At 63.7% G+C, this 225,212-nt stretch carries 224 protein-coding genes, 2 tRNA genes, 3 pseudogenes and 2 riboswitches (2 of these 231 cut by a window edge); of the genes and pseudogenes, 93 read left to right on the forward strand and 136 right to left on the reverse strand.

All coding sequences use genetic code 11. The annotated features are described in order from the left end of the window. The 18 genes in view from MKP08_RS00555 to MKP08_RS00640 are tightly spaced (at most 40 nt apart) and all read right to left on the reverse strand, a layout consistent with a single transcriptional unit that may run on beyond the window. Positions 1–269, reverse strand: partial view of a hypothetical protein gene (locus tag MKP08_RS00555; protein ID WP_215227478.1) — the 5' portion only. It extends 118 nt beyond the left edge of the window; only the first 269 of its 387 coding nucleotides appear in the window; its start codon is at positions 267–269; the stop codon falls past the left edge of the window. 3 nt (positions 270–272) lie between these two features. Next, complete coding sequence (fliD, locus tag MKP08_RS00560; RefSeq protein ID WP_241554447.1) at positions 273–1,706, reverse strand: flagellar filament capping protein FliD; 1,434 nt, start codon at positions 1,704–1,706, stop codon at positions 273–275. A 30-nt stretch (positions 1,707–1,736) separates the two neighbouring features. Further along, the gene (locus MKP08_RS00565; protein ID WP_241554448.1) at positions 1,737–2,867 is read right to left on the reverse strand and encodes a flagellar biosynthesis protein FlhB; all 1,131 of its coding nucleotides are present in this window, start codon (positions 2,865–2,867) and stop codon (positions 1,737–1,739) included. Further along, positions 2,864–3,643, reverse strand: coding sequence for a flagellar biosynthetic protein FliR (fliR, locus tag MKP08_RS00570; RefSeq protein WP_306300103.1), 780 nt, complete (start codon positions 3,641–3,643; stop codon positions 2,864–2,866). The genes MKP08_RS00565 and fliR overlap by 4 nt, the downstream gene beginning before the upstream one ends. Next, positions 3,643–3,915, reverse strand: a complete 273-nt coding sequence (gene fliQ / locus MKP08_RS00575; RefSeq protein WP_215227475.1) for a flagellar biosynthesis protein FliQ — start codon at positions 3,913–3,915, stop codon at positions 3,643–3,645. Before fliQ ends, fliR begins: the two co-directional genes overlap by 1 nt. Positions 3,916–3,928: 13 nt before the next feature. Further along, entirely contained in the window at positions 3,929–4,705 is a 777-nt protein-coding gene (gene fliP, locus MKP08_RS00580; RefSeq protein WP_306300104.1) for a flagellar type III secretion system pore protein FliP, read from the reverse strand. Next, a complete protein-coding gene (locus MKP08_RS00585; protein WP_241554449.1) occupies positions 4,698–4,976 on the reverse strand; it encodes a flagellar biosynthetic protein FliO in 279 nt (92 codons plus the stop codon). Before MKP08_RS00585 ends, fliP begins: the two co-directional genes overlap by 8 nt. Then, a complete protein-coding gene (locus MKP08_RS00590) occupies positions 4,976–5,257 on the reverse strand; it encodes a FliM/FliN family flagellar motor switch protein (protein WP_241554450.1) in 282 nt (93 codons plus the stop codon). Before MKP08_RS00590 ends, MKP08_RS00585 begins: the two co-directional genes overlap by 1 nt. A 29-nt stretch (positions 5,258–5,286) precedes the next feature. Next, positions 5,287–6,138, reverse strand: coding sequence for a FliM/FliN family flagellar motor switch protein (locus MKP08_RS14370; RefSeq protein ID WP_241554451.1), 852 nt, complete (start codon positions 6,136–6,138; stop codon positions 5,287–5,289). 32 nt (positions 6,139–6,170) lie between these two features. Next, positions 6,171–6,749: a flagellar basal body-associated FliL family protein gene (locus tag MKP08_RS00600; RefSeq protein ID WP_215227470.1), complete on the reverse strand. Its 579-nt coding sequence runs from the start codon at positions 6,747–6,749 to the stop codon at positions 6,171–6,173. A 28-nt stretch (positions 6,750–6,777) separates the two neighbouring features. Then, positions 6,778–8,256, reverse strand: coding sequence for a hypothetical protein (locus MKP08_RS00605; RefSeq protein ID WP_241554452.1), 1,479 nt, complete (start codon positions 8,254–8,256; stop codon positions 6,778–6,780). A gap of 40 nt (positions 8,257–8,296) precedes the next feature. Next, positions 8,297–8,701, reverse strand: a complete 405-nt coding sequence (locus tag MKP08_RS00610; RefSeq protein WP_241554453.1) for a hypothetical protein — start codon at positions 8,699–8,701, stop codon at positions 8,297–8,299. Further along, entirely contained in the window at positions 8,688–10,055 is a 1,368-nt protein-coding gene (locus MKP08_RS00615; RefSeq protein ID WP_241554454.1) for a FliI/YscN family ATPase, read from the reverse strand. The genes MKP08_RS00610 and MKP08_RS00615 overlap by 14 nt, the downstream gene beginning before the upstream one ends. Then, the gene (locus tag MKP08_RS00620; RefSeq protein WP_241554455.1) at positions 10,016–10,648 is read right to left on the reverse strand and encodes a flagellar assembly protein FliH; all 633 of its coding nucleotides are present in this window, start codon (positions 10,646–10,648) and stop codon (positions 10,016–10,018) included. Before MKP08_RS00620 ends, MKP08_RS00615 begins: the two co-directional genes overlap by 40 nt. Further along, a complete protein-coding gene (locus tag MKP08_RS00625) occupies positions 10,632–11,636 on the reverse strand; it encodes a flagellar motor switch protein FliG (protein WP_241554456.1) in 1,005 nt (334 codons plus the stop codon). Before MKP08_RS00625 ends, MKP08_RS00620 begins: the two co-directional genes overlap by 17 nt. Further along, positions 11,633–13,312, reverse strand: a complete 1,680-nt coding sequence (gene fliF, locus MKP08_RS00630; protein ID WP_241554457.1) for a flagellar basal-body MS-ring/collar protein FliF — start codon at positions 13,310–13,312, stop codon at positions 11,633–11,635. Before fliF ends, MKP08_RS00625 begins: the two co-directional genes overlap by 4 nt. Positions 13,313–13,315: 3 nt before the next feature. Next, positions 13,316–13,684, reverse strand: coding sequence for a flagellar hook-basal body complex protein FliE (fliE, locus tag MKP08_RS00635; protein WP_241554458.1), 369 nt, complete (start codon positions 13,682–13,684; stop codon positions 13,316–13,318). Continuing rightward, entirely contained in the window at positions 13,681–14,922 is a 1,242-nt protein-coding gene (locus MKP08_RS00640; protein WP_241554459.1) for a sigma-54-dependent Fis family transcriptional regulator, read from the reverse strand. The genes fliE and MKP08_RS00640 overlap by 4 nt, the downstream gene beginning before the upstream one ends. Positions 14,923–15,205: 283 nt before the next feature. Between MKP08_RS00640 and MKP08_RS00645 the strand changes: the two genes are divergently transcribed. Further along, a complete protein-coding gene (locus tag MKP08_RS00645; RefSeq protein WP_241554460.1) occupies positions 15,206–16,039 on the forward strand; it encodes a flagellin in 834 nt (277 codons plus the stop codon). A gap of 70 nt (positions 16,040–16,109) precedes the next feature. On the opposite strand, the gene MKP08_RS00650 is transcribed toward MKP08_RS00645, so the two are convergent. The 8 genes from MKP08_RS00650 to MKP08_RS00685 form a co-directional block, all read right to left on the reverse strand. After that, positions 16,110–17,633, reverse strand: coding sequence for an efflux transporter outer membrane subunit (locus tag MKP08_RS00650; RefSeq protein ID WP_241554461.1), 1,524 nt, complete (start codon positions 17,631–17,633; stop codon positions 16,110–16,112). Next, a complete protein-coding gene (locus MKP08_RS00655; RefSeq protein ID WP_241554462.1) occupies positions 17,630–20,863 on the reverse strand; it encodes an efflux RND transporter permease subunit in 3,234 nt (1,077 codons plus the stop codon). The genes MKP08_RS00650 and MKP08_RS00655 overlap by 4 nt, the downstream gene beginning before the upstream one ends. A 1-nt stretch (position 20,864) precedes the next feature. Next, on the reverse strand, positions 20,865–22,061 hold the full coding sequence (locus tag MKP08_RS00660; protein ID WP_215227459.1) for an efflux RND transporter periplasmic adaptor subunit: 1,197 nt from the start codon (positions 22,059–22,061) through the stop codon (positions 20,865–20,867). Between the two features lie 91 nt (positions 22,062–22,152). Then, positions 22,153–23,394 (reverse strand): Nramp family divalent metal transporter, encoded by a 1,242-nt coding sequence (locus tag MKP08_RS00665; protein WP_241554463.1) that lies wholly within the window; start codon positions 23,392–23,394, stop codon positions 22,153–22,155. Between the two features lie 27 nt (positions 23,395–23,421). Continuing rightward, a tRNA-Lys gene (locus tag MKP08_RS00670) sits at positions 23,422–23,497 on the reverse strand. 39 nt (positions 23,498–23,536) lie between these two features. Continuing rightward, a complete protein-coding gene (folK, locus tag MKP08_RS00675) occupies positions 23,537–24,022 on the reverse strand; it encodes a 2-amino-4-hydroxy-6-hydroxymethyldihydropteridine diphosphokinase (RefSeq protein WP_241555494.1) in 486 nt (161 codons plus the stop codon). Beyond that, the gene (gene aguB, locus MKP08_RS00680; RefSeq protein ID WP_241554464.1) at positions 24,019–24,873 is read right to left on the reverse strand and encodes an N-carbamoylputrescine amidase; all 855 of its coding nucleotides are present in this window, start codon (positions 24,871–24,873) and stop codon (positions 24,019–24,021) included. The genes folK and aguB overlap by 4 nt, the downstream gene beginning before the upstream one ends. A gap of 10 nt (positions 24,874–24,883) precedes the next feature. Further along, the gene (locus MKP08_RS00685) at positions 24,884–25,693 is read right to left on the reverse strand and encodes a class I SAM-dependent methyltransferase (RefSeq protein WP_241554465.1); all 810 of its coding nucleotides are present in this window, start codon (positions 25,691–25,693) and stop codon (positions 24,884–24,886) included. A gap of 97 nt (positions 25,694–25,790) precedes the next feature. Between MKP08_RS00685 and msrA the strand changes: the two genes are divergently transcribed. Further along, positions 25,791–26,330 (forward strand): peptide-methionine (S)-S-oxide reductase MsrA, encoded by a 540-nt coding sequence (gene msrA, locus MKP08_RS00690; RefSeq protein ID WP_241554466.1) that lies wholly within the window; start codon positions 25,791–25,793, stop codon positions 26,328–26,330. A gap of 21 nt (positions 26,331–26,351) precedes the next feature. Here msrA and MKP08_RS00695 read toward each other — a convergent pair whose 3' ends face one another. The 4 genes from MKP08_RS00695 to MKP08_RS00710 all read right to left on the reverse strand — a co-directional run bounded on the left by MKP08_RS00695 (position 26,352) and on the right by MKP08_RS00710 (position 30,294). After that, positions 26,352–26,840, reverse strand: coding sequence for a hypothetical protein (locus MKP08_RS00695; protein ID WP_241554467.1), 489 nt, complete (start codon positions 26,838–26,840; stop codon positions 26,352–26,354). A gap of 61 nt (positions 26,841–26,901) precedes the next feature. After that, entirely contained in the window at positions 26,902–27,708 is an 807-nt protein-coding gene (locus tag MKP08_RS00700) for an SDR family oxidoreductase (RefSeq protein ID WP_241554468.1), read from the reverse strand. A gap of 148 nt (positions 27,709–27,856) precedes the next feature. Continuing rightward, positions 27,857–28,996, reverse strand: a complete 1,140-nt coding sequence (locus tag MKP08_RS00705; protein ID WP_241554469.1) for an acyl-CoA dehydrogenase family protein — start codon at positions 28,994–28,996, stop codon at positions 27,857–27,859. Positions 28,997–29,112: 116 nt separating this feature from the next. Then, positions 29,113–30,294, reverse strand: coding sequence for an acyl-CoA dehydrogenase family protein (locus MKP08_RS00710; RefSeq protein WP_241554470.1), 1,182 nt, complete (start codon positions 30,292–30,294; stop codon positions 29,113–29,115). 247 nt (positions 30,295–30,541) lie between these two features. Here MKP08_RS00710 and MKP08_RS00715 point away from each other — a divergent pair, with 247 nt between their 5' ends. From MKP08_RS00715 to MKP08_RS00730, 4 genes are read left to right on the forward strand one after another with little or no spacing between them, the layout of a single operon-like run. Beyond that, on the forward strand, positions 30,542–32,008 hold the full coding sequence (locus MKP08_RS00715; protein ID WP_241554471.1) for an MFS transporter: 1,467 nt from the start codon (positions 30,542–30,544) through the stop codon (positions 32,006–32,008). 50 nt (positions 32,009–32,058) lie between these two features. Then, a complete protein-coding gene (locus MKP08_RS00720) occupies positions 32,059–33,378 on the forward strand; it encodes an acyl-CoA dehydrogenase family protein (RefSeq protein ID WP_241554472.1) in 1,320 nt (439 codons plus the stop codon). Continuing rightward, positions 33,378–34,466 carry a Zn-dependent alcohol dehydrogenase gene (locus MKP08_RS00725; protein WP_241554473.1) on the forward strand — a complete coding sequence of 363 codons (1,089 nt, stop codon included), beginning with the start codon at positions 33,378–33,380 and terminating at the stop codon, positions 34,464–34,466. The genes MKP08_RS00720 and MKP08_RS00725 overlap by 1 nt, the downstream gene beginning before the upstream one ends. After that, positions 34,466–35,536, forward strand: coding sequence for a phosphotransferase family protein (locus MKP08_RS00730; RefSeq protein WP_241554474.1), 1,071 nt, complete (start codon positions 34,466–34,468; stop codon positions 35,534–35,536). Before MKP08_RS00725 ends, MKP08_RS00730 begins: the two co-directional genes overlap by 1 nt. A 21-nt stretch (positions 35,537–35,557) precedes the next feature. Here the strand turns inward: MKP08_RS00730 and MKP08_RS00735 are convergent, their stop codons facing one another. Beyond that, positions 35,558–37,933, reverse strand: a complete 2,376-nt coding sequence (locus tag MKP08_RS00735) for a S8 family peptidase (RefSeq protein WP_241554475.1) — start codon at positions 37,931–37,933, stop codon at positions 35,558–35,560. 188 nt (positions 37,934–38,121) lie between these two features. Here MKP08_RS00735 and dapD point away from each other — a divergent pair, with 188 nt between their 5' ends. The 4 genes from dapD (at position 38,122) to MKP08_RS00755 (ending at position 39,831) form a co-directional block, all read left to right on the forward strand. Then, positions 38,122–38,943, forward strand: a complete 822-nt coding sequence (gene dapD / locus MKP08_RS00740; protein ID WP_241554476.1) for a 2,3,4,5-tetrahydropyridine-2,6-dicarboxylate N-succinyltransferase — start codon at positions 38,122–38,124, stop codon at positions 38,941–38,943. A 74-nt stretch (positions 38,944–39,017) separates the two neighbouring features. Further along, positions 39,018–39,338 carry a hypothetical protein gene (locus MKP08_RS00745; RefSeq protein ID WP_241554477.1) on the forward strand — a complete coding sequence of 107 codons (321 nt, stop codon included), beginning with the start codon at positions 39,018–39,020 and terminating at the stop codon, positions 39,336–39,338. Positions 39,339–39,412: 74 nt separating this feature from the next. Continuing rightward, positions 39,413–39,640, forward strand: a complete 228-nt coding sequence (locus tag MKP08_RS00750; RefSeq protein WP_241554478.1) for a DUF2945 domain-containing protein — start codon at positions 39,413–39,415, stop codon at positions 39,638–39,640. Next, a complete protein-coding gene (locus tag MKP08_RS00755) occupies positions 39,640–39,831 on the forward strand; it encodes a DUF3008 family protein (protein WP_241554479.1) in 192 nt (63 codons plus the stop codon). Before MKP08_RS00750 ends, MKP08_RS00755 begins: the two co-directional genes overlap by 1 nt. A gap of 34 nt (positions 39,832–39,865) precedes the next feature. Here the strand turns inward: MKP08_RS00755 and MKP08_RS00760 are convergent, their stop codons facing one another. From MKP08_RS00760 to MKP08_RS00775, 4 genes are all read right to left on the reverse strand, one after another. Beyond that, positions 39,866–42,088 carry a transglycosylase domain-containing protein gene (locus MKP08_RS00760; protein WP_241554480.1) on the reverse strand — a complete coding sequence of 741 codons (2,223 nt, stop codon included), beginning with the start codon at positions 42,086–42,088 and terminating at the stop codon, positions 39,866–39,868. Positions 42,089–42,205: 117 nt separating this feature from the next. Further along, on the reverse strand, positions 42,206–42,607 hold the full coding sequence (gene msrB / locus MKP08_RS00765) for a peptide-methionine (R)-S-oxide reductase MsrB (protein ID WP_241554481.1): 402 nt from the start codon (positions 42,605–42,607) through the stop codon (positions 42,206–42,208). Between the two features lie 53 nt (positions 42,608–42,660). Further along, positions 42,661–43,332, reverse strand: a complete 672-nt coding sequence (locus tag MKP08_RS00770) for a glutathione S-transferase family protein (RefSeq protein ID WP_241554482.1) — start codon at positions 43,330–43,332, stop codon at positions 42,661–42,663. An 81-nt stretch (positions 43,333–43,413) separates the two neighbouring features. Then, on the reverse strand, positions 43,414–43,791 hold the full coding sequence (locus MKP08_RS00775; RefSeq protein WP_241554483.1) for a hypothetical protein: 378 nt from the start codon (positions 43,789–43,791) through the stop codon (positions 43,414–43,416). 81 nt (positions 43,792–43,872) lie between these two features. On the opposite strand from MKP08_RS00775, the gene MKP08_RS00780 reads away from it, so the two are divergent. Genes MKP08_RS00780 through fghA form a run of 5 tightly spaced genes read left to right on the forward strand, consistent with a single transcriptional unit; the run spans position 43,873 to position 48,068 of the window. Continuing rightward, a complete protein-coding gene (locus MKP08_RS00780) occupies positions 43,873–45,303 on the forward strand; it encodes an NAD-dependent succinate-semialdehyde dehydrogenase (RefSeq protein WP_241554484.1) in 1,431 nt (476 codons plus the stop codon). Between the two features lie 46 nt (positions 45,304–45,349). Then, positions 45,350–46,456 carry an S-(hydroxymethyl)glutathione dehydrogenase/class III alcohol dehydrogenase gene (locus tag MKP08_RS00785; protein ID WP_215227437.1) on the forward strand — a complete coding sequence of 369 codons (1,107 nt, stop codon included), beginning with the start codon at positions 45,350–45,352 and terminating at the stop codon, positions 46,454–46,456. Then, the gene (locus MKP08_RS14375; protein ID WP_241554485.1) at positions 46,457–46,822 is read left to right on the forward strand and encodes a cupin domain-containing protein; all 366 of its coding nucleotides are present in this window, start codon (positions 46,457–46,459) and stop codon (positions 46,820–46,822) included. It abuts the gene before it with no gap. Positions 46,823–46,839: 17 nt separating this feature from the next. After that, entirely contained in the window at positions 46,840–47,232 is a 393-nt protein-coding gene (locus tag MKP08_RS00795) for a VOC family protein (protein WP_241554486.1), read from the forward strand. Next, a complete protein-coding gene (gene fghA, locus MKP08_RS00800; RefSeq protein ID WP_241554487.1) occupies positions 47,232–48,068 on the forward strand; it encodes an S-formylglutathione hydrolase in 837 nt (278 codons plus the stop codon). The genes MKP08_RS00795 and fghA overlap by 1 nt, the downstream gene beginning before the upstream one ends. 244 nt (positions 48,069–48,312) lie before the next feature. Here the strand turns inward: fghA and metW are convergent, their stop codons facing one another. Beyond that, the gene (gene metW, locus MKP08_RS00805) at positions 48,313–48,915 is read right to left on the reverse strand and encodes a methionine biosynthesis protein MetW (protein ID WP_241554488.1); all 603 of its coding nucleotides are present in this window, start codon (positions 48,913–48,915) and stop codon (positions 48,313–48,315) included. Then, the gene (locus tag MKP08_RS00810) at positions 48,912–50,009 is read right to left on the reverse strand and encodes a homoserine O-acetyltransferase (protein WP_241554489.1); all 1,098 of its coding nucleotides are present in this window, start codon (positions 50,007–50,009) and stop codon (positions 48,912–48,914) included. Before MKP08_RS00810 ends, metW begins: the two co-directional genes overlap by 4 nt. A 71-nt stretch (positions 50,010–50,080) precedes the next feature. On the opposite strand from MKP08_RS00810, the gene MKP08_RS00815 reads away from it, so the two are divergent. From MKP08_RS00815 to MKP08_RS00840, 6 genes are all read left to right on the forward strand, one after another. Then, entirely contained in the window at positions 50,081–51,178 is a 1,098-nt protein-coding gene (locus tag MKP08_RS00815) for a histidinol-phosphate transaminase (protein ID WP_241554490.1), read from the forward strand. Next, entirely contained in the window at positions 51,175–52,095 is a 921-nt protein-coding gene (locus tag MKP08_RS00820) for a prephenate/arogenate dehydrogenase family protein (protein WP_241554491.1), read from the forward strand. Before MKP08_RS00815 ends, MKP08_RS00820 begins: the two co-directional genes overlap by 4 nt. Before the next feature lie 2 nt (positions 52,096–52,097). Continuing rightward, positions 52,098–52,913 (forward strand): bifunctional DNA-formamidopyrimidine glycosylase/DNA-(apurinic or apyrimidinic site) lyase, encoded by an 816-nt coding sequence (gene mutM, locus MKP08_RS00825; protein ID WP_241554492.1) that lies wholly within the window; start codon positions 52,098–52,100, stop codon positions 52,911–52,913. A gap of 139 nt (positions 52,914–53,052) precedes the next feature. Then, positions 53,053–53,313 carry a 30S ribosomal protein S20 gene (gene rpsT, locus MKP08_RS00830; protein WP_215227431.1) on the forward strand — a complete coding sequence of 87 codons (261 nt, stop codon included), beginning with the start codon at positions 53,053–53,055 and terminating at the stop codon, positions 53,311–53,313. A gap of 439 nt (positions 53,314–53,752) precedes the next feature. Further along, a complete protein-coding gene (gene dnaA / locus MKP08_RS00835) occupies positions 53,753–55,207 on the forward strand; it encodes a chromosomal replication initiator protein DnaA (protein WP_241554493.1) in 1,455 nt (484 codons plus the stop codon). A 95-nt stretch (positions 55,208–55,302) separates the two neighbouring features. Next, positions 55,303–56,082 (forward strand): HesA/MoeB/ThiF family protein, encoded by a 780-nt coding sequence (locus MKP08_RS00840; protein WP_241554494.1) that lies wholly within the window; start codon positions 55,303–55,305, stop codon positions 56,080–56,082. Here MKP08_RS00840 and MKP08_RS00845 read toward each other — a convergent pair. Beyond that, a complete protein-coding gene (locus MKP08_RS00845; RefSeq protein ID WP_241554495.1) occupies positions 56,079–57,317 on the reverse strand; it encodes an RsmB/NOP family class I SAM-dependent RNA methyltransferase in 1,239 nt (412 codons plus the stop codon). The two genes, MKP08_RS00840 and MKP08_RS00845, sit on opposite strands and share 4 nt — an antisense overlap. A 55-nt stretch (positions 57,318–57,372) precedes the next feature. Between MKP08_RS00845 and MKP08_RS00850 the strand changes: the two genes are divergently transcribed. After that, on the forward strand, positions 57,373–57,546 hold the full coding sequence (locus tag MKP08_RS00850; protein ID WP_241554496.1) for a DUF1674 domain-containing protein: 174 nt from the start codon (positions 57,373–57,375) through the stop codon (positions 57,544–57,546). On the opposite strand, the gene MKP08_RS00855 is transcribed toward MKP08_RS00850, so the two are convergent. Genes MKP08_RS00855 through MKP08_RS00870 form a run of 4 tightly spaced genes read right to left on the reverse strand, consistent with a single transcriptional unit; the run spans position 57,543 to position 63,229 of the window. Then, positions 57,543–58,931, reverse strand: coding sequence for a cytochrome P450 (locus tag MKP08_RS00855; protein WP_241554497.1), 1,389 nt, complete (start codon positions 58,929–58,931; stop codon positions 57,543–57,545). The two genes, MKP08_RS00850 and MKP08_RS00855, sit on opposite strands and share 4 nt — an antisense overlap. A gap of 42 nt (positions 58,932–58,973) precedes the next feature. Then, positions 58,974–59,996: a ferrochelatase gene (gene hemH / locus MKP08_RS00860; RefSeq protein WP_215227425.1), complete on the reverse strand. Its 1,023-nt coding sequence runs from the start codon at positions 59,994–59,996 to the stop codon at positions 58,974–58,976. Positions 59,997–60,008: 12 nt separating this feature from the next. Further along, the gene (locus MKP08_RS00865) at positions 60,009–62,270 is read right to left on the reverse strand and encodes a molybdopterin cofactor-binding domain-containing protein (RefSeq protein WP_241554498.1); all 2,262 of its coding nucleotides are present in this window, start codon (positions 62,268–62,270) and stop codon (positions 60,009–60,011) included. Further along, positions 62,267–63,229, reverse strand: coding sequence for an Mrp/NBP35 family ATP-binding protein (locus MKP08_RS00870; protein ID WP_306300105.1), 963 nt, complete (start codon positions 63,227–63,229; stop codon positions 62,267–62,269). Before MKP08_RS00870 ends, MKP08_RS00865 begins: the two co-directional genes overlap by 4 nt. A 73-nt stretch (positions 63,230–63,302) precedes the next feature. On the opposite strand from MKP08_RS00870, the gene hflK reads away from it, so the two are divergent. The 4 genes from hflK (at position 63,303) to MKP08_RS00890 (ending at position 67,481) form a co-directional block, all read left to right on the forward strand. After that, complete coding sequence (hflK, locus tag MKP08_RS00875; protein ID WP_241554499.1) at positions 63,303–64,463, forward strand: protease modulator HflK; 1,161 nt, start codon at positions 63,303–63,305, stop codon at positions 64,461–64,463. Further along, positions 64,463–65,308, forward strand: a complete 846-nt coding sequence (gene hflC, locus MKP08_RS00880) for a protease modulator HflC (RefSeq protein ID WP_241554500.1) — start codon at positions 64,463–64,465, stop codon at positions 65,306–65,308. Before hflK ends, hflC begins: the two co-directional genes overlap by 1 nt. Before the next feature lie 125 nt (positions 65,309–65,433). Further along, positions 65,434–66,963, forward strand: coding sequence for a Do family serine endopeptidase (locus MKP08_RS00885; protein ID WP_215229756.1), 1,530 nt, complete (start codon positions 65,434–65,436; stop codon positions 66,961–66,963). 104 nt (positions 66,964–67,067) lie between these two features. Further along, positions 67,068–67,481 carry a DoxX family protein gene (locus tag MKP08_RS00890; RefSeq protein WP_241554501.1) on the forward strand — a complete coding sequence of 138 codons (414 nt, stop codon included), beginning with the start codon at positions 67,068–67,070 and terminating at the stop codon, positions 67,479–67,481. Here the strand turns inward: MKP08_RS00890 and MKP08_RS00895 are convergent. Together MKP08_RS00895 and MKP08_RS00900 are read right to left on the reverse strand one after the other, a co-directional pair. Further along, complete coding sequence (locus tag MKP08_RS00895; RefSeq protein ID WP_215227420.1) at positions 67,478–67,729, reverse strand: SWIB/MDM2 domain-containing protein; 252 nt, start codon at positions 67,727–67,729, stop codon at positions 67,478–67,480. The genes MKP08_RS00890 and MKP08_RS00895 overlap by 4 nt on opposite strands. A 13-nt stretch (positions 67,730–67,742) precedes the next feature. Next, on the reverse strand, positions 67,743–68,324 hold the full coding sequence (locus MKP08_RS00900; protein ID WP_241554502.1) for a YbhB/YbcL family Raf kinase inhibitor-like protein: 582 nt from the start codon (positions 68,322–68,324) through the stop codon (positions 67,743–67,745). Between the two features lie 230 nt (positions 68,325–68,554). On the opposite strand from MKP08_RS00900, the gene MKP08_RS00905 reads away from it, so the two are divergent. Then, entirely contained in the window at positions 68,555–70,009 is a 1,455-nt protein-coding gene (locus tag MKP08_RS00905) for a S41 family peptidase (protein WP_241554503.1), read from the forward strand. Between the two features lie 24 nt (positions 70,010–70,033). Beyond that, positions 70,034–70,369 carry a DUF962 domain-containing protein gene (locus tag MKP08_RS00910; protein WP_241554504.1) on the forward strand — a complete coding sequence of 112 codons (336 nt, stop codon included), beginning with the start codon at positions 70,034–70,036 and terminating at the stop codon, positions 70,367–70,369. Here the strand turns inward: MKP08_RS00910 and MKP08_RS00915 are convergent. Both MKP08_RS00915 and MKP08_RS00920 read right to left on the reverse strand, forming a co-directional pair. After that, a complete protein-coding gene (locus MKP08_RS00915) occupies positions 70,366–70,800 on the reverse strand; it encodes a COG3650 family protein (protein ID WP_215227417.1) in 435 nt (144 codons plus the stop codon). The genes MKP08_RS00910 and MKP08_RS00915 overlap by 4 nt on opposite strands. A gap of 37 nt (positions 70,801–70,837) precedes the next feature. Continuing rightward, positions 70,838–71,431 (reverse strand): hypothetical protein, encoded by a 594-nt coding sequence (locus MKP08_RS00920; protein WP_241554505.1) that lies wholly within the window; start codon positions 71,429–71,431, stop codon positions 70,838–70,840. 72 nt (positions 71,432–71,503) lie between these two features. Here MKP08_RS00920 and MKP08_RS00925 point away from each other — a divergent pair, with 72 nt between their 5' ends. Further along, positions 71,504–72,121: a hypothetical protein gene (locus tag MKP08_RS00925; RefSeq protein WP_241554506.1), complete on the forward strand. Its 618-nt coding sequence runs from the start codon at positions 71,504–71,506 to the stop codon at positions 72,119–72,121. Here MKP08_RS00925 and MKP08_RS00930 read toward each other — a convergent pair. The 6 genes from MKP08_RS00930 to MKP08_RS00955 form a co-directional block, all read right to left on the reverse strand. Then, positions 72,118–72,567, reverse strand: coding sequence for a DUF3429 domain-containing protein (locus MKP08_RS00930; protein ID WP_241554507.1), 450 nt, complete (start codon positions 72,565–72,567; stop codon positions 72,118–72,120). The genes MKP08_RS00925 and MKP08_RS00930 overlap by 4 nt on opposite strands. Then, positions 72,564–72,869: a YciI-like protein gene (locus tag MKP08_RS00935; RefSeq protein WP_241554508.1), complete on the reverse strand. Its 306-nt coding sequence runs from the start codon at positions 72,867–72,869 to the stop codon at positions 72,564–72,566. The genes MKP08_RS00930 and MKP08_RS00935 overlap by 4 nt, the downstream gene beginning before the upstream one ends. A 49-nt stretch (positions 72,870–72,918) precedes the next feature. Continuing rightward, positions 72,919–73,218, reverse strand: a complete 300-nt coding sequence (locus MKP08_RS00940; protein ID WP_241554509.1) for a hypothetical protein — start codon at positions 73,216–73,218, stop codon at positions 72,919–72,921. 123 nt (positions 73,219–73,341) lie between these two features. After that, positions 73,342–73,956 carry a hypothetical protein gene (locus MKP08_RS00945; RefSeq protein WP_241554510.1) on the reverse strand — a complete coding sequence of 205 codons (615 nt, stop codon included), beginning with the start codon at positions 73,954–73,956 and terminating at the stop codon, positions 73,342–73,344. Between the two features lie 67 nt (positions 73,957–74,023). Then, a complete protein-coding gene (locus MKP08_RS00950; RefSeq protein WP_215227410.1) occupies positions 74,024–74,233 on the reverse strand; it encodes a hypothetical protein in 210 nt (69 codons plus the stop codon). Positions 74,234–74,315: 82 nt separating this feature from the next. Beyond that, complete coding sequence (locus MKP08_RS00955; RefSeq protein ID WP_215227409.1) at positions 74,316–74,528, reverse strand: cold-shock protein; 213 nt, start codon at positions 74,526–74,528, stop codon at positions 74,316–74,318. Between the two features lie 221 nt (positions 74,529–74,749). Here MKP08_RS00955 and MKP08_RS00960 point away from each other — a divergent pair, with 221 nt between their 5' ends. Then, positions 74,750–75,205: a YaiI/YqxD family protein gene (locus tag MKP08_RS00960; protein ID WP_241554511.1), complete on the forward strand. Its 456-nt coding sequence runs from the start codon at positions 74,750–74,752 to the stop codon at positions 75,203–75,205. A gap of 78 nt (positions 75,206–75,283) precedes the next feature. Here MKP08_RS00960 and MKP08_RS00965 read toward each other — a convergent pair whose 3' ends face one another. Then, entirely contained in the window at positions 75,284–75,421 is a 138-nt protein-coding gene (locus MKP08_RS00965; RefSeq protein WP_241554512.1) for a hypothetical protein, read from the reverse strand. A 109-nt stretch (positions 75,422–75,530) separates the two neighbouring features. Here MKP08_RS00965 and MKP08_RS00970 point away from each other — a divergent pair. Further along, a protein-coding gene (locus MKP08_RS00970; RefSeq protein WP_241554513.1) for an IS3 family transposase occupies positions 75,531–76,681 on the forward strand; the annotation gives its coding sequence in 2 pieces (ribosomal slippage) (positions 75,531–75,783 and positions 75,783–76,681; 1,152 coding nt in all). A gap of 27 nt (positions 76,682–76,708) precedes the next feature. Here the strand turns inward: MKP08_RS00970 and MKP08_RS00975 are convergent. The 5 genes and pseudogenes from MKP08_RS00975 to MKP08_RS00995 form a co-directional block, all read right to left on the reverse strand. Further along, positions 76,709–76,804 (reverse strand): annotated as a pseudogene (locus MKP08_RS00975) (AbrB/MazE/SpoVT family DNA-binding domain-containing protein); the annotation flags it as partial. Between the two features lie 113 nt (positions 76,805–76,917). Beyond that, positions 76,918–77,865 (reverse strand): hypothetical protein, encoded by a 948-nt coding sequence (locus tag MKP08_RS00980; RefSeq protein ID WP_241554514.1) that lies wholly within the window; start codon positions 77,863–77,865, stop codon positions 76,918–76,920. Then, entirely contained in the window at positions 77,862–78,380 is a 519-nt protein-coding gene (locus MKP08_RS00985; RefSeq protein ID WP_256969981.1) for a hypothetical protein, read from the reverse strand. Before MKP08_RS00985 ends, MKP08_RS00980 begins: the two co-directional genes overlap by 4 nt. A gap of 33 nt (positions 78,381–78,413) precedes the next feature. Then, positions 78,414–80,294, reverse strand: a complete 1,881-nt coding sequence (gene thiC / locus MKP08_RS00990) for a phosphomethylpyrimidine synthase ThiC (RefSeq protein WP_241554516.1) — start codon at positions 80,292–80,294, stop codon at positions 78,414–78,416. A gap of 38 nt (positions 80,295–80,332) precedes the next feature. Next, positions 80,333–80,441: riboswitch (TPP riboswitch) on the reverse strand. A gap of 39 nt (positions 80,442–80,480) precedes the next feature. Then, a complete protein-coding gene (locus MKP08_RS00995) occupies positions 80,481–80,882 on the reverse strand; it encodes a hypothetical protein (RefSeq protein WP_241554517.1) in 402 nt (133 codons plus the stop codon). Between the two features lie 78 nt (positions 80,883–80,960). Between MKP08_RS00995 and MKP08_RS01000 the strand changes: the two genes are divergently transcribed. Then, a complete protein-coding gene (locus MKP08_RS01000) occupies positions 80,961–81,638 on the forward strand; it encodes a spermidine synthase (RefSeq protein WP_241554518.1) in 678 nt (225 codons plus the stop codon). Between the two features lie 20 nt (positions 81,639–81,658). On the opposite strand, the gene MKP08_RS01005 is transcribed toward MKP08_RS01000, so the two are convergent. The 3 genes from MKP08_RS01005 to MKP08_RS01015 form a co-directional block, all read right to left on the reverse strand. Next, on the reverse strand, positions 81,659–81,850 hold the full coding sequence (locus MKP08_RS01005; RefSeq protein WP_241554519.1) for a DUF1328 domain-containing protein: 192 nt from the start codon (positions 81,848–81,850) through the stop codon (positions 81,659–81,661). Positions 81,851–82,038: 188 nt separating this feature from the next. Then, positions 82,039–83,895 (reverse strand): DUF885 family protein, encoded by a 1,857-nt coding sequence (locus MKP08_RS01010; protein ID WP_241554520.1) that lies wholly within the window; start codon positions 83,893–83,895, stop codon positions 82,039–82,041. A 69-nt stretch (positions 83,896–83,964) separates the two neighbouring features. After that, positions 83,965–84,846, reverse strand: coding sequence for a MipA/OmpV family protein (locus MKP08_RS01015; RefSeq protein ID WP_241554521.1), 882 nt, complete (start codon positions 84,844–84,846; stop codon positions 83,965–83,967). A gap of 123 nt (positions 84,847–84,969) precedes the next feature. Between MKP08_RS01015 and crtY the strand changes: the two genes are divergently transcribed. The 5 genes from crtY to MKP08_RS01040 are packed head-to-tail and all read left to right on the forward strand — an operon-like array spanning position 84,970 to position 91,202. Continuing rightward, a complete protein-coding gene (gene crtY / locus MKP08_RS01020; RefSeq protein ID WP_241554522.1) occupies positions 84,970–86,166 on the forward strand; it encodes a lycopene beta-cyclase CrtY in 1,197 nt (398 codons plus the stop codon). Then, a complete protein-coding gene (locus MKP08_RS01025) occupies positions 86,163–87,683 on the forward strand; it encodes a phytoene desaturase (protein WP_241554523.1) in 1,521 nt (506 codons plus the stop codon). Before crtY ends, MKP08_RS01025 begins: the two co-directional genes overlap by 4 nt. Beyond that, positions 87,683–88,264: a TIGR00730 family Rossman fold protein gene (locus MKP08_RS01030; RefSeq protein WP_215227397.1), complete on the forward strand. Its 582-nt coding sequence runs from the start codon at positions 87,683–87,685 to the stop codon at positions 88,262–88,264. Before MKP08_RS01025 ends, MKP08_RS01030 begins: the two co-directional genes overlap by 1 nt. Continuing rightward, a complete protein-coding gene (locus tag MKP08_RS01035) occupies positions 88,261–89,271 on the forward strand; it encodes a phytoene/squalene synthase family protein (protein WP_241554524.1) in 1,011 nt (336 codons plus the stop codon). Before MKP08_RS01030 ends, MKP08_RS01035 begins: the two co-directional genes overlap by 4 nt. Positions 89,272–89,303: 32 nt before the next feature. Beyond that, positions 89,304–91,202 carry an acetyl/propionyl/methylcrotonyl-CoA carboxylase subunit alpha gene (locus MKP08_RS01040; protein ID WP_241554525.1) on the forward strand — a complete coding sequence of 633 codons (1,899 nt, stop codon included), beginning with the start codon at positions 89,304–89,306 and terminating at the stop codon, positions 91,200–91,202. Between the two features lie 117 nt (positions 91,203–91,319). On the opposite strand, the gene MKP08_RS01045 is transcribed toward MKP08_RS01040, so the two are convergent. Then, the gene (locus tag MKP08_RS01045) at positions 91,320–92,606 is read right to left on the reverse strand and encodes a multidrug effflux MFS transporter (RefSeq protein WP_241554526.1); all 1,287 of its coding nucleotides are present in this window, start codon (positions 92,604–92,606) and stop codon (positions 91,320–91,322) included. Positions 92,607–92,712: 106 nt separating this feature from the next. On the opposite strand from MKP08_RS01045, the gene dinB reads away from it, so the two are divergent. Beyond that, complete coding sequence (gene dinB, locus MKP08_RS01050) at positions 92,713–93,852, forward strand: DNA polymerase IV (protein ID WP_241554527.1); 1,140 nt, start codon at positions 92,713–92,715, stop codon at positions 93,850–93,852. 7 nt (positions 93,853–93,859) lie between these two features. On the opposite strand, the gene MKP08_RS01055 is transcribed toward dinB, so the two are convergent. From MKP08_RS01055 to MKP08_RS01090, 8 genes are all read right to left on the reverse strand, one after another. Continuing rightward, entirely contained in the window at positions 93,860–94,360 is a 501-nt protein-coding gene (locus MKP08_RS01055) for an NUDIX domain-containing protein (protein WP_241554528.1), read from the reverse strand. Further along, positions 94,348–94,971 carry a 6-phosphogluconolactonase gene (locus MKP08_RS01060; protein WP_241554529.1) on the reverse strand — a complete coding sequence of 208 codons (624 nt, stop codon included), beginning with the start codon at positions 94,969–94,971 and terminating at the stop codon, positions 94,348–94,350. The genes MKP08_RS01055 and MKP08_RS01060 overlap by 13 nt, the downstream gene beginning before the upstream one ends. A gap of 77 nt (positions 94,972–95,048) precedes the next feature. Next, positions 95,049–95,510 carry a Dps family protein gene (locus tag MKP08_RS01065; RefSeq protein ID WP_215227391.1) on the reverse strand — a complete coding sequence of 154 codons (462 nt, stop codon included), beginning with the start codon at positions 95,508–95,510 and terminating at the stop codon, positions 95,049–95,051. A 117-nt stretch (positions 95,511–95,627) separates the two neighbouring features. After that, positions 95,628–96,179 carry a hypothetical protein gene (locus MKP08_RS01070; protein ID WP_241554530.1) on the reverse strand — a complete coding sequence of 184 codons (552 nt, stop codon included), beginning with the start codon at positions 96,177–96,179 and terminating at the stop codon, positions 95,628–95,630. 6 nt (positions 96,180–96,185) lie between these two features. After that, positions 96,186–98,696 (reverse strand): DNA ligase D, encoded by a 2,511-nt coding sequence (ligD, locus tag MKP08_RS01075; protein ID WP_241554531.1) that lies wholly within the window; start codon positions 98,694–98,696, stop codon positions 96,186–96,188. Continuing rightward, positions 98,689–99,171, reverse strand: coding sequence for an MgtC/SapB family protein (locus MKP08_RS01080; protein ID WP_241554532.1), 483 nt, complete (start codon positions 99,169–99,171; stop codon positions 98,689–98,691). Before MKP08_RS01080 ends, ligD begins: the two co-directional genes overlap by 8 nt. After that, positions 99,171–100,022 (reverse strand): Ku protein, encoded by an 852-nt coding sequence (locus tag MKP08_RS01085; protein ID WP_241554533.1) that lies wholly within the window; start codon positions 100,020–100,022, stop codon positions 99,171–99,173. The genes MKP08_RS01080 and MKP08_RS01085 overlap by 1 nt, the downstream gene beginning before the upstream one ends. Before the next feature lie 56 nt (positions 100,023–100,078). Then, complete coding sequence (locus MKP08_RS01090; RefSeq protein ID WP_241554534.1) at positions 100,079–103,633, reverse strand: hydantoinase B/oxoprolinase family protein; 3,555 nt, start codon at positions 103,631–103,633, stop codon at positions 100,079–100,081. A gap of 162 nt (positions 103,634–103,795) precedes the next feature. Here MKP08_RS01090 and MKP08_RS01095 point away from each other — a divergent pair, with 162 nt between their 5' ends. The 4 genes from MKP08_RS01095 (at position 103,796) to MKP08_RS01110 (ending at position 110,875) form a co-directional block, all read left to right on the forward strand. After that, positions 103,796–104,314, forward strand: coding sequence for an RNA polymerase sigma factor (locus tag MKP08_RS01095; RefSeq protein ID WP_241554535.1), 519 nt, complete (start codon positions 103,796–103,798; stop codon positions 104,312–104,314). 38 nt (positions 104,315–104,352) lie between these two features. Then, on the forward strand, positions 104,353–105,300 hold the full coding sequence (locus MKP08_RS01100; RefSeq protein ID WP_241554536.1) for a FecR family protein: 948 nt from the start codon (positions 104,353–104,355) through the stop codon (positions 105,298–105,300). Continuing rightward, entirely contained in the window at positions 105,297–107,666 is a 2,370-nt protein-coding gene (locus tag MKP08_RS01105; protein WP_373418058.1) for a TonB-dependent receptor, read from the forward strand. The genes MKP08_RS01100 and MKP08_RS01105 overlap by 4 nt, the downstream gene beginning before the upstream one ends. Before the next feature lie 83 nt (positions 107,667–107,749). Beyond that, positions 107,750–110,875 (forward strand): autotransporter outer membrane beta-barrel domain-containing protein, encoded by a 3,126-nt coding sequence (locus tag MKP08_RS01110; RefSeq protein WP_241554537.1) that lies wholly within the window; start codon positions 107,750–107,752, stop codon positions 110,873–110,875. A 141-nt stretch (positions 110,876–111,016) separates the two neighbouring features. Here MKP08_RS01110 and MKP08_RS01115 read toward each other — a convergent pair. After that, positions 111,017–111,090: transfer RNA gene (locus tag MKP08_RS01115), tRNA-Gly, on the reverse strand. A 142-nt stretch (positions 111,091–111,232) separates the two neighbouring features. Here MKP08_RS01115 and MKP08_RS01120 point away from each other — a divergent pair. From MKP08_RS01120 to MKP08_RS01135, 4 genes are read left to right on the forward strand one after another with little or no spacing between them, the layout of a single operon-like run. After that, positions 111,233–112,729, forward strand: a complete 1,497-nt coding sequence (locus tag MKP08_RS01120; RefSeq protein WP_241554538.1) for a CoA-acylating methylmalonate-semialdehyde dehydrogenase — start codon at positions 111,233–111,235, stop codon at positions 112,727–112,729. Between the two features lie 23 nt (positions 112,730–112,752). Continuing rightward, positions 112,753–113,721, forward strand: a complete 969-nt coding sequence (locus tag MKP08_RS01125; RefSeq protein ID WP_241554539.1) for a polysaccharide deacetylase family protein — start codon at positions 112,753–112,755, stop codon at positions 113,719–113,721. A gap of 58 nt (positions 113,722–113,779) precedes the next feature. Next, the gene (locus tag MKP08_RS01130) at positions 113,780–114,259 is read left to right on the forward strand and encodes a hypothetical protein (RefSeq protein WP_241554540.1); all 480 of its coding nucleotides are present in this window, start codon (positions 113,780–113,782) and stop codon (positions 114,257–114,259) included. Between the two features lie 2 nt (positions 114,260–114,261). Next, positions 114,262–114,561: an I78 family peptidase inhibitor gene (locus MKP08_RS01135; protein ID WP_241554541.1), complete on the forward strand. Its 300-nt coding sequence runs from the start codon at positions 114,262–114,264 to the stop codon at positions 114,559–114,561. On the opposite strand, the gene MKP08_RS01140 is transcribed toward MKP08_RS01135, so the two are convergent. After that, on the reverse strand, positions 114,549–114,950 hold the full coding sequence (locus tag MKP08_RS01140) for a hypothetical protein (RefSeq protein ID WP_241554542.1): 402 nt from the start codon (positions 114,948–114,950) through the stop codon (positions 114,549–114,551). The genes MKP08_RS01135 and MKP08_RS01140 overlap by 13 nt on opposite strands. Before the next feature lie 104 nt (positions 114,951–115,054). On the opposite strand from MKP08_RS01140, the gene MKP08_RS01145 reads away from it, so the two are divergent. The 4 genes from MKP08_RS01145 to mmsB all read left to right on the forward strand — a co-directional run bounded on the left by MKP08_RS01145 (position 115,055) and on the right by mmsB (position 119,229). Next, a complete protein-coding gene (locus MKP08_RS01145; RefSeq protein ID WP_241554543.1) occupies positions 115,055–116,200 on the forward strand; it encodes an acyl-CoA dehydrogenase family protein in 1,146 nt (381 codons plus the stop codon). An 11-nt stretch (positions 116,201–116,211) separates the two neighbouring features. Continuing rightward, the gene (locus MKP08_RS01150) at positions 116,212–117,273 is read left to right on the forward strand and encodes an enoyl-CoA hydratase/isomerase family protein (protein ID WP_241554544.1); all 1,062 of its coding nucleotides are present in this window, start codon (positions 116,212–116,214) and stop codon (positions 117,271–117,273) included. Positions 117,274–117,300: 27 nt separating this feature from the next. Beyond that, positions 117,301–118,086 carry an enoyl-CoA hydratase-related protein gene (locus MKP08_RS01155; protein WP_241554545.1) on the forward strand — a complete coding sequence of 262 codons (786 nt, stop codon included), beginning with the start codon at positions 117,301–117,303 and terminating at the stop codon, positions 118,084–118,086. A 270-nt stretch (positions 118,087–118,356) separates the two neighbouring features. Then, positions 118,357–119,229, forward strand: coding sequence for a 3-hydroxyisobutyrate dehydrogenase (gene mmsB / locus MKP08_RS01160; protein WP_241554546.1), 873 nt, complete (start codon positions 118,357–118,359; stop codon positions 119,227–119,229). 43 nt (positions 119,230–119,272) lie between these two features. Here mmsB and MKP08_RS01165 read toward each other — a convergent pair whose 3' ends face one another. From MKP08_RS01165 to MKP08_RS01215, 11 genes are all read right to left on the reverse strand, one after another. Beyond that, complete coding sequence (locus MKP08_RS01165; protein ID WP_241554547.1) at positions 119,273–119,989, reverse strand: hypothetical protein; 717 nt, start codon at positions 119,987–119,989, stop codon at positions 119,273–119,275. Between the two features lie 11 nt (positions 119,990–120,000). Then, positions 120,001–121,611 (reverse strand): aminomethyl-transferring glycine dehydrogenase subunit GcvPB, encoded by a 1,611-nt coding sequence (gene gcvPB, locus MKP08_RS01170; protein ID WP_241554548.1) that lies wholly within the window; start codon positions 121,609–121,611, stop codon positions 120,001–120,003. Further along, positions 121,608–122,993: an aminomethyl-transferring glycine dehydrogenase subunit GcvPA gene (gene gcvPA, locus MKP08_RS01175; RefSeq protein WP_241554549.1), complete on the reverse strand. Its 1,386-nt coding sequence runs from the start codon at positions 122,991–122,993 to the stop codon at positions 121,608–121,610. Before gcvPA ends, gcvPB begins: the two co-directional genes overlap by 4 nt. Then, the gene (locus MKP08_RS01180) at positions 122,994–123,401 is read right to left on the reverse strand and encodes a putative porin (protein WP_241554550.1); all 408 of its coding nucleotides are present in this window, start codon (positions 123,399–123,401) and stop codon (positions 122,994–122,996) included. 14 nt (positions 123,402–123,415) lie between these two features. Further along, positions 123,416–123,787 carry a glycine cleavage system protein GcvH gene (gene gcvH, locus MKP08_RS01185; RefSeq protein WP_241554551.1) on the reverse strand — a complete coding sequence of 124 codons (372 nt, stop codon included), beginning with the start codon at positions 123,785–123,787 and terminating at the stop codon, positions 123,416–123,418. Positions 123,788–123,792: 5 nt separating this feature from the next. Continuing rightward, positions 123,793–124,965, reverse strand: a complete 1,173-nt coding sequence (gcvT, locus tag MKP08_RS01190) for a glycine cleavage system aminomethyltransferase GcvT (RefSeq protein WP_241554552.1) — start codon at positions 124,963–124,965, stop codon at positions 123,793–123,795. A gap of 162 nt (positions 124,966–125,127) precedes the next feature. Further along, positions 125,128–125,222: riboswitch (glycine riboswitch) on the reverse strand. Positions 125,223–125,294: 72 nt separating this feature from the next. Continuing rightward, complete coding sequence (locus tag MKP08_RS01195; RefSeq protein WP_241554553.1) at positions 125,295–126,242, reverse strand: sulfite exporter TauE/SafE family protein; 948 nt, start codon at positions 126,240–126,242, stop codon at positions 125,295–125,297. Then, positions 126,218–128,917 (reverse strand): methionine synthase, encoded by a 2,700-nt coding sequence (gene metH / locus MKP08_RS01200; protein WP_241554554.1) that lies wholly within the window; start codon positions 128,915–128,917, stop codon positions 126,218–126,220. Before metH ends, MKP08_RS01195 begins: the two co-directional genes overlap by 25 nt. 13 nt (positions 128,918–128,930) lie before the next feature. Next, positions 128,931–129,980 (reverse strand): homocysteine S-methyltransferase family protein, encoded by a 1,050-nt coding sequence (locus MKP08_RS01205; protein WP_241554555.1) that lies wholly within the window; start codon positions 129,978–129,980, stop codon positions 128,931–128,933. Further along, a complete protein-coding gene (gene metF / locus MKP08_RS01210) occupies positions 129,977–130,915 on the reverse strand; it encodes a methylenetetrahydrofolate reductase [NAD(P)H] (RefSeq protein WP_241554556.1) in 939 nt (312 codons plus the stop codon). Before metF ends, MKP08_RS01205 begins: the two co-directional genes overlap by 4 nt. Further along, positions 130,912–131,904 carry a metalloregulator ArsR/SmtB family transcription factor gene (locus MKP08_RS01215; protein WP_241554557.1) on the reverse strand — a complete coding sequence of 331 codons (993 nt, stop codon included), beginning with the start codon at positions 131,902–131,904 and terminating at the stop codon, positions 130,912–130,914. Before MKP08_RS01215 ends, metF begins: the two co-directional genes overlap by 4 nt. A 139-nt stretch (positions 131,905–132,043) precedes the next feature. On the opposite strand from MKP08_RS01215, the gene MKP08_RS01220 reads away from it, so the two are divergent. After that, positions 132,044–132,721, forward strand: coding sequence for a response regulator transcription factor (locus MKP08_RS01220; RefSeq protein ID WP_306300106.1), 678 nt, complete (start codon positions 132,044–132,046; stop codon positions 132,719–132,721). Positions 132,722–132,790: 69 nt separating this feature from the next. Here the strand turns inward: MKP08_RS01220 and MKP08_RS01225 are convergent, their stop codons facing one another. The 3 genes from MKP08_RS01225 to MKP08_RS01235 form a co-directional block, all read right to left on the reverse strand. Continuing rightward, positions 132,791–135,529 (reverse strand): TonB-dependent receptor domain-containing protein, encoded by a 2,739-nt coding sequence (locus tag MKP08_RS01225; protein WP_241554558.1) that lies wholly within the window; start codon positions 135,527–135,529, stop codon positions 132,791–132,793. A 76-nt stretch (positions 135,530–135,605) separates the two neighbouring features. After that, a complete protein-coding gene (locus tag MKP08_RS01230; RefSeq protein ID WP_241554559.1) occupies positions 135,606–137,261 on the reverse strand; it encodes a hypothetical protein in 1,656 nt (551 codons plus the stop codon). 13 nt (positions 137,262–137,274) lie between these two features. Then, a complete protein-coding gene (locus MKP08_RS01235) occupies positions 137,275–137,601 on the reverse strand; it encodes a hypothetical protein (protein ID WP_241554560.1) in 327 nt (108 codons plus the stop codon). On the opposite strand from MKP08_RS01235, the gene MKP08_RS01240 reads away from it, so the two are divergent. From MKP08_RS01240 to MKP08_RS01260, 5 genes are all read left to right on the forward strand, one after another. Then, positions 137,591–137,956, forward strand: coding sequence for a hypothetical protein (locus MKP08_RS01240; protein ID WP_241554561.1), 366 nt, complete (start codon positions 137,591–137,593; stop codon positions 137,954–137,956). The genes MKP08_RS01235 and MKP08_RS01240 overlap by 11 nt on opposite strands. Before the next feature lie 134 nt (positions 137,957–138,090). Next, positions 138,091–139,002 carry a sulfate adenylyltransferase subunit CysD gene (gene cysD / locus MKP08_RS01245; RefSeq protein WP_241555498.1) on the forward strand — a complete coding sequence of 304 codons (912 nt, stop codon included), beginning with the start codon at positions 138,091–138,093 and terminating at the stop codon, positions 139,000–139,002. 1 nt (position 139,003) lies between these two features. Then, complete coding sequence (cysN, locus tag MKP08_RS01250) at positions 139,004–140,929, forward strand: sulfate adenylyltransferase subunit CysN (protein WP_241554562.1); 1,926 nt, start codon at positions 139,004–139,006, stop codon at positions 140,927–140,929. A 21-nt stretch (positions 140,930–140,950) separates the two neighbouring features. Further along, positions 140,951–141,235, forward strand: coding sequence for a DUF2061 domain-containing protein (locus tag MKP08_RS01255; protein ID WP_215227359.1), 285 nt, complete (start codon positions 140,951–140,953; stop codon positions 141,233–141,235). Next, positions 141,232–141,981, forward strand: coding sequence for a 3'(2'),5'-bisphosphate nucleotidase CysQ (locus MKP08_RS01260; protein ID WP_241554563.1), 750 nt, complete (start codon positions 141,232–141,234; stop codon positions 141,979–141,981). The genes MKP08_RS01255 and MKP08_RS01260 overlap by 4 nt, the downstream gene beginning before the upstream one ends. A gap of 39 nt (positions 141,982–142,020) precedes the next feature. Here the strand turns inward: MKP08_RS01260 and MKP08_RS01265 are convergent, their stop codons facing one another. From MKP08_RS01265 to MKP08_RS01330, 14 genes are all read right to left on the reverse strand, one after another. Further along, complete coding sequence (locus MKP08_RS01265; protein WP_241554564.1) at positions 142,021–142,944, reverse strand: family 16 glycosylhydrolase; 924 nt, start codon at positions 142,942–142,944, stop codon at positions 142,021–142,023. Beyond that, positions 142,941–145,448 (reverse strand): glycoside hydrolase family 3 protein, encoded by a 2,508-nt coding sequence (locus MKP08_RS01270; protein WP_241554565.1) that lies wholly within the window; start codon positions 145,446–145,448, stop codon positions 142,941–142,943. The genes MKP08_RS01265 and MKP08_RS01270 overlap by 4 nt, the downstream gene beginning before the upstream one ends. Before the next feature lie 63 nt (positions 145,449–145,511). Then, positions 145,512–146,735, reverse strand: coding sequence for an MFS transporter (locus MKP08_RS01275; RefSeq protein WP_241554566.1), 1,224 nt, complete (start codon positions 146,733–146,735; stop codon positions 145,512–145,514). Next, a complete protein-coding gene (locus tag MKP08_RS01280; protein ID WP_241554567.1) occupies positions 146,725–147,795 on the reverse strand; it encodes a LacI family DNA-binding transcriptional regulator in 1,071 nt (356 codons plus the stop codon). The genes MKP08_RS01275 and MKP08_RS01280 overlap by 11 nt, the downstream gene beginning before the upstream one ends. A 47-nt stretch (positions 147,796–147,842) precedes the next feature. Then, positions 147,843–149,372, reverse strand: a complete 1,530-nt coding sequence (locus MKP08_RS01285; RefSeq protein ID WP_241554568.1) for a tryptophan halogenase family protein — start codon at positions 149,370–149,372, stop codon at positions 147,843–147,845. 13 nt (positions 149,373–149,385) lie between these two features. Beyond that, complete coding sequence (locus MKP08_RS01290; protein WP_241554569.1) at positions 149,386–150,417, reverse strand: cupin-like domain-containing protein; 1,032 nt, start codon at positions 150,415–150,417, stop codon at positions 149,386–149,388. Next, positions 150,410–151,123, reverse strand: a complete 714-nt coding sequence (locus tag MKP08_RS01295) for a SapC family protein (protein WP_241554570.1) — start codon at positions 151,121–151,123, stop codon at positions 150,410–150,412. Before MKP08_RS01295 ends, MKP08_RS01290 begins: the two co-directional genes overlap by 8 nt. Continuing rightward, positions 151,120–152,682, reverse strand: coding sequence for a tryptophan halogenase family protein (locus tag MKP08_RS01300; RefSeq protein WP_241554571.1), 1,563 nt, complete (start codon positions 152,680–152,682; stop codon positions 151,120–151,122). Before MKP08_RS01300 ends, MKP08_RS01295 begins: the two co-directional genes overlap by 4 nt. A 103-nt stretch (positions 152,683–152,785) precedes the next feature. After that, positions 152,786–155,800 carry a TonB-dependent receptor gene (locus tag MKP08_RS01305; RefSeq protein WP_241554572.1) on the reverse strand — a complete coding sequence of 1,005 codons (3,015 nt, stop codon included), beginning with the start codon at positions 155,798–155,800 and terminating at the stop codon, positions 152,786–152,788. Between the two features lie 249 nt (positions 155,801–156,049). Continuing rightward, positions 156,050–156,613 (reverse strand): SAM-dependent methyltransferase, encoded by a 564-nt coding sequence (locus tag MKP08_RS01310; RefSeq protein WP_241554573.1) that lies wholly within the window; start codon positions 156,611–156,613, stop codon positions 156,050–156,052. 4 nt (positions 156,614–156,617) lie between these two features. Continuing rightward, positions 156,618–157,340 (reverse strand): PIG-L deacetylase family protein, encoded by a 723-nt coding sequence (locus tag MKP08_RS01315; protein WP_241554574.1) that lies wholly within the window; start codon positions 157,338–157,340, stop codon positions 156,618–156,620. Then, positions 157,337–158,425, reverse strand: a complete 1,089-nt coding sequence (locus tag MKP08_RS01320) for an acyl-CoA dehydrogenase family protein (protein WP_241554575.1) — start codon at positions 158,423–158,425, stop codon at positions 157,337–157,339. Before MKP08_RS01320 ends, MKP08_RS01315 begins: the two co-directional genes overlap by 4 nt. Then, positions 158,418–159,503: a glycosyltransferase family 2 protein gene (locus tag MKP08_RS01325; protein ID WP_241554576.1), complete on the reverse strand. Its 1,086-nt coding sequence runs from the start codon at positions 159,501–159,503 to the stop codon at positions 158,418–158,420. Before MKP08_RS01325 ends, MKP08_RS01320 begins: the two co-directional genes overlap by 8 nt. A 30-nt stretch (positions 159,504–159,533) precedes the next feature. Further along, a complete protein-coding gene (locus MKP08_RS01330; protein ID WP_241554577.1) occupies positions 159,534–160,028 on the reverse strand; it encodes a ferritin-like domain-containing protein in 495 nt (164 codons plus the stop codon). Between the two features lie 348 nt (positions 160,029–160,376). Here MKP08_RS01330 and MKP08_RS01335 point away from each other — a divergent pair, with 348 nt between their 5' ends. From MKP08_RS01335 to MKP08_RS01350, 4 genes are read left to right on the forward strand one after another with little or no spacing between them, the layout of a single operon-like run. Next, the gene (locus MKP08_RS01335) at positions 160,377–162,464 is read left to right on the forward strand and encodes a catalase (protein WP_241554578.1); all 2,088 of its coding nucleotides are present in this window, start codon (positions 160,377–160,379) and stop codon (positions 162,462–162,464) included. A 26-nt stretch (positions 162,465–162,490) separates the two neighbouring features. Continuing rightward, positions 162,491–163,138 (forward strand): SRPBCC family protein, encoded by a 648-nt coding sequence (locus MKP08_RS01340; RefSeq protein WP_241554579.1) that lies wholly within the window; start codon positions 162,491–162,493, stop codon positions 163,136–163,138. Beyond that, entirely contained in the window at positions 163,138–164,334 is a 1,197-nt protein-coding gene (locus MKP08_RS01345; RefSeq protein WP_215227343.1) for a zinc-dependent alcohol dehydrogenase, read from the forward strand. The genes MKP08_RS01340 and MKP08_RS01345 overlap by 1 nt, the downstream gene beginning before the upstream one ends. Further along, positions 164,331–165,125 carry an SDR family oxidoreductase gene (locus tag MKP08_RS01350; protein WP_241554580.1) on the forward strand — a complete coding sequence of 265 codons (795 nt, stop codon included), beginning with the start codon at positions 164,331–164,333 and terminating at the stop codon, positions 165,123–165,125. Before MKP08_RS01345 ends, MKP08_RS01350 begins: the two co-directional genes overlap by 4 nt. 344 nt (positions 165,126–165,469) lie before the next feature. On the opposite strand, the gene MKP08_RS01355 is transcribed toward MKP08_RS01350, so the two are convergent. The 3 genes from MKP08_RS01355 to MKP08_RS01365 are packed head-to-tail and all read right to left on the reverse strand — an operon-like array spanning position 165,470 to position 167,343. Further along, positions 165,470–166,798, reverse strand: coding sequence for an NAD(P)/FAD-dependent oxidoreductase (locus tag MKP08_RS01355; protein ID WP_241554581.1), 1,329 nt, complete (start codon positions 166,796–166,798; stop codon positions 165,470–165,472). Further along, positions 166,791–167,003, reverse strand: a complete 213-nt coding sequence (locus MKP08_RS01360; RefSeq protein ID WP_041558846.1) for a GDCCVxC domain-containing (seleno)protein — start codon at positions 167,001–167,003, stop codon at positions 166,791–166,793. The genes MKP08_RS01355 and MKP08_RS01360 overlap by 8 nt, the downstream gene beginning before the upstream one ends. Further along, entirely contained in the window at positions 166,996–167,343 is a 348-nt protein-coding gene (locus MKP08_RS01365; RefSeq protein ID WP_241554582.1) for a mercuric transporter MerT family protein, read from the reverse strand. The genes MKP08_RS01360 and MKP08_RS01365 overlap by 8 nt, the downstream gene beginning before the upstream one ends. 76 nt (positions 167,344–167,419) lie before the next feature. On the opposite strand from MKP08_RS01365, the gene MKP08_RS01370 reads away from it, so the two are divergent. Then, the gene (locus tag MKP08_RS01370) at positions 167,420–167,809 is read left to right on the forward strand and encodes a helix-turn-helix domain-containing protein (RefSeq protein ID WP_230291016.1); all 390 of its coding nucleotides are present in this window, start codon (positions 167,420–167,422) and stop codon (positions 167,807–167,809) included. A gap of 130 nt (positions 167,810–167,939) precedes the next feature. On the opposite strand, the gene arsH is transcribed toward MKP08_RS01370, so the two are convergent. The 8 genes from arsH to MKP08_RS01410 form a co-directional block, all read right to left on the reverse strand. Next, positions 167,940–168,704 carry an arsenical resistance protein ArsH gene (gene arsH, locus MKP08_RS01375; protein ID WP_241554583.1) on the reverse strand — a complete coding sequence of 255 codons (765 nt, stop codon included), beginning with the start codon at positions 168,702–168,704 and terminating at the stop codon, positions 167,940–167,942. 23 nt (positions 168,705–168,727) lie between these two features. Then, positions 168,728–169,051, reverse strand: a complete 324-nt coding sequence (locus MKP08_RS01380) for a YnfA family protein (RefSeq protein WP_241554584.1) — start codon at positions 169,049–169,051, stop codon at positions 168,728–168,730. Beyond that, positions 169,048–170,334: an arsenic transporter gene (locus MKP08_RS01385; RefSeq protein ID WP_241554585.1), complete on the reverse strand. Its 1,287-nt coding sequence runs from the start codon at positions 170,332–170,334 to the stop codon at positions 169,048–169,050. The genes MKP08_RS01380 and MKP08_RS01385 overlap by 4 nt, the downstream gene beginning before the upstream one ends. Beyond that, positions 170,334–170,762, reverse strand: coding sequence for an arsenate reductase (glutaredoxin) (gene arsC / locus MKP08_RS01390; protein WP_241554586.1), 429 nt, complete (start codon positions 170,760–170,762; stop codon positions 170,334–170,336). The genes MKP08_RS01385 and arsC overlap by 1 nt, the downstream gene beginning before the upstream one ends. Next, positions 170,763–171,293: an arsenate reductase ArsC gene (locus MKP08_RS01395; protein ID WP_241554587.1), complete on the reverse strand. Its 531-nt coding sequence runs from the start codon at positions 171,291–171,293 to the stop codon at positions 170,763–170,765. After that, positions 171,293–171,625: a helix-turn-helix transcriptional regulator gene (locus tag MKP08_RS01400; RefSeq protein ID WP_013832730.1), complete on the reverse strand. Its 333-nt coding sequence runs from the start codon at positions 171,623–171,625 to the stop codon at positions 171,293–171,295. The genes MKP08_RS01395 and MKP08_RS01400 overlap by 1 nt, the downstream gene beginning before the upstream one ends. Positions 171,626–171,885: 260 nt before the next feature. Then, a complete protein-coding gene (locus MKP08_RS01405) occupies positions 171,886–172,101 on the reverse strand; it encodes an AlpA family transcriptional regulator (protein WP_241554588.1) in 216 nt (71 codons plus the stop codon). After that, positions 172,094–172,585 (reverse strand): hypothetical protein, encoded by a 492-nt coding sequence (locus MKP08_RS01410; protein WP_241554589.1) that lies wholly within the window; start codon positions 172,583–172,585, stop codon positions 172,094–172,096. The genes MKP08_RS01405 and MKP08_RS01410 overlap by 8 nt, the downstream gene beginning before the upstream one ends. A gap of 367 nt (positions 172,586–172,952) precedes the next feature. On the opposite strand from MKP08_RS01410, the gene MKP08_RS01415 reads away from it, so the two are divergent. Continuing rightward, positions 172,953–173,285, forward strand: a complete 333-nt coding sequence (locus MKP08_RS01415) for a hypothetical protein (protein ID WP_241554590.1) — start codon at positions 172,953–172,955, stop codon at positions 173,283–173,285. Positions 173,286–173,316: 31 nt separating this feature from the next. Further along, positions 173,317–173,604, forward strand: coding sequence for a type IV conjugative transfer system protein TraL (gene traL / locus MKP08_RS01420; protein WP_006834208.1), 288 nt, complete (start codon positions 173,317–173,319; stop codon positions 173,602–173,604). 393 nt (positions 173,605–173,997) lie between these two features. Here traL and MKP08_RS01425 read toward each other — a convergent pair. Then, positions 173,998–174,615, reverse strand: a pseudogene (locus tag MKP08_RS01425) (relaxase domain-containing protein); the annotation flags it as partial. A 314-nt stretch (positions 174,616–174,929) separates the two neighbouring features. On the opposite strand from MKP08_RS01425, the gene MKP08_RS01430 reads away from it, so the two are divergent. Beyond that, positions 174,930–175,073 carry a hypothetical protein gene (locus tag MKP08_RS01430; RefSeq protein WP_256969982.1) on the forward strand — a complete coding sequence of 48 codons (144 nt, stop codon included), beginning with the start codon at positions 174,930–174,932 and terminating at the stop codon, positions 175,071–175,073. Positions 175,074–175,213: 140 nt separating this feature from the next. Here the strand turns inward: MKP08_RS01430 and MKP08_RS01435 are convergent. Both MKP08_RS01435 and MKP08_RS01440 read right to left on the reverse strand, forming a co-directional pair. Then, positions 175,214–175,507 (reverse strand): annotated as a pseudogene (locus MKP08_RS01435) (conjugal transfer protein TraD); the annotation flags it as partial. Beyond that, on the reverse strand, positions 175,497–175,868 hold the full coding sequence (locus MKP08_RS01440; RefSeq protein WP_306300108.1) for a single-stranded DNA-binding protein: 372 nt from the start codon (positions 175,866–175,868) through the stop codon (positions 175,497–175,499). The pseudogene MKP08_RS01435 and the gene MKP08_RS01440, both read right to left, overlap by 11 nt. A gap of 549 nt (positions 175,869–176,417) precedes the next feature. Here MKP08_RS01440 and MKP08_RS01445 point away from each other — a divergent pair. The 7 genes from MKP08_RS01445 to MKP08_RS01475 all read left to right on the forward strand — a co-directional run bounded on the left by MKP08_RS01445 (position 176,418) and on the right by MKP08_RS01475 (position 185,613). Beyond that, the gene (locus MKP08_RS01445; protein WP_241554592.1) at positions 176,418–177,380 is read left to right on the forward strand and encodes a site-specific DNA-methyltransferase; all 963 of its coding nucleotides are present in this window, start codon (positions 176,418–176,420) and stop codon (positions 177,378–177,380) included. Next, positions 177,364–179,526, forward strand: a complete 2,163-nt coding sequence (locus MKP08_RS01450) for a DEAD/DEAH box helicase family protein (protein ID WP_241554593.1) — start codon at positions 177,364–177,366, stop codon at positions 179,524–179,526. The genes MKP08_RS01445 and MKP08_RS01450 overlap by 17 nt, the downstream gene beginning before the upstream one ends. After that, on the forward strand, positions 179,519–179,728 hold the full coding sequence (locus MKP08_RS01455) for a DNA modification system-associated small protein (protein ID WP_063612570.1): 210 nt from the start codon (positions 179,519–179,521) through the stop codon (positions 179,726–179,728). The genes MKP08_RS01450 and MKP08_RS01455 overlap by 8 nt, the downstream gene beginning before the upstream one ends. Beyond that, positions 179,725–181,710: an AAA family ATPase gene (locus MKP08_RS01460; RefSeq protein ID WP_255750327.1), complete on the forward strand. Its 1,986-nt coding sequence runs from the start codon at positions 179,725–179,727 to the stop codon at positions 181,708–181,710. The genes MKP08_RS01455 and MKP08_RS01460 overlap by 4 nt, the downstream gene beginning before the upstream one ends. Continuing rightward, positions 181,707–182,081: a hypothetical protein gene (locus MKP08_RS01465; RefSeq protein WP_241554595.1), complete on the forward strand. Its 375-nt coding sequence runs from the start codon at positions 181,707–181,709 to the stop codon at positions 182,079–182,081. The genes MKP08_RS01460 and MKP08_RS01465 overlap by 4 nt, the downstream gene beginning before the upstream one ends. 1 nt (position 182,082) lies before the next feature. Continuing rightward, a complete protein-coding gene (locus tag MKP08_RS01470) occupies positions 182,083–184,350 on the forward strand; it encodes a sigma factor-like helix-turn-helix DNA-binding protein (protein WP_241554596.1) in 2,268 nt (755 codons plus the stop codon). 171 nt (positions 184,351–184,521) lie between these two features. After that, positions 184,522–185,613, forward strand: a complete 1,092-nt coding sequence (locus tag MKP08_RS01475) for a hypothetical protein (protein WP_241554597.1) — start codon at positions 184,522–184,524, stop codon at positions 185,611–185,613. Between the two features lie 205 nt (positions 185,614–185,818). Here MKP08_RS01475 and MKP08_RS01480 read toward each other — a convergent pair whose 3' ends face one another. From MKP08_RS01480 to MKP08_RS01500, 5 genes are all read right to left on the reverse strand, one after another. Further along, complete coding sequence (locus tag MKP08_RS01480; protein WP_373418059.1) at positions 185,819–186,148, reverse strand: helix-turn-helix domain-containing protein; 330 nt, start codon at positions 186,146–186,148, stop codon at positions 185,819–185,821. Next, entirely contained in the window at positions 186,135–186,533 is a 399-nt protein-coding gene (locus MKP08_RS01485; protein WP_241554599.1) for a type II toxin-antitoxin system RelE/ParE family toxin, read from the reverse strand. The genes MKP08_RS01480 and MKP08_RS01485 overlap by 14 nt, the downstream gene beginning before the upstream one ends. Next, entirely contained in the window at positions 186,526–187,767 is a 1,242-nt protein-coding gene (locus MKP08_RS01490) for a tyrosine-type recombinase/integrase (protein WP_241554600.1), read from the reverse strand. Before MKP08_RS01490 ends, MKP08_RS01485 begins: the two co-directional genes overlap by 8 nt. Next, entirely contained in the window at positions 187,764–189,020 is a 1,257-nt protein-coding gene (locus MKP08_RS01495) for a site-specific integrase (protein ID WP_241554601.1), read from the reverse strand. The genes MKP08_RS01490 and MKP08_RS01495 overlap by 4 nt, the downstream gene beginning before the upstream one ends. Positions 189,021–189,591: 571 nt before the next feature. Next, entirely contained in the window at positions 189,592–189,813 is a 222-nt protein-coding gene (locus tag MKP08_RS01500) for a hypothetical protein (protein ID WP_034921513.1), read from the reverse strand. Positions 189,814–190,158: 345 nt separating this feature from the next. Between MKP08_RS01500 and MKP08_RS01505 the strand changes: the two genes are divergently transcribed. Next, complete coding sequence (locus tag MKP08_RS01505; RefSeq protein WP_241554602.1) at positions 190,159–190,425, forward strand: DUF6437 family protein; 267 nt, start codon at positions 190,159–190,161, stop codon at positions 190,423–190,425. Positions 190,426–190,492: 67 nt separating this feature from the next. Here MKP08_RS01505 and MKP08_RS01510 read toward each other — a convergent pair whose 3' ends face one another. The 11 genes from MKP08_RS01510 to MKP08_RS01560 form a co-directional block, all read right to left on the reverse strand. Continuing rightward, a complete protein-coding gene (locus tag MKP08_RS01510; protein WP_241554603.1) occupies positions 190,493–190,891 on the reverse strand; it encodes a single-stranded DNA-binding protein in 399 nt (132 codons plus the stop codon). Between the two features lie 269 nt (positions 190,892–191,160). Next, complete coding sequence (locus MKP08_RS01515; protein ID WP_241554604.1) at positions 191,161–191,430, reverse strand: hypothetical protein; 270 nt, start codon at positions 191,428–191,430, stop codon at positions 191,161–191,163. Between the two features lie 71 nt (positions 191,431–191,501). Next, positions 191,502–191,855: a hypothetical protein gene (locus MKP08_RS01520; RefSeq protein WP_241554605.1), complete on the reverse strand. Its 354-nt coding sequence runs from the start codon at positions 191,853–191,855 to the stop codon at positions 191,502–191,504. A gap of 705 nt (positions 191,856–192,560) precedes the next feature. Continuing rightward, the gene (locus MKP08_RS01525) at positions 192,561–193,232 is read right to left on the reverse strand and encodes a DUF2231 domain-containing protein (protein WP_241554606.1); all 672 of its coding nucleotides are present in this window, start codon (positions 193,230–193,232) and stop codon (positions 192,561–192,563) included. Between the two features lie 231 nt (positions 193,233–193,463). Beyond that, entirely contained in the window at positions 193,464–194,195 is a 732-nt protein-coding gene (locus tag MKP08_RS01530) for a PepSY domain-containing protein (RefSeq protein WP_241554607.1), read from the reverse strand. Positions 194,196–194,222: 27 nt separating this feature from the next. After that, on the reverse strand, positions 194,223–194,729 hold the full coding sequence (locus MKP08_RS01535; protein ID WP_241554608.1) for a nuclear transport factor 2 family protein: 507 nt from the start codon (positions 194,727–194,729) through the stop codon (positions 194,223–194,225). A 36-nt stretch (positions 194,730–194,765) separates the two neighbouring features. Next, on the reverse strand, positions 194,766–196,079 hold the full coding sequence (locus tag MKP08_RS01540; RefSeq protein WP_241554609.1) for a copper resistance protein B: 1,314 nt from the start codon (positions 196,077–196,079) through the stop codon (positions 194,766–194,768). Continuing rightward, entirely contained in the window at positions 196,076–197,884 is a 1,809-nt protein-coding gene (locus MKP08_RS01545; RefSeq protein WP_054522842.1) for a copper resistance system multicopper oxidase, read from the reverse strand. The genes MKP08_RS01540 and MKP08_RS01545 overlap by 4 nt, the downstream gene beginning before the upstream one ends. A gap of 55 nt (positions 197,885–197,939) precedes the next feature. Further along, on the reverse strand, positions 197,940–198,500 hold the full coding sequence (locus tag MKP08_RS01550) for an RNA polymerase sigma factor (RefSeq protein WP_066558712.1): 561 nt from the start codon (positions 198,498–198,500) through the stop codon (positions 197,940–197,942). 6 nt (positions 198,501–198,506) lie between these two features. Then, on the reverse strand, positions 198,507–198,941 hold the full coding sequence (locus tag MKP08_RS01555; RefSeq protein WP_008603940.1) for a Spy/CpxP family protein refolding chaperone: 435 nt from the start codon (positions 198,939–198,941) through the stop codon (positions 198,507–198,509). A 3-nt stretch (positions 198,942–198,944) separates the two neighbouring features. Continuing rightward, the gene (locus MKP08_RS01560) at positions 198,945–199,241 is read right to left on the reverse strand and encodes a hypothetical protein (protein ID WP_009823994.1); all 297 of its coding nucleotides are present in this window, start codon (positions 199,239–199,241) and stop codon (positions 198,945–198,947) included. Positions 199,242–199,374: 133 nt separating this feature from the next. Here MKP08_RS01560 and MKP08_RS01565 point away from each other — a divergent pair, with 133 nt between their 5' ends. From MKP08_RS01565 to MKP08_RS01605, 9 genes are all read left to right on the forward strand, one after another. After that, on the forward strand, positions 199,375–200,079 hold the full coding sequence (locus tag MKP08_RS01565; RefSeq protein WP_241554610.1) for a class I SAM-dependent methyltransferase: 705 nt from the start codon (positions 199,375–199,377) through the stop codon (positions 200,077–200,079). Next, on the forward strand, positions 200,076–200,540 hold the full coding sequence (locus MKP08_RS01570; protein ID WP_241554611.1) for a DUF411 domain-containing protein: 465 nt from the start codon (positions 200,076–200,078) through the stop codon (positions 200,538–200,540). The genes MKP08_RS01565 and MKP08_RS01570 overlap by 4 nt, the downstream gene beginning before the upstream one ends. 211 nt (positions 200,541–200,751) lie before the next feature. After that, on the forward strand, positions 200,752–201,024 hold the full coding sequence (locus MKP08_RS01575; protein ID WP_010240151.1) for a hypothetical protein: 273 nt from the start codon (positions 200,752–200,754) through the stop codon (positions 201,022–201,024). A gap of 239 nt (positions 201,025–201,263) precedes the next feature. After that, positions 201,264–202,613: an APC family permease gene (locus MKP08_RS01580; RefSeq protein WP_256969983.1), complete on the forward strand. Its 1,350-nt coding sequence runs from the start codon at positions 201,264–201,266 to the stop codon at positions 202,611–202,613. Beyond that, on the forward strand, positions 202,610–203,023 hold the full coding sequence (locus MKP08_RS01585) for a potassium channel family protein (RefSeq protein ID WP_241554613.1): 414 nt from the start codon (positions 202,610–202,612) through the stop codon (positions 203,021–203,023). Before MKP08_RS01580 ends, MKP08_RS01585 begins: the two co-directional genes overlap by 4 nt. Beyond that, the gene (locus tag MKP08_RS01590) at positions 203,020–203,547 is read left to right on the forward strand and encodes a DUF305 domain-containing protein (protein ID WP_202389005.1); all 528 of its coding nucleotides are present in this window, start codon (positions 203,020–203,022) and stop codon (positions 203,545–203,547) included. The genes MKP08_RS01585 and MKP08_RS01590 overlap by 4 nt, the downstream gene beginning before the upstream one ends. Further along, a complete protein-coding gene (locus MKP08_RS01595; protein ID WP_241554614.1) occupies positions 203,544–204,032 on the forward strand; it encodes a DUF6692 family protein in 489 nt (162 codons plus the stop codon). Before MKP08_RS01590 ends, MKP08_RS01595 begins: the two co-directional genes overlap by 4 nt. Positions 204,033–204,140: 108 nt before the next feature. Then, entirely contained in the window at positions 204,141–204,845 is a 705-nt protein-coding gene (locus MKP08_RS01600) for an NAD(P)H-binding protein (RefSeq protein ID WP_241554615.1), read from the forward strand. A gap of 43 nt (positions 204,846–204,888) precedes the next feature. Continuing rightward, positions 204,889–206,241 (forward strand): rhodanese-like domain-containing protein, encoded by a 1,353-nt coding sequence (locus tag MKP08_RS01605; RefSeq protein WP_241554616.1) that lies wholly within the window; start codon positions 204,889–204,891, stop codon positions 206,239–206,241. A 688-nt stretch (positions 206,242–206,929) separates the two neighbouring features. Here the strand turns inward: MKP08_RS01605 and MKP08_RS01610 are convergent. The 5 genes from MKP08_RS01610 to MKP08_RS01630 all read right to left on the reverse strand — a co-directional run bounded on the left by MKP08_RS01610 (position 206,930) and on the right by MKP08_RS01630 (position 212,273). Next, the gene (locus MKP08_RS01610) at positions 206,930–207,331 is read right to left on the reverse strand and encodes a hypothetical protein (RefSeq protein WP_153038138.1); all 402 of its coding nucleotides are present in this window, start codon (positions 207,329–207,331) and stop codon (positions 206,930–206,932) included. A gap of 554 nt (positions 207,332–207,885) precedes the next feature. Beyond that, positions 207,886–208,548 carry a peroxiredoxin gene (locus MKP08_RS01615; protein WP_241554617.1) on the reverse strand — a complete coding sequence of 221 codons (663 nt, stop codon included), beginning with the start codon at positions 208,546–208,548 and terminating at the stop codon, positions 207,886–207,888. Between the two features lie 136 nt (positions 208,549–208,684). Beyond that, positions 208,685–211,249: an NAD-dependent epimerase/dehydratase family protein gene (locus tag MKP08_RS01620; RefSeq protein WP_241554618.1), complete on the reverse strand. Its 2,565-nt coding sequence runs from the start codon at positions 211,247–211,249 to the stop codon at positions 208,685–208,687. A gap of 98 nt (positions 211,250–211,347) precedes the next feature. Beyond that, complete coding sequence (locus MKP08_RS01625) at positions 211,348–211,791, reverse strand: CBS domain-containing protein (protein ID WP_241554619.1); 444 nt, start codon at positions 211,789–211,791, stop codon at positions 211,348–211,350. Between the two features lie 338 nt (positions 211,792–212,129). Then, positions 212,130–212,273 carry a hypothetical protein gene (locus tag MKP08_RS01630; RefSeq protein WP_241554620.1) on the reverse strand — a complete coding sequence of 48 codons (144 nt, stop codon included), beginning with the start codon at positions 212,271–212,273 and terminating at the stop codon, positions 212,130–212,132. Here MKP08_RS01630 and MKP08_RS01635 point away from each other — a divergent pair. From MKP08_RS01635 to MKP08_RS01645, 3 genes are all read left to right on the forward strand, one after another. After that, entirely contained in the window at positions 212,272–212,880 is a 609-nt protein-coding gene (locus tag MKP08_RS01635; protein ID WP_241554621.1) for an isoprenylcysteine carboxylmethyltransferase family protein, read from the forward strand. The genes MKP08_RS01630 and MKP08_RS01635 overlap by 2 nt on opposite strands. Positions 212,881–213,154: 274 nt before the next feature. Further along, positions 213,155–214,624 (forward strand): multicopper oxidase family protein, encoded by a 1,470-nt coding sequence (locus MKP08_RS01640; protein WP_241554622.1) that lies wholly within the window; start codon positions 213,155–213,157, stop codon positions 214,622–214,624. 16 nt (positions 214,625–214,640) lie between these two features. Next, entirely contained in the window at positions 214,641–215,087 is a 447-nt protein-coding gene (locus tag MKP08_RS01645) for a DUF411 domain-containing protein (protein WP_054527531.1), read from the forward strand. 14 nt (positions 215,088–215,101) lie between these two features. On the opposite strand, the gene MKP08_RS01650 is transcribed toward MKP08_RS01645, so the two are convergent. Then, positions 215,102–215,560, reverse strand: a complete 459-nt coding sequence (locus MKP08_RS01650) for a Cu(I)-responsive transcriptional regulator (RefSeq protein ID WP_241554623.1) — start codon at positions 215,558–215,560, stop codon at positions 215,102–215,104. A gap of 139 nt (positions 215,561–215,699) precedes the next feature. Here MKP08_RS01650 and MKP08_RS01655 point away from each other — a divergent pair, with 139 nt between their 5' ends. From MKP08_RS01655 to MKP08_RS01695, 9 genes are all read left to right on the forward strand, one after another. After that, positions 215,700–215,966 carry a hypothetical protein gene (locus MKP08_RS01655; protein ID WP_241554624.1) on the forward strand — a complete coding sequence of 89 codons (267 nt, stop codon included), beginning with the start codon at positions 215,700–215,702 and terminating at the stop codon, positions 215,964–215,966. Between the two features lie 85 nt (positions 215,967–216,051). Next, positions 216,052–216,348 (forward strand): hypothetical protein, encoded by a 297-nt coding sequence (locus MKP08_RS01660; RefSeq protein WP_241554625.1) that lies wholly within the window; start codon positions 216,052–216,054, stop codon positions 216,346–216,348. Between the two features lie 293 nt (positions 216,349–216,641). Then, positions 216,642–216,887, forward strand: a complete 246-nt coding sequence (locus tag MKP08_RS01665) for a hypothetical protein (protein ID WP_179407719.1) — start codon at positions 216,642–216,644, stop codon at positions 216,885–216,887. Between the two features lie 123 nt (positions 216,888–217,010). Then, a complete protein-coding gene (locus MKP08_RS01670; protein ID WP_241554626.1) occupies positions 217,011–218,240 on the forward strand; it encodes a TolC family protein in 1,230 nt (409 codons plus the stop codon). An 8-nt stretch (positions 218,241–218,248) separates the two neighbouring features. Continuing rightward, positions 218,249–219,745 (forward strand): efflux RND transporter periplasmic adaptor subunit, encoded by a 1,497-nt coding sequence (locus tag MKP08_RS01675; RefSeq protein WP_241555499.1) that lies wholly within the window; start codon positions 218,249–218,251, stop codon positions 219,743–219,745. Then, positions 219,742–222,909, forward strand: a complete 3,168-nt coding sequence (locus MKP08_RS01680) for an efflux RND transporter permease subunit (RefSeq protein WP_241554627.1) — start codon at positions 219,742–219,744, stop codon at positions 222,907–222,909. Before MKP08_RS01675 ends, MKP08_RS01680 begins: the two co-directional genes overlap by 4 nt. Next, complete coding sequence (locus MKP08_RS01685; protein ID WP_241554628.1) at positions 222,888–223,274, forward strand: copper-binding protein; 387 nt, start codon at positions 222,888–222,890, stop codon at positions 223,272–223,274. The genes MKP08_RS01680 and MKP08_RS01685 overlap by 22 nt, the downstream gene beginning before the upstream one ends. A 58-nt stretch (positions 223,275–223,332) precedes the next feature. Beyond that, positions 223,333–224,874 (forward strand): multicopper oxidase family protein, encoded by a 1,542-nt coding sequence (locus MKP08_RS01690; protein WP_241554629.1) that lies wholly within the window; start codon positions 223,333–223,335, stop codon positions 224,872–224,874. A gap of 13 nt (positions 224,875–224,887) precedes the next feature. Beyond that, positions 224,888–225,212 carry the start of a heavy metal translocating P-type ATPase gene (locus tag MKP08_RS01695; protein ID WP_241554630.1) on the forward strand. It continues 2,015 nt past the right edge of the window, so 325 of the gene's 2,340 nt are visible here — the first part of the coding sequence; it begins with the start codon at positions 224,888–224,890; the stop codon falls past the right edge of the window.

A 225,212-nucleotide genomic window follows, 5' to 3' on the forward strand; every position in this document is an offset into this window, starting at 1 on the left:
GCATCGCCATATACCACCAGCAGCGCCTCCCCCAACGGCTGTGACACGTCGACGCCCAGCTTCAGCGCCTGAACGCAGGAGAGCGCCTTCAGCACGGCGGTCGAACGCTTCCCCGGTTGCGCATAGGTATCGAAGCACAGCGCGCGATTGATCGCGCCGATCGCCTCGGCCAGGCACAGGCGGGTCAGTTGGCCGGTATCGCCACCCACGATGTAGGCGTCGATCTCGACCCGGCGATAGGCTTCGGATGGGGCGATGGCTTGCAGCATGGATCAGTCCTTCGCCGTCCAGAGCGCGACCTGAGACTTCAGGAAGGACAGCGTCGATTGCGATTGTGTGACCCGGCGGTCCGCCCAAGAGAACGACCTGCCCAGTTGCGCCCGCAGGTTCTCCTGCTGCTCGGCAATTTTTTCCAGGCGGTTTTCGATCTGTGTTTGCTGCCGTTCGTAACGTGCGATGGAGCCGCCCAGCGAACCGGGATCGGTCGTGCTGCCCAGGTTGCGGGCGAGCTTGTCCATCGTGGCGAAGACGCCATAAAGCCCCGACGTGAACATCCCGGCCGCCCCGTCCGGATCCCTTGCGAGCGTTTCCTTCAGCCGATCGGCATCAAGGCGAAAGGTGCCCTCCCGGCTGGCGGTCAGGCCCAGATCCCCGAGCGTTCGCGGCGCTCCCGCCGGGGCATTGGGCATGATGACCGTACCCGCCAGCGCCGCCAGTTCGCGCTTCAGTGCGCGCGCCCCGGAATCGTTTCCGAGTTCCCCGCCGAGCGGGCTGGCCGTTTGCTTCAACTGCCCGGTCACGTCGTTCAGCGCCGCGACCAGATCCTCCATCAAAGAGGTAATCGCCCCATCCTTGCGGTCGAACGAAATCTCTGTCGGCGCCCCTGCATTCGTGCCGGTCAGGGTCAGCGACAGGCCCGCGGGCAGGCCGGTGACGGTATTGGTGGCGCTGGTTACCTCCACTCCGTCGAAAACCAGCCGGGCATCCTTCGCCGTGGCTTTCAGCTGCCCCCCGTCGGTCGCGGGCGACCAGTCGAGAAAATCGATATTGCCGGGCGCGGAGGCGCCCCCGCCCGCACTCGCGCCGCTGCCGGAGATCGTGAAGCCGTTGGCTGCGCCCTGTTCCCCCTTGATCACCAGCTGCGCCCCGGAGCTGCCGGAGACGACATAGGCGGTAAGCCCGCTGCCGGAAGTGGATATCTTGCTCGCAAGCGTGCTCAGGGTATCGTCGGCGGTCACCTCGATCGAAAGCGGGGCAGTGCCGCCATCGGCTGAGAACGAACCGCCGGAAACCGTGCCAAAATCGAAGGTCAGGGTGCCCTCCCCGACCAGACTGTCGGACGTGGCATAGGGTTTGCCGACGAGCGTCTGGCTGCTCGCAAGCTGCGTCACCTCCAGCGAATAGGTGCCATTGGCACGCGCGCCGCCCGCCACCGATACCTTAGCGACCGCGGGGTTGGCGGTCGCGGCGCTGGCGGCGAGATCGCCGGTGCGGACGCGTTCACCCAGGGCGCTCGCCAGTTGCGACAACTGCCCCTTCAGTGCCGCAGCCGCCGAAATGCGCGTTTCCATCAAATCGCTGCGCGATTTCAACTGCTCGATCTGCGCCGCATATTTCGCGGTGGAAAGATCGGTGGCGAGTTTCGCCATGTCGATGCCGCTGCCGCCGCCCAGTGCGGAAAGGATGGAGGAGGAGGGATTGTCCATGGCTTTTAGAACGGCTGGGTCGGGCCCGGTTTAAGCCGCTTGCGGGCGTCCTTCGGCATCGAATCGCAACGCCGATGGCACCGTGATGGTCGGGCGGGAAACGCGATCCCCACGCTTCAGCGACATTACGAAGGCCAGCACGCTGGCGATGGCTGCGTAGAGCTCCTCGCGCACCATCTGGTTTTCCCTTGTGGTGAAGTAGACCGAGCGCGCGAGGGCGGGATATTCCATCACCGGCACGCCGTGTTCGGCGGCCAGTTCGCGCATCGCCAGCGCCTTCTCTCCGCGACCCTTCGCGAGAACCACCGGAGCGGCGGCGAGAGCGGGATCGTAGGTCATCGCGACCGAAAAATGGGAGGGATTGGTGAGGATGAACTGCGCGTCCTTGACCGCGTTCGCCACGCCCCCGCGCGCGAGCTGCCTCTGCCGCTGGCGGATCGCCGCCTTCTTTTCAGGAGAGCCCTCGCTCTGCTTGTGCTCGTCGCGCATTTCCTGATGCGTCATCTTGAGCCGGCCCATCCGCCGGATCCACTGGATCGGCCAGTCGATGAAGGCGATCAGCACCAGCCCGACGGCGAGCAGCAGCAGCAGCCGCGCGATTGCATCCCACGCGGTGGACAGCTGGCCGACCAGATCGCCGCGCCCGAGGCTCAGCACCTCCATCACATGCGCCCCGCCCCAGAACCAGGCGATCGAGCCCAATAGCAGTATCTTCAGCAGGCTCTTGCCGAGTTCGATCAGGCCTTGCATTCCGAACATCCGCTTCAGCCCCGATCCAGGGTTGATGCGCGATCCCTTCGGTTTCAGGTTGCCCGCCAGGAAGCGGCCCTCCCCCAGCAGCAACTGCGACACCAGCGTCGCCAGCATGATGCAGCCGCCGAACGCCAGCACCGGCGGCAGCATCGACATGAGCAGGTCCAGCATCAGATCGCCCGGCGTGAAGTCGGCCAGTTGCGCCCGGTCGAAGGAGAAGCTGCTACGCGCACCCTCCTCCATCGCGCCGAACAGCCACGGGCCGGCCACGATCAGCCACACCGCGCCCACCATCACGGACACCGCCGTGCCCACTTCCTTGGAGCGCAGGACATCGCCCTTTTGCGCCGCATCGCGGCGGCGCTTCTCCGTCGGGGCGAAGGTCTTCTCACCGGCCTGGTCGCTCATGGAGTGGCGATCCTCCCGACCTGATCGATCGCCTGCGCCGACAGGGCCACGAACTGGTCGGTGATGAGTGGCGAGGCCGCGATCAGGGCAGCGATACCCGCCAGCACACCGGCGGGCAGACCCAAGGAGAACAGGTTGAGCGACGGAGCCGAACGGCTCAGCACGCCCGTGACCATCTGTACCAGCAGCAGCGCGAGCGTGACCGGCAGCGCGATCGCCACCGCCGTGGCGAACATCTCACCGGCGAAAGCGGCGATCACCAGCGCTTGGTCCGCGCTCATCCATTCGCCCCCCGGCGGCAGCGCGCGATAGCTCTCGATCACGAGCCGCAGCCACAGCAGGTGCCCGCCCACCGCCAGAAAGATCAACGTGAGTACAAGCGTGAAATATTGTCCCAGCGCGGTCGACTGGCCGCCGGTGTTGGGATCGGCGGCGGTGGCGATCGCCATGCCCATCGCGCCCGAAATCTGCTCCGCCGCGAGGACCGGCGCGGCGAAGCTCAACTGCAGCACGAAACCGCAGGCCAGACCGATCACGATTTCGCTGACGAGCGCGATAAGCGCGGCGAGCGAGAAGAGGTCGGCCGGCGTCGTTACCGGCACCCAGATCTGTACGAACACGCCGATTGCACCGGCAATGATGATCCGCAGCTGCACGGGCACGCTGGTCGCGCCGAAGATCGGCGCGGCAACCAGCGCGGCACCGATGCGGGCGCTGATGAAGATCAGCTTCCACAACTCCGCCTCGATATTGCCGAAACCGAAATCGGGCAGCATCAGCTGGCGATCCCCGCGATCTGCTGGAATATCTCGCGCGCGAAATCGCTGATGAGACCCATCATCGACGCGCCGAAAAGGACCAGCACAAGCGCAATGATCGCCAGCTTGGGGACGAAGGTCAGCGTCTGTTCGTTGACCGAGGTCGCCGCCTGGATGATACCGACCAACAGGCCCACCGCGAGGGCTGCCAGCAGCACCGGCGCGGCGACCAGCGCGGTCGTCCACAGCATCCGGTCGGCCAGCGCGAGAAGGGAAGCGGAATCGTTCATCAGTGCATCCTTGTCAGGCGAAACTCATCGCGAGCGAGCCCATCAGCAGGCTCCACCCGTCGATCAGGACGAACAGCAACAGCTTGAACGGCAGGGACACGATCGTCGGCGACAGCATCATCATACCAAGGCTCATCAGCACGCTCGACACCACGAGGTCGATGACGAGGAACGGCAGGAACAGCATGAACCCGATCTGGAACGCGGTCTTCAGTTCGCTGGTCACGAAGGACGGCAGCAGGATCGAGAACGGAATGTCCTGCGGAGATTCGAACTTGGGCGAATTGGCGATGTCCGCGAACATGGTGATGTCGGCGGTGCGCGTCTGTCGGATCATGAAGGCGTGGAAGGCGTCGCCCGCATTGGCGATCGCCTGATCGGCGGACAAAGTACCGGCCGAATAGGGCTGCAACGCCTGTTCGTTCACCGTGGTCAGGGTCGGAGCCATCACGAACAGCGACAGGAACAGCGACAGGCCGATCAGCACTTGGTTGGGCGGGGACTGCTGCAGGCCGAGCGCCTGGCGCAGGATCGACAGCACGATGATGATGCGCGTGAAGCTGGTCATCATCAGAACCAGCGCGGGCAGCACCGTCAGCAGCGCCATGATCAGCAGCAGCTGCAGCGAGAGGGTCAGCGGTGCCTGCCCCTGCCCATCCGCCGCGCCCAGCGCCCGCTCTAGGGCACCGCCGACGGACCCAGCGGTGGCGGCCAGGGCCGGTTCGGCGGCGAAGGTCACCAGTGCCAAGCCTAATGCCAGAAACGCAGCATGCTTCAGCGGCTTACGCATCGTCGGGCTCCACCGACGGGCGCGCTTCGGCCTCTGCCAGGCGGGTCAGGCCGTGACGAGAACTGCCCACGAGGATTTCTCGACCGTGGAATTCGATGACCGCGAGCTTCACGCCGGGCGACAGCATCGTCGTTTCGATCAGACGCGCCGCCTTTGTCCGGCCCGCCGGGACGAAGCGCCCTTGCAGCCGCTTGGTAAGCCACAGGCTGCCCCAGATCATCCCGCCCAGCAGGGCGAGCATCAGGATCAGCTTGACGACGTACCAAGCCATCAGGCGGCCTCTTCCGCCGAAACGGGGTTGTCGTTGTCTTCATCGCCCGCCATCTCGACGATCCGCAGCGCGAAGCGATCGCCCTGAGTCACGATCTCGGCCTTCGCGATGGCCTGCCCGTTGACGTAGACGTCCAGCAGTTCGTCGGTCATCCGGTCCAGCGGCACGACGCTGTCCGGGCCGAGCGCGAGCACGTCCTTCAGCTTGACCTGCGTGCGGCCGAGTTCGACCGAAAGGCGAACGTCGACATTGCGCAGGAGATCGAGGGAACGGGTAGTCATGGCAAAAGGGCCTTTCTGGAAGGGTAATTTCAGGAGAGGGTGCTGACGCGCAGGGCGACGCGATCATCGACACTGCCGACGCTGCCGTGTGCAATCACGCGGTCGCCGACCCGCAGGGGCACCTGGCGTGCGATCGGCAGGGGAACGATGTCGCCCGGTTTGAACGCCGACACGCGCGAAAGCGGCAGCGTGGTTTCCGCCACCACCGCAACCAGGTCGAACGGGGTCTCGGCGAGCGCGCCCGACAGGGGATCGTTCGTCCGCTTGCGCGCGGTGGGATCGGCGTGCGTCCGCCGCACGGCGAAGCGGGACTTTTCACCACTGCGCAGCGCCAGGCCCAGCACCCAATCCGGGGCATCGGGTTGCACCACGGTGAACTCCAGCACCGTGCAGCTTTCGTCGGCACCCAACGTGTCGAAGGCCGAATGGCGCGAATTGTCCGCGATCTGTGCCTTGCCGAGCGACGGCAGCGCGCGTTGCATGGCATCGCCCAGCAGCGTGCGGAACTGGGTCGCGACCAAATCCGCCATCAGCGGCAGTTCGACCGGCTCGTCGCCATCGGCATCGATTCCGTCCCCGCCAAACAGCCGGTCCGTCAGAGCGATCAGCGTCTTCGCATCGAGGGTCGAAACGATCTGCGCCCCGACCGCGGGAAAGACGATCGTCGCTGCGGTGGAAATGCCGTTAGCACCGCCGGTCAGTTCGGCCACCGGCCGGACGGTCGGCGCCGCGCACGACACGCGCAACTTGGTCGCTCCGAGCAGAGCGCCGAGGCCCGGTGCCAGTGCGCGGGCGAGATCGGCCCCGAATTGCGCGAAACCCTCGCCATCCGCGTCCTTCCCGGAATCGGCGCGAAAGAGTTCTGCGCAGTGCCGCGCCACCGGGCGCGCGCGGTCGAAAGAGCTTTCCGGCTTCACTGGACGAGGTAGCCGAGAAAATAGATGTTATCGACGCCGCCGAAGCCTTCGCGCTCGGTCAGGACCTCGTTCACGGCTTTGGTCAGGCGGCGCTGCAGGTCTTTCTTGCCCGCGGCACTGGTCGCCTGTTCCTCGGTGGTTTCGGCAAGCTGGACCAGCATCGCGGAGCGCAGGGCAAGGTCGTGCTTTCCGAGCCATTGCAGCACGCGCCCGTCCCGACGGGTGGACGCGGCCAGGGTTACCTGGATGAGCGCCGGCGAAGCCTTCAGATTGGACGTAAAGCTGTCCTGAAACTGATAATAGCTGGTCCGGTATTCGCTCCCGCCCTCACCATCGACGATCTCGGCCTCGTGCTCGCCACCTTTGGTTGCAGGGGCGTAAGGATCCTCCTCACCCTTGCGCAGAAGCTTGGGCATGTCGGGCTCGTGGGCCGCGGCGGATTTGCCCAGCAAGCCCATTTCCACTGCGGCGAAGGCACCGCCCGCACCCGCGCCGGTCAGTGCCAGTGCGCCGACCGCCATCTTGAGCTTGCCGCCTTTCTTGGGTTTTTCGGTCTGGTCTTGGTTTTTAGCCATCGTCTTTGGTTCCTGTCAGATCGTGCATTCAAGCGAAGATGCCGCGACCACGAGGCCGGGCTCTGGTCGAAGCATCGGTGGGGGTCTCGGCGTTCTCGCCGTTATGTTGCTGGTCTGCGCGCGTGCGCGTGCCCTGTGCAGGCGAACGCTGCTGGTCGGTCGCGGTTTGCGATTGGGGCGGTGTCTGGCCCTGGTGCGCGTTGTGGCCCGCGGGCTGACCGTCATGACGAAGGGAACTGCTATCGGCACGCACGCTCTCGCCGTGCGTGACCGAACGGTCGGAATGCGCGGTCTGAGCAAGCGCGGCTTGCACCGCCGGTCCGAAGTCAGGATCGGCGTTGCTGAGCGAGAAGGACAGCGCACCCGCCGCGATCCCGGTTTCCAGACGCACCGACACCTTGCCGAAGTCGGCATTACTCACCGCCATCTGCATTTCGCCCGAGCGGGCCGCGCTACGCGCCTCCACCAGCCGGTCGATCATCTGCGAGATATCGGTGTGCGGCATCGGAGCGCTGGCGGGCGCTAGCGACATAGGGTTCTGGCCGATGGCCGAGCGTACCTCGGTCAGCCCTGGCTGCTGGGTCGGAGCGGTGGAAGCAGTCGATGCGAGGGTAAAGCGGGCACTCGTCGCCTGCGCCTTATCCCCGTGGTCCTGCGCCACACGCGCGCCCGGCGTCGGGTTTTCCTGTGCGGTTTCCGCCTCGGCTTCCGGGCGACCGCGCGAGCCCGCTTCGCCGCGTTCCATAGCGACAGGTGCCATGGCCAGTTTTACCGGCTTGGTAGTCGGCTGCTCCGGCGTTGGAGCAGCGGGAGTAGCGGGAGCAGGATTGCCGGTTTCAGGAGCCAGCTTTGTCATTTGCGCAATGGGTGCGCTTGCCGGACCTGGCGTGACCGTTGCTGCCGGAACGGGCTGCGACGCGGTGCCTGCCGACGCCGGAACCGCGACGCCGCTCGTCTGGACAAGCGCATCGACCGCTTGCGGCTGGCTTGGCGTTGCCGGTGCGATGGCGACAGCCGCGCCGCGCGGCGTTTGCAGAGTTGCGGGCTGCTGGCGAAGGGTCGCGACCGGGGCCTCCGGCGCTTGGCGCAGGGCGCTGGGCCGAGACGGCGGCGTTGTCTGCGACGGCAGGCCGATAGTGCCCGCATGTTGCGCAGCGCCGCTTTCCGCCTCGACGAAACCTGTGGTCGCGGTAACGACCGGGGCGACCGCAGCGACATCGACCGGCATCGGCAAGGCGTTGCCGATCTGAACCGGCAAGATATTGCCGGTCTCTTCCTGTTCCTTGCCGGTTGCCGCTTCGCCCAGCAAAGCGTCGCTTTCAACGTCGCCGGTGACGGGTAGCAGCGCCACCTTCCCGGGCGCGACGGACATTGCGGAATTGAGCTGCACGGCAAAGGTGGAAACCGCGGATTCCCCCTGCGCACCATCCGCCGGAACGGACTTGGCAAAGCCGGGAACGATGCACTCGGCAATTGAAATGGTAGCGCTGGATGAAACTTGCTGCATCGGTAACCCGTCGTTCGGCGTTAAGGATACCGAGTGTTATTCAAGTTCCGTGCCAATCCTTCCGCTCCGCCGCTGCAAACTGATTGCGGCGTTCAATCCGCAGGCGTTCGTCCACGATTTCGCTGCGGCGATCGGCAGCGGCGAGGTCGCCGCGCGCTGCCTCCACCCTGCGCTCTGCTTCCCGCGCATCGTCACGTGTGCGGTGGGAAAGGGCAGCCAGTTGCCCGCGAAAGGCGAGGTGGGAGGTCAGCATCCCCCCAGTCACGCTCTTTTCCGGTGAATCGTAATCGTTGACGAGTTGGCGACTGCGTTCCGCCAATAGCGCGAGCCGATCGAACTGCTCTCCGCTTGTGGCGACGCTTTCGGCGGCTCGCAAACGGTCGACCGCGCGCAGCCGTGCGATCCGTTCCAGCCGCCCGGACCGCCCCGTCCTAGCCATCGCCATTGATGATCCTGGAGAGAGCCTGCGCACTCTGCGCCAGATCGCTCTTCTCGCTCGCGCGCTGGCACAGGAAGGCCGAGAGAGCCTCGTGCATTTGCATCGCCCGGTCGACCGCGGGATCGGCACCTTGGCGATAGGCTCCCATCAGGACGAGATCCCGGTTCGCCTCGTAATCCGCAACCAGAGCGCGAAAACGGCGCGCGTCTTCGATATGCGCCTCATCCGCCACCGCGGTCATCACCCGGCTGAGGGAAGCGGGAATGTCGATCGCCGGATACTGACCCCGCTGGGCGAGGTCGCGCGAGAGCACGATATGTCCGTCCAGGATCGCCCGTGCGGTATCCACCACCGGATCGTTATGGTCGTCGCCATCGGCGAGCACGGTATAGAGCCCGGTGACGGCTCCGCCCGAGGTCGAGGAATTGCCCGCCCGCTCCACCAGCCCGGTTATGGTGGCAAGGGCGGAAGGGGGATAGCCACGGGCGGCACCCGGTTCGCCGAGCAGCAGCCCGACTTCACGCGCGGCGTGCGCGACACGGGTCAGGCTGTCCAGGATCAACAGCACCCGCTTTCCCTGCGCGCGGAAATATTCGGCCAGGGAAGTGGCAAACCGCGCGCCCCTGAGGCGCAGGTTCGCGGCATGATCGGCGGGTACGGCGACCACCACGGTGCGCTCGCGTGGCTCGCCCTGCATGTGGCGGGCTACGAAATCGGAAACCTCACGCGCGCGCTCGCCGATCAGGCCGACCACGGCGACATCGCATTGCGCACCGTCGGCGATCATGTCGATCAGGACCGACTTGCCGACACCCGATCCGGCCATGATCCCCATCCGCTGCCCCACGCCCATCGTGGTGAGCGCATTTATCGCGCGAATGCCGGTGTCGAAGGGATCGGTTACGGAAGCGCGTTCGAGCGCCGCCTCGCGGTGCCCACCCAGCGGCCACGCCTTGCGCGCCCTGATCGGTGGGCCTCCGTCGATCGGGCGACCGCGCGCATCGACCGCGCGACCGATAAATTCCTCGCCCACCTGCACCATTCCGGGCGCGCCTTCGGCGCGGACGCGGGCGCCCGGCTTCAATCGCGTGGTGTCGCCCAGTAGCATCATCAGCGAATATCCGCCGCGAAAGCCGATGACTTCCGCTGGCGCTTCGTCGCCCCCAGCTTCGCTTTCCACGCGCGCGATCGTCCCGATCGGTGCCGGCAGTCCGGACACCTCGATCAGCCCGCCATTGCACGAATGGACGCGGCCATGGGCGACGCTACCCAGGTTGGGTTGCGCGCCTTTCAGGCCCTCGAGTTCACGCGAAAGGAGGTTCAGCACGCGGCAAAGGCGGCGCGCAGGGCCGCTGCCCATTCCATCGGCCCGTCACTGACCCCGCCGTCACTGCCTTCCAGCCGCAACGCCCCGCGTTCCAGCATCGGGTCGGCCTCTATGGTCCAGCCCACCGCGAATTCGGGATCGAGCGCCACAATATCGTCGGGATGCAGCATCAGCGTCAGCGCTTCCTTCGCTTCGCCGATCCGCTCCGCCGCGTCGAAACAGCGCCGCTGCAACCGCTCGCGGTCCAGCATCAAGGGCATCAAAGCGTCCTCGCACAGCCCCGCCACGGTCTCCGCCAGGCGATCGGCCAGCTCGCGCCGTGCGGTCTCGTCGAGCCGCTGAAACGAGAGGCGGAGCTTCTCGCGAGATCTCTCTACTTCCTCGGCTTCGATCTGCGCCTGCGCGCTCGCATGCGCTATTCCGGCGGCGAAGCCATCATTGCGCGCGGCCTCGAGCGCCGCAGCGTGATCGGCTTCCGTGATTTCCTCGATCGGCGGTGCGAGGACGACCATCGTCCCGTCGAACCGGGAGTCGGGAACGAACGGGTTCGCCTCCCGCTCGAACGCGGCTAGCCATGCGGGCCGTCCGGCGGGCGCGTGCGACAGCGACTCAAACATATTCGCCATCGCTTTGTCCCAGAGCGATCTCGCCGCTTTCCGCCAGTTGGCGCGCAGTGGCAATGATGCTGCGCTGGGCGGTCATCATATCCGCCTTGCGGATGCGGCCGCGCAGTTCGATCTCGTCGCGCACGCCGTCCGCCGCGCGCGACGACATGGCGGCGAAGATCGGTTCGCGATCATCCTCGTCCAACCCCTTCAGCGCATCGATGAGAACGTCGTTCTCGACTTCGCGCAGGAGGCGCCCGATCGACATGGCGTCGAGTTTCAGCAGCATGTCGAAAGTGAACAGCTCGGCTTCGATCTCCCGCGCCAGATCGGCATCGCGACTGTTGATCGACGGCATGACCAGCTTTTCGATATTGCCCTCTGCCCGGTTGATCAGCTCCGCCGCTTCGCGCGCGCCGCCCATGCTGAGCGGCGTCTGGCCGAAGCGTTCGCTGATGCGGCGCGTCAGCATCGCGTCCAGCATGACAATGGCCTGGGTGGGAACCTTGCCCAACCGGGCCACCCGCTCGACGATCAGCGGCTGCTTGTCCATCGGCAGCTGCGCCAGCAGGCTCGCGGCGGAATCGGAATCGAGCAGCAACAGCAGCACCGCGATGACCTGCGGCGGTTCGTCCTCGATCAGGGTCAGCAGGCTCTGTGGGGCCAGCCAGCGCGCGATCTCCAGCGAACGATTGACCTGGTTCGGCGCGATACGGTCCATCAGGTGACCGGCCTTGTCCGACCCCACCGCGCGCGACATCAGCTCGCGGACTTGGGTCGGCCGATCCTTCACCGGCAACGTCTCGCGCGCGGCCTCGACGATGAAGCGGTCGAGCGCAGAAGCGATACCGGGCGCATCCACTTCGCCCAGGGCGCACATGGCCTGGCCCAGGCGATGGAGCTCTTCCGGTTCGAGCCGCGAGAGAATGGCGGCCGCCTCGTCCTCGTTGAACAGCATCACGATGATCGCCGCGCGATCGAAATCGCTAGCGGGAAGGGGATAGCTCATCGTCCCGCCTCCACCGGAGCGGCCAGCATGCGGCGCAGCGTTGCCGCGGCCTGATCGGGCTGTTCGACGGCCAGCCGACGCGCCAGCTCGACCTGCTCGCGCACCGATTCATGCGTGAGATTGGCCTGCGTCGTCGCACCGCGCAGCGCAATCATGGATTCGCTGTCCTGTTCCGGGCTGTCGGTATCGTCCGCGTCCTCATCCTCGTCCCGGTCGCGGCGCAGATTGCGCAGCAAGGGGCGCACCCCAAAAATCAGGCCGAGTATGACCGCGAGGAGCGCGATGCCGTTGCGCAGGATGGTTCCGAACCATGCGGTCTCGTAGAAGGGTGGCGCTTCGGTGACGGCGGGGTCGAACGCGCTGGAAATCACCGTAACCTTGTCGCCGCGATCCGGGTTCGCGCCGACCGCCGCTGCCACGAGGTTTTCGATCTGCTTGACGCTGGCGGGCTTGATTGTCTTGAGCGCCTCGGAACTGAGCGCGACCGCAACGGACAGACGGCGCACCGCGCCCGGCGTGGTCGTGGTCACCTGGACCTGGCGGCCCAGCTCGTAGGTGCGGCGTGCACTGCTCTCACCCGAAGTCTCGGGATTGCCCGCTACCTGCGTATCCTGCGGCGGCCCTTCCTCCAGAACGTTCGGCGCTGGCGGCGTATTGGCGAGAACGCCGGGCACACCGCCCGCGGGGCCGGCACCGCTCTGTTGCGAGCGCGATTGGGTCTCGCTGCGCAGGGCGCCGTCCTTGTCGTAATTCTCTTGGGCCGAAGTCATTTCGTTGAGATCGAGTTCGACCTGGACCTCGCTCGAAAAGTTGCCTTCGCCCACGATCGGGACCAGCAACTGCGCGATCTGCGCACGGAGCTTTTCCTCGAACTGGCGTTGCAGGTCGAGCCCGACCGAACCGTCACTGGTCGATCGGTTGGACAGCAGCTTGCCGTGCTGATCCACGATACGCACCGCATCGGCGCTCATCCCCGGAACCGAGGCGGCTACGAGATTGCCGATCGCGACAACCTGATCCGGAGACAGGTTTCGACCGCGCGCCATGCGCACCATGACGGAGGCGCTGGGCGCGGACTGTTCGCGCACGAAAACAGACCGTTCGGGCGTGGCAAGATGCACCCGCACCGCCTCGACCCCGTCGATCTCCATGATCGTCATCATCAATTCACGCTCACGCACGTTGCGCACGCGCTCGCCCTCCAGCGTGCGGCTCGATCCCAGGGGAATCGCGTCGAGCATTTCGGAGGTGCTTTCGGGCGCGGCCAGCGCGCCGTTGCTGGCGACCAGCATCCGCGCGCGATAGAGATCGTCCTCGCCCACGGTCAGCATACCCGTGGTGTTGTCGATGGTGTAGTCGATGCCACCCGTGTCGAGCGCACTGGCGACCTCGGCCCGTTCGGAATCGGACAGGCTGCCATACAGCACGCGCTGGGGGGGCTGCGACAGCCCGACCCATAGCAGCGCCAGCGCCGACAGGCCGCCGAGCACACCGATCGCGGGCAGGCTCTTGCGGATCGCGGGCTGCGCGGTGAACGCCTTCAGCCGCTCCCCGAAGGAGCCGTATGTCGGATCGGTAAAGGCACCCAGCAGCGACGCGCGCGATGCGCCTGCGCCAGTGGGCGACGACACGGCGAGAGCGGTGCCGCCCGCGCCGGAAGGAACGAGGTCTGCCATTGATTACACACCCATCCGCATGATGTCCTGATAGGCCGACAACAGCTTGTTGCGGACCTGCAGGGTTGCCTCGAAGGCTATTCCGGCTTCCTGCCGCGCCAGCATAACCTGCGCGACGTCGGTAACTTCTCCGCGTTCATACGCGGCGGTGATGTCGGATGCGCGTGTCTGCGTCGCGCTGACGGATTCCACCGCGCCTTTCAGCACGTCGGCGAACCCGCCCCCGACCGGGGCCGTACCGGTAGGGGCAGCCTGCGCCACCTCCTTACCGGTCGCTTCGTTGAGCGTCTTGAGCGCGTCGGAGCGCTCCATGATCTGGCGGCGCAGGTCCATCACCTGCTGCACGCCCGAGGTGGGTCCGATGCCGCTCATCGGCCAGCTCCGGCGACCGCGAGACCGGCCTCGCGCATGTCGGCCAAGCGATAGCGCAGCGTACGCTCACTGATGCCGAGCCGGCGGGCGGTGGCCGCCCGGTTACCGTTGGTTTCTTCCAGGGCGTCGGCGATCGCTTGCGCTTCCATCTTGCGCACGATGTTCGACAGCCGCCCGCCCTTTGCGGGCAGAACGTCCGTCGCTTCGGCTGAAACGGGCGCGGCGGCCTGGCTCGAGAGTCCTTCGAAAACCGACTGATCGCCAGGCGTCACTATGCGGGCGACCCGGTCGAATACGATGTGGCTCGCGCCGATCTCGCGTTCCCCGTCCGCCATCACCAACGCGCGCCGGATGACGTTTTCCAGTTCGCGCACATTGCCCGGCCACTGGTGCTGCCGCAGTTTGGCCAGCGCCGCCGCCGATACGAAACCGGGCTCGCCTGGGCGCGTCGCGTGGCGCAGCATCATCGCGAAAGCCAGCGGGGCGATGTCGCCCGGCCGCTCGCGCAGCGCCTGCAACTGGATGGGAAAAACATTGAGGCGGTAATAGAGGTCGGGGCGGAAGCGTCCCTCGGCCACTTCCTGCGGCAGATCCCGGTTGGCGCAGGCGATCACGCGCACGTCCACCGCGACGGGCTTGGTCGCGCCGATGGGAACCACCTCCCCTTCCTGCAACGCGCGCAGCAGCTTCGCCTGCAGAGCCAGAGGCATCTCCGCGATTTCGTCGAGGAGCAGCGTGCCACCGTCCGCGGCCCGGAAGAAGCCTTCCGCTGCCTCGGTCGCGCCGGTGAACGCACCCTTCTTGTGACCGAACAGCATCGCCTCCAGCATAGCCTCGGGCATGGCCGCGCAATTGATGGCGATGAAGGGGCCGTCGCGGCGCTCGCTGGTGCGGTGAATGAAGCGCGCCATCACTTCCTTGCCGGTTCCCGACGGACCTTCGATCAGCACGGGTACGTCGCTGAGCGCTACGCGCTCCGCCAGCATGAGGTTGGCCGCGCTCGCTGGATCGGCGCACATCGGGGTCACACCGGTATCGGCTGCCGCCAACAGCGCAGCGATCGGCGTCTCTCCCGTCGGATCGGCGTAGGTGAGGCGGAAGCCACGAGCACCGAGCGGCGCGAGATTCTGTTCCTCGCCACGCTCCAGTACGATCAGCAGATCGTCGCCCCGCCGAGCCGGGGCCGGAGAAGCGACATCGCACACGACGATCGTTCCCTTGCCGGGCAGGCGGGACAAGGCGCGCGAGACCCTCTCGCAAAGTGGCGCGTGAATTTTTTCCACGTCCGCATGAAAGTGGATTTGCGGCATTTACCGAGACCCCTGTTAATCATCTTTCCCGAGGGGGCCATTTGCAGCCTTACGTCCAACCATCCGGTAATTTTAGGGGCGGTAGTACTACCATGTCCGGGAACGGATCGGATTTTGCTGCGGGTCTTAATTTTCGATCCTGTCGGTCGCTCTTCCCCCTGTCAGCCGCGACACGGGGTCGGGTTGATGAAGCCACGACAGGAGTTTTCAAATGGCTGTTATCAATACCAATATTAGCGCGCTGAAGGCATCGAACGCTTCGGTCCGCGCCGACAAGATGATGGGCGTCGCGATGGAGCGTCTTTCCACCGGCAAGCGCATCAACAGCGCGAAGGACGACGCCGCCGGCCTCGCCATCGCAACCAGCATGACGTCGCAGATCCGCGGCATGGGCCAGGCGATTCGCAACGCGAACGACGGTATGTCGATGGCGCAGACCGCAGAAGGCGCGCTGGAAGAAGTAACCAATATGCTTCAGCGCGTGCGTGAGCTGGCCGTTCAGTCGAAGAACGAAACCTACGACGCTACCGACCGCGGTAACATGCAGAAGGAAGTCACCGAGCTTACCTCGCAGATCAACTCGGTTCTCACCAACACGAAGTTCAACGGCAACGCGCTGTTCAACAACACGGGCACTGCTTCCACCGCCGCCGAGAACTTCGATATTCAGGTCGGCCCGAATTCGGGGGACACCGTGACCATCGAGAAGGTCCAGATCGACGCGACGAACCTCAGCGCCACCGGTCTCGACGTGACCGACACGACCAAGGCGGCGACGACCATGACCAATGTCGACAACGGCCTCAAGGCGGTGAACACCGCTCGCGCCACGCTCGGTGCGTCGCAGAACCGGCTCGACTCGGTGGTGAACGACCTGACCACCAACTCGACCAACCTCGCCGACGCGCGTTCGCGGATCGTCGATGCCGATTACTCGGCCGAAACGACTGCCCTCGCGAAGTCGCAGATCCTTAGCCAGGCTTCGACCGCGATGCTCGCGCAGGCCAATCAGAGCCAGCAGAACGTCCTGTCGCTCCTGCGCTAAGACCGCGGTCCTTCAACGACCCGATCCCGGGGACCCGGCAGGAAACTGTCGGGTCCTTTGGCGTGTGTGGCTATTGCGACGAGTCGGCGCGCACCGGCACGGTAGCGGTCGACGGAATTTCCGCGCCTCCACTCTCGAACCCGCCGCCTAGTGCCACGAACAGGTTCGCCTGGTTCTGGAGATAGGCGCGCCGGGTCATCAGCAATTGCTGGCGCGCGCTGAACAGGTTGCGTTCCGCATCGAGCACCTGAAGGTAATCGGTCACGCCCTCGCGATAGCGCAGCCGCGCGATCCGCGCGGTGTCTTCCTGCGCACGCACAGCCTGTTCCTGCACCGCGACCTGTCGCGCGATATATTCGCGCCCGGCGAGCCCGTCCGATACTTCGCGGAACGCGGTCTGGATCGCCCTTTCATAGGTCGCGACCTGTTCGGTTTCCTGCGCGCGGGCGAGGTCGAGCTGCCCCTCACGCCTGCCCCAGTCGAAGATCGGCAGATCGATCGACGGCCCGATCGAATAGAAGAACTTACCGGTGTCGAAGAGGCCGTCGAGACTGTTAGAGGTAAGCCCCGCCCGCCCCGTGAGCGAGATAGAGGGGAAGAACGCCGCCCGCGCAGCACCGATATTGGCGCGCGCCGCAGTCAGGTTCTCTTCCGCCTGCACGATATCCGGGCGCCGCAGCAAAAGATCGGACGATAGACCCGCATCGAGGCGAAGCTGGTTCTCCTGTTGCTCCAGCGTCAGGGACGGCGGCAGCTCGGCGGGCGCTTTGCCTCCAACCAGCACGAGCAACTGGTTGCGAAGTTGCGCTGCGGAGAGCTGCTCGGTCGCCAATTGCTGTTCCGCCTGGGTCAGCAGCGTTTCCGCCTGATAATAGGGAAGCGCGGAATCGACCCCCGCGTCCAGCCGCCTCTTCGCCAGACGAAGCCCTTCGCGCCGCGATTCGGCGGTGGCCTGCGCCAGCTCGATCTGTTCCTGCGTTTCGACCAACTCGTAATAGGTCGTGGCGACATCGGCGATCAGCGAGAGATAGAAAGAGCGCTGGGCCGCGACCGATGCGAGATACTGCGCCCGCGCCGCCGCCGACAGGTTGGCAACGCGCCCCCAGAAGTCGAGTTCGAACGCGCTCACACCCACGCCGACCTGGAACTGATTGGTCGTGATCGCGCCTTCGCCGGTCGTCGCTCCCCCCGTGCCGCCAGTTCCGGGCACTCCGGTGCCAGGCGTTCCGGCGAATCCGGCAGAGCCCGTCGGGAAACGGCTGCGCGTGACGTTGCCTGTGGCAGCGATGGTGGGCAGGCGCTGGCTCGTCTGAATCTGGTACTGCGCGCGTGCCTGCGCGATGCGGGCCGTCGCCGCGACGAGATCGCGGTTGTTCGAGAGCGCGGTGCCGATCAGCGTGTTGAGCCGCGGATCGACGAAGAACTGCCGATAGGACAGGGTGGCGGCGACCACCTCTCCGTTCGGTCGATAGGTAAGCTCATACGCCCCCGGCACGGACAGTGGCGGGCGCTCGTCGGCGGGCGCCAAGTTGACGCAGCCGGTCAGCACAAGCGCCAGAGCACTGGCCGAAACGCCGAGTCTCGTTCCCCTCACGACGACGTCCCTTCGTCTTGCGCTTCTTCAGGGCGCGCGCTGTCCATCGTTCCCGCCGCGCTGGGCTGGCCTCGGCTAAGATGCCTGCGCACCAGCAGGTAAAGCAGCGGAATAACGAAGATGCCGATCGCGGTGGCGGTTATCATCCCACCCATAACGCCAGTGCCGACCGCGATCCGGCTGGCCGCGCCCGCCCCGCTTGCCAGGACCAGCGGCACCATCCCGAGAATGAATGCCAGCGACGTCATGATGATCGGGCGCAAGCGAAGGCGTGCCCCTTCCTTCACCGCTTCTATCGGGCTCTTGCCTTGCTCTTCTTCCTCGATCGCGAACTCGACGATCAGGATGGCGTTCTTCGCTGCCAGACCGATGATCGTGATGAGTCCCACATTGAAATACACGTCTGCCGACAATCCGCGCAGCATCGAGAGGATGACCGCTCCGAGTACGCCGAGCGGCACGATCAGCAGCACCGCGATGGGCACCGCCCAGCTCTCGTATAGCGCCGCGAGCACAAGGAAGACGACCACGAAGCTCAGCCCCAGCAGCAAGCCGATCTGTCCGCTCGACTGCTTCTCCTGATAGGAGATACCGGTCCATTCGAAGCCAACACCATCGGGCAGTTGCTGCGCAAGCTGCTCCAGCTCCGCCAGCGCAGCCCCCGAACTCTTGCCGGGGGCTGCGGAGCCCGACAGGGTCATGGCTGGATAGCCGTTATAGCGCGCGAGGCTCGGTGGGGCGGCGGTCCAGTCCACCGTCGCGAAGGCGCTGAAGGGGACCAGATTGCCCTCTGCGTTCGGCACCCGCAGGGCCAGCACATCCTCCGGCGTCATGCGATAAGGTGCATCCGCTTGCGCCAGCACCTGGAGCACGCGGCCTTCGCGGTTGAAGTCGTTCACATAGGCCGACCCGAAAACGGTAGACAGAGCCGTGTTCACATCAGTGATCGACAATCCGAGTGAGGTTGCCAGAACCCGGTCAATGTTCACATCGAGCTGCGGGACGGGTGGCTGGTCCTCGGGCCGCAGCTCTCCGATGATGTCGCTTTGCGATGCAAGGCCGAGCAGCTGGTCGCGCGCCTGAGTCAGCACTTCGCGCCCGACACCGGCCCGATCTTCCAGCTTCATGGAGAAGCCACTGGCATTGCCGAGCTCGCGGATCGCGGGCGGCTGGATCACGAACGCCTGTGCGCTGTCGAACTGGCCAAACTGACCCATCGCCTGGCCCATCAGCGCGGACGCGGATTCGCCGTCGCCGGTCCGCTCGCTCCAGTCGATCAGCGGCGTGAAGATGATCGCCGCGTTCTGGCCGCTGCCGTAGAAACTGAAGCCGCGGACTGCGACTACGTTTTCGACCACGTCCTTGCCCATCCAGTATTTCACGATCGGGTCGATCGCCTGATTGGTACGCTCCTGCGTAGCGCCCGGCGGTCCCTGGATCGCGGTAATCAGATAGCCTTGGTCCTCCGTCGGCAGGAAGGCGCTTGGCAAACGGGTGAAGAGCAGCACGGCGAGACCGATCAGCAGCGCGAACACCGCGAGGCCGCGCATGGTGTGGGCGAGGATCTTCTCGTTAACATTGACGTAGCGCTCGGTCATCCGATCGAACCAGGCGTTGAATTTCTCCAGTCCGCGCCGGAGCAGGCTAACACCTTTCGCGAACAATCCCTTGATGCCACCCTTCTCCCGGTTCGCCTCGAGCCGATCCATCTCGGCCTGCTCCTCTTCCTCCGTCTTGAGGAAGGTCGCGCACAGTGCGGGGGTCAGGGAAAGGGCGAGGAAAGCCGAGAAGAAGATGGAAATCGACAGTGTGGCCGAAAACTGACGGTAGATCGCGCCAACGGAACCGGGGAAGAACGCCATCGGAATGAACACGGCGATCAGGACCAGCGTGATACCTACGATGGCACCGGTGATCTGGTCCATCGCGATACGGGTCGCTTCCTTGGCCTCGAGACCATCCTCGCGCATGATCCGCTCGACATTCTCGATCACCACGATCGCATCGTCCACCAGGATACCGATCGCCAACACCATCCCGAATAGCGTGAGGACGTTGATCGAGAACCCGAAGAGCCACAGGCCGAGGCACGCGCCCGCCAGCGCGATCGGCACCACCAGCGCGGGGATCAGCGTGGCGCGCCATTTCTGCAGGAACAGGAACATGACGAGAAAGACGAGGATCATCGCTTCGACCAGCGTCTTGACGACTTCCTCGACCGAAATGCGCACGAACGGTGTGGTATTATACGGAATGCTCCACGCGACATCGGCCGGCAGCTGTGAACCCAGCTCCTCCATGCGCTCGTGCACACCGGTATCGGTCGACAACGCGTTTGCACCGGTCGCCAGCTGGATCGCCATGCCGGCCATCGGTTTGCCGTTGAGAGTGGTGGAAGTCGCGTAACTCTGGGCGCCCAGTTCCACGCGCGCGACATCCCCCAGCCGCACGGTGGCACCGCCGGTATCGCCGCGCAGCACGATCTCGCGAAATTCCTCCGGCGTCGTCAGACGGCCGCCGGGCACGATCGTGGCGGTAATTTCCTGCCCGTCGGTATTCGGCAAAGCACCTATGGAGCCGCCCGCGGTCTGGCTGTTCTGCGCGCGAACGGCGGCGATGACCTCGCTCGGCGAGATGGAGAAACTGGCAAGTCGCTCGGGATCGAGCCAGATGCGCATCGCGTATTCCGAACCGAACAGACGCACGTCGCCCACGCCCGGCACACGGCGCAGTTCGTCGATGACTTGCGTCGATGCGATATTGCCGAGGTCGGTGGTGGACAATTCGCCGCTGCGCGAGGTCAGCGCGACGATCTCGAGGAAGCCGGTATTGGCCTGCCGCACGACGATGCCCTGGCGGCGGACGTCCTCGGGAAGGCGCGCCTGTACCGTGCTCAGCCGGTTCTGAACCTCGGTCTGCGCGATATCGATATCGGTGCCGGACTCAAATGTGACCGTGATCTGCGCGGTGCCGTTCGATTGGCTCGACGAGTCCATGTAGAGGTAGCCCTCCACCCCGTTGAGCTGTTGCTCGATCACCTGGGTGACGTTTTGCTCCAGCGTCTCGGCGTCGGCACCCGGGTAGGTCACGCTGATCGACAGCGAGGGCGGCGCAACCGTCGGATATTGTTCGACCGGCAATGCGCGCAGCGCAATGATCCCGGCGAGCAGGATCGCGATCGAAATCACCCAGGCAAAGATCGGCCGGTCGATGAAGAAGCGTGAAAGCACCTCAGCGCGCCTGCTGGGTCTGGTCCGTCGCCCCCGACTTGGCCTGCGCCGTGCCTTGCTGCGGCGCACCACCCTTCTTCGCCGCACCCTTCCCGTCTGCACGCTGCACCGCCACACCAGGGCGCATCTTCTGCAGATTGCTCGTCACCACGACATCGCCAGGCTTCAGCCCGCTGGTGACGATCCACTCACCATCGACCATCTGTCCAAGTTTGATCGGACGCGGCTGGACCTTCCCGTCCTGCCCGACGACGAATACCGTTCCGCCCTGCTCGGTCATGTTGACCGCCCGCTGCGGCACGGTGATCCCGCCCTTGCGCTTGCCCGCGAAAATGGTCGCGCGAACGAACTCGCCGGGCAGCAACTGGCTGTCGGGGTTGGAGAATTCGGCGCGCACGGCGACAGTGCCGGTCTGCTGGTCGACCGAATAATCAAGGAAATCGATATAGCCGGGTATGGGATACTTGCCACCGCTGGGGAAGCTTAGGCGCACCTCGACCAGATCGTTGTCGCCCAGGTCGATATTGCCCGCCGTGATTTCGTCGCGGATTTCCTGCAGCTGCGTCACGCTCTGCGCGAAGCGGACGTAGATCGGGTTGATCTGCTGGACACGCGTCATCAGCGTGCCCTCGGTCCGTGAAACCAGCGCACCCTCGGTGACGTCGGCAGCGCTCGCGCGACCCGCAATCGGGGAGCGAACGGTGGTATAATTAAGCTGCAACTGCGCAGCCTGCACGGCAGCGCGCAATTGCGCGACATTGGCCCGCGCCTCGCGCTCCGCAGCGACCGCGGCGTCGAATTCCTGGCCGCTGATGGCGTTTTCCTTCACCAGCGGGCGATAGCGGCTGACCACCGCCGAAGCGTTGGCGAGGGTCGCCTGCGCGCGTTGCAGGCTCGCTTGCGCTTGCTGGACTTCGGCCCGCATCTCGCTCGGATCGATCTTGAACAAAGGCTGGCCCTTCGAAACGAAGGTGCCTTCCTCGTACAGGCGTTGCTGCACGATACCGTCGACACGGGCGCGAACTTCCGCCTCGCGCACCGGCTCGACCCGCCCGGGCAATTCGATGACGTTGGGCACTTCATGCGTACTGATCGTGACCGTCTGCACGGGCACGGCGGGAGGAGCCTGCTGCTCTTCCCCCTTGGAACAGGCTGCAAGCGAAAGCAGCGCCGCGAGGCTGATAAGTCGTGCCACCATGCGTGGCCCCCTATCGTGCTTCTTCGCACCTGCGAAGCCCCAAAGGGCCGCCTGATACAAAGTTTCTGTTTGCAACCTGATACCGACGCCCTCAGCCCGAGAGCGCAACCACCTGTTGTATCGCGAGTACGGCGAACAGCAGCGTCGCCGCGACCAGCACGGCATTGGCCAGCGGTCCGTTGCGGGCCTGCCGGGGTACATGCGAGGAATTGTTGAGGATCAACAGCGTCACTGCAAGGAAGGGCATGAACAACGCTCCGAACGCACCATATGCTATCACCAGCAGGAACGGCCGGTCGGCGAACAGCAGCAGCATCGGCGGGAAGGTAAGCCAGGCGAGGTAGCAGCGATAGGCCGCGCTTCCCTCGTGCCCGCCCTCCTCTCGCCCGCGCAGCTGATACCACCAATCGGAGAAGAACAGGCTCATCCCCTGCCACACGCCGAGTAGGGAGGAGAGCGAGGTCGCGGCGAAGCCAACTAGAAACAGCACGGCAATGGCCCGCCCGAAGCGCGCTTCGAGCACGTCCGACAGGCCGAGCAGCCCCTTATCGCTGTCGGCCAGCGCAATCCCCGCGGCGTTCAGCAATTGCGCCCCGACGATCAGCATTGCGATCACGAAGATGCCGGTCACACAATAGGCTACGGCGTTGTCGAGCCGCATCACCGGCACCCAGCCTGGCCCGCGCCAGCCCTTCGCCTGCGTCCAGTAGCCATAGGCGGCGGTGGTCACGGTTCCTCCGACCCCGCCGATGAGGCCGAGCGTGTAGAACAGCGAACCTTCCGGAAGCTGGAACGCGAGCCCTCCCGCGAGGGCCGGCAGGCTCGGCGTGACCAGTATGGCAAGGCCGACCATGATGACGAACATCAGACCGACCAGCAGCTTCATCACCAGCTCGAAAGTCTCGTAGCGGTTGAACCATACGAATGCGAAGCCGCCGAGCCCGCACGCGACCGCCCATGCTTTCAGTGGAACCGCAGGGAACAGCGCGGCGAGCGGCAGCGCGCTCGCGCTCATTGCTGTGGCCCCGTAGATGAAGCCCCAGACGATAACGTAGATACCGAAATACCAGCCGGTCCAGCGCCCCAGCGAACGCCATCCGGCAAGGATCGTGGAACCGGTGGCGAGGTGATAGCGCGCGGAGCCTTCCGACAGCGCTATCTTCACCACGCAACCGATCACCGCAGCCCACAGCAAGGCGTAGCCGTAGCGCGAACCGGCGATCAGTGTCGCGACGAGATCGCCCGCACCCACGCCGGTCGCGGCGACGACAATGCCGGGGCCGATATGACGCCAAGCCCGCCTCGTCCCGATCTCCGGTCGATCGTCCGACATGCGGCAGCTCCTGCTCGTGTCGACGGATGGTGAGCCCTGCTGGGTTCGAACCAGCGACCTACTGATTAAAAGTCAGTTGCTCTACCGACTGAGCTAAGGGCCCATCACCGAAGCGGTGCCCTAGGCAGGGGGCGCGGGTCGGTCAAGCGGGTCGCGGTTTGGAGAGGCGAAAGCGCAGCTGGCGCAGCGTCAGTGAAGTCAACGGATCGCGCCAGTGCGCCGCGATCGACGCAGCGGGGCCGACGACGAAGGCGCGTTCGCGAAAGGCGGGGTGCGGAATCGCAAGATCGGGCGCGGCACACATCCCGCCCGACCACAGCACGATATCGAGATCGAGCACCCGCGCACCCCAGCGGCGCGCACAGCGGCGGCCGAACGCGCGCTCCATGCGCTTGAGTTCGGCTAGAATCGCATCCGGTGCAAGCGCGCTTTCGACGATTACCGCCGCATTGGCGAAAGTGCGCGCCGAAGGCCCCAGTGGCGCGCTGTCGATCACCGGCGAGCGCGCGGTCACGGTACCGAGCGCGGCCAGTTCTTCCATCGCCGCCAGCACTATCTCGCGCGGCCGACCGTAACGTCTGTGCCGCCGGTTCGAACCAAGCGCGATCAGGTAGAGCTGCGCGTTCAGACGTCCTCGCAGATGCGCGAATAGAGCTGCGGACGGCGATCGCGGAAGAAGCCCATACCCGCGCGGTGCTTCGCGGCGGTGTCGAGATCCAGCGTTTCGACCAGCACGCCCGCCTCGTCGCGCCCGAACTCGGCCAGCATGTCGCCCCATTCGTTGGTGATGAAGCTGTGGCCGTAGAAGGTCTGGCCATCCTCCGTCCCGATGCGGTTGGCGGCGATCACGGGCATGCAGTTCGACACCGCGTGGCCCGTCATCGCGCGTCGCCACATGCGGCTGGTGTCGAATTCGGCATCGTAGGGCTCGGAACCGATCGCGGTCGGATAGAACAGCAGCTCGGCCCCCATCAGCGCCATGACCCGAGCGCTTTCGGGATACCACTGGTCCCAGCATACCCCCACGCCGATCCGGGTACCGGCGATGTCCCATACTTTGAACCCGTCGTTCCCGGGGCGGAAGTAGTATTTCTCTTCGTAGCCCGGCCCATCGGGGATGTGGCTCTTGCGATAGGTGCCCAGGATTTCGCCAGCCGCGTCGATCATGGCCAGCGTGTTATAATAATGGTGCCCGTCGCGTTCGAAGAAGCTGGTCGGGATTGCGACCTGCAGCTTCGCCGCAAGCTTCTGCATCGCCAGCACGCTGGGGTGTTCGGCGGTAGGCCGCGCACGGGCAAACAGCGCCTCGTCCTCGCTCTTGCAGAAATAGGGTCCGGCAAAGAGTTCCGGCGGCAGCACGATCCGCGCGCCCTGCCCCGCCGCCTCCTCGACCAGCGCGGAAACGGCATCCACGTTTTCGCGCTCGTCCTCGCTAGCAAGAGCCAGCTGGAGCGCTGCGACGGTAACGGAACGGGTCAAGAAGGGGGCCTCAGCGCTTGCGGAACAACAGGGTCATGCGGTCGCTCTCGCCGATCGCGTCGAGTTCTGCGCGGTTGGTCGAGCGGGACGGCGGCAATTCCCAGACGCCTTTCGGGTGATCGGCGCTGTCCTTGGCATTGGCGTTGACCTCGCTGGTGCCGACCAGCTCGAAACCCGCCGCCTCGACCAGGCCGATCACGTCGCTCTGGCGCATGTAACCGCGGCTGCCGTCAGTGTAGTCGCCCGCCGCCCACGGCTTCGCGCGATGCTGGACGATGCCCAACATGCCGTCATCCTTCAGCAATTCGCGTAGGCGCATCAGCTCCGCACGCAGCGCGCCGGAGCGGTAGAGGTTGTGCATCTCGCGGAAGATCAGCGCACGGTCGACGGTGCCCTTCAGCGCCTCGGGAACGTCCTGAGATGCGTAGGCGGCGACCGGGGCACCGGCCAGGTTCCAGCCGGGGCTGTCCTTGGCGAAGGCCGCAGGCAGCTTCGCGAAATAGCCCGCCATTCCCTCAACGTCGGCGCTGGCCGGGTCGGGCATGATCCCGACATAGCGCCCCGCGCTGCCGAGATAGGGCACCAGCACGCGCGTGTACCAGCCGCTCGCCGGCATGTAGTCGACCACAGTCATGCCGGGCTCCACTTCGAAGAACTCCAGCGTTTCGGCCGGATGGCGCCATTCGTCGCGGGCCCGATCGTCGGCGCGGTTGTCCTGGGCCAGCGCGCCTTGCATCGCCGCATCGGGCGCGGCCTGCGCGAAAGCGGGGGCGGTTGCGCCCAGGGCCAGGGCGGCGAAGGCGATCGTGATCGGGCGCATGTCTCTCTCCTGCTGCTTCTGCCCCATCTAGCCCACCGCTGCGCGATGACAAAGGGCGACGCGGTTCCTACATGCGGGATCAAAGGAGACAAGAGATATGGCAAACAGCGAAACCGTGATCGTCGCCGGCGGTTGCTTCTGGTGCACCGAAGCGGTGTTCAAGGACGTGATCGGCGTGACCGAAGTCGAAAGCGGCTATATCGGCGGCGACGTCGAGAACCCGACTTACAAGCAGGTGTGCTCGGGCAATACCGGACATGCGGAAGCGGTGCGGCTGACCTTCGACCGGGACCGGGTCTCGCTGGCCGAGATTTACGACATGTTCATGGGTACCCACGATCCCAGCCAGCTCAACCGGCAGGGCAACGATGTCGGCACCCAATATCGCAGCGCGATCTTCCCACTATCGGACGAGCAGCGCGAGGAGGCCGAGGCCGCGATCGCGCGCTGGAACGAGAGCAATCCAGGCGAGGCGGTGACTACGATCGAGGACGGGACGTGGTATCCGGCCGAGGACTACCACCAGGATTACTGGGAAGGCGAAGGCCAGCGGAACCCCTATTGCATGGCGGTGATCCCGCCCAAGCTGATGAAGCTGCGCAAGAGCTTCCAGGGCAAGGTCCGCGAGGACGCGTGAGGATGGCGAGCGGCTACGGCCTCAAAGGCCGTAGCTGCTCTCGTCCACGCCCGTGCAGCGCCCATAGGTGGCGGTGGCATTACCACCACCAGCGCGCGTATAGCGCGTCGGGCCGAGCACGGTGATCGCCAGCTCTTCCGTGACCCGCTCCTTCGATTGGCTGTCGGTGCAGGTCTGCGAGCCGGTATAGGTCCGACCCTCGTGGCGATCCCAGGTGAACACGCACGTGCCGAAGTTTCGGGTGCCGAAGCCCTTGCCATCGAAAGTATTGACCGTCGCCAGCGGCGGCTCGGTGGTGCATTGTCCATCGCCCGCCACAACATCGTAGACGCCATTCTCGAGCCCCAGATCACCCGCATCTCCCCCGTTCGACACCGGGGTCGCGGGGCTTTCGGCCTTCGCAACCTCGCCCGTCGGACGCGGCTGATCAAGTTGCGGTTCGTCGTTCGCGGAGCAGGCGACAAGCGAAACCGCGCCGCCGATGATGATGAAAGCGGCGAGCAGTTGCATTGTCGTATCCCTTCGCGATTCTACACTCACGCAAAGCATCGCGAAGGATTGCGGTTCCGCTTCAGTCGCCGCTGGGATCGACGAAATTGCCCGCGCCGATATTGGCATTGACCACGCCGCCGTCGATCGGGATTGTGGTTCCGACGACATAGTCGCCCGCCCGGCTGAGCAGATAGATCGCGCCAGCCGCCATATCTTCGGCAACACCGACACGGCGGCTTGGAATACCCTTCTCCACCTTGTCGGCATTGTCGCGCGCGGCGCGGTTCATCGCACTGGGGAAGGCCCCCGGACCGATTCCGTTGACCACGATATTATCGGCGATCAGGCGAGCGGCCATCCGGCGGGTCAGGTGGATGAGACCCGCCTTGGACGCCTGATAGGGATAGGTTTCCCACGGGTTCGACTTCATCCCGTCTATGCTGGCGATCATCAGCACCTTGGCGGGACGGTCCTTCGTCGCCGCTGCCTTCAGCAGCTTGTGCAGCTTTTGAGTCAGGAAGAACGGGGTCTTCAGGTTGAGATCAACCGTCTTGTCCCAGCCCCCTTCGCCGAACTCCTCGAACGGTTCGCCCCATGCGGCCCCCGCATTGTTGACGATGATGTCCAGCCTGTCCTCGCGCGAAGAAAGTTCGTCCGCGAGCTGCTGAATCCCGTCCATCTGCGACAAGTCGCCGACCAGACCGATGACCTTGTCCCCGAACTCGGCGCTCGTCTCCTCCACCTGCTCCTGCTTGCGCGCGACGATATAGACGCGCGCACAGCCTGCGGCGAGCAGGCCCTCGACGATCATCTTGCCGATGCCGCGACTGCCGCCGGTGACGAGCGCGACGCGGCCTTCGAGCGTGAATAGGTCGTTGAGGTTCATAAATATCTCTTTCTTCCCCTCCCGCCTGCGGAAGGAGCAGCGAGACTTGGGCTTGCCTCGCAAGTCCTAGTCGTAGCGGGGTGGGCCTTCCCTCCGGTCGGCCCATGCCCACCCCCGCCCCCTCCCGCAAGCGGGAGGGGAGACTTCATCAATATCCGCTAAGGTCGGCCACCCGGCCCGCGTGGTAATATGCATCGCCGAGAAATTCGCTGAGCGCGCGGTCGCGCTTCATGAACAGGCCGATATCGTATTCGTCGGTCATGCCGATGCCGCCGTGCATCTGCACGCCCTCCTGCACCGCCAGCGCGGCGGTGCGCGCGACCTTGGCCTTCGCGACCGAGGCCATCAGACTGCCACGCTCGCTGCCGCCATCCAGCAATTGCTGCGCCTTGATCACCGCGGCGCGGGCGATCTCGACCTCGGCATAGAGATGCGCGGCGCGGTGCTGCAACGCTTGGAACTCGCCGATCAGCTTGCCGAACTGCTTGCGCTGCTTGAGGTAGTCGACGGTGCGATCCATCGCGCCCCGCGCGACGCCCACCCCCTCCGCCGCCGCGCCGACGCGCCCGGCGTCGAGCATGCGGTTGAGCAATTCGCGCCCCCCATCGACCTCGCCGATCACGGCATCGCCATCGAGTTCGACCCCGTCGAATTTCACATGGCTCGCCATCGAGCTATCGACCAGCCGCACCGGATCCTGGCTCATATTCGCCGCATCCTTCGGCACCGCGAATAGCGTGACGCCATCTTCGTCGCCGTCGCTGCCAGAGGTCCGCGCGGCAACCACCAACATGTCCGCGCTCGCGCCCTGGATCACGAAATCCTTGCGGCCCGACAGCTTGAAACCGTTGCCGGAGCGCTCCGCCGTGCAAGCGATTCGCTCGGGGCGATGCTTCGCCCCTTCGTCGATCGCGACGGCATAGACCGCCTTACCCTCGATCAGGCCGGGCAGATAGCGCTCCTTCAGCGCGGCGTCGGCACCCTTCAGCGCGGTCACCGCGATCACCGAACTGGTGAGGAAGGGCGACGGGGTCAGATTGCGGCCGATCTCTTCCAGCACGATTCCGGCCTCGACATGGCCCATGCCCAGGCCGCCGTCGTCCTCGTCCACCAGCATGCCGGTGAAACCCATCTCGGCGAACTGTTCCCACAAGCCATGACCGAAGCCGTCCTTGCACTCGCGGTCGCGCCAATGGCGCAGCTGTTTCTCGATCGCGCCTTCTTCGGCCATGAACTGGCTGGCGCTGTCGGCGAGCATCGCCTGATCGTCGTCGTGATAGAGTGGCATCGGGTTTCCTCTTCCCTGATTTCGTCATTCCGGACCTGATCCGGGATCCCGCAGCTTTCACCCGCGCGGGAAGCGGGCCCCCGGCTCGGGCCGGGGTGGCGATTATTCGTAACTCCTCAACCGCCCGGCAGTTCGAGGATGCGCTTCGCGATCACGTTCAGCATCACCTCGCTGGTGCCGCCTTCGATGCTGTTGGCCTTGGTCCGCAGCCACCCGCGGGCGGGCGTGCCCCCGTCGGTTTCCTCGCTGTCCCATTCCAGGCTACGCGAGCCGCCGACCGCCATCATCAGCTCGTGGCGACGCTTGTTCAGCTCGGTCCCGGAATACTTCATCATGTTGGGCTGCGCCGGATGCGCCTTGCCCACCTTCGCCTCGTCGAGGAACTTCTCCGCCATGCAGCCATACGCGAGCGCATCGACGTCGAACATCGCCAGCTCGGCGCGCAGCACCGGGTCCAGCTCGCCCGCCATGCGTTTCATCGCCGCGCCGATCGCGCTTGTGCGGTCGCTCCCGCCCGCGCCCGAAATCATCTCGCGTTCGTGGCCGAGCAGATATTTCGCGACGTCCCAGCCGCGGTTCACCTCGCCCACATAGGCCGGCACGTCCTCGCCATAGCTCTTGGGCACCTTCACATCGTCCATGAAGGTTTCGCAGAAGGGCGAGTTGCCGCTGATCAGCTTGATCGGCTTCGTGCTGCATCCCTCGCTCGCCATGTCGAACAGCATGAAGGTGATGCCCTGGTACTTGTTCGTCTTGTCGGTACGCACGAGGCAGAAGATCCAGTCGGCCTGGTCGGCGTAGCTGGTCCACACCTTCTGCCCATTGACGACCCAATGATCGCCCTTGTCCTCGCCGTAAGTCTGCAGGCTGACGAGGTCCGACCCGCTGCCCGGCTCCGAATAGCCCTGGCACCAGCGGATTTCGCCGCGCGCGATCTCGTTCAGGAAGCGCTGCTTCTGACCTTCGGTACCGAATTGGAGCAGCGCAGGGCCGAGCATCCAGATGCCGAAGCTGGACAGCGGCGGCCGGGCATTGATCCGCGCCATTTCCTCGCGCAGCACCTTTGCCTCCGGCGGGGTGAGCCCCGCGCCGCCATATTCCTTCGGCCAGCTCGGCACGGTGTAGCCCTTGTCCCGGCACGCCTCGAACCACGCCTTCTGCGCCTCGTCCTTGAACTCGGCATCGCGGCCGTCCCAATAGATGTCGCGCTCGTCGCGCACCGGCTCGCGCATCTCGGGCGGGCAATTGGCTTCGAGCCACTGCCGGGTTTCGGCGCGGAATTGTTCGAGGTCGGACATGGTCGCTTTTCGCTCCTCTCAAAGGTGGCGCCTGTGCGCCTTTCGTTGAGTCGAAATATGAGGAAATCCGCGGCGCGATCAAGCGGCTTCGCCCCTTTCCGCCATGCCGTAGCGTCACCTCGTCGCGCGTTGACGGGGGCGGCGGTGCGCCTAATGTGGCGGCAATGTCGATGGAGAGGACGACCCCGCGATTCTGCGCCTTTCGCGCCTGCTTGCGAGCAGCGCGGGACCGAGGCATTGCGCGCGCGTGATCACCCCCGTTACCACCGGCAGGCTGCCCATGCGGGTCAAGCTCGCGCACGGATTCGGCGCAGTCGCCTTCGGGGTGAAGGACAACGGCTTCAGCTTCTTCCTCCTGATCTTCTACAACCAGGCGCTGGGCATGGATGCTGGCACCGTGGGGCAGGTATTGCTCGCTGCATTGCTGGTGGACGCACTGGTCGATCCGCTGATCGGAAACCTTTCCGACCGGACCTATACGCGGTGGGGGCGCCGCCTGCCCTGGCTGTACATCGCGCCGATCCCGCTGGCGATCGCTTGGGTGTTCCTGTGGACCCCGCCCGGCGGATCGGCGCCGAGCGCGCTCGAACTGTTCGGCATCGCGGTGTGCGTTCGCCTGCTGCTGTCCGCCTGCGAAGTACCGTCCATCAGCCTCGTCCCCGAACTGACCGCCGATTACGACGAGCGTACCACGCTGTTCCGCTATCGCTTCCTCCTGGGCTGGATGGGCGGACTGATCATGATGGTGATGGCATACGGCGTCTTCATGCCGGGGCCGGAGGGACTGTTGCAGGCCGAGGGATATTTGCCCTTCGGCATTTTCGGCGCGGTCCTGATGGTGGTTTCCGTCATTGGTTCCGCTCTCGGCCAGCACTGCCTGCTGGCGCACCTGCCGCCGGAGCGCCCTGCCCCGTTCAGGTTCGGCCGGGCCTTCACCGAAATCCGCGAAGCATTCTCGGAGCGGGCGTTCCTGATCTTCGCCGCGGGCGCTCTCGCCGCCTACGTGTTCCAGGGCATGACCTTCTCCATCTCGCAATATCTGAACCTGTTCGTGTGGCAGTTCGACCGCGCGGCGCTCAACGCCTTCCCCGCCGCGCTGCTGCTGGGCGCGATCATCATGTTCGTCATCGCCAACCCGGTGCAGAAGCGGTTCGGCAAACCCCGCGGGGCGATGATCTGCGCCCTTTCCGGCTACGTCATCGCGATCGGGCCCTATTACCTGTTCCAGTTCGGCGTCTGGCCGGACCCGGGCGCGCCGGCCACGGTGCTGGGCTTGTTCTCGGTCTCCACCGCCCTGTATTTCTGTTTTCTCGTTATCGGCAACGCGCTGGCGATCACGACAGTGATCTGCGCCAGCAGCATGATCGCCGACGTGGTGGAGGCGCATCAGGAGCGTACCGGACGCAGGTCGGAGGGGGCGTTCTTCTCCGGCAACTGGCTGATCCAGAAATGCGCGACCGGCGTCGGCATCTTCGTGACCGGACAGGTCATCGCCGCTTCGCAGCTGGTCCGCAACGCCCAGCCGGGCACTGTGCCCGCCTCCACCCTCGATACGCTGATCTGGCTCTATGTCGGCATCGGCGGCGTGCTGGTCGCGCTGACCGCCTTCTGGCTGGGCCGCTTCCCAATCGGACGGGCGGAGCACGAGGCACGGGTCGCCGCCCTCGCCGCAGCCGCGCGCGCCGATCGCGAACATCTGACCATCACGCCCTGAAAACACATCGCTTTCAAAAGACCGAAAAGAAAGAGAAGAGGACCGAGCCCATGGATTTCCAACCGACCGACCGGCAGCAGCACTGGCGCGACCGCGTGCGCCACTTCATCGAGGCCGAGGTTCGCCCGGCGGTCGCGACCTATCGCGAGCAGGATGCGAAGGGCGAGCGATGGAAAGTCATCCCCGTGGTCGAGGATCTGAAGGCCAAGGCGAAGGCGCAGGGCATCTGGAACCTTTTCATGCCGCCGCGCAACGACAGCCATCACCATGTCGACGAGAGCTTCGAGTTCGAAGGCCCCGGCCTCACCAATCTCGAATACGCCCTATGCGCCGAGGAGATGGGCCGCATCGGCTTTGCGAGCGAGGTCTTCAACTGTTCTGCGCCGGATACCGGAAACATGGAGGTGCTACACCGCTATGGCACCGCGCAGCAGAAGGAGGATTGGCTTAAACCTCTGATGAACGGCGACATCCGCTCCGCCTTCCTGATGACCGAACCCTTCGTGGCGAGCTCCGACGCGACCAATATCGAAACCCGCATCGAGCGGGACGGCGACGAATACGTCATCAACGGGCGCAAATGGTGGAGCTCGGGCGCGGGCGATCCGCGCTGCAAGGTCGCGATCGTGATGGGCAAGACCGATTTCGAGGCGCAGCGGCACGTGCAGCAATCGATGGTGCTGATGCCGCTCGACGCGCCGGGCGTCACCGTCCTGCGCCACCTGCCTGTGTTCGGTTACGACGATGCGCCGCACGGCCATATGGAGATCGAGCTGAAGGATGTGCGCATCCCCGCCACCAATATGCTGCTGGGCGAAGGGCGCGGCTTCGAAATCGCGCAGGGTCGCCTGGGGCCTGGTCGCATCCACCACTGCATGCGCACCATCGGCACCGCCGAGGAAGCGCTGGAGAAGATGTGCCGTCGCCTGCAATCGCGCGAGGCGTTCGGAAAGCCGGTGTACAAGCATTCGGTCTGGGAAGAGCGCGTTGCCCGCGCCCGTATCGACATCGAGATGACGCGCCTGCTTTGCCTGAAGGCCGCCGACATGATGGACAAGGTCGGCAACAAGGCCGCGAAGCAGGAAATCGCGATGATCAAGGTGCAGGCACCCAACATGGCGCTGCGCATCATCGACGACGCGATCCAGGCGCATGGAGGCGCGGGCGTGAGCGACGATTTCGGTCTCGCCAAGTCCTACGCCCACCAGCGCACCCTGCGCCTGGCCGATGGGCCGGACGAGGTCCACGCCCGCTCCATCGCGCGTATGGAGTTCGGCAAGCACGCCCCCGAGCCCGACGAGAGCGGTCTCGGCACCGGCGGCGCGGCACGGGCCAGCGCGGGTAGCGCCGCGGCCGGCGGAGCGCGCTGATGACGAAGGCAGCAATTCTCGAAAAGCCCGGCGAAGGTCTCGTCATCCGCGAGGTCGTGCTGGCCGAACCCGGCCCGCACGAGGTGCTGGTCGATGTGAAGGCGTGCGGCCTCTGCCATTCGGACCTGCATTTCATCGACGGACATTATCCGCACGCTCTGCCGACCATTCCCGGCCACGAAGCGGCGGGCGTCGTCCGCGCGGTGGGGCAGGAGGTGAAAACGGTAAAGCCGGGCGACCACGTGGTGTCGTGCCTGTCGGCCTATTGCGGGCATTGCGAGTTCTGCACCACGGGCCGTCTTGCCCTGTGCATCAGCCGCGACGTGCGACGGAGCCGCGACGCGGACCCGCGCATCACCTTCGAGGACGGGGAGGCGGTCAACCAGATGCTGAACCTGTCCGCCTTCGCCGAACAGATGCTGATCCACGAACATGCCTGCGTCGCGATCGACAAGGACATGCCGCTCGACCGGGCGGCGATCCTGGGCTGCGCCGTCACCACCGGTGCGGGCGCGATCTTCAACGCCTGCAAACTGGTTCCCGGTGAAAGCGTGGCGGTCGTCGGCTGCGGCGGCGTGGGGCTCGCCGCCGTCAACGCCGCGAAGATCGCGGGCGCGGGCAAGGTGATCGCGCTCGACCCGCTGCCGGAGAAGCGCCAGCTCGCCGAAGCGCTGGGCGCAACGCACACGATCGATGCGCTGAGCGATACCGCGGCGGACGAGGTGGTAAAGATCACCGGCGGAGGGGTCCATCACGCCATCGAGGCGGTGGGGCGCGAAGCCTCCGCCGCGCTGGCGATCAAGGTCCTGCGACGCGGGGGCACCGCGACCGTGCTCGGCATGATGCCGCTGGATTGCAAGGTGGGCCTCGGCGCGCTCGACCTGCTTGCGTCCAAGAAACTGCAGGGCGCGTTCATGGGCGACAACCGTTTCCCGGTCGACCTGCCGCGGCTGGTGGATTTCTACCTGCGCGGCCTGCTCGATCTCGACACCATCATCGCCGACCGCATTCCGCTCGAACAGATCAATGAAGGGTTCGACCGGATGCGAGAGGGGCACAGCGCCCGCAACGTGGTGGTGTTCGAGTAATGGCGAAGATCGATTACGAGAGCGAGATGGTCGGCACCGTGGAGGTGCCCGAACGCGACCGGCTGGACGAGGCGGCGCTGACGGCGTGGTTCGAGGATAACGTCGAGGGGTTTTCCGGGCCGATCTCGCTGGAGAAGTTCAAGGGGGGGCAGTCCAACCCGACCTACAAGGTGAAGACGCCCGGCCGCACCTACGTGCTGCGCCGCCAGCCCTTCGGCAAGCTGCTCCCTTCCGCTCACGCTGTGGATCGCGAATACACCGCGATGAGGTGCCTCGGTCCGACCGGATTTCCGGTGCCCAGGACCTACGGCCTGTGCGAGGATACCGAGGTCATCGGTGCCAAGTTCTTCGTCATGGACCTCGCCGATGGGCGCAATCTGTGGAACGGTGCGTTGCCAGATTACGAACCGGACCAGCGGCGCGAGATCTACCACGCGATGATCGACACGCTGGCGGACCTCCACCTGAAGGACCCGCAGGCGATCGGCATGGGCGATTTCGGCAAGCCGCAGGATTACTGCGCGCGCCAGATCGCGCGCTGGAGCAAGCAGTACCGACTGTCGGAGACCGACACGATCCCCGAAATGGACCGTCTGATCGAATGGCTACCTGAGACGATTCCCGCGCAGCACGCCAGCGGCATCGTGCACGGCGACTACCGGCTCGACAACCTGATTTTCCACGCCAGCGAAAACCGCATCATCGCGGTCCTCGACTGGGAGCTGTCGACACTAGGCGATCCGGTCGCGGATTTCGCCTATTTCATGCTCAACTGGGTCAATCCGCCCGACGGGCGCGCGGGGATCGGCGGGCTCGACCATGCCGCGCTGGGCATCCCGACGCGCGAGGAAGCGGTGGAACGCTACGTCGCGCGCACCGGCTATCCCGTGCCGCCGATGGATTGGTACTTCGCCTACAACCTGTTCCGGCTGGCGGGCATCATGCAGGGGATCAAGAAGCGGGTGATCGACGGCACCGCCAGCTCCGCGCATGCGAAACAGATGAGCGAACGTGTCGCACCCCTCGTCGCCAATGCCTATCACTTCGCGAAGGAGGCCGGTCTCGACTGACCGGCCTTCCCTCGCGCAGGGTTAGAAATCGCGGTTGAAACGCACCAGCACACCCTGATCGTCGGGGGCCTGCGCATAATGGCCCGGCTGGCGGCGGTAGAAGGCGCTGGCCGAGAGCCCGCCACCCCATAGCGGGGTGCGCCAGTTGAGCTCGCCCATCACCTCGCGTCCGCTGGGCGCCAGCGACAGGGTGCGAATGCCGAACGTCGTCTCCTGGCTGGCGTAGTCGTAACCGACCGGCAGGTTGAGCGAGAGCCCGCCTGCCTCCACCCTGAGCGGCTGCGACAAGCGGAAACCGAACGCGTCGCCAGGGCGAAGGGTGTTCTCCCGGACCAGATCGAGTGACCACGCACCGCTGCGCATGGTCGATCCGCCCGCCACCAGCCCACCGCTATGCGCGCGGGTCATGCCCTGGCGCAGCGAAGCGCCCAGCCGCAGATCGCTCGCGAGGTTCAGCCCCAGCGAGGTATCGAGAAACAGGCTGTCGGCCCCGCGCGACCCGAAACTGTCGTTCAGATAGGCCCCCAGCACGGTGCGATCCTCGCGCAGCCATTCGATGCCGATGGTGGTCGCGACCGGGCCGATCTGGCGATCCGCCGCCACGCCGAAGCGGTTGAACGGATAGCGTTCGCGGCGCGCACCCGTCACGTCGATCCCGCGGCGGTAATTGCCCAGCCAGACATCGCCGCCGGCCGCGGTCAGCGTCAGGCTGGTGCGGCCCAGTGAGCGGCGCAGTGCGACGGCGGAACCCTCGCTTTTCTCGAAGCCGGTGTCACCGGCAGCATCGCCCGCTATCATGAAGGCGGGGCGATCCTGCCCCTGCATGTGCGCGGCCAGCCCTTCGGGACCTTCGGAAAAGGCGAAGCCCAGCTGCGTTTCCGGGTTTATCCGCAAGGCGACCCGTCCGGCGAGCACGCGTGCCTTCTCCGCATCGCCGGGCGCGAGCCGCAGGGGGTTGGACAGGGGCATGGTATCGCCGGACGACGCAACAGTGAAGGCCAGGCTGACTTTCGCATTGCCGGCAACGATGCGCCGGGTCGATGTGCCGACTGCGGCCCGCAGGCGACGTTCGACCGCCGCCCCCCGGGCTGCGGCGCCCAGGTCGATACCGTAGGCGCGATCGTACTTGTCGAGCATGACGGTCTTGAGCGAACTCGTGGCCAATGCGTCGCCCATCGCGCCCGAACCGACCAGCATATCGTCCGCCAGGGCGAACGCGGTGCCCGTCCCTGCCAGCGTGGTCCGGCCCTGCGGCGCGAAGGCTGCTGCGATGTCCAGAATACCGCGCCCGTAGATCGCGTCCGTGCCCGCCGCGCCTGCGTCGCGCGCGGTATCGAGCAGCAGCTTGACGATCTGCTGCCCGGTCAGGTTGGGGAAGGCTTGCGCCAGCAGTGCGACCGCGCCCGAAACCTGCGGGGCGGAGAAGCTGGTGCCTGAAAACAGCGAGACGAACTGCTGACCGTCGCGATTGGTGACCTTCAGTGTTCCGTCTTCGTATACGCAGCAGATCGATTCCCCCCGCGCGGACAGGAACGACGCGGCTTCCGCACCCGCGCGGTTGCTGAAGTCCGAAAACTCGCCATTCTCATCGACCGAGCCGACGATAATGACCGAACCACTGCCTGACTGCAGGATGCCGCGGCCGAAGGGATCGGGGTTGTCGGGATCGAGATCGGGTTCGGTCGAGTCGCCATCGTTGCCGGCAGCGACGATGATCACGACCCCGGCGGCGGCCGCGCGATTGACTGCGGTACGCAATTGCTCGCTGGGGCTGCCCCCGCCGAGGCTCAGATTGACCACCCGCGCCCCTGCCGCGACGGCGCGGTCTATCCCCGTCGCGATGTCGCGATCGGAGAAGGTGCACTCGACATCGTCGGGATCGTCCGGACCGGCGCAGGTGCCCGGCGTGTCGGCGCGATAGATCAGCAGATTGGCGTTGTAGGCAATGCCGACGACGCCGGTATCGTTGCGCGCGGCCGCCGCGACCAGCGCGACATTGGTGCCGTGATCGTCCTCCCCATCGAGCGAACGATTGCCCGCTACATCGCCGGAGCCGGCGAGGATGCGGCCGGCGAATTCGGGATTGTCCTGATCGATCCCGGTATCGATGATCGCGATCGCGGTATCCTTGCCGGTCGCGCCCTGCTGCCACGCGGTGATCGCGTTGTGATAGGCCGGCCCGTCCGATCGGCGATATTCCGCGGTGTTGAAGTTCGGGGGCGGCGGCGGGGGCGGAGGGGGAGGAGGCGTCGGTGCCGGGGTTACCGGCGGCTGCGGCGCGGGAGTGCTGATCACCCCGCCCCCACCATCGCCACCGCCGCCGCATGCGCTCAACGTAACCATCGCGGCTATGGCGGCGGCACCGCCGAGGCGGGCCCGATTATTGGTCGATGTCATGTGCGATCCCTGAAAGGTCAGTCCTCGATGGCGGTGTGGTCGATTGTCTATCATCACGATGCTATCGATATGGTTAATATCGCCCTGCCGGAGCGGTGGGAATTTGTAGATACCCCCGCTTGTCTCGCGCCCGGGCCCCCGCTAGCAGCGCGCGAAGCCCGAAAAAGCGACACGAGGTACCCGCAGGAATGACACAGGCGCTCCAGAGTGCGATCGATGCCGCGTGGGAAGATCGCGCGAACGTCACCCCCAACAGCCGCGGGGTCGCGCAGGCGGTCGAGGAAGCGATCGCCCTGCTCGACAGCGGCGAACGCCGTGTCGCCGAGCCCGACGGAACCGGCGGCTGGCAGGTCAATCAATGGCTGAAAAAGGCAGTCCTGCTGTCCTTCCGCCTGCGCGACAACGCCGTGATCGAAGGTGCGGTCGGCGCGCCCGCGTTCGACAAGGTGCCCAGCAAGTTCGCCGGCTGGAACGAGGCACGCTTTCGCGAGGCGGGCTTTCGCGTCGTGCCGGGCGCGATCGTGCGCCGGGGCAGCCATATCGGCAAGGGCACCGTGCTGATGCCCAGTTTCATCAATATCGGCGCCCATGTCGGCGACGGCAGCATGATCGACACCTGGGCCAGCGTCGGGAGCTGCGCGCAAGTGGGCGAGAACTGCCATATCTCCGCCGGGGCCGGGATCGGCGGCGTGCTCGAGCCGCTGCAGGCCAATCCCACGATCATCGGCGACAATTGCTTCATCGGCGCGCGGTCCGAAATCGTCGAGGGCGTGCAGGTCGGCGAGGGCTGCGTGGTCGCCATGGGCGTGTTCATTACCGCCTCTACCAAGATCGTCTATCGCGATAGCGGCGAAGTGATCCGCGGCCATATTCCGCCCTATTCGGTGGTCGTACCCGGATCGCTGCCGGGCGAGGCGGGCAAGCCGTCGCTTGCCTGCGCGGTGATCGTGAAGACGGTCGACGAGCAGACGCGGGCCAAGACGGGTATCAACGAGCTGCTGCGCGATTGACGCGCAGCCTGCCAGGGAACATGCTTACATGCCGCGCGCTTATGACCGGCATACAATCCGAGGGGACCACGATCATGGCCGACCGTAACGACAACACGCATATCGACGAAACCCGCGCCAGCGGCGGCAGCAAGGAAGGTGTGGTCCGCTGGGTACTGATCATCGGCACCCTGCTGGCGATCGTGCTCCTCACCGTCATCTGGATGACCGGCGCGTTGACGCAGGGCGACCAGGAAGAAGAGATTACCGCATCCGGCAATATCGAGGCGCAGGCCAACGACGACAGCATCGTCGGCGACGGGGCGGATGCCGGCGAAGGCGTGGCGACGGATCAGAACCAGCTCGATAACGGGCTGGAGGTGATCGACAACGATCCTACAACCCCCGCGACCTGATCCGCTTCTGATGGAACCTCCTTCTCCCCCTCGCCGTTTCGGATGACGTCGAGGAGCGGCGAAGGAGGTATTCGATGAGCAATTCCAACAGTTTCCAGACCGGGCAATATGTCCAGTGGAACTGGGGCAACGGCATCGGCAAGGGCCAGATCAAGGAGCGCTTCGAGCGCGAGGTGACTCGCACCCTGCAGGGCAGCGAGATCACCAAGGACGGCGATTCCGACAACCCCGCATATCTGATCAAGCAGGACGATGGCGACGAGGTGCTGAAGCGCGGATCCGAACTGGAGGCGCAGGACTGATGCCGGCAAAATCGAAAGCACAGCAGAAGGCCGCAGGCGCGGCCCTGTCCGCGAAGCGCGGCGACACCAAGGTTTCCGACCTGCAAGGCGCCTCCAAGCAGATGTACGACAGCATGAGCGAGGACGAGCTGGAGGATTACGCCTCCACCGATCGCGAAGGCCTGCCCGATAAGGTCGACGACGACGATTAAGTCGTCCGGGCGTGCACGCCCTTCCCTCCCCCGCCTATTGCGGTGCGGGAGAACGGTAGGTGACGCTGCCGTCGGGTCGTGAGACCGGCTCCCGTCCACCGGGTGCAGGCTCCAGCGCACTCGGGTTGGGGCGCGGGGCGGGACGCGGCGATGGCGAGGAGGGCAGCCGCCGCCCGGTCGCGCGTTCCAGGAAATCGTCGCCCGCCGCCTGCGGGGCACCGTCCTCGCCCATGTCCGGGCGACGCTGGGTGGAGCCGGGTGCGCCGGGCGTGGGCACTGCGGGTGAGGCATTTCCATTATCGTCCGGCGCGCGCCGCCCCGGTTCAACCAGATTGCCCTGCTCGTCGATGTAGTAATACTCGTCCGGATCGCCGAAATAGAACTCGTCGTCCGGCTCGGTCTGCCATTCGGGCAATTCCACGTCGGTCTCGAATTCCTCCACCGGTCGATCCTTCACCGCGTACCGCATATAGGCGGAGAATGCCTGTGCTGGGGCCCGCCCCCCGGACAGTCCGCCGACCGCCCGGTTGTCGTCGCGCCCCATCCATACGCCGGTGGTGATCCCGCTGGAGAAGCCGACGAAATAGCCATCCTTGTTGGAGCTGGTGGTGCCTGTCTTGCCCGCTACGGGCCGGCCAATCTGGGCCGCGCGCCCGGTGCCCGTGGCGACCGCCGTCTGGAGGAGATCGGTCATCTCCATCGCAATATAGTCCGCCACCAGCTTCACCTGCCGCTCGGGCTCATGTTCATAGACGGTGCGCCCGCTGGCGGTGGTGACCTTCACGATGCCATAGGGCTCTACCGATTTGCCGCCCGCCGAAATCCCGGCGAAGGCGCGGGTCATGTCGATCAGCCGCACGGTCGAACTGCCCAGCACCATCGCCGGATAGGTGGATATATCGGTGGTGATGCCAAACCGGCGGGCCATCGCCGCGACATTGTCGAACCCGACCTCGTTGCCCAGTTGCGCCGCGACGGTGTTCTTCGAATAGGCGAAGGCGCTGCGCACGTTCATCTCGCCCGCATAGCCGCCCCCCGAATTCTTCGGGCTCCACCCTTTGATCGTGACCGGCCCGTCCACAACCCGGTCGTCGGGCTTGTAGCCCGCCTCCAGCGCGGCGAGATAGACGAACAGCTTCCATGCAGAGCCGGGCTGGCGCTGCGCATCGGTCGCCCGGTTGAAGCTCGTTTTCACGTAATCGGTCCCGCCGACGAGCGCCAGCACCGCGCCGTCGCGATCGAGGCTGACCAGCGCGCCCTGCGCGCCCTTGGGCGCGTTCGCCTTCACCGCGGCGGTCGCCGCCCGCTGCATCCCGACATCGAGCGTGGTCCAGACCTCGATCGGTTCGAACGTTTCGGGCAACAGCACATCGAGCTGGGGCAGCGCCCAGTCGGTGAAATAGCGCACCGAGTTCTGGCTCGCGTCCTTCTTCAGCTTGACCGCCGAGGGGTCGACCGATGCCTGCGCCGCGCTGATCCGGCCCTGTTCGCGCATGAGGCGAAGCACGACCTGCGCCCGGTCGACCGCCGCGTCGACGTCGGCGGTGGGCGAATAGCGGCTGGGGGCCTTCACCAGTCCGGCGATGATCGCCGCCTCGGCGGTGTTGAGCTCGGTGCCGGGATGGCTGAAGAATTTCCGGCTGGCGCTGTCGATGCCGTATGCTCCGCCGCCGAAATAGACCTTGTTGAGATAGAGTTCGAGGATCTGCTGCTTGGAGAATTTCGCCTCCAGCGCCAGCGCCAGCACCCCTTCGCGCATCTTGCGGTCGAGCGAGCGGTTCGAATTGAGGAAGATGTTACGCGCGAGCTGCTGGGTGATGGTCGATGTCGCGGCGATGCGCTTGTCTCCGGTCATCGCCACGTACAGCGCACGCGCCAGGCCGTAGGGATCGACGCCGGGGTGCGAATAGAACCTTCGGTCCTCGACCGAGATCATCGCATCCTTCATCACCTGCGGGATTTCGGAGCTGTCGAGCCATTTGCCGTAGCTCGGCCCCAGTTCCACGATCTCCGTCCCGTCGCGGGCACGCACGACGATGGTCTGCGCGTTCTGGGTCGCCTTCAATTGGGAGAAGCTGGGCAGCTCCTTGGCCGCGAACAGCACCGCGATGCCCAGGAACAGCGCGCCGAGCCCCGCCAGCACCGCGCCCCAGCCGACCAGCCGCCGGGTCCATTTCCAGAACCCGCTGCCCTGCTTGGCCTGTGGCTTGCGCCCCTTGCCCTTGCGGTTGCCGCTACCGCCGCGCCGTTGCGCCATTCATTCCCTCCAGCGGGGTGTCACCCGCCGCTATCCGATACGATCCGAACGGGACCGGTGCCAGCGCCTAGCGTAATGCGGCGTGAACGGCAAAGCCGGAAGGGCGAGGTGGCGACGTCAGGCTTCTTCCGGTTCGAACTGGAGCGCGGCGCTGTTGATGCAATAGCGCAGGCCGGTCGGCTGCGGACCGTCGGGGAAGAGATGCCCCAGATGGCTTTCGCAATTCGCGCAGACGACCTCGGTCCGCACCATGCCGTGGCTGGTGTCGCTGTGCTCTTCCACCGCGTCGCCATCGGCCGGGCGCACGAAGCTGGGCCAGCCAGATCCGCTGTCGTACTTGTCCTCGCTCTCGAAAACCAGGCGACCGCACGCGGCGCAGTGATATTCGCCCGCCTGCTTGTTCTTGTCGTACTTGCCGGTGAAGGCGCGCTCGGTACCGGCCTCGCGCAGCACGTGATATTGCTCGGGGCTCAGGCGCTCGCGCCATTGCTCGTCGGTCAGTTCCAGCTTGTCGGTCATCGCATTCTCCTTCGCGTCGGTTTCCCATATGGGGCCCAACGCGAAAGCCGCAATTATCCGTCGAGATCGGCGTACTGCTCGGGCGGACGGATTCCGTCCATGCGTTCCGCCAACAGGGCGCGGAAACTGGGCCGGCTCTTGAAGGCGTAGTACCAGCCGCGCGTCGAATCGTGCCCTTTCCAGTCGATCCCGCCCAGATAATCCGCGACCGAGATATGCGCCGCGGCGGCCAGGTCGGCGACGCTCATCTGCGATCCGGCCAGCCAGCTGCGATTGTCGACCAGCCAGTCGAGATAGTCGAGATGGGCGTGCGCCAGCTTCATCGCCTCGCGCAACACGCGCGAATCGGGCGGCTCGCGCAGCACCAGCCGCTTCTTCATCCGCTCGTGCAGCAGCGGCATGGTGACGTCGCCGAACAGCGTTTCATCGAACAGCGCGACCAGCCGGCGGATTTCCGCCCGGTTCGCGGCGGTGCCGTTGATCAGCGGGCTCTTGTCGACCGTCTCTTCCAGATATTCGCAGATCGCCCGGCTGTCGCACAGCGCGATACGGCGCTCGCGATCCTCCAGCACAGGGACGCGGCCTGCGGGGTTCGCGGCCCAGAAATCGTCCCCCGCATCCCACGGGTCCGTCCGGACAAGCTCGTAGCCGATGCCCTTTTCCCCCATGAGCAGGCGGACCTTGCGGCTGAAGGGGCAGAGCGGGAACTGGTGAAGCATCCACATGGCACCTCCCCATGCCGCATGGGCGCGGCGCGGTAAACGGGGCCGCGTGCAAAAACCCGGCTAAATCAGACGTCCGCCATGTCAGATGCCGGATGCCTCCAGCGTCAGCAGGCAGGGCGGCATCGCGCGGTCGAGCGTGTCCTGCTGGCGGAAATCGCGCGCCGCCTCTTCCATCAGCGCGGCGACCTGGGCGCGGGTCAGGCCGGCCTCGTCCATCAGCTGGGCGGAGGCGCGGACGAAGAACTCACGCCCCCGCTCTCGCAAATCCGGCCATTTCGAGGCCCCGGGGTCGCCCGCGGCCTGATCGTGCGCGACCAGCGCGAAGGCGGCGGCGCAGCGCAGCAGCGTGCGCTGCTCGAGCGAGATTGCGGGCGGCGGCGCGGATGCCTGCGCGGCGATTTGCGCCGGGAGCGAGACCGCGATAAGCGCTGCCGCGACTGCTTGGAAACGAAAGGCCATCCCGGCCCGTTAGTGCCACGAGACTTAACCTGCGCCAACGGGCCGCAGAGAATTTCGAACCCCGGACGGAGGAACCTGCACATGAGCAATTATCCCGAACTGAAGATGCTGATCGGTGGTAGCGCTATCACCGGCGACGGTCGCGACACGATCGAGGTGAAAAATCCCGCCAATGGCGAGACGCTCGCCGCCCTCCCCTCGGCCAGCACCGCCGATCTCGACCAGGCACTGGAAAATGCCGAGAAGGGCTTTCACGAATGGCGCAAGACCAGCGCGGACAAGCGCGAAGCGATCCTGCGCAAGGCTGCGGGCCTCCTGAAAGAGCGCGCGGGCGACATCGCCGAGGCGCTGACCTATGAGCAGGGCAAGCCGCTGGCCGAGGCCAAGGGCGAGACCATGTATTCGGCCATGCTGCTCGAATTCTATGCCGGCGAGTGCAAGCGCATCTACGGCCGCACGTTGGTCCGCCCCGAAGGCGCGCGGGCCGAGGTGCAGTATCACCCGGTCGGCCCCGTGGCGGGCTTCTCGGCGTGGAACTTCCCCGTCCTCAACGTCATGCGCAAGATCGGCGGCGCGCTCGCTGCGGGTTGCTCCACCATCGTCAAGCCGAGCGAGGAAACCCCGGCTGCGGGCATCGCGCTGGTGCAAGCGCTGCTCGACGCGGGCGTGCCGGGCGATGTGGTCCAGTGCGTCTTCGGCGTGCCGGACGAGGTCAGCCGCCATCTGCTCGCCTCCCCGATCATCCGCAAGGTCACCTTCACCGGCTCCACCGCGGTGGGCAAGCACCTGTCGAAGCTGGCGGCCGAGGATCTGAAGATCACCACCATGGAGCTGGGCGGACACGCCCCGGTGCTGGTGTTCGAGGATGCCGATCTCGACAAGACGCTCGATACGATGGTCGCCAACAAGTACCGCAACGCCGGGCAGGTCTGCGTCAGCCCGACCCGCTTCCTGATCGAAGAGAACATCTTCGAGAAGTTCCGCGACGGCTTCGTCGAACGCGCGAAGGCAGTGAAGGTGGGTAACGGCTGGGAAGACGGCACGCAGATGGGCCCGATGGCGAGCGAACGCGGGCCGGACGGCGTCGCGTCCAAGATCGCCGATGCGAAGGACAAGGGCGCCAACCTGGCGCTGGGCGGCGAACGGATCGGCAATCTGGGCAATTTCTTCGAGCCTTCGGTGCTGACCGAAGTCTCGACCGATGCCGAGATCATGAACGAGGAGCCGTTCGGCCCGGTCGCGATCCTCAACCCGATGAAGGGCGAGGACGCCATGATCGAGGAGGCAAACCGCCTGCCCTATGGCCTAGCGGCCTATGCCTGGACCAACGACGTCGCCCGCCGCCGCCGGCTTGCCGCGGAAGTCGAGGCGGGGATGCTGGCGATCAATACCGGCGGCGTCAGCGCGGCCGACGCCCCCTTCGGCGGGGTCAAGTGGTCCGGCCACGGGAGCGAGGACGGCCGCGAGGGTGTGATGGCGTGCATGGTTCCCAAGACCATCCACGAAGGCTAATCGCCGCCATCATTCCCTTCCCAGTCCCGCCAATGGAGACCCGTGCATGAAAACCCGCGCCGCCGTCGCGTTCGAAGCCAAGCAGCCCCTGGAAGTCGTCGAGGTCGATCTCGAGGGGCCGAAGGAGGGCGAAGTCCTGGTCGAACTGATGGCGACCGGGCTTTGCCACACCGATCTCTACACCCTCTCGGGCAAGGATTCGGAAGGGTTGTTCCCTTCCATCCTGGGCCACGAAGGGTGCGGCGTGGTGCGCGAAGTCGGCCCGGGCGTCACCAGCGTGAAGCCCGACGATCACGTCATCCCGCTCTACACCCCCGAATGCCGCCAGTGTAAGATGTGCCTGTCGGGCAAGACCAATCTGTGCAGCGCGATCCGCGAGACGCAGGGCAAGGGGCTGATGCCCGACGGGACCAGCCGCTTTTCGTACAAGGGGCAGACGATCCACCATTACATGGGCACGTCGACCTTCTCGAACTTCACCGTCCTGCCCGAAATCGCGGTGGCGAAGATCCGCGAGGACGCCCCCTTCGACACCACCTGCTATGTCGGCTGCGGCGTCACCACCGGCGTGGGCGCGGTGGTCAACACCGCCGACGTGCGCCCCGGCGACACCGTGGCGGTGTTCGGCCTGGGCGGGATCGGCCTCAACGTCATCCAGGGCGCGAAGTTGGCCGGCGCGGGGATGATCATCGGCGTCGATCTCAATTCGGACCGCGAGGAATGGGGCCGCAAGTTCGGCATGAGCCATTTCGTCAATGCCAAGGAGACGGACGACGTCGTCGCGAAGATCATCGAGATGACGGGCGGCGGGGTGGATTACAGCTTCGAATGCATCGGCAATACGAACGTGATGCGCCAGGCGCTGGAATGCTGTCACAAGGGCTGGGGCACCAGCGTCATCATCGGCGTGGCCGAGGCGGGCGCGACGATCGAGACACGCCCCTTCCAGCTCGTGACCGGGCGCAACTGGCGCGGCACCGCCTTCGGCGGGGCGAAGGGTCGCACCGACGTGCCCAAGATCGTCGACTGGTACATGGACGAGAAGATCCAGATCGACCCGCTCATCACCCACCGCTTCAGTCTGGACGAGATCAATCACGGCTTCGACCTGATGGAAAAGGGCGAGAGCATCCGCGGCGTCGTGATCTACTGAGTGCCGACCGTGCAGGACCCGGTCAATCTCGCCGCCAAGTTCGAAGGAATAGAGGCGCATTGGGCGCCGCGTATCGTTGGTCAATATAACGATAACGACATCCGTATCGTGAGGGTCGAAGGGGAATTCGTCTGGCATACGCACGAAGAGACCGACGATCTCTTCCTCGTGCTGGAAGGCAAGATCGAAATCGAACTGCGCGACCGCACCGTAAAGCTTGGCCCTGGTGAACTGTTCGTGGTGCCGCGTGGAGTCGAGCATCGACCGGTCGCGCGCCATGGCGAGGCGAAGCTACTGATCATCGAGCCGAGTGGCACTGCAAACACCGGAGACCATGCTACGGCTACGGTAGCCACACCCATCTGAAGGAAGAGGAAAGCGACGTGCTCAATCACATCATGCTCGGGTCGAACGACATCGAGAAGTCGAAGAAATTCTACGATACCGTGCTCGCCACCCTAGGCGTGCGCGAGCCGATGAAGAACGTCGCGGCAAGCGGCCATGTCCGCTATTTCTACATGCATGATGGCGACGTCTTCGCGCTGACCCAGCCGATCAACGACGAACCGGCCGAATGCGCCAACGGGATGACCATCGGCTTCAAATGCGATTCGCCCGAACAAGTGACCGAATTCCACGATGTCGCGGTGGCCAACGGCGCGACATCGATCGAGGGCCCTCCGGGTCTGCGGGAAGCGAGCATGGGCTCGATGTATCTGTGCTATTTCCGCGATCCCGACGGCCACAAGATCTGCGGGCTCCACCGCGCATCGTGATGGAAACCGTCAGCGAGAACCGGAGCCACGGCGGGACGCAGGGCGTCTATTCGCACGATAGCCGGGAAACCGGGACCGAGATGACGTTCTCGGTCTTCGTCCCCGATCACGATCCGGGCACGAAACTGCCGGTCTTGTGGTATCTCTCCGGCCTTACCTGCACCCACGCCAACGTGACGGAAAAGGGCGAATACCGTGCCGCTTGCGCCGAACACGGCATCGTCTTCGTCGCACCCGACACATCCCCGCGCGGCGAGGGTGTGCCCGATGCTGACGGATACGACATGGGCCAGGGCGCGGGCTTCTATCTCGATGCGACGCAGGACCCGTGGGCGGACAATTTCCGCATGCGCTCCTATATCGAGCGCGAACTGCCCGCGCTGATCGAGCGACAGTTTCCGGTCGACATGGACCGGCAATCGGTAACCGGCCATTCGATGGGCGGGCACGGCGCGCTGACTTTTGGCCTGCGCAACCCCGACCGGTTCCGCTCGGTCAGCGCCTTCGCGCCGATCTGCGCCCCGGCGCAGGTGCCGTGGGGGGAGAAGGCGTTCACCAGCTATCTCGGCGAGGATCGCGCGGCCTGGGCCGAATACGATGCCGTCGCGCTGATCGGGAACGGCGCGCGGCTGCCGAACCTGCTGGTCGACCAGGGCACCGCCGACAACTTCCTCGAGGAAGGGCAATTGCGCCCCGACCTGCTGCGCGAGGCATGCGAGAATGCAGGAATCGAAGCGGAAATCCGGATGCACGAGGGGTACGATCACTCGTATTACTTCATCTCGACCTTCCTCGCCGAACATGTCGCCTGGCATGCGGAGCGGCTAAAAGCCTGAGGCTCTATGTCGTCACCCCAGGCTGGGGGAGCGCCTTTGGGCGACGCGCCTGCCGGGAAAGCGAGGCATTTTCCTACACTACGACGCGGCGCTAGACACGCGCCGCTCTTTCCTATTGCCGGATCGCCCCGCGCGAGGTTTTCGCGCCCCGCCCCCTGTCCGTCCGCGTACGGCGGCAGGCCAATCTTTCATGTATATCAGTGATTTAACCCACCGGCGCGAAAGTGACAGGGTGTAACTTTCGTCACCCGCGCCCGCTTACCTCGAACAGCGCGTATTCGGCGCGCCAGTTCGCGCCCGCGGCACCGACCGGCGTCTCGCTGGCGAAGAACCACTCGCGCTCGATCCGCCCGCCCTTGGCCCGTGCCAGCTCGCGAAAGTCGCGGACGGTCACATGGTGGATGTTCTGCGTTTCGTACCAAGTCACCGGCAGGTGCCGCGTCACCGGCATGCGGCCATGGCGCAGCAGCGCCCAGCGCATCCGCCAATGCGCGAAATTGGGGAAGGAAACGAAGGCGCGCGCGCCCACGCGCAGCAGCTCCTCCAGCATCCGGTCGGGCCGCGCCGCGGTCTGCAATGTCTGGCTCAGGATCGCGTAATCGAAAGCGCCATCGGGATAGAAGGTCAGGTCGCGGTCGGCATCGCCCTGCACCACCGACAGCCCCTGCCCGACGCAGGTCGCGACGCAGGCCGGATCGATCTCGATCCCCCGCGCATCGACCCCCTTGGCCCTGAGCGCCGCCATCAGCACGCCATCACCGCACCCTACGTCGAGCGCGCGCGTGCCCGGATCGACCCGCTCCAGGATCGCGGCGAGGTCGGGGCGCAACTGCTTTGCCTGGCTCATTCGATGAACCCCGCCACCACCCGGTCGAGCGCGGGTACGTCGAGCAGGAAGCTGTCGTGCCCGAAGGGAGCGGATAGCTCGACGAAGCTCGCCTCCGCCCCGGCGGCATTCAGCGCGTGGACGAGGTGGCGGCTCTCCGCCGTCGGATAGAGCCAGTCGCTGTCGAAGCTGACGAGGCAGAACCGGGCGCTCGACCCGGCGAAGGCATCGGCCAGCCGCCCGCCATGCTCCTCGGCCAGGTCGAAATAATCCATCGCCCGGGTGATATAGAGGTAGGAATTGGCGTCGAACCGGCGCGTAAAGCCGCTGCCCTGGTACCGCAGATAGCTCTCGACCTGGAAATCGGCCTCGAAGCCGAAGCTCTTCGCTTCCCGGTCTTGCAAACGTCTGCCGAACTTCTCGGTCAGCCCATCTTCGGACAGATAGGTGATGTGAGCCGCCATCCGCGCCACGGCGAGACCGGCGTCGGGCGCGCCCTGGTCGCCATAATAGTCCCCGCCGCGCCAGTTGGGATCGGCCATGATCGCTTGCCGCCCCAGTTCGTGGAAGGCGATGTTCTGCGCCGAATGCCTGCTGGTGGAAGCGATCACCAGCACCCGCCCCGCCCGCTCCGGCCAGTTCGCCGCGAGGCTGAGCGCCTGCATCCCGCCCATGGAGCCACCCACCACGGCATGCAGCCGCTGGATGCGCAGGCCGTCGAGCAGCCCGACGAGGCCCCGCACCATGTCGCGCACGGTGATGACAGGGAAACGCATGGCATAGGGAGCACCGTCGGGCGCGATACTCGCCGGGCCGGTGCTGCCGAGGCAACTGCCGATGACGTTGGCGCAGATGACGTGGAAACGCGCTGTGTCGATCGACTTGCCCGGCCCCACCATCCGCTCCCACCACCCGGGCTTGCCGGTGACTGGATGCTCGCTCGCCAGATACTGGTCGCCGGTCAGTGCGTGACAGACGAGGATGGCGTTGTCGCGCCGATCGTTGAGTTCGCCATAGGTTTCGTAAGCGATTTCGACATGCTCCAGCGCCTGCCCGCTGTCGAGTTGGAGCGGACCGGGCAGCGCGAGCGTCTGGGGGCGGAAATCGGGCGCCATGGCCGCGTTCGCTTGGGGGCGAACGTCCGGGCTGTCAATCGCGCGCGCCAGCCGCTAGATGCCGCAACCCGATGGACCAGCGCCCGCAATTGAAGCCGTGGATCGAGGCGATCCACCCCTACGTCCCCGGTCGCTCGACCGGCGCCGGCGGCCGCGAGCTGGTCAAGCTGTCGGCGAACGAGAACCCGCTGGGCTGCAGCGATGCCGCGCGCGAGGCGCTCGCCCGGCCGCACGATCCGGCGCGCTATCCCGATCCCGATGCGACCGCCCTGCGCGAAGCGATCGGCGCGGCGCACGGCATCGATCCGGCCCGCATCGTGTGCGGCACCGGCTCCGGCGAATTGCTTGGCTGCGCGGTGCAAGCCTATGCCGGGCGCGGCGACGCGGTGCTTTTCTCGCGCTTCTCGTTCTCGCTCTACCCGCTGCTGGCGGCGAAGGTCGGGGCCGAGGCGATCATGGCCGAGCCGGTCGATTACGGTGCCGATGTCGACGCCATGATCGCCGCGCTAGACGAGCGGGTGAAGGTCGTGCTGCTCGACAATCCGAACAATCCGGTCGGCAGCAGCCTCTCGGATGCCGAAGTCGAGCGTCTGCACGCCGCGCTGCCCCCGACCACGCTGCTGGTGCTGGACCAGGCCTATGCCGAATATGGCGACCCGCAGGCAGCGAGAGCGGGGCTGGAGCTTGCCGCACAGGCCGCGAACGTGCTGGTCACGCGCACCTTCTCCAAGGTCCACGGGCTGGCGGCGGAGCGGATTGGCTGGGCGACCGGCGCACCGCATCTGGTCGATGCGCTCAACCGCCTGCGCGGGCCATTCAACGTTTCCACCGGCGGGCAGGCGGCGGCATGTGCGGCGATCGGCGATACGGATTTCGTCGAACACTCGCGTACTCACAACGCGACCGAGCGTGAGCGTTTCACGGGGGCGATGCGCGCGCTCGGCAATCACGGCCTCCGCTCCATTCCGAGCGCGGCGAATTTCGTGCTGGTACTGTTCGAGGGCGACCTCACCGCAGAAATGGCGCGCGACGGCTTGGTCGAGGCGGGTTACGCGGTACGACACTTGCCCGGACAAGGTCTTCCGCATGCACTGCGGATCACTGTCGGAACCGCCAAGGACATGGATACGATCGCGACCACGATCCGGGAAAGGGCGGAGCGCGCATGATCCAGTGCGTTGCTATCATCGGCCTCGGTCTGCTCGGCGGCTCGGTCGGGCTCGCTTTGCAGGAAAGCCTGCCGCAGGTCGCGACCACCGGTTACGACGCCGATCCGTCCGTGCGAGAGCAAGCTGCCGAGCGTGGACTTGTCGGCACTGTTTGCGCCAGCGCGGCCGAAGCGGTTAAGCACGCCGACCTCGTTATCCTGTGCGTCCCCGTAGGCGCGATGGAAGCTGCCGCACGCGAGATGGCGCATGCCTTGCCTCAGCACGCGATCGTGAGCGATGTGGGCTCCTCGAAAGCAACCGTCGGAGAGGCGCTGGGCCGCGCGCTGCCCGATCACTTGGTCATTCCGGCGCATCCCGTCGCCGGGACCGAGCGAAGCGGACCGGATGCAGGCTTTGCGAGTCTGTTCCGCAATCGCTGGTGCATTCTCACCCCGGCCCCTGATGCGCCAGAGCAAGCGGTGGCCGATGTTTCCGCGCTATGGGAGTCGCTCGGCGCTACTGTCGAGATCATGGATCCGGTTCATCACGACCGCGTACTCGCCGTGACCAGCCACCTGCCGCACCTCATCGCCTACACCATCGTCGGTACCGCCAGCGATCTGGAGGAGGTGACCCGCGGCGAAGTCATCAAATATTCCGCCGGCGGTTTTCGCGATTTCACCCGGATCGCCGCCAGCGATCCCACCATGTGGCGCGACGTCTTTCTCGCCAATCGCGAGGCGGTGCTGGAAATGCTGGGCCGCTTCACCGAGGATCTGACCGCGCTTCAGCGCGCGATCCGCAATAGCGACGGCGATACGCTGTTCGACCTGTTTACCCGCACGCGCGCGATCCGCCGTTCCATCGTCGAACAGGGTCAGGACGACGAACGCGCCGATTTCGGCCGCTCCGACCACGCGATCGACAACCGGGACTAGTCATGCCCGAATTGCCCGAAGTCGAGACCACTGTGCGCGGGCTCGCCCGCGTTCTGGAGGGGGAACGGCTGATCACCGTACGGGTCAATCGCCCCGATATGCGTCGCCCCTTCCCCGTAGACCTCGTACAGTCGCTCACCGGCGCGCGCGTGACCGGCCTTGGTCGCCGCGCGAAGTTCGGGCTGATCCATACCGACCGCGATCAGACCATGATTTTCCATCTCGGCATGAGCGGCCGCTGGCGGATCGACCCGGTGGAAGCGGACAAGCACGATCATCTGCTCCTCGAAACCGACCGGCATCGATTCGCCCTGTGCGATCCCCGGCGCTTCGGCTGGGTCGACCTCGTCGCCACCCAGGAAATCGACGAATGGCCGAGCTTCGCGGCGATGGGACCCGAGCCGTTGGGCGATAGGCTGACCGTCGATCACCTGCGCACCGCGTTGGCGAGCCGCAAGCAGGCGATCAAGCTCTGCCTGCTCGACCAGCGTATCGTCGCGGGTCTGGGCAACATCTACGTCTGCGAGGCATTGTGGCAGGCACGGATCGATCCGCGCAAAGCCGGGGGCCGGGTTTCGCGCCAAGCGCTCTCGCGGCTCGTTCCGGCGATCCGCGAAGTGCTGGAGCAATCGATCCGCGACGGCGGCTCGACCCTGCGCGACTATGCTCAGCCCGATGGCGAACTCGGCTATTTCGCCACCCGCTTCCACGTCTATGGGCGGGACGGCGAATCCTGTCACCGTGCCGATGGGGGAGTGGTACGACGCATCGTTCAGGGCGGGCGTAGCACATGGTATTGCCCCCGCTGTCAGCGATGATGCGCGAGTTTCTTGACGATTCGCCCATCCACGACTATGTCGCGCCCTTTCCGGCGCTCCGGCGCCCGTTTTCACATGTTTCGAGCGATTCTCGCAGGCGGCTCCCGCCCTCTGCCACGACTGGGATAGACAAGACGATATGGCCAACACGCCGCAAGCCAAGAAGCGCATCCGCCGCAACGCCAACCGCGCCGAGATCAACGGCGCCCGTATGAGCCGCATCCGGTCCTTCGTGAAGAAGGTCGAGACCGCGATCGCCGGTGGTGACAAGAAGGCGGCGGAAGCCGCTCTCAAGGATGCGCAACCGGAACTGGCGCGCGGCGTTTCTCGCGGCGTCATGCACAAGAACACGGCCTCGCGGAAGATGAGCCGCCTGTCGAAGCGCGTCGCTTCGCTGTAAGGCCTGGCCGCGACGGCGGCCTTTTAGCTGCGATTTAGCACTCTCGAACGCGTCGGGCCTCGGTCCGGCGCGTTTGTCATATGGCGCTACCGGAGCCTGGCCCGAGCGGATGGATATGAAGCGCCGGAATCCCACGATTCGCACGGCATTTCGGTCGAAAACCAAGCTATAACATTGGGTTGGACGCAGGCCTGCGGGCTTGCGCGCTGTCAACTTCATTATTTCAAATAAATTACGTCCGCGCCCCTTGAGCGAATCGGTGGAGAGCGGTCTAACTCTCATCTCACCCGGTCAGCGTCGTACCGGACTTAAATATCGTGAGTGACGAAGGGGGCGCTCGGGTCTTTCTCGATCCGGGCGACGGGATAGCTTTGTCAGCGTGGTGGAACCGGTCGGAAGTGTCTGCTTTCCGGGTCGGGGAGGACGTGGGAGGTTGAGAATGAGTGTTCGTGATACCACCGCGCGGGATATGAAGGGCGAGGGAATGGAAGATATCGAAGCGGTGAACCTGGCGGCGGACTGGGCTGATATCAGCCAGGGCTTGCGCAAGGATCTGGGCCACCAGCTTCACAGCCAGTGGATCAAGCCGATCCAGCTCGGCGGCTTCTGCAAGGACACCGGAACGCTCGACCTTTACCTGCCGACCGAATTTTCCGCCAACTGGGTGCAGGACCGCTTCGCCGATCGCCTCAGCCTCGCCTGGAAGATCGCCCGTAGCGAAGTCCGCACCGTACGCATTCAGGTTCATCCCGGCCGCCGCAAGTTTGCCGAGCTGGCGATGGGCGACGGCCGCCGCGCCGCGAATGACGGTGGTGATTTCGGTAACACGGTCCATGGCGTCGGCGGGATGGCCGATAGCGGCTTCACCGCGCCCGTCGGTCTGGATGCCGCACTCACCTTCGCTGCGTTCATTACCGGTGAAGCCAACATCCTGGCGTGCAACGCCGCCCAGCGGATGTCCGCCAACGAGCAGCCCCAGTTCAGCCCGCTTTATCTCAAGGGCGCGACCGGCCAGGGCAAGACCCATCTGCTGCATGCGATCGGGCATCAGTATCTGACCAACCATCCGCGCGCGCGTATCTTCTACTGCAGCGCCGAACGCTTCATGGTGGAATTCGTCCAGGCGCTGAAGCAGAATCGGATGATCGAGTTCAAGGCACGCCTGCGCAGTTTCGACCTGCTGCTGGTGGACGACATCCAGTTCATCATCGGCAAGGCGAGCGCGCAAGAGGAACTGCTTTACACGATCGACGCGCTGCTGGCCGAGGGCAAGCGGCTGGTCTTCGCCGCCGACCGCGCACCGCAGGCGCTCGACGGAGTCGAACCACGCCTTCTTTCGCGCCTGTCGATGGGCCTCGTCGCCGACATTCAGGCAGCCGATCTGGAGCTTCGCCGCAAGATCCTCGAATCGAAGCTGTCGAAGTTCGCACCGCTCGACGTGCCCGAGGACGTGATCGATTTCCTCGCCCGGACCGTCAGCCGCAATGTTCGCGAACTGGTCGGTGGGCTCAACAAGCTGATCGCCTATGCCCAGCTCACCGGGCAGGTCGTTTCCTTGCAGCTTGCCGAGGAGCAGCTGACCGATATCCTGTCGGCCAATCGCCGCCGGATCACGATCGACGAGATTCAGCGCACGGTATGCCAGTTCTATCGGATCGACCGCTCGGAAATGAGCAGCAAGCGCCGTGCGCGCGCTGTGGTCCGCCCGCGACAGGTGGCCATGTACCTCGCCAAAGTGCTGACCCCGCGCAGCTATCCCGAGATCGGACGCAAGTTCGGCGGGCGCGACCATTCGACCGTTATCCACGCAGTGCGCCTGATCGAGGACCTGCGCCAGCGCGACGCGGATATGGATGGCGATGTGCGCAGCCTGCTACGCCAGCTCGAAAGCTGATTTAGACAGCGCATCCACCGCCGTTGCCGGATAGATCGACAGCCTTGCGCACAGGGCTGTCGACAGCCTTTGCACAGCCTGCCAACAGGCATGCCATGGCATCCTCCACCAAGCTGTCCTCAGCCCGGCTCGACCGTTTTGCGCGCCATATCGTGCTGCCCGAGATCGGCGGCGCGGGGCAGGCGCGGCTGGCCGAAGCGCATGTCGCGATCGTTGGATTAGGCGGTATCGGCAGCCCGGCACTACAATATCTCGCAGGGGCCGGGATCGGGCGGCTGACGTTGATCGATAGCGGCGATGTCGAGGCGAGCAATCTCCAGCGCCAGACCATCTACACCGAGCGCGACATCAGCCATGGCAAGGCGGTGATCGCGCGCGGCTGGCTGGCCGATTTCGATCGCGTTCTGGAGGTCGATATCAGCGACGCAAGGATCGAACCCTGCAACGCGCGAGCGATGATCGATGGAGCCGAGTTGGTGATCGACGGCACCGACAATTTCGCCACCCGGCTAGCGGTATCCGATGCCTGTGTCGCGGCCGGCGTTCCGTTACTCTCGGCTGCGGTAGGCCGGTTCCAGGGACAGGCCGGCGCATTCGCCGGGCACCTCCCAGATCACGCGTGCTATCGCTGCTTCGTCGGCGACGCCTTCGATGCCGAGGATTGCGATACCTGCGCTGAGGACGGAGTGCTGGGCGCAATGGTCGGCTGGGTCGGCACCTTCGCCGCGATGCAGGCGATCAAGGTGCTGCTGCGCGGCGTGAGCCAGTTCGGCGATCCGCGTTGGGGAACCGTGTTTCAAATGGACGGTCTCGCGCCCGGCATGCGCAGCTTCGCTATCCCGAAGGACCCGACCTGCAAAGGCTGCGGAGACTAGGCTCGCCAGCGGGCGATGAAGAATCCGTCGAGACCGCCGACATCGGGCAGCATGCCGGGATCGGTCCGGAGCCAGCCATCGGTAGTCGCGGCAAGATTCGCCGGCAGTTCGTCGGCACGGATCGGTTCCGGCGTCAGTTGCACACGCTCCGCCTGCTCCTCACCTTCCGCCCGTTCGAGGGAGCAGACCGCATAGATCAGCGTGCCCCCCGACGCGAGCCATTCGGTTGCACGGTCGAGCAACGCGGTCTGGAGTTCCGCAAGCTCTTCGATCTGACGCGGGCCGATGCGGTGCAAAACGTCCGGATGGCGGCGACAGGTGCCGGTCGCGGTGCATGGCGCATCCAGCAGGATAGCGTCGAAAGCGCGTTCCGGCTGCCACTGCAGCGCGTCGGCAATGACTGTGTGCGCGGAGAGGCCCGTGCGGGCGAGGTTCTCTTTCAGCCGCTCCATCCGTCGCTTGCTGATATCGAGCGCGGTGACGTCCCACCCGGCGGTTGCCAGTTGCAATGTCTTCCCGCCCGGTGCAGCAGCGAGATCGAGCACGCGGCGGCCGGCGCCCTCCCCCAATAGGCGTGCAGGTAGCGACGCGGCGAGATCCTGCACCCACCAAGCCCCCTCGGCGAAGCCAAGCAATTCCTCTATCCGCGATCCGCGCGACAACCGGATATGGCTAGGCGCCAGGCTCATGCCGCCTTGTCGCTCTGCCCACGCGTCCGTTTCGTGAACATCGCGTAGCGCTAGATCGAGCGGGGGCGGTTCTGACAGACCCATCGCGATCGTCTCTGCTCGCGTTCCCCAGCGCGCCGCGACGGCATCGGGCAAGGTCGGCACCGGAGGCAGGGCCGCGCCGCGCTTAGTGAGCGTCGAGAAGACCCCGTGCGCCAATCTGCGCGGCCCGCCCGCGAGCAAAGGCAATCCGGTCGCGATCACCGCATGTGGTGGCGTCTCTAACCGAAGCGCCTGCGCCAGCATCAGCCGCAGCACCATGCGCGGCTTCGCATCGTCGGGTAGGCGGCGCTTGGTCGCGCTGTCGATCAGCGCGTCGAGATCGACCAGCCAGCGCAACGCCTCGCTGGCGATCGCGCGGGCGAGAGCGCGGTCTTCCGGTGCCAGGCCCCGCGCCGCGACGCCTTCCGCCTGGTCGAGCGTTTCGCCCCGGCGTAGCACGGCATCGAGAAGCTTCAGCGCAGCGCGGCGCGCGCCGAGCCCGGCGGGTTGGGATTGGTCTGCCATGTCCACTCCGCTAGCCGCGCTTGAAACCTTAGGCCAGAGCGCGCATTTTCGTAACATGACCGAACGCGCCACCAAGCGGCCCGAAGGCTTCACCAAGCCTGCGCACTGGACGAACGAGCCGGTGCCCGAACCGAAACCGATCGAAGCCGCGGAAAAGGACCCGCGCGGCCTTTCCCCCACCCGCTACGGCGATTGGGTAAAGGACGGGATCGCGATCGATTTCAGCTAGAGCGCGTGCAGGCTGATCCGCAGCCCGTCCTTGGGGCGCGGGATCGGCCAGGCCTGCCATTCGGGTACGTAACCCTCCGCAATCTCAACCCGGTAGCGGGTCAGCATCTGCGCCAGCAGGATCTTGATCTGCATGTAGGCGAAGTGCAGGCCCAGGCACATATGCGCCCCGCCGCCGAACGGCACCCAGGCATATTTGTGTCGCGTCTTTACCGCTTCGGGCAAGAACCTTTCGGGATCGAAGCGCTGCGGCTCGGGCCAGTGCGCCGCCAGGTGATGAACGTAATGCGGGTTGATCCCGACCGGCGTTCCGGCGGGAACGCGGTAGCCTAGAAATTCGAAATCTTTGAGCGCACGACGCGGGATCGAGGGAACCGGCGGCATGAAGCGCAGCGCTTCCTTGAACGCCATCTCGGTCAGCTCGGCCTTGGCCATATCGTCGTAGGAAAGACTGCCGCGGTCGCCAGTCAGTCCGCCCAATTCGTCGCGTATACGGTCCTGCCAGTGCGGCTCGCGCGCCAATAGCCAGATGAGCGAGGTCGCGCTGGACGTGATGGTGTCGTGCGCTGCCATCATCAGGAAGTTCATGTGATCGACCACCGCGGCGACCGGCATCGGCGTACCGTCTTCCATCTCAGCAGTGGCGAACTGGCTGAACATGTCCTGCCCTAACCCATCGCCCGCCCGGCGGCGCTCGGTCTCGCGGGTGAACCAGTCGACCAGGAAGGCGCGGCCCTCGACCCCGCGGCGCATCTGCGTGCCGGGCAACGGGCGACGGATTGGTGCAACGGAAGCCTGCACCATCTCGACGAAGGCATGGTTGATCGCTTCCGCTTCCTCGCCCAGTGGCAGGCCAAGGAAGCTATCGGCAGCGAGGTCCAGCGTCAGCTGCTTGATCGCTGGGTAGAACTGCATCTCGCCCGCGCCCCATTCGCCCATGCGGGTGCCAATGCCGCGATCCAGCGCATCGGCATAGTGGCGCATCGGCCCCGGCTTGAACGCGATCGACAGCGCGCGCCGGTCCGCCCGGTGATGGTCGAAGTCCATCAGCATCAGGCCGCGCGGGAACAGCTTGTCGAGTACTGGCCCCCAACCCTGCTCGCTGGAGAACACCTTGTCCCGGTCGAACAGCATCAGCTCGTTCGCATCGGCACCGATCAATGCGACGTGCCATGCGCCCATCGTGCGCACCTTGTAGATATGGCCGTAGGTTTCGATCATCCGCCGGGCGAAAGCATGTGGGTCGGCGAGTTGATTGAAGGTGTGGCCGACAACCGGCCAGCCCGCTTCGCCCGGAATATGTTCGAGCGCACCGGCGGGTAGCCGGTCGGACCAATGGGCGAAGCGCAAGGGTGCAGGTGCGTGAGCGGTCGCGACGGATGCCATGGACAGTCCTCCTCCTGACATCGATGTAAATAAGCCGCGGCGTTAAATCCAGCCCGACAATTCCTGTCGCATCAGTGTCTCGATCATATCCATCCCGGCGTCACTTGCATTGAGGCAGGACAGCGCGGCGAACTGCTCCCCCCCGGCGTCGCGGAACTGATCGCGACCCTGAATGGCCAGCTCCTCCAGCGTCTCAAGGCAGTCGGCGGAGAAGCCAGGCGCGGCGACCGCAATGCGGCGAACGCCTTCGCGGGCGAAGCGCATCAATTCGGCATCGGTGGCGGGCTCCAGCCATTGCGCACGGCCGAAGCGGGATTGGAAACTCGTCTCGATCCGCAGGCCCGACCGCTTCAACCGCTCGCTCAGCAGCCGCGAGGTCTTGCGGCAATGGCAGTGATAGGGATCGCCCAGTTCGAGTGTGCGCACCGGCATGCCGTGATAGCTGAGCAGCAGCACTTCCGGCTCGAAATCGAGCGCGTCGAGTTGCCGCGCGATATCGGCCTCGAGCGCGTCGAGAAAGGCCGGGTGATCGTGATAGGGCGGCAGGGTTCGCAGGCTCGGCTGCCAGCGCATGGCGCGCAGCGCATCGCCCGCCTTGTCCACGGCGGTCGCGGTCGTCGCACCGGAGTAATGGGGGTATAGTGGGGCGAACAGGATACGCTCGCATCCGGCCGCGCGCATCGCCTCCAGCCGTTGGGGGATCGACGGATTGCCGTAACGCATCGCCCAATCGACCCGGACACCATCGCCCAAAGCGCGCTGCAGCTTCTCCGCCTGGGCTCGCGTGATCGCCGCCAGCGGCGATCCGTCAGGACTCCACACCTGTCCATAGGCATGCGCGCTCTTCTTGGGGCGAGTGTTCAGAATAATCCCGCGCAGGATCGGCTGCCATACGATCTGGGGGATTTCGACCACGCGCCGGTCGGACAGGAATTCGGCGAGATAGCGCTTCACCGCCGCCGGAGAAGGATCGTCGGGTGTGCCGAGATTGACCAGCAGCACGCCGATGCCGCCGCTGTGCACCGGCGGATGGTCGTTCGGGAGAGATTGCGGCTGCCAGGTCATTGCGTCCGCGCCCTACAACCCGCCGGAGAGCAGGGGCAAGCGTCTTAGCCGCAGCCCGGTCGCAGCGAAGAGCGCGTTGGCGATGGCGGGTGCCGCGATGACAGTCCCGATCTCGCCCGGATCGAACGGCGGCGCATCGCTGGCTACGAACTTCAGCGTGATCTCCGGGCTATCGGCGAGTAGCGGCAGCGACAGATCGGCCAAGCGTGCCGAGCGGGGCAACCCCGTCTCGTATTCGGTACTGCTGCCCAGCGCGAGCGAGGTCCCGAATATCAATCCGCCTTCGACCTGCTGGCGTGCGATGTCGAGGTTCACGATGCGCCCGATATCCATCACCGCATGCAGGCTGGAGACGCGCACCCCGCCCTGACCCCGGCGAGCGGTCGCAATGCAGGCGATACGGCCGCCGCTCTGCGCATTGCCCATCCGGTGGCATGCCACGCCCTGCCCGCTTTCGGAGCCCCACTGTGCAAGATGTGCCGCTTGTTGCAGGCATTCGGCCAACCGCGGATCCCGCCCCAGCATCCCGATCCGGAACGACAGCGGCTCGCGCTTCGCCCGCGCTGCCGCCTCGTCGACGAAGCTTTCGGTGACGAAGGCGATTATCGCATCGCCCCCGCCCCGCATGCGCGAGACAGGTAAAGGCAGATCGACCGGGACATGCTGCACCGCGACGTTGGGGATGTCGTAGGCGGGCATCGCCCCCGCACAGGCGAGCGCGTCCGCCTCTCCCGAAACGCGCGCTATCGCTCCCTGCGCCGTCCGGTTGTCGAACAGACGCGCGCCCAGTTGCCGCATTACGGGTGGCATCGCGATGCGGGTCCGCTGCGCCTCCAGCGAGCCCGCCGGGCCGAGCCGCGCGCTCGCGATGACCGCGGCAGGGGCTCGGGGAAAACTCGCCAGCATTTCCTGCCAGCGGGACCAAGTCAGTTGCACTGGCCGTCCGGTCTCGCGGGCGATCACCGCAGCCTCTATCGCATGGCCGAAGGATAGGCGCGCATCGAAACTGCCCCCGGCAGGCATCGGATAGATGACCGTGTTCGACAAGGACACGCCGGCCGCCTCGGCCGCCGCAGCCCGCGCGCTTTCCGGAACCTGGCACGCCACCCACAGCTCCAGCCGGTCGTCGTGGAGCCACGCCGTTGCACTTGCGGTTTCTATCGGCGCATGCACGGCTGGAGCGATATCGTAGCGCACCATCAGATCGGGCTTCTCGATCCCTTCGGCTCCGCCTCCTCGCGTGGCGATGTCATGCGCGTCGCCGTGGCGCACTGCTTCGTCCAAGGCTGCGTCCATGGCGCTACTGTCGGCCCAGCGGCCATCGCCGCCGAAGACGGGCTCCATCGCGGCGAGCGCCCGTTCCGCAACCCACCAGGTCTCCCCCATCGCTGCAATCCAGTCGCGCCCGCGCACCACACCGGTTACACCCTTCGATCCGCGAAGTGCGCCGATGTCGAAATGCTCGAGAGCGGCGGGACCCACCGGCCCGTGACGGATCGCGGCATGTACCATGCCAGGCAGGCGAACATCGCCGGCGAAACGCCATCCGCCGTCGACCTTTGCCGGCAGATCGAGTCTGGGGAAGGGGATTTCCACCTCCTGACCTGCCGGTACCGGGGTTTCCTGAGCCGCTGATGCTCGCAATATCGGTATGTCCGGAACCGAGCGCCGCGCCGCGCCCTGAGCGAGATTTGCGAACGACAGCCGCTTCGAACCACAAAGAACGAACCCGGCGCGCGTGTCGCACGCATCGGGCTGGACATCCCAGCGCTCGGCCGCTTCCTCTATCAACATCGTCCGCGCCACCGCCGCGCCCTCGCGAGCCGACGTCTCGTAAGCGTCTAGGGTCGTTCCGGCGGCGGTTGCATCGAAGCGGGCACCCTCGGCGAAACGCCGGGTCAGGAGATCGGTGGGGTCGCTCGCAAGACCTGCGGCGAACGGCATCCATAGCGAAGCCCATCGGGCCGCCAGCGGGAGATTGGGGTAGGCACCGCTCGACGGTACCGGTTCGACCGCAACCTGGCGCCAGTCCGCGCCCAGTTCCTCCGCCACGATTTGCGGAAGAATGGTGCTTACGCCCTGCCCCATTTCGAGCTGCGGGAGAGCCACGGTTACCACCCCGTCGGGCGCTATCGTCAGCCACGCACCGAAAGCGGCATCGCCGGCGCCCAGCAACATGGGATCGGCGAAACTGCGGGGACGCAACAGCCACCCGACGACCAGCCCACCGCCGATCGCGGTCCCGGCCAGCACGCCGCGACGGCTGACCTTCACCCCTGCGCCTCGAGCCACTCGGCCAGCTGGCGCGCTATCGCTGCAAACGCGTCCGCCTCATCGCCATCACCGGCTGCGGGCGGGGTACCGGCGTCGCTCGCCACCCGAATCGATGGCGTGAGCGGGATACGCCCCAGGAATGGCAGGTCGAGCGCTGCGGCAAACTTCTCCACTCCGCCCTGACCGAAAGGATCGCTGATCTCCCCGCAATGGGGGCAGGCGTAACCGGCCATGTTTTCGACCAGCCCGATGACGGGCACCTTCGCCGTTTCGAACAACTGCCCGGCCCGCGCCGCGTCGATCAGCGCCAGATCCTGCGGGGTGGAGACGATGACCGCCCCATCGGGCTTGTGCTTCTGCACCATGGTGAGTTGCACATCCCCGGTGCCGGGGGGCAGATCGATCAGCAACAGTTCGGTATCGCCCCAGTCGGCATCCACCAGCTGGGTCAACGCACCGCCTGCCATGGGTCCACGCCAGGCCAGCGCCTTGCCCGGTGGGGCGAGGTGCCCCATTGACAGCATCGGAATGTCCAAGGTGCCGGTAACCGGCTGCAACCGCTCGTCCTTCGCCTGGGGCTTCTTCTTCTCGCTCGCGAGCAGACGCGGTTGCGACGGACCGTAGACGTCGGCATCGACGACGCCGACCTTTACCCCTGCACGCTTGAGCGCCACCGCGAGATTTGCGGTAAGGGTGGACTTCCCAACCCCGCCCTTGCCCGATCCGATCGCGACGATGCGGCGCCGTGTGCGTTCCGCCATGATCGCGACCGCCACGCTTTCGATACCTTCTAGACCTTCCGACGCTTGCCGGATCGCCGCTTCCGTTGCCTCGCGGTCGGAAGCGGAAAGGCCTGACCCGTTCAAGACCAGCGTCAGCCGTTTTTGATCGATGCGCAGCGATGCGATCCGCGCCGCGAGCCCGGCGGGGAGCCTGTCTTTGATACCCTTCTCGTCCATCGGCGATGCCCTAGCAGCAAAATTGCGGTCGCAACCCCTGTTTTTCGCGAGATTGCCTCCCTATAACGATCCGATGGACATGCTGGACGGGTTGAGGAACAGGGTCGCGCTCGCGATGGCCGGTAAGAACCCCTGGGGCCCGCCCCGGGGGAAGCCGGATTCCGGATCGAACGACGGGAATGCGGGCTCGGGGGAAAGCGGTGGGCCGGAGGGCGCGCCTTCGAACGACGGGGGCAAAGGTCCCCGCAATCCGTGGCTGCCGCCGAGCGATGACAAGCCGCGCCGGTCCGCCAGCATAGAGGACATCTTCAAGAACCGCGGGCCGGAGGGGCCGCGGCGCACGGGCCCCGGTGGGGGCGGACCCAATTTCCGCCTGCCCCAACGCTCCGGCGGAAAAAGCTGGCTGCCTCTGCTGGCGGCCGTGCTCGTCGGATTGTGGCTGATCTTCACCGTGCCCCATCAGATCGGGCCGAAGGAACAGGGCATCGTTACCTGGGCCGGGGGCAAGTATTCGAACACGCTCAGTTCGGGGCTGAACTTCACTTGGCCGTGGCCGATCCAGCAGGTGGATGTGGAAGATGTCAGCACATTCCGCTCGGAACCCGTGGGTGGCAACGGAGAGAACCTGATCCTGACCGGGGACCAGAACCTCGTCGATCTTTCCTATGTCATTCGCTGGAATATCTCGGACTTGAAGCAGTTCAAATTCCAGCTCGCCGATCCGATCGAGACGGTGAAGGAAGTGGCCGAGTTCGCTATGCGCGCTTCGGTTGCGGAAAAGGAACTCGACGCGGTGCTTTCCGGTGCCGGTCGCGGCGATATCGAGCAGCGTGTGCGCAATCGGATGCAGACGACGCTCGATGCGTACAAGTCGGGGATTTCCGTCCAGGGTGTCGAAATTGAGAAAGCCGATCCGCCCAAGCAGGTGATCGAGGCGTTCAAGGACGTTTCGGCAGCGCAGCAGAACGCCGAGACCGACGTCAATCGCGCTCGCGCCTATGCGCAGCAGGTGCTGGCCCGTGCACAGGGCGATGCCGCCGCGTTCGACAAGATCTATGAGGAATATCGCCTCGCACCAGAGGTGACGCGGCGCCGGATGTATTACGAAACGATGGAAAGCGTGCTGGGCCGAACGGACAAGACGATCGTCGAGGCGCCGGGCGTGACCCCCTATCTCCCGCTGCCCGAACTGAAACGCCGCAACCAGCCGGCCGCACCGCAGGAGGGCCAGTGATGGAAACGCTCTGGGAGAAATACAAGCTCGTCCTGATCGTGATCGGCGTGGCGCTGGTTCTGCTGGCGATGAGCGTCGTCGAAGTACCGGAGACCAAACAGGCGGTAATCGTGCGAACGGGTGAACCCGTCCGTGTGGTCAACCAGTTCCGCCAAGATGCCGCTTACGGCAACACGGGCGCAGGGCTGGTACTGCGCATACCGTTTCTCGAACGGGTGCAGGAGATCGACAAGCGTGTCCTCGACCTCGACATGGAGCGGCAGCAGGTCCTTTCGAGCGACCAGCAGCGTCTCCAGGTCAATGCCTACGCGCGGTTTCGGATCGTGAATCCCGTGCGGATGGTGCGCACCGCCGGCACGACCGAAAACGTCGAGATGCAGCTGCAGCCGATCCTTAGTTCGGTCCTGCGGCAAGAGCTCGGCCGTCGTCCATTCGCGGCGCTGCTTACCGCCGACCGAGGCGAAGCGATGCGCAATATCCGCGAGGCGCTCGACCGACAGGCGCGCCAGTACGGTGCTCAGGTCATCGACGTTCGGATTAAGCGCGCCGACTTGCCCGAAGGCACGCCGCTCGAATCGGCCTTCACGAGAATGGAAGCCGACCGGCAGGAAGAGGCCGAGACCATCCGCGCGCAAGGGCGCAAGAACGCGCAAATCATTCGCGCGGAGGCAGAAGCCGAAGCGGCCAAGACCTACGCCGCCGCCTACGGCAAGGATCCGGATTTCTACGACTTCTACCGGGCCATGCAGAGCTATCGCACCACCTTCGAAACGGGGGAGGGAACAAGCTCCATCATCATGTCGCCCGACAACGAATATCTTCGCCAGTTCCGGGGCCAGCGGTAATTCGGATCGACGTTAAATCGAGGTTCAGCGCCGGCGGTTCATGGGCTGCGCAATCGTCGCGCCGCTCGCCCGCGGCAGTTCCCCGACGAAGCTAGCTGAAAAGGAAAAGAAGGGACGTGAAACCTGTGCGATATGCCTACGGTCTGACCACCGCGCTGCTGGTTGGTGGCGCCACCATCTCGCTTGTCACAGGCCAGCCGGCCGGCGCGCAAGTGGCCCAGAACGACGACAGCCGGATGCAGCACGCGGTTCCGCGCGCGGGCGCGCCCGACAGTTTCGCCAATCTCACCGAACAGCTGGCACCCGCGGTCGTGAACATCTCCACTCGTCAGCGGGTTGAGGTCCAGAACACCAATCCCTTCGCCGGCACTCCTTTCGAAGGGCTGTTCGGCCAGCGCGGCTCCGGGTCGCAACCGCAGACGCGCGAAGGTGTGTCGCTCGGTTCCGGGTTCATCATCTCCGCCGATGGTACCGTGGTCACCAACAACCACGTCATCAGCCCGGAGGGACGCGCGACGGTGGAAGAGATCACCGTCACCACGCCCGACGGCACCGAATACGCCGCGACGCTGGTTGGATCGGACGAGCAATCCGATCTCGCAGTGCTCAAGATCAATTCCGACAAGCCCTTCCCCTTCGTCAAGTTCGGCGATTCGTCGCAGGCCCGTGTCGGCGATTGGGTGATCGCGATCGGCAACCCGTTCGGTCTCGGCGGCACGGTGACCGCCGGCATCGTTTCGGCGGTGTATCGCAACACCGGGTCCGGCAGTGCCTACGATCGCTATATCCAGACCGATGCGAGCATCAACCGCGGCAATTCGGGCGGGCCGTTGTTCGACATGCAAGGCAACGTCATCGGCATCAACAACGCGATCTTCTCGCCTTCGGGGGGCAGCGTCGGGATCGGTTTCGCCATTCCGGCGGAGACCGCAGCCCCGATCGTGGAGCAATTGCGCAGCGGCGAGACGATCGAGCGCGGCTATCTCGGAGTACAGATACAACCGGTGACCGACGAGGTCGCTGACTCGCTCGGGCTTCCGAAAAATCGCGGCGAGTTCGTGCAGTCCGTGGTCGATGGCGAGGCGGCGGAAAAGGCCGGAATTCAGGCTGGCGACATCGTGACCAAGGTCGACGGTAAGGAAGTGACACCGGACCAGACGCTGTCCTTCCTCGTCGCGAACATCGAACCTGGACAGACCGTGCCGGTGGAACTCATCCGAGACGGGCGCAAGCGCGCGGTTCGCGTCACCGTCGGCAAGCGCCCGACCAACGAGGAACTGCGGCAAAGCCAGATGTTCGGGGGGGACGAGAGCGACAACCAGCAGATGGCACCCGACGGTTCGACGAGTGAGATCGTGGGCAAGGCACTGGGCCTTGGCGTCGTGCCGGTCGACCCGCAGATCGCCCGGCAGCTCGGCGTGTCAGCGGACACCACCGGCCTCGCAGTCACGGTCGTGGATCCGAATTCGGACGCCGCCCGCAAGGGTCTCCAGCGGCGCGACATCGTCCTGTCGGCGAATTACAAGAAGCTTGAAAGCGTCGATCAGCTCGAAGCGGTCATCGCCGAAGCAAAGGAATCGGGTCGCGAAGCTGTTCTGCTGCGCGTTCTGCGTCGGGGCCAACCGGCGCAATACATTCCCATCCGCGTTCGCTGATTTAGCACTGGCCGCCGGAGCCTCTTGGGAGGAACCGGCGGCTTACGCTCCGCTCAAGCGCACTGTTGGGTGCTTCTGGTCGTTTCGGGACGGAGATACTGGCTATGACAGGCAGGGGAACGGCTCGGACTTTGCTGGCGCTGTTCTACGCGGCTGCAGGCGTTTTTCACCTCGCCACGCCTGATGATTTCATGAAGATCATGCCCGGCTGGGTGCCCTATCCAGATACGGTGATTGCGCTCACCGGGATTGCCGAGCTGCTGGGTGCGGCGGGATTGGTCCAGCCTATCTCGGGAAGGTTACGAAACGCAGCGGGTATCGGGCTCGCCCTTTACGCCGTGGGCGTTTTCCCCGCCAACATTCATCATTTCGTTCTGGACATGGCGCGCCCTGACCATGGGTGGGGCCTTGTCTATCACGTACCTCGCATGTTCGCGCAGCCCGTGCTGGTATGGCTCGCCCTGTGGACCGGCGGCGTGACGGACTGGCCGTTCCGCCGCCGGGAGCCATCGGACTAGCTAAGGTGCTTCGAAACCGCAGCAGTCATCTTGAACATGGAGATCTGCTCCTTGCCGATCACCGCGCCCAGTTTGTCGTCGGCATTGATCATTCGCTTGTCCTGCGCATCCTGCAGGTCATGCTTCTTGATATAATCCCACACCTTGCTGGTAACCTCGGCACGGGTCATCGGACCCTTGCCAATCACATTCTCCAGCTCCGGCGAAACATTCACCGGCTTCTGCAGTGCATTGTTCTTTCCAGCCATTATCGTTCCTTTCTCATGGCTCTTCGAAATCATCCTCCACCCAATCCTCTTCCGCCGTCGGACGGAAGCTGGCGGTCGTAACGGTTGCGGCGATCACATGCCCGTCGATCTCGGCAAACAATTCCTCCTTGCTCGCCCCCGGCATCAGAGTCAGCGGCAGATCGAGCGCGAACAGCTGAAACACGTACCAGTGCGACCACCCTTCCTCCGTCAGCGCCGGCAGCAGCCAATCGGAATTCCCGCGTGCGTTCTTTCCGGTCCTGGGTGGCGCTTCGCCTTCGAGCAATTTCGCGCGTTGCCCGGGCAGGCCCCACACGAGCCAATGGCAATCCGGCGGATCGGTGCTGGCATCTTCCACTACCAGAACCAGCTCCTGCGTACCCGGAGGGGGCGCTGTCCACTCCATCGGCGGGGCGACGGCGTCTTCCTCCTCCGCTGTAAAGGAAGGATCGAGTTCCCCGCCATTCTCGAACGCCGCGCTCGAAATCGCGAAACCGCCCCGGTTCATTTTCGCTTCCGCAGCGAAACGCGCCAGCGCCAGGCTTGCGCGCGGGGGGCAGTTCTCGGGCAAAAAACGTTTGAGCCAGTCGGCCATGGATATCGTCACCTTTCCTCTGCCGCGTGCTAAGCTTTCGATCCGGGTTTGGCGAGGGGAACGGACGCGGTTTTTCAACAGATGGCGCCGGAAACGCGCCCAGGAACACCGCACCTCCCGACGCAGGCGACTTGCCCCGCGACGATTGTCGCGTAAGAAACGGATAGAACAGGGTTTTTGGGGGCCTTGCGCGGCGAGCGTCGCGCAGGTGTGCCATTGGGGAGAGCAGGATGGGTATGGGTCGCACGTCGCTTTTGGTTGCGCTGGCAGGCGCTCTGGCCGCTTGTGGCGGGGGCGGATCGGGTGGCAGCGGTTCGGGACCGACGTCTGGCGGAAATACCGGTGGTGGCAGCTCCGGCGGGGGAACCTCAGGCTGGGGCTCGGCGAGCGGCACGTGTTCGCTCACAGCGAGACAGAACTGGGTTTTCGAGCAGCTCGACCAATATTATCTGTTCCCCGACAAGCTCGCACGTAACTTAAATCCGGGTGCCTATGCCACGGTCCAGGATTATATCGACGCGCTCGTTGCGCCGTCCGTCTTCCCGACCGGCGGACCCTTGCAACGCGCCGGCCTCACCTACATCACTTCGATCCAGGAAGAGGAAGAGCTGATCAATTCGGGCGCGAGCGCTGGCTTCGGCGTGCGCTTCGCGTTGAGTTCGAGCAATCGGCTCTACGTGCTCGAAGCCTTCGAGAACGGCCCCGCCTATCCGCAAGGTCTCGACCGGGGGACAGAGATCATATCGATCAACGGCAAGTCGGTGGCGCAGCTGCTGTCGAACGGAACGATCAACGAAGAGCTTGGGCCTTCGACCCCCGGATTGACCGTTCAGTTCCGCATCCGCCAACCCGACGGGATGACCCGCGATGTCTCTGTCACGAAGACGGTCTTTTCGCTCGACCCGATCTCGGATCGCTATGGCGTCAAGATTCTGGACAATGGCGGTACGAAGGTGGGCTATATCAACCTTCGCACCTTCATCGTCGCCGATGCCGCGCCGCAGCTGCGCGCAGCGTTCGGTCAGTTGAAGGCCCAGGGCATAACGCAGGTGATCGTCGACCTGCGCTATAATGGCGGCGGGCTGACGTCCGTGGCCGAAGTCTTCGGCAGCCTTTTGGGCGCGGATCAGGTCGGGAAGGTATTCAGCCATACCGTCTTCCGCAATTCGCTGGCGCAGTACAACGAAACCGTCAATTTTTCGGCCGAACCGAATGCCATCCCCGCGATGAAGATCGCCTTCATCGGTACGGGCAGCACCGCTTCGGCAAGCGAACTGGTAGCCAATGCCTTCATTCCCTATCTCGGAAACAACACCGCGCTGATCGGCTCCAACACCTATGGCAAGCCGGTCGGCCAGATCGCCCTGGACCGCGAGGCGTGCGATGATCGACTGCGCGCGATTGCTTTCCGCACCACCAATGCGAACGACCAGGGGGACTATTACGGCGGGCTCGCCAGCGTCTTCCCGGTGACGTGCCGCGCGACCGACGATTATCTGAAGCCGCTGGGCGATCCCACGGAAGCTTCGGTTGCGACCGCTCTGGACTTCCTCGCGGGGCGCAGTTGCACGCCGATCACGGGCAGCAGCACGGCGCGAACCACCGCGGGCACGAAGGCAACAATGCGCGTGCTGCAACCTGCCCAGCCCGGCACCCTGGAGCGCGACGTGCCCGGTGCCTACTGATCGATTGCAAGGGAGTGCCGACCCATGGCCCAACGCGAATACGCAACCTTCGCCGAGTTCTGGCCTTTCTACCTGCGGGAGCATAGTCGGCCGCGCACCCGCGCGCTGCATTATATCGGGACCACGCTGGTAGTGGCGATCGCGCTGTTCGCGGTGGCGACCCAGCGTTGGTGGTGGTTGCTCGCCCTTCCGCTGGCCGGGTATTTCTTCGCCTGGCTGGCGCATTTCACTGTCGAGAAAAACCGACCGGCGACATTTACCTATCCGCTATGGAGCCTCGCGGCCGATTTCCGCATGTGGGCGCTCTGGCTGAGTGGGCGGCTGGGCCCGGAACTGAAACGGGCGGGCGTGAACCGCTAAGGCTTATCTGTCGCAGGCTGCCGGTCGGTCGACGCGCAGCCTTCCAGCTGACGGTCACCCACCTTCACCGTCACGGTATAGGGATAAGTCCGGTCACTCATCCCGTCGGAGCACGCCCCGGGGGTCACCATCATGTCGAAGGGCCGCCCGTCGAGCTGCCCTGAAAAAGCGATCCCGCCCTGCCCGTAGAAGCGTTCGACATCGATACTTTGCCCAGTTGCCCCGTCCATCGTGTTTTCCGGCGTGCGCCAGACCAGCGTATCGCGGCGGACGGTGCCGCCCCAGAACGGCTCGGTACCGGTAAAGGTGATCACTTCGGCTTCGCCGATGCCCCGAAATCCTTGCGGCGCTGTATCCGGCGTTACTTCATCCGACGGTGACGAACAGGCGGAGACTGCAACCAGGGCGAGTACGGAAAGGAAAATACGCATTGCCTGCCCTTACTCCGGTCGCGCAACTGGGCAAAGGTCAGGCGCAGCCTTCGACATAACCAAGCTGTGGCATGGTGCCGACATGGATAAGGTCGACCTTTCCGTCTCCCCCGATTTCGAAGCGCAGCGCGCTTTCGCCGAGGCTGGCGTTGGGGGCGGTCAAGTATTTGCCGCCCTCGATATATTTATGCGGCTCTTCGCGAAAACCCCCGAACCATTGTCGCACTGTTTTCTCACTGGCACCCGGGCCGATCCCCTCGGCAAGTTTCACATCCGAGCTCTTGCCGATCGTAATGCGTCGAACGATACCGTTCTCGGTCAGCGCATAAACACCGGGGTAGTCGGGAGAAGAGACCGTTCCACAAGGGCCTTCCGGGTCGACCTGCGCACCGCGCTGGGCCCAGCCCGAGTCCTTGGGAACCAGCTGCCCGATCCTGAGCGCACCGAGACCCTCCAGAGAGAGGACCTTCGCGTCGTTCACCGGGGTAGCAGAACGCTCGGCCGGGCTTTCCGCCGGTGCCTGCCCGGTCGAGACAACTTCGGAAGGCGCAGTGTCGCCTGCCTCTTCCGACGATGGGGCACATGCCGCCAATGGCAGAACGAGAAGAACGAAAGGTATCGCGCGTTTCATGGCCAAGACAGCGTATCGGGCAGCGCCGGGTTCCCGCTCGGATAGATCGGCAGACCCACGCGTTTCACCCGCATGAGCAAGTCCCGGGTCGCCATCACCGGCTTTCGCCCCTTTCCCGGCGTGCCGACCAATCCGAGCGCGACCCTGATCGACAGCCTGCGGGGCGATACCGCATGGGCGCAGCAGCATTCCATCCAGCCCATCTTTCACCTGCTCGACACCGTCTACGCCGACCTCGACCGCACGGTCGGCAAACTGTTCGCCGATGAGCCCGCCGCGCTGATCCTGACGGGCTATTCGCGGATCGCGACCGGTCTCAAGCTCGAAACAGGTGCGACCAGCGTCTGCAGCCCGGTTTACGCCGATGCGAGCGGCTTCACACCTCCTAAGTTTCGCGATCCGGTATCGCTGAAGGCGAACCGATCGGTCGATTTTGCCGCGCTGGTCGATAGGTTGCGGCGGGCGGACGTTCCCGCATACCTATCGGACGACGCCGGGGCCTATGTGTGCAACCGGAGCTATTGGCTCGCCCTCGATCATGTCGCGCGCGCGGGTCTTTCCACGCGTGTGCTGTTCCTCCACCTTCCGGCGATAGCGGGCATGGCAGACGGCCCGCCCGGCGGTTCCGGCGCGATGGAGCTGGCGACCATGCAACGCGGGCTCGGCATCGTGGCGCACGCCCTCGCTTAGCTCACCGCTACCAGCAAGGTCGCCACGCCCAGCCCGATGGAGAGCGGTACCCGCAGCGCCATCCACCAGCTCGGCGCGCTGGGTGCGATGCGGCGATCGACCCACAGGCTGGCGACCAGACCGACCGCCAGTGCCACCAGCGACGGGCGGGGCCATTCCTCGCCGAACACCCACGGCAGATAGGTCGCCAGCGCGACCAGGCTGGGCAGGACGGAGGCGACCCACAGCCAGCCCGGAACGCGTTCCCCCTCGCGAATGCGGCTGGCGGCGATCCCCCACCATAATCCGCCGAGGAAGCTGAAGATCAGCGCGGCATAGCCCCATGCGATCGCCAGCGCGGCGTAGCGCCAGCCCTCCGGACCGAGCCACAGCGCGGCGACACAGGCGAGTTGCGGCAGCAGACCGGCAAAGCTGAGAGCGCGCGGCAGCGGAGGAATGCTTCTCATGCGCTACTGCGTACCGGCGTTGCGGCCGTTTCGCCCACCACCGTGTTCCACCGAACGACCCGCCAGTCTTGCACGAGTCCATTGGCCACATAGGGATCACTTGAGGCGAAGCGTTCGGCGGCCTCAGGCCCGTCCCCTGTGAACAGCAGCAAGGCCTGGTCCGCCGGGTCGGTTGCCCCGCCGAGAAGCAGTTCGCCGCGCTCGGCAGCTTCCCACGCCAGCGCCAGATGTTCGTCGCGGAATGCGGCGCGCCGAGCGAGATAGTCGGGTGAAAGCGCGTAAGTCAGCAGATAGTGTCCCATGGGCACTTCCTCTGCCAAACCCGCCACCACCGCAACCCCGGACGTCGGCCTAGCGTGTCGCGCGCGACAAGCGGCGGCGATTGGCCTGCACGGGTTTGCGATAATGCTCGACCATCCGCTCCCCGACCGCGGTGCCGCTCTGGAACGGTCCGCCCGCCAGCAGCGCGGGCCATAGCAGCGCCGCCGCGGTCAGCTTCTCGCTGACCATCCGGTTCGCCTCCCGTTCAGCCAGAGGCCCCCCGGCCATCATCCGCCAGCCACGCAGCCACATGACGAAGGCGGCCTCGTTTGCCAGCATCCAGGTATCGAACAGCAATTCGGGCGGGGTCTTGTCGCGTTTGGGGGTCATGATCGTCTCCGGCAGCGCAATGCTGCACTGCAACAACGCGCCGTAGGAGGAAACGGCCCCGCCCGCCTCGGGTCGCCGATCAATTCGTGAGCGGGCGACGAAAGTGACACCCCGTCACTTTCGCTATTCGTCTCCATCCTCTTGAAACAGAGCCATAATCTCCTCGTCGGAGAGGGCGGACGGACAGCGGGGCGGCGCGCGAAACGGGTCGTGCGGCCCGATCGCGGCGCGCATCGTCTCGATCTCGCCCGCATCCTCCGGGCCGAGCGCGCCGGTTTCCACCGCTTCGCCCGCCTCCAGCCGGGCCAGCAGCGCCTCGAAATCCCGGGCGTGCCGTTCAGCGCTGGCGTTGAGTCGGCCCAGCGCCGGGTTGCCGCCCGACGTCATGGAATTGAGCAGCGCAACGGTCAGCCGCTCGTCATACCGGCGATAGGTCCCGACCAGCTCGCCCTGGTAATAGACCGGCACCTCCACCCCGTTCAGCGCGCGCTCCAGCGCGGCGTGGGCCAGCACGTCGTAGGAATGGTGGAAGGCGACTTCCCAGGCGAGGTCGAACGCCTGCCCCTTCAGCCGGCTGCGCAGGCGATAGGCCGACTGGCGGCTCATCCCGACGGACCGGGCCGCCTCGCTGACCGAATGCGTCGCCGATAGCTGCCGCAGAAAGGCGGCCTGTCGGTCGAGCGACCAGCCGTCGTGTCGGGTGATGGTTTGGGCGGATGGGCGCGTCTGCTTGCTCATCCGGCAGGATAAGGCAGATTTTCGCCGAGTAGGAAAGTTCCGGCCCTATCCGCGAGGGACCGCGGCGTCAGCCTTGCGCGGCGCGTTCGCGTTCCGCGGCCTTTTCGCGTTCGACGCGTTCGCGGTTTTCGGCGACGGAGCGCGCCTGTTCGGCCAGCCCGCGCCAGGTCTTCTCCGACCGCAGCGCCCGCTGGCGCACATTGTCGAGCTCAGCCGCCTTCGCCTCGGTCGCCGCCTCGTCCGCGCGGGCGCGGCAATATTCGTAATTCATGCTCATGGCGTGCTCCGGCGTCGTGGGAAGGGGAAGGCAAGTGCCGCGCGCCGCGACCCCCCAAGGGAGCGGCGCGCGGCGGAAGGGGTCAGTCGGCGGACGAAAGGTTGACCGCGCTTTCCTTCCCGTTACGTCCCTGCTCCAGCTCGTAATTGAGGCGCTGGTCCTGCTGCAGCGTCTGCATGCCGGCCGCCTGCACGGCCGAGATGTGGACGAAGGCGTCGTTCGAGCCGTCGTCGGGCTGGATGAAGCCGTAGCCCTTGTCGCCGTTGAAGAATTTGACTGTGCCTGTCTTGGCCATGGGGTGTTCCTTTCGAGAACGATTGGTTGCCGCACGGCGACATGCCGCGCGGTCGTGCGTAAGGTCGTCCGAAGAAAGGAAGTCGCCGTCTGGTTAACGCCGGGGCCCCGACCGGGAGGAAGGGGCAAGCGGCGTAGTCAAAAGCCGAAGTCCGTCGCAAATTTCGACGTCAGCGGATGAGCATGTAGCACGGGGGCCGCCAAACGCCTAATCATTGCTGGATGAGCGCCCCCGTCACCATCCTCGTCGACGCCGATGCCTGCCCGGTGAAGGAGGAAATCTACCGCGTCGCGGACCGCTACGGCGCGCATGTCCGCGTGGTGAGCAACAGCGCGTTCCGCGTGCCGGTGAGCGAGCGGGTCAAGCGCGTGGTGGTGAGCGACGGTTTCGACGCGGCGGACGACTGGATTGCGGAGAACGCGGACGAGCGGTGCGTGGTGGTGACCGCCGACATCCTGCTGGCCGAACGCTGCCTGAAGGCTGGCGCGCGGGTGCTGAAACACGACGGGCGCGAGTTCGACGCCACCAGCATCGGCAGCGCCGTAGCGACCCGCGCGATCATGGCGGATTTGCGCGCGGGAATAGACGGGATCGGCGGTGGCCCACCTCCGTTCGGTAAGGCGGATCGGTCGCGGTTCTTGCAGGCACTGGATCGGGTGCTGGTGGGGATGCGTTAGACCGCGACGAGGTGCTGGCGGAACCAGTCGGCGATCATCCCTGATCTACCGTCACCCCGGACTTGATCCGGGGTCCAGCTACTTCTTCGCGAGCGCCGCCAAGATCGCGCGGTCCTGATCCATTATCTCGTTAGCCAACGCCAACATGGCCTTATGCCGCCGCTCCATTACCTCCGCGGCTACTTCGACTTGCTCGCCAAATTCAGGATCAAGCATACTGATCTCGATCCCGCGAGACGTGCGAACAAAGTTCAAACGATTTGACGTGCTCCCCTGAAATGTGACCGGTTTTTGGTAGAGTCCGACGCAAAGGAGTCGGACGACAATGAAACGAAGCAGGTTCAGCGAAGAGCAGATCATCGCGGTTTTGAAGGAACAGGAGGCTGGCATGGCGACGGCGGAGGTGTGCCGCCGTCACGGGATCAGCTCCGCCACGTTCTACAAATGGAAGTCGAAGTTCGGCGGGCTGGAGGTATCCGATGCTCGGCGGCTGCGCACGCTCGAGCAGGAGAACAGTCGGCTCAAGAAGCTGCTGGCCGAGGCGATGCTCGACAATGTTGTGCTGAAGGATCTGGCATCAAAAAAATGGTAACGCCCGGCGCGAAGCGGGAAGCCGTCGCCCATGCCCGTGAACAGCACGGGCTGAGCGAGCGTCGGGCGTGTAGTCTGGTTGGCGTGAGCCGCAGGGTGATCCGTTACGAGCCGACGAGGCCGGATGACGGGGCACTGCGGCAACGGTTGCGCGAGCTGGCGGCGGAGCGTCGCCGGTTCGGCTATCGCCGCCTGGGCTACCTGCTGGCGCGGGAAGGCATGCGACCGAACCACAAGAAGCTGCTGCGCATCTATCGTGAGGAAGGCCTCCGGGTCCGTCGTCGTGGCGGTCGCAAACGGGCACTGGGCACGCGCAGACCAATGGTGCTGCCGGATGGGCCGAACCAGCGGTGGTCGCTCGACTTCGTCTCCGACAGCCTGATCTGCGGTCGGCGCTTCCGTATCCTGTGCGTGGTTGATGACTTCTCGCGGGAATGCCTGGCGCTGGTGGCCGATACGTCACTGTCAGGCGCACGGGTGGCTCGTGAACTGACCAGCCTGATCGGGATGCGCGGCAGGCCGCACACGGTTGTCAGCGACAATGGCACCGAACTGACCTCGTCAGCCATCCTGCGCTGGTCGCAGGAACGACGGGTCGAGTGGCACTACATCGCGCCGGGCAAGCCGATGCAGAACGGCTTCGTGGAGAGCTTTAATGGCCGCCTCCGGGACGAATGCCTCAACGAGACGCTGTTCACCTCTCTGGCTCATGCCCGGTTCGTGCTCGCTGCATGGCGGCACGATTACAACACGGTCAGGCCACACTCGAAACTGGGCGGGAAGACCCCCGCCGAGATCGCCGGCGAACGTGTCTGGGGGCATGCCCCCAGACACGTTGCCATCCCATCAAACATCAATCATGAAGGTGCGAGACTCTACCTCTGAATGGTAACAATCAGGGGAGCACGTCAGATTGCCGATTTCCGCATTGAGATGCGCCAACACTTCCTTGGGCAAGACGATCCCGGCGGAATTGCCGATCCTGCTGATCTTGAGCGGCTTGTTCATACGCGTGTTATAACGTGCGCGTAAGCCCACGGCAAGCGTAAGGGATTCAGTATACTATCCCCGAAGTTCCTCTTGGACCGCGTACTGGAGGCGATGGGCTAGACCATGTCGCCCTAGTCACCCTTGACCCCCAATTCCATTCCATCGCTCGGCGCATCAAGTGAAAGCAACATCCACTTAACTTTCTCTTCACCGGTCGCAAAAACGGTAACAGTTGTCATTGCCATCCTTGCCTTATACGAGACCCCGGTGGTAATCCTTTGAGACATAGAAGGAGATACTTCTCCTTTAATATGTTCCTTTTGCCCAAACACCTCGAAATGAAAATAAGAGGAATCTTTGTCGAAGCCGTGAAGAACTCCAACCTCGTCTACTAGGTCAGTCTCTTCGTCACTACGCTCTGCTATCAAAGCTCGAATGCGCTCCGCTTCCTCACGATATATGGTGATATCATTCCGTTCGCTGAGAGACTGCCCCCAAGAAAGCTCGGTAGTGAAGCCATTCTGTGACGCATGCTGCGCCCACGTGAAAGCTTTTGAGATCGACGCAACACCCACTTGCTTTGACAGATCAGTAAGGTCGTCAGTGTTCTGCGCACTAAGTGTTTTTTCGACTAGCTGAAGAGCACGCTGAAACTTCGTTTCATCAATCAACATTCTATCTTCATCGACAGCCAAAAAGATTTTCACCGAACCTGCGCTTGCCCCTCCGAACTCTAGCATCGTTTCTTGGACACTCTCTAGAGCCGGTCGAAACCTCTTTTTAGGTCCAGATACTAATGCATCGTAGATAGACGTAAGCAAATCTTGGAAGGCCTCGAGCGCACCCCCCACGGCTTTTGCCGGGTATCGCTGCTCTCCCGAACGCATTATCCTATAGACTAGGAACGACCGCTGTTTAATTGCTAGGTATTCATCTAAATCAGCGGCAAGCTCATTTCTTCGCCTTTTTACCGATAGGCTGTTAATGCGCGTGAACTCATCTTCTCCCTGCTCAAGCAGGCGAGAAAGCAGTTCATCTGTGCCGCTAAGATTGTCGATCAGTTTTTGGAATCTGCTCATGCCGACACCAAGAACGGGATCTTCACGATCGCCATACCCTTCAAGTGATCTGCTCTGCTAAAGCCGAACTGACGGAGCCAGTAAGCGACCAACCACTCGTTCGCCGGATGGTTTTCGTCCTGCGCCAGCGCGTAGTTGTCGCAACGGTGGGAGGCCTTCAAGCTGGTACGATTGAACCATTCGTAGAATTGCCGCTGCGCGGGCGTAAACGCACGAACAGCGTCCATCGTCGTCATGAAGATCAAATCGCAATCGTCGGGATTCAGCTTTTCGGTCGTGAAGCTGCCGTTGATCCACACATCACCCCGCATCCCGTTTTGGTTCAGCAAATCCAGCACGGATTCAAGCCCAGCCATGATCGTAGTGCGTGTTATCGATTGGGGGAACCTGTCAACGCAGAGCCTTCGCAACGCGGCGATGTCGAACTCGTGAAAGCCGACAGGCAGCAGGGGAGCAAACTCTTCTTTCGGCTCCCCTGCCATCAGCTTCCTCGGGTGTTGTGGTTTGGCAGCCATTTAAGGTACGGTTTTCGATCTTCAAGGACTTTCTCACCCCTCCGGCAAATACAGCCGCTCGCCCTTGGCGCGGTAGACTTCGCTCATCGTCTCCATGCCCTTCTCGTTCTCGGCGCGCTCCTGCGGTGTGTTTTCGCCCTTAATGTTCTCGCTCGCCAGATAGCTGTCCGAGTTCTGCTTGGCGGCGAAGTCGCGCACTTCCTGCGTGATCTTCATCGAGCAGAACTTGGGCCCGCACATCGAGCAGAAGTGCGCGGTCTTGGCGCCTTCCGCGGGGAGGGTCTGGTCGTGGTATTGCTCGGCCGTGTCGGGGTCGAGCGACAGGTTGAATTGGTCGCGCCAGCGGAATTCGAAGCGGGCCTTGGAGAGCGCATCGTCGCGGACCTTGGCGGCCGGGTGGCCCTTGGCGAGGTCGGCGGCGTGGGCGGCAAGCTTGTAGGTCACCACGCCCACCTTCACATCATCGCGGTCGGGCAGGCCGAGGTGTTCCTTGGGCGTGACGTAGCAGAGCATCGCGGTGCCGTACCAGCCGATCTGCGCCGCGCCGATGCCGCTGGTGATGTGGTCGTAGCCCGGCGCGATATCGGTGACGAGCGGGCCGAGCGTGTAGAAGGGCGCTTCGCCGCAGGCCTCCAGCTGCTTGTCCATGTTCTCCTTGATCTTGTGCATCGGCACGTGGCCGGGGCCCTCGATCATCACCTGCACGTCCTGTTCCCAGGCGCGCTTGGTCAGCTCGCCCAGCGTGTAGAGCTCGGCGAACTGCGCCTCGTCATTGGCGTCGGCGATGGAGCCGGGGCGCAAGCCGTCGCCCAGCGAATAGGCGATGTCGTAGGCCTTCATGATCTCGGTGATCTCGTCGAAGCGCTCGTAGAGGAAGCTCTCCTTGTGATGCGCGAGGCACCATTTCGCCATGATCGAGCCGCCGCGGCTGACGATGCCGGTGACGCGCTTGGCGGTCATCGGCACGTAGGGGAGGCGCACGCCCGCGTGAATGGTGAAATAGTCGACGCCCTGCTCGGCCTGCTCGATCAGCGTGTCGCGGAAGATCTCCCACGTCAGGTCCTCGGCTATGCCGCCGACCTTCTCCAGCGCCTGGTAGATCGGCACGGTGCCGATGGGGACAGGGCTGTTGCGGATGATCCATTCGCGGGTGTCGTGGATGTTGCGGCCTGTGCTCAGGTCCATCACGGTGTCCGCGCCCCAGCGGATCGACCAGACCATTTTGTCGACTTCGTTGGCGACATCGCTCGCGACAGCGCTGTTGCCGATATTGGCGTTGATCTTGACCAAGAAGTTGCGCCCGATCGCCATCGGCTCGCTTTCGGGGTGGTTGATGTTGTTGGGGATGATCGCACGGCCCCGAGCAATCTCGTCCCGCACGAACTCCGGCGTCACGAATTCGGGGATCGCCGCGCCCCAGCTGTTGCCTTCGGGCTTTTCGGCCAGCGCGGCGCGGCCCAGATTCTCGCGCTCCGCCACATATTCCATCTCGGGCGTGATGATGCCCTGGCGCGCGTAGTGCATCTGGCTGACGTTCTGGCCTACCTTGGCGCGCAGCGGGCGCTTGACCACGTTGGGAAAGGGAGGGACGCCGCCGCTGCGATCCGGGCCGAGCTGGCCGTTATCCTCCGGCTTCACCGCGCGCGCGTCGTATTCCTCGACATCGCCGCGGGCCATGATCCACTCACGCCGCAGCTGCGGCAGGCCGGCGTGGATATCAATCGTCGCATCCGGGTCGGTGTAGGGGCCGCTGGTATCGTAGACCCGCACCGGCGGCTCGCCCCCCTCCAGCGCGATCTCGCGCATCGCGACGCGCACGCCGCTGCCCGTACGCGCGCCGACATGCACCTTCTTCGACCCACGGATCGGCCCGGTGGTGACGCCTATTTCGAGCGGGGAATTGATGTCGGCCATGTGCTTGCTCTCCGGTTGGCGGAGGCGGAGCGGTCTGTTGGCGGCGACCGGTCCACTCCCTCCGCCGATGCTAATCGGTTCAGGTTCGACGGGTCGGACGCAGCTACGCGCCCCTCTCAGCCATAGCTGGCTCCCCGGGGATGCGCGCAGCATAGGCGGCGCAAGGTCCGCTGTCGATAGTTGCGGTCAGGCGATGCGGGCGAGCGCGAGCCCGATCAGCACGACGCCGACCAGCCCCGCCCCGGCGGCGAATAGCTCGCTGCGCCGCTGCATCTGCCGATGCGCGAAATCGAGCAGAGGCTGCCCGGCGGCCAGCAGCACCAGCCCCTCCGCCACCGCGATGCCGCCCATCGCGGCGAGCAGCAGCGACAGCGCATCGTAGGTGCGGAGCGGCGCGGCGAGCAGGATCGCGGCCCCGATCGCCAGCGTACCCAGCCCGGCGGAAAAGCGCAGCGCCGCGCTGTCGCGCATCTCGGCCAGCATCGCCTCCCACCCGCCGGGATAGCGCCATTCGCCCGCCGCCATGGCGAGTACGCCGAGCCCGGCGAAGAAGGCGATCCAGTCGGCGATGACGATGGGCGGGCTCATCCCCGCTCCTTGGCACCGGGGCGGTCCCTTGCGCAAGCGGCGCTGGCCTTTACCCCGGCGCGGGGGTAGCGCGGGCCCATGATACCGCTCGAACATATCGACACCGCGCAGGTCCCCGGCGGCGACGAGCTGCGGCTGATGCGGCGCGGCGCGGACTTCATGATCCAGCTCGATCGCAACGAGCTGATGAACAGCCGGATGAGCGGGTCGGAGGAAGCGCTAGCCGAGATGGCGCTCGACCGGCTGGGGCCGCAGGCTGCGTCCGCGCATATGCTGATCGGCGGCTACGGCCTGGGCTTCACCCTGCGCGCGGCGCTCGCCCGGCTGGGACCGCAGGGCCGCGCCACGGTGGCCGAGCTGGTGCCGAAGATCGTGGAATGGGCGAAGGGGCCGATGGCGGCGCTGACCGACGGGTGTCTGGACGATCCGCGCACGGTCTTGCGCATGGGGGATGTCGCCGACGCGATCCGCGAGGGACGCGGGCGCTACGACGCGATTCTGCTGGATGTTGACAACGGCCCGGACGGGCTGGTGCGCGATGAGAACGATCGGATCTATACGCGCGAGGGACTCGCGGCGGCGAAGGCGGCGCTCAGGCTCGGCGGCGTGCTGGCGATCTGGTCGGCGGCACCCGATGGGCGTTTCGCCAAGCGGTTACGCGATGCAGGCTTCATCGTGGACGAGCAAACCGTCCGCGCGCGCAGCAACGGAAAGGGGCCACGCCACACGATCTGGTTCGCCCAGCCCCGGTCATGAAGCCGCGCTAGGCGCGGCGGCTAGTGCCGCGTAATCTCGTTCTTGATCTTGCGCCCGGCCATTAGGCCGAAGACGAAGAACAACGCGGCCAGCACAAGCGCGATGACGAACAGCCAGACGGCGATATGGGCGAACGTCCCCGCAACTCCGCCGAAACCGAGGATAGCCGCGACGAGCGCGACGACGAGGCAGATGATGGCGAGTTTGATCATGAGGAAGGAATGCGGTCGGAGAGCGGAGGTTCCTCGCCCCCCGCCGCACGCACGCGCTTATTTCTGCGCGATTGACGGCCTCTTGGAAATGAAACCCCGCGCGCGACGTTAAATTACGGCACTCAGGCGCATATCCGCGGCGGGTGGAGAAGTTCTCGGGCCGTCGATATCCGTTCGGCTGACCTCTCCTACCCCACCTTCTGCTCCGCGATCCAGCGGTCGATCTTCTGCTCCAGCACCGGAAGCGGCAGCGCGCCGGTGCCCAGCACCTGCTGGTGGAACGCCTTGATGTCGAACCGGTCGCCCAGCGCGGCCTTCGCCTTGTCCCGCAGCTCCTGAATCTTCAGCGCGCCGACCTTGTAGGCGAGCGCCTGCGACGGAATGGCGATGTAGCGTTCGACCTCGGCCGTCGCATCGGTCCGCCCCATGCCGCTGTTCGCCAGCATGTATTCGATCGCCTGGTCGCGGGTCCAGCCCTTCGCATGGAGACCGGTGTCGACCACCAGCCGCATCGCGCGCAGCATCTCGTCGTCGAGCGTACCGAAGCGCTGGTACGGATCGTCGTAGAGCCCCATCGGGTAACCCAGCGTTTCCGCATAGAGCGCCCACCCTTCGACATAAGCAGTGTTGCCGCCGAAGCGCATGAAGGCGGGCAGCGCCTCGTTTTCCTGCGCCAGGCTGATCTGGAAGTGATGGCCCGGCTCGGCCTCGTGCAAAAACAGCGTGGTCTCGCCCGGCGTGGTCCGGCTCGGGAGGTCGTAGGCGTTGAAATAGAAAATGCCGGGGCGCGATCCGTCGGGCGAACCCGACTGGTAGGAGCCGCCCGCCTCGAACTTCTCCCGGAAGGGTTCGTAGGGGCGGATTTCGAGCTCGGTCTTCGGTGTCACCGAGAAGAAGGCGGGGATTTTCCCCTCCACTTCCTTGCCGATGTCGTAATAGCGCTGGGTCAGATCCTCGCGGCTCTTCGGCTTGAACCGGGGATCGGTGCGGATGTAGTCGAAGAATTCGGAGAGCGAGCCGGTAAAGCCGACTTGCGCCTTCACCTTCTCCATCTCGCCCTTGATCCGCGCGACTTCCGACAGGCCCAGATTATGCAGATAGTCGGCGGTCAGCGGCAGCGTCGTCGTCTGCTCGATCAACTGCTGGTAGAGCGCCGCCCCGCCCTTCATCTGACTGAGGCCGACACTGTCGCGCGCCTGCGGATAATATTCGCTCTTCAGGAAGTCGTGCAGCCGACGATTGGCGGCATAGACGTCGGCCATGGAGGCGCGATAGGCGGCGGTCAGGCGCGCCTTGTCGGCGGCGCTGAAATCATCGGGCATGGCCTCGATCGGGCCCCAATAGGGCGATTCCTCGATCTTGAGCGCGTCCTGCGTCTCCAGCTGTTCGATCACGTTGCCGATGGTCAGCTTGGTTTCCAGCACGCCGGTATCCATCCCCTCGCGGAACTTGGCGATGGAGCGGTCGATCAGCTTTACGTAGCCGGCGTTGCGCGACAGGCCGTTCTCGTAATCCTCGACCGTCTTGTAGGGAGCCGCGCTCTTGCCGCTCGAAAGCGTGGGGTAGAAGGTGTGGAAGCCGAAAAAATGGTTGATCGGGCGCACATCGGTAAGCGCGAGGATTTCGGGTGTGAGGTTGGATAGCGCCTCGCGCTGGTCGTAGGCGAACACATCGTAGGCGATCTGGTCCGTTTCATCCAGCGCGGCCCGGTCGATCTGCTCCAACTTGGCGAGGTTGTCCTGCGCGTTCGACCGCTCGGTGTCGTTATACGCGTCGGTCAGGTAATTGCCGAGCGTATCGGCGTAGCGCATGTCGCCACGGAACAGTGCGTTGATCGGGTTGTTCGCAAGCTCCGCCTCGTCGGCCGCCGCGAAGATCGCGAACAGGCGCTCGTGCGCCTCGGAGGCGGCTGCATCGGCTTTTGCAGCAGCGTCAGTTTGGGCTGCTACCGTCATTGCGTTCGGCCCTGCCGAGTCCTGCACGGTCGCACACGCGGCAAGAGGGATGGCCGCCGCGGCGAGCAGCGCGAAGCGAATCGAGTGCATTTTTTAAAACCCCCTGTCGGATGACGTGTCGCAAATGCCTACGCCAACCGGCAGGGGGTCGCAATCGGGTCAGAAGGTGTAGCCGACGCCCAGGCCCACCAGCCACTGGTCCGCGCTGCCCCGCACGCTGGTGAAGGGGGTGCGCTTCGCATCGCCGAACAGCCGCGAATAGCCCGCGACCCCGAACAGCGCGAAGCCGCCATCGGTCAGATCGCCGTTGAGATCGTAGCCCGCGAAGAGGGTGGCGCCAAGGCTCTCGAACCCGCCATCGGCCTTGTAGGCGGGCAGCACACCGCCCGTCGTCACGCTCTGCGCCGGAGTCACGGTGTAGTAGTAGTCGGCATAGTCGTCGTCGATGAACTTGCCACCGATGGACAGAGAAACCGCGGCGGCGCGGCTGACGGGCGTGAAATAGGTGACCCCGGGGGTGACCGCCATGCCCTTGTGTGCGCCCGCCACATCCCACGTCGCATCGACGGTGAAGCTGAGGCTGTCATAGGGATTGAGCACCTGGGAGAAGCTCACCCCGGCAGTCGGTCCGACTTCCACCGCGGTATCGAGTTCGCCCAGGGAGGCGACCACCGGGTCCTTGATACGGTTGGCGCGGTCGCGATTGAGCTTCGCCGCGACGCCGAGCGAGAAATTGGCACCCGGTCCGGCCCGGTCGGGAATGAAATCGACCGCCACGCCGGCGGCGCGCGGGCTGATATCGATCCCGCCGATCGAACCTTGCACGGCGGGGAACGGGAAGACCACGTAATCGTCCGACCCGGTATAGCTCGGCGCGTAGCCCGCGCCGATGCCCACGGTCAGATAGTCGCCGTCGAACACGGTCTCTTCCGGCAGGGGGGTGCTGGCAGCGCCTGGGTCGTCCACATCCTGCGCGTACCCGGGAGCGGCCATGGCAAGGGCGATCGAAGCGCCCCCGCCCAGTATGGTATGGAATTTCATCGATGCCCTCATGTGATTATCCCATCACAACGCGCAGATGCGCGATCACGTTCCACGCCGCCGCACCTTATCGCAGATCGCCGATTGCGGCGCGGTGCGACGCGCCCTAACGCGGACCCGGCAATGAGCGAAAACCGAACCGATATCGCGATCGTCGGCGGCGGGCTGGCCGGGGGGCTGACCGCGCTCGCGCTGCGTATCCTGCGCCCCGACGTCTCTGTCGCGCTGGTCGAGGCAGGCGACACGCTGGGCGGAAATCACCGGTGGAGCTGGTTCGCGAGCGATCTCGACCCGGCGCGAGGGGCGCTGCTGGAGCCGTTCCGCACCGCCCGGTGGGACGGCAATATCGTGCGCTTCCCCCGCTACGAACGCAGGCTCGATGCGGACTATCTCTCGCTCGCATCGCGCGACTTCGACGCGGCGCTGCGGCAGCACTTGGCACAGGAGACGATCCGGACCGGCTCGCACGTGAAAGCGGTCGAGGCCGGCGGCGTCGCGCTGGACGGGGGCGAGCGGATCGGTGCACGCGCGGTGATCGACATGCGGGGTTTCTCGGCCTCGCGGCATCTGACCGGCGGATGGCAGGTGTTCATGGGCCGCCATCTTCGCACCGACCGACCGCACGGGGTGGAACGCCCGGTCATCATGGACGCGACGGTGGAGCAGCTGGGCGGCTATCGCTTCGTCTATGTCCTGCCCCTCGGCCCTGACGAGATTTTCGTCGAGGATACCTATTACCAGGACGAGCCGGTACTCGACCGGGCGGCGCTGTCCGCGCGGCTCGACAGCTATTGCGAGCGAAGCGGCTGGTGCGGCGAGACGCTCGGCAGCGAAACCGGCGTGCTGCCGGTCGTGACCGGCGGCGACCGCGAGGCGCATCTGCGCGAGATCGCGGTGCCCGGCGTGGCGCTGGCGGGCGCGCGGGCGCTGATCGCGCACCCCCTCACCAGCTATACCCTGCCGCTGGCGGCGGAAACCGCGCTGCTGGTCGCGCGCAATGCCGATCTGGCCGGCCCGGACATGGCCGAACTGCTGGCCGAGCATGCGCAAGGCGTGTGGGACCGCACCTCGCATTACCGCTTCCTGGGTCACCTGCTGTTCGATGCAGCAAAGCCGGCGGAACGCTACCGCGTGTTCGAGCGCTTCTATACGCTGCCGGAGGGGTTGATCGAGCGGTTCTATGCCGCCAGGCCGACCCCGACCGACAAGTTTCGCGTGCTGGCGGGCATTCCACCGGTGCCGCTCCACCGCGCCTTTCGCGCACTTGCCCGGTCGGGCAAGTCACTGGATATTCCGCAACAAGGGATCGCGACCGGATGAACGCTGTTTCGAATGGCACCGCATCGAACGGTGGGGGAACGAAGACCGCCTGCGTGATCGGCGCCGGGTTCGGCGGGATGGCGCTTGCCATCCGGCTGCAGGGTGCGGGCATCCAGACCACCGTAGTCGAGGGCCGCGACAAGCCGGGCGGCCGCGCCTATTACTGGGAACGCGACGGGTTCACCTTCGATGGCGGGCCGACCGTGGTCACCGACCCGGCCTGCCTGACCGAGCTGTGGGAAGCCACCGGCCACGACATGGCAGAGGATGTCGAGCTGATGCCGGTGAAGCCGTTCTATCGGCTCAACTGGCCCGACGGCACGAACTTCGATTATTCTAACGATCACAAGAAGCTGTTCGCAGAGATCGAGAAGCTCAATCCGGCGGACGTACAGGGCTATCAGCGCTTCCTCGAATATTCCGCGGGTGTGTACGAGGAAGGTTATCTCAAGCTCGGCTCGGTCCCCTTCCTCGATTTCAAATCCATGCTGAAGGCGGCACCGGCACTGGCGAAGAAGCAGGCCTGGCGCAGCGTCTATTCGATGGTGTCGAGCTTCGTCGAGAACGAGAAGCTGCGCGAGGCGCTGTCCTTCCACACGCTGCTGGTCGGCGGCAATCCGATGAGCACGAGCGCGATCTATGCGCTGATCCACAAGCTGGAGATGGATGGCGGCGTGTGGTGGACGCGCGGCGGCACCAATCGCCTGATCGCCGGCATGGTGCGTCATTTCGAGCGGCTGGGCGGCACGATCCGCCTCGCCGATCCGGTCGAGCGCGTCCATGTCGAAAGCGACCGCGCGCAGGAGGTGGAAACGAAGAGCGGCTGGCGCGAACGCTTCGACGCGGTCGCCAGCAATGCCGACATCATGCATTCCTATCGCGACCTGCTCGGGCGCAGCCAGCGCGGCTGGCGCATGGGCAAACGACTGGCGAAGAAGCGCTTCAGCCCCGGCCTGTTCGTGGTCCATTTCGGGCTGGAGGGAACCTGGCCCGGCATCGCGCACCACCAGATCCTGTTCGGGCCACGCTATGGCGGGTTGCTCGACGATATCTACAAGACCGGCGTGCTGCCGGCCGATTTCTCGCTCTACCTCCACCATCCCACGGTGACCGATCCCAGCATGGCGCCGCCGGGCAAGAGCACGTTCTACGCCCTCGCCCCGGTCGCCCACATGGGCAAGCTGGCGGTCGACTGGGCGGAGATCGGTCCGATCTTCGAAAAGCGCATCCTGGACGAGGTCGGGCGGCGGCTGATCCCCGACATCCACGATCGCATCGTGACCAAGTTCCATTACGCGCCGAAGGATTTCGCGACCGATCTCAACGCGCATCTGGGCAGCGCCTTCAGCCTGGAGCCGGTGCTGACCCAGAGCGCCTATTTCCGCGGCCACAACCGCGACGACACGATACGAAACTTTTACCTTGTCGGGGCAGGCACCCACCCGGGCGCCGGCATTCCCGGCGTGGTCGGCAGCGCCAAGGCGACCGCCGGCCTGATGCTGGAGGATATGCTGTAGTGAAACGCCTTGCCGTCTATTGCGGATCGGCCACGCCCGCCGACCCCCGCTACATGGACTGCGCGCGCGAGGTCGGGCGCACGCTGGCGCAGCGCGGCATCGGCGTGGTCTATGGCGGCGGGCGGCTGGGCCTGATGGGCGCGGTGGCAAGCGCCGCGCTGGACGCGGGCGGCGAGGTGATCGGCGTCATCCCCGATGCGCTGGCGGGCAGCGAGGTCGCCAATCGCGACTGTACCGAGCTCTACACCGTGGGCGGGATGCACGAGCGCAAGCAGCGCTTCACCGACCTGTCGGACGGCTTCGTTACCATCCCCGGCGGCGTGGGCACGATGGACGAGCTGTGGGAGGCGATGAGCTGGGCGCAGCTCGGCTATCACGCCAAGCCGGTCGGGCTCTACAATGCGCACGGTTTCTACGACCACCTGATCGCTTTTAACCGCCACATGGCCGAGGTCGGTTTCGTCCGCCCCGCGCACCAGAACATCCTGATCGCGCGCGACACCCTGCCCGATCTGCTGGACGCGATGGACGAATACCAACCGCACACCCCGATCTTCAGTATGAAGGCCGACGACCTTTGAACCAGCCGCGCCCCCTTGCCCCCTCGCGCTTCGTGCGCGGCACGCCGGCGGCGGCGGGCGGCGGGCGCGACCGCGACCGGCTGGTGGAAAAAAGCCGCGCCGCGATCGCAGAAGGATCGGCCAGCTTCACCACCGCCAGCCGCCTGTTCGACCGCACCACGCGCGAGCAGGTGTGGATGCTGTACGCCTGGTGCCGCCGCTGCGACGATCTCGCCGATAATCAGGACATGGGCGGCGACCTCGGCGAACAGAAGGATATTGAGGACCGGGTCCAGGCGATCCGGGTGCTCACGCGCCGCGCGCTCGAACGCCAGCCGACCGCCGATTTCGCGTTCGACGCGCTGGGCCAGGTGGCGAGCGAGACCGGCATCACGAAGGACATGGCCGACGACGTGATCGGCGGCTTCGCGATGGATGCGGGCGGGTTCGACGCGAAGGGCGAGCGGGACATGCTGCGCTACTGCTATCACGTCGCGGGCGCGGTCGGCGTGATGATGGCGCGGGTCATGCGCGCGCCTGACGACAGCTTCGTCTACGACCGCGCTTGCGATCTGGGCATCGCGTTCCAGCTCGCAAATATCGCCCGCGACATCGCGCAGGACGGGGCGGCGGGGCGCAATTACCTGCCCGAACAATGGCTGGAGGACGCAGGGCTCACGCCGGACAATTATCTGGAGCCGGAAAACCGCTTCGCCTTGGCGGCGGTATCGGCGCGGCTGGTCGACCTGATGGAAACCTACGAGGCCTCCGCCCGGCTGGGCGCTGCGCGGCTGCGCTTCCGCCAGCGCTGGGCGGTGCTCGCCGCTGCGCGCATCTACGGCGCGATCGGGCGCAAGGTGCGCGATCGCGGCCAGCTCGCCTGGGACAGCCGCACGCGCATCGGCAAGCCGGGCAAGCTGCGGCATCTCCTGGCCGCCTTCGGAGAGGCGTTGGTCAATCGCCCGCGCCCGCCGCACACCTGGCCCGAATACACACGCGGCGAGCTACGGCCGATCAAGGGCTGGTGACACCGGCGCGCGGGCGGGCTAGCCAGCGTGCCATGTTCGAAAAGCTCCTGATCGCCAATCGCGGCGAGATCGCATGCCGCATCATCCGCACCGCGCGCGCCATGAATATCGCCACCGTGGCGGTCTATTCCGACGCCGACGCCAGGGCGCTGCACGTCCGGCAGGCGGACGAGGCGGTGCATATCGGCCCCTCGGCGGCGTCTGAAAGCTATCTCGTGGGCGAGAAGATCATCGCCGCGGCGAAAGAGACCGGGGCGCAGGCGATCCACCCGGGCTACGGCTTTCTGAGCGAGAACGCGGACTTCGCGCAGGCCGTGAAGGACGCCGGGCTGATCTGGGTCGGCGCGCCGCCCGCCTCAATCCGGGCGATGGGGCTGAAGGACGCCGCCAAGAAGCTGATGCGCGAGGCGGGCGTGCCCGTCACCCCCGGCTATGACGGCGACGACCAGAGCCCCGAGCGGCTGAAGCAGGAGGCCGACGCGATCGGCTATCCGGTGCTGATCAAGGCGGTCGCCGGCGGTGGTGGCAAAGGGATGCGCAAGGTGGATGCCGCGGAGGACTTTCTGTCCTCGCTCGAATCCTGCCGCCGCGAGGCGAAGGCGAGCTTCGGCAATGACGACGTGATCCTGGAGAAGTGGATCACCAGCCCCCGCCATATCGAGGTGCAGGTGTTCGGCGACAGCCATGGCAACCACGTCCATCTGTTCGAACGCGACTGCTCGCTCCAGCGCCGCCACCAGAAGGTGATCGAGGAAGCCCCCGCCCCCGGCATGGACCAGGCTACCCGCGAAGATCTGTGCGCCGCCGCCGTGCGCGCCGCCAAGGCCGTGGATTACGAGGGCGCGGGCACGATCGAATTCATCGCCGACGCCAGCGAAGGCCTGCGCGCGGACCGCATCTTCTTCATGGAAATGAACACCCGGCTCCAAGTCGAGCATCCGGTCACCGAGGAGATCACCGGGGTCGATCTGGTGGAATGGCAGCTGCGCGTGGCAAGCGGGGAGGCAATTCCGAAGAAGCAGGAAGAGCTGAGCATCGACGGCTGGGCTATCGAGGCGCGGCTCTATGCAGAGGACCCGGCGAAGGGATTCCTGCCGAGCCCCGGAAGGATTGATGACCTAGAACTTGCTCACCGGATCCGCGTCGAGACCGGCGTAGAAGAGGGCGATACAGTCAGTCCAAATTACGATCCCATGATCGCCAAGCTCGTCGTGCACGGTAGCGACCGCGACGATGCTATAGACCAGCTGCTAGCGGCTCTGGATGCAAGTTATGTCTCGCCGCTCCATACCAATCAGGGCTTTCTGTTCGAATGCCTTAGCATGGCGGAATTCCGGGACGGCGATCTCGACACCGGACTGATCGCGGACAAGGGCGACCAGCTGCTACCGTCGGTCAGCCCGAGCAAAGACGCGATCGACGCTGCCGCGCGGCGTTACCGTGGCGACTTCCTCGATTGGGACGGCTTTCGTTCGAACGATATACGTTACGGTCTTTTCGGTTTTCGCCTCAACTCAGCCGCCAAATCTGATGTGACACTTACGTCATCCGGAGAAGCGGTCTCCGGCAGCACGCTGAATTACGGCCAAGAATTTGGCGTCTGCTCGACGATGACACCGGATGGCGAGATTTTCGTCACAGAGCGTGGTCAGACGTATCGGTTTACCGTGCGCGGTCTCGACGGCACCGGAGCAGCCTCCGCCGCCGACGGCGCGATCCTCGCTCCCATGCCGGGCAAGGTCATCGCGGTCGATGTGTCGGAGGGCGACAGCGTGACCGCGGGCCAGCGGCTGATGGTGCTCGAGGCGATGAAGATGGAACACGCCCTCACCGCGCCGTTCGACGGCACCGTGACCGAACTCTCCGCCAGCGAGGGCGGGCAGGTGCAGGTGGATGCGGTGCTGGCGGTGGTGGAGCCGGGCGGGGAGTAATTCAAACCCGCTCGTCCTGAGCTTGTCGAAGGACCGCTCTTACGTCGAGTGCGGCGCCAAAAGCGAAGTACGTCCCTTCGACAAGCTCAGGGTGAGCGGGATTTGGTAGAGCGTTTCCTACCCCTGCAGCTGGTCGTGCACCGCAAGGTATTTCCTCGCATCGCGCGGACGGCGGAACAGCTTTCCGCGCTCGCTGAACAGCACCAGGAACAGGCTCAGCACGCTGCAACCGACCAGCGCGATGGCGAGCGGCAGCGCGGTCCCATCGTAGAGCTGCCCGATCGCGATGCCGAGCAGCGCGCCCAGCACCATGCGGATGAAGGTCTGGACCGAACTGGCCGACCCTGCGGTATGCTCGAAAGGCTGCATTGCGATGGAGCCGAAATTGGCACCGGTGAAGCCGAGCAGGCACAGATTGCCCGCCATCAGCGGCACGAACAGCCACAGCGATCCGGGCGCGAGCAGGGCGGCGGCGAGCTGCAAGCAGGCGATGGCAATGAAGGTCACGAGCGCGGTGTGGCTCACCCGCCGCGCGCCGAACCGCTCCACAATGCGCGAATTGACGAAGCTGGAGACGGCCAGCGTCGAGGCGGTCGCGCCGAAGATCAGCGGAAACGCCTCACCCGCACCGAAATGCTCGCCGATCAGCTGCTGGGCCGAATTGATGTAGCCGAACACCGCGCCGAAGGTCAGCCCGCTGCTGAGCACGTAGCCGATCGCGGCGCGCGTCTTCAGCGTCAGCGGGAGGGTGTGTAGCACGCTGCCGATATCGATCGGCTGGCGATCCTCCGGGCTGAGCGTTTCGGGCATGTGCCACGCCGCGAAGCCGCAGATCAGCGCGGAGAGAACGGCGAGCATCACGAACACCCACGGCCAGTCCGCCACCTCCAGCACCGCCTGCCCCACGCTGGGCGCGAGCACCGGCACGACCATGAAGACGATGAAGATCAGGCTGAGCAGCCGCGCCATCGCGTCGCCTTCGAACCGGTCGCGGATGATCGCGGCGGGCAGCACCACGATCCCGGCGGTGGCAAAACCCTGCAATCCGCGCAGCGCCAGCAATGCGGGGAAGCTGGGCGCAACCGCGCAGGCGAGCGAGCACAACGCGTAGAGCCCGAGGCATACGAACAGCACCGGGCGGCGACCGTACCGGTCGGCGAAACTGCCCGGCACCAGCGCGCCCAGCCCGTTGGCGAGCAGGTACACCCCGACCACAAGCTGACGCTGGTTGGGATCGGCAACGTCGAAAGCCGCCGCGATCTCGTCCAGGGCGGGCAGCATCGAATCGATCGCCAGCGCGTTGAGGCTCATGAGGCTGGCCATCAGCACCACGAACATGCCGCGCGAGATCGACCGGCCGGTGCCGAGCGAGGAATGGATGCGGGTGTCGGGGAGGGTCGCCATGCCATTGCCCTTGCCCCCGCAAACCGCGTGTGGGAACCCCTTTTCGCAGGTGCAGCATAAAGCGGCGGTTCTTCCACCATCTCGGTGCGAGCGCTAGAACGCGGATGTGAGCGATCCGCAGCCTATTCACGACGAGGACGACGAAGAGCGCGAGGCCGACGGTCTGCGCAAGATCATCCATGTCGATATGGACGCCTTCTTCGCCAGCGTCGAACAGCGCGACAATCCAGAGCTGCGCGGTCGCCCCGTCGCCGTCGGCGGGTCGAGCGGGCGGGGCGTGGTCGCCGCTGCCAGCTACGAGGCGCGCAAGTTCGGGGTGAAGAGCGCGATGCCATCGGTCACCGCCAAACGGCTGTGCCCCGACCTGATCTTCGTCAAAAGCCGCTTCGACGCCTATCGCGAGGTCAGCCGCCAGATCCGCGCGATCTTTCACGCCTACACCCCGCATGTCGAACCGCTGAGCCTGGACGAGGCCTATCTCGACGTGACCGAGGATCTGCAGGGTCTCGGCACCGCGACCCGCACGGCGCAGGCGATCCGCCGCCGCATCCGCGAGGAGACGCAGCTGACCGCTAGCGCGGGCGTGTCCTACAACAAGTTCCTGGCCAAGCTGGCGAGCGACCAGAACAAGCCCGACGGCATCTGCGTGATCCGCCCGGGCGAGGGCGCGGCCTTCGTCCAGTCGCTGCCGATCCGGCGCTTCCACGGCGTCGGCCCGCGGGCGGAGGAGAAGATGCAGCGGCTCGGCATCGCGACCGGGGCCGATTTGGCGGAGAAGGACACCGCCTGGCTGCGCGCCCATTTCGGCAGCTTCGGCGACTATCTCTTCCGCGCCGCGCGGGGCATCGACCTGCGCCCCGTGCGCACCAACCGCATCCGCAAGAGCGTGGGCGGGGAACGGACCTTTTCCGAAGACCAGTCGCATCCGGACGAACTGCGCGAGACGCTGGAGCGGATCATCGAGATCGTATGGGACCGGATCGAGCACAACAAAGCGCGCGGTCGCACGGTGACGCTGAAGCTGAAATACACCGATTTCCGCATCATCACCCGCGCGCAGTCGCTGGGCGATTATGTGGCGGACAAGGCGCAGTTCGCGGGCGTGGCGCGCGACTTGCTGGAGGCGCAACTGCCGCTGCCGCTGCCGATCCGGCTGATGGGGCTGACCCTGTCCAACCTGGAACGCGATGCGGGGGCGGAAGCCACGGAGCGCAAGCGCGACGATGCGCAGCTCTCGCTATTGTAAGCTACACTCAGTCCGGCGCGGTCCGCTCGCGATAGAGCCGCAGGCGCGCTTTCGACAGGGGCAACATGGGTTCGGGCAGCCCTGCGAGCGGGAAGAACGCATGCTCGGCGATCTCGCGCCGGTCGGGCGACACCGCGCCGTCGACCCGGGCGGCGAAGATATGCGCGGTATGCGTCGTGCCCGCCAGGTGCTCTTGCGTGCAGGCGATCTCGCGCAGGTCGACCAGATCGACCTTCAACTCCTCGCGCATCTCGCGCCGCGCCGCATCCGCAGGCGGTTCACCCTTGTCGATGCCGCCGCCGGGCACGGCCCAGTCTCCGGAGCCGTAGGTATGGCGCACCAGCAGGACGTGGCCGGCATCGTTCAGGACGATGACCGCCACCCCGTTCAGGTCGGGCTTCGCCACGCGGCGATAGATACGCCGGATGCGGTAGGCGACGCGCAGCCCGAGCCGGTGCAGCGGCGCGGGCAGGACCCGCCCCGCCAGGTTCTCGATCAGGCGAAGCACGTGACCGGCTGGCGCGCGGCGGAAAGCAGGCGCGCGACCGGCAGATCGTTCTCGCCCGCCAGCGCCGCTTCGAACACGGCCCGCTTGTCCGCCGAACCACCCAGCGTGAAGACGATCTCCTCGCTCGCCAGCAGGCTCGGCAGGGTCAGCGTGACGCGGTCGAACGGTGCCTCGGGCGGCAGCGGATCGGGCGTCAGCCGCCGGATCGGGGCGCTTTCCGAAACCTTGGGATCGGTATTGGGGAACAGCGACGCGGTGTGCCCGTCCGCCCCCATGCCGAGCCAGGCGAGCGCGAAGCGCGGCACCTGCTCCATCACGGTGAGCGTGACCACCTCGGCCCCGACCGGCTCGAATATCGCACGCAGCTTGCCGGTGTTGGAGGCCGGGTGATCTTCCGCCACCACGCGATCGTCGTTCGGCCACACTGTCACGCGCAACCAGTCCAGATCGTGGGTCACCAGCCTTTCCATGATCGGAAACGGGGTGGAGCCGCCGGGGACGGTGATCGCGATCGGCGCGCCGTCGCGCTCCAGCTCGCGGGCCAGGCGACGGGCGATCCAGCGTGCGATCTCTTCCGGCGTCGCGCCGCCGATGATGTCGGGAGTGGTCATGGCCGCGTCCTAGACGGCAAAAGGCCGCCGGGGGCAATCCCCACGGCGGCCAATCGCTTTACCAGCGGTGCAAAGCATTACTTGAGCGTCTGCCGCAGGAACCAGCAGCGTTCCTCCGCCATGTCGGTCCAGTCGTCGAGCAGACCGTCGGTGGCATTGTCGTTGGCCTTGTCGCACAGGTCCTTCAGGCCCTTCAGCCGCTTCACCATCGCGGTGTTGTCGGCGAGCAGTTCCTTGACCATCGTGTCCGCGTCCAGCGTGACGTCGTCCTGATCCTTCACCTGCGTGTTCTTGGCGACCGACCCGACCGAGGTAAGGGTAATCTCGTCCAGCTTGCGCACTCGCTCCGCCACGACGTCGATCTGGTCGCGGATTTCGATCGCCTGCTCGTCGAACAGCAGATGGAGGTCACGGAAACGCGGCCCCGCGAGGTGCCAGTGGAAATTCTTGGTCTTGATGAATAGCGCGATGTGATCGGCGAGAAGACGGTTCATCTCCTCCGCCAGTTCCTTGCGCGAATTGTCGCCTGCTGCGGCCATGTCGGTTTCCCTTTTTCGTATGTGATTGCGTCCCGTCGAATTTACACCTTCAGAACGCCCGGATGGTGATCGCGTTTCATGCAGAGCGATAATGAGTTCAATCGCCTCAATCGATTGTCACACCATTCCACGCGCCGACAATCCGATCACCGCGGCGCTCAGCAGAACCAGCCCGGCCAACACCAGCCGGATCGCGCGCAGCGGTGCCCGCTCCAAATTGGCGCCCGCGATATGGCCGACGGTCAGCGCCAGCCCGCCACCAAGCGCGCCCCCCGCAGCGACGAGCCACGGCAAGGCGGTCGCCGCGGCCAGCGCGAACACGAGGAAGCGGCCCGCATCGGTGATCTGGCGCGCGAGCAGCACGACGAAGGCGGCGAAGGCGGAATGCGTCGGCTCCTTCGGCCCGTGCTCGCGGTTGGGCCAGGCAAGTTCGAATGCGGCGGCGACCAGCGCGAAGGCGACCAGCATCGGCTTGCTCGGTCCCGCCAGCCGGTCCGCGATCGCGGCCCCCGCCCACGCCATCGCGCTGGCGGAGACGACCGCTGCAATCCAGCCCGCGACAAGTACGGCGGGGCCGGTACGCCCCGCCAGCCGCGCGACCAGCACTTGATCGCGCGCGCCGAGCGACAGCAGCAGCACGCCGGCGAACCCGAACAGGAAGGATGACATGCGGGCTCAGATATCGGGCAGGTGCTGATCGGCAAAGCCCCAGCCCGCGAGCGATTTGGACTGCGCACGGTCGAGCAGCACCTTCGCATCGCCGATATGGAAGCGCGCGGCGGTCTTGGTCTCCTTCAGTTCGCCCCACGCGATCGGCGCGGCGACCGGTGCGTTCTCCCGCGCCCGAGCCGAATAGGGCACGACCGCCGTGCTGCCGCGCTGGTTGCGCAGCCAGTCGATGAATATCTTCCCCTTGCGTTTCTCCTTGCTCATCGTGGCGACGAAGCGATCGGGCTCCGCCATGCTCAGTGCCTCGGCGAAGCGTTTGGAGAAATCCTTGTGCGCCGCCCAGGAATGCCCGGTGGCGAGCGGCACGATGACATGCACGCCCTTGCCGCCCGAAAGCATGGCGAAGCTGGTCAGCCCGATCTCCGCCAGCCGGTCGCGGATGTCGCGCGCGGCGCGCTTCACTTCCTCGAAATCGAGGCCCTCGTCGGGATCGAGATCGAAGATCATCCGGTCGGGTTTCTCCACCGCGCTGGATCGTGCGCCCCAGCCGTGGAACTCGATCGTCCCCATCTGGACGCATTGCAGCAGCCCGCGCGCGTCCTCGACATAGAGATAATCTTCGCTCCCGCCGTCCTTCTCCTTGATCGGGACATGCTTCACCCCGTCGCCGAAGCCGCCGCTGTCGTGTTTCTGGAAGAAGCATTTCTTCGCCCGGCCCTGCGGACAGCGCACCAGGCTGACCGGGCGGCGGCCGACGAAGGGGAGCATGATCGACGCGACGGCCTCGTAATAGTCGGCAAGGTCGCCCTTCGTCTCTCCGCTATCGGGGAAGATCACCCGGTCGCGGCTGGAGATTTCCACTCCGGCGGCCTCGTCGGGCGCGGACGAGGGCTTCTCGGGGGTCACGTCCTGCGCATCCTTGTCGCCGCGCAGGCCCAGGAAGCTGGCGTGGCGGACCTTCTCGTCGGCGGTGAATTCGGCAAAGGCGATTTCGGCCACTAGCCTGGGCGTCAGCCAGGTGACCTTGCGGCTGCTCGCCTTGTCGACCTCGGCGGGCGAGGTCTTGCGCTCCAACCGGCCCATCTTGCTCGCCAGTTCCTCCAGCGTGTCGCTGTCGAAACCGGTGCCGACATTGCCGCGATAGGTCAGCTCGCCGTCCTCGTGCTGCGCCAGCAACAGCGAGGCGAAGGGCCGCCCCTTGGCCGAACTCGCCTTGTAGCCGATGATCACGAATTCCTGTCGCCGCGTGCATTTGACCTTCACCCAGGCCTTCGTCCGGCTGCCGGAGTAGCGCGCCTCGACCTTTTTCGAGATGATGCCTTCCTGCCCCGCATCGCACATCGCGCGGTAGAGCTTCTCGCCCGCGCCGATCACATGCTGTGCGACGTGGACCGGCGGCTTGGCGTCGATCAGCAGCGCCTCGAGCCGCTCCTTGCGCTCGATATTGCTGAGCGGTGCCAGGCTCTCGCCATCGAGTTCGAGCAGGTCGAAAGCGTGCAGTTCCAGCGCGTCGTCTTCCCCTTGCGAACCGTGCCCGCGCTTCAGCACCTGTTGCAGCGTGGAGAAATCGGGGTTGCCCTTCGCATCGGTGGCCACGATCTCGCCGTCGATCAGGCATGGCGGCAGGTCGAGCGCGGCGATCGCCTCGACCAGAGGGGCGAACTTGTCGGTCCAGTCCTTGCCGGACCGGGTATAGACGGTGACTTGGTCGCCCGCAGCGGCGATCATGGCGCGGTATCCGTCGAACTTGATCTCGTGCATCCAGCCGTTCCCGGTCGGCACGGTGTCGACCAGCGTGGCGAGCTGGGGCTTGCTGAATTTCGGCGGTTTGCCGGATTTGCGCGAAGACTTCGCGGTCTTGGCCTTCGTGTTCCGGCTGGCCTTTTTCATCTGCGCGTCGAAGGCCTCGTCGCTCTTGTCCTCCAGCGAGAACTCCCCGTCCGCGTCCGCCGCGATCTCCGCCATGGAACGGCCCGATGCGACGCTGGTCAGCTCGCGATCGACCAGCGCGTCGCCCTCACCCGCATGTTCGTCGCCGATCTTGCGCAGCAGCCAGTTCTCGCGCTTCTCGTTCCCGCGCGGCTTCATCCGGACGAGCAGCCACTCGCCCTTCATCCGCTCGCCGTGCAGCACGAAATGCAGGTGACCGTCCTCCAGATCGGCGGCGCTCTTGCCCGCGATCGGTTCCCACGTCCCGCGGTCCCACAGCATCACGGCGCCGCCGCCATATTCATCCTCGGGAATGGTGCCTTCGAAATCGGAGTAGGACAGCGGATGGTCCTCGGTCCTGACCGCCAGCCGCTTGATATCGGGATCGGGCGAAGGCCCCTTCGTCACCGCCCAGCTCTTGAGCACGCCATCGACTTCCAGCCGGAAATCCCAATGCAGCCGCGTCGCGTCGTGCTTCTGCACGATGAAGCGATTGCCCGCCTCCTTGCCCCGCTCGCCCTTCGGCTCGCGCGTCTTCCGGAAGTCGCGCTTCCTGTTGTATTCGGCGAGCGGGTCGGCCTTAGCCATTACGCTCGTCCTTCAACCGGCGGCGTTCGCGGCCCAGCGGTTCGACCAGCCGCAGCAGGGTCAGCATTATCAGGCTAATGACCGCGCCCACCATCACCAGCGGCCACTGGCCCGCCCCGCAAGCGATGCCGATCACCGCGGCGAGCCACATATTGGCGGCGGTGGTGAGGTTGTGGACCCGCCCCCGGCTGAACACGATCAGACCCGCCCCGATAATGCCGACGAAGGCCCCGGTCGCTTCGTATACGCGCAGCGGGTCCATCCGCGCCCCGCCCAGCGTGTGGTAGAGCCCGATCGCACTGACCGTCATCGCCGAAGCCGCGACGCAGACCAGGCCGTGGGTCCGCATCCCGGCCGAATGCCCTCGCAATTCGCGGTCGAGCCCCAGCAGCAGGCCGAGTACCGCCGCGACTGCGATCCGCGCGATCAGATTGGCATCGAACCAGCCGGAAAGGATCGGCGGATTGAGTTCCATCAGGCGCTCTTCTTCTTTCCGGTCGAGGAACCGCTCGCCTTCTTCTTCTTCGCCGGCTTGTCGTCGTCGACCGATTTTTTGAGCGCGGCCATCAGGTCGATCACGTTCCCGCCGCTGCCGGAGCCGGGTTCGTCGACATCTTCGATAATCGCCTTCTTGGTCTTGGACTTCGCCTTCTTGTCTATCAACTTCTTGAGGGCGTCGGCATAGCGGTCGTGGAACTCGCTCGCATCGAAGGGGGCGGTCTTCTTCTCGATCAGCGTTTCGGCCAGGTCGAGCAGTTCCTTGTCCGGTTTGTCGTCGCCGATCTCGCCGAAGAAGGACTGGCCCTTCCGCACCTCGTCGGCATAACGCAGCGTTTCCAGCAACATACCCTTGCCGCAGGGTTTGAGCGCGACGAGCTTCTCCTGCCCGCGCACCGACAACTGGCCGAGCCCCACCCGGCCCGCGCCGCGCAGGGCCTCGCGCAGGACGATGAACGCCTCCTCCGCCAGATCGTCGGCGGGGACGACGAAATAGGGTTTTTCGAAATAGAGCGGGTCGATCTCGCAGCTCTGCACGAACTGCACGAGTTCGAGCGTCTTCTTGCTCTCGACCTTGACCGATTCGATCTCCTCGTCCTCCAGCAGGACGTAGTTGTTCTTCGACAGCTCGTACCCGCGGATGATGTCGTCGCGATCGACCGGGCCGACACCCTCGACCACCTTTTCGTAGGAGATGCGTTTGCCCGTCGGTTCGTGGATCTGGTTGAACGAGACGCGCGCGCCGGACTTCGCGGCGGAGTAGATTTCCACTGGGATCGAAACCAGCGCCAGCCTGATCTGCCCCTGCCAATATGCGCGTGCCGCCATGGTCGTCCCCTGTTCTTGCCGGGGAGTCAGCGATTCAACGCGGGATTGGTTTCGCGTCAGCTATCGGGCGCGCCGAAGCCTCCGCCGCTTGGGGTCAGGATGACGAAGCTATCGCCCGGCTGCATCTCGGCCGAACCAGTCGCGCCCAGTTCCTCCACTGAACCATCGGCGCGCTCGACCCAATTGCGGCCCGGCTGCGCGTTGCCGCCTCCCGCGAGCCCGCGCGGCGCGATCTCGCGACGGTTGGCGAGGATGTTGGCGCGCATCGGTTCGAGGAAGGTCACGCGTCTTTCCACCCCGTCGCCGCCCCGGTGCCTGCCCGCGCCGCCCGAGCCGCGCCTGATGGCGAAGCGGTCGAGCCGCACCGGCAGCCGCGTCTCGAGGATTTCGGGATCGGTCAACCGGCTGTTGGTCATGTGCGTCTGCACCGCCGCCGTTCCGTCATGGTCCGGACCCGCGCCCGATCCGCCGGCGATGGTCTCGTAATACTGGTGCCGCTCGTTGCCGAAGGTGAAGTTGTTCATTGTGCCCTGGCTCGGCGCGAGGCGGCCGGTCGCCGCGAACAGCGTGTCGGTGACCACCTGGCTGGTTTCGACATTCCCCGCGACCACCGCGGCGGGCGGTCGGGGATTGAGCATCGACCCTTCCGGCACGACCAGCTCGATCGGGCGCAAGCAGCCGTCGTTCATGGGGATGGTATCGTCGATCAGCGTGCGCACGACATAGAGCGCGGCGGCGCGGGTGATCGAACGCGGGGCGTTGAAATTGCCCGGCAACTGCTCGCTGGTGCCGGTGAAATTGAACACCGCCGAACGCGCTTCGCCATCGACGCGGATCGCCACGCTGACCTGCGCGCCGTTGTCCATCGGGTAAGTGAATTCGCCGTCGCGAAGCCCGCCGAGCAAGCGACGCACCGATCCTTCTGCATTGGAGAGTACGTGCCCCATATAGGCGGTCAGCACCTCGGCCCCGTGCTCGTTCGCAGCGCCGCCCAGTAATTGCGAGCCACGGGTACAGGCCGCGAGCTGGGCGCGCAGGTCCGACAGGTTGCGCGAGGGCTGGCGCGCCGGCCATTTCGCATCGGCCAGTGCGGCGCGGATCGCGTCCTCGCGCAGTTCGCCATCCTCCGCGATCAGCAGGTTGTCGATCAGCACGCCCTCTTCCTCGATCCGCGTGCTTTCTGGCGGCATGGAGCCCGGCGCGATCCCGCCGATATCAGCATGGTGCCCACGTGCGGCGACGAAGCCATCGGGCGTATGGCTTTCGTCGCGCCAGAATACGGGCACGATCACGGTGATGTCGGGCAGGTGCGTGCCGCCGCGATAGGGATCGTTCAGCGCATAGGCATCGCCGCGCCGCATTCCGCGCCCGTCCGCTGCGTCGCCCCGCGCCTCTATGATGCGGCGGATCGAATCCCCCATGCTGCCCAGATGCACCGGGATATGCGGCGCGTTCGCGATCAGCGCCCCTTCCGCGTCGAAGAGGGCGCAGGAGAAATCGAGCCGTTCCTTGATATTCACACTGGTGGCGGTCGATTGCAGGACCAGCCCCATCTCCTCCGCGATGACCATGAACAGGTTGTTGAAGATCTCCAGCCGAACCGGATCGGCGGCGGTGCCTTCCGCGCGCCGGTCCGGTCGTGCCGCGACGCGGGCGAGAACGAGGCTGTTGTCCTGGGCCAGCCGCGCTTCCCAGCCGGGCTCGATCACGGTGGTGGAGCCGGGATCGACCACCAGCGCGGGGCCGACGACGGGATCGCCAGTGGCCATGTCGGCGCGCTCGACCGTGCGCCATTCGCCGCTTGCCTGACCGCCGACGGGCAGCGCTTCGGGCTCCAGCCCGGCGAGGCCGCCGACCGTGCCTGCCGCTTCGACGCTCAGCGCTTCGAGCAGGATCGGCGCGTTGGCATCGCTGTAGCCGAATTGGGCGCGGTGCAGGTCGCGGAACGCCGCGTCCATGTGGGCCGGATCGGTGCAGTCGAGCGTCAGCGTGCTGTCGCTGCCTTCGAACCGCAACCGCGCCTTGGGCGTGAGCTCGATCGCATCCTCGGGCACGCCCTGATCGATCAGCGCCGCGCGCGCCTCGCCCTCCAGAGCCGTGCGCTCGGCATCGAAGCCCTTCATCAGCGGGCGCACCACGCTGCGCTCGCGGATCGCCTTCACCGGGGCAAGGCCGATGCCGTAGGCCGACAGTACGCTGGCGAGCGGGTGGACCAGCACCGTGTCGATCCCCAGCTCGTCCGCCACCCGCGCGGCGTGCTGGCCGCCGGCCCCGCCGAAGCAGGCGAGCGCGTAGCGGGTGACGTCGTGCCCGCGCGCGACGCTGATTTTGCGGATCGCGTTGGCCATGTTGTCGATCGCGATGGCGAGGAACCCTTCGGCGATCTCCTCCAGCGGCAACGGTTCGTCCATAGTCGCCGCGATCGCCTCCAGCCGGGCGCGCGAGGCCGCCGGATCGAGCGGCGATGCACCATCCTCTCCGAACACTTGCGGGAAAAAAGCCGGGTCCAACCGCCCCAGGAACAGGTTGCAGTCGGTCACCGTCAGCGGCCCGCCCTTGCCGTAGCAGGCCGGCCCCGGATCGGCCCCGGCGCTACCCGGCCCGACGCGGAACCGCGCGCCGTCATAGGCGCAGATCGAGCCGCCGCCCGCCGCAACGGTATGGATTTTCATCGCCGGTGCCGCGACCCGCACGCCCGCGATTACCTCGTCCCCGGTCAGCTCGTACTCGCACGCGTAATGGCATACGTCGGTGCTGGTCCCGCCCATGTCGAAGCCGATCAGCCGACCACACCCCAGCGCCTGCGCCGAAGCGACCATCCCGACCACGCCGCCCGCCGGACCCGACAGGATCGCGTCCTTGCCGCGAAACGCGCTGGCCGCCGCGAGCCCGCCATTCGACTGCATGAACGCAAGCCGCCCGTGCTCGGGCAGTCCTGCGCGCAGCCCGTCGACATAGCGATCGAGCACCGGCGAGAGATAGGCGTCGACCACCGTCGTATCGCCGCGCGGCACCAGCTTGATCAGCGGTGCGACCTCGTGGCTGACGCTGACCTGCGCGAAGCCAAGCTCGCGCGCGATCCGCGCTACCAGCCCCTCGTGATCGGTGTAGCGCCAGCCATGCATCAGCACGATGGCGAGCGCGTCGAACCCGTCATCGCGCAGCGCCTGCAATTGCGTGCGCACCGCGTCCGGATCGGGCGCTTCCAGAACCGTTCCGTCCGCACCCACCCGCTCGGCGATCTCGATCACGGTTTCGGGCAATTGCTCCGGCAGGACGATGTGGCGTGCGAAGATATCGGGCCGGGCCTGGTTGCCGATCCGCAGCGCATCGGCGAAACCGCGCGTGATGGCGAGCGCCAGACGCTCCCCCTCCCGCTCCAGCAGGGCATTGGTCGCGACGGTGGTGCCGATCCGCAGCTCCGCGATCGGACCCTCGCCGTGTTCGGCCATCAGCCGCCGGACCGCCTCGCTCGCCGCGTCGTCGTAGGGCTCCGGGTCTTCCGACAGCAGCTTGTGCGTGACCAGCCGCCCACCGGGCGTCGTCGCCACCACATCGGTGAAAGTCCCCCCACGGTCGATCGCGAAGCGCCATGCCTTGTTTTGTGCCATGCCCCCTTCCCTCGCATTCGAGCACCCGAAAGGAAAGGCCGGGTACAGAAGATCAAAGCACCCGCGACCGGCGCGCCGAAATTTGCTATTCCGACCCGCCCGCCAAATGGCTATTGGGCAGCGACCCAAATCCGCCCCTCATCCCACTATCCGCGTGCGCCCATGTCTCGATCATCAGCGCTGGAGACGGAATTCGCAGCCAATCGCGCCAAACTGCTGCGTTTCCTCGTTGCGCGAGGGGCCGGTGACGCAGCGGAAGATCTGGTCCAGGAACTGTGGCTGAAGCTTTCGCGAACGGGCGACCCGGCGGCGGCCGCTTCCCTCGGCTACATGATGCGCGCAGCCGATCGCCTGATGATCGATCGCTTTCGTTCAGCGCGCCAGGCGGTGCTTCGCGATACGAGCTGGGCCGCCTCGCAACCCGGTTTCGCCGAACGGACCAGCGCCGAACCGTCCGCCGATCGCGTGATCGAAAGTCGCCAGCACGCACGCTTGGTCGCAGCCGCGCTGAACGCAATCTCGCCGCGCGCCGCCGCCGTGTTCCGCCGCCACCGCATCGACAATGTCTCGCAGCGGGAGATTGCGGACGAATTCGCGATCAGCCTCAGTACCGTGGAAAGCGACATGCGGATCGCGGGCCGCGCCATCCTGGACGTCAGGAGGCAAATCGATGAGGGGTGAGCCGATCGTCTCCGTATTGCGTACAGGAGGAGCCGCCCATGCAGGCTGACGACGAGATGCGCGAGACTGCCCTGGACTGGGCGATCCGGACCCGCGACGCCGGGTTCGAGGACTGGGACGGCTTCACGCTGTGGTTGGAGCGCGATCCCGCCCACGCGCGTGCCTATGACGCGATTGCCGCGGACCTCGACGCGGCAGCCGAGGCGCTGCGGGATGGGCCGGACGGCGAGGACGCGGGGATCGTCGCGGCCAACGATGACGACGATCGCCCCACAGCGCCTGTCTGGAAGCGCCGCTGGTTCGCGCCCGCCCTTGCCGCATCGCTCGCGGTGGTGGCATTCTTCGGCTTCTGGCAACGACCGGAAAGCGGGGACCAGCTCTACGTTACGGCTCCGGGCGAGACGCGGCAGATCGCGCTTGAAGATGGCAGCACGATCGAACTCGCGGGGGACACGCAGGTTTCGCTCGACGCAGAGAATGCGCGCGCCGCCCGGCTCGATCACGGGCAGGCACTTTTCCGCATCCGCCACGACGCGGCCAACCCCTTTCGCGTGCTTGCCGGCAAGGATACGCTGGTCGATGCCGGGACGGTGTTCGATGTGCGGCTCGGTCCGGAAAGTCTGGAGGTCGGCGTTGCCGAAGGTGCGGTAATCGTCAATCCGACCGGTCAGCGGCTGGAGCTTGCCGCGGGTCGCCACCTGACGCGCATCGACGATACGTACACGGTCAGCGCGTTCGCGCCAGGCGAAGTCGGCGAATGGGCGCAGGGTCGCATCACCTTCCACGAGGCGACCCTCGCCCGGATCGCGGCCGACCTGTCCCGCGCCACCGGGACACCCTTCACGGCGGCAGGAGAAACCAAGCAGCTTCGGCTTTCCGGCAGTATCCTGGTCGAGCCGGTCCGCGACGATCCGCGCGCGCTCGAGCCCCTGTTGGGTATCCGCGTGACACGCGACGGGCAGAACTGGAAGCTTTCGGCAGAGTGAGACTGCGCTGCATCTGGTTCTTGTGCGCCGCCCCGGTGGCGCTCGGCAGCACGGCTGCCATGGCGCGCGAGGCCGACCTGGCCGTCCCGGGCGGAACGCTGTCCGAGGTCGCGATCGCCGTCGCGCGCAAGACCGGCAGCAGCATCGTCATCGCCGACCGCGCGGTGGCGCGGCGCAGGGTGGCGGGGGTGCACGGTCGGATGGACGCAGCCGCCGCGGTGGACGCCATCGCACGGCGCAATGGCCTGAAAGCGGTCCGGGTCGGAACGAACGCATGGCGGCTCGAGGCCCGCGATCCCCCACCCCCGGCGAAACGCCAGCCTCGCCAGAGCAGCAAACAGATGCCGCCACCTCCTCCGCCCATCGTGCAGGAGATTACCGAAGGCCCACCGATCATCGTGATCGCCAGCAAGCGCGAGTCGCGCCTGCGCGATCTGCCGGGGCAGGTCTCCCTGCTCGACGGTCAGAGCCTGGAACTGGGTGGGGTCGGCGGGACCGAGAAGATCGCACAACGGATCGCGACCGTCAGTTCCACCTATCTGGGCAGCGGGCGCAACAAGCTGTTCATTCGCGGCATCGCCGATTCCAGCTTTACCGGCCCCACCCAGGCGACGGTCGGGCAATATCTGGGCGATCTGCGCCTGAGCTACAACGCGCCCGATCCCGACCTGCGGCTGTCCGACATGGAGCGGGTCGAGGTGCTGGAGGGGCCGCAGGGAACCCTTTACGGGGCCGGGTCGCTCGGCGGCATCATCCGTCTGGTCCCCAATGCCCCCGAATTCGGCGAGACGACCTTCTCCGCGATCGTCGGGGGCTCGGCGGTCAGCCACGGCTCGCCGGGGTTCGACACACATGCGACATTGAACCTGCCCGTGGCCGCGGGGGCGGCCCTGCGGCTGAACGGCGATCTGGTTTCGCAGGGCGGCTATATCGACAAGCCCTATCTGAGTCGGCGCGATGTGGACCGCACACGGATCGCGGCAGGTCGGGCGGCCCTGCGCGTGGAACTGGCTCCAGACTGGACGATCGACCTGCTGGCGCTGGGGCAGGATACCGATGCCCGCGACAGCCAGTATGCCGACCGCGACAGTGCCGGACTGGTAAGCTCCGCGCGCGTGCAGGAGGGGGCACGCGCGACCTACGGCCACGGCCAGATCGTGATCTCCGGGCGGATCGGCGCGGTCAGGCTGCGATCGTCCACGGGCGTGGCGGGGCAGAACCTGCGCGAACGCTACGACGCCACCACTCCGGGCGACCCGGCGCGGCTGTTCGTCCAGAACAACGACACCCGGATGATTGCGAACGAGACCCGCGTCTGGCAGCCGCTCGGCGAGCGCTTCGGCTGGCTGATCGGGGGCAGCTTCCTGCACAACCGTACCCAGCTGACCCGCTCGCTGGGCACGGACGGTGCGTCGATGGTGAGCACAGGCGTGCTCAATACGATCGACGAACTGACCGGCTATGGCGAGGCGAGCCTGCGCCTGTTCGGTCCGGTCATCGCGTCAGCCGGACTGCGCGCGACCCGGGCGCACCTTGGCGGGGCGGGCGAGGACGTCGCCCCCCAACTCGCGCTCGCCGGGCGCGAGATCACGGCGCGCCGCGACGAGACCGCTTATCTTCCGTCGGCTTCGCTGCTGGTCCAGGTGGCACCCCGCGGGCGCATATATGCGCGTTACCAGGAGGGGTTCCGGCCCGGCGGCCTGGCAGTTGCGGGGGCGTTCGTCAGCCGGTTCCGGTCCGATCATGTCTCCACGATGGAGATCGGCGGGGCCATCGGCGAACCGGGTCGGGGCACGTTCGATCTGGCCGCCAACCTGTCCTATACCGACTGGCAGAACATCCAAGCGGACTTCATCGACATCACCGGCCTGCCGACGACCGCCAATGTCGGCGACGGAAGGATCTGGGCGGTGAGCGTTTCGGGTGGAGCGCGCCTCGCGCCGCGCCTGAAGCTGGAATTCGGAGCAAGCTACAACGACAGCCGGGTTGACGAGCCGGTCTATGCCAACGCCGCGCGCCTGTCCCAGATCCCCAATATCGCGCGCTTCTCGGGCCGCCTCGCCCTGAAATGGAGCCACGATCTGACGGACGATCTGCGGCTCGATGCGAGAGGGCGGGTCAACTATATCGGCCCGTCACGGCTTGGCGTGGGTCCCGATCTGGGTGAGTTGCAGGGCGACTATCTCGACACCGGGGTGGTGGTGCGCGTGGGCAGCGACCGGTTCGGCGTGACCGCCTCGATCAACAATCTAGCAGACACGCGTGGCAATCGCTTCGCGCTCGGTACGCCGTTCGCCACCGGGCGCGAGCAGGTCACGCCGCTGGAGCCGCGAACGGTGCGGATCGGGTTCGACGCGCGGTTCTGAACGCGGTCGGAAAGAAATTTCATTTTCCGCCAAGGCTGCGGCGTGGTGGCTCCGTCTTTCCGGCAAGGACCAGGAGGACAATCATGTACCGCACGCTTCTCACCGGCACCGCGCTCGCGGCGCTCGCCACCCCGCTCGCCGCCCAGACCACGATCGACAACGCGCGCACGACGCCGGTGAAGACGTCCGAACTGCGCAATGGACAGGGCGACGACCTGAAGATCGGTACCAACGGCACTATCAAGCCAACCGGCGGCAATGCGGTCACCGTGGACAGCGACAACGACGTCACCAACGATGGCAAGATCACCGTCACCGATGCGAACGGGGCATCCGGCATAGTGGTGGTCGGGCCGCGCACCGCTGACATCGTGAACAACGGCACCATCACGATCGACGAGACCTACACCCCGACCGACACCGACAAGGACGGCGACCTCGACGGTGGCTTCGCGAAGGGGACCGGGCGCACCGGAATTCGCGTCGGCGGCGCGCTCACCGGAAACGTGGCCCAGGCCGGAACGATCACCGTCGAAGGTAACCAGTCGGCCGGTATCTCCATCGACGGACCTCTGATCGGTGCCTTCACCCATAATGGCAGGACCACCGTGGTGGGCGACCAGTCGGTGGCGGTCGCGGCACAAGATGTCACTGGCAATGTCCGCCTCGCTGGGCAGGTCGGCGCGAGCGGCGCAGGTTCGGTCGGCGCGCGCTTCTCGGGCGATATCGACGGGGCGCTGGTCGTCCAGGGCGTCGTCACCGCGAGCGGCTATCGCAGCACGACCGCGCCCAGCGATGTGTCGAAGCTCGACGCGGACGACCTGCTGCAGGGCGGCGGCGCGCTGATTGTGGAAGGCGACGTGGCGAAGGGTATCGTCTTCGATGTCGCGCCCAGGGACACGAAGCCCGACGACAAGGACGAGGATGGCGACGGCATCGAGGACGACAAGGAAGGCAATGCCCGCATCTCTTCCTACGGCTCCGCGCCCGCGGTCGCCATCGGCGCGACGAACCGCGACATCGCGATCGGCGCGACGCAGGGTGGCGGCAACGGCTTCGGCATCGTTTTCAAGGGCGAGTTGATCGGCGACGGCGTCTATACCGGCGTTGCCGGAACGGGCATGGCGCTCGGCGGTCGCGGCGGCGGAGTTACCGTGGCGGGCGGCCTGCAGAACGACGGCGGCATCGGCGGCGCGGCCAAGAACGCCAATGCGACCGCGCTGCTGGTCGGGAACGGCACCGTCCTTCCCACTGTCGCAAACACCGGTACCATAGCCGCCGCCGTCACTGGCACCAGCGGACGGTCGGCGGCGCTACTGGTCGATGCGAATGCATCGTTGCCGCTCGTGAAGAACAGCGGCGTGATCCGGGCGGTGACGATCGCCGAGGGATCGGCCTACGCTATCCTCGACCGCAGCGGCACGCTCTCGAGCGTCGAGAACAGCGGCGCAATCCTGGCCGGAGGCGCGAAGGCCGGCGCAGGCCGCAATGTCGCCATCGACCTTTCGCAGCGCACGGGCGACAGCCAGATTAAGCAGACCGTCGCCGCGCAGGGCGCGCAGGCACCCCGCATCGAAGGCGACATCCGTTTCGGCGCGGGGTCCGACCTGCTCGATATCGCCGACGGCACGGTGATCGGCAACGTCGCGTTCGGGGCGGGCGACAACCGGCTGAAGCTGTCGGGCGATGCGATCTATTCGGGCAATGCGGATTTCGCGGGCGGAACCGGAACCCTGTCGATCGCCAATACGGCGACTTTCGCCGGGAAGCTTGTCGGGACGCAGAACACCGCGGTGACGGTTTCCGGCGGGTCGTTGTTCGTAAATGCCCCCGCCACGGTCAGGTCGCTGGATGTCGGGGCGACGGGCGTGGTCGGCGTGACGCTCGGCAGCGATCCCGCCGCCAGCGGCATCGTGGCCAACGGCGCTGCCAACTTCGCCCAGGGAGCGAAGATCGGCATCGCATTGAGCGAACTGCCGACGCTCGGCGAAAGCTACCGGCTCATCAGCGCCGGCACGCTCACCGGGGCCGACAAGCTTGCCACCACCGACGCCCTCCTCCCCTTCATGTTCAAGGCCGCGCTCGCGGTTTCGGGCAACACGGTCAACGTCGACATCGATCGCAAGGATTCGGACGAACTCGGTTTGAACCGTTCAGAGGCGGCAGCCTTCGACGGACTGTACGAAGCGCTCGCCAAAGACGACGACGTGGCCAAGATCTTCCTCAACATCGCCGATGCGCAGACGCTGCAGGCTTATGTCGGCACGACCCTGCCCGATCACGCGGGCGGCGGGTTCGAGGGACTGAGCCAGGCGCTGCGCGCTTTCGACCGCCATCTGACCGATCCGATCGGGCCGATCGAGCAGCAGGGCAAATTCCGGATCGTGGCCGATTTCGCCAGCTGGAAGTCGCGCAAGGATCGCGGCGACTCCATGGCCTACGACCTCGACGGATCGGGCCTGCGCGGCGGCGTCGAATATCTCACCGGCATCGGCGCGTTCGGCCTGACCGGCAGCTGGCTGTGGAACAAGCACGAAGCCCCGTTCGACAACAAGGTCGACGACACTAGCTACGAAGGCGGGGTGCATTGGCGCGGTACCTTCGGCCCCCTCGCGGGCTTCGCGCGAGTCGGGATCGGACGGTCCGATTTCGAAGGCAGCCGACGCTTCCAGGGCGGCGCTGGCGAGGACGCGGTTTCGTTCGACATCAGGCGCGACTGGTCGGGCGACTTCGTTTCGGCGACCGGAGGCGTATCGCTGGAAGGGGGATCGCAGTTCTTCTTCTTCCGCCCGTCGATCGCGCTCGACTATCTCCGCCTGAAGGAAGACGGGTCGGTCGAAACCGGCGGCGGCGATGCCCTGAACCTGACGATCGGCGATCGGACGAGCAAGGAGCTGGCGCTCGATCTGGCCACGGCGGCCGGGGTCGACCTGTTCGGCATGCAGCGGCGCGACCCGTTCTGGCTGCGGATCGAAGGCGAAGGCGGCTGGCGACAATTGCTGTCGAGCGACCTTGGCACCACGCGCGCGCACTATGCCGACGGCGATGACTTCCTGCTTGTCCCCGAGGAGCGCCAGAGCGGCTGGTTCGCGCGCCTGCGCGGTTATGGCGGCAACGGTTTCTACACTATCGGTGCCGATGTCGGCGCAGAAGAACAGTTCGGCAAGATCGGCTACAACTTCCGCGCCTCGGTCAGGTTCGGGTGGTAGAGAGCTTTGTGACCGCGATGTCGACGGGTTGTTCCGGCGCGTCTCTTCGACATCCTGACGAAAGGCAAAAGGTCCGCTCGCACGCAGAGACCTATTCGTTGGCGTGCGCAAACCCTGCAGGATAAATCTGCACGCATGCGCTGGAGCGGGTGAAGGGAATCGAACCCTCGTCGTCAGCTTGGGAAGCTGCTGCTCTACCATTGAGCTACACCCGCGTCTGGGCAGGCGGCGCGCTTGCCACGGAGGGAGGCTCGCGGTCAATATGCCTTGTGCGCGGCCCGTGTCGCCGGACCCATGCTTGTTCTGAGCCATTGAAGGGGTAAAAGGCCCACCAAAACACTCGGGAAGAGGAATTACATGCGTCAGATCGATCATTTCATCAGCGGCGGAACCGGCGGCTCGGCGGACCGCACCCATGATGTGTGGAACCCGTCCACAGGCGAGGTGCAGGCGCGGGTGCCGCTAGGCGATGCGGCACTGCTCGACCGCGCGGTGGAAGCGGCGAAGAAGGTGCAGCCCGAATGGGCGGCGACCAACCCCCAACGGCGCGCCCGGGTGATGTTCGAATTCAAGCGGCTGGTCGAAGCCAACAAGCAGGAACTGGCCGAATTGCTTTCGAGCGAACACGGCAAGGTGGTCGACGACGCGCATGGCGATGTGCAGCGCGGGCTGGAAGTGATCGAATATGCCTGCGGCATCCCGCAGGCGCTGAAGGGCGAGTACACGCAAGGGGCCGGCCCCGGCATCGATGTCTATTCGATGCGCCAGCCGCTCGGCATCGGGGCGGGCATCACGCCGTTCAACTTCCCCGCAATGATCCCGATGTGGATGTTCGGCATGGCGATCGCGGCGGGCAATGCCTTCATCCTCAAACCGTCCGAGCGCGATCCTTCGGTGCCGATCCGGCTCGCCGAGCTGTTCGTGGAAGCGGGCGCGCCCGAGGGGCTGCTGCAGGTGGTGAACGGCGACAAGGAAATGGTCGACGCGATCATCGACCATCATGACATCGCCGCGATCAGCTTCGTCGGTTCGTCCGACATCGCGCAGTATATCTACTCGCGCGGCACCGCGAACGGGAAGCGCGTGCAGGCCTTCGGCGGCGCGAAAAACCACGGCATCGTGATGCCCGACGCCGATCTCGATCAGGTGGTGGGCGATCTGGCGGGCGCGGCCTTCGGCTCGGCAGGGGAGCGCTGCATGGCGCTGCCGGTGGTGGTGCCGGTCGGCGAGGATACCGCGAACGCCTTGCGCGAGAAGCTGATCCCCGCGATCAACGCGCTGCGCGTCGGCGTCTCGACCGACAAGGATGCGCAATACGGCCCGGTGGTGACGCCCGAACACAAGGCGCGGATCGAACAGTGGATCGATACCGCCGAGAAGGAAGGCGCCGAGGTCGTGATCGACGGGCGCGGGTTTACGCTGCAGGGCCACGAGAAAGGCTTCTTCGTCGGCCCGACCCTGCTCGACAAGGTCACCACCGACATGGAGAGCTACAAGGAAGAGATCTTCGGACCCGTGCTCCAGATCGTGCGCGCGAAGGATTTCGAGGATGCGGTGCGCCTGCCGAGCGAGCACCAGTACGGCAACGGCGTCGCCATCTTCACCCGCAACGGCCACGCCGCGCGCGAGTTTGCGCACCGGGTCAACGTGGGCATGGTCGGCATTAACGTGCCGATCCCGGTGCCGGTCAGCTATCACAGCTTTGGTGGGTGGAAGCGCTCCGGCTTCGGCGACATCGACCAGTACGGCCAGGAAGGCCTGCGCTTCTGGACCAAGACCAAGAAGGTCACCCAGCGCTGGCCCGATGGCGGTGGCGACGGCTCCAACGCATTCGTCATCCCCACCATGGGGTGACCTCATAGCAGGAGGGCTTGTCGGTGAAGCAGTTCGTGATCGCGCTCCTGGCGCTTGTGCTTGCCGCCTGCGCAACGCCGCCTCCGGCGAAGGAGGTGACGCCGGTCGACAACGGCAAGCGCATCGCGCTTACCTTCGACGATGTCCCGCGAGCCGCCGGGGCGTTCCTGACGCCCGACGAGCGCACGCGGCGGATCATCGCCGCATTGCGAGAGGCCGGGGTCGATCAGGTCGCTTTCTTCGTCAACCCTGGCCATATCGCCGAGCGTCCCGGGGCGGAGCGTCGGATCGCCGCCTATACTGCGGCCGGGCACCTGATCGCCAACCATTCGAACACGCATCCGGGCCTCAGCGAGACACCGGCAGAACTCTATCTGGCCGATATCGACGCAGCAGGCGTTTGGCTGGAGGGTCGCAAGGGTTATCGCCCCTGGTTCCGCTACCCCTATCTGGACGAGGGGCGCGCGGACAAGGCCAAGCGTGACGCGGTGCGCGCGGGGCTGGCAAGTCGCGGCCTTTCCGACGGGTACGTTACCGCCGATGCGTCCGACTGGTGGCTGGAACAGGCGACGATCGATGCCAAGGATGCCGGGCAGCCGATCGACCGCGCGGCATTGCGCGATCTCTATGTCGAAAGCCATGTCGGCGCGGCTGATTTCTTCGACGATCTCGCGCGGCGGGCCATCGGGCGGTCGCCGGTCCATGTGATGCTGATGCATGAAACCGATCTGGCCTCGCTGTTCCTCCCCGATCTGATCGCGGCGCTCAGATCCGATGGGTGGACCATCGTGTCACCCGACATCGCCTACGCCGATCAGATCGCGGCGGAGGCCGCGCGCTACGACACCCCTTCGGCGCAGGGAACGCTGATCGAGATGGTAGCGTGGGAAAAGGGGCTGCCCGCCCCGCGGTGGTACGATCGCAACGACACCAAGGTGCTGTCCGCCCTGTTCCGGGCGCGGGTTCTCCACCTTCCGCCAACGCAAGAGTAGCTGGAGGCGGCGGAACGATCGGCCCGGCACCCCGTCTGCAAACTGGGAGAGAGTTAGAATGCGTAAGCGCACCACCGCTGTTATCGTCGCGCTAGGTTTGGCCATGGCGGCCTGCCAGGTCGATGCCGATCCGCCGAGCGAAGACGTGGCGACCACCGCCACCGCGATTCCGGTCGAGCCCGACGGCGGCACGGGTGCCGGGGCAGGACCACCGATGGTGGTACAGGCGGACACCATTCCGCAGAAATACCGTGGGGTGTGGGATTACAGCGGGGGGAATTGCCATCCGGCATCCGACCTGCGCATGGAAGTCGGACCGCGGACGATCACCTATTACGAATCGCAAGGTACGGTGAAGGCGGTGAAACCGGGCGGCAAGGACGGGATCATCGTAGTCCTCGCCATGGCTGGAGAAGGCGAACAATGGACCACGACACAGCGGCTCGACCTGAGCGCCGACGGCAAGACTCTTACACCCAGCGATGCACAGGCACCGGCCGATCACAAGCCGATGCCGCGAACCCGGTGCGCGACATGAGGATGGCCGTTCTCGCACTGGCGCTCGCCCCCCTTGCGGCCGGTTGTGCGACCGCGCCCACAGCTGGCGAGCCCGACCGCCTGCCTGCCCTGCCCGAGGGGTCGTGCAATGCGGACGGCGTCCAGACCATGTTGGGAGAGCGTGCCAGCCAGGAAACCGGCACGCAAATCCTCGGCCGCACCGGTGCCGACAGCCTGCGCTGGGGCCCGCCGGGTGCGGTGTTCACGATGGATTTCCGACAGGGCCGCGTGAACGTGATGTACGACGCGGACATGACAATCACCCGCATCTATTGCGGCTGATCGCGCCCGGCTGCGGCGCATTCGCCCAGTCTGCGGTCGAGAAGCGTGGTAAGATCGTCCAGCCCTTCGCACGCCGCCAGTTCCGTGGCCGCGATTAGCAATCCTGGTCGGTTGCAGGCTTCCTGGAGGAAGATCGCGGGCAACTCCGCTTCGGGTAGGTCGCTCCGCCCGGCCAGCTCGTCGCGATGGAGGAAGCGCACCGTGAGGGGGAGACTGTCCAGATAGTCTTTCCACCGCCGCCGCATCGCGACCGGACCGTAGGTGAGCGCGCATAGCGAACAGGGATATGTAGACGGGGAGACGATCTTGTGCGCCGCGTCGAACAGCCTGTCGAACACGCCGCCATCGGCGTTGTAAACTAGGATCAATTCGGTGCCGTGGCCGCCCATCCGCTCACATTCCTTTGGAGCGCATCGAGGGTCAATCGGCAATTCCGGGCAGGGCGCGGCGAAGAGGTGGTCAGGACTCGAAAAGGGGTGCTAGGGCCCATCCCATGACCGGACAATTTCAGCTTACAGACGACCAGCGCGCGATCCAGGACATGGCGCAGCGCTTCACCGCCGACAACATCACTCCGCATGCGGGCGAGTGGGACCAGACCCATCATTTTCCGCGCGACGTGATCAAGCGGAGCGCCGAGCTCGGCTTCGGAGCGATCTACGTTTCGGAAGAATCGGGCGGCATCGGCCTCGGCCGGCTGGAAGCGGCGCTGATCATGGAGGCGATGGCCTATGGCTGCCCCACGACGAGTGCGTTCATCTCGATCCACAACATGGCGAGCTGGATGATCGACTGCTTCGGCGGGGATGTGGTGAAGGCGAAGTACCTGCCTGATCTCGTCGGGATGGAGAAGATCGCCAGCTACTGCCTGACCGAACCGGGCAGTGGCTCCGACGCGGCGGGGCTGAAGACCACGGCGAAGCGCGATGGCGACCACTACGTGCTGAACGGCACGAAGCAGTTCATCTCTGGCGGCGGCGTCAACGACGTCTATGTAACGATGGTCCGCACGGGCGAGCACAAGACCAAGGGCATCACCTGCCTCGTGATCGACAAGGACACGCCGGGCGTCAGCTTCGGCGAACCCGAGAAGAAGCTCGGCTGGAATGCCAGCCCGACCGCGCAGGTGATCTTCGAGGATGCGCGCGTGCCGGTGGAGAACCGCGTGGGCGACGAGGGCGAAGGTTTCCGCTTCGCCATGATGGGGCTCGACGGCGGGCGCCTGAATATCGGTGCCTGCAGCCTCGGCGGGGCGCAGCGCTGCCTGGACGAGGCGGTCGCCTACACCAAGGACCGGCAGCAGTTCGACACCCCGATCGCCGACTTCCAGAATACGCAGTTCATGCTCGCCGACATGGCGACCGACCTGGAGGCGGCGCGCGCGCTGCTCTATCTCGCCGCGGCGAAGGTGACCGACGGGGCGCCGGACAAATCGCGCTTCTCCGCCATGGCGAAGCGGCTGGCGACCGACAATGGCAGCAAGGTGGTGAACGACGCGCTGCAACTGTTCGGCGGCTACGGCTATCTCAAGGATTACCCGATCGAGCGATTCTGGCGCGACCTGCGCGTGCATTCGATCCTGGAAGGCACCAACCAGGTAATGCGCATGATCGTGGGCCGCGACCTGCTGCGCCAGTGAACGAAAGACCTATGAGAGACGATATCAACATCCACACCCATGGCCGGGTCGGCCATATCTCGCTCAACCGGCCCAAGGCGCTGCATGCGCTGACGCTCGACATGTGTCTCGCCATTAGCGAGGCGTTGGCGGCGTGGGCGGAGGACGATGCAATCGAGGCGGTGATCCTCGACCATGCCGAGGGGCGCGGCTTCTGCGCCGGGGGCGACATCAACCTGCTGCGCCAGTCGGCGCTGAACGATGGCGGCAAGGCTGGGCGCGAGTTCTTCCTCCACGAATACCGCCTGAACCACCAGATGTTCACCTACGCGAAGCCGATCGTCGCCTTCATGGACGGTGTCACGATGGGCGGCGGCGTGGGCATCTCGCAGCCGTGCAAGTTCCGCGTCGCGACGGAGAACACGCGCTTCGCCATGCCGGAAAGCGGCATCGGTCTGTTCCCCGATGTAGGCGGTGGCTGGTATCTGTCGCGCCTCGGCGGGCGGCTGGGCCAGTTTCTGGCCCTCACCGGCGCGCGACTAGACGGGTCCGAATGCCTGTGGACCGGCCTCGCGACGCATTATCTGCCATCGGACAAGCTGGCCGAGGTGAAGGCGCGGATTCTCGACAACCCCGATCGCATCGGCGGCATCCTCTCCGAACCCGTGGGGACCCCGCCCCCGGCGCGCATCGCCGACAATGCGGACAAGATCGCCAAGCATTTCGCCTCCGACACCTACGAGGACATCCTCGCCAGCCTGGAGGCCGAGGCCGAAAACAACGGCAGCGAGTGGGCGGCGAAGGAGCGCGATACGCTGGGCACCAAGAGCCCGCAGACCTGCAAGGTCGCGCTGCGCGAGCTGGTCGAGAGCGCGAAGCTGGATGATTTCGCCGACGAGATGCGGATGGAATACCGCATCGGCAGCCGCGTCCTCACCCGCCCCGATTTCGCCGAAGGGGTGCGCGCGGTGATCGTCGACAAGACCGGCGATCCCAAATGGGACCCGCCCACGCCCGAAGGCGTTGACGAGGCGATGATCGACGCGATCTTCGCCCCGCTCCCGGCGGACGAAGAATGGACGCCGCTAGCCTAGCTCTTTACCGTCAATTGGGAGATACCCTTGGCCGAATACGAAACCATCACCACGCAAACCGACGGTGCTGTCACGCTCATCACGCTCGACCGCCCTAAGGCGCTCAATGCGCTGTCGAGCAAGGTCCTCGAGGATCTGATCGGCGCATTCGAGGCCTATCAGGCGGACGACAGCCAGCTCTGCGCGATCCTGACCGGCTCGGGCGACAAGGCTTTCGCTGCCGGTGCGGACATCAAGGAGATGAGCGAGAAGGACGCGGCGGATTTCTTCCTCCAGGATTTCTTTGCCAAGTGGACCAGCCACATCGTCGAGGCGGTGCGCAAGCCCTGGATCGCGGCGGTCAACGGCTTCGCACTGGGCGGTGGGTGCGAGCTTGCCATGATGGCCGACTTCATCATCGCGAGCGACAAGGCCAAGTTCGGCCAGCCCGAGATCAAGCTGGGCGTCGCCCCGGGCATGGGCGGATCGCAGCGCCTCACCCGCGCGGTCGGCAAGGCCAAGGCGATGGAGATGTGCCTGACCGGCCGGATGATGGACGCCGAGGAAGCCGAACGCAGCGGCCTCGTCGCGCGCGTCGTGCCGCATGACACGCTGATGGACGAGGCGATGAAGACCGCCCAGGCGATCGCCGGAATGCCGCCCCTGGCCGCGATGGTGAACAAGGAAATGGTCAACGCCGCCTACGAGACCTTCCTCGGCCAGGGCGTGCTCCACGAACGCCGCCTGTTCCAGATCCTCACCGCGAGCGAGGATAAGGCCGAGGGCATGAAAGCCTTCATCGAGAAGCGCGACGGACAGTGGAAGGGGCGGTGATTCCAGACCAGCCTTGGCCTGTCGTTTTCGGGATCGGAAGTATCCTCATGGGCTTGCTTACTGTATGGATGGCGGCCTTGGACGTTCGAGATGTAAAAAACCAGCAAGGTAAATTCTCGAAACGTTATCAGGCAGCGTTCGGCCACTGGAAAATAAATCGCGCGATGGTTCGGTTCAATTCGTGGACCGAGCTTTCTGCACTGATCATGGGCGGGCCCTTTTTAATAGGTCTCGGCATTTGGCTGATGGTAAGATAATTCGGAGAGTAATATGAAAATCGCCTTTATCGGCCTCGGCAACATGGGCGGCGGGATGGCCGCGAACCTGGTCAAGAACGGCCACGAAGTGCGCGCGTTCGACCTGTCGGAGGACGCGCTGGCCAAGGCCAAGAGCAGTGGCTGCGAGACCTTCACCGATGCGAAGGAAGCGGTGCAGGGCGTCGACGCGGTTGTCTCGATGCTGCCCAATGGCGCGATCGTGAAGTCGGTCTATTCCGACGCCGTGATCGGCCACGCGCCGGAAGGCGCGGCGCTGCTCGACTGCTCCACCATTGATGTCGCCACCGCCAAGGAAGTGAGCGAGATGGCCACCGCCAAGGGCTACAAGATGGTCGACGCGCCGGTCAGCGGCGGAATCGCGGCGGCAGATGGCGGCACGCTGACCTTCATGGTCGGCGGCAGCGAAGAGGCGTTCGCGGCGGCCAAGCCGATCCTCGAAGGCATGGGCAAGGCGGTGATCCATGCAGGCGATGCGGGCGCGGGCCAAACCGCCAAGATCTGCAACAACATGCTGCTCGCGATCTCGATGATCGGCGTCGCCGAAGCGATGCAGATGGCGCAGAAGCTGGGGCTCGATCCGCAGAAGTTCTACGAGATCTCCTCGCAGTCGTCGGGCTATTGCTGGTCCCTCAATGCCTACACCCCGCTGCCCGGCGTGGGCGTCGAGAGCCCTGCCGACAAGGACTACCAGGGTGGCTTCGCGACCGCGCTGATGCTCAAGGACCTGCGCCTCGCGATGGCGGCGGCGGAAGAGGTCGACGCGGGCGTGCCGCTGGGCGCACGCGCGGCGAGCCTGTACGAGGATTTCTCGGGCGCGGGCAATGACGGCCTCGATTTCTCGGCGATCATCAAGACGTACAAGTAACCGGCAATCCTCCTCGTTTTCGCGCCAGCGCATACGGGGAGGATCAGAATTCTTCGAGAATCCGCTCCAGCCATTCGCGCGGGGTCTTGCGGCGTCCCACATCGGCGACGAATTCCTGACCGCGTGCGACGCTGCGCAGGCGACCGCCGCGCAACCAGCGATCGCGCCGGTCGTGGTAGCTCAGCCCGCCGGGTTTCAACCACGCAGGCCTCTCCCACAGCGTAAGCGGACCGCCGGGCACGGTGAGGCGCAGCGCCTCGCTGGCGAAGCGCGCCTGCCTCCCCTCGCCCTCGTAGATCGTGTCGTTGCTGCCGTGCATGCCGAGCACGTGGGGGTGGCTGCTATCCTCCAGATGCTCGGGCACCCCCTGGGCCAGCCGATGCACCGCCGCGACGCGGAGGTAGCCGAAGATGCGATGGTGACGCTCGCCGTCCTCGCTCGCGAACAGGCCGAAGAACAGGAAGGTATCGCCCACGCCGACGCCGTTGTTGACGAGGTGCGTCTGCGCCGCGCCGACCTGCCCGAAGATGCAGCGGCCATCGCGCGTGAACATCGGATCGTGATGGCAGAGCGAATCCGCGCCATACGCGCCCCTGCTCGCCCTCGCGGCATGGTCACCCAGCCCCAGGTCGCCGTAGGTCGTCCTCGCGATGCCCTTGCTGTCGGGAATCGGCAGCGAGACCGGCACGCCGTCGACGATCGGCGACGATCCGCCGCCCGATCCGCTGTCGAACCCCTTGCGGCTGAAGATGATCCGCAAGGCTGGCCTCGCTACTGCCCGCCGACCTCGCTCGGCACCGGACGACCGCCCGGCGCGATCTCGCCCTGCCAAGCCAGCACCGGCTTGCGCGCCGCCTGCGTTTCGTCGAGCCGGCGGCGCGGCGCGTAGTAGGGCGCGGCCTTCAGGCTTTCGTCGCCCGCCTTGGCCCGCTCCGCGACCGAGCGCAGTGCACCGATGAACTGGTCGAGGCCGGCCTTGCTTTCGGTCTCGGTCGGCTCGATCAGCATCGCTCCGTGGACCACCAGCGGGAAGTACATCGTCATCGGGTGGAAACCCTCGTCGATCAGCGCCTTGGCGAGGTCGAGCGTGGAGATGTCCTCGGCCAGCGTCTTATCGCTCAGCAGCGCCTCGTGCATGCACGGCCCGCTGCCGCCGAAGGGCGCGTCGAGCACGTCCTCGAGGCTGCGCAGCACGTAGTTCGCATTCAGCACCGCGTCTTCCGCAACCTGCGCCAGCCCGTCCGCGCCGTGGCTGAGCATGTAGGTCAGCGCGCGAGTGAACATCCCCATCTGCCCGTGGAACGCGGTCATCCGGCCAAAGGCGTCGCGGTGGTCGAATTCCTCCGCATTCTCCTCCTCGACCAGATGAACCACCCCGTCTTCGGTCCTCGCGGTGAAGGGCAGCGGACCGTAGGGGCACAACGCTTTCGACAGCACCACCGGGCCCGAGCCCGGTCCGCCGCCGCCATGCGGGGTGGAGAAGGTCTTGTGCAGGTTGATATGCATCGCATCGACGCCAAGGTCGCCGGGACGCACCTTACCCACGATCGCGTTGAAGTTCGCCCCGTCGCAATAGACGAAGCCGCCCGCCGCGTGCACCGCGTCCGAAATCGCCTTCATGTCCCGCTCGAACAGGCCGCAGGTGTTGGGGTTGGTGATCATCACCGCGGCGACATCCGGCCCCAGGCGCGCTTTCAGCTTGTCAAGATCGACCCGGCCGTCCTCGGTCGCGGGAATGTCCTCCACCTCGTAGCCCGCAAAGGCGGCGGTGGCGGGGTTGGTGCCGTGCGCGCTTTCGGGCACCAGCACGACCTTGCGCGCATCGCCGCGCGCTTCGAGGGCGGCGCGGATGCATAATATGCCGCACAGCTCGCCATGCGCGCCCGCCTTGGGGCTCATCGCGACACCTTCCATGCCGGTCAGCTTGATCAGCCAATGCGCCAGTTCGTTGATCACTTCCAGCGCGCCGGGCACGGTCGAGACGGGCTGGAGCGGATGCACGTCGGCGAAGCCCGGCATGCGCGCGACCTTCTCGTTGAGCCGCGGATTGTGCTTCATCGTGCAGGACCCAAGCGGGAAGAGCCCGAGGTCGATGGCGTAGTTCTGGCGGCTGAGGCGGGTGTAGTGCCGCACCGCCTCCGGCTCCGACAGGCCCGGCAGCCCGATGGTTTCGGAGCGCGCGAAACCGCCGAGGCGCGAGGAGACCTCGCCGCTCTCTTCGGGCAGATCGACGCCGGTCGTCTCTGTCGTGCCGATCTCGAAGATCAGTGGTTCTTCCAGCATCAGCGCGCGGTTGCCGGTCACGGTCGGCGGGCCGTCATGCGCGCCCTCGTGCTGCGCGGGACTTTGGGGTTTCCAGCCGGATGCGTTGGGATTGCTCATGCCAGTTCCTCCGCCAGCGCGGTGGCGAGGGTCTCGATATCCTCCTCGCTCGTCGTCTCGGTCAGCGCGATCACCAGCCCGCCCTTCAACTCGTCGTGCGAGGGGAAGAGCCGCCCGAGCGACACGCCCGCGAGCACGCCCTTGTCCGCGAGCGAGCGCACCACGGCGCGCGCGTCCGTGCCTGCCCCGGACCCCGATCCGGGGTCGAGCAGGATCGTGAACTCGTTGAAGAAGGTATCGTTCAAGATCTTCACCCCCGGCACCTGCGCCAGCCGGTCGGCGGCCTTGACGGCGAGGCGGTGGTTCTCCGCTGCCAGTTGCCGCAGGCCCCGCTCGCCCAGCAGCGTCATGTGGATGGAGCAGGCGAGTGCACACAGCCCGCTATTGGTGCAGATATTGCTGGTCGCCTTCTCGCGCCGAATATGCTGCTCGCGGGTGGAGAGCGTCAACACGTAGCCGCGCTTGCCCTCGGCATCGACCGTCTCGCCGCACAGGCGACCGGGCATCTGGCGAACGTGCTTGCTGTCGCGCACCGCGAACAGGCCGAGATACGGCCCGCCGAATTGCAGGCCTACGCCCAGTGCCTGCCCCTCGCCGACCACGATGTCCGCGCCCAGCTCGCCAGGCGATTTGATCGCTCCGAGAGCCACCGGCTCGGTATTGACCGCGATCAGTAGCGCGCCCTTCGCATGCGCCGCCTCGGCGATCTCGGCGAGGTCGGGAATGCGCCCGAGGATATCGGGATATTGCACCACGACGCAGCTCGTCCGATCGTCGATGCGCGCGATCAACCCGGCATTGTCGGGCTGCGCCTGGATCGCCGGGAGCGCGCCCGCGATCTCGTCGTCGGTAAACTTCGCCATGGTCCGCACGACCTCGGCGTAATGCGGATGGAGCGCGCCCGAGAGCACCACGCGCTTCTTCTTCGTGATCCGCGCCGCCATCGCCACCGCTTCCCAGCACGCGGTCGAACCGTCGTACATCGACGCATTGGCCACCGCGCAACCATACAGGCGCGCGACCTGGCTCTGGAACTCGAACAGCATCTGCAGCGTGCCCTGGGCGATCTCGGGCTGGTAGGGCGTGTAGGCGGTCAGGAACTCGCCGCGCTGGATGATGTGGTCGACCGTAGCGGGCACATGGTGGCGATAGGCCCCCGCGCCCAGGAAGAAGGGCGCGTCGGCCGCCGCGAGATTCTTCTTCGAAAGCGCGCGCATGTGGCGCTCGACCGCTATCTCGCCCGCATGCATCGGAAGGCCTTCGATCGGGCCGGACAGCCGCGCCGCCTCGGGCACGTCGGCGAACAGATCGTCGATGGTCTCCGCGCCGCATTTTGCCAGCATCGCGGCGCGGTCGCTATCGGTCAGGGGGAGGTAGCGCATTCAGTCGGCCTTTGAGGTTGCCTTAAGAGGCTGGATATCCATGGGATGAAGATCAGTCACGCGGTCGAAGCACGTATGAAATGTGCAAGTGCTATCGAGGCGGCCGCGTATACGTACGTGGCGGTACTGATAGGCCTTAGCCTTTTCATCGAAGCGAGCATCAGCGCCAATACCGAGAGCTTGTTCGTAAGCATCAAGCGCCTCGTCGGAGCTCGGCAGGTTGCTGCGCATCTCCTCCATCGTGGCCCGCGAAGGAAAAAGCGCGCAATCGAAACCCTCGCATTTGCCGAGCCATCCATCGACGGACACAATATCTCCGTTCCAAAACACGATGTTGCCTTTCGCCCTTCCGACCGAAATTGGCTCGGGCGGGGCGGAACATGCGGACAGTATCGCCGAACCGATCAAGGCGGCGCTCGTCCTCACAGCCCGTCGCAGAAGCTCTTGTAGGCGGATTGGTCCATAAGGCCGTCGAGCTCGCCCTTGTCGGCGATCGAAAGCTTGAAGAACCAGCCCGCTTCCTCGGGGCTCGAATTGACCAGCGAGGGGTCATCGTCGAGCGCACCGTTGGCCTCGATCACCTCGCCGCTGATCGGGGCGTAGACGTCGCTCGCCGCCTTGACGCTCTCGACCACCGCGGCGTCCTTGCCCTTGGTCAGTTCCGCGCCGCTGTCGGGCAGTTCGACGAACACGATGTCGCCGAGCTGACTTTGCGCATAATCGGTGATGCCGACCGTGGCGGTGTCGCCATCGACGTCGATCCATTCGTGTTCGTCGGTGAAGTAACGGGCCATCGAAATCAGCTCCCTCGGTAATAGTTGTGGGGGACGAAAGGCATTGAGGTGACGCGCGCGGGCAGGCGCTTGTTCCGCACCTCGACCTCCAGCCCGGTTCCCTCATCGGCATGGGCAGCATCGACATAGCCCATCGCGATCGGGTGGCCGAGCGTGGGCGAGAAGCCGCCGCTGGTGACGACGCCGATCTGGTCGTCGCCGACGAAGATCGGTGCGCCCTCGCGCGCGGGCAAGCGCCCGTCGAGCGTGAGGCCCACGCGGAAGCGTGTCGAACCACCGTCGAGCGCCTTCATCACCGGCGCGTGGCCCATCCAGCCACCGCTCTCGCGGCGTTTCTTAGACAGCGCGAACGTCAGATTGGCGCTGACCGGGTCGATCTCCGCCGTCAGGTCGTGGCCATAGAGCGGAAGACCCGCTTCCAGCCGCAGCGAGTCCCGCGCGCCGAGCCCGGCGGGCCGTACCTCGATCTCCGCGCAAAGACGATTGGCGAGAATTTCCGCCTGCTCGGCGGGCACCGAAATCTCGAACCCGTCCTCGCCGGTATAGCCGCAGCGCGAGATGCGCAGCGGCAGTTCGCCGAAATCGTAGTGCATCGACTGCATAAAGGTGAGCTCTTCGGGCACGCCGCGCATCGCCCGGCCCAGGGCGTTGGTGGCCGCGGGGCCTTGCAGCGCGATCAACGCCTGGTCTTCCAGGTGGGTCAGCGTGACATCGTCGGGCAGGTGTTCGCGCAGATAGGCGATGTCGTCCCACTTCATCGCGCCGTTCACGACCACGTAATAGGCGGGATCGCCCCATCGGCCCTCGACCACGACGTTGCCGTCCTCGTCTTCTTCGGCCGGAATCCACGGCGTGGCGTTGGTGACCATCAGATCGTCCAGCACGCCGCCATCTTCCGCCATCAGCAGGGAATAGCGCACCCGGCCCGGCTTCAGGCTGGTGATATCGCCCGGCAACACCGCTTCCAGCGCGGACGCGGCATTCTCGCCAGTGACCATCAGCTGGCCCATATGGCTGACGTCGAACAGCCCCGCGTGCTGGCGGGTCCATTCGTGTTCGGTCACGATCCCCTGATACTGGATCGGCATCTGGTATCCGGCGAAGGGCACCATGCGCGCGCCCTGTCGGCGATGCCAGGCGTCCAGCGGCAGCGTTTCGGTGTTGTTATCGTCGCTCATTCAGCGGGTCCCCGACACGGCAGCGCGGCGGCTCCGGGATGAAGCGCCTGCACCTGCCCCCTCTGTCAGGAAACCTGAGAGCATCGCGCGGATTTTCGCCCGCGCTTCCCCCTTCGGTGGCCCGACACGCCGACAGGCATAGCGGACGCTTTCCAGAGTGTCTGCCGTGCCGCGGTCCGCTTGCCTGAGAGATTCCGGGGCGGTTGCTCCTTCGGCGCCGGGCAGTTTCCTGCACGAACTCTCCCGCTGGCACGGCCGGGAATCGCTTCCCGGCGACGTGGCCCGGCACTTGCGCGATTCCGCCGGTCCGGTCAATCCGGCGTGAAGGGTCAACGCATGTTGAGCCACAGGAGATAGCAGGCGGACAAGACGATCCACGTCCCGTCGAGCGTCTTGAGCCGCTTCGCGCCGAGCTTTATCGCGATCGGGCGGGCGAGAAAACCGCCCAGCGCCGCGCCCGGCCCGGCCAGCAACACGACCTCCCACTGCATGGTGCCCGCCTCGATATGCCAGAGGCTGCCCGCGATCACGCTGACCGAGGAGATGACGCACGCCGCCCCGGTGCACAGCAGGACGGGATAATGGCGGATGAAGAGATAGAGCGCGACGAGTTCTCCCACACCGACGGAGAAAAGCGCGGTCAGCGCCCCGCCCGGTATCGCCAGCATCATCACCACCGCGAGATCGAGGTGCAGCAGCCGCCCCTGCTCCGCCCGGACGCGGTTGACCGTCCAGGTGCTGGCGATCAGCGCCAGGCCGAGCGCGATCGAGAAGGCCTTGTACGCCATCAGAACGACATGCGGGTCGAATGCCACGGCGCGCTGGACCAGCAGCATGGTCGGCAGCGAAAGCGCGAGGGTCGCGACGACTACGGTGGCGTAATCGCGCGGCCTTACCGCCGCTTCGACAGCCTGCGGCGCGATGGCTGGCTGATGCAGCAGCCGGTCGGTCCAGCGCAGCGCCCCCATGGTCATGCCGAAACTCTGGATGCCCATCGAGACCCCGACGATCTGGAGCGGGTCGAGCCCCATGATCCCCTGGTCGCGCATAGCATTGAAGACGGGGACGAAGACAACGCCGCCGCCGGTGCCGGAAGTGTTGGCGATGATCGCGCCGAGCACACCGATTCCGGGCAGGAACCGCAGCGCGCGCAGCAGGTCGAAATCGACCGGGACGATCGCCCACAAGGCGAGGTAGAGCACGAGCAGCCCGATCCCACCGAGCCATGGCAGGCGATGCGCGGGCAGCGCGCTTAGTCGAGATTGGGCCGTAGCCATCGTTCGGCCGTGGCAATATCGACCCCGCGACGCGCCGCATAGTCCTCCAGCTGGTCGCGGCCGATGCGGGCGACACCGAAATACTGCGATTCCGGGTGCCCGAAATAGAACCCGCTGACCGCCGCGGTCGGCAGCATGGCGAAGTTCTCGGTTAGCGTCAGATCGGTATTCTCCGGCGCATTGAGCAGGTCGAACAGGATCGGCTTGAGCGAATGATCGGGACAGGCGGGATAGCCCGGCGCGGGTCGGATACCGCGATATTCTTCCTTGATCAGCGCGGCATTGGTCAGCTGCTCGCCCGGCGCATAGCCCCACAGATCGGTCCGCACATGCTGGTGCAGCCGTTCGGCGAACGCCTCGGCAAAGCGATCGGCCAGCGCCTTGAGCAGGATATCGGAGTAATCGTCCTTGTCCGCCAGGAAGCGCTGCGAAGGCCCCTCGATCCCGTGGATCGCGACCGCGAAGCCCCCGATCCAGTCGCCGGCAGGATCGATGAAATCGGCGAGGCAGAAATCGGCCCGCCCGCGGCTCTTCTTCACCTGCTGGCGCAGGAAGGGGACGCGCGCGCTTTCCTCGTTCGTGCGGTCGAGATCGGGAACCGGCTGGTTGCCGTAGGTCCCGCCATCGGCGCTGACCCGGTCCTGCGTATGGCGATGGTGGATCACCACGTCGTCGCCATCGCGGTGGCATGGCCACAGTCCCGCGACGCCGCGCGCGGTCAGCCATTTCTCCTCCACGATCCGTTCCAGCATGGCCTGCGCGTCCTTGAACAGGCTGCTTGCTGCCTCGCCCACCACCTCGTCTTCCAGGATCGCGGGGTAGTTGCCGTGCAGCTCCCACGCGCGGAAGAACGGGGTCCAGTCGATGTAATCGACGAGCTCGGCCAGCGACCAGTCGTGATAGACATGCAGGCCCGGCTGCGCGGGAGCCGCAGGCTTGTCCGCCATATTGACCGTGGCCGCGTTCTCACGCGCCTGATCCAGGGTCAGGAGTTCGGACTGCCCCTTGCCCGCGCGCGCGTCGCGGACCTTGGCATATTCGCCCGCCGTGTCGGACACGAAGCCGTCGCGCTGGGTATCGCTCAGCAGGCGGCTGGCGACGCCGACGGCGCGGCTGGCGTCGAGCACGTGGATCACGGGGCCATCGTACGCCGGGTCGATGCGCAGCGCGGTGTGGACCTTGCTGGTGGTCGCGCCGCCGATCAGCAGCGGCATCGACATCTCCGCCGTTTTCATCTCTTCGGCAACGGTCACCATCTCGTCCAGCGAAGGGGTGATGAGGCCCGACAGGCCGATCATGTCGGCGTGGTTCTCGTTCGCGGCCTCCAGGATGGTCGCCCACGGCACCATTACGCCGAGGTCAATCACGTCGTAGCCGTTGCACTGCAACACCACGCCGACGATGTTCTTGCCGATATCGTGAACGTCGCCCTTCACGGTCGCCATCACGATCTTGCCCTTGGCCTTGCGCTCTTCAGGCGCGAGCTTGTCCTTCTCCGCTTCGATGAAGGGGATCAGATGGGCGACCGCCTTCTTCATCACGCGCGCGGATTTCACCACCTGGGGCAGGAACATCTTGCCGCTGCCGAACAGGTCGCCGACGACGTTCATGCCGTCCATCAGCGGGCCCTCGATGACTTCGATCGGGCGTCCACCGCTGTCGGCCAGGGCCTGGCGCGCTTCCTCGGTATCGTCGACCACATGCGCGTCGATGCCCTTGACCAGCGCATGCTCCAGCCGCCGCTCGACCGGCCAGCCGCGCCATTCCTGCGCTTCCTTCTCGGCGCGCGGGTCCTTGCCCTTGTAGCTTTCGGCCAGCGCGATCAGCCGCTCGGTCGCGTCCGGTCGCCGCATCAGAATCACGTCCTCGCACGCCTCGCGCAATTGCGGGTCGATCGCGTCGTACACGTCGAGCTGGCCCGCATTGACGATCGCCATGTCGAGCCCGGCGGGGATCGCGTGATAGAGAAACACCGAATGCATCGCGCGGCGCACGGTCTCGTTGCCGCGGAAACTGAAGGACAGGTTGGAAAGGCCGCCGCTGGTCTTGGCATGCGGGCAGGCGGCCTTGATTTCCTCCACCGCTTCCAGAAAATCGAGGCCGTAGCGGTCGTGTTCCTCGATCCCCGTCGCCACCGCGAAGATGTTGGGATCGAAGATGATGTCTTCCGCCGGGAAGCCGATTCCGGTCAGCAGCTCGTAGGCCCGCTTGCAGATTTCGACCTTGCGGTCCTTCGTATCGGCTTGGCCCGTCTCGTCGAAGGCCATCACGACCACCGCGGCGCCGTAGTCCAGGCATTTGCGGGCGTGTTCCAGGAAAGGCCCCTCGCCTTCCTTCATACTGATCGAATTGACGATCGGCTTGCCGCTCACGCATTTGAGCCCCGCCTCGATCACTTCCCATTTCGAGCTGTCGATCATCACCGGCACGCGCGCGATGTCGGGTTCCGCCGCGATGAGCTTCAGAAAGGTGGTCATCGCGTGCTTCGCGTCGAGCAGCCCCTCGTCCATGTTGACGTCGATCACCTGCGCGCCGTTCTCGACCTGGTCGCGCGCGACCTCCACGGCGGTCGCATAGTCGTCCGCCATGATCAGCTTCTTGAACCGGGCCGAGCCGGTCACATTGGTACGCTCGCCGATATTGACGAAGCGCGAGGAGGCGGATTGGTCGGTCATTCTATCCAGCAAGTCACGCGGCGATCGTGAAGGGTTCGAGGCCGGCGAGGCGCATGCGGTCCTGCCGATCCGGGACCTGACGCGGCGCCAGACCCTCGACCGCTTTCGCGATCGCGGCGATGTGTTCGGGCGTATTGCCGCAGCACCCGCCGAGAATGTTGGCGCGCCCGTTTTCCGCCCACTGGCGCACCAGCGCGGCGGTGGTCTCCGGCTCCTCGTCGTATTCGCCCAACTCGTTTGGCAGGCCCGCATTGGGATAGGCCATCAGCAGTGTATCGGCGATCTGGCTGAGCAGCTGGATATGGGGGCGCAACTGGTCCGCGCCGAAGCTGCAATTGAGCCCCATGGTTACGGGGTCGGCATGGCGCACGACGTTCCAGAACGCCTCCACCGTATGGCCCGACAGGTTGCGCCCCGACAGGTCGGTCAGGGTCAGCGAGATCATCATCGGCACGTCCTTCCCCAGGTCGCGCGCCAGTTCCTTCACCGCCATGATCGCCGCCTTGCAGTTCAGCGTGTCGAACACGGTCTCGATCAGGATCGTGTCCGCCCCGCCCTCGATCAGCGCCTCGGCCTGCTCGCGATAAACCGACTTCATCGTGTCGAAATCGACTTCGCGAAAACCGGGGTCCTCGACATCGGGGCTCAGCGAGAGGGTCTTGTTGGTCGGGCCGACCGCGCCCGCGACGAAGCGCGGCAGGCCGTCCTTCGCCGTCGCCTCGTCGCACACCTCGCGGATGATGCGCGCGGCGGCCCGGTTGATGTCGCCGACCAGATGCTCCGCCCCGTAATCGGCCTGGCTGATGCGGTTCGCGTTGAAGGTGTTGGTCGCCAGCACCCGCGCCCCGGCATCGACGTAGCTGCGACAGATGTCGGCGATCAGCTGGCCTTGCGTCAGATTGACGAGGTCGTTGTTGCCCTTCTGGTCGCGGTTCAGGTCGTAGGTGCCGCGATACCCCTCCTCGCCCAGCTTCGCGCGCTGGATCGCGGTGCCGTATGGCCCGTCCTTGATCAGGATCGCCTTGGCCGCTTCGGCCAGCAAGGTCTCGCGAACGGTGGTCATGCCGCTTCCTTCGGACGCAGGCCGAGCATGTGGCAGATCGCGTAGCTCAGCTCAGCACGGTTGAGGGTGTAGAAATGGAATTGCCGCTCGCCCCCTGCATACAGGCGGCGGCACAGTTCGGCGGCGATGGTGGCGGAGACCAGCTGGCGTGCGGCCGGCCGCTCGTCCAGCCCGTCGAAAAGGCCCGCCATCCACCCGGGAATTGCGGTCCCGCACAGCCCGGCCATGCGCTCGACCGCGGCGAAGCTCATCACCGGCATGATGCCGGGCACGATCTCCCCGTCGATACCCGCCGCGGCGGCACGGTCGCGGAAGCGGAAGAAGCAGTCGGGTTCGAAGAAGAACTGCGTGATCGCGCGCGTCGCCCCCGCATCGAACTTGCGCTTCAGATTGTCGAGATCGGCCTGCTCGTCGGCGGAGTCCGGGTGGACTTCGGGATAGGCACCGACCGAAATCTCGAACGGGCCGACTTCCTTCAGGCCTGCGATCAGCTCCGCCGCATTGGCATAGCCACCCGGATGGGGGGTGTATCTGCTTCCCCCGTCGGGCGGATCGCCGCGCAGCGCCACGATGTGGCGGATGCCGCTTTCCCAGTAATGGCGCGCGACCTCGTCCACCTCCTCGCGCGTCGCCTCCACGCAGGTGAGATGCGCGGCGGCGGGAATGGCGGTCTCGCGGTTGAGGCGCACGACCTGCTCGTGCGTGCGCTCGCGCGTCGACCCTCCCGCGCCGTAGGTGACAGAAACGAAGCGCGGGCCGAGAGGGGCCAGCGTTTCCACGCTTTCCCATAAGGTCTGCGCCATTTTCTCCGTCTTGGGCGGGAAGAACTCGAACGACACCTCGATATCGCCGGGCAGCCCGGAGAACAGCGGATCGCCATGCGCCGTATCGGTTTCGTGCACGGGATCGAGCGGAGCTGGCGCGCGGGTGGTCATCGAGTGGCTACCTTCCTGTCATGCGGCGCGGCGACCGGTCCGCCACGGCGGGTGCCGAGCCAGATCTTCACCACCAGCGCCCCGTCTTCCAGCGCCATCGGTTCGGCGGGCTGAAACCCCGCCTGCTGCAGCATCTCGCGCACGACGCGGTCGGTGAAGCCGAGCCGGGCGTGCTGGAACCGCTCGCGCAAATCCTCCTGCCCGTGCGCGGCGAAATCGACGATCGCGATCCGCCCGCCCGGGCGCAAAACCCGCGCCGCTTCCGCCAGCGCGACCTCCGGCTCCTGCGCGAAATGCAGCACCTGATGCAGCAGGACGGTATCGAAACTGCGCGCGGCAAACGGCAGGGCGGCGAAGTCGCCCTGCACCAGCTCGACGCTTTCGGCCGGCAGATGCTGCAGCTTCGCGCGCGCGACGCGCAGCATCTCGAGGCTCTTGTCGAGCGCGACCATCCGCTCTGCCTCGGGCGCGAAGATTTCGGCCATGCGGCCCGTACCGGTACCGATATCCAGCACTTCGCCCAGTGGCGCGTCGGCAAGCGCGTCGGCCAGCGCGGCCTCGACCGTCGCGTCGTCGCTGTGCCGGCGGCGAAGCTCGTCCCACTCGCGGGCGTAGCTTTCGAACCAGGTCTGCGCCGCATCCTCGCGCGCGGCGCGGATCGCGGCCAGTTGCCGGCGATCCTCTTCGCATTGCACGGCAAAGGCCTCGTCCTCGCGCTCGGCGGTGGCGAGCAGGCGGGCCACGGCGGAACCAAGCGGGAAATCCCCGCTATCGGCAAGCCGCGCACGCAGGAACACCCAACTTCCCTCGCGCCGCCTCTCGGCCAGGCCGCTGTCGCACAGGATCGCGACATGGCGCGAAACGCGCGGCTGGCTCTGCCCCAGCACCTGCGCCAGCTCGCCCACCGCGAGTTCCATCGTGCCGAGCAGCCGCATGGTCCGCAATCGGGTAAGATCGCCCAGCGCGCGCATGATGGCCTCGATCCGCATTCAACGGCACATATAAAGATATCGTTATATGTGCAAGCGAACTTGTCGCCGTCCAGCCAGGCGCGAACACTTCAGGCAGCGGATTTTGTCACGGTCCTGTCACCGGGCGGCGATACGCCATCGCCGTCAGAGGGGCCGGATGATGCGTACCGTCAATATCTTCGTTACCGGGCCGCTGGCCTCCGCAGCGAACGATTTCGAAAGCGACGATGCGCGGTTCCATTTCGCTCCGCTCGACGGGGGTGGACCATTGCAGCTCGCGGACGGTCCCGTCTTCGCCTTCATCGATTGGGTCCTGCCGACCATGTCCGGCCTGGAACTGTGCCGCCGGGTCCGTGCCGACCGGCGGCTGCGCGACGCGCACGTCACCATGGTGCTGGAACAGGACGACGAGAACGACCGGCGCCGGGCGCTGGCCGCGGGGGCCGACGATTACGTGGTCGGCCCGCTCGATCGCAACGGCGTGCTGGACCGAATCCTGGCCCTGCAATCGGCGCGGCCCCATCGCTCGGGCAACGAGATCGTGGAGCTCGGCCCGCTAACCATCGACCGGGTCGCGATGATGGCCCGCTGGAACGACACGCGGCTGGCGCTGCGGCCCAACGAGTTTCGCTTGCTGCGCTTCTTCGCCGAGAACGCCGACCGGGTCCTCACCCGGCGCGAGCTTATAGAGGGGCTGGGCAAACAAGAACAGCCGCTGGACGAACGAACCGTCGATGTCTGGATCGGTCGGCTGCGTAAGGCGCTTAAGGCAGCCGGTGCGGGCGATCCGCTGCGCACCATCCGTTCGGTCGGGTACGTCTTCGACGCCAGCTAGCCAGGCGTCGCGATCGACCGGGCCGGAGCGGGGAAAGAACCCACTCCGGCGCCGGTCGATGCGCCGGTTTCAGAACTTGGCCGACAGGGACAACGCAAGCCGTGTGCCCACGTCCCAAGAGTTGTACTCTATCCGTGCATCTTCGGACTTCTGGAACTCTTCGTGGTCCGTGCCGAAGATGTTGCGTGCCTCGAATTTCGCCTCCAGCTCGGTGCCGAAAACGCTGAATCCCTCGCGCCATACGAAATCGACTTGCAGGCCCGGCTTCTCGATCACGTCGGGCTGGGGCGTGCTGCCGTTCAGCCCGCGCGCAACCACGCGGTTGCTGGCATAGGACAGCAGGATCGTCTGTTGTGACAGCCGGTCCTCGTCCTCCAGTCCGAGCTGGAAGTTCACGATGTGATCGGACTGGCCCGTCAGCGGCGAGCCGTCGCGGAAATAGTCCGTCGCATTGCTCGACGCAGCACCGTAAATCGCGGTCGTATCTCCGGCCTCAACCGAGATGTTCGACTGTGTATAGGTGTAGTTGCCGATCACCACCGCACGCCGGGTCGAGAGCATTCCGCCCATCTCGCTGAGGTCGAAATACTTCACCAGCTCCAGCTCGGCCCCGTACAGGTCGGCACTGGGTGCATTGGCGTAAGAGACGACGAAATCCCCGCCGAAGAAGCTGACATAGGCCTCGATCGGGTTCTCGATCCGCTTGTAGAAACCGGACACTGACAATCGCTGCTCCGGCGCGTAATACCATTCGAACCGTGCCTCGGCATTGTAGAGCTGGCTGTCCACCAGCAGCGGGTTGCCGAGATAGGGCTGGTTCGATTCCGGATCGTAGTAGGGCTGCGCGATCAGTTCGCGGAATTGCGGACGGGCGATCGTCTTCGACGCATTGAGACGGATTTGCTTGCCGCCGTCTAGGTCGAAGGTCAACGTCGCGGCCGGCAACCAATAACTGCGATCGAGCTGCGTCGGCGGGATCGAAGGCGGAACCGAAACGAAGGTCTCGACCGGTGTGGTGGTCTGCGTCGCGTCTTCGTAGCGCACGCCGGCATCGAGCGAGATCGTATCGCCGAACAGGAAGTTGCCCTTCAGGTAACCGGCCGCGATTTCCAGCTCCGCATCGAAGACGGGCGTCCCCGGATCGGTCTCGATCAGTTCCAGCCCGTTCCCGTTATTCGCATCGACGAAGGCGGGATCTGTCAGTGTCGCGACCAGCAGATCGGGCCGCAGCAGCCCGATACCGCCGATGACGTTCGCATCTCCAAGGAAGGTGTTGGGCGCGAGGAGCAGGAAATTGCGGCGCGAGCTGCGGCGCTTCGTATCGGAATAAGCACCGCCCGCCGTGATGGTGACGCTCGGCGCGAGGTTGTAGGTTAGGTCGAGGCCGCCGGAATACAGATCCTCGTTGAGGTCGGAGAAGGCGATCTCGCCATCGCCGCCATTTCCGTTGTTGAGCCGGTTGACGAAATACTGCCCGAACGGATCGGCCTCGGCATTCGAACGGTCGTATTCGAAGGTGATCTCGTCCGGCGCTTCGCGCTGCGTGTTGGCGTAGCCGCCGCGAACCTCGAGGCCGAAAATCTCCGAGAGGCGGAATTCGCCGACCAGCTGGGTGTCGATCAGTTGACGCTCGTACCATGCCGTACGCTGGCGCAGGAAGTCGGTGTCGCCGCGCTGGGCCGGTCGCTGCCCGAGCGAGAGGCCCGCCTTCTTGATGGTGTCGTGAATATAGAGATTGGTCCAGCGAACGCGGCTGTCGCCGAATTCCAGACCGAAGCCGAGCAGGCCGTTGATCGTCGTCTTCTGATCGGTCGTGACGTTCAGGAAATCGCTTTCGATCGAGGCGAGGTTCGCGCTCGAGGAACGCTGCTGCCGGATCGTACGGGTAAGGAAGGAATTGCTGTATCCCGCAGCCGCGATCACACCGAGGTCCATCGCCCCGACCGGGAAAGTCTTGCCCGCCGACAGGCTGGCGGAGCCGTTGACCGGGGTATCGTTCATCTTCTGAACGACGGTATTCTTAAAGGTGATCAGCTGGCGCGCGATGGCGGTGGAATCGACCGGATCGGTGCCGAACAGCAGCCCTTGGTCGAAATAGTCCTGCAAGCCCGGCGGAACCTTGCGGTTGCCGTTGTCGTACCCGGTCCAGTCGCTGTCGCTACCGTAGTAGGTATAGCCGAGATTGCCGGTCGTGTAGGTGTCGCCCGATATGCCGCCGCCGATGGTGAGGAAGGGTTCGTCGGGTGTAGCCTTGGTCGTCAGGTTGATGACGCCGCCGCCGAATTCTCCCGGAAAGTTCGCCGAATAGCTCTTCTGCACGAGGGAGGACGCGACGATCCCGGTGGGGAACAGATCGAGCGGGACGACGCGCTTGAGCGGCTCGGGGCTCGGCAGGGGCGAACCGTTGAGCAGGGCCAGCGAATACCGATCGCCCAGGCCACGGACGTAGACGAAGCCGCTGCCGACGACGCTGAGGCCGGTCACGCGGCTGAGCGCGCCCGCGATGTCGCCCTCGCCGGTTCGCGCGATATCCGCACTGGAAAGGATCGAGACCACCTGGTCCGACGAGCGCATGACGTTGCGGTCGCGGCGACCGGTAACGACGATAACGTTACTCTGACCGGGTACGGAAACCTCGACTTCCTCGTCCTGCGGGACAGGCTCGGGCTGGTCGCCCTGATCGGTCGGAATGTCCGCTTGCGGGGCGGAGCTGGTGGTGGCCGGATCGGTCTGCGCGTGCGCAAGAGCCGGACACGTCAAGGCAGTGGTCAGCAGCAGCACGCCCGCGACCCGCGATGTGGTGGACATCTGGTTTCCCCTCATTCGATACGAAAACCGGGGGCAGCCACGCTGGCGGCCGCCCCCGGGGTCAGTGGCGGCTACCTCAGGTGGTCGGCAGCGAGGTGCAGGCGCTCGAGCTCGTCCCGAAATTCGCGTAGGACGAGCTGCAGGTCCAGCCGGTGTACCAGCTGTTGTTCTCGTCCCAGGCGACACCGATCCGATACGGAGTCGGCATGGCGGAGAAGAAGCTCGAACCGCTCAGCGTGGTGTTGAGCGCGTCGGGATCGGTGGTGGTCACGCCGTTCTCGTTCGCGCCGTTCACGAAGCCGGTCAGCGAGTTGGTGAAGTCCGAATTGTTGTTGTTCGAACCCGATCCGAAGGCCGTGGCCACCTGCGCTGCGGTGTACGGCGCAGCACCGCTGCCATCGCCGATGAACTTGGCGTCACCGGTGCCCGAGCACTGCAGGACCACGGAACGCGCAGTCAGAGTCGCCCGGTTGGCCGCACTGGTGTTCGACGTCAGCCGGATACACTCGTTGTTCGGCGTGATGATCGCACCGTTGTAGAGCGTCACGTCCGCATTGCCGCGGAACAGCACGCTCGCCTTGTCAGCGCCTTCATTGTTGGCACTCGTCTGCGGCTGGTACCCGAGGAAGTTCGAGACCCTGAGATCGGTGCGCGGGGTATCGCCCTCGAGCCCGTTGGAGTCGATTTCCATCAGCGCGTCGCCCTGCCCGGGGCGCTGCCACAGCAGCACGTATTGCAGGTTGGCGCGTGCGCCCGTGTCGACGTCGAGGCTGTCGTCGTCGGCGCCGGTTGCGACGTAATACTTCATGTTGACCACACCGCCGAAGAACTCGGTACCGTCGTCGGAGCTGTTGTGCGACTGGAAGTGATCGAGCTGCGTGCCCGAACCGATCCCCGACGGGGTCAGCGACTGCAATTCCTTGTCCGCAGACAGGACGAAGCCGGAATAGCGGATCTGGAAGTAGCTCATGGTGCCGGCGTTGTAGGTATCGTCGTTGCCGCCGAAGAGGGCCGGGTTGACCGCGCCTTCCGTGCCGCGCTCACACGTGTTGGAAGCCACCGAGCCCTGCGTACAGTCGGTGATGCGACCGCGGCCGAGCAGCACCACACCGCCCCACTGGCCGATCGAGGAATCGATGTTGAGACCGGCCACGTTGTCCTGGCTGGTGAAGACGATCGGCTGGGTTGCGGTGCCGACGGCGTTGATCTTGTTGCCGCGGTTGACCGCGATCCACGCCTGGCCGCTGCTGGCATACAGGATGACGCCCGGATCGATCGTCAGAGTGACGTTGGTGTCGGCCGTCAGCGGCGCTTGGGTGCAGCCGATCGTGGTCGAGGTGTAGGGCGCAGCCGCGGTCGGAGCGCTGAAGCCACCGTCGCAACCGACGTCGACGCGGCCGGGGATGACGTAGAGCAGTCCGTTGATCTTGGGCAGCGTCACGCTCTTCCCGATACGGCTCGGCAGTTCGCACTTGCGATATTCGCCGGTCGGGCCGGTGATCGTGCCGGTATTGGCCAGGACCACGCTGCCATCGTTGGTCAGGGTCGGGCAGGCACCTGCCGGTGTCACCAGCGTGCTGGTGGGCGGCGGCGGCGGCGGCGGCGGTGCGGGCGTGGTAATGTCGATGTCGACATTGCCGGAAGTGCCCGGCGAGGCGACTTCGTCGGCCCCGCACGCGGTCAAGACAGCGAGGCCGCAGCCGAGCACGATAGTGCGTTTGATATGCTTCACGGTTGGATTCCCCTCAATTGGTCGAAGGACTCGACAGGCGCAGCGCTCGCGCCGCATCTCCGTGAACTAGGCGCGGCTTGTGACAGTTTATTTTCCGAATGGACCGCGCCGCCGAAGATTTTTCCGGCAAAAACATGACATTCGTGACACGCCCGAGTTTCAGCGGGATGGCCGTTACGACCCCGATACTCGGAACGCCCCCGCCAAGTTGCGGGAAACCAAAGCCGAGCCCGGGCGCCGTCAATGACGTATTTATGACATCATGACGTTTTTGTTGCAGTTGCGGGTCAGGAGAGTCATTTTCGCTTTCGATAAAGCGTGGGAGAAAGATGATGATCACTTCTGTTGTAGCTACGATGCTGCTGGCACAGGCGGCCGGCAGCGGATCCGACCGTATCGAGGTCGCGTATGACGAACTGTCCGCGAACCGGAACGCCACCGCTATCAGCAAGATGGAACGCATCGACGACGGGATGGAAGATAGCGCCGCGCGGCTCATCAACCTAGGCATTGCCTATGCCCGTGCCGGGGATACCGACCGTGCTCGCGACCTGTTCACCCGCGCTGCGCGAGCCGAGCGGTATGATCTGGAAACCGCGGAAGGCGAATGGGTCGATTCGCGCAAGCTGGCGCTTCAGGCACTGGCCTCGCTCGACCGGGGCGATTTTCATACGGTTCGAACCGCGTCGCGCTAATTTGCAATCGCGTGGGCGGTTAACCCGGCGCGCGGCAAATGTGCGCTTTCGGGACTGATACTCGTTTGCTGGTGACGGTCGAGGTACGTATGTGTACCGAACCGGTCCATGCCCGACGCAAGTTTTCCGCGGCCATGACCGCGATCCGGCCGCTCACGCATCTCGAACGCCTCGAAGCGGAGGCGATCCATATCATCCGCGAAGTCGCCGCCGAGGCGGAACGGCCTGTGATGCTGTATTCCGTGGGCAAGGACAGCGCGGTGATGCTGCATCTCGCCCGCAAGGCCTTCTACCCCGCCCCGCCGCCGTTCCCGCTGCTGCATGTCGACACGACCTGGAAATTCCGGGCGATGTACGAATTGCGCGACCGGATGGCCGAAAAGACCGGGATGGAATTGCTGGTGCACCAGAACCCGGAAGCGAAGGAGCGGGGGATCAACCCGTTCGACCACGGTTCGCTGCATACGGACATGTGGAAAACCGAAGGGCTGAAGCAGGCGCTGAGCATGTATGGCTTCGATGCGGCCTTCGGCGGCGCGCGGCGCGATGAAGAGAAGAGCCGCGCGAAGGAGCGCATCTTTTCTTTCCGTACAGCCAGCCACGGCTGGGACCCCAAAAGCCAGCGCCCCGAATTGTGGAACCTCTACAACGCGCGCAAGAACAAGGGGGAGAGCATCCGCGTCTTCCCGATCAGCAACTGGACCGAGCTGGACGTGTGGCAATACATCCAGCTCGAAGGGATAGAGATCGTGCCGCTCTATTTCGCGGCGGAGCGTCCCACGGTGGAGCGCGACGGCATGCTGCTGATGGTAGACGACGATCGCTTCCCGCTAAACGATGGCGAGGAGCCCGTGATGCGTTCGGTCCGCTTCCGCACGCTCGGATGCTATCCCCTGACCGGTGCTGTCGAAAGCACCGCCGCCACGCTGTCCGAAGTCATTCAGGAAACCCTGCTGACCACCACCAGCGAGCGACAGGGCCGCGCGATCGACAAGGATGCAGGCGGTGCCGGCATGGAAGTGAAGAAGCAGCAGGGTTATTTCTGACATGAGCGAGCCGATCTACCGGACCGACGCGCTGATCGCCGAGGATATCGATTCCTACCTCGAGCGGCACCAGCACAAGACCATGCTGCGCTTCATCACCTGCGGCAGCGTGGACGATGGCAAGTCGACCCTGATCGGTCGTCTGCTCTACGATTCGAAGATGATCTTCGAGGATCAGCTCGCCGCGTTGGAGGACGACAGCAAGCGGGTCGGTACGCAGGGACAGGACATCGACTTCGCCCTGCTGGTCGACGGCCTCGCCGCCGAGCGCGAACAGGGCATCACGATCGACGTCGCCTATCGGTTCTTCAATACAGAGAACCGCAAGTTCATCGTCGCCGACTGCCCGGGACACGAACAGTACACGCGCAACATGGTTACCGGTGCGTCGACCGCGGACCTGGCGGTGATCCTGATCGATGCGCGCAAGGGCGTGCTGGTCCAGACCCGGCGCCACAGCTATCTGTGCCACCTGCTGGGCATTCGCCACATCGTGCTGGCGGTCAACAAGATGGACCTGGTCGACTATTCGCAGGAAACCTTCGAACAGATCCGCGCCGATTACGCCGAATTCGCGCAAGGCATCGGGATCGAGAATTTTACCGCAATCCCGATCTCCGGTTTCCGCGGCGACAACATCACTACCGCACCATCGGACAACACCCCCTGGTATGATGGCCCGAGCCTGATCGAGCATCTCGAAGCGGTGGAGGTCAGTTCCGAGGTGGAAGGGGCGAAGCCGTTCCGCATGCCGGTTCAATGGGTAAACCGACCCAATCTCGACTTCCGCGGTTTCGCCGGCCTCGTCGCCTCTGGCACCGTCGCGCCGGGCGACAGGGTACGCGTGCTTCCGTCGGGCAAGACCACCACGGTCGCGCGCGTGGTGGCGATGCCCGATGCCGACAGCTCGGAAGACCGTGACGGAGCGATGGCGGGGGAATCAACCACCATCACCTTCGCCGACGAGATCGACTGTTCGCGCGGCGACGTGATCGCGGATGCCGACGATCCGCCCCAGACCGCCGACCAGTTCGAAGCGACCTTCGTCTGGCTGTCCGACGAAGACCTGCATGTCGGGCGCGCCTATTGGCTGAAGCTCGGCACGCAGACCGTCTCGGCCACGGTGCAGGAGCCGAAATACGAGATCAACGTCAACACCATGGCCCAACTGGCCGCCAAGACGCTGTCTCTCAATGCGATCGGCGTCGCGGAGATGCACACCGACCGATCGATCGTGTTCGAGCCGTATCAGGACAATCCGGCGCTCGGCGGCTTCATCCTGATCGACAAGATCACCAATGCGACCGTCGCGGCGGGGATGATCAATTTCAGCCTGCGCCGCGCGCAGAACGTGCACTGGCAGCCGACCGACGTTACCCGGCGCGAGCGCGCCAACCTGAAAAACCAGACACCCAAGGTCCTCTGGTTCACGGGCCTTTCGGGCTCGGGCAAATCGACCATCGCCAACGAAGTCGAAAAGAAGCTCGCGCTGATGAACCGGCACACCTTCCTGCTCGACGGCGACAATATCCGCCACGGGCTGAACAAGGACCTCGGTTTCACCGAGGCGGATCGGATCGAGAACATCCGGCGGATCGGCGAGGTGTCGAAGCTGATGGCCGATGCCGGGTTGATCGTCCTGACCGCCTTCATCAGCCCGTTCCGTGCGGAGCGCGAGATGGTGCGAGAGATGCTGGCCGATGGCGAGTTCGTCGAAATCTTTGTCGACACGCCGCTGGAAGTGGCCGAGGCGCGCGACGAGAAGGGCCTTTATAAAAAGGCCCGAAGCGGGACGTTGAAGAATTTCACCGGCATAGACAGCCCGTATGAGGAGCCACAGACCCCCGATATTACGGTAAACACGGTTGAGATGTCGGCGGAAGAAGCCGCAGACTACATCGTGCAGCGGCTCATGCCGCTTAAATAGCGGCCGATAGCAGGGGGCGACATGTTTCTTTTCAAAGGTAGGGAAGCCCATTCCCGCTCACTGGTCAAGGCGATCAGCTGGCGGCTGTTGGGCAGTCTCGACACCTTCATCCTGGGGTTCATCTTCACAGGCAGCGCACGTGCCGCAGGGGCCATCGCAGGGACCGAGGTGCTGACCAAGATGGTGCTCTACTATCTGCACGAGCGAGCCTGGGCCGGGGTCAACTGGGGGTTCCAGAAACCGGTCGAAGAGGCACCCCCTGCCGATCGCCAGGCGACGCTCCAAGAGGGAACCGGACTGCGATGACCGATGCCGAACTGGCCGCCCATCTCGCGCGCGAGGCGGGTCGCATTCTCCTGACGGTGCGCGAAAGCGGGATGTTCGAAGGCAAGGCGCTGGGCAAGGCGGGCGACCAGACCGCGAACCAGTTCCTGGTCCATGCTTTGCGGCAGCAGCGGCCCGGCGACGGACTGCTATCCGAAGAAAGCAAGGATACGCCCGAGCGGCTGGATATCGAACGTGTGTGGATCGTCGATCCGGTGGACGGCACGCGCGAATACGGTGAGAAGCGCGCCGACTGGGCGGTGCATGTCGGCCTTTCCATCAACCGTGTAGCAAGCGTCGGCGCGGTCGCGTTGCCGGGTTGCGACGCGGTGCTGCGCAGCGATCAACCGGCGGTGGTTGCATCTGCACCCGAGCGCCTGCGTATGGCCGTCAGCCGGACCCGACCTGCCGCCGAAGCGACGGCGGTGGCCGAACGCCTGAGCGCGGAACTGGTACCGATGGGCAGCGCGGGAGCGAAGGCGATGGCCATCATTCGCGGGGAGGCGGACATCTATCTCCACTCGGGCGGTCAGTTCGAATGGGACAGCTGCGCGCCGGTCGCCGTGGCGCTGGCGCACGGTCTGCACTGTTCGCGTATCGACGGCAGCCCGCTGGTCTACAACCAGCGCGATACTTACCTGCCGGACCTGCTCATCTGCCGCCCCGAACATGCCGAGCGGGTGCTTGGCGAAGTTGCGGGTTTGCCGGCGGACAAGCGCACGGCGTAGCCCCGCGCCGGCGGCTCGACCGGCAACGCCCCACTGCCCTCACTCGGCGTCGGCTGCCTCTCCAGTCACGCGAACCCAATCGACATACATCGCGATGTCGCCATTCTTGATCCGCTCGACCGTCTCGGCCGGGAGCCCGTTATAGGGCCGTTCGACGCCGTTTATCTTAAAAGGGTAAGCCCCGCCGAGCGCGAAGTTCAGGATGATATATTCGGGCCGGTCGTAGACCCATTTGCCGTAATGTTCGACCATCGGGCGCGTCACGCGGTAGATCGGCCTGCCATCGATCTTGAACAGCAGCTGGTCGGGCGACCGTTCGACCGAATAGACATGCCAGTCCGTCACGTCGGTGTCGTCGGGAAAGTAGTATTTGTTCACCAGCGGCGTTTCGCCGGAATAGCCAGGTCCGTGCATTGCCACGCCGACCCAGTCCTTCTCGCCGACATATTCCATGATGTCGGTCTCGCCCGAGGCGGGCCAATCGCCATATCCCAGCAGCCAGAAGGCCGGCCAAACCCCCGCGGCATCCGGCATCTTTATCCGCGCTGATGCCGTCCCGTAGGTGAAGTCGAACTTGTCCCGGGTATTGATACGCCCGGACACGAAATCGGCGGTTCGGCCAGACGGCGTGCGAAAGCCCTTGCGAAACTGCGGCTTCAGGACCAGCACCCCGTCCTCGGCTCCGGATATCGCGCCAGCCCGCATAAGCTGGATCGTATCGGGTGAATCGACATAGGCCTGCTGTTCGTTGTTCACCCAGAACTCCGGCCCCTCGACGTTCCACTTGCTCCGATCGAGCGCGGTACCATCGAACTGGTCGACGAACAGCGTGCCGGGCGCCGAGCGCTCTGCGCTGGCTCCAGCTGATACCGTGGTGCAACCCGTCGTCAGAAAGAGCGCGGCCAGGATTACACCGGTCTTGCGATACGGAGCCACACGCTTGCCTTGCGCCAGCCCGATCATTGCGCCGGCACCGGACAGGCGAGGTCTTCACCCACCGCTTCGACCTTCGCCCCCGCTAGGGTCATGGCGAATCCGCTGTCCGCAGTGATCCGCAGCGCATTGCCGACCTGCGAAAGATCAGCACCGGCATCGGCGAAGCAGCGCAGCGGGATCTTCAACGTCATCGGCTGGCCGATCGGCATGCGTGCCAGCAGGTCGGTAACGTCGAAATTACGGTTACCCAGCGCCACCAGGACGCGCCCGGGCCCCTGCTTGTCGACCTTCCCATCGATCCGCAGCGCGAACGCGTTGTTGAGCTGTCGCGACAAATCCGCCGCGGGCCCGTCGATACTGACGGCTCCCTCGCCCGACCATACGATCGCCTTCGCATCTTCCTGCGCCGCGAAATCGACTGGGCTGGCGACCACGCTATTGCGGGCACTGGTGGTCGTACCCGGCCCCACCGCGCGCGCGCCACCGGCATCGGTCAGGGTCATGCTCCATGGGTCCTGTGCCCGGCCCGCTGCGAAGAAATTGGCGACGTTCAGCGCGGCCGCCACGTCCATTCCGGGGTCTTCCGAAAGCTGGGGAAGGCTGTTCTTCGCAGCGTAATCGAGCCCGTACCCCATGGCGAATAGCGGCTTGTCGATCGGCGAACGAGCGTCGGCGGGCCAGGGAAAGGACAGCCGACCGGTGAAGTCGCGTGCCGCCGTGCCGTCCGCGCGCGCCACCAGCACGTCCGCGACACCCGCGCCCTGCGACCCGGGGAGCCACGCCGCCACGAACGCATCCGAAGCGTTGATTTCCGGGCTGGTGAACATCGGGCGACCGGACAGGAAGACCGAGACGACAGGTATTCCCGCGTCCTTCAGCCTCTTGAGCAGGGCGAGATCGCCAGCCTTTCCGGGCTGATAATCGAGGGTCGGAACGTCGCCCTGGAATTCCGCATAGGGTGCTTCGCCGAACACGACGATGGCAACGTCGGGAGCCTGGTCGAAGCTGCCGTCGGCGGACAGTTTCGCGGTGCCCCCTGCCTGCTTCACGGCCGCGCTACTGCCTTCCCAGATGGTCTGGCCATTGGTGAAGTCGGCATGCGTGACGTCGGTCCCCTGCCAGCTGATCGTCCAGCCGCCAGCCTGCGCCGCCATGTCATCCGCGCCCGGCCCCGCGACCAGTACCCGCGCACCCGGCTTGATCGGCAGAACCGATCCATTGTTTTTCAGGAGAACGAGGGATTTCGCCACTGCCTCGCGCGCCAGTGCGAGATGGTCGGGCGCACCAATAGCGGAATAGTCGCGCCGCTGCGCTGGCGGATTGTCGAGCAGCCCAAGTTTCGCCTTCACGCGCAGGATACGACGAACCGCGTCGTCGAGCCGCTCCGTCGGAATTTCGCCCGCCTGCACCTCGCGCAGGGTGGTGTCGAACAGACCCTTCCAGCTGTCGGGCGCCATGAACAGGTCCAGCCCGGCTTCCAGCGCCTTCGGACAGTCGGTCACGGTGCAGCCGTCCACCTGGCCGTGCCCGTTCCAGTCTCCGACGACCAGGCCTTGGAAGCCCATGCGGCGCTTCAGCACGTCCGTCAGCAGCGACCGGTTGCCGTGGTTCTTTACGCCGTTCCAGCTCGAGAAACTGGCCATGACAGTTAATGCGCCGGCATCGATCGCGGCGGGATAGCCCTGCGCATGGGTGGCGATCAGCTCCGCCTCGGAAATCTTCGCATTGCCCTGATCGCGGCCGCCCTGCGTACCCCCATCGGCCAAGAAATGCTTGGCCGTCGCGGCGACACGGTCACGGGCCAGCTCCTGCCCTTCGCGCAGTTCGCCCTGCAAACCCAGCACCATCTCCCTGGCATAGGAGGCAACGAGCGCGGGATCGGAGGAGTAGCCTTCGTAGGCGCGGCCCCAGCGCAGATCCTGCGGAACGGCGAGGGTCGGGGCGAAGGTCCATTCGATGCCGCTACCCGCAATCTCCGCCGCCGTCGCCGCGCCTATGCGCCGGATCATCTCCGGATCGTGCGCCGCCCCTAGGCCGACATTGTGCGGAAACAGGGTCGCGTTCGGGATATTGTTGTGTCCGTGCACGGCATCGACCCCGAATAGGATCGGAACGGCCACGCCTTCGGCGCGCGATGCCATCGAGGCGGCGCGGAATTCTCTCACGAGGCGATCCCAGTCGGCGGCGCTGGAGCGCTCGTTTTCATACGGGCCGCTGTTTCCGCCCGCGAGAATCGAGCCGAGGGGATAGTCCGCCAGATCGGCCGGGGTGATCGTGCTGATATCGGCCTGGATCACCTGTCCGACCTTCTGCCGCACGGTCATCGCGCGCAGGATACGGTCGATCTTCGCTTCTGTCTCGGGACTGGTGATCGCCCGCGGACTGTGGGCGGCAGGCCATAGTTCCGCGTTCGCCATTGCCCCGCCCACCGCTTCCTGGGAAGCGCTGGATACAGGGGTTAGCTGGGTACATCCGGTCGTGGCGAGAAGCAGCAAAGCTGCCCCGCCCAGTGCCTTACCGATCGTTCGCATGGCCTCTCCCGCCTCTTGCAGTGAACGTTATCATTCAAGAAATTGCACGCGCCGCCGGAAAGTTCAAGCGGATTTAGGAAGGGCTTCGATGCTCATCATCAGGAATGTCGCGAGCCCTGCGAGAAGCGCGAGCAGCCAAAACAGCGGCGCGAAACCATAGGTAGGGACGATCGCGATCGTCAGCCACGGCATGATCAGCGAGGGCACGGTATTGGCCAGGTTGAAGAGCCCGATATCGCGTCCGCGCCGGGTCGGACTGGGCAGAACCCGCAGGGTCTGACTGCTGTGGAGGGCCAGGAACACTGCCGCCGATACGCCGAACAGGATGTAGCCGGAAAGCGCGGTGGCGATGCTGTCCGACAAAGCCATCAGTGCCAGACTGACCGCGGCGATACCGGCGCTGAGGCGCAGGGGCCGGATGGCTCGCCCGCTCTGGTCCGCCCATCTCCCCGCGAACAGCGAGAGCGGTATGGAAAGGACCAGGACGGCGCTGGTGATCCGCGCGATATCGACCGCCCGGAAGGACGGGTCGAGCGACTGGAAATAATACAGTAGATAGGCGAACAGCGTCGCTTCAGCGATCTGCACCGCGAGGCGCGCTAGCCACATCCGCACGATGGCGCGATCGAGACGGCGCGGTTCGCGGGTTCGTTCGACCGAGTCTCCGGTCGATACGGGAACCGGACGCGGCTTGCCGAAGAGGAGAAGCGGCCCGACGCAAGCCACGATCATCACAGCGACGATCGACATCTGATCCTGCAGCGGCATGCCACCGCGCGGAATGATGCCGATGAAAGTCGCGAGGGCGCCCGCAGCCGCGCCGGCAGCCGGGGCGAAGGCAAGGAGCCCGCCCAACAGCCCTTTCTGATGGTCGGGCACGCAATCGCCGGCCAGCGCGGCGAGTGGAGATAGCATCATGTTGAGGCCCAATTGCCATATCAGCAATGTCGCCATCAGCAGCCAAAGCGTTTCGATCCGGGCCATGACAAGCAAGAGGACGACATTGACTACCACCCCAGCGCGGATCCAACCCCACCGCTTCCCATACAGGTCGCTTAGCCAGCCGAACGCCACACCCCCGACGCTGGCGGCGACCGCTCCGCCGAATGCCATGTAACCCAGCCATTGGACCGCCGCGGAGCCCGAAATCTCGGCCACGCGAACGGGCAGGAACAGGGTGAGGAAGGGTACGTAGGCCACTGCCCCGCCAGCCCAGGCGAGCGCGTACAGCAACAGGAAACGCAGCGATTGGGCCGGTTCGGCTGCCCTTGTCGGATCAGCTGCCATTCGGGCTGGTCGCTGGCGATCGCGTGGTGGAATCGCGCTGGACGAGCGATCCAGGGATCACGACCGGCATTTCCGGCAAATCCTTTCGACCCTGTGCCGCGATGATCAGTTCCACGGCGCGCGCGACGGTCTTGGCAACCGGCTGGTCTATCGCGGTGAGCGGCGGATGGGTAAAGCGCGCGATCGGAGTGTTGTCGAAACTGATGAGCGACAAGTCTTTGGGTACCTCGAGCCCCATCGCTCGCGCGGTTTCCAGGGTCGCCAGCGTCATCTTGTCGCTGCTGGCCACGATCGCGCTCGGCGGCTGAGCCCCCTCCAGCAATTTGCGAGCCGCGACCACGCCGGTCTCGAACCCGAAATCACCAGCTTCCAGCAGACCTTCGGTGGGCAATCCGGCAGCGGTCATGGCCTGTCGCCAGCCGTCGATACGCCACGCGCTGAGGCCGTACTCCGGCGGCCCCGCGATCAACCCGATCCGGCGATGGCCCAGTTCGATAAGATGCTCCGTCGCCATCCTCGCGGACCCGGTGTCGTCCATGGTCAGCGTGATACCCATCTCGGTATCGGCCGATCCGATCCGGGCAAACGGTATCTTGCCGTCTTCCAGCAGGCGCAGGATAAGCGGATTGTCTGAGTGCGGCGGGGTCAGGATCACGCCATCGGGTTGCAGCGCCGCGAGCGCCGCGTCGAGCTCTCGCTCCACATGGTCGCTGTGCGTGTCGACCAGTTCGAACATCAGCCGATAGCCGTGCTCGGCGCATTTGAGCATTCCGCCAAGCAGCATCTGGTCGACCCAGTCCGCACCCTGCCGCTCCTGCCAATCGGAAATCGTGCGTTCGCGGTCGTTCAGCGCCAGGATGATGTAGGACCGGTGGCCGCGCATGCGTTGCGCCGCGATCGAGGGCACGTAGCCCAGCCGGTCGATGGACGCCTGAACCTTTTGCGCGGTGACGGGCCGGACGCTGGGTTCCTTGTTGATGACGCGGCTGACGGTCTGCAGCGAGACACCCGCATCCGCCGCGACATGCTTGATGGTAACCGCGTCCCGCCGCCGGGCCATAATTCAATCCTTCATTCCAGTGCCGCAGCCTCTAGCCGCCTACACCGTCATCCGCCAACCGCATCGGCATGCGAGCCCGGCGCGGTATCCTGCGCGCCGCAATAGCGCCTGAGGTAACTGTCGTGCGAAGGCAGCGAGGCGACCGTTTTCGAAACCCCGGTGCGAAGGGTCTGCAACAGGCGATCGACTTCGTCGTCGGTCAGCTTGCCCGCGATGGGGTGATGGTTCTGCGGCACGATGCCCTGCCCCATCATCACCTGCACCCAGCTGTTCTCGGCGAACAGCTCCTCGTTCTTGCGGAAAACGCGGCCCGTTTCGCGAAACAGGCCGATGCGCTGCACCAGGCTGTCGGGCACGTCCATCGCCCGGCAATAGCGCCAGAAGGCGCTGTCGGTGCGCTCGGTCGCCTTGTAATGCAGGATCAGGAAATCGCGGATCTGCAACATATCCGTCATCTGCTGATCGTTGAATTCGGCGATGTCGCGCTCGCTCACCTCGCGCGCGGGCAGCATCCGGATGAGCCGCAGCACCGCGCGCTGGATCAGATGGATGCTGGTCGATTCCAGTGGCTCCATGAACCCGGCGGAAAGTCCGATCGCCACGCAGTTGCGATACCATTGCCGCCGCCGCGCGCCGGTGAGGAAGCGCAACATGTTGGGCTCGTTCAGGACCTCGCCCTCGACCGTCGATAACAGCCGGTCGAGCGCCACGTCCCGCTCCAGATACCGGCTGCAATAGACGATGCCGTTGCCGCCGCGATGCTGCAACGGAATGCGCCATTGCCACCCTGAATCGTGCGCGATCGCCCGCGTGAAGGGCGGCGGGGGGCGAACCGAGCGAGTCTGCACCGCGATCGCCGCATCGCAAGGCAGGTAATGCGACCAGTCGTCGTAGCCCGCGTGCAGCGCCCCCTCGATCAGCAGGGCGCGAAACCCGGTGCAATCGAGGAACAGGTCGCCCTCCACACGCTCGCCACCTTCCATCAAAAGCGCGTGGATGTCGCCGTTTTCGGAATCGAGCTCCACCTGCGCGATCCGCCCTTCGCGCCGGTGCGTCCCCTCCGCTTCCGCCATTCTCCGGAGAAACGCGGCGTACCGTGCGCTGTCGAGCTGATAGGCGTAGTTCATGCGGTCGTCGGGCAGATGCGCGAACTTGCCCGCGTGGGCGGCCATAAGTTCCAGACAATAGTCATCGTAGGGCTCGGAATGGCCGCGCTCGCGCCCTTCCAGCCAGAAGTGCTGGAAACCCGCGGCCCAGTGATCCTTGCCGGTGAGGCCGAAGGAATGGAAATATCCCTCGCCCTCGCGCAGCCAATTGTCGAACTGGATACCCAGCTTGAAGGTCGCGCGCGTCTCGCGCATGAAATCGGCTTCGTTGATGCCGAGCAGGCGGTTGTAGGTGACGAGCGGCGGAATGGTGCTTTCGCCAACGCCAACGGTGCCGATCATGTCGGATTCGACCAGCGTCACCTCGGCCGCGCGACCCATGGTCCGCGCAATGGCGGCAGCCGCCATCCAGCCTGCGGTGCCGCCGCCGGCAATCACGATGCGGATAGGCCGGTCGCCCTCGATCTTCATATGCCTCGGACCTTCATCGGCTCAGCGACCGCAGCAGGAACGCCCGGAGCCGCCCTGCGCTCTCCGCGGTCAGCGGATTCAGCACGCTGCGCGCATCCGGCGGGATATGGTCGGTGACCTCCGGTCCGTTCTTAAACACGTAATACGCGAACAGCTGTCGCCACAAATCCTTCTCGGCATCCGGCAAGTCACGCACCGCCAAGATCGCATGATTGAGCGCGTCCTGCGGCTGCCCCATCCAGCGCGGCGTATCGCGCCACCAGAAATTTACCAGCACGTTGAAGTCGTCCAGCCCCTCGACATGGTGCCACCACATGGAGGGGATGTAGAGCGCGTCGCCCGCTTCCAGTTCCGCCACTACCGCGTGCTTCAGCGCTTCCCGAAATCGCGGGTGCGCGGCGAAATCGGGATCGTGTAAATCGACCATGCTGATCGCTCGGCCCGCCGGGGTGTTGTCGATCGGGCCGAGATAGAGATTGGCGAACTGATCGGGTGGGAACAGCGTGAACCGACGGCGACCGACGGCGCAGCAGGCCAGATTGTGGGGAAAATCGTTGTGCGCCGCGATGCGCGTACGGGTGCCGATCCAGATGCTGGAGATCAGCTTTCGGTCACCCAGATCGATATGATTGTCTTCGTACAGGCCATCGAAAAATTCATGCATGTCGATCGAGGAGAGATAGACCGTGGCGGCGTCCGGCTTCCCCTCCGCCGCGTCGATTCCCTGAAACACCTCCGGCAAGAGCGCGCGCCCGCTCTGGAAATTCATCCGCATCCGCTCGTCGTAGAACAGCCGCCCGCCGTCACCCGGCGCGCCAACCGACACGACGAAGGGACGGTCCTTCGCCCGGGCGAGCAGATATTCGCGCGCCGCACGGTTCGATTCCTGCCCCGCCGCGACCAGCGGCCACTGAGACGCCAGACCGCGCACCACGAAGGGTTCGCGGCTGTCCTGCAACAGCCAATCCAGTTCCGCCGCCGTTTCCAAGCTACGCTCCACGATGGCAGGCAGGCGGTCGTGCAGGCGGGGATCGGCATCAGCCATGATCGATCCGCTGGTTCTTGCGATCGACCAGCGCGCCGATCTGCGCCAGCGATGCGAGAGCCATGAAGATCGGCAGCAAATGGTCCTGCGCGTGCAGTTCCTTCAGCGTCGCCGCATCGAGAGCCCGCAACCGATCTTCATCGATTACGTGGAAGCCGACCAGCCGGTTCTTCGATCCATCCCCCAGTTCCACTTCGAGCGAGAAGGGTTCGAGCAGTTCGTACCGCTGAAGCGCCTGGAAAAACGCTCCGCTCGCACGGTAGCCCTCGTCCAGTGCGCCGAGGAGTTCGGACGTCCGCTCCAGATAGGGGGTCGGTTGCCGATCCTCGTCGAACACCCGCACGCCGTCGCCATAGGAGACCCGCGGGTGCGCCATGTCGATATGGACCTGGGCGGCCTCCCCCTCGGGCGAGCGTCCGATCAGAAAAGGTTGCACCGCCATTGCCAAGGGCCGGTAACGCGCATCCCAATCGCCCTCGTCCAAGAACAGGTTCTCTCCGGTATCGAACCCGAACAAAGCATGGGCGGTGAAGCTCTGACGTTCGGTGTCGAGGCGGAACAGGATGGGATAATGCGCCTGAACCTGCCGGAACTCGTTCGGCATCACGGGGCAGGACATGATCGCATCGCCCAACTCGCGTGATGCGTCGGTGTGGATGCGCAAATCCGCATGGGTCGCGCTGTCGAGGATTGCGTGACTGCTCATCGATCCGCTCCCGCTACTACGGCCTCCCTCGGTTCCGCATCGCGGAGCGCGTCGAGATAGGCCCGATTGGTCGGAAGGGCCGACGCAAGCGCCCTTCCCCGCTGATTGATTTGCTGCATGGTCCCTTCCATCGCCGCGCCGGCTGGAGTGTGCAAGGTTCGATCGTTCTCCGGGCGCCCGCGCATCCCGTAGAGCACGTACTGATGGCTAGCGGCGGGGAATACCTCGTCGCGCTGGGGAAAGTCGTAAGCCGAAGGCGGCTGGTCGCGCCAGAGCGCCACGAGATCGGCCAGACTGCCCGTCGTGCTCGCCGGATCACGATGATCGCGCCAATAGGGCTCGGCTCGGTGGCTCAGCACGTAATGCAGCTTGAGAAAATCGACGATCCGGTCCCAGCGATAGCAGAACAGACGATTGAACCGTTCGGCATGAAGCGACAGCGAACCGTCGGTGGCGGGGAAATTGTCGAGCAGCATGTCGAGCGAGAGTTCGATCATCACGATGGCCGACGCCTCGAGCGGCTCCATGAAACCGGCCGACTGGCCGATGGCGAGGCAATTGCCTTGCCAGAAACGCCCGCGATGCCCGCTGGAAAAGGCGAGCTGCCGTACATCGTCTGGCTTCAACGCCGCATCCGGGAGCGTTTGCCCAACATACCGGCGAAGCTGCGCGTTGGCATCCTCATCGCTCATATGGCGCGAGGAATACACGCAGCCGATGCCGCGTCGCGTAGGCAGGCCGATGTCCCAAATCCACCCGGCACTGTGGGCGCTCGCCACGGTTTGCGAGGCAATGGGACTGCCATCGGGGACTGGGACCTGAACCGCGAGCGCGCGGTCGTTGAAGAGGATTTCGCTGCGATCGATCCACGGGACCTGCAAGGCGTCTCCGATCAATCTGGCGCTCCGCCCGGTGCAGTCGATGAACATATCGCCCTCGATCGGGCCGTTCGCCTTCGTCTCGACGCGGGAAATGCCGCCGCTTGCATCGGGTACCACATCGGTCACCCGGTCGCGCACATGCCGCACCCCCAGGACGTCGACCGCCCGCTGCCGCAGCATGGTCGCGAGTTTGCCCGCATCGAGATGATAGGCGTAGTTCAGAGCTCCGGCGTAGTCGGGCATTCCCGGCTGGCGGGGCGCACAATCCAGCCGACAGATGCGCGCCTGCGCGGTCATCGCCTCCGCAAAGGAACGGTCCGGCACGGCGCTCCAGCCTGCGAGGACATCGTCGGCCACGCCTTCGGGAGGAGCGGTGAAGGGGTGGAGGTAGGTGTCGTCGGGCGCGCCCGTCACCCAACCGTCGAAACGAGAGCCTTGCTTGAACGAGCCATCGCAGGCGCGGAGGAATTCCGCTTCACCGATACCGATCCGGGCAAGCGTACCGCGCATGGTGGGCCAGGTGCCCTCGCCCACGCCGAGTGGGGCGATATCCGGTGCCTCGACCAGCGTCACGACCGGTGCGGCTTCGCGCCAGAGATGCGCGGCGATCCGGCAGGCGGCCAGCCATCCGGCTGTGCCGCCCCCAACGATCACGATCTGCCGGATCGATCTGGCCAAATCATCACCCCTCGCGTGCGGCACGTCCGGTGCGGATCGCTCTCACACCGGACGCGCTGAAACCCTGCCGCGTCTTCAGCCAGGGAGGGTCGCGCCTCCCTGGTCAGAAGGTGAAACGTACGCCCCCCGAGTAGCGCGCGTAGCCGGGCTGCGCAAAGGTCACGAAGTTGTCCGACCGCCGATGGCCGCGCCGACCCTCCCCGGTCAGGTTGATCGCCTCGATGAATACCGACAGACCGTTCGTGAATTCGTAGCTCGCGCTCGCATCGATCTGCCCATAGGCCTCGACATAGGTCGGATCGAACGAGCCGCCGGCGTAGAATTCGTCGCGCCAATTGTAAGCGACGCGAGCCTGCAACCCATACTTGTCGAAGAACGCGACCGCGTTGGCGCTATCGCTCAGCCCGGTCAGCGCGAACTGCCCGATATTCGGGTTGAGAGCGTTGTCGTAATCGGTATCGCCATCCACGATCGTGTAGTTCAGGATGACGCCGAAGCCCGTATCCCAGAACTGGTGCTGGATCGCGAACTCCCAGCCATGGATATTGGCAGTCCGGTCATTGTTGAAGGGTTGCGCGATCTGGAAGTTGAACAGGTTGTCCTCTGGCAGCCCAAAGATGTCGCCCTGCAGGTAGGTTACCCCGTCAATCACAGTCGATCCCGTGACGGTCGATGAGCCCGGATAATTGCGCAGGATGTAATCACGGACTTGGGTAGCATCCGTGGTGCCCAGGGCCGCTACCGCTGCCTGGTAACGCGGCCCATCGGCCGGATTACGCAGGTCGAACGCGGTCCGATTGATCTGGTCGACGCTGATGAAATTCTTCACGTCCTTGTTGAAGAAGCCCACCGAGAGGTAACTGGCACGCCCGTAGTACCATTCGGCCGAGAGATCGATGTTCTTCGATTTGAATGGAACGAGATTGGGATTGCCGAGACTGCCCGTGCCCTGCGAAATGGTAGGGTTCGTGGCCAGTTCCAGCCCACCCTGCAAATCAGCGTAATTGGCGCGTGTAATAGTGTGGCTATAGGATGCGCGCAGCTTCACATTGCGTATCGGTTCGATGTCGAAATCGATATTCGGCAGCCAGTTCTGGTAACTGCCCTTGCTCGTCAGCGTCTGGGTATCGCCAAGAATCAACGCGAATTCGTTGTTGCCCGTCCAGCGCGTTCCTACCGGGATCGGCAGGAGCGAAGACGAAGCGACGGTCGTCTGGTCGTAGCGAAGACCTGCGATGATATGCGCGGGCCGGTCGAAGACGTCGAAGGCGAAATTCGCCTGCACAAACGGGGAGATCGTCTTCTCGCTGATCGTCCGGTCCGTCGTATAGTCGGCCAGACAGGTTCCGGGCTGGACCGATCCCGTCTGCGATTGGCTGCAAACCTGATATAGGCTCTCCAGCAAGTCAGCGTAGTTCGCGAAGTCGAACTGGTACAATGCCGGGATGATGCCGGCATCCGCCCCGCTCAAACCATCGAACTTGTCGGGAATGGTGACGAGGGTGAAGAGATCGTCGGGAATATCCGAAGCCGGTCCGACGCCGCCCCAAGTCTCGTTCTGGATGAAGCCGTAGGCAGAGCGCACCTTGTTATCGACGAAGGAGAATCCGGCGTCGATGCTGTCGAGGATGTCGCCCCCGTGGTCGTAATGCCCGGTCAACTGGACCTGGTTGATCTCATCGCGGAAATAGGCGTTGCGGAACGAGTTGCCGGTCGGAGTGATGAGCGAGGCGTCGAGCGGATCGATGCCCGGATACATGTTGTAGGACAGTACGGGCAGGTCGTTCTCGAAATTGATCGTCTGCGATTGCACCCCAAAGATGGCGTTGCCGATCGAAGTGCTGGAGCCGTATTTGTTGGTCGGCTTCGATTCCGCGGTGGAGTGGTGCGCGTCCAGCACCACCGTCACGTTACCGGGCGCTTCCCAGACCAGATTTCCGCCGAGCGACTTGTTCTCGCTCTGGTTCGCGGACAGCGCGCCGCTGTAGGAAAGGTCCTTCCCAGGTGCAAAGTTCTCCGAATAGAACACCGGACCGGCCACGGGACCATCGGTCCACTCGCTCGACGTATCGCCGAAATTGAACCAGATACCGACGCTGCTATCGCGCACTTCGATCTTGTTGCGGGAATAGGTGTAATCGACCGTGGCGGTCAGGGTATCGGTCGGCCGCGCCTGCAGCACCAACTGGCCGTTGATGCGTTCGCGGTCGATATCGATCAGGTCGTAAGCGGCGCTCTGGGGAATTTCATAGACGTCGTCCGGGCCCGGCCGATTGGTGACGTTTTGCGCCCCCGGCGTGCCAGGTTGCGGCAGCGTCCCCCAATTGTTTTCCGAGCCGATAAATCCGTCGCGAAAGCCCACGCTACCGGAGTTGTTGCTCGCCTTGCGGCGCTGATACGAACCGGTCAGGAGAACGCCGAAGCGCTCGTCGGCAAAGGTATCGGAAATGATCCCCGAAAATTCGGGCGTCACCTCGTCCTTCCCGTTGCGCGAGGTGTCGAGCACGGCCTTGGCGGCGACGCTGCCGCGCAAGCCCATGGTATCGAGCGGGCGCGGGGTCTTGATGTTGATGGTCGAGCCGATGCCGCCCGATGGAACGGACGCGCGCCCGGTCTTGTAGACCTCCACTCCGGCAACGCCCTCGGACGCGAGGTTGGCGAAATCGAACGATCGCGTGGACGGGGCACTGGCACCATCGCCCAGCGTCGATGTCGGCATCTGCCGACCGTTGAGCAGTACGAGGTTGTATTCCGGGCCGAACCCGCGGACCGTGACCGTCGAACCTTCGCCGTTCTGCCGATCGATGGAAACGCCGGTGATGCGCTGCAGCGACTCGGCGAGGTTGGTGTCGGGGAACTTGCCGATATCCTCGGCCGAAATCGCATCGACGACGCCCTGCGCGTCACGCTTGATCCGCTGCGACTCGGCGAGGCTCGCGCGAATTCCGGTGACGACGATGACGTTGTCTTCGTTCAGTCCGACTTCGGACGGATCGCCCGCGTCCGCGCCGTTGGGAATGACCTCCTGCGCAAAGGCGGCCTGAGAAAGCCCGAGCAAGGCGAGCGCGGAGACGCCGCTCAGAAAGCGGACGGACGCATTTTTCCCGATGCCAGTCATAGTATCCTCCCTGCAAATCGCCGCCGGTTGTCCGGCGTACGTCAAAATGTGAACGTTCGCTTCACGCTTTCGAGCAAGTTTGTCAAGTCGAATTGGGAGGGCTGGAACAAGCGAGCCGCATCTTCCCGAAGTTTCGCACTATCGATCGGCAGAACTTCTTGGTCCGGCACTCCAGGACGGCCTGGCATCCGGTTTCTGCGTCCTTACCGGCTAATTGTGCGGCAAGTCCTAGACCCGCTCGCCTGGCGACTATGATCTCGTAAAGCGGTCGATCCGGTAACGAGGCGCCGGTCGTGTCTCGTCCTGCGCCCAAGGGGCGGCGGTGCGGAAAATTTCCACGGCGTGGCGTCCGTCCACCGGCAAGTCGTTCGGCCCCGTCCAATTGACCAGCAGGCACATGCCCTGCGCGTCCAGGGTCCGATGGGCGAGACGGGAGACTTCCGCGATCTCCTCTGCACTGAGAAAGTACAGGACTTCCGAGAAGACCATGAGGTCCCAGGTGCCCCCGGGCCAGTCACCGGGTACCTCCCCGCGCATAAGCCGAACGTTGGGTGTCTCCGCGAGCCGAGCGCGAGCATGGGCTAGCGCCGTTTCCGACAGGTCGAGCCCAAGCAATTCGTCGCAAACGGTCGCCAACTGTGCAGTCAACGCGCCGGTGGCGCAACCGATCTCGACCGCCCTGCCGAAGCGGCGCTGCCCCAGCGCCCGCATCGTGGCCTCGCGCTTGTCATGCTCGTATCGGCTGGTGTCGAAGCGCCATGGATCGGCATCGTCTGTAAACAGCCTCTCGAACCCGCGGCGGCGCTCGGACATGGCTTCAGCCACGGATGAATATCTCAGGATGCGTGGCGAAATGATCGAGCAGCGCTGGTGGCATGATGAAACCGTTCGGATCGTCGTCGATGAGAGCGGTCGTCTGCGACGCGTACACGGCCATCGCCGCCCGCTTGCGGATATTCATCGCCGGGTCCGCGAAGATCGCCATCCCGTCCGGCAAACCACGCTCGCCAAAGCGGCCCCATACGGGAAACGACCATGAGGGACTGCCGAGCCGCTCGGCGACTTTCGCCGCAAGCTTCCCCGCGACCTCGTGATCGCAGTGGGGATCCTGCGCCCAGGTCGCCCAGATAGCCCGAACATCGTGCTGGCGCGCGAGCGCGGTCAAACTGTCCAGTGTGCCGGTATCGATCCGGCTGCTCCCGTCGGGAAGGTGCAGCCGCTCGACCGAGACCTGCTGATCGGGAACCAGGATACGCAACGCCTCGGTAAATTCGCGCGCCCGCAGGTCGACCAGGCTGTCGCGCGGAAAGAGCCGCGAGGTGGGGTGCGATCCTTCGCCGTCCGTCAGCAACGCGACGACGATCCGGCGTCCGCTGTCTCCCGCCGCCGCCAGCGCCATACCGCAACCGAACGTCTCGTCATCGGGATGAGGCACCACCACCAGCAGCGCACCGGGAGGTGCCAGCCGGGCGATGTCGACACGCGACGCATTCGCTGCATGACGCAGCAGGGCGCCCTCGGCAGTGGCCGGAACGCTCATAGCGCCTCGATCCGCCTGCACCCGTCGATCAGGGCGCCTGCCGCGCGGGCGCGCTTCGCATCGGGGGCGGCTTGGCACAGGAACAGCGACAGATCCCGGCCGATGCGCTCGACCGGCGTACCCTCGACATGGGCGGCCATGCCCAGCGCCGCGTCGACCTCGTGCAGAACGGTGCGGCAGACATTCGCGGTGACCTCACGCGCGAGCAGCGACAGGTTGGCCTTGTCCGCACCGGCGCCGGAGGCTTCCACCTCTTCCGCGCAACGTGCCAGCCACAGCCGCGCGGTTTCGAGCGCGGTGGCGGCGGAGACCACCCGCACCTGCTGATGCGGATCGACCGCCCGGTCGCGCGCTACCAGTGTCTCGCACATGGCATGGTACAGCGCCTCCGCCCCGCCCAGGTGCGCGGCGCAATAGCGCCATATGCCCCCTTCGAAGAGCGGCTCGCGCTCGAAATCCCCGGTGCTGCCGACCAGACGGGAACCGGACACCCGCACACCGCTGAATTCATACCGTCCAGAGCGTGTCGCCCGCATCCCCGCCATCGTCCAGCCAGTGGCGTCGGCGCGCGCAGGATCGTCCACATCGACGACGAGCAATTGCGTAGGCTCGCCGCGCCCACCTGCGGTGACCAGAGCCGCCCCGACCACACCCAGGCCGGACGCGAACCGTTTGGCCCCTTCGAGCAGCAGGCCATCGGCGGTGAAGGTGAAGCGCAAGGGGCAGGCCGGGTCGTCCGCGCCCCATACGCCCAGCAGCAATCCCTCGCCCACCCGTTGCGCGATCTGCGCGCGCAATGCGTTCGACCCGTAGGCCTCTATCAACTTGACCGCATTCATGTGCCCTTCGAACAGGCGCGCGACGGAGAGATTGGCGCGCCCGATCGCACGCAACGCCACCAGCGCCGGCAAGGCGCCCGCCGGTTCGCTGCCCCATCCCTGCCCGCCGGACGAGCGGGGCAGGCAGGCGACGAGCCAGCCGAGCTTGTGCAAGATCGCGATGTCTGGTGCCAGATCGCCATCCGGCCGGTCCTCTCCCGCCGCGCGCCTCGCAATCGCTTCGAGCGGAGTATTGGGGTCAGGCATCGGCACTCACGTTGTCTGGCATACGCAACATGGTCAGCGCGAGTTCGAGCTCACTTTCAAGCTCACTTGCCAGCATCGGTCGCGAACGGTCGTGGGTGGGCCTGGCGTTCCCCGCAGGATACAGCGGGGACTCGAGCGATTGGGAGGTACAGCAAGTGAATGCCAGCGCGCGCTTGCGCAGCGTCGCGATCGGGACTAGCGCTGCATCGCACGGTGGATCTGCCAATCGGGCCCTTTGCGCCAGCGCATCGCCACATCCGCGCGTGGTCCGCCCTTCCAGCCGAGCCGATGTGCGCGTGCCGATATCGGCGAGGCATTCCACGGATAGACCGGCGGCGAGCATGGCGGCGCACAAAGCGCTGTCTTCGCCGCTGATCGGCGTCGGCAGCCGCCCCACTGCCAGATAGGCGGCGGTGCGCATCGCCATGCTCGCTCCCGATGCGCGAATGGCGAAGGGGCCGGCACGGCCCCCAGTCCAGCGATGCCACAGTTGCTCGCTGGCATTGAAATAGGCCCGTTCGATCTCCCCGACGCGGCGAACGGAGTCGGGCAAGCGGGTGAGCTCGTCCTCGTCCAGTCGCACATCTTCGCATACGAAATCGGCCCCCATGGCGAGACGAGTGAGATAGGTATCGACCCACCCGGGCCCGACATGGCTATCGGCGTCGGTCGTCAATAGCATACCTTCAGGGGCGATATAGGCCGCGAGGTCGAGAGCCAGGCGGCGGGCATGGGGTGCATTGCGAATTTCGGGCGCGAATACGGTGTCGACCAGTGCAATCGATATCGCATGCGAACGCGCCCATTGCATTATTAAGCTTACGGAATCGTCCTGCGTATCGTTTACTACGAATACAGCCGCACCGCGCTGCGGCACCTGCCTTATCGCGCTACCCAGCGCCGACAACATCCTGCCGAGCAATGCCGCCTCGTTGCGAACGGGCACCGCAACGGCATAGTCGAACGATCCGGCCAGCGTACAAATCTGCCGCAGGCAGAGCGCCCTGTTCGCAAAAGGGGCCGCTTGCAGGAGGTCGGGGAGTATGGGGGGAGCCGCGACGGGCTCTCCCCTGATCATCTGGTACGATGCCATGAGCGTCGGACCGGATTACCGCGCCTCTAGATTGGCGCTGCGTTCGGCAAGATCGGACATGTTCTCATCCGCGTCGTAGATCGACCCGGTGATCTTATCGAGCTTGGCGACATGATCGCTCTTGCCCAGCGCCTCGGCAAAAGCCTTGGCCGTGCCGAAGCCGCAAATGCCGTAATGGCACATCCGCTGATATTGAGCGATAATTACCACGTCGCGAACGTCGTCGTCCTCGATATCGGCGTCGAGCGCATGCTTGCGCGCCTCCTTCACGAGGCCCTCCATGCCCTTGCAGTGCTCCTTCTCGTCCTCCCCGCACTCTTCGAGGAGCTTGCGGATCGTCTCGGTATGCTTCTGGATGCCGTCGGCGGACCTGGACAGGCGGTCGGCCAGCTTTTGGTCCCCGGCTTTTTCCGCAAGGTCGCGCACGACCTTCTCCATCTGGTCGTTCGCCGACCACAGATCGGAAAGCTCTTCGGTGTAGCAGTCCGTGAGATTGGCAGGCGCAGACATATCGGTCTCCCTCGCGAATGTACGATATCGCATCGCCCGGCGACAGCGACGGGCATTTCCAGAAAGTCCGATACGGCAAGACGGTTCCGACTAATTCTTCGCGATGACCTTAACTTACGTTAGTTTTACTGCGAAGCGTATTAGCTATTATTCACTTTAGACGCTCGGCCAAGAAAGGGCAGAACTGGGGCTTTTGCCTTCTACTTTGCCCACTCTCCTTTCCCATTTCTTTCTGAAGATAACATCTGTTAACAAAGGGCTTGATTGGCGGATTCTTTTTCGATGCCATGCAACAAAACTAGAAGTCGCGCCGTTGGGTGATCATCCCCTCGAACGCGGAGCGACCTCATGGCGAAAGAATTTGAACTATCCGAAGGCGGAGCCAACCACCAGAAGCCCAAGGGTGACGACGACATCATGACGACGGCGCAAGGCGCGCCGATCGCGGACGACCAGAACTGGCTCACCGCCGGTCCTCGCGGCCCGCAGCTCCTCGAAGATCACATCGCGCGCGAGAAGATTTTCCACTTCGATCACGAACGGATTCCCGAACGGGTGGTGCATGCGCGCGGCTATGGCGTACACGGCCACTTTGAGTTGAAGAAAGCAATCCCGCAATTTTCGCGCGCGGCGATCTTCAACGAGGTGGGTGAGAAGACGCCGACATTCACCCGTTTCTCCACCGTCGCGGGGAACAAGGGCTCTCCCGATCTCGCGCGCGATGTGCGCGGCTTTGCCACGAAGTTCTATACCAAGGAAGGAAACTGGGATCTCGTCGGCAACAACATCCCCGTGTTCTTCATCCAGGACGCAATCAAGTTTCCCGACCTCATTCATGCCGCCAAACCCGCGCCAGACCGCGGTTTTCCGCAGGCCCAGACGGCACATGACAATTTCTGGGATTTTGTGAGCCTTACGCCGGAATCGATGAACATGATCATGTGGATCATGTCCGACCGCACGATCCCGCGCTCCTTTCGCTTCATGGAGGGTTTCGGGGTCCACACGTTCAAACTTGTGAATGAGAAGTCCAAGGCGACCTTCGTGAAGTTTCACTGGAAGCCCAGTCTCGGGATGCAGTCGGTGGTCTGGAACGAGGCGCTGAAGATCAACGGCGCGGATCCCGACTTCCACCGCCGCGACATGTGGGACGCGATCGACGCCGGCAATTTCCCGCAATGGGATTTGGGCATCCAGACCTTCGACGAGGATTTTGCCGACCAGTTCGAATTCGACGTGCTCGACGCGACCAAGATCATTCCCGAAGAGCAGGTGCCCGTCGAGATCATCGGGACGCTGACGCTCGACGCCAATGTCGACAACTTCTTCGCCGAGACGGAGCAGGTGGCGTTCTGCACCCAGAACATCGTCCCCGGTATCGACTTCTCCGACGATCCGCTGCTGCAGGGGCGCAACTTCTCGTATCTGGATACGCAGCTCAAGCGCCTGGGCGGGCCGAACTTCACGCATATCCCGATTAATGCGCCCAAGTGCCCCGTTCGCCATTTCCAGCAGGATGGGCACATGGCGATGACCAATCCCAAGGGCCGCGCCAATTACGAGCCGAATTCCTGGGGCGATGGCACCGGGGAGGATCGCGGTCCGCGTGCCTGCCCGATGAACGGCTTTACCAGCTACGAGGCACCGGTAACCGGGCCGAAGGTGCGCACGCGCTCCGAAACCTTTGCCGACCATTATAGCCAGGCGCGCCAGTTCTATGTCTCGCAAACCCCGGTCGAGCAGACGCATATGGCGAATGCGCTCACCTTCGAACTGTCCAAGGTGGAACGAGCGGACATTCGCGAGCGCATGGTGGGTCACCTCCTGCGGATCGATGAAGGCCTGGCGAAGGAGGTCGCCGACGGTCTCGGCCTGACCGAGATGCCGGACAAGGTCCCCGCCGCGCGCGAGACGATCATGGACCTGCCCGAAAGCCCGGCCCTGTCGATCATCAAGAACGGGCCCGACGGGTTCAAGGGCCGCAAGCTGGGCATTTACATCGCGGAAGGCGCCGATGCCGGCGTGGTGGCGGCGCTGAAGGACGCGGCCGAGGGAGCGGGCGCGATGGCGGAAATCATCGCTCCGCACGTCGCGGGGGCCAAGCTGTCCGATGGCAAAATGATGGAGGCCGACGAGAAGATCGATGGCGGGCCGTCCGTCGCATACGACGCGGTCGCGGTGGTGATGAGCGAGGATTCCGCCAAGCGGTACAACACCGACAAGCCCAGCATCGACTTCGTCAACGACGCCTTCGCCCATGCGAAATTCGTGGCCTACGTCCCGGCGGTGCAGCCCCTGTTCGAAACCGCCGGCGTCTGGAACTGGATGGACGACGGCTTCGTCGATGTGTCGGGCGGCGCTTCCGCGGCGCAGGGCTTCATCGAGAAATGCGGCGCGCTGCGTTTCTGGGACCGCGAGAGCGTGAAGCAGGACTGAGGCGCAAAGCTCGAAAGGAACATGCCATGACACGACACGCAAAAGCCGGAATTGCCGGTACCCTGGCCGGGGTGGGCCTAACCGTCGGGGGCGTCGCACTGGGCGCATTGCTGGCGCAGCGCCGCTCCGGCGGTGGAGACGATGCGCCCCGGCGCACGCGCAGGCAGTCCGGGGCGGAGAACGCACTGGTGGGTCGCACCGTCACGATCGGCAAACCGCGCGACGAGCTCTACCGTTTCTGGAAGGATTTCCAGAACCTGGCGCAGGTGATGGAAAACGTCGAACGGATCCGCGCCGAGGGCGATCACCACGTCTGGACGATAAAGGCGCCCGCGGGCACGACGGTCGATCTGAAGACGGAGATTGCCGACGATCAGCCGGGCAAGCGCATCGCGTGGCGCTCGGTCGAGGGATCGGACATCGATACCACCGGCTTTGTCGAATTCGCGGACGCGCCAGGCGATCGCGGGACGCGCGTCTCGTTGGTGATCGAGTACGATCCGCCGATGGGCAAACTCGGGCGGCTCGCCGCCAAGCTGTTCCTGCGCGAACCGGAGGTGCAGGCACGCCATGATCTCAAGCGATTCAAGATGCTGATGGAAACGGGCGAAATCGCCACTTCGGCGCACCGTCGGGATAACACCCGGGCGGCGAAGCAACAGGAGAAGAACTGATGAGAGCCCTGACCTGGCATGGCACCCACGATGTGCGCGTCGATACCGTCGACGATCCTGAAATCATCAACCCGCGCGACGCGATCCTGAAGATCACCTCGACCGCGATCTGCGGCAGCGACCTCCATCTTTACGACGGAGTGATTCCCGGCGTGCAGGCCGGCGATGTCTTGGGCCATGAATTCATGGGCGAGGTGGTGGAAACGGGCAAGGACAGTACGTTGAAGAAGGGGCAGCGCGTCGTCGTTCCCTTCACGATCAGCTGCGGCGGCTGCTTCCACTGCAAGATCCAGCAATATTCTTGCTGCGAGAACTCCAACCCGGTGGAGAAGCAGGACATGTCCGCCACGCTCTACGGCCATCCCATGGCCGGGCTGTTCGGGTACTCTCACCTGACCGGTGGGTATTCGGGCGGACAGGCGGAATATGTCCGCGTGCCGTTTTCCGATGTCGGGCCGATCGTGATCCCCGACCATCTGGAGGACGACAAGGTCCTGTTCCTGTCCGACATCCTCCCGACCGGATGGATGGGGGCGGAGAACGCCGAGATTCAGCCCGACGACACCGTGGCGGTGTGGGGCTGCGGGCCGGTGGGCCTGTTCGCGGTGCAATCCGCCATCGTCATGGGTGCGGGCAAGGTGATTGCGATCGATCACTACCCCAACCGGCTCGCGCTTGCGAAGCAGATGGGCGCGGAAGTGATCGATTTCCGCAAGACCGACGTGCGCGAGGCGCTGATGGAAATGTCCGGCGGGATCGGCGTCGATGCCGTGATCGACGCGGTCGGGATGGAGGCGCACGGCTTCGCGCCCGACAACATCCTCGATTACGCGAAGCAGACGATCGGTATCGGTGCCGATCGCGCCGCGGCGCTGCGCCAGGCACTGCTCGCGGTGCGTCCCGGCGGGCGCGTGTCGATCCCCGGCGTCTATGGCGGCATGGCGGACAAGTTCCCGCTGGGCGCGATGATGGAAAAGGCATTGCAGGTGCGCGCCGGCCAGACCCACGTCCAGCGCTATACCAAACCGCTGCTGGAGAAGATCGAGGACGGTACTCTCGATACCACCTTCCTCATCTCGCACCGCCTGCCGCTCGAAGACGCGGCGCGCGGCTACAAGTGCTTCCACGACGAACAGGACGAATGGACCAAGGTGGTCCTCAAGCCAGGCCAGGATATGCAGGAGAAGGCAGCATGAGCAAGAACCCGATCGACAAACTCTCCGGCTTCTGCATCGTCACCGGTGCATCGAGCGGGATCGGTCTCGAACTCGCCAAGCTGGCAGCAGCCGACGGATGCGACCTGTTGCTGGTCGCCGATCGCGACCTTTCGACGGCCAAGGGTGCGGTGGAAGCGTGCGGCGCGGCTTCGGTCGAAACGCTCGAAGTGGATCTCGGGACCAAGCACGGGATCGATACCGTCGCCGGAACGGTGGGCGAGCGGCAGGTCAATACGCTGATCGCCAATGCCGGACACGGGCTGGGCCATGCCTTCTTCGAACAGGAATGGAACGAGATCGCCCATGTCATCGATACGAATGTGAAGGGCACCGTCTCGCTCGTTCACAAGATCGGCGCGCAGATGGTCCTGCGCGATGCGGGCCGGATCCTCGTCACCGGCTCGATCGCCGGGGATATGCCCGGTGCCTATCAGCTGGTCTACAATTCGACCAAGGCGTTCGTGAACGATTTCTGCGTCGGGCTCGCGAACGAACTCAAGGGCACGCAGGTGGTCGTATCTTGCCTGATGCCCGGCGTCACCGACACCGAATTCTTCGACCGGGCAGGAATGGAAGATACCGCTGCGGGCCAGTCCGACAGCAAGGCCGATCCGGCCAAGGTCGCGCGCGACGGATACGACGCGCTGCTTAAGGGCGAAACGCAGGAAGTCAGCGGCTTCATGAACAAGGTGCAGGACGTGTTTGCCGGTATCCTGCCGGACGAACTGGTCGCCCAGATGCACCGCCGCCTCGCCAAGCCGGAGAGGTAGGCGGCGCGGTCCGACACCATCAGAAACGGCTGCGGCGCGATCGATAATCTCGGAGAGGATCGATTGCGCCGCTATCGGCCAGCCCACGCGAACGACTCTTCGCAGAGACGCGCCCGTCCGACGAGCCGACCAGTATCCGAGCTTTTCAATGCCGAGGTTGAGAATCACCTTTCCGGCGATCTCATAGAATGGTGCCAGAAGAGGCATCACATTCGGCCTATTTTTCCATCTATTTTCAGCTATTTAGGGAATTCGGTTTATGCAAAGAGCCCGCAAAAGGCCCGCAAAAGCCGTCTAATGCATTGGTTCGATGCCTTTTTCGGGCATCGAACTTGGGAATCTCGTCAGACCATGTATCCCGCATCGGACGCAGCCGTCGGATAGGCAAACATTGTTGCCTTGATGTCGTCTGCAGTGAGGCCATGCCGGATAGCAAGACCAAAGACGTTGATCAGTTCGTCTGCATCGGGACCGACCAGGTGGGCGCCGAGTATGCGTCCCGTCCCAACCTGGATTAGAAGTTTGTGCCCATAAATCTGTGCGTTCAGGCGTCGCGCCGAAAACCATTCGGGGTGGGATCCGGCGTTGACGTTGAACTCCAGGCCGGCTTCGCGCGCTTCGCTTTCCAACATGCCGACCCTGGCTGCCGGCGGCTCGGTGAACAGGGCACTGGGCACTCCGTCGTAGTTCGGCGTCCGATCGCCGTTATCGAGGATGTTCTCCACCACGACTTTCGCATCGTGGCTGGATACCGGCGTCAAAGGCGGTCCCTTCGCCGCCGCGTCGCCAGCGGCGAACACCTTATCGTTGCTCTGGCTGCGTAGCTGCGCAGTGAGAAGCAAGCGTTCATCGTCGCTCGCCACATTTCCCGCTTCCAGATCGAGCTTGCCGAGTGCCGGACCTCTACCCGCGGCATGCACAGCCAAATCCGTCTCGATTACCCGATTGCCGGCTTCGACCTCCAGGGTCTCGCCCGCGGCTCTCAGGCTAGTGACCTCAGCGTCAACGATCTCGATTCCGAGTTGTCCGAAACTTGGCATCAGCCAATCGACGATGTCGGGATCAAAAGCTTTGAGGATGCGCCCGCGCTGAACGATCGTGACCTTTGAGCCTGCGCGTGCGGCCAGATGCGCGAATTCCGCAGCGATATATCCGCCGCCTACGAATACGATGCGCTCGGGAAGTGTGTCGAGGTTGAGAAAAGCATCGCTGTGGGTGAGCAACTCTTCACCTGTAATTCCCAGCGGGCGGGGGATCGCTCCAGTTGCGATCAGGGCGTGGCTGAACTGCAGTTCCTGATCCTCGACCGCGAGCCGATCAGGACCGGTAAACCGTGCTGCGCCGTGGAAGGTCGCAATACCTTTGCGATCATAACGCGCTTCCTGCTTTCCGGGCACCGGGTCGGTGAAGCTGCGCTTGAAGGCCTGAAGCCCACCCCAGTTGATCGAAGCCGACCCTCGAATGCCTTTTCCGTTCATCCGGCGAAACGCCGCGAGCGCTTCCTCGCCGCTCACCATCATTTTCTTGGGGTCACAGCCGCGCAGCGCGCAGGTCCCGCCGTAGGGGCGGTAATCGATCACTGCACAGCGTTTGCCTGCATCGGCCATACGATGGACAGCGACCTGAGCTGCCGTTCCCGATCCGATCGCGATAAAATCGAACGCTTCAGCCATCGCAGCAATCGCCTTCCTGGATCGGTGGACAGGGAACCGTGCCATAGGAGCAGAATACGCAGCAATCGCCATGCACCGGCTTGAGGCGCACGCCGCAACCCGAACAGTTGTAGAAGAACATGCAGGCGTTCGTCGGCATCTCCTCGTCCTTCTCGTGCCCACATTCGGGACAACGCAGGCGGGAGATCAGGATCGGATCAGCCATAGAGGAATGCTCCGACCAAAAGAACGACACCAATGACAATGCCGGCGGCGGTAAGAGCCCGATAGGTCGACGAACCGCATGCCGCATCGGTCGGGCAAGCTCGCGCTTGCCGGAATTGCCAGAGGAGACGTATGGCCGCGGCGAACAGCAGAACCGAAGCCAGAACAATCAGGGGCGTGCGATAAGGGCCGACGATCGGGGCGATGCTGCCCAGCCAGGCCGAACCCACTCCGGCCGAGGCGAGAGCGAGAGGAAGAGCGCAGCAGGCAGCTGCCCCAAAAGCCGCAGCGATGCCGCCACCCGTCGCCAAACCGTTCCACCATGTGCCAGGGCTGCGCATTGGATGTCCTTTTGCAAAACTCGAGTCGCGACCGTATCTACAGTCTGTAGCAACTACAGACTCAAGGGGTTTACGGGTGCAGATCGGCGAAGTCTCGCGGCGAAGTGGATGCAACATAGAGACGATCCGCTACTACGAACGGATCGGAGTCATCGAACCACCGCCACGAAAGGGTTCGTATCGCGACTACGGCCCCTCTGACCTCGAGCGCCTTCGCTTTGTCCAGCGTGCCCGCGAACTCGGCTTTTCGCTGCAAGAGGTTCAGGCCCTGCTCGACCTCGCCCCACAGCCTGACGAGAATTGCAACCAAGTACAGGCTATCGCGGCGCAGCACCTGTCGAATGTCCGTGCCAAGCTGGTTGACCTTCGGAAAATGGAATCAGCCCTGGCAACTCTCGTATCGCGGTGCGACAGCAGTCCAGATGGTTGCTGTCCTGTGGTTGAAAGCCTGGCGGGAGCGATTTGAATTGGGTTGCGGCAACGCTCGCATGTTGATCCTGTCCATTGCCTCGAGGAGAACTTGGACCGAAAATCCAGATCGTGCTCCAGCCGGAGGCGTTCTATGAATGCCTTTACCCGATCCAGTACCGTCCCCTTCATTCTCGCCTCGCACCCGGCCGCCCAGTTGCGATAACGCCGGCTGCGTCGGCAGGCGTGGGGACCGGAATATTCCGTTCCTTGCGCTCCGAATACCGGTCGACCAACTGTTCGGCATGCGGGCGCAGCAGCACCGTGAAGCGGACGAGTTCTTCCATGACGTCGACAATGCGGTCGTAGAGCGCGGAAGATTTCATGCGCCCCGCCTCGTCGAATTCCTCGTAGGCCTTGGGCACGCTGGATTGGTTGGGGATGGTGAACATCCGCATCCAGCGGCCAAGCAGCCGCAACGTGTTGACGGTGTTGAAGGACTGTGAGCCCGCCGACACCTGCATGACCGCCAGCGTCCGCCCCTGCGTGGGACGCATGCCTCCGATGCTGAGCGGCAGGTGATCAATTTGGGTCTTCATGATGCCGGTGATCTGGCCGTGCCGCTCCGGGCTGCACCACACCATGCCCTCGGACCAGAAGGCGTGCTCGCGCAGTTCGTGAACGGCAGGATGGTCGTCACCGCCGACCTGATCCGGCAGCGGAAGGTCGGAGGGATCGAAGATGCGCGTCTCAGCGCCGAACAGCTGGAGCAGTCGCGCGGCTTCCTCGACCGCGAGGCGCGAATACGAGCGCTCCCGCAGGGAGCCGTAGAGCAACAGGATACGCGGCGGTGACGGGTCGGCACCAAGGCCCTCGGCAGGGCGGGCATGGACGAAGGCCGGATCGAGCGCGGGGAAGCTGTCGGGATCGGGCAACAGACGAACTCGGGACAAAAAGGATCTCCAGACCTGGATAATCAGCCGCGTGGGCCGAACAGGATGATGGCAGCACCGGCAAGCACGACCGCGCCGCCGACGAAGTCCCAGCGGTCAGGCGTGGTGCCCTCGACGATCCACAACCACAGCAGCGATGCGGCAACATAGACCCCGCCATAGGCCGCGAAGGCGCGACCGGCAGCGTCGGTCGGGACGAGCGTCAGCAGCCAGGCGAACAGGGCCAGCGACACCATCCCGGGCAGCAGCCACAGGGGGCTCTTCTCCAGCCGCCACCAGGCCCAGAATGCGAAGCAACCGGCGATTTCGAACAGCGCCGCGAGCGGATAGACGAGCAACAGCTTCATGCGAGGCTCAATCGCAGGGCGAGGGCCGCCAGGGTCACCAGCAGGATCGGCGTCGTCAGCGTGATGCCGACGCGGAAGTAATAGCCCCAACCGATCTTCACGCCCTTCTGTCCCAGCACATGCAGCCACAGCAGGGTCGCGAGCGAACCGATCGGCGTGATCTTCGGCCCGAGGTCGCAGCCGATCACGTTGGCGTAGATCATGGCATCGCGAACCGGGCCCGTGGCACTGGTAGCATCGATCGACAACGCCCCGACGAGGACGGTCGGCATGTTGTTCATGCCCGAGGAAAGCACGGCGGACAGAATGCCCGTTCCGAAGGCCGCGCCCCATACGCCCCCCTCGACGGAACGTTCCAGCAACCCGGCTAGCATGGTGGCAAGCCCTGCATTGCTCATCCCGTAGACGACCAGATACATGCCGAGCGAGAAGATCACGACCTGCCAGGGCGCTTCGCGGATCACCTGGCCTGTGGGAATGACGTGGCCGCGCGCTGCGATGGCGATCAGCGCCAGCGCGCCGACCGCAGCGACGGCGCTGATCGGCACGCCGAGAGGATCGAGCACGAAGAACCCGATCAGCAGCAGGGCCAGCACCACCCAGCCGGCGCGGAAGGTCGCGCGGTCATGGATCGCTTCTGCGGGAGCGCGCAGCTGGGTGACGTCGTAGCTGGCGGGAATGTCCTTGCGGAAAAACAGCAGCAGCGCCGCCAGAGTGGCTGCGATGGCGGCAAGATCGACCGGCATCATGACCAGCGCATACTCGCCGAAGCCGATATCGAAGAAGTCAGCCGACACGATGTTGACGAGGTTGGACACGACCAAGGGCAGGCTCGACGTATCGGCAATGAACCCTGCCGCCATGACGAAAGCCAGCGTCGCCTTGGCGTTGTATCCCAGCGCCCGGAGCATCGCGATCACGATGGGGGTCAGGATCAGTGCCGCACCATCATTGGCGAAGATCGCGGCAACGCCTGCACCCAGCAATACCACCAGCACGAACAGCCAGCGACCATCGCCGCGTCCCCACCGCGCCACATGCAGCGCAGCCCATTCGAAGAACCCGGCACGATCGAGTATCAAGCTGATCAGGATCACCGCGACGAAAGCGCCGGTCGCGTTCCAGATAATGTCCCACACCACCGGGATGTCGGCGAGCGAGATGACGCCGGTGGCAAGGGCGAGCAGTGCTCCGCCGATCGCGCTCCACCCGATGCCGAGCCCGCGCGGTTGCCAGATCACCATCGTGATGGTGACCACGAAGATCGCGATCGCCAGCAGCATCAGGCGATACGCTCGCCCGCCGCGTCCACGACCTGTTCGCCGTCCTCCTTGGTGAAGGCCCCTTGCTGGGGACTTGGCAGAATGTCGAGCACCGCCTCGGACGGACGGCACAGGCGGACGCCGAGCGGGGAGACGACAAGCGGACGGTTGATCAGAATCGGATGCTCCATCATCGCATCCATCAGCGCTGCATCGCTCAGGCTCTCATCGCCGAGCCCCAGTTCGGCATAAGGCGTGCCCTTTTCGCGCAGCAGGTCCCTCGGACTGATTGCGGCGCGCTCGATCAGGCTTTCGAGCATGGCGCGCGAGGGCGGCGTTTTCAAATACTCGACAACATGCGGCTCGATCCCGGCGTTGCGGATCATCGCCAGCGTATTGCGCGAGGTCCCGCATTCGGGATTATGATAGATGACGATGTCGGTGGTCATTCAGGATTTCTTGGCCTTGGCGCTCGCGCCTTCTTCGCGGCCGATGGCGGCCAGCTTGCTGCGCACAGACATTTCGTCGATGCTTTGGAGCGGCAGCATCAGGAACAGCTCGATCCGACGTTTGAGATAGCTGAGCGCATCGACGAAAGCCTGCCGCTGGCCATCGCCCTCGACTGCGGCGGGATCCTCGACGCCCCAATGCGCGGTGAGCGGCTTGCCTGGCCATACCGGACAACTCTCGCCCGCAGCATTGTCGCAGACGGTGAAGATGAAATCGAACTCGGGTGCGCCGGGCTTGGTGAACTCGCTCCAGTTCTTCGAGTGCAGGCCTTCGGTCGGATAACCGAAGCTCTCGAGCACTTCGAGCGACATCGGGTGCACGTCGCCCTTAGGCTGGCTGCCCGCGCTGTAGGCACGGAAACGGCCTCCGCCCATTTTGTTCATCAGCGCTTCGCCCAGGATCGAGCGAGCCGAGTTGCCCGTGCAGAGGAACAGGACATTGTAAGGTTGGTCAGGCACTGTCGGCTCCATCAGCAGCAATGGGAAAGTTCGGCGATGAGCGGTTCGCAAAGCTCCGCGCGACCCCCACAGCAGTCCTTGGCGAGAAACAGCATCAGCTCGCGCAATGCGCCGATGCTCGCGCGCTGGATCATCTGCCGTCCCCGCTTCTCGGTTACGACGAGACCAGCTCCGACGAGTATGGCGAGGTGACTGGAAAAGGTGCTCTGGCTGAGGCCCGACGCGTCGACCAGTTGCCCGGTGGAAAGCCCACCGGGTTCGCTCCGGACGAGACGGCGAAACGCGTCGAGGCGTGTGGGATGTGCGAGGGCAGAGAGAGAAGCGAGTGCTGCAGCGGATTTCACGCATCGGTAATTATCGATGGTTTGCAGCAGCGTCAATTCCTATCGAAAATAATCGATGATTAGCTACTCTCTAGATTTCTGATCATCGAAATCAGACGCTTCCGAGTACGTACGGCTTCCCTGCAATGATTTCGAAAAGGGACGCGGAAATAGCCACCTTGTTGCGGTTCGGTCGTTTTGATATTGCCAATCAATCCTAGACTGCGGGCTTATCCGCTTTCTTGCCAAAAGTGACCAGTTCCCTTCGCGGCCCTTAACGATCACTCCAATTTTCGAGTGATCCAGGCCTCCACTTCATCCTCCGCCCAGGCTACCGCATAGCCGCCGAGTTGTACCGGCTTCGGAAATTTACCTTCGCTCATCCAGCGATAGATCGTCGAACGGCCAAGTCCGACACGGTGCTGAACCTCGGGCAAGCGAATGAGCCGCGTCACCCGGCGACACTCCGTCGCTCCTTTATCGACCTCTTCACCCACGATGGCCTCCTTCGACACTGGCAAAGACATCGCCGAGTAGCGCATCCTTTCGTTCAAGCTCATCGATGTGGTCGGAGAGCAGGCGCGCAACCCGGTGCGCGGTGCCCTTGGCCCAACGCGGCTTCACGTCATGAACCTGGTTTCCAAGAACCCGTTCGAGCGCCGAAGGCAGCTCTCCGGAAAAGTCCTCGAAGAATTGCGCGAGGTCCGATTGCAGCCACGCAATCGCGTGATCGCCGCTGCTGACGAGGAACAGGAGCAGGTGGGCGTGCGGCGCGACGCCGCTCGCGGCAAGAACGCGCAAGGCTTCGCCGAGGCTGGCCGAGCGCTCGCCGGCAAGGACCCGGCGCAAGGCATCCTTATGGATCTGCGCGTCGCGCGCGATGTCGCAGCGGGCACGGCCGCTGGCTTCGACGGCGGCCAAGAGAAGCCGGGCGAGGTCGGCGCGAACCTGTTGTTCGGCGAAGAGCGTCATGTTGGTCATCGACGAATCCTTATCTCTAGAAGTGATCGACTCACCGGCTAACCCCGAAGGAAGCCTGTAGGAAAACGAAAAGAACATTTAGAGAACAAAAAGGAAGGAACGAATCAGCTTCCTTCGACGATTCGCGCGAATTCCGGCCGTGTTCACGCGCATCGCGGCACGCTTCGCGCTAAACTCGGCACAGTCGGCGCTGATCCGCGATCAACTTGCGCGAATCCCGTCCATCGCAGCTCCAGATGTCGCTTTTTGCTTGGCCTGCAGCCCCAAAATCCGGTTCCCGATTTCCTACAGCCCGGCTCCGGGGAGAGGAAAGAACATACAGCGAACGCATCGCTGGCTGATGTTCAATCCCTCGGAGTTTCCATCCATGACCACCAAGACTGCCCTTCCGGTCCAGCAGCGCACGCTCAACCGCGCCCGTGGCCGCGACTACATTCTTCCGGCCTGCGTGGCACTGGCCTGCACCGGTGCCGCATTTGCCGGCGCTGACACCACCTTCGATCCCGCGCTGACCAAGTTCACCGACTTCCTCGAAGGCTCGGGCGGCAAGATCATCACCGTGCTCAGCCTAGCAGGCGGTCTGATCGGCCTTGCCTCCGGGCGCTTCTCGCTCGGCCAGGTCGCGGTACCGGTCGGCGTCGGGATCGGTGTTGGCACCGGCGTACCGATCGTCACCTCGGTCGTGACCGCGGTCATCTGATCAGCGGATCCGGTCACGACAGGAGGGCGGCATGGCCGACAGGTACCTCGTTCCACGGCGGCTCGACGACCCGGAGCTCATCGGCTTCTGGACCATCGACGAGTTTGCAGGGATCCTCATTCCCTTCGCCTGGGGCATTCTCTCGCAGCACATCTTCATCGGTATCGGCCTGGCCGCCGGGGCCTGGCTTGCCTTGCGGAAGGCAAAGGCACGCGGCGCCGGTTCGGCACTGGTGCATGCTGCGTACTGGTATCTGCCCGGGAGCTTTCTCGGGCTGAAAGCCACGCCGCCCTCCCACTGCCGCCTGTTGGCGGGCTGAGGGAGGCAAACCATGCGAGCAGAATTCGCGCACGAACAGGCGCAGACCTACCTGCGGCAACGCAACCGCTTTGCCGTGCTGGCGGGTGTCCATCACCGCGATGCCGCGATCAGAGGTCAGTCCCTGCGCCATATGCGCATTGAGGGCATAGGCGAGATCCATGCGTTTGAGCATGGGGTCGCCGCGGCTCAGGCGGAGCTCCTTGCCCGCTGATGTCTCCACTAAGACGCCCTTTGTGTCGATGGCCACGATCCTCGCCTGGTCGGCGTTGAACAGCCCGCGCTTATGGTCGTTGTCGGTCCAACGGATCTTGTCACCCTCGATGATGGATAGCGATTTGCGGTCAAAGAGCGACAGCCGACTATCGGCTACGCCCGGCCGCAAACGCGCAGGATTGAACTTGAGCAGACGCCCCTTCCTGTCCTCAAGCATGAGCTGCTTGCGCGCTTGGTCGATGGTTTTGACGGTGTAGTCGCCTTTGGAGAGTTTCTGGGTGCTGTCGCGCGAGCGGAAATTGAGAACCATGCCCGGTTGATATGTGCGAAGGTATCGCAACTCCTCGTGCGTCACATTCACCCGAGAATGAACGGTCAGCCGGCCCGATCGTGGGCCGAGCTCGCCGTTGGCCTTGAGTCCGCGCTGGACAGCCTCGTTAACCGCAGACCGTAAGGCCCGTCCCGACGCGTAGATCGACGTCCGATAGGCATCGATTATCCGCTGGTCGCCACCCACCAGCGCAAGCAACGACCAGCTTTTCGGCAGTGAGAATGTGAGGTCGGTTCCCGGCCTGTGGGCTTGGCCCGCATTGCCGACCTGGATACCACCGGGAAGTTCTCCCCGCAGCAAGGCATCGAACTGCTCGGCGCTGACGCGGCCCTCGAGACCAAGTCGTCCCGCTCCCTTCCCGACCCAGGTTCCGGAACGATCGGCATCGGCGCCGGTGTAGTAATTGTCTGCCGCGAAATAGCTCGCAGCAGCCGAAGGGGAGCGCACATTGGCGACTGAAAGCATTTTGCCTGGTCCTCGTCACGGCTCCCCCCGCGGCCGGTAAACCCCTCCCCATTTCGTCTTCACATGTCGGGCTCGAACTCGCCGAAATCCTTTTCGGGAGGATCTGCGACCGCGCCTTCGCGTAGGTCTTTTTCGACCGGTGTGAGAGGCTGGCGCCCGTTGGCAGCCGAACGGGCTTGAGGCTTCGAACCATCCTTTTCACCTGCGTCATCACTGGCGGTTCCTGGTTCGGACAGATGCTGTTCCGCGCCTACTGCTGGTGCATCCTCACCGGTTCTTAATGCGGCGAGAGGTAGCGTTGGACCTGCATCCAGATGAGCATCGGAGCGGGTTTCGGCACCGAGATCACCAGAAGCGCGCCCTGCGTTCAACTTTTCAAGCGGCACAAGCTCCTGCCGATCCTGCAGTTGATCGGCGACGCGGCGCTGCCCCTCCAGGTGGAGTTTGAGCTGCCTTAAATCGACAGGCTTACCAGCACCGTCATCGTTCGAGGCGGGATGCTCGTCATTCGGTTTCGAACCCGGTTTTGCTTGGAGCGTCGTTGCCGCCGGACCCTGGCCAGGCTTTAGGAGCCGTTTCTCGCGGGCGATGAATCCCTCGGCAACTCGCGAACGATGCCAAACGGGAGGCCGACCCTTTCGCCGTCAAGCAATTCAAGGTTGACCAGCTTGGCCGGATCGAACTCCATGAAGGCATAGAGACTGGCGTAGATATGCATCCAAACAAGGTAGATCTGGTGATCGCTCAGAGCTGACCGCACTTCCCAATAGCAGGTGCCGACGGCAACCAAGCCGGTGACAATCAGAGGACCCTTCAGGCCCGCTGCAAACATGAAACCGAAGTGGCCGAGCAGCTGGCTCCCGCGGGTGAAGTTCAGGAGATTATGCTTCATGGGATTGGCCTCCCATGCTCGCGTTGACAGGAAGGCCAAGACGCTCGAGGCGTCGCCGGTAGCGCGTGACCCCGTCCTTGTCCTCCCACTGGGTGTAGTGGATGCGGCCCTGGACGCTGACCAGCTGGCCCTTGGAGCAGTACTGGCCGACGGTCTTGGCGAGGCCGTTGAAGCAGGTCACCCGGTGGAACTCGCTTTCCTTGGCGGTGTAGCCGTTCTCGTCCTTGTAGGCCTTGCCATCCTTGTCGCGCGCAGGTCGATCGGTGACGACGGTGATCCCGGTGACATTGGTGCCGCCCTTGGTCTCGCGGGTTTCCGGATCGCGGGCGATGCGGCCAGTGAGGATTGCGATATTGGTCATGGTATAAGTTCCTTCAGTTCCTCAAACCGGAGACCATCTCCGGCTTGCGAACTTGCCAAACACGCAGGGCATGGGAGGACTGCACCGCAGGAGCAAAGCTCCAAGGGGAACCTGTTCATGACGGGTGGTGCGGGCAAGCGCGCCCCAGCGATTGCAGCAAAAGTGGGAACCGGTTTTGCGTCCGCAATCGCGCCAAAGGGCGTGCCAACACGGCCGGAAAGGAACGGGTTGCCGTCCTCAGCTGACCTGGTTCAGGACTGTTCGCGAAGAAAGCCGGAAGGGTATCGGGGGCGGGTCTGAAGGCACAGACGACGAAGTGCTCGTGGCAAAATTTTCGAAGGCAAGCGTCGGTTGCGGAAAGCAAATTTTAGATTATTGGTGTACCGATAGGGCGGAAAGATGAGGTCGATCCGAAAACGTAGAGCATCGCGGAACATGCGATGTGAATTTTGCAGTAAATGGCGGTGCGTTTGCAAGAAAAGAACGCGACTATCCGCCGCGAAAGAGCGATTGGGGCATGTTGCCGTGAAGGCGGGAAGAAAAGATTCAGTGACCGCTCGCAAGAAGCCTGCCACGCAGAATGCCTACACGACAGAGATGGGCATCATGCTCCACAGCAAGATCGAGGATGCCTTCGATTCCTCATATCTGCGCAAGCAGCGGGGCAACGTGAACCTAATTGTCACTTCGCCACCCTTCCCCCTTGTGCGTAAGAAGCGTTACGGAAACGAGACAGGTGAAGCTTATCTGCGCTGGATAGAATCACTGGCTCAACCCCTCACCGATATGCTCACCGATGATGGTTCCATAGTCATCGAAATTGGCAACGCTTGGGAGCAAGGTGCGCCCATCATGTCCACACTCCCGCTCGAAGCTTTGATGGCGTTCAAGCGAGCCGCAAATCTAAATCTCTGTCAGCATGTCATCTGCCACAATCCCGCGAGACTTCCCAGCCCAGCCGCATGGGTAAACTTGAAGCGAGCTCGACTCAAAGATTCATTCACGCATGTTTGGTGGCTGTCGAAAGCTGAGTTCCCCAAGGCGGACAACCGACGGGTCCTAAATCCCTACAGCAAGGACATGAAGAAGCTGCTGAAGCGACAGTCCTATAATGCCGGAACGAGACCATCTGGCCACGTGATCTCTAAAACAGGTTTTCTTAAAGATCATGGCGGCTCAATAGGGCCAAATGTACTTGATCTAACTGGCGAACACTATCCCGAGGCTTTGCTAAAGTACACCGGAACAGGTTGGGACGCAGGTTATCGCAGGTACTGCAAAGATAACGACCTTCCGAGTCACCCGGCCAGAATGCAACCAGCCTTATCAGCATTTTTTATCGAATTTTTGACCGATGAGAATGACCTTGTGTTTGATCCTTTTGGGGGGTCAAACACGACCGGCAGTGTGGCCGAGAGCTTGGGGCGCCGCTGGATTTCAGTAGAAGCTGATGCAAACTATGTGGAAGGCTCTAAAGGGCGGTTCATGGACCTGATTGGGCAAGGCGGATGAACGATTGCCCTTCGAGTTTCAGGATGCGGCGGAAGCAAGGATGGTGATGGCAACCTCGCTGTCATCGAACTCGAATGGATATTCGGGGAACTTGGCATCCCTGGATCTCGAAACCGAATACCGTTCGCTCAAAGACGATCCTGTAGAGAAGTTTTATGCGTGCTGCCTCAGGGAAGCCAAACTGTATCGCAGAGCTGCCGGATACTTCAGATCAAGTGTATTTCTGGTCGTCGGTCCAGCCATTATCTCGTTCGTCCGAAAAGGCGGAAGGATCGAACTGATATGCTCCCCGGCGCTCGACGCTGGAGATGTCGAAAGGATTACTGAAGGATACGCGAAGCGGGGTTCGGAGTTAGCATCGATCCTCATCAAGCAGTTTGATACTTTGCTTGCTAATCCACAAACCGCGCTAGGAGCAAAAACGCTTGCCACACTGATAGCGGTTGGATCGCTCGATCTGAAGATCGCCATGCGGCGAGATCGGCGAGGGATCTACCACGAAAAGATCGGAATCTTTTCCGATGCGCAGGGTAACCGAGTGAGCTTTAAGGGATCCGCAAATGAAACTTGGAGCGGTTGGAGCAACGACGGCAATTTCGAATCTATCGAGGTGTTCTGTAGCTGGCGAGGCGGCCTTGAGGCTGACCGCATTGACAAGCATGATGCTCATTTTGATCGACTTTGGAGCGCCAAGGACGAAGACATTGAAGTTTGCTCCCTGCCAGAAACAGCCAAAGAATACTTCGAGAAATTCGCTTCGCCAGATTTGGCCTCTTTGCCATCAGAAGAGACGATCGAAAAAATGCCTCGCAGAGTTCCTATGCCTCACCAGGCGAATGCGATCGAACGCTGGATTAAGGCCGGGAGGCGCGGGATCTTTGAGCACGCGACAGGCAGCGGTAAGACATTCACCGCAATAACTGCAATCAGACAGCACATACTCGAGGGTAAACCGGCGCTCATCTTAGTGCCTAGTCGACTTCTCCTCTCGCAGTGGGCGGACGAAGTAGCGGACGAAATCCCAGAGGCAGCGCTGTTGTTGGCTGGTGCCGGGAACAACAAATGGCGAGGTTCGGGTAGACTTCCGGCGATGACGGACGCCGACGTTTCCCTTGGACCGAGAATAATCATCTCGACGATGCCAACGGCTGCGTCCGAGGAGTTTCGCGCCAATGTGACCGCTGGTGATCATCTCTTAGTGGTGGCGGACGAAGTGCACCAGATTGGTAGCAGAGAAAACTCGAAATTCCTTGCGACCGAAGCAGGCGCTCGGCTTGGGCTTAGCGCGACTCCAAAGCGCTACGGCGATTCAGAAGGCACCGAAAGGATCTTCTCATACTTTGGTCCGATAGTGCTTCCGAAGATAACCCTCATGGACGCAGTCGATGCCGGTCGACTTGTTTGCTACGAATATCACCCTCACCCGGTGCATCTCTCGGCTACCGAGGCTGAGGATTGGCTCATCCAATCCCGAGCAATTAGCAAGGAAATCGCTAGGTCTAAGTGCGACAATGAGGGTCGAAAGGTATTAAGCGAACGCGCGCGCATGATGCTGATCAAACGCGCTCGAATCGCCAAGAAAGCGGCCGCTAAAGTTTCATTGGCAACTCGTGTGATGGTCGAGGAGTTTGAACCGGGTCAGAGCTGGCTCGTCTACTGCGAAGATGGAGACCAGCTTGCAGAAGTGTTGAATGCACTGAGAGAAAGTGGCCTCGATCCAATCGAATACCACTCTTCCATGGAGGGCGATCGTGAAGCCACGATGGATTGGTTTAGAAGATTCGGCGGCATACTGGTTTCCATACGGTGCCTTGATGAAGGCGTAGACATACCTGCCGTATCGCACGCTTTAATTCTTGCCTCCTCTCAGAACCCTCGTCAATTTATTCAGAGACGCGGACGCGTGCTCCGAAAATCTCCTGGAAAGGATATTGCGGTTATCCATGACGCAATTGTCACACCAGTTAACCCAGACGAGGAAGAGGACCAGATGGGTTTGCTCAGGGCAGAGCTTGTCCGCTCGGTTGAATTCGCGAAAAATGCGATCAACCAAATGGCAGCGGCGAATCTTAGAGAGATAGCGATCGAGATGGGCATCGATCCTGACGATTTCGATCCAGAAGAGGGTGATGAAATAGATGACTGAGAGCGACGATCTGGCGCTTCAAACGCTACTGGACGTGCGGCAAGAAATCGCACCGGAGCTTGATCCGGAGCTTCTTCGGGCATGCTATGAAATACAAAGGCAACATCAGTTCAACCCAGAGCGGTCGCAACCTTCGGTCGCTATGGAGAGGCTTATCGATGAAGCAGTAGATAAACTCGTACTGGGCACTGACAGCAAATGAAGCTGCATACTCTGAAAGCAAGGAACTTCATGCCTTATCGTGATCCCGTCACGATCGATTTTCCGACCGATGATCATCAAAATGTTATGCTGGTGTTCGGCGACAATATGCGCGGCAAGACCTCATTGATGAATGCATTGCGGTGGGGGTTCTACGGAAAAGCAATGGGACGACATTCGCGCCCAATTCCTTTGCACAAACTCGTTAACCGAGATGGCGCAAGAATGGATGACTGGGATGTAGAAGTATTCCTGAGGTTTGAGGCCAGCGGTCGAGAATACGAACTCAGGCGGACAGCGACGAGGCGGTCGCATGTCGCGACACCCAATCGTCCAGAAGATTTCATAGTGGCGACGCACCTCACGCGTGACGGAGTTGTGATTGCGGGCGATCAGGTCGAGGCCGAAATCAACAAGTTTGCCCCAGAACAGGTTGCCCGCTTCTTCCTTTTTGATGGTGAGTTGCTCGGTGAATATGAAGAGCTATTGATTGAGGGTAGCGAGCAAGGTCGGCAGATAAAAGAAGCAATCGAGCAAGTTCTGGGAGTGCCCGCGCTTACCAACGGACGGGCAGAACTAGGTGCAATTTTAAAGGCAGCGACAAAGAAGCAAACCCAAGAGATGCAGCATGTGAAGGGCTTGGAACGCTCAGCAGCGAACATGAGCAGCTTGACCACGCTTCTCGAAAGTCAGGAGAAGGACCTAAGTGGACTGGTCGAGAAAATGGCGAAGACTCGCGACGAGCGCGCAAGCCTAGAGGATGATCTCGAGCAAGCTGCGTCGTTGCTAGCGCACAAAGCAAATCTCGATGCCGGGCGGAAATCAGCAGAAGAAGCTAGCGATACTCTAAAGCAAAAAAGACAAGAGAGGCACGCGATACTTTCGTCCGCTTGGCGAGATATGCTGGACGCGAAGTTGGATGCAAGGCGCAAGGTTCTTCGTGATCACCAAAAGAAAGCTAGCGATTTACTCAAACAGCGAATCCGACTTGAAGATAAGATCGATGATATAAAGCGCGCTCTCGATCAAAAAGAGTGTCCCACCTGTTTTCAGCCATTCCCTGAAAAAGATCGAGCGAAGCTCGGCACTCAGTTGGGGCAATTGGAAGGTCAGCATAGTGAACTGTGTGCCGAAGGATCTGATCATTCCGACAGTTCCTCGGAACTGGCATTGCTCGACGAAATCCGAGGTATCAATGCGCGAGACAGGATCGCGGACATCGATCGAGATATTCGAGCCGCTGAAGTTAAATTGCAGCGTGCTGAAAATGATATCGAGCGAGCGCACGAGAAGATTGCAGGCCACGATACAGCTGAGTTAGCCCGGAAACGAGTACTACATCAGGAAAAGCTGAAAGAAGAAGGTCGACTGACTGAAGCGATAAAGCTTGGCGAGAAGACGATCGCTAAAACGAACGAGGACTTGGCAGTGGCTCGCAAGTCTATCGAAGGCTTGGCAGGAGCTAGATCCCAAAGGAGTACGGTCAAGGCACGGGTAGCAGGGGAAGTGGAGGCATGCTTTGCCGCAAGTGTCGAGCGACTGCGTGATAAGTTGCGGGAACGAGTTCAAGATCTTGCTAGCAAGTCCTTCAAGGAAATGACCACGCAGAAATCGTATCGTGGATTGCAGATCAACGAGAATTATGGCCTCAGCATCATTGATAGCGCAGGTCATCCTGTCTCCATTCGGAGTGCCGGTGCAGAGCAAGTAGTAGCGCTGTCGTTGATTGATGGCCTCAATCGAACGGGCCGTTCAATTGGACCGGTCGTTATGGATACACCGTTTGGAAGGCTTGACCCACATCACCGCGATAACATTCTCCGTTATCTACCGACCGTCACGAGCCAATTCGTTCTCTTAGTCCATGGCGGAGAGATACGTCCTGAGACAGACCTTGCTTCGATTAAGGCGAAGATCGGTGCAAGCTATCGGATTAACGAAGTATCCGAGAATCAATCGAACGTTGAAAGGGTAAGTTTGTGACCACCGATATAATCAACGTCGGACTATCTGAATCCACAGATGACAAGCTAGCCGAACTTAAGGAGATGGGCGTATTCGCAGATAAAATCGATGGGTACCGTTTTGGGATTAGTCTCGCTCTCGCACAAGGCGCAGCACCAACTGAACTCACGAAGCGAGTGAATTTATACAATGTCGGATCACTCGACCCAGACCAGATGCTTAGACGCTCTGTCGAATGCTTAATGCCCGAGCACCTGTCTGAGACTACTGTCTACCGGTTGATTGAGCGTCTCGCTGATTGGGGCGTGAACGAGCTTTATTCGCAAGCCACAACCGGCGAAATTGATTTCGTAGGTTTGCTGGAGCAGGTCAAAGCTAAGCAGAGCTGAAATGTTAACTTCACTCAGGGCTTTCCTGCTAATACGTGATAATGATGGCGAGTGGACCATCGGCGTGTTCCACGGCCTCAATGAAATTGTCGACGCTTGGGACCGGGCAATGCCGAACTCTCACTGCGGAGTATTGCACGTCGGCTTTGATCGCCGAGATGCAAGGTCTTTCGAAACGATCGCGCAAGAACAGGCTGGCCGACTTCTACTAACGCCAGGGGCGCGCGGAGCTCTACCTTCTAGCTACAAATCATCGTCCGAAGCCATTGGTGATGTGGAGGGAGAACCAATATATCTAGCGCTGGATGGCTGGGGCTACACGATCGAGGACCCTGTGGTGGATGTTTCTGCTGAAGATCCGGAAGCGTCGGGGTGGGTAAGAGAGTTCATTTTTGAGCACGACGGTGTCCAAGCTGAACTGCTTGCGAGCGAGATATTCAATGAAGAAACTTACGTAGCGAACGAAGGGCGATTGACTGCTAAGCTGCGTGCCGAGCTGGGAAAGTATCGTTCTGAAAAATTGCTGGGCCTCGGCAAAAGCGACCCTACCGAGATAGCAAGATCAGTCCCGCCATGGTTGAGTTCCCGCAGTTTCTCAGAGTTTGAACTCACAGTGAGGCTCGACAACGTTTTTCGGCGAAACGGTATCGATACGGTATCTGACTTGGCCCGACACACCTTGGATGATCTCTTCAAATTCCAGAATTTTGGACGAACATCCTGTCGCGATCTTTGTCGAAGCTTGATGTTGGCGATTGAAGCGGGTCCAACCCCATCACATGACGCACTTATCGCAGCTATAAAAAGTGGTGACGCGCCCACTGACCAATGTGGAATCGCCAGCCAGAGTCTGGTCGAAGCGGTGGAAAATTGCTTCCTTGGCTTGAAGCCGCGCGAGGCAGACATCCTGAAGCGAAGAATGGGATGGGAGCGCCCACCAGAGACTCTGGAAGAGATTGGTGCTGACTACAGCGTATCTCGTGAGCGAATTCGCCAAATCGAAAGTAAGACAATTAAGAAGATAATCAGACAGGAGATATGGGATGATCTTCTAGGTGCGAAACTGAAGAATCTTCTTTCTGAACGAAAATATCCGCTGCCTCTTATTGGTGCCGCAGCACTTGATCCCTGGTTCACTGGCCTTTCCGAGTACGGGTCGGTGGCGAGATATTTGATTACAAAGCTTTGCGACGCAGGAGTTTCAGTTCTGGAAATTGATGGTGTCGAGTATCTAACTTTTCTAAAAGAGCACGATTGGGCGACGGCTATTGAATCCGCCCGACAGATGTTGGTTGGCGCCGCCGAAGATTGTTGGGCTAGGACAGAATGCGAATACCAAGTCGGGCTTCTCCTGCCGGCAGCTTCAACCGAATTTAGGGGGCTGCTTTGGGATCATTGTTCACGGAGGTGCCACTTTGCCGGTGAGGAAGGCGAGGAGGTGCTAATTTCTTACGGTAATGGAGCCGACCAGGTGGTCGAAGCGGTCTTGCATGATGCAGAGCAGCCTCTCCACTATTCCGAAATCGCTCTGATCGTTGAAGAGCGCTTGGGGAAGGCGATAGACGAAAGGCGAGTTCATAACGCAGCGGCGGAAGTTGGATATCTTTTTGGGCCGGGAACTTACGGTACGTTGCGACATATGGCTGTAGAACGCGGTGATTGGGAGAGCTTCGCAGCAGAGGCAATTGATATTGTTTACGAAGGCGAACGTGGTCGACAATGGCACGCCTCAGAGCTGCTTCTAGCACTAACTGAACGCGAAATAGATTTGCCGTCCTGTTTCGATAAGTATCAGTTGGATATCGCTCTGAAGCAAACTGCAGAATTGCAGTCATTTGGTAGGATGGTTTGGTCTGACGGGGACGACACTGTGTCGAGTGGGCGTGTGGACATTCGGCAAGCCGTCATCGCGATTGTTAAGGATGCAGGATCCCCGATTACAACATCCGAATTGCGCCAGCGTTTGGTCGCCGTACGTGGCATTAATGAAGGAATGCAATTCCATGTCGTCCATCCTCTTATTAAGTTAGATGCAAAGACTTGGGGAATCAATGATCGCGATATTGATCTCAAACATGAAGAGCAGAGAGTATTTCTTAACGCTGTCTATTCAGTTCTAAGAGAGAGGGAAGAACCTATTAGCATCACAGAATCTGCACGGATGTCTCCGAAAGTAGTACCTAACCGAGCGTTACGATGCTTGTTCTATCAAGATGAAAGGTTCCGCATCGACAACCAGAGATTATTATCGCTTGCAGAGTGGAAGTGATCTCACTTTGTCGATGAAACTTTGAAAGGTACCCCGCGAATGTCAAAGGCGTCGAACTTTTCGCTTTCGATCGCAGACCTCGACAACTTGGATATGTGCGTTCTCTATAAGGATGAGATACGACCCGTTCTGCTTGCGCTTACCGGGGGGTCTACCAAGAAGCGCATTACAATGCGCGATGCCTCCTCATCACTCAGCGAGCCGATAAGCGTTCGTCAACTCCTAGTTCCCATAGCGCGGGTGGCACAGACCGATGCTGTCGTGAAGGATCGCCTGACGGGCTTCATAAACGATTGCGCCACAAGAGCCCTACTCAGCTTCGAGGAAGAATGCCCAACGGACGACCGTCCACGAAAGTCGATCATCGCAACCAGGTCTTTTTTATCGAGCGAACTGGATGAGAGCGGATGGACGCGAGCCTACAAAGAGGGGCTCGCCGCTTGGGCCGGCTGGTTCGCGCCGAAAGGCTTTTATGCGAGCGCAGAATGGGCCGCGCAGGATTTTTCGAGTTGGCATTATCCTAGGGTACGCGGTTCGGCATGGGCGATCTGGGCAGAATGGGCTGCGCTTTCTCTGCTCGCTTATTTGGGGATGGATTACCGTAAACGCGCAAAGCCGGACGAGATTGACGATGAAAATGCAGTGGCCCATCAGTGGGCTGTCGAGCGTCTCGCGCTTTGGTTGGAAGAAGACTCTCCAGACCCTTTGCCACTCCCAGATCCCCCACTCTCGATACGAAGGACCGACCCGCAATCAATTTGCGAAGCTGAATTCGTTCAGGAATTTTATATGCAGTGGCCAACCGTCGCTGCCTATCCGACAGGCCTCAGGGAAATCGGCAGAATCCAACTGGAACGCAACGCCGGTATTGAGATACCGGAGGGAGTTGCGAAGATCGGCGAAATCGATGTCTCCGATCATCCCGTCGTGAAATTGCCCGCCAGCTTGCGAACGGTCGGAACCGTGGATGCCTCCTACGACGGATACGTCGAACTTCCGGAAGGCGTCGAAACGGTCGAAAGCATAAGGCTCTATCTCGATTCGGTTGTGCACCTTCCAAACTCGATCCGCAGGGTCGGTAGCATCAACACAGAGGTGGAATCGCACATCGACGATGTAGGCGTAGACGACGAGGATGAATTTTGGGAAGGCATTGAGGAACAGGAGACCGAGGGTGTGAAGGATTACCCGTTCTATGACTCCTTCGTCTCCTACAACGGTCGCTGCTTTATCAAGGCGAGGCAAGATCTGACTTTCGAGTGAGTTGACTGCTTACTCTGTCGGCTCTCTAAGCATAGGCTAGTTGAATAAGAGTGTGTGCGCAGATTTATCTGAAAGTCTCGAATTTTTGACCATAAATGAAGAGTGCCACTGTAGTTGTAGTTTGCAATGAGCAATGCTCCGGCACTTTGAATTTCAGCTTTCCGAAATCCCCTATCCGGAAAAAACCGGCAAAACGTGGCCCCGATTAAGCCACCGCATCCAATCCACTTCGCTGAATGATCGACAGCAGCCGCAAAGCCGGACCTCCGGGCTTCTTTGCCCCGCGTTCCCAATCCGACACGAGGTTCTTCGATACGTTGAGATAGCGCGCAAACACCGGCTGCGAGACATGCTCCGCTTCACGGATGGCCTTGATCTCGTCGGGTGACAGAACCGGCGCAGGCGCAAGGCAGGCTTCATCAAACTCGCGCATGGTACGCTTGTCGATGCTGCCCGCGTCGTGAAGACCTTCCATCATCTCGTGGACGGCGGCCATCGCCTCGCTCTTGTAGGTCTTTGCCCTAGTCTTGCTCATCGTCTTTCACCTCGACCAATCGGCCCGCTTCAACTTCCGTTTCGATCTGGTCATCGCCCAACTCCAGCATGATGCTGGCGGCCTTGCGATAGACCTTCAGTTCCGCCGCACTCAGGTTCGCCTTGTCGCTCTTGGCGAAAGCGAACACGAATATGGCCCGTTCGCCCGAGCGGAAGACCAGGATCGAGCGATACCCGCCCGATTTGCCTCCGCCCTGGCGCGCAATGCGTTGCTTGATGAGGCCGCTGCCAAGATCGGCATCGATCAGGCCGGTCTCGGCCCGATGCACGGCATCAGCAAGCGTGGCATCGCTGATCTTTTCCTTTGCCGCGAACTTGGCGAACCAGCGGTTGGCGTAGATGCGGATGCGCGGGGTCTCAGTCATGCAGCAACGGCCCACTATCATACTTAGTGTTACCGCTCAATGAATATGAGCCGCTCATGTTTTGCTCGATCAGGTCGCCGATACGCTGCGCTGCCTCGATGATATGCCCATCGTCAAGATGGGCATATCGGGTCGTGGTCCGAACATCGGCATGGCCCAGCAGCTTGCCGATCATCGGCAGAGTTTCCGAATGGGCGGCGGCATGGCTGGCAAAGCTGTGCCGCAGATCGTGGATGCGGACGCCGGGAAGGCCCGCTTCGTCACGCAGCTTGCTCCACAGATTGCCGATGTCTGTGATCGGGCGCTGGGTGGTCGGGTTCCAGAACACAAAGCGCTGCTTCTCACGGCGCGGCAGCGCGTGCAGAATCGTTGCAGCCGCTTCGGCCAGCCAGACTGTGCGCGGGCCGGTCTTGCTGTCGGTCAGCAGCAAACGCCTCCCTCGCACTTCGCTCCATTTGAGGCAGGTGATCTCCGACTTCCGGCAGCCAGTCAGGATCAGCAGGCTGATCGCTGCGCAATGCAGCGGGAAAGCCTTGCGGTGACGGTCGAGCACTTCGCCAATTCGCCTGAACTCCTGATCGGAGAGGAAGCGTTCGCACTTCCGTCCCTTGTTCTTGCGGATATAGAGGCAAGGGTTCGAACCTTCGGGCCGCACGCCCCATTGCTCGGCCTTGTTGAACATGGCGCGCAGAATTTCGCCGCAACGATTGGCAGCACCGGGGCCGCCGGTGTTGGTGATCCGGTTGAACCACTCCTGCACATGGCTTTCTTCGATCTCATCGAGGAACAGGCCTTCGAATGCCCGGTCGAGATATTTCCGTTTGTAATATCGGTGGGTGTAAAGCGTGGACGGTTTCCATTTGGGTGAAACCCGCTCCCAATAGGTTTTCAGGAAATCTCGGTAGGAGGGCATCTTGCGCAGCCGCTTGCGCTCTTCTGCCGGATTGTCACCTGTCTGGGCACGCAGCAAAACACGGCGCGCCACATCCATCGCCTGCGCACGGCTCAGTACCTTGGCGTTGCCGATCGTCACCGTGCGGGTGCGTCCTTCCATCCGTGCCTGGACAATATAGACCTTGCGCCCGCTGGCGTAGTATCGCGTCCCAAACCCCGGCAGTTCACGCGTCCAGCAGGTTTTGCGCAGTTCACCCAGGCCACCGCACTTGCCGACAACATGGAGCCGGAGACTGCCCAGTTCCTCAGCGACGATCCCCCTTAGGGTCAGCGCGTTCATTGCCCGACTCCGATCAGGCGCGCGATGGAGCCGGATACGCGCTCCGCTGCATTGGCGACGATCTCGTCGGACAGATGCGCATATCTGGTCGTGGTTTCCGCTAGCGCGTGTCCCAGCAGCTTGCCGATCACCATTAGGGAAATATTGTCGCGGATTGCGACTGACGCGAAACTGTGGCGCAGGTCATGCAGGCGCACATCTGGCAGGGCCGCGCAGTTGCGGATTTTCGACCAATGGATGCCGAGCGTGATTGGCTTATCGGGATTGCGGAACGAGGGAAACAGCAGGCCTGTTGGCTTTCGGTCTGGAAGCGATGCAATCACATCAATTGCCTGTCGATTGAGATAGACGATCTTCGCGCCGGTCTTGCTGTCCGGCAGCATCAGGCGCGGTTCCTGCACCCATTCCCAGCGCAGTTGCTCGATCTCACCGCAACGTGCGCCGGTGTAGATCAACAGGCGGATCGCCGCGACATAGAGCGGCTGCTCTGCCTCGTAGTCCCGCAATGCCGTGGCAAGCCGCGCATACTCCTGTGGTGACAGAAACCGCTCCATCGGTTTACGCTTGTAACGGGGCGTACCCTTACAGGGGTTCGAGCCGCGCGGACGCAGACCAAGGCGCTCGGCATAGCCCATCATCACAGAGAACACCGGCAGGGTGCGGTTGAAAACACCGGGGCGCTCGACGAAGCTGTCGCGCCAGAACAGGATGTCGCCCTTCGTCAGATCGTCAATCCGTCGGTCGCCAAACGCGCCGAGGATTTCCTTGAAGATGGCGCTCTCATTGCGCTTGCGGGTCGATGGCTTCCAGTGCCGTGCGTAGTCAGCCCAGAATCGCTCGGCATAGTCGTGCAGCAAGGGGGCATCGCTCTTTTGCGGAGCGCGAGCCTTCTTGCGCGTCGGCAAGCCGTCCAGCGCTACCTCCGCCAGCTTCGCCCGCGCGAAGCGGCGGGCCGTGGCGGGCGAGATGTCGCGGGAAGTTCCAAGCGACACCCGCCGCAGCTTGCCGCGCTGGCGGAACAGCACGAACCACGTCCGCCTGCCGCCGGGATTTACCCGCAGGCCAAAGCCCGGCAGGTCGATATCCCAATACTCGCGGATGCGCTTGCCCGGTTTGCGCCGGACGATATTGCCGTTGAGCCTAACCCGGTTGGACGGCTTTGCCTTTTCGCCACTCCCACGCCCGTCAGCGGATCGGGCTTGAGCATGATTCGTGGCTCCATTCGCTGGTAGCAGATAGCCATTTGCTTGCATTGACTTGCTCCTCTTTGTAGAGGAACAACTTCGCGTAACCTATTGCTTAACAATCTCTTTCTGCCGCATGGCGGCGTAGGGTGTGCTCCCTTGTTCCCAAGTGCGCGAGGTGGTCCAGAGAGTAAGGAGGATTGACCGAGGACGACCTTTCCCGATCTCCACGTTGGAGCGCGAGCAACCAGGCCTGGCAGCTGATCGCATGCAAATCGAGAGCATTTCGACGCCTCCAGCCAACGACAGCACCGGCGAAAGAGGCAGCGGCAAAGGGCGCGTGGGAAGCAAGGCAAGCGGGGCATGTCGCGTGCCCTAGCTTCCCGCCGCCCGACCCGATGCCGGTTCGTAAGTGCGCGCGGGGCCCAAGAACAAATTACGCCGCACCCTCAGGAGCGCATCGCAAGATGCGCGGGACAGAGTGCGTCCACAGCCCCGCTCCATTTATCGGGCGCCGCCGCATTGCGGTGGGCGGTCGGCAGAGTAACCGACCGAACCGAGTTCTTGTGCTTGATTGGAATACCCGGCGAACAAGAAAAAAGGGCAGGAACCGTCCCCGGTTCCCGCCCTGTCGGAAGTCTCAAAACTCGTCGAGCATGCCGCCGTGGACCGTGTGGACCACCCGCGCTGCGAGATGTGCTGGCAAGATGTTGTAGTCACCCTCGTCGAGGGCAAAGTACCCGAGTTCGTCATCCTCGATAACGTGCTGATCGAAGAAGCTGTGCAGCGCTCTCTTCTCGGCTGTTTCCAGGGCCTCGAAATAGCTCCGGGACGCAACGGCGCAATGCATCGAATAAGCCATGATAATCCTCCTGATTTCTGTCGTGAGACGACAGGAGGTGCGCGCGATGGTCTTGTGCATCCCGGGTCAGGGATCGCCCGTATGGGCGACCGCGAAAGCGGCGGTGGGGGTAACGATTTTGTTCGCTGCCGGATGCAATCCGGTGGCGGGCAAAATGGTGGGGCCCCGCCGTCCTTGAGGCGGGAGGCGCAAGGCCATCATGCTGGGAGAACCGTGAGCCAGGACCCACCACCTCCGCCCAATATCGAACATCTGCTGCGTGCGAATTGCCTTTCCTACACGCCGATAACGCGAGCATGGAAACAACCGGGGAGCAGATCCGAGGGGGACAAAAGGACAAGACACATGCCCCGAAACAGGAGCGCGATAGCAGCCCTGCAAAAGCTCGAAGCAGACCGCGAGGCGCTCGACGCCAAACAGCGCGAGCTCGAAGTACAAGCGGCCAGAGAACTCGGCGAAATCATCCTGGGAAGCGGCCTCGAAAGCTTCTCGAAGAAGGGCCTGAGGAAGGTTGCCAAAGAACTCGGGAAACTCGGCGAGGATGCCGCAATCGAGAAGCTGACTGGGTGTGGTGCAACCCGTGCTTCGAATGCAGCGCCGCAAACCCAGTGACCACAGAAGAAGAGGCCCTGCCGCTTGCGGCAGAGCCTCTTCGTAAGGGGGACGATCGGGATCGATGTCAGTCGATCTCGGGCGCGTCGGTGTTGTCGCCCTCGTCGCTCGATCCGTTACCGCGGGAGAGGAAATCGACCTTGTCGGCAAGGATCTCCGAGCCATACCGCGTCACACCGTCCTGGTCTTCCCACTGCGTGTAGTGGATGCGGCCCTGGACCGAGACCAGCTGGCCTTTCGAGCAGTACTGACCGACGGTCTTGGCGAGGCCGTTGAAGCAGGTCACACGGTGGAATTCGCTGTCCTTGGCGGTGTAGCCGTTCTCGTCCTTGTAGGTCTTGCCGTCCTTGTCGCGTGCAGGACGATCGGTGACGACAGTGATCCCGGTAACGCTGGTTCCGCCTTTGGTTTCGCGGGTGTCCGGATCGCGGGCGATACGGCCGGTGAGGATTGCGATATTGGTCATGAGATAAGTTCCTTCAGTTCCTCAAACCGGAGACCATCTCCGGCTTGCGAACATTCAGAAGAAGCAGGGCATGGGAGGACTGCACCGCAGGCCTGAAGGGCCGAAGGGAAACCTGTTCATGACGGGTGGTGCGGGCAGGCGGCGAAGCCGCCAACACGGCCGGAAAGGAACGGGTTGCGGCTCCTCAGCTGACCTGGTTCAGGACTGTTCGCGAAGAAAGCCGGATGGGTATCGGGTGCGGGTCTGAAGGTGCCAAGACCCTGCTGCAATCAGCTTACCTCATTGCCTTCCGATGCCGCCAGGAGATCCATGAAGTTGCGGGCTGCTTCCCGGTCTTCCTCGCTCTCGAAGGCCACGTCGAGGTCGGGGGCAGACCCGAGCAGGTAGAGCATGGCCCACAGGGCAAAGCGTTTTCCCCGGTCCTGCTCCAGACCGAGATCGACCTGGCATCGCTCGATCCCCGAGGCCAAGGTTTCTGCGCCAGTCGCTCCAGGATCGGCAGTGCCAAAATAGCGGATGAGAAGCGTATCGAGGTCCATCGCACTCTTTTCGGATCATCGGTCGGGCCGTGGCGAGGAAGGCCAGCATTCGTGGCCCGGTCATGCGTCGCTCAATCAGCGGTGGGTTGCTCGCGAAGCCGCCGGGCGCGCTCGACGAAGTGCTCCATCTGGGTGGCGGCATGCAAGGTAAGCGGATGCGGCTTCGTATCGGCACGCGGGGATATGAATTCCGCGATTTCTTCGATTGCTGCAAGCTGATCGGCGCTGGCCTTCGACAGAAGGCCGAGCACCATGTTCTCAAGGGCGATCACCCTGATGCGTAGCTGGATGATCTCGGCATCGGAAAGCGGCGGAATATCCCATTTCTCGCAATCGGCAGCGAGCGCTTCCTGCGGCCCGCAGGGCAAGGCCCCGCCTTCGTCCTCCCAGCGCGACAGCGCCCCGGCTTTTCCCGTTTCCGACATATGCGGTTCCTTTCATAACCAACGAGGCGATCGTCTGCACGCTGCTCACATAGCACAAAGCCCTGCCGGGATGCGCCTCGCACGGCGACAGCGAAGCCGGGCAAACGGAACCCCGCGCGGGTTGGTCTTCACGCGGGGTTCCTGAACGGCCCCTTGGGGGCACCTGCGACCCGCAGGGCTTCGGGGGGAGGCGGGGCCGTCCTTTCCTGATCTTGCGTTGTTCGTTGCGATTTCTTGCCGAGGATATCTCCTGAATTGCCGGGTCACCGGGAAACGCGTCCGATCACATACCTTCCATGTCGTGATCGGCCATCGAGGACATGTCATGGTCCGCATGGGGATCGGCGGGTTGGGTCGCTTCGCTCGCGGGTTGCGTGCGCGCTGCTGGCGCTGCGGGTGTGGCAGTTGAGCGTGATGCGGGGGAGGCAGCGTGCCGTGAGGCGGGCGTGGCGGCCCCAATTGTCGAAAGAGCGTCCTCCCGAGCGGTCGCTGCCTCATCTTCGGAGGGAGAGGCTGCCGGATCGGCAAGACCCGACCCGGGAGCCGTGCCAGCCACCACTGCAGCTTGGCCCATAGGCGAAACCTCGGTGATCGGTGTGCTCTCCTGCGCCTCGTCGCAAGCAGCAAGAGCGGACATCAAGGGCGCGATCGCGAGAAACCCGATCGCTGCATTCAATCTGGAAGTACGCATGCTCTTCAACTCCTTCAGAGCCAGGAAATACCGAGGTGGTTCGGCCCATGCGCGAGCTCGCCGCCAAGGAAGCCCTGGATGAGAACGAGCGCCGCCATGGAGAATATCGACGCGCGCAACCATGCGCGGCTCTGGCTCGGCCGGCTCGCGAGATAGGCCATCGCAATACCCAGAACGGCGATCAGCATACCGTTCCATCGATGCACCTGCATGACGGTGTCGCCGCCGAACCACAGGCCGGTGTGAATCCATCCGAACAGGACTGCGACCACCGCGCCGATGGCCCCGCCGTAGACAAGCACGCGTACCGCACTTTCCAGGCCCGCTCCTTTCCGGCGCATCACGAACAATTCGGTGGCCGCAGCCATGAGAAACAAGGCGATCGGGAAATGGATCGTTGCCGGATGCAGCTTCTTCAGTACGGCCATGACGCCGGCTTCGCCCTCATTCGCATGGCCACCGGCCTCGTCATGACCTCCGCCCGCTTCATCGTGCGCGCCGGAGGATTCGCCAGCATCCGCAGTCTCGCCCATCTGTGCCCTGGCCGCCTGGTCGTGCACATCGCCATTGGTGGCAGCAGGCGCGGCGCTCGCCTCTTCGCCGTGTTTTTCGTCGCCATGAGCCTGAACGGGTCCGACGAAGAGCAGGCTTGCGGCGAGCAGCGCCAAGAATGAGGGGGCTTTCATGTCTCGTATGTCTCCCGACCCTGCAGTTAAAGTGCGACCTATGTGCCTGATACGCACCGCAGCCGCCTGCCCCTCACATTAATTTGATGGTATTGGCGCGACAGATGTGCGTCCGCCGTATCACGTCTGATGGCGGCACCATCGCGATTGTCGAACGCACTCGGCTCCTGGCCCCGTTCGGCCTGACGAACGGGGTTAAGGCGTTCGCCCACGCGCATTAGCCCCATGGGCTCAGGCGAGTTTGCTCTTCTTTGTGCGACGACGCAGCCGCGGCATCCGGTTCGCAAGCAGGACGAAACCCGACAGGGCTATGATCGTACCGCCAATGCCGAACAGCAGAAGCCACCAACTGTTGATGCGATCGCGCTCGGTCCAGTCCATGATGTGCAGGCCCCAGATGAAATCGAACAGGCGCCAAGTATCACTACGCGCCGCCCCGAGGGTACCGCTGCTGGCATCGATGTAGAGGCGCGTCGAAGCCTCGTCAGCATAGGTGACCTGCCAGGCCGGAAAAGGGCCGCGAAACTCGGTCCCCACCGGTTCGTGAACGAGCCGCGCGCCTTCGATCGTCGTGCGCGGTCCGGTCCATGCGCGCAAGGCGATGGATCTTGCCTTCGGAGCCGAGATGGGGGAGAGTTTGCGCCCTGTCACCGGATCGTGAAGGCTCACGCTACCGTCAACCTTTCGGACCTCGGTCACGGCATCGCCGTCGAGCGAACGCGTCGTTACCGCTGCAAGAGTACCGTCATTTGCGACCCAGGCCGGGAGCGGGGCATCGGCGGGCAGCGCCTCTTGTTCACGCGAAACGACATGTTCGGAGCGAACTTCTTCCAGGTCGAGAAACGACATGAGGGCGCCGGTTCCCATCCACAAGAGAACCTGGACACCGACGAAAATCGTCAGCCATTTGTGGATCTTGCTGCCGAGCACATGCAGGCGCAGCTTCAGCGACGGCGTTGCCAACCGGTGCTACCTCTTCGAAAGCCGTAATTAGTTGCGCGGCGCGCGCGACGAGGAATGGTACTGGACGATTCTCCAGCCGTCCGCATCGTGAGCAAGCACCGATGTCGCCACGCCGTCGCGCTCTATCACCCGGCCATTGGTAAGTTCGATGCGATAGCCATACGTCTCATTAGCATGGGCCATGTGCCCCATCCGGGTGACGGTCAGCGTGGGGTCGGTAAAGGTGAAGCTCACAATCGCGTCGAGCTCGGGGCCCAAATGGTGCTCCATGTAATTGGCAAAGCTTCCTTCCGCCTTGCCATTCTCGAAGATCGCCGAGTCCTCGGCGAAGAGCGCACGCATTGCCTGCGCGTCGCGCGCTTCAAGAGCGGTGCGATAGGCCTTGAGGGTTTCTTCAGCGCCCGCGACATCCTCCGCCGAAGCGTCCATCGCGTGCATCTGATGGTTCGCATGGGAAGAGTGGTCCATCTGCTGCGCGAAGGCTGGCTGCGGTATCAGCGCGGCAACAAACGAAGTCGCCGCGATGCGCGTCAAAGTCTTGGTCATGGAAGTTTTATCCTTTTTGAGGTTTCAGAACCAGAATCGCACACCGACGACATAATTGGTGACGCTCGGATCCTCTCCGGCGGCCCGCGCAAAATCCGCGCTGTCGCCGATGCGCCATTCCTGCGAAACGCCGACATAGGGTGCGAATTCGCGCGCGAACTCGTAGCGTAGACGCAGGCCCGCCTCGATCCGATCAAGACCGGCTCCGATGCCCAGCTCGGGAATGTCCTGCGCAGAAAGCGCGAGTTCGGCTCTGGGCTGGAGGATCAACCGCTGCGTGATGCGCTGGTCGAGTTCGCCCTCGATCCGCGCGGTCACATCGCCCTTGGTGGAGACGAAGGCCGCGGCATCGACCTCGAAGCGGTACGGCATGAGACCCTGGATACCGATCGCCGCATGGGTGCGCTCCGGACCGGTCAGGTCCTGGCGAACACCTGCCTGGAAATCGAAGAAGGGCGCAATGGCGCGGCTCCAGAGCGCCTGGACCTCGGCGCCTTCTATGGGTTCGCCGAAGCTGCCCTCCCCCTCTGACTTGAACCAGAATTTGTCGATGTCGCCGCCATAATAGCCCTGGATGTCCCACAGATATCCATCCTTCCCCTCGCGGGCGCGGTATTCGAGCCGATCGCCCTGAAACCAGAGGCGCATTCCTCCGTCGGTCTCGCGGACAAGCTCGCGGCGCGCTTCGTTCATGGCTTCCTCGCCCCAGATGGCGACCGCCGCGCGCGCTGGGCCGCTCCCTGCTTCTGGAGGAGGCGGCAGCAGCGGGATATCGTCGTCCGCGCCCATCTGCATCGCCGAATGGTCCATGCCCTGCCTGTCCTGCGAAGGCGTCTCCCCATGGTTCATCTGGCTGTGATCCATCTGCCCATGGTCCATCGACGAACTGGCCTCCGCCTGACCCATCTCGCCGTGATTCATCTGCGAATGATCCATCGCGCCTTCGGCGGGCTTGCCCTGCGGCATCGAGCCGTGATCCATTCCTTCATGACTTTCGGGCGATGCCTGTGGACGGGCAGCGTCCACAGGCATTGTCATGCCAGAATGGCCATCCTGAGCGGTCATCGCACCATGATCCATGGTTGAGTGATCCATCTGCGAGCGGTCCATGGCGGCTTCAGGTTGAGCAGCCGGTTCGCATGCTCCATCTGCAACCGGATGCCCCATCGCGCGATGGCGCTCGGCTTCTTCCTCGCACTTCGTCTTCGCGTCAGCCTGCGCCTCGGCGCTTTGCTGCGGCTCCGCCGGCGAATGACCGGCATGCTGCGCCGCCGCGGGGGAGGCGAGAACTGAGCCGGCTGCGACCGATGCGAGCAGGCTGACAATACGAATTTTCATGCTTCGCTCCCGTCGGGATTGGCGACCGTGACGATCTGAAACATCCCGGCATGCATGTGGTAGAGAAGGTGACAGTGGAAGGCCCAGTCGCCCGGCTCGTCCGCCGTCAGGTCGAACTGCGCGCTGCCACCCGGCTGCAGGATTACCGTGTGCTTGAGCGGTTGACGATCGGCCGGCGCGCCATTGACCAGCTCGAAGAAATGACCGTGCAAGTGAATGGGGTGCGCCATCATCGTGTCGTTGACGAGCTTCACGCGCACGCGCTCGTTATAGGCGAAACGGATCGGCTCGTCTGAGACGGCGGAGAACTTCTTGCCGTCGAACGACCACATGTAGCGCTCCATATTGCCGGTCAGATGAATTTCCATTCGCCGGGACGGCGTGCGGCCCTCGCGGTGCGGCGTCAGAGCGCGCAGCTTGCGATAGTCGAGCGTGCGATGCGGGACATCGGCGAGACCGATGCCGGGATCGCCCATGCGGTCGACCGGGTTCATCGACACCATGTCGAGACCGGGCCCGACCTTCACATCGGGCGGCAGAAGCGAGGTGTCGCGCATCTGCATGCCCGACATGCCGGCCATGCCTGCCATCTCGGATTGGCCGGAGGAACCATGATCCATCCCTGCCATGTCGCCGCCACTTCCGTGGTCCATACCCGACATGCCGGCATCGCCAGACGAGCCGTGGTCCATGCCGCTCATGCCCATGTCGGCCATGGTCAGAAGCGGCGGATCGCGCAGCGGCGGAATGGCTGCGCGAGCGCCGGGTGCGCTCGCGAGTGTGGCAATACCCATGCCCGAGCGGTCCATCGACTCCGCGACCAGCGTGTAGGCCTGTTGCGCGCCCGGCGTCACGACGACGTCGTATGTCTCGGCCACACCGATCTGGAACTCGTCGACCTCAACCGGCTCGACGTTCTGCCCGTCCGCCTGAACGATGGTCATCGGCAGGCCGGGAATGCGAATATTGAAGAAGGTCATGGCGCCGGCATTGATGAAGCGCAGCCGCACGCGTTCGCCCGGGCGGAAGAGGTATTCCAGATTGTCGAGCGGGCCATGGCCGTTCAGAAGATAGGTATAAGCCGCGCTCGACACGTCGAGGATGTCCGTCGGCATCATGCGCATTTTCGCCCACATCCGGCGATCCTCGCCCGAAAGCGGGTAATCGTCGGTCCAGGTGTTCTGGTTGTAGTTGAAGTAGCCTTCGCCCTTCTTGAGCTTGTCGAAAATCGTGTGGGGCGACATTTCGCTGAATTCGCTCAGCACCACGATATATTCGCGGTCGGCCTGGACCGGATCGGGTCCGGCGGGGTCGACCACGATCGCGCCGTAATGCCCGGCCTGTTCCTGCAGGCCGCTATGCGAGTGCCACCAGTAGGTACCCGACTGGCGAACCGGAAATTCGGCGGTGAAGGTCTCTCCCGGTTTGACGCCGGGAAAGCTCACGCCAGGCACTCCATCGAGCTGAAACGGCACGAGCAGACCGTGCCAGTGGATCGAGGTATCTTCCTCGAGCTGGTTATGGACATTGAGCCGGACGGTCGTGCCTTCCTGCAATCGCAACAGCGGACCGGGGATCGTGCCATTGACGGCGATCGCGCCGCCGCGCCTGTTGCCGGTCGCGAAGGCCGATCGGGCAACGGTGAGGTCGATATTGGGGCCGGATATCTCGTCCAGCCCCTTGCGGGCGTTACCTGCGAGGATGTCCGCGCCGCGTGCCCAGGCAGGCATCGCCCCGGCAAGGCCGAGCAGACCCATTCCTCCTGCTCCGGCTCCGAGAAACTTGCGTCGATTGACGGCGATCATAAAGGGCTCCTGACTTGGCGTTTACCGTTACTTACGCGCGCGCCCAGCCAACCCCTCAAAGTTTTTCGAAGCGCTCCTTCAGCCTGTTGCGCGCGCGATATACGCGGGTTTCGATCGCCTTTTCGGTCGTTCCGAGAAGATCGGCCGCCTCGGCCTGGCTACGCCCCTCGATGGTCACGAGCACGATGGCTTCGCGCAGCCTTACAGGCATTCGCGCGATCTCGGCCTGAACGAGATTGAGCTCTTCCCTGGAAACGGCCGACGTTTCAGGACCCGGCAAATCGTCGGCGATGGAATGGAGTTCGGCATCGCCTGACAGTCCGAAAAAGCCTGCGACCTTGCGCCTGCGCAAACGGTCCCGGCAGCGGTTGAGGACGACGGTTGTCAGATAGGGTCCGATCGGCTTGTCCGGATCGAGCCGATGGCGCGTCAGCCACACCGAAGCGAGGCTGTCCTGAACAACGTCCTCGGCCTGAGAAGGAGAGGAAAGCATGCGTGTCGCGAGCGCGAGAAGCCGACCCGTTTCATACTCGACGAGTTTGCTGAAAGCCCGCTTGCTTCCGGCCCTCGCCTGCGAAACAAGGGCCTCATCCGGATTGTCGCCCGCCCCCGACATGGCGCTTCAGTCGCGTGGGTCGCGGGTCAGGGCGTCGGAGACCTTGCGATCGAACTGGCGTTGCTGCTCGGGTTCGAGAATTTCACGCATGTCGAAGACATGCCGTACCGTTGCTTTCTGCAGATCGCCCATACGCGCATGCACCTCGTCGATCGCGGCCGAGACCTCGGGACCGTACTCGTGCTCATTTTCCATCGCCTGGGCGAGCCGGGCATTGGCTGCGCGCGCCGATCCTTCGAGCCGTGCCCTTTCGACAGCGAAACGAGCCTCGAGCGCATCGAGACGCTGCTCCTGGTCGGCCGTCAGGGTGAGTTCGTCGTGCACGAAATCGTGGAGGCCGGAGCCAGCCTCGTGATTGGCCCAGCGGTCCGCGGCAATCGCGCCGAGGCATCCTGCAAGTGCTGCGAGAAGCACCGCGAGAACGATATGCGTCGTCTTCAAACCCTATTGCTCCACATGGAGGAGCGCCGATGGGGACAGCTGTTCGCCGAGGATAAGACTCTCGCCAAATGACGCGGAAGACGTGCCATAGCCGCCGGGCCAACCGCTCGTTCCGGCGCCAGCTCCAAGCCCGACGACGAACAGACCGACGAACAGAGCCGTCCGGCGGCGTCGGTCGGCGATTTCGCCAAGCTGTCCGGCGCGCTGCCAAACGCCATCCATGAAGTCGGCGGGGACCTCGCTGGTGCCGGTGGCGGAAAGGGTTCCGAGCACCGCATCAAGAGAGTGATTGTCACGCATCCGAAAAACTCCTGTGGGTTGCACGTGTCCTATACGCGCTCGCCTGCACAATCCCTTAAACTTCTTTTTTTGAGGGAATGTCCACCACCATACGTAATCGAGACGGGTCTGTCAGAATCGGGTCGAAGCCGGGATGAATGGGAACCAGCTCGTGAACAATATCACCGCACCTGAAGATCACGGCGAATTTACGCCTCTTCTTGGCAAGAGCTTTCTGACGCCCCTTTACGACCGGGCGATCGGTCTGTTCACCCGCGAACATCTCTGGCGACAAAGGATTGTCGAAGAACTGCACCTTGTCCCCGGAGACCGGGTGATCGATGTTGGCAGCGGAACCGGCACTCTTCTCAAGGCTTTGATGACGGATTGTCCGGAAGCGGGTCTGATCGGTGTCGAACCCGACCAGGAGGCGCTCGCGCTTGCGCGGCGCAAGTTTGGCGCGGGAGCCGATCTCGTGAAATGGCACAATGGCTTTCTCGAAAGCCTCGAGCTGCCCGCAGGGTGGCGGCCGAACAAGATCGTCAGCAGCCTCGTCCTTCACCAGGTTCCCTTGCGCAAGAAGCAGGCAATCCTGGAAACCATCGAAAGCTTGCTCGTGCCAGGCGGAACCGTCTTGATCGCCGATTATATGAAGCAGGATAGCCCACTCATGCGGAGCCTCTTCCGGGCGACCGTCCAGTCGCTTGACGGCGTAAGCGACACGCAGCCCAGCGCCGACGGCGAGGTCGAAAAACTGTTCGCCGAAATCTTCACCGAGCCATGCCTGCTCCACCGGTTCCCGACGGTGACCGGGACGATCTCGCTATGGCGCGGATACAAGAAAGGAATTGCACAATGATCTGGAAAAAGCCTGCCCTGTTCCGGCGATCGATTAGCGGCGCGGCCTTGCTAGTGCTGGCAGCCTGTTCGAACGTGGCACAGGCAGCGACCTATACGATGTTCCGGGATCCAGGATGTGGGTGCTGTCTCAGCTGGGCAGGCCATGTCGAAGACGGGATGAACACGAAGGTGGCATCGGTCGATAGCAACGACATGGCGGCGATCAAGACAGCGCGCGGCGTACCGGAAGAATTGTGGTCGTGCCACACGATGGAGGTCGATGGATACATCATCGAAGGTCACGTGCCCGCCGAAGCCGTCGCCCGACTTTTGCGCGAGCGGCCCGACGGCGTTGCCGGTCTAGCGGTTCCGGGAATGCCTCTGGGATCGCCCGGCATGGAGGCCGGAAACCGGATCCAGCCCTATGAGGTCATCGCCTTTGGTCCGACCGGACAGAGCGTCTTCGCATCTTATCGGTGATTGTAAGGAACTGACGCCAGTGGCCGCGCGAGAAATAAGGGCGATGTCTCGCTGAAGAACAATCGCGCGGGAATAACACAGAAGCCCGGGACACCGGGACGGGCGCTAAGATGCCTGTCGATCATCCCGCTGGGTCCGGGGCCGGCTGCCCCGACGGTCCCGGACCCTTCCGTTTGCATAATTTTAGGACGCACGAAGTGGGAGAAATGCGATGGTAAAAGGATCAATCAAGAACTCGATATTCGCATGGGGCTGGACGCTCAGCGTGTTCCTGCTTGTCAGCTACCTCCTATGCATTGCCTTCGGAGTCCTCGCACCCGAGCGGTTTCACATGCACCAAGCCTGGGCTCCGTTGCTGCCATGGTTCGAATGGCTGACCCTGTCGGGATTTCTCGCAGGAGCGGTGGGCAGTTTTCTCTACGGCTGGTACATCGCACTCATCGCGGTCCCGCTGCACCGGTTTTTCCAGGCCCGGTTTTCCTGATTTGACGCGCTGAATATTAGGCGCACTCAGCGTGGACTGCCGTGCCTTGACGCGCCGCCATCGGCATCGCTGCAGGAAGAAAGAGCGCGCCGCCGGAAATCGATAGCTCAACGCGATTCCGGGGCCAGCCCAAGGATGGCTCATGCCCCGCCAGAAAATTTTTTGAGGGGTGAGCCGCTTCGCAACGTACTGCTTGTCGTGATGTTTCTCGGACGGGAGGACATCGACAGGGGAAAGACTTGCAGACAGATGGCAACGATCAACATGGGAAGAGTGCTGGATCGATAACGCTGCTTGGCGGTGTCGCAATGGGAACCGGCGTCATGATCGGCGCTGGTATTTTCGCACTGACCGGCCAGATTGCCGAACTGGCTGGACCGCTATTTCCGCTTTCTTTCATAGTCGGCGCCCTGGTCACTTCCCTAGCCGCCTACAGCTACATCAAGATGTCGAACCGCTGGCCCTCCTCTGGCGGCATCGCGATGATTCTTCAGAAGGCCTACGGACCGGGTGTTGTTGCAGCATCGGCATCGCTCCTGATGGCGCTGTCGATGGTCATCAACGAAAGCCTGGTCGCTCGGACCTTCGCGACCTATGCCTTGCGGCCCTTTGGGCTCGAGAGCAGCGGCATTCTGGTTTCCGTCGCGGCACTGGCGCTCATCGTCTTCGCCTATTTCGTGAATGCGGCAGGCAACAAATCGGTCAGCGGTTTCTCTCTCGTCATGTCGGCGATCAAGATCGGCGGCATCGCCCTGTTCGCGATTGCGGCGATCTGGGCCAGCGGCTTTTCGGGCGGCGCCTTCTCAGAGCCAGTCGCGCTTTCGGGTCTCGACGCGTTGCTCGCGTCGGTCGCCTTCTCGATCCTCGCGTTCAAGGGTTTCACCACCATCACCAACAGCGGCGGCGAAATCATCGATCCGCACCGAAATGTTGGCAGAACCATTATCATTTCGATCACAGTATGCGTGGTCGTCTACCTTCTGGTCGCGGTGGCGGTCGGAGCCAGCCTCAGCACTTCGGAAATAGCTGAGGCGCGCGATTACTCGCTTGCGGCGGCTGCGCGCCCCGCGCTCGGAGAGCTTGGCTTCTATTTCACAGTCGCAATCGCGATCGCCGCCACGACCTCGGGTGTCATCGCCAGCGTTTTCGCCGTTTCGCGAATGCTGACGATGCTGACCGAAATGAAGATGATCCCGCATAGCCATTTTGGGATGAAGGGACCGATCCGCAGTCACATGCTGGTCTATACCGTCGTGGTCGCCGGCACGCTCGCGGTCCTGTTCGATCTTTCGCGGATCGCCTCGCTCGGAGCGTTCTTCTATCTCGTAATGGACATGCTCGTGCATTGGGGCGTGCTGCGCGGTTTGCGGGAAGAGATAGGCGCGCGTGCCTGGATCCTCTGGTCGGCGCTCATGGCGGACGGCGTAGTCCTGACAGCTTTTGCCCTCGCCAAGCTCAAAACCGACCCTGCGGTCGTCGCCTATGCGGTCGCAGGTATTGCCGCAGTGTTCGGAGCCGAATGGTTCTATCTCCGTCGGAATTCTGCGCTGCGTGAAATGCCCGCCACACACGATGGAGATCATCGATGATCGCCGCACTAATTCTCGCCATTGCACTTTTCCTGGCCTCAGTCGGCATGCATCTGTCGATCCTCGGCGCCGGGCATCGCCTGCTCGACGCACCCGGAAATTTCTCCGCCAAGCTTGGGGTCGCGCTTCTCGTCCTGGCATCGCACCTGCTTGTCGCGACGCTCTTCGCTGGCGGTTTCTGGCTGGGCGCGGAACTGGACCTCGGCGGGTTCGACAAGACGCCGGCGATGAGTGCGATGGACTATTTCTATTTCTCGCTGATCAACGTGACCACGCTGGGGCTCGGCGACATCTACCCGACCGAGCACCTGCGCGTCATTGTCGGCGTCGAAGCCTTGACCGGCTTCGCGCTCATCAGCTGCTCGGCACAATTGTTCTGGACCATGATGAAGGAAGGAGAAAACGCATGACTGAAAGCACATGCCACTCGGATAAGGGAGGGGGCGGCAACTACTGGCGGTTCATGGCCATGGTATCGACCTCGACCGTGATCATGTTCTTCCTGATGTATGCCAACAGCTTCGACATGGACGACGTTTTCTGGAGCGAGACGCGCTTCTGGATGATGTTCGTCATGGGCGCGATGATGATGGTGGTCATGCTTCTCTTCATGTGGGGCATGTACAAGGACCGGACCAAGAACTTCATCATCCTGGGTGTCGGAGCCGTCGTCTTCGCGCTCGCGCTATGGCTCGTACGCAGCCAGACCACGGTGGACGATACCGAATACATGGCCGCGATGATTCCGCACCACTCGATTGCGATCATGACCAGCGAGAGAGCGAGCCTGAAGGATCCGCGGGTTCGCGAACTCGCGCAGGCCATCATCGTCGCGCAGCGGCGCGAGATCGCCGAGATGAAATATCTCATCCAGGATATCGAGGAGAACGGTCCGCGCACCGAGGAACGTCTGCCCGAGGAGATGCAGCAATGAACAAGATCGCAATTCTGACGCTTGCAGCCCTCCCGCTGGCGGCCTGCAACACCAATACCGCGGTCGGCAATGATCGCGAAGCACAGCTCGATCCTCCGGCAACGGCGGCGCCGATAGAGAGTGCTGCGAGCGCTCTTGCCAATCTCAGCCCCGGCCTCATGCTGCCCGAGACGATGAGCGAGGCGGACCTCGCCGCGCTGGGAGCCGAGAACACGTGTCAGTTTCGCCTGACCGAGGTCGCGTTTCCGTCGTTCGTCTACGACAACAGCGGTCGCGGGGCGATCAAGATCAACGGCAAGCTGATCCCTGTTACGGCAAGCGCCTCGGGTGAGTATGCGAATGGTGAGCTTCGTATCCGCACGCGCCTTCTCGATGACGAAGGAGACGCGGGCCTGCAGATGCAGGAACTCATCGTCGCCGGCCCCCGGATGAAGGACGAGTTCGGGTTCTGGGGTTACACGACCTGCGGCAACATCGAGGCGTGAAGGCGAGCGAGCGGGTGCCAGCGTCCGGCGGTGCCCGCTCCACGATCACGATCAGCCCGGCACGCGCCGCCGAATTCATAATGAGGTACGACAGTGGAAGCTGAACCTGTGACCGATGCAGCCCCCCTTGCGGTCTTCGGTGCCGGAGGAAAGACCGGCACGGAAATATTGCGCCATGCGGTCCGCAAGGGCATCGCGGTACGAGCGTTCGAACACACCCTGCCCGAACCATCGGACAGGGTCGACAATGTCGAGTATTTCCAGTGCGACGTTCTCAATGACGACTTCAGCAGCGAGCTTGAAGGTTGTCGTGCGGTCATTTCCGCACTCGGTATAGGGTTCAGTCCATCCACGACGATCGATTCGCCTCCGCTTTACACGGAGGGAACCCGCAATCTGGTGGAAGCGATGTCGACGACCGGCATTTCCCGGATCGTCGTGATATCGGCGGCTTTTGTAGAACCGCAGCCCAGCGTTCCGGCGTGGTTCGAACTCACAGCAAGACCAGCCTTGCACAATATTCTCGAACAGATGCGCGCCATGGAAGATCTCCTGGAGCGCGCGACAGGCGTGGAATGGACGGCTGCGCGACCGGGCTGGCTCCTGGACGAACCCTATACGGGTGAAGCCGTCATTACTGACGAGCGTCTTGCCGAGGGTTGCTTTCGTTGCAGGCACGCCGACCTTGCGGCAGCCATGCTCGAATTCGTCTGCGAGAACACCTGGATCAATGCCAAGCCCGCTATCGCCCGGCCAGAAGAAGACCGCTTCGAGAACGTCTCGGCGCTCAAGGCCGAACTCGGTATCGGCTAAACTAATCTCATCGGTCGGAAACACCCCCACAACGAGGTAAACCATGCTGCTTGAAAAGATAAAGACCCCCGGTCTTTCGCACCTTTCCTATCTGATCGGTTCGCAAGGCAAGGCAGCGGTCATCGATCCGCGCCGCGACTGCGAGATTTATGTCGAGCGTGCCCGCGCCGAAGGGCTGGAGATCACGCATATTTTCGAAACGCACAGGAATGAGGATCTCATCACGGGATCGCCGGTATTGGGGAAAATGACCGGTGCCCGTGTTCTGCACGGTCCAAACTCTGCGGACGAGATTGTTTTCGCCGACACCGCGCAAGAGGGCGACGTTTTCGAGATCGGGAAGTTGCGGATTTCGGTGCTCGAAACTCCCGGTCACACCGACGATCATCTCGCCTTCGTCCTCCATGACGACGATTATTTCGAAGGACCGATCGGCGTGTTCACCGGCGATGCGCTCTTCGTGGGCGACGTCGGCCGAACCGATTTCTATCCCGAGCGCGCGCGGGAGGTCGCGGGCCTCCTGTACGATTCATTGCAAAAGATTTGCGCTCTGGGTGACCAGACGATCATCTACCCGGCGCACGGTGCCGGATCGGTCTGCGGCTCGGGAATGGCGGACCGGGAATTCTCGACAATCGGCCATGAGCGGCGCAACAACCCGCGGCTGCGCATTGCTGACCGCGACGAGTTCATCAAGGCGAAGGTAGAAGAGCATCATTACCAGCCACCTTATTTTCGGCTAATGGAGCGGCTCAATCTCGAAGGCGCCAATGCCGCGCCGCGAGTCATGCGGCCAAGGCTTCTGGGGCTGGAAGACCTCGGCGAGAGCGGCGCCGATCACCTGGTCGATGTACGCGAGCCGCTCGCCTATGCCGCCGGTCATATGCAGGGTGCCGTGTGCCTTCCAGTGGGAATGATACCCGCCTTTGCCGGGTGGTTCATCAGCGAAGGCGACACGATAGCCCTAATCGCTTCCGAAGAAGACGAGCTCGCTCAAGCTATGGCGCATTTGGTGCGCATTGGTCTCGATAATATTGTCGGCGGTTATGTCGGCGTGATCCCAGCCGCCGCACAGGGCAAAGCGATGCAAAGTATTGCCATGATCGACACCGAGGAAGTCGCACGCAGGCTCGCTGAGGACAGCGAAGATTGGACCTTGCTCGACGTGCGCGCCCTTGACGAACGGCAGCAAGGCAGCATCGATGAATCCGAACATGTCTATGTCGGCGAGCTCAACACCCGCTGGAAAGAGCTCGATCGCGACCGTCATTACACTTTGATGTGCGCCAGCGGCATGAGGGCGAGCGTAGCAGCGGGCTGGCTCGCAAGCCAAGGCTTCAAACACCTCGACGTCTATCTGGGCTCCATGGGCGCATGGACAAACGCGCAGGGCTAAAAAGCTGGAAAACCTCGAAAATGGCCAACCCGCGATCCCTTCAGGGCCGTCCGCGAAAGCTGTTTGGCCTACCGGAAGACACGCTGGTCTATCCTGCGCTTGATTGTGCAGGGGGGCGCGTCTCGACGATCATACAGGCAGGCAAACGCAACCCCCGCTTGAATGGCGATGTCTCACTTTTTCGAATTCCAGCAGATCAGGGCCGTGCTGGACCTGCCCTACCTTGAAAAAATCGACGTGGCCGTGCCTACCAATCTGAAATGCGGAAATTGCTCTGAAGATGCTGTCGAGCGACTGCACGAGCTCGGCGGGAAATCACCGCAGGGATAGGTTGGATTGCCTTGGCCACCGCAGAGCCATGTGCGGGCTATTGCGCGCTATCCGTATTCCCAATCATTTGATCGAACCGGGAGGCTATCATCAGAACCACACCGGGATGACAATCGAATTGGAGTCCTTCGGGATTGGGGGGCTTTTTTGAACCTGTCGCAATTATGACCGCTTTGTTTTCGCTCGATTCCGAAAATGCTTCCCCTCGAACATTGCCAAGGCGCATTTGTCTGTAGGACGTTGCGCGCAGAAGATCGTCTGAACCCTCATTGTCCGGTGGCGCTTTATAGGCCCCCGCAAAGTTTCGCTATCGCGGTAAAAGGAGCCAATCCGAGTGTCGTTCTCTCAGAACCTCGGATTACATAAATGCTTTCATGAGAGTTGGCTCGAAATAACCCCAGGCGGCCGCGATGAAGCTCATCACGGTTGCAACCAGGAGCATAATTATCTGACGGTTCTTGAGCCATCTAACTGCGACCTGGGAGTGGCAATGACTCTTGTGCCGATACTTGCGCAGAACAATGAGCCAACTAGCCGCCACCGCAATCATCGAAAATGCGGTCATTGGCCAATGGAGCGAACCCAGAGGTGCCAAAACACTGCTCAGACTCGCACTCAGCCCGGCGGCAACCAGCACCATCGGTAGAATGCAGCAAGAGCAAGCTGCCAAAACAGCAGCCGAACTGCTTATGATGCTAACAACGCTCGTCTTGCCGTCGTGCAAAGGTAGTGGTTCGACAGCATGAGTCGGTTTGGCCATCAAGCGACTAGCAACCACGGACGGCCCTTACCCATATGAAGTCTTCAAATAGGTCTGCCATAGTACTCTTCCGAACAGAGGCTTCCCACGCGAGGGTTCATTGTATTTCGCGGATGTGGCATAGCCCTCCACCAAATGAAGGTCGAGGTCAATTGCGTCAAACTTTCTGACAGCTCCTCAACCCCGTCACGCAGCTGAGGTGTCCAAGCTCGGCGGACGCCGCAGTCCTTTGACCAACATAGCCGCGCTCAACAGCTATTGTACCTGAAAGACGGAACCCCGCGCCAGGGTTGGGTGAAGCGCGGGGTTCCTGAACGGCCCCGGGACACCTGCGATCCGCAGGGTTCAGGGGGAGGTGGGGCCGCCATTCGATTAACGAGGAGAAAACCGATCGGGACCGGATTTGGTTTTACCGTACACCTAATCGCTTACGCTTCTTGCCAATCTACATCCAACAGAGAGATCCACTCGCAGGTGTGGCGACGCGCTCAAATCCTAGCATGAGCATGCTATATTCACGCCGACATGCAATTGCTGGCAACCTGCTCGCGCAATTAGTCGATCGGTTCTTGGATCACACGCAAATACGGTTTCTTTTCGTCCCAGCCATCGGGATATTTGGCTTTCGCATCTTCGTCCGACAAGGAAGGCGGAATGATCACATCATCACCCTTCTGCCAATTAACCGGTGTCGCTACACCCTTGCGTTCGGTGAGTTGCACCGAATCCAGCAGCCGGAGCACTTCATCGAAATTCCGCCCGCTGCTCATCGGATAAAGCAGCATGGCGCGAATTTTCTTGTCTGGCCCGATGATATAGACAGCGCGGACGGTGGCGTTATCGGCTGCGGTTCGCCTCTCCGCATTACCCGCTTCGTCGGCCGGCAGCATATTATAAAGCTTGGCGACCTGAAGGTCGTTGTCGCCGACCACGGGATAGTTGACCTTATTTCCACTCACCTCCTCGATATCGGGAAGCCAATCGCGATTATCCTGGCTGCTGTCGACCGAAAGGCCAATAATCTTGGTGTCGCGTTTGGCAAATTCCTCGCCAAGCCCGGCCATATAACCAAGCTCGGTCGTGCAAACCGGTGTAAATGCCTTGGGATGGGAAAAGAGGATTGCCCAGCTGTCACCCATCCAATCATGGAAGTGAATGTTTCCTTGTGTGGTCTGGGCTGTGAAATCGGGGGCTGTCGAGCCAATTGAAAGGGTCATGTAAAATACTCCTGCTTATTTTGTGGGTACTCAGGGCACATTTCTAGCGATGCTCTGAGAAGAATGCGGGTCCGACCTCGTCTTCATCCTGTTCCTAAAGGAAGAGCGCCAGATCCGCTTTGCTCGGGTCAACCGGTCATACGACAAACCGATCCCAGCCCGCATAATGCTCACCGCTTCGCTTACCGCGAGGCAGGCTCAGTCCGATCAAGAGCAGTCCGACCCCAACCGAGGCCACCGTTCCGGCAGCCGAAGCCCCTGCAAGCATGAAGGGCGCTGCGACCAGCCAGGCACCGAATGCAGCGTTGATGAAGCGCAGGGCGCGCGCGACTTCCGCGGTCGCGATGATTGCCACCGTAATCACCAAAGCACCCACCACGTGATCGCTGTTGGCCATCGCCCCCTCGCTGCCAAGCGTTATCCTTGTCAGCATCAGCCACGCTCCCAGAGCCGTGCTGGCCACCAGGGTCCACGGGAAGGTCACGCCGCGCACCGTGTTCGTCCAGATCGAACGCGCGTCGGTCATATAGTCGGTATCGTCGATTTCACCGTTTGACACTGCGCCGCCCTTGAAGAAGGTACGGACAAGCGGTTTGCCTTCCTTTTTCGACCAGTAGAGATACTGTCCCATGGCGATGACTTCATCGAGCGAGAACGGGATCATGATGAGCATCGCAAGCGCAGCAATCAGAGCCGGCGTACTCCACGTCCCGATCATTATCGGCTGAATGATCACGAAATAGATACTGACCACACCGAGCGGAATGACCAGAATGCCGAAGAAGGTAACCATCCACGGCATCGTGCGCCAGCGCGTGCGGGTTCCCATGACCGCCATCAGGATCTCGAGCACATAGCTGACCGCCCCTAGTCCGGCATCCGGGATCGGCCACGCCTTGGATACATCCGACGTGATGATTTCCTCGGTGCCGTTCTTGGGATCGCCAAGCGATCCGGAGAAAAACGGCTCCCACGCCACATCGATATGGCCAAGCTGGTAGGAGGTAAGCATGCGCGATATCAGAAGGCCGATGATGCCCATCGCCACGATCGGGAATCGCTGGGCATCGGTCGAGGGACTGTAGGTCCACCCGGGCGGGATGGACTTCTTGTCCATCATCCCTTCCATGCTCATGCCGGGCATCATTGGCACCAGCACCGAGAATGCGATCGCCAATGTACCAACCAGGAGATTGGTCAGATATTGGGCCGCGCTCGGACTCCAGAAGAACAAGGGCGCGAAAAGCAGCCAGATGCCGACAAAGGCCGTCGCCCACTGCCCCAACCAGGCGGTGCGCTTCGAAAGCGACATCGCGCCGAAGATCATCAATGCGATCCCGCTCAGCATATCGCTTAGGGCAAGAGCATTGGCCCGCCATTCGATCGACGGCAAACCCCGCTCGAGAGTGACCGCTACGACCGAAGCACGCGCAGTATCGGCGGATACGACGTCATAAACACCAGGACTTGCAGCAAGCCACAGGCCAAGCCCGATGACAGCAAACTGCGTCCAACGGGTACCGCGCTGGGGGCCGTCCATGTCGTGCATGTTGCCGTCCATCTGGTGCCCAGCATGAGCCATGTCGGTGTCATGCGATGGTAGTCGCGCCGGTTCGGTCTTCGCTGCATCCGAACTCTTTGGATGCCAGGCCACGCGGGACGTGTTCAGCTTGTTCGTTTCGTACCAGTCCTGCGGGTCGGCTTGCAACGCGTCGATGATGGTCGGAAGCGTTTCGCGGAGCGAGTGCTCTGGCTCCCACCCCAGCAGGTTCCGGGCACGTGAAATATCGAGAATGTAGTGAGCGTTTGCGTCATCGACCATCCATTGCTTGACGAATCCGTCATGACCGAGGACTTCTTCCTCGATCCACGTGCCCAGTTTCGCCACGCTTTTTGGAATGCGCACTGTCGTCCATTCCTCGCCGTGGATCTGGCAATGAACGATGTCCTGAATCTCGGCGTATCCAAGCGTTTCGGGCTCTCCGACAAGTATCGGCATCTCGCCCTCGAGGTCAGTGCGATGAGCGATAGTCTGCTCGACCGCCTTGGTCAGATCGTCAAGATGCAGTGCCGACTGCGCAGCGCAAAGCATCCCCGGATACAGATGCGCCGACACGCGATGCTCATAGACACCGGCAATCTGTTCGGCGAGAAAGGCGGAGTGCCCCTTGTCGTCGTAGACCCCGGCAAACCGCAGGAACACAACCGGAATGTCGCCACGGTTCTCGCGCAGTACCTGTTCCGCATCGGCCTTCGATTGAGGGTAAGGCCAGGTCGGTCCAAGCGGACTGGATTCGTCGATACGTACGCCCGGCAGCGGTTTGGGCTCGTGAACAAGCATGGAGCTTGCATAGATGAACTGTTCGATGTCGAAGGCCTGCAGCTCCGTGATCAGTCGGCGTGAACCCTCGACGTTGACCGTCTCGTAGAGAGGATTGGGCTCGCCGGTGATATCGAAATAGGCGGCCAGGTGGATGCAGGCGGCAAGCTGGTCTCCGAAATCGTCCCTGACCTTTTCGAGGGCAGCAGACACGGACGCGTCATCGGCGAGATCTATCGAATAAGAAGCGGCGAGATCGGGATTATCCTCGACGGGAGACCGGTCGAGACCAATCACGCGATATGTCCTGCCGAGGCGCTGCGTCAGCGCGCGCCCAATATATCCGTTCGCGCCTGTAATCAGAACGATACGCTTGTCCATGGGAGTGCCCTCGATTTGGTAGCCGGAAGATGTTCGACTTCGGTACGATGAAGACGGCAGCCGCTCCCTTCAAGGAGCGGCTGCTGCATGTCGCCGCCCTAACAACAGCCGGAGGATTTCCCATCTGCGCGTGACTGGGAAACTTCCTGCACGAGCTCGGCCGTCTTCGCATCGCTTCCGGTACGGGCGACATCGGCTTGCGAAACCATGCCGCAGCATTTCCCATCATCGTCGATAACCGGGACACGGCGAACCTGGTTTTTCTCCATCGATGCTAGACAGTCTTCCAGAGAGGTGTCGGGTGTAACGCTGACAACCGACCGGGTCATCACGTCTCCGACGCGTGTCTCCGCCGACATTCCCTCAGCGACGGCCCGGCAACACACGTCGCGATCCGTAATCACGCCGACAAGACCACCCTCATCGTCGACGACCGGGATTTGCCCGCAATCATTATCGACCATAAGCCTGGCAGCGTCCTGCAGGCTTTGGTCTTCCTTGCAGCATGCCGGATCGCTAGTCATAATTTCGCTGGTTTTCATTTGTCTCTCCAAAAGTTTGGCGTTCCGTTCGATGGGAAGCCATCTCCGCCTAAGCAAATGGAGGACGTGACCGCCGCATCGAATCGTCGGGTCCAACAAACCTAATGTTTGACATCATGGGAAGGTCAAGGCCGGCTCGCGAGATTCCAGACTTTCAACAAATTTGGTGCCGGGTCCGTTTCCTTGGCCCAAGGCTGTAACGACCAAGCATGGGTTTGTCTCAATCGAGACCTGTATTCGTGCTTGATGCAAATATCTCTTGACCCTCCAACGATGGCAAGCCGCACCTTGGTGCCGGGCCCCAGAGAGTGGATCGTCGCAGGCTGTTCGGTCTGGAGCTACGGAATGAGCCGCAGCGTATCGGCGGTCTGCGGCGATGCGTGAACTGGATGCAGCGGGCTGCACTGCGCAAGACAGGAAACCCTGTCGACACAGGCGAGCAAAGGGGAAGAACCGATGGCTTGGGGCTTGGCGGCGATCATGATCGTCATCCTATCGTGGATTTTCTACCGGTACTTCGCTCCGCGTGGATGGCGCGAATGGACCGGCGCCGGCCTCGTGCAGGCTTTCATCATCGCCCTCTACGCTGAAATGTTCGGCTTCCCTTTGACCGTATACCTTCTCATACGATTATTCGGGATCGATCGGGAATATGTCAGCGCCAATCTGTGGTCGACACTCGTGGGTCTGGGCGAAACCGGGATGTTTGTCTCGATGCTGATAGGCTACTCGCTAGCCTTCATCGGCGTGGGAATGTTCATTCACGGATGGCGCGCGGTCTATAGCGCGCGTCGCGACGAACGGCTTGTCACCGATGGACTCTATCGTTTCGTACGGCACCCACAGTATACCGGGTTGTTTCTCGCCCTGTTCGGAGAAGGCGTCATTCATTGGCCGACAATCTTTTCGGTCGCTCTCTTCCCGGTGATCGTGCTTGCCTACTATCTTCTCGCGCGCAAGGAAGAACGCGGCATGATCCGTAAATTTGGCGACGGGTATCGCGCTTATATGCGCAAGGTTCCAATGCTGCTGCCACGCCCCGGTCGCTGGAAAGAGCTGGCCAAGAAATCGCAGCAGCCAAGAAGCTAACGGGATCTGAACGAGCGCCAACTCTGAATACCCATATCAAGAGAAACGGCGCTGGACCCGGCGGACGGTAGGCGCGAAGTTCGGGGTGGAGGATAATTGTCCTGCACCTGCCTGCGCGTCCTTCATACAGAGAAGTTTCGGGGTCTTCCGTGCCTTTAACGGTCTATGTCCAATAGGCGGCCTTGACCTTCCCATGATGGGAAGGACTACATTGTCGGTCGAACCTTAATCTGGCGATGCGGAGATGCTTTCTATGCAATCAAAAGAATCACGATTGACGCGCCGCGCGGTCCTCGCCGGTTCCGGTGCTCTGGCCATTGGCGGTGGATTGGCCGCCGTTCTGGGAGCCGGAGGTAGAACTCCGGTGGGTGCCAGCACACCCGCCGGTCGCCGCGTCCTCAAGGCCGGAACGACCAGCGCGCCACTTATCGACAAAGCCTTTCAAATACCGGTGTGGGGTTACAATGGCTCGGTACCGGGTCCTGCTCTCAGGGTTGGGCAGGGAGAGGCCTTCGAGGTCCTGCTGGAAAACGCTCTGGATGAGGAGACAACCATCCATTGGCACGGCGTTCGTGTTCCCAACGCGATGGATGGCGTTCCCCACCTCACCCAGCCCCCCGTGGAGCCCGGCGAAAGGTTCAGATATGCCTTTACGCCGGAGGATGCGGGCACTTTCTGGTACCATCCCCATCAGCGCAGCTTCGAGCAGGTCGGTCGCGGCCTCTACGGACCGCTCATTATCGAAGAGGCAGAGCCGCCGCAGGTCGATCGCGACCTCGTCTGGATGCTCGACGACTGGAGGCTCAATGACCAGGGGCAAATAAGTGGAGGGTTCGGCAGTCGGCACGACGCGATGATGGCAGGCCGGATCGGCAACACGATCACTATCAACGGAAAGCCGGCGGCACCACTGATCGCGAGGCCGAATGAGCGGATCAGGCTGCGGCTCGTGAACGCTGCCAATGCCCGCATCTTCGGGCTCGATTTCGGTGACCTCGATCCAATGGTCGTCGCGCTCGACGGCCAGCCCGTCGAGCCTCACCGCCTAAGCGCGCCCCTGCTTCTCGGGCCGGCAATGCGGGCGGACCTGATCGTCGATTTCGATTATCCCGCCGGGACCCGGCATTCACTGCGCGATGTGTTCTATGATGGACTGGAATACGAACTCACCACATTCGAGTGTCAGGGCAAAGAGGTCAGGGAAAGACGCCTGCCCGACCCCGCGCCGCTACCGCCCAACGCTCTCGCCGAACCCGAACTGGCAACGGCCGAGCGTCACCGGATCATATTCGGTGGCGGGATGATGGGCATGATGGGGCGAACAGCCAGCGGCTCTGACGCGAGGAACGAACAACGAACCGGCTCCGGCATGATGATGGAGCGGATGGGAGGTTCGGGAATGATGTCCGGAGGAATGATGGGCTGGACCGTCAACGGTGTTTCGGCGAGCGGCCATGTTCACGATCCGATTATTTCCGCCGCGCGAGGGACCACGCTTCTCCTCGACATGACCAATGAGACTGCGTGGTGGCACCCGATCCATCTGCATGGCCACAGTTTCCGTGTCTTGTCGCGCAATGGACAGCCGACACAATATCGCGAGTGGCAGGATACCGTGCTCATGGCGCCCGAAGAGCGCGTCGAGATCGCATTCGTAGCGGACAACCCGGGCGACTGGATGTTCCATTGCCATATTCTCGAACACCAGGCCGCAGGAATGATGGCCACCATTCAAGTTAACTGAAAGAAAGGAAAAACTGATGCGTTTGTTACCCAAGGTCTTGATGTCGTTTTCGGCCCTCGCGCTGCTGCCCTCGGCCGCGGCGGCACAGGAAGCAAGACCGTTTGCCACGATCTTCAAGAACCCTCAGTGTAGTTGCTGTGAAAGCTACGGCGACTATCTCGAAGCCAGCGGATATGAGGTGAAGATGGTCGCGACCCACGACCTCGCCCTAATCAAGGAACGCCAGGGTGTGCCCGCCGGGCTCGAGGGATGCCATACGATGCTCATCGGCGGCTACTTCGTCGATGGACATGTGCCGGCCGACAGCGTTGACCGCCTGCTGGAGGAACGTCCGCGGATTTCAGGCATCACGCTTCCCGGCATGCCTGCAGGTTCGCCGGGCATGGGCGGTGCCAAGACAGGCACGTGGACGATTACGGGCGTAAGAGCGGATGGTGCCACGAGCGTCTTTGCGCGATACTGAGCACCGTCCGAAGCCTAGCAAACGCGCTCGAAGCCAAACTTGTGACCAACGTCCTTGGGACGAGCCGGATTGGCATCGTCCGCGAGGTCCTTGAGGATGGGACAGTCGGGACGTTCGTCATTCGTGCAATTCTCGAAAAGATGTTCGAGCGCGTCTATCATCGAATGGATTTCGGCAGCCTTCGACCGCAGGGCGGCAAGATGGCCATCCGCCACTCGGCGCACGTCCTTGCTCGCGCGGGTGTCGTTTTTCCATAAATCGAGCAGTTCGGAGATATCGTCGACCGAAAAGCCCAGATTGCGGGCGCGCCGCACAAACCGGAGTGTATGAATATCTGCCGGAGTGTAGAGGCGGTACCCGGCATCGGTCCGGTCCGCCGCCTCGATCAAACCGATCTTTTCATAATGTCGGATCATCTTGGCAGAAACCCCGCTCGCTGCAGCCGCCTCGCCAATCGTGTGTGAATGTTTCATGCGGGCGCTTTAACCTTCCAATGATGGGAATGCAAGGTGGCTGGCTGAAAGCCGAGAAAATCTCCACAAAATGCCTTGACCTTCCAATGATGGGAAGCCCTATCTTCTTCGTATTGGTTGATTCGATGAAGGAAAAGAAATGAACATTCCGTCGTCCCGGGCCCTGGTGCCGGTCACCGCCATTTCCGCACGCTCCAATACCGATGCGAAAGGCCTCTGTTCTGCCGGTAAAGGCCGACAGCGCAAGTGGATGCTCGCCCTTGGTGTCGTTCTGGCATTGGCCGCGCTGGCGCTTGGCTCGATGTGGTTGGGCTTCGCAGCCATTCTTCCGTTTCTTTATGTACTGCCCTGCCTGGCAATGGTCGCCATGTGCATGCGCAAGAGCGGAACGTCGACCGAAACCTGAAAACCCGTGCCGAATTCGCTCGTGCGCCGAAGCATGAAGGACGGAGCGAAGCCAAAGGCATCAATAATTTGAAAGGAAAGATCATATGAACACTTTTAAGATGACCGCACTCGGCGCGCTCGCGACGGTTGGCCTCGCAACGACGGCCGTCGCGCAGCCCAAGGTCGATCACCGTCCCGACAGAGCCCAAAACACGCAGGAGCAGCAGCGCGCAGAAATGCGGGGCGGAATGCAAGGCGATATGAGCGAGAGGGAGATGTCCGGCATGATGGCCATGATGAACGATCCGGAGATGCGCGCCGAGATGATGGAAATGATGCGTAACTGCAATGAAATGATGAAAAAGAAGCGCGAGCAGATGGCGCAAGGCGAAGCAGGCTGAAGCCTGAGTTCCAGTATGTCTGACGCTTCAACCAGTCCCCCCACCTGCCCCGCATGAACCTGCGGGGCAGGACCCTTCTGTTATAAGGCCAATGCAAACGCTATGACGATAGTCCGCCAGGATAGAACGATGGGGCGCCGCGCGGTGGCGGCAAACCTGCGCTTGCCGGTGACGGCTCGTTTCCGTATTGTGGGATGATGCGGATGCTGCGCGCTCTCGGCCTTATCCTGGTTGGCGTTGGACTCTTTGTTCAAACGGCAGCTCATGCGTCGGCGCTTCCCCAGGAGCCGAGCATGGTCGAGCGCAATTGCAACGACATGGTCATGGACACCACCGACGACGAGGCTGAAAGATCGCCGTGCGCCGACCTGCGGCTCGATTGCCTGGTTGCCCTTGGCTGCATTCCGCCGCTTGTCATGACTCAAGACCTCGCGGTTGTGAGGGTACCGCTGGCGGTCGCTAGCCAGTTTACCGATCTCGCTTTCTTCGAGTTGACTGGCACCGGCGCAGGGCCGGAACCGCCCCCTCCGCAAGCCTAGAAACCTGGAATTGATGCAGATATAGCTCTGCAGGCTATGGCTGGACATTTTGCGCGCGCGAAGGATGTGCGCGAACTGTCTCGAACGCGCGCTCGCCGCGCCCTTTAGCGGAATCCTACTGTCATGAAACGAATATGCTGGACCGCGCTTCCGGTCCTGCTGGCTATCGCGCCGGCGAGTCACGCCCAATCGGTGGGCTATGAAGAAACTCTAGAGGCTGCGGTCAGCGGCCAGCCCCAGGTTCGCACCAGCGAACTACGGCTCGACGCCCGGCGAGAGATCGCCGAGGCGGCTGACGAACTGCCCGATCCGCAATTGCGCGGCGGCATTCGTAACCTCCCGGTGACGGGGCCGGACATTCTCGATCCCACGATGATGACCATGGTCGAGATCGGGATCGAGCAGGACTTTCCCAACCTTGCCGAACGGCGTGCCCGTGCGGGCATCGCTTCTGCGGATATCGATTTTGCTTCGGCCCAACTGGCTCATGCGCGGCACATGGCACGACTGGGCGCTGGACGCGCGTGGATCTCGCTTGCCTATGCCCAGCGCGCGGATCTGGTCGTTGGCGAAGCACTAGACGAGATCGAACGCCTCGTACCCCTTGCGCGCAGTTCGGTTGCGGCGGGTACTGCACGGCCTGGCGAAAGTCTGGAGATCCGCCGAGCCGTCCTTGAAGTGGAAGACGCGCGGACGCGGATCGCGGCAGAGCGCGAAGCCGCGCAGGCTCGTCTCGGCCGATTTATTGGCGCCGAGAATGCGGTCGCTTCGGGCGAAATTCCACCGGTCGATATCCAAGCCGAGCGGCTGCGGGCTACGCTGGAATACAACCCGGAGATTATTCTGGCGGCAGCTCAAGTCCGTCAGGCTGACGCGGCAATCGACCTCGCGCGGTCGGACTTGCGCCCGGATTTCAGCGTCGGGGTCAGTTACGGCGTCAGGGAGCGCCAATATGGTGATTTGTTTTCGGTTATGGGGACGGTCACCTTGCCGCTGTTCAGCAAGAAAAGGCAGGAGCCACGCATTGCTGCGGCGCGGTCGGAAGCGGCTGCGGCACGTGAGGCGCAGCTCGACGAGCTGCGCGCGCTCGAGGCGCAATTCGAGGCTGATCTGGCCGCGTGGCGCAGCGCCTTCCGACAATGGCAGCGCGCGACGGAGGAGTTGCTTCCATTGGCCGAAAGCCGAGCCGAACTCGAACGAGCCAGCTTTGCGGCGGGCAGAGCGGAACTGCTCGACGTGATCGAAGCCATCAAGGCGCTGGCGCTGCTTCGCATCGATATTCTCGAACGCGAGGAAGCGACTGTCGAAGCTGCCGCCAACCTACGACTGACATACAGGGAACACCATCTATGAGAGCCGCAATGGGAGCTGCGTGGGACAGATTGTCACCACGCCAGAAGTCTTGGACGATGGCAGCCACGGTTGCCCTCATCAGTGTTACCGCCGGATATGGCCTCTCGCAGCTTGGCCAAGATGGCGCAGGAACGGCCGAGAGCAGCGGAACGTCGGGCGCAGAATGCGAGGATGTCCTCTACTGGTACGACCCGATGGTCCCCGGACAGCACTTCGACGAACCGGGCAAATCGCCGTTCATGGACATGGAACTGGTGCCCAAATGTGCAGGCGAGGAGGCGACCGCTGGCGTTCAGATCGACGCGGGCCTGGTCCAGAATTTTGGCATTCGCACCGCCGAAGCAGAGTACGGTCTTCTCGAGCCCGAGATAACCGTCACTGGCGTGCTCGCTTATAATGAACGCGACGTCGCGATCGTCCAGCCCCGCGCCGGGGGCTATGTTCAAAGGACTTACGGTCGTGCGCCGGATGACGTGATTGGACGGGGCGCGCCGCTTGCGGATATCCTGGTTCCCGAATGGGGCGGAGCGCAGCAGGAATATCTGGCCGTCCTGAATAGCGGTGATGAAGAACTTGCGCAGGCGATGCGCGAGCGCATGCGCCTTCTGGGCATGTCTCCAGGCCTGATCTCGTCGGTGGGACGCAGCGGACGACCGCATTCGACGATCACTGTTACCGCGCCGATCGGCGGGGCGATCACATCGCTCGGCGTGCGTCCGGGAATGACGGTCATGGCCGGACAGACGCTCGCTGAGATCACCGGTTTCTCGCCGATCTGGCTGGAAGCCGCGGTGCCTGAAACGCAGGCTGCGAATGTACGGGTTGGCCAGCCTGTCAGCGCGAACCTGACCGCGTTTCCCGACGAACGGTTCGCGGGGCGCATTATCGCCATCCTGCCGAGTGCACAGGATGCGAGCCGGACGATCACCGTTCGTGCGCAGCTGCCCAACGCATCCGGACGCCTCAAACCGGGCATGTTCGCGCAGGTTTCGCTGACCCCGGACACACGCCGCGCGCTGCTGGTACCGTCCGAAGCGGTTATCAGGACCGGACGTCGAACCATCGTAATGGTGAGGCAGGACGAGGGCGGTTTCATGCCCGCCGAGGTTCGGATCGGCCGCGAAGCGGGTGGAAGGACCGAAGTGCTGGCCGGACTTTCCGCCGGCGAACAGGTCGTGACATCGGGTCAGTTCCTGCTCGATTCCGAGGCAAGCCTGGCCGGGCTCGATGTCCGCCCGATTGAACAGGTCAGCCGGGAGCAGGCAGATGAAGACGAAGCAACGACTTTCAGTGCGATTGGAATAATCGAGAAAATCGCCGATGGCTCGGTGACGCTGCGCCACGGGCCCGTCCCGCGGCTCGACTGGCCAGCCATGACGATGACCTTCCGCACGAAGAGCGCGGCGCAGATGCGCGGGCTCGAGAAGGGAGACAGAGTCCGTTTCACCTTCATCCAGGAGGATGAGGGCCCCCGGATCGAGACCATCGGGAGGGCCGGACAATGATTGCTCGGATCATCGATGCCTCGATCGCCAACCGCTTGTTCATCGTTCTGGCGGCCATCGCGGTAACGCTAGGCGGTTTCTGGGCAGTGCGCACGACGCCGGTCGACGCGCTGCCCGATCTTTCCGACGTCCAAGTTGTGGTCCGGTCCAACTATCCGGGGCAAGCCCCCCGGATCGTCGAGGACCAGGTTACCTATCCGCTGGCAACGACCATGCTCTCCGTGCCCGGAGCCAAAACCGTCCGCGGTTACTCGATGTTTGGCGACAGCTATGTCTATATCATCTTCGAGGACGGAACCGACCTCTACTGGGCGCGCTCGCGCGTGCTCGAGTATCTCAACCAGGTGCAGAACCGTCTGCCCGATGGTGTGACGAGCACGCTGGGTCCAGATGCCACGGGGGTCGGCTGGATTTACGAATACGCGCTGGTCGATCGCACCGGCGGTCATGACCTTGCCGGGCTACGCAGCCTGCAGGACTGGTTCCTGCGCTACGAGCTCAAGACGATCCCCGGCATTGCCGAAGTCGCGAGCGTCGGCGGTATGGTCAAGCAGTACCAGGTGGTGCTCGAACCTTACCGGATGGCCTCGCTGGGCGTGACCCACGCCGAGATCGTGAGCGCCATCCAGTCTGCCAACCAGGAAGCGGGCGGCTCGATCGTCGAGATGGGCGAAGCCGAATATATGGTTCGCGCCTCGGGCTATCTCGGCGACCTCAATGATTTTCGGCAAATCCCTTTACGTACCGCGAGCGGCGGCGTTCCGGTCACGCTTGGCGACGTAGCGACGATCCAGGTAGGCCCCGAGCTGCGCCGTGGCATCGCCGAGCTCAATGGCGAAGGCGAGGTTGCCGGGGGCATCATCGTTCTGCGTCAGGGTGCGGATGCAAGAAGCGCAATACAGGCCGTCGAACAGAAACTCGACGACTTGCAGGCAAGCCTTCCCGAAGGCGTCGAGATCGTCACGACCTACGATCGCTCTCAGCTCATCGATGCGTCTATAGAGAACCTCACCACGAAGCTCATCGAAGAGTTTATCGTCGTGGCGCTCGTATGCGCGCTGTTCCTCTGGCACGCGCGTTCGGCACTTGTCGCCATCATCACCCTGCCTTTGGGCGTGCTCGCGGCCTTCATCGTGATGCGCTTTCAGGGCGTCAATGCCAACATCATGTCGCTGGGTGGAATAGCCATTGCGGTCGGTGCGATGGTCGATGCCGCCGTCGTCATGATTGAGAACGCGCACAAGCATCTCGAGCGATGGAAACACGAGAATCCCGATACCGTGCTCGCGGTGAAGGAACGCTGGCGGATCATCGCCGATGCATCGAAGGAAGTGGGACCGGCGTTGTTCTTCAGTCTGCTGATCATTACGCTGTCGTTCCTACCGGTCTTCACCCTGCAGGCGCAGGAAGGGCGGTTGTTCGCTCCGCTCGCTTTCACCAAGACCTATGCCATGGCGGCCGCGGCCATTCTGTCGGTAACGCTGGTGCCGGTAATGATGGGATGGCTGATCCGTGGGAAGATCCCTTCGGAGGATTCCAATTTTCTCAACCGCTGGCTGACGAAAATCTATCGTCCGGGGCTCGACTGGGTCATGCGGCGCCCAAAGGCAACGCTGGTGATCGCGGCGCTGATCTTCCTGACCACCGCGATCCCCTTCACCCGGCTTGGCGGCGAGTTTCTCCCCCCGCTCGATGAGGGCGATTTGCTTTACATGCCGAGCGCATTGCCCGGGCTTTCGCCCGGCGAGGCTTCGGCGCTGCTGCAGCGCACCGATCGCCTGATCAAGTCGGTCCCCGAGGTGGAAACGGTGTTCGGCAAGGCGGGGCGCGCCGATACAGCGACGGATCCGGCTCCCCTGACGATGTTCGAAACGACGATCCGCTTCAAGCCGCGCAAGGAGTGGCGCGAGGGAATGACGCCCGATCTGCTGGTCGAGGAACTTGACCGGGTCGTTCAGGTGCCGGGCCTCGCCAATGTCTGGGTGCCGCCGATCCGCAACCGGATCGACATGCTCGCGACCGGGATCAAGAGCCCGATCGGGGTCAAGGTTTCAGGCGACGATCTCGATCAACTCGAACGCGTTGCACTCGATGTGGAGCGTATCGCCAAGACCGTGCCTGGCGTGAGTTCCGCCCTGGCGGAGCGCCTGTCGGGCGGTCGCTATGTCGATGTCGATATCGACCGGATGGCGGCCGCGCGATACGGGCTCAACATTGCCGACATCCAGCAGATCGTCTCTGGTGCAGTTGGCGGTGCCAATGTCGCACGGACCGTCGAGGGGCTGGCGCGCTATCCGATCAATGTGCGCTATCCCCGCGAAATCAGGGACAGCGTCGATGAACTCAGGGCCCTGCCGGTTCTGACGCCGTTCGGCCAACAGATTACGCTCGGCACTGTCGCCCGTATCGCCGTCAGCGACGGTCCGCCGATGCTCAAGAGCGAACAGGGCCGACTGACCAGCTACATCTATGTCGACGTCCGGGGCCGCGATCTTACCTCGGTGGTCGCCGATTTGCAGGAGGCCGTCGCCGCGGGCGTCGATCTGCCTCCCGGCGTCAGCCTGTCCTATGCGGGCCAGTTCGAATATCTGACGCGCGCCTATGAGCGACTGAAGATCGTGGTTCCCGCGACGCTCGCGATCATTTTCCTGCTGCTCTATCTCACTTTCCGGCGCTGGGACGAAGCCTTGCTGATCATGGGCACGCTGCCCTTCGCGCTGACGGGCGGATACTGGTTGCTCTATCTGATGGGCTACAACCAGTCGGTAGCGACGGCGGTCGGATTCATCGCGCTTGCCGGCGTCTCCGCCGAATTCGGCGTGGTGATGCTGATCTACCTGAAAGCCGCACTGGAGCGACGGCAAGCTGACCTGAGCGCCGAAGAAGTGGACGAGGCCATCCGGGAAGGTGCGCTCCTGCGCGTGCGGCCCAAGGCAATGACTGTCGCAGTCATCCTTGCGGGTCTCTTTCCGATCCTGATCGGCACCGGCGCGGGCTCGGAAGTCATGAGCCGCATCGCCGCGCCGATGGTCGGCGGCATGATCACCGCCCCGCTCCTGTCCATGTTCCTGCTTCCCGCCGCTTATCTGTTGTTGCGGCGCCCCCGTCCGGAGAAACCTGCGAACCCTCAAGGAGAAGAAGAATGCGTACCCCAACCTACATGATCCTGCTCGCGGCACCGCTGGCGCTTGCAGCCTGCGACGCTGCAGACGACAGCACCGGGACCCCCATGTCTGACGAGATGGCGAACTCGGACAGTATGCCAATGTCAGGCGAAATGCCGATGGCGGAGGAGACCGGCGGCGAGCAGAGCGCCAGCGCGGAGGGGACGGTAACAGCCATCGATCCCGAGGCGGGCACCGTGACCATCGAGCATGGTCCGGTCGAAAGTATCGGATGGCCGGCGATGACCATGGCCTTCGAAGCCGACGAACAAATCCTCGAACAGGTCAGTGTCGGTGAGGGAATAGCCTTTGAATTTCGTACTGGAACCGAAGGCAGCGTCGTTACCTCGGTAACGCCGCGATAGCATGATGGGTGGGAGGCGCTCGGTTGCGCCGGTGCCTCCCACGCAAAAACAGGTGAATATGCCCGGTATCGACAGCCCCAACTTTCAGAATCGCCGCGACTTCATCAAGAGCGCCGGCCTCGCGGCGACGGGTTTCGCGGCGCTGCCGCTGCTGGGTTGCGGTACGCAAAGCAGGATGTCGCTCGATCAGGGAGGCGAAAGCAATCCTCTTGCCATACCTCGGCTACAGGCAGGAACGATCGAACGGGGCGAGCGTGTCTTTCGCCTGTCCCTGACACCGGGCGAGAAAGAATTCGTGCCCGGCACTCCGTCTCCGACGATCGGTATCGACGCATCCTATCTCGGGCCGACCCTCGAAATGCGCCGCGGCGAACAGGTTCGCTTTCACATCGACAACAAGCTTGCCGAAGATGCGACCGTCCACTGGCATGGTTTCGAACTTCCCGCCACAGCGGATGGCGGACCGCACCAGCTCATACGGCCCGGCGAGCACTGGAGCCCGTCCTTCGAAATACGCCAGCGCGCTTCAATATACTGGTATCATTCGCATCTGCATCGCCGGGCCGGACCGCAGGTCTATGCCGGACTTGCTGCCCCGATCTACGTGCGCGACGAGGAAGAGGATCGCCTCGATCTGCCGAGCCGGTACGGTGTAGATGACATACCGCTCGTCGTGCAGGATCGCGTGATCGACGGCGCGGGCCGCCTTGTTTACCCGCTCGATATGCACTCGCGGATGATGGGGGTGATGGGTGAGCGCATCTATGTGAACGGAACGGCCAATGCCGTTTTCGAGGCCGCCGCCGGTCCGCTGCGCCTGCGGCTTCTCAATGGATCGAATGCGCGGTTCTACACCTTCTCGCTCGAAGGTGATCGTCCGATGCAACTCATTGCAAGCGATGGCGGCCTGCTTGCGGCACCCCGCGAGATTCGCAGTCTTACCCTTTCGCCAGGCGAGCGCGCACAAGTGATAGTCGACCTTTCCGAAGGGCGCCCGCTCCGGCTGATTGCCAGCAGCCCGGATAACGCCATGGGCATGATGGGCGGGGAAGGCCGGGGTATGATGGGCGGCGGAATGATGGGAAACCGGACCGCCAGCGGGAGGCAGGGCCGCACGTTTTCGATCCTCGAAATGCGCCCATCCGGCGCGTCGACTTCAGTTATGCTTCCGCCCACCCTGGCCGCGCTTGCCGCGCCGGACCCCTCGCTCGCCGTTCGCAGCCGCCGTTTCGTACTCGACATGGGCATGATGGGTCGGGGCATGTCGATCAACGGCGAGACCATGAACATGGATGTCATCAATCAGCGCGTACCGGTGGGTCAGTGGGAAATATGGGAAATCGCCAACGCATCGATGATGGCCCATCCCTTTCATATTCATAACGTGCAGTTCCGCTTGCTCGACCGGGACGGTCGGCCTCCGCGGGCGGAAGAGGCGGGCTTCAAGGACACCGTTATCGTCAACCCGCGTGAACAGGTCAGGCTGCTGTTGCGGTTTGAAGAGAATACCGATCCCGACAATCCCTACATGTATCACTGTCATATCCTCGAGCACGAGGACGCAGGCATGATGGGGCAGTTCGTGGTCACGGCCAATTAGGGGAGAACGACAGATGAGCGACGGGCACAATACGATCGAGGGCACGGCGACCGACCCCGTTTGCGGAATGAGCGTGAAGATGGACGGCGCCCGCTTCGTCGATCGACACGAGAGTGGCGACCATTACTTCTGCTCCTCGCGCTGCCTCGACAAGTTCCGCGCGGATCCGGAGATGTATCTTTCGAAGGCGCACCTCGATGCTGTCGAGGATGTCCCGGAAGGTACGATATACACCTGTCCGATGCATCCGGAGATCCGGCAGCCGGGGCCGGGCTCTTGCCCGATATGCGGGATGGCCCTCGAACCTGAAACGGTCACCTTGAACGAGGGCCCCGATC

This window comes from Erythrobacter sp. LQ02-29 (assembly GCF_022576075.2).
GTDB lineage: Bacteria > Pseudomonadota > Alphaproteobacteria > Sphingomonadales > Sphingomonadaceae > Alteriqipengyuania.

Excerpts from the sequence above, each read along its gene's own strand:
- fliD (WP_241554447.1), bottom strand. The coding sequence starts at position 1,706 with ATGGACAATCCCTCCTCCTCCATCCTTTCCGCACTGGGCGGCGGCAGC.
- MKP08_RS00565 (WP_241554448.1), bottom strand. The coding sequence starts at position 2,867 with ATGAGCGACCAGGCCGGTGAGAAGACCTTCGCCCCGACGGAGAAGCGC.
- fliR (WP_306300103.1), bottom strand. The coding sequence starts at position 3,643 with ATGCTGCCCGATTTCGGTTTCGGCAATATCGAGGCGGAGTTGTGGAAG.
- fliQ (WP_215227475.1), bottom strand. The coding sequence starts at position 3,915 with ATGAACGATTCCGCTTCCCTTCTCGCGCTGGCCGACCGGATGCTGTGG.
- fliP (WP_306300104.1), bottom strand. The coding sequence starts at position 4,705 with ATGCGTAAGCCGCTGAAGCATGCTGCGTTTCTGGCATTAGGCTTGGCA.
- MKP08_RS00585 (WP_241554449.1), bottom strand. The coding sequence starts at position 4,976 with ATGGCTTGGTACGTCGTCAAGCTGATCCTGATGCTCGCCCTGCTGGGC.
- MKP08_RS00590 (WP_241554450.1), bottom strand. The coding sequence starts at position 5,257 with ATGACTACCCGTTCCCTCGATCTCCTGCGCAATGTCGACGTTCGCCTT.
- MKP08_RS00600 (WP_215227470.1), bottom strand. The coding sequence starts at position 6,749 with ATGGCTAAAAACCAAGACCAGACCGAAAAACCCAAGAAAGGCGGCAAG.
- MKP08_RS00605 (WP_241554452.1), bottom strand. The coding sequence starts at position 8,256 with ATGCAGCAAGTTTCATCCAGCGCTACCATTTCAATTGCCGAGTGCATC.
- MKP08_RS00610 (WP_241554453.1), bottom strand. The coding sequence starts at position 8,701 with ATGGCGATGGCTAGGACGGGGCGGTCCGGGCGGCTGGAACGGATCGCA.
- MKP08_RS00615 (WP_241554454.1), bottom strand. The coding sequence starts at position 10,055 with ATGGGCAGCGGCCCTGCGCGCCGCCTTTGCCGCGTGCTGAACCTCCTT.
- MKP08_RS00620 (WP_241554455.1), bottom strand. The coding sequence starts at position 10,648 with ATGGCGAATATGTTTGAGTCGCTGTCGCACGCGCCCGCCGGACGGCCC.
- MKP08_RS00625 (WP_241554456.1), bottom strand. The coding sequence starts at position 11,636 with ATGAGCTATCCCCTTCCCGCTAGCGATTTCGATCGCGCGGCGATCATC.
- fliF (WP_241554457.1), bottom strand. The coding sequence starts at position 13,312 with ATGGCAGACCTCGTTCCTTCCGGCGCGGGCGGCACCGCTCTCGCCGTG.
- fliE (WP_241554458.1), bottom strand. The coding sequence starts at position 13,684 with ATGAGCGGCATCGGACCCACCTCGGGCGTGCAGCAGGTGATGGACCTG.
- MKP08_RS00645 (WP_241554460.1), top strand. The coding sequence starts at position 15,206 with ATGGCTGTTATCAATACCAATATTAGCGCGCTGAAGGCATCGAACGCT.
- MKP08_RS00660 (WP_215227459.1), bottom strand. The coding sequence starts at position 22,061 with ATGGTGGCACGACTTATCAGCCTCGCGGCGCTGCTTTCGCTTGCAGCC.
- MKP08_RS00665 (WP_241554463.1), bottom strand. The coding sequence starts at position 23,394 with ATGTCGGACGATCGACCGGAGATCGGGACGAGGCGGGCTTGGCGTCAT.
- MKP08_RS00685 (WP_241554465.1), bottom strand. The coding sequence starts at position 25,693 with ATGCGCCCGATCACGATCGCCTTCGCCGCCCTGGCCCTGGGCGCAACC.
- msrA (WP_241554466.1), top strand. The coding sequence starts at position 25,791 with ATGGCAAACAGCGAAACCGTGATCGTCGCCGGCGGTTGCTTCTGGTGC.
- MKP08_RS00695 (WP_241554467.1), bottom strand. The coding sequence starts at position 26,840 with ATGCAACTGCTCGCCGCTTTCATCATCATCGGCGGCGCGGTTTCGCTT.
- MKP08_RS00700 (WP_241554468.1), bottom strand. The coding sequence starts at position 27,708 with ATGAACCTCAACGACCTATTCACGCTCGAAGGCCGCGTCGCGCTCGTC.
- MKP08_RS00705 (WP_241554469.1), bottom strand. The coding sequence starts at position 28,996 with ATGCCACTCTATCACGACGACGATCAGGCGATGCTCGCCGACAGCGCC.
- MKP08_RS00710 (WP_241554470.1), bottom strand. The coding sequence starts at position 30,294 with ATGTCCGACCTCGAACAATTCCGCGCCGAAACCCGGCAGTGGCTCGAA.
- MKP08_RS00720 (WP_241554472.1), top strand. The coding sequence starts at position 32,059 with ATGGATTTCCAACCGACCGACCGGCAGCAGCACTGGCGCGACCGCGTG.
- MKP08_RS00725 (WP_241554473.1), top strand. The coding sequence starts at position 33,378 with ATGACGAAGGCAGCAATTCTCGAAAAGCCCGGCGAAGGTCTCGTCATC.
- MKP08_RS00730 (WP_241554474.1), top strand. The coding sequence starts at position 34,466 with ATGGCGAAGATCGATTACGAGAGCGAGATGGTCGGCACCGTGGAGGTG.
- MKP08_RS00735 (WP_241554475.1), bottom strand. The coding sequence starts at position 37,933 with ATGACATCGACCAATAATCGGGCCCGCCTCGGCGGTGCCGCCGCCATA.
- dapD (WP_241554476.1), top strand. The coding sequence starts at position 38,122 with ATGACACAGGCGCTCCAGAGTGCGATCGATGCCGCGTGGGAAGATCGC.
- MKP08_RS00745 (WP_241554477.1), top strand. The coding sequence starts at position 39,018 with ATGGCCGACCGTAACGACAACACGCATATCGACGAAACCCGCGCCAGC.
- MKP08_RS00750 (WP_241554478.1), top strand. The coding sequence starts at position 39,413 with ATGAGCAATTCCAACAGTTTCCAGACCGGGCAATATGTCCAGTGGAAC.
- MKP08_RS00755 (WP_241554479.1), top strand. The coding sequence starts at position 39,640 with ATGCCGGCAAAATCGAAAGCACAGCAGAAGGCCGCAGGCGCGGCCCTG.
- MKP08_RS00760 (WP_241554480.1), bottom strand. The coding sequence starts at position 42,088 with ATGGCGCAACGGCGCGGCGGTAGCGGCAACCGCAAGGGCAAGGGGCGC.
- msrB (WP_241554481.1), bottom strand. The coding sequence starts at position 42,607 with ATGACCGACAAGCTGGAACTGACCGACGAGCAATGGCGCGAGCGCCTG.
- MKP08_RS00770 (WP_241554482.1), bottom strand. The coding sequence starts at position 43,332 with ATGTGGATGCTTCACCAGTTCCCGCTCTGCCCCTTCAGCCGCAAGGTC.
- MKP08_RS00775 (WP_241554483.1), bottom strand. The coding sequence starts at position 43,791 with ATGGCCTTTCGTTTCCAAGCAGTCGCGGCAGCGCTTATCGCGGTCTCG.
- MKP08_RS00780 (WP_241554484.1), top strand. The coding sequence starts at position 43,873 with ATGAGCAATTATCCCGAACTGAAGATGCTGATCGGTGGTAGCGCTATC.
- MKP08_RS00785 (WP_215227437.1), top strand. The coding sequence starts at position 45,350 with ATGAAAACCCGCGCCGCCGTCGCGTTCGAAGCCAAGCAGCCCCTGGAA.
- fghA (WP_241554487.1), top strand. The coding sequence starts at position 47,232 with ATGGAAACCGTCAGCGAGAACCGGAGCCACGGCGGGACGCAGGGCGTC.
- metW (WP_241554488.1), bottom strand. The coding sequence starts at position 48,915 with ATGAGCCAGGCAAAGCAGTTGCGCCCCGACCTCGCCGCGATCCTGGAG.
- MKP08_RS00810 (WP_241554489.1), bottom strand. The coding sequence starts at position 50,009 with ATGGCGCCCGATTTCCGCCCCCAGACGCTCGCGCTGCCCGGTCCGCTC.
- MKP08_RS00815 (WP_241554490.1), top strand. The coding sequence starts at position 50,081 with ATGGACCAGCGCCCGCAATTGAAGCCGTGGATCGAGGCGATCCACCCC.
- MKP08_RS00820 (WP_241554491.1), top strand. The coding sequence starts at position 51,175 with ATGATCCAGTGCGTTGCTATCATCGGCCTCGGTCTGCTCGGCGGCTCG.
- mutM (WP_241554492.1), top strand. The coding sequence starts at position 52,098 with ATGCCCGAATTGCCCGAAGTCGAGACCACTGTGCGCGGGCTCGCCCGC.
- rpsT (WP_215227431.1), top strand. The coding sequence starts at position 53,053 with ATGGCCAACACGCCGCAAGCCAAGAAGCGCATCCGCCGCAACGCCAAC.
- dnaA (WP_241554493.1), top strand. The coding sequence starts at position 53,753 with ATGAGTGTTCGTGATACCACCGCGCGGGATATGAAGGGCGAGGGAATG.
- MKP08_RS00840 (WP_241554494.1), top strand. The coding sequence starts at position 55,303 with ATGGCATCCTCCACCAAGCTGTCCTCAGCCCGGCTCGACCGTTTTGCG.
- MKP08_RS00845 (WP_241554495.1), bottom strand. The coding sequence starts at position 57,317 with ATGGCAGACCAATCCCAACCCGCCGGGCTCGGCGCGCGCCGCGCTGCG.
- MKP08_RS00850 (WP_241554496.1), top strand. The coding sequence starts at position 57,373 with ATGACCGAACGCGCCACCAAGCGGCCCGAAGGCTTCACCAAGCCTGCG.
- MKP08_RS00855 (WP_241554497.1), bottom strand. The coding sequence starts at position 58,931 with ATGGCATCCGTCGCGACCGCTCACGCACCTGCACCCTTGCGCTTCGCC.
- hemH (WP_215227425.1), bottom strand. The coding sequence starts at position 59,996 with ATGACCTGGCAGCCGCAATCTCTCCCGAACGACCATCCGCCGGTGCAC.
- MKP08_RS00870 (WP_306300105.1), bottom strand. The coding sequence starts at position 63,229 with ATGGACGAGAAGGGTATCAAAGACAGGCTCCCCGCCGGGCTCGCGGCG.
- hflK (WP_241554499.1), top strand. The coding sequence starts at position 63,303 with ATGGACATGCTGGACGGGTTGAGGAACAGGGTCGCGCTCGCGATGGCC.
- hflC (WP_241554500.1), top strand. The coding sequence starts at position 64,463 with ATGGAAACGCTCTGGGAGAAATACAAGCTCGTCCTGATCGTGATCGGC.
- MKP08_RS00890 (WP_241554501.1), top strand. The coding sequence starts at position 67,068 with ATGACAGGCAGGGGAACGGCTCGGACTTTGCTGGCGCTGTTCTACGCG.
- MKP08_RS00895 (WP_215227420.1), bottom strand. The coding sequence starts at position 67,729 with ATGGCTGGAAAGAACAATGCACTGCAGAAGCCGGTGAATGTTTCGCCG.
- MKP08_RS00900 (WP_241554502.1), bottom strand. The coding sequence starts at position 68,324 with ATGGCCGACTGGCTCAAACGTTTTTTGCCCGAGAACTGCCCCCCGCGC.
- MKP08_RS00905 (WP_241554503.1), top strand. The coding sequence starts at position 68,555 with ATGGGTATGGGTCGCACGTCGCTTTTGGTTGCGCTGGCAGGCGCTCTG.
- MKP08_RS00910 (WP_241554504.1), top strand. The coding sequence starts at position 70,034 with ATGGCCCAACGCGAATACGCAACCTTCGCCGAGTTCTGGCCTTTCTAC.
- MKP08_RS00915 (WP_215227417.1), bottom strand. The coding sequence starts at position 70,800 with ATGCGTATTTTCCTTTCCGTACTCGCCCTGGTTGCAGTCTCCGCCTGT.
- MKP08_RS00920 (WP_241554505.1), bottom strand. The coding sequence starts at position 71,431 with ATGAAACGCGCGATACCTTTCGTTCTTCTCGTTCTGCCATTGGCGGCA.
- MKP08_RS00925 (WP_241554506.1), top strand. The coding sequence starts at position 71,504 with ATGAGCAAGTCCCGGGTCGCCATCACCGGCTTTCGCCCCTTTCCCGGC.
- MKP08_RS00930 (WP_241554507.1), bottom strand. The coding sequence starts at position 72,567 with ATGAGAAGCATTCCTCCGCTGCCGCGCGCTCTCAGCTTTGCCGGTCTG.
- MKP08_RS00935 (WP_241554508.1), bottom strand. The coding sequence starts at position 72,869 with ATGGGACACTATCTGCTGACTTACGCGCTTTCACCCGACTATCTCGCT.
- MKP08_RS00940 (WP_241554509.1), bottom strand. The coding sequence starts at position 73,218 with ATGACCCCCAAACGCGACAAGACCCCGCCCGAATTGCTGTTCGATACC.
- MKP08_RS00945 (WP_241554510.1), bottom strand. The coding sequence starts at position 73,956 with ATGAGCAAGCAGACGCGCCCATCCGCCCAAACCATCACCCGACACGAC.
- MKP08_RS00950 (WP_215227410.1), bottom strand. The coding sequence starts at position 74,233 with ATGAGCATGAATTACGAATATTGCCGCGCCCGCGCGGACGAGGCGGCG.
- MKP08_RS00955 (WP_215227409.1), bottom strand. The coding sequence starts at position 74,528 with ATGGCCAAGACAGGCACAGTCAAATTCTTCAACGGCGACAAGGGCTAC.
- MKP08_RS00960 (WP_241554511.1), top strand. The coding sequence starts at position 74,750 with ATGAGCGCCCCCGTCACCATCCTCGTCGACGCCGATGCCTGCCCGGTG.
- MKP08_RS00965 (WP_241554512.1), bottom strand. The coding sequence starts at position 75,421 with ATGCTTGATCCTGAATTTGGCGAGCAAGTCGAAGTAGCCGCGGAGGTA.
- MKP08_RS00980 (WP_241554514.1), bottom strand. The coding sequence starts at position 77,865 with ATGAGCAGATTCCAAAAACTGATCGACAATCTTAGCGGCACAGATGAA.
- MKP08_RS00985 (WP_256969981.1), bottom strand. The coding sequence starts at position 78,380 with ATGGCTGCCAAACCACAACACCCGAGGAAGCTGATGGCAGGGGAGCCG.
- thiC (WP_241554516.1), bottom strand. The coding sequence starts at position 80,294 with ATGGCCGACATCAATTCCCCGCTCGAAATAGGCGTCACCACCGGGCCG.
- MKP08_RS00995 (WP_241554517.1), bottom strand. The coding sequence starts at position 80,882 with ATGAGCCCGCCCATCGTCATCGCCGACTGGATCGCCTTCTTCGCCGGG.
- MKP08_RS01000 (WP_241554518.1), top strand. The coding sequence starts at position 80,961 with ATGATACCGCTCGAACATATCGACACCGCGCAGGTCCCCGGCGGCGAC.
- MKP08_RS01005 (WP_241554519.1), bottom strand. The coding sequence starts at position 81,850 with ATGATCAAACTCGCCATCATCTGCCTCGTCGTCGCGCTCGTCGCGGCT.
- MKP08_RS01010 (WP_241554520.1), bottom strand. The coding sequence starts at position 83,895 with ATGCACTCGATTCGCTTCGCGCTGCTCGCCGCGGCGGCCATCCCTCTT.
- MKP08_RS01015 (WP_241554521.1), bottom strand. The coding sequence starts at position 84,846 with ATGAAATTCCATACCATACTGGGCGGGGGCGCTTCGATCGCCCTTGCC.
- crtY (WP_241554522.1), top strand. The coding sequence starts at position 84,970 with ATGAGCGAAAACCGAACCGATATCGCGATCGTCGGCGGCGGGCTGGCC.
- MKP08_RS01025 (WP_241554523.1), top strand. The coding sequence starts at position 86,163 with ATGAACGCTGTTTCGAATGGCACCGCATCGAACGGTGGGGGAACGAAG.
- MKP08_RS01040 (WP_241554525.1), top strand. The coding sequence starts at position 89,304 with ATGTTCGAAAAGCTCCTGATCGCCAATCGCGGCGAGATCGCATGCCGC.
- MKP08_RS01045 (WP_241554526.1), bottom strand. The coding sequence starts at position 92,606 with ATGGCGACCCTCCCCGACACCCGCATCCATTCCTCGCTCGGCACCGGC.
- MKP08_RS01060 (WP_241554529.1), bottom strand. The coding sequence starts at position 94,971 with ATGACCACTCCCGACATCATCGGCGGCGCGACGCCGGAAGAGATCGCA.
- MKP08_RS01065 (WP_215227391.1), bottom strand. The coding sequence starts at position 95,510 with ATGGCCGCAGCAGGCGACAATTCGCGCAAGGAACTGGCGGAGGAGATG.
- MKP08_RS01070 (WP_241554530.1), bottom strand. The coding sequence starts at position 96,179 with ATGTCATCCTTCCTGTTCGGGTTCGCCGGCGTGCTGCTGCTGTCGCTC.
- ligD (WP_241554531.1), bottom strand. The coding sequence starts at position 98,696 with ATGGCTAAGGCCGACCCGCTCGCCGAATACAACAGGAAGCGCGACTTC.
- MKP08_RS01080 (WP_241554532.1), bottom strand. The coding sequence starts at position 99,171 with ATGGAACTCAATCCGCCGATCCTTTCCGGCTGGTTCGATGCCAATCTG.
- MKP08_RS01085 (WP_241554533.1), bottom strand. The coding sequence starts at position 100,022 with ATGGCGGCACGCGCATATTGGCAGGGGCAGATCAGGCTGGCGCTGGTT.
- MKP08_RS01090 (WP_241554534.1), bottom strand. The coding sequence starts at position 103,633 with ATGGCACAAAACAAGGCATGGCGCTTCGCGATCGACCGTGGGGGGACT.
- MKP08_RS01095 (WP_241554535.1), top strand. The coding sequence starts at position 103,796 with ATGTCTCGATCATCAGCGCTGGAGACGGAATTCGCAGCCAATCGCGCC.
- MKP08_RS01100 (WP_241554536.1), top strand. The coding sequence starts at position 104,353 with ATGCAGGCTGACGACGAGATGCGCGAGACTGCCCTGGACTGGGCGATC.
- MKP08_RS01110 (WP_241554537.1), top strand. The coding sequence starts at position 107,750 with ATGTACCGCACGCTTCTCACCGGCACCGCGCTCGCGGCGCTCGCCACC.
- MKP08_RS01120 (WP_241554538.1), top strand. The coding sequence starts at position 111,233 with ATGCGTCAGATCGATCATTTCATCAGCGGCGGAACCGGCGGCTCGGCG.
- MKP08_RS01130 (WP_241554540.1), top strand. The coding sequence starts at position 113,780 with ATGCGTAAGCGCACCACCGCTGTTATCGTCGCGCTAGGTTTGGCCATG.
- MKP08_RS01135 (WP_241554541.1), top strand. The coding sequence starts at position 114,262 with ATGGCCGTTCTCGCACTGGCGCTCGCCCCCCTTGCGGCCGGTTGTGCG.
- MKP08_RS01140 (WP_241554542.1), bottom strand. The coding sequence starts at position 114,950 with ATGGGCGGCCACGGCACCGAATTGATCCTAGTTTACAACGCCGATGGC.
- MKP08_RS01145 (WP_241554543.1), top strand. The coding sequence starts at position 115,055 with ATGACCGGACAATTTCAGCTTACAGACGACCAGCGCGCGATCCAGGAC.
- MKP08_RS01150 (WP_241554544.1), top strand. The coding sequence starts at position 116,212 with ATGAGAGACGATATCAACATCCACACCCATGGCCGGGTCGGCCATATC.
- mmsB (WP_241554546.1), top strand. The coding sequence starts at position 118,357 with ATGAAAATCGCCTTTATCGGCCTCGGCAACATGGGCGGCGGGATGGCC.
- gcvPB (WP_241554548.1), bottom strand. The coding sequence starts at position 121,611 with ATGAGCAATCCCAACGCATCCGGCTGGAAACCCCAAAGTCCCGCGCAG.
- gcvPA (WP_241554549.1), bottom strand. The coding sequence starts at position 122,993 with ATGCGCTACCTCCCCCTGACCGATAGCGACCGCGCCGCGATGCTGGCA.
- gcvH (WP_241554551.1), bottom strand. The coding sequence starts at position 123,787 with ATGGCCCGTTACTTCACCGACGAACACGAATGGATCGACGTCGATGGC.
- gcvT (WP_241554552.1), bottom strand. The coding sequence starts at position 124,965 with ATGAGCGACGATAACAACACCGAAACGCTGCCGCTGGACGCCTGGCAT.
- MKP08_RS01195 (WP_241554553.1), bottom strand. The coding sequence starts at position 126,242 with ATGGCTACGGCCCAATCTCGACTAAGCGCGCTGCCCGCGCATCGCCTG.
- metH (WP_241554554.1), bottom strand. The coding sequence starts at position 128,917 with ATGACCGACCAATCCGCCTCCTCGCGCTTCGTCAATATCGGCGAGCGT.
- MKP08_RS01205 (WP_241554555.1), bottom strand. The coding sequence starts at position 129,980 with ATGACCACCGTTCGCGAGACCTTGCTGGCCGAAGCGGCCAAGGCGATC.
- metF (WP_241554556.1), bottom strand. The coding sequence starts at position 130,915 with ATGACCACCCGCGCGCCAGCTCCGCTCGATCCCGTGCACGAAACCGAT.
- MKP08_RS01215 (WP_241554557.1), bottom strand. The coding sequence starts at position 131,904 with ATGCGGATCGAGGCCATCATGCGCGCGCTGGGCGATCTTACCCGATTG.
- MKP08_RS01220 (WP_306300106.1), top strand. The coding sequence starts at position 132,044 with ATGATGCGTACCGTCAATATCTTCGTTACCGGGCCGCTGGCCTCCGCA.
- MKP08_RS01225 (WP_241554558.1), bottom strand. The coding sequence starts at position 135,529 with ATGTCCACCACATCGCGGGTCGCGGGCGTGCTGCTGCTGACCACTGCC.
- MKP08_RS01240 (WP_241554561.1), top strand. The coding sequence starts at position 137,591 with ATGATGATCACTTCTGTTGTAGCTACGATGCTGCTGGCACAGGCGGCC.
- cysD (WP_241555498.1), top strand. The coding sequence starts at position 138,091 with ATGACCGCGATCCGGCCGCTCACGCATCTCGAACGCCTCGAAGCGGAG.
- cysN (WP_241554562.1), top strand. The coding sequence starts at position 139,004 with ATGAGCGAGCCGATCTACCGGACCGACGCGCTGATCGCCGAGGATATC.
- MKP08_RS01255 (WP_215227359.1), top strand. The coding sequence starts at position 140,951 with ATGTTTCTTTTCAAAGGTAGGGAAGCCCATTCCCGCTCACTGGTCAAG.
- MKP08_RS01260 (WP_241554563.1), top strand. The coding sequence starts at position 141,232 with ATGACCGATGCCGAACTGGCCGCCCATCTCGCGCGCGAGGCGGGTCGC.
- MKP08_RS01265 (WP_241554564.1), bottom strand. The coding sequence starts at position 142,944 with ATGATCGGGCTGGCGCAAGGCAAGCGTGTGGCTCCGTATCGCAAGACC.
- MKP08_RS01270 (WP_241554565.1), bottom strand. The coding sequence starts at position 145,448 with ATGCGAACGATCGGTAAGGCACTGGGCGGGGCAGCTTTGCTGCTTCTC.
- MKP08_RS01275 (WP_241554566.1), bottom strand. The coding sequence starts at position 146,735 with ATGGCAGCTGATCCGACAAGGGCAGCCGAACCGGCCCAATCGCTGCGT.
- MKP08_RS01280 (WP_241554567.1), bottom strand. The coding sequence starts at position 147,795 with ATGGCCCGGCGGCGGGACGCGGTTACCATCAAGCATGTCGCGGCGGAT.
- MKP08_RS01285 (WP_241554568.1), bottom strand. The coding sequence starts at position 149,372 with ATGAAGATCGAGGGCGACCGGCCTATCCGCATCGTGATTGCCGGCGGC.
- MKP08_RS01290 (WP_241554569.1), bottom strand. The coding sequence starts at position 150,417 with ATGGCTGATGCCGATCCCCGCCTGCACGACCGCCTGCCTGCCATCGTG.
- MKP08_RS01295 (WP_241554570.1), bottom strand. The coding sequence starts at position 151,123 with ATGAGCAGTCACGCAATCCTCGACAGCGCGACCCATGCGGATTTGCGC.
- MKP08_RS01305 (WP_241554572.1), bottom strand. The coding sequence starts at position 155,800 with ATGACTGGCATCGGGAAAAATGCGTCCGTCCGCTTTCTGAGCGGCGTC.
- MKP08_RS01310 (WP_241554573.1), bottom strand. The coding sequence starts at position 156,613 with ATGTCCGAGCGCCGCCGCGGGTTCGAGAGGCTGTTTACAGACGATGCC.
- MKP08_RS01315 (WP_241554574.1), bottom strand. The coding sequence starts at position 157,340 with ATGAGCGTTCCGGCCACTGCCGAGGGCGCCCTGCTGCGTCATGCAGCG.
- MKP08_RS01320 (WP_241554575.1), bottom strand. The coding sequence starts at position 158,425 with ATGCCTGACCCCAATACTCCGCTCGAAGCGATTGCGAGGCGCGCGGCG.
- MKP08_RS01325 (WP_241554576.1), bottom strand. The coding sequence starts at position 159,503 with ATGATCAGGGGAGAGCCCGTCGCGGCTCCCCCCATACTCCCCGACCTC.
- MKP08_RS01330 (WP_241554577.1), bottom strand. The coding sequence starts at position 160,028 with ATGTCTGCGCCTGCCAATCTCACGGACTGCTACACCGAAGAGCTTTCC.
- MKP08_RS01335 (WP_241554578.1), top strand. The coding sequence starts at position 160,377 with ATGGCGAAAGAATTTGAACTATCCGAAGGCGGAGCCAACCACCAGAAG.
- MKP08_RS01340 (WP_241554579.1), top strand. The coding sequence starts at position 162,491 with ATGACACGACACGCAAAAGCCGGAATTGCCGGTACCCTGGCCGGGGTG.
- MKP08_RS01345 (WP_215227343.1), top strand. The coding sequence starts at position 163,138 with ATGAGAGCCCTGACCTGGCATGGCACCCACGATGTGCGCGTCGATACC.
- MKP08_RS01350 (WP_241554580.1), top strand. The coding sequence starts at position 164,331 with ATGAGCAAGAACCCGATCGACAAACTCTCCGGCTTCTGCATCGTCACC.
- MKP08_RS01355 (WP_241554581.1), bottom strand. The coding sequence starts at position 166,798 with ATGGCTGAAGCGTTCGATTTTATCGCGATCGGATCGGGAACGGCAGCT.
- MKP08_RS01360 (WP_041558846.1), bottom strand. The coding sequence starts at position 167,003 with ATGGCTGATCCGATCCTGATCTCCCGCCTGCGTTGTCCCGAATGTGGG.
- MKP08_RS01365 (WP_241554582.1), bottom strand. The coding sequence starts at position 167,343 with ATGCGCAGCCCTGGCACATGGTGGAACGGTTTGGCGACGGGTGGCGGC.
- MKP08_RS01380 (WP_241554584.1), bottom strand. The coding sequence starts at position 169,051 with ATGAAGCTGTTGCTCGTCTATCCGCTCGCGGCGCTGTTCGAAATCGCC.
- MKP08_RS01385 (WP_241554585.1), bottom strand. The coding sequence starts at position 170,334 with ATGCTGCTGGCGATCGCGATCTTCGTGGTCACCATCACGATGGTGATC.
- arsC (WP_241554586.1), bottom strand. The coding sequence starts at position 170,762 with ATGACCACCGACATCGTCATCTATCATAATCCCGAATGCGGGACCTCG.
- MKP08_RS01395 (WP_241554587.1), bottom strand. The coding sequence starts at position 171,293 with ATGGAGCCGACAGTGCCTGACCAACCTTACAATGTCCTGTTCCTCTGC.
- MKP08_RS01410 (WP_241554589.1), bottom strand. The coding sequence starts at position 172,585 with ATGACCAACATGACGCTCTTCGCCGAACAACAGGTTCGCGCCGACCTC.
- MKP08_RS01415 (WP_241554590.1), top strand. The coding sequence starts at position 172,953 with ATGACCACCAAGACTGCCCTTCCGGTCCAGCAGCGCACGCTCAACCGC.
- traL (WP_006834208.1), top strand. The coding sequence starts at position 173,317 with ATGGCCGACAGGTACCTCGTTCCACGGCGGCTCGACGACCCGGAGCTC.
- MKP08_RS01430 (WP_256969982.1), top strand. The coding sequence starts at position 174,930 with ATGAGCATCGGAGCGGGTTTCGGCACCGAGATCACCAGAAGCGCGCCC.
- MKP08_RS01440 (WP_306300108.1), bottom strand. The coding sequence starts at position 175,868 with ATGACCAATATCGCAATCCTCACTGGCCGCATCGCCCGCGATCCGGAA.
- MKP08_RS01455 (WP_063612570.1), top strand. The coding sequence starts at position 179,519 with ATGACTGAGAGCGACGATCTGGCGCTTCAAACGCTACTGGACGTGCGG.
- MKP08_RS01460 (WP_255750327.1), top strand. The coding sequence starts at position 179,725 with ATGAAGCTGCATACTCTGAAAGCAAGGAACTTCATGCCTTATCGTGAT.
- MKP08_RS01470 (WP_241554596.1), top strand. The coding sequence starts at position 182,083 with ATGTTAACTTCACTCAGGGCTTTCCTGCTAATACGTGATAATGATGGC.
- MKP08_RS01475 (WP_241554597.1), top strand. The coding sequence starts at position 184,522 with ATGCGCGATGCCTCCTCATCACTCAGCGAGCCGATAAGCGTTCGTCAA.
- MKP08_RS01480 (WP_373418059.1), bottom strand. The coding sequence starts at position 186,148 with ATGAGCAAGACTAGGGCAAAGACCTACAAGAGCGAGGCGATGGCCGCC.
- MKP08_RS01485 (WP_241554599.1), bottom strand. The coding sequence starts at position 186,533 with ATGACTGAGACCCCGCGCATCCGCATCTACGCCAACCGCTGGTTCGCC.
- MKP08_RS01490 (WP_241554600.1), bottom strand. The coding sequence starts at position 187,767 with ATGAACGCGCTGACCCTAAGGGGGATCGTCGCTGAGGAACTGGGCAGT.
- MKP08_RS01495 (WP_241554601.1), bottom strand. The coding sequence starts at position 189,020 with ATGCAAGCAAATGGCTATCTGCTACCAGCGAATGGAGCCACGAATCAT.
- MKP08_RS01500 (WP_034921513.1), bottom strand. The coding sequence starts at position 189,813 with ATGGCTTATTCGATGCATTGCGCCGTTGCGTCCCGGAGCTATTTCGAG.
- MKP08_RS01505 (WP_241554602.1), top strand. The coding sequence starts at position 190,159 with ATGCCCCGAAACAGGAGCGCGATAGCAGCCCTGCAAAAGCTCGAAGCA.
- MKP08_RS01510 (WP_241554603.1), bottom strand. The coding sequence starts at position 190,891 with ATGACCAATATCGCAATCCTCACCGGCCGTATCGCCCGCGATCCGGAC.
- MKP08_RS01515 (WP_241554604.1), bottom strand. The coding sequence starts at position 191,430 with ATGGACCTCGATACGCTTCTCATCCGCTATTTTGGCACTGCCGATCCT.
- MKP08_RS01520 (WP_241554605.1), bottom strand. The coding sequence starts at position 191,855 with ATGTCGGAAACGGGAAAAGCCGGGGCGCTGTCGCGCTGGGAGGACGAA.
- MKP08_RS01525 (WP_241554606.1), bottom strand. The coding sequence starts at position 193,232 with ATGAAAGCCCCCTCATTCTTGGCGCTGCTCGCCGCAAGCCTGCTCTTC.
- MKP08_RS01540 (WP_241554609.1), bottom strand. The coding sequence starts at position 196,079 with ATGAAAATTCGTATTGTCAGCCTGCTCGCATCGGTCGCAGCCGGCTCA.
- MKP08_RS01545 (WP_054522842.1), bottom strand. The coding sequence starts at position 197,884 with ATGATCGCCGTCAATCGACGCAAGTTTCTCGGAGCCGGAGCAGGAGGA.
- MKP08_RS01550 (WP_066558712.1), bottom strand. The coding sequence starts at position 198,500 with ATGTCGGGGGCGGGCGACAATCCGGATGAGGCCCTTGTTTCGCAGGCG.
- MKP08_RS01560 (WP_009823994.1), bottom strand. The coding sequence starts at position 199,241 with ATGCGTGACAATCACTCTCTTGATGCGGTGCTCGGAACCCTTTCCGCC.
- MKP08_RS01565 (WP_241554610.1), top strand. The coding sequence starts at position 199,375 with ATGAATGGGAACCAGCTCGTGAACAATATCACCGCACCTGAAGATCAC.
- MKP08_RS01570 (WP_241554611.1), top strand. The coding sequence starts at position 200,076 with ATGATCTGGAAAAAGCCTGCCCTGTTCCGGCGATCGATTAGCGGCGCG.
- MKP08_RS01575 (WP_010240151.1), top strand. The coding sequence starts at position 200,752 with ATGGTAAAAGGATCAATCAAGAACTCGATATTCGCATGGGGCTGGACG.
- MKP08_RS01585 (WP_241554613.1), top strand. The coding sequence starts at position 202,610 with ATGATCGCCGCACTAATTCTCGCCATTGCACTTTTCCTGGCCTCAGTC.
- MKP08_RS01590 (WP_202389005.1), top strand. The coding sequence starts at position 203,020 with ATGACTGAAAGCACATGCCACTCGGATAAGGGAGGGGGCGGCAACTAC.
- MKP08_RS01595 (WP_241554614.1), top strand. The coding sequence starts at position 203,544 with ATGAACAAGATCGCAATTCTGACGCTTGCAGCCCTCCCGCTGGCGGCC.
- MKP08_RS01605 (WP_241554616.1), top strand. The coding sequence starts at position 204,889 with ATGCTGCTTGAAAAGATAAAGACCCCCGGTCTTTCGCACCTTTCCTAT.
- MKP08_RS01610 (WP_153038138.1), bottom strand. The coding sequence starts at position 207,331 with ATGGCCAAACCGACTCATGCTGTCGAACCACTACCTTTGCACGACGGC.
- MKP08_RS01615 (WP_241554617.1), bottom strand. The coding sequence starts at position 208,548 with ATGACCCTTTCAATTGGCTCGACAGCCCCCGATTTCACAGCCCAGACC.
- MKP08_RS01620 (WP_241554618.1), bottom strand. The coding sequence starts at position 211,249 with ATGGACAAGCGTATCGTTCTGATTACAGGCGCGAACGGATATATTGGG.
- MKP08_RS01625 (WP_241554619.1), bottom strand. The coding sequence starts at position 211,791 with ATGAAAACCAGCGAAATTATGACTAGCGATCCGGCATGCTGCAAGGAA.
- MKP08_RS01635 (WP_241554621.1), top strand. The coding sequence starts at position 212,272 with ATGATCGTCATCCTATCGTGGATTTTCTACCGGTACTTCGCTCCGCGT.
- MKP08_RS01630 (WP_241554620.1), bottom strand. The coding sequence starts at position 212,273 with ATGATCGCCGCCAAGCCCCAAGCCATCGGTTCTTCCCCTTTGCTCGCC.
- MKP08_RS01645 (WP_054527531.1), top strand. The coding sequence starts at position 214,641 with ATGCGTTTGTTACCCAAGGTCTTGATGTCGTTTTCGGCCCTCGCGCTG.
- MKP08_RS01650 (WP_241554623.1), bottom strand. The coding sequence starts at position 215,560 with ATGAAACATTCACACACGATTGGCGAGGCGGCTGCAGCGAGCGGGGTT.
- MKP08_RS01655 (WP_241554624.1), top strand. The coding sequence starts at position 215,700 with ATGAACATTCCGTCGTCCCGGGCCCTGGTGCCGGTCACCGCCATTTCC.
- MKP08_RS01660 (WP_241554625.1), top strand. The coding sequence starts at position 216,052 with ATGAACACTTTTAAGATGACCGCACTCGGCGCGCTCGCGACGGTTGGC.
- MKP08_RS01665 (WP_179407719.1), top strand. The coding sequence starts at position 216,642 with ATGGTCGAGCGCAATTGCAACGACATGGTCATGGACACCACCGACGAC.
- MKP08_RS01670 (WP_241554626.1), top strand. The coding sequence starts at position 217,011 with ATGAAACGAATATGCTGGACCGCGCTTCCGGTCCTGCTGGCTATCGCG.
- MKP08_RS01675 (WP_241555499.1), top strand. The coding sequence starts at position 218,249 with ATGGGAGCTGCGTGGGACAGATTGTCACCACGCCAGAAGTCTTGGACG.
- MKP08_RS01680 (WP_241554627.1), top strand. The coding sequence starts at position 219,742 with ATGATTGCTCGGATCATCGATGCCTCGATCGCCAACCGCTTGTTCATC.
- MKP08_RS01685 (WP_241554628.1), top strand. The coding sequence starts at position 222,888 with ATGCGTACCCCAACCTACATGATCCTGCTCGCGGCACCGCTGGCGCTT.
- MKP08_RS01690 (WP_241554629.1), top strand. The coding sequence starts at position 223,333 with ATGCCCGGTATCGACAGCCCCAACTTTCAGAATCGCCGCGACTTCATC.